Genomic DNA, 230686 nt, shown 5'->3' with positions numbered 1-230686 from the left:
ATTTAGTGAAATATTTTTTCGTATATCTCCAAACAGGTAAAAACTGTAGCCAGCTTCCATGCTATACGTTTCCTGAGGAATTCGCAGCTCTTTGTAGGTTGAAAATTGATGGGTATATTCCAATGCCCACAAACGGTAATTACCATTTCTGCCATTTACAGTAAGTCCTATGCTGAGGTAATAATTCCTGTCTGGACTATCGCTGGACAAGGTTCCTGTGTTGATTTCAAGCCCTTTTTGTTTGGGCAGCATTCTCTGTGCCTGTACAATAGTACTGCTTGCTACTACAAACAGCACTGCCAATAGATATTTTTTCATTTATTATTTTTTATTGAGGTTATTATATTTTTAGGTGCATAGCATTTATCAGTCGGGCTCTTATCAAATCCGAGTTTTCCACCTGAAGTGTTTGATGTCTGCCGCCGTTCTTCTCGAAAATTTCGATTTGCAGTACCTTGTCATCGGCAATGGTAAACTGGTCAAGTAGGAACACATTTTGTTCAACTGCTTTTCCGCCAATCTCATCCAGCGGCTTGTAAATACGGAGTGGTATCATTAGTCTTTCCTGTACTACGGTGCGTTTGGCTAACTTTTTATCCACCACCTTGAAATTGATAAAATCAATCTGGAAAGGAACATTAGTGCGGTTGAGAAGTTCCGTATGGAAATAGTATTTTCCATTATGGATGTAAATGCCTTTCAGGATAAACTGTATACCGAAACTTTTAGCGCCGATATGTTTTATAATACGTTTGTCCATTTTGTAGATGGTTTCCAGTAGCAGACCAGCCAGTAATGGCGGGTTGTTTCCCAACTCTTCAAAAAGCACATCATTTGCGCTGGACTTGTCTATAGTCTTTTGCATTGTCTTCACGTCATAACTTAACGTCTGTGGGCAGGAACTGTAATACACATTGAAGCTGTAAAAATGGCCGTCGTCGGTAATAACCGAAAAATTGGTTTCGGTTTCAAACTCTTTTACCGAGGCTTTTATCCGTAGTACATTTTCGGCATCATCAGCCTTTCCTGCAATCAGGTATTCGCTTCCAAGATCCACATAACGGATAGCAGTTGGAAAAATCAGATGGGAAGTCTTGTCGTAAGTGACTTCCATTTGGTACGGTTCGATGCTACCTAAAGCAAGTGGCGATTTTACAGTATCCTGTGCCATAGCCGGTACGAAGGAACCGATCATCAGGGCAAAAGCCCAAAAGGTTTTAAAATGGTTTTTCATTATTTAATTGATTTTAAGTTTACTATTAATTCTTATTTTTTAGAAACCAGGAACAATTGATGCCCAGCCTTTAGGGTAACTTTCGGTGTCCTAACTTTTTTCGAGAAGTAACCCGAAATTCCCTGAACCACTCCTTTGCCCATCTCTGCGGCTATTTGCTGTCCCGCTGATTGGGTAAGCATCAGGCTTGTTCCTGATTGCTGGCTCATATTGCCAGCCATTTCGGTAAAGGCATTCATTTCAGGTGAATACGGCATTGACAAACCTTGCTGACCATCAAGATCATAAATTGTGATATCTACAGGAATAATATTACCGTCCAGCTCTATGGAAGTAACCTTTAACTGTAAACGCCCTGCCTGAATCTTAGTAGTAGCAGTTATGATTGTGCCCTTTGGAATGATACTGTTAGGTGTTTTAGCAGGCTCCAATAAACGCAGCTGTACCATGCTTTCTCCAATAATGGTCTGTGTTTCCTGTATACAGGCTTTGATGCTGTTCTTTGGCTGTACTACTTGCTGTGCCGAACCTGGGGTATAAAAGCTGCGATTTCTGTTTTGGTTCCAGTCGGCCAAAAAGGTGCTGTCGCTGGGTTCACGGTACAGGGATGATACAGTATTTTTTCTTACTGGGCTGAATGCAGAAAAGTATTCCTTCTGCGCAGCCACAGGAGTGAGGGTACTAACACTATTGCTATTTGCACCAACGTTGGTATTGGTTCCTGAAGGAAGATACTTGGCTGCCATCTGATAGGATTTCTCCATGAGTGCCAGTTGGTCAGCTGCGGTTACACCGGCAGGTATTTCCTTTTCAGCCAGCTTTTCCTTTAACTCGTCCACTTGTTTACGGAGCTCCTGTGTCTGGTCATTATCGTCCTGATAGAAAGAACTCAATGTACTTTGTGCATTGCGGTAGCTGTTTAGTGCCGGGTTGCCGGATTTTCCATTGTCACCACCAGTTCCACTGCCTGGGTCTTCTTCATCAGCTGGCACTTCTGTTGCATCATTGGATGAACTGTCCTCATTCCAATAGTCGGACAGTGTGGTAAGGGCGTTGCGTTTTTCCTGATCTTTCTGTTCCAACATATCCTGTTCGTAGGCCTTTTGTTTGTCAGCCTGCATTCCTGCATCGCTCGCTTCGGGAACGACATCGTTCAGTCCGATGTTTTCGATTTCCTTTTTATCTGAACTCGGTTTAAATATCAGGTACATACAGCCTAAAAACACGATGCCCATTAAAACGAATATCAGTGGCTTTTTAATCCGTTCCTGCATCCCTTTTTTATCATCTGATAGATTGGATGTTTTGTTTTGGTCCCCTTCCTCAACAAGAATGCTGACCTTTTTTTCATTTTCCTTCATAAATCTTATTTTTTAGAATTGTTATTAAAGTGTCCTGTATTGTTGCAGGACTTTCTTTATTTTTTAGGGCAGGATTTTCAATATGCTTTATCTCCATGTCCTTATTGGATTTTGCCATATCAAGTCCTACTTTAAAAATAACCCCCACGGTTAGCAGCACATAGCCTGTAAAAAAGTAAAGCGTATAGCGGTGTTGTTTCGTTACTGGGAGTGCCTGCCATCGCTTATCCAGCCTGTCAAACCATTCGCTCATATTTGTTCTTAAATTTTTCATACTTTAATGATTATAGATTATCACATTCTAAACCCTCTTTTTCGGGGAGGAATATCTTCAGTAGCTTTTTCAGATACTTGGGCAATAGCTTCCTTTATGGTCGGAACCGAACTTGCAGTAAGATTTGTCAGTTTAGATTGTTTCAATAATTGTCCGTAACAGTCTGTTCTTGTTATATACATTTCTGTTTCCTCTAAATTGAATTTCCCATTCTCATATCTTACCCACATATTGCACTGAACCTTTGGCTTGTCTTCACCATTCCATTCGAGGTAGGTAGATAAATGCAGATGATTTGCTAATAATGGAGCATCATTACCATTTTTCCAAGCCTCCAAAAATCCACTAATGCTATCCTTTAGTTTACCTGCACAACAGCTCTCCGTATGGAAATATCCATCATATCCCTTATCTGTTAGGTTTTTTGCAAATGTTTCTAAATCAAGTAACTGTTTCATATCCTTTAATTTCTAGCGTTCAATGACTTCAATATCCTTATTCTCAACCACAGCGAACTTTTCAATATTGAAGCCTTGCGGGTTATTGTCCGAACGAACAGAGTTTACCAGAAAACAAGATGTAACCAGGTTACGTCTTGTTACGTTGCTGGAACGGATGATGAACTGTTTGGCGTAAGTATGTACTGCGTAAGGATAGGTCTCGAAGTTGCAGACCACACTGTCTATTTCGATGCGTTGCTGCACATTACCCGATATGATGCGGTTGAAATACCCTTTCTCCGAAAGGTCTTTGTAATAATCAAAGGCGCTTTTATCAGCGAGGTTGAATGCGCGCTTCATATTCCCTTCAATGGCATTCTTGTCGGGAGCGAGTGTAAAGAACAGTTCGTGGAAGCGTCTTACGTGTTCACGGGCTTCCACTGGACGGTTAATGGAGGCATCCTGTGCGAGTGCGAGCATCAATGATTTGCCATTGTCCAGCACATAAATTTTCTGCCTTTGCTGTTCCGCAAAGCGGTAGGAATGCCATACGGCATATCCTGTGATCCCTGTGCAGAGTACAGCAAACACAATAGCGTACAATCTTATCTGCCTGAAACTGTTTTCGATATTTCTTAGTGTTTTAAATTCCATTTTTCTCAGTGATTAATTGTTTACTAGCCTGCCACCGATATTTCCAACTGCTGAACCGGCTCCGGCCCCGGCGATATTGCCAGATTTCATTGCTGTCTGGTTGACATTACGGGTGAAGTTTCCTGCCCCGCCAGCCTGAATAATCCAGCCTGTCACCGTCGGAATGGTGAAATATCCCACAATGCCGATAATCATAAAGATGATATAGACTGTATTTGAAGTATCGGGGATGAATGTAGGATCGGCAAGCATTTCAATATCCCTCTCAATAATCAGGGATTGAATCTTGGCAAGCATTGAGCTGAAGAGGTCAGCAACTGGAAGCCATAAATACACGCTGACATATCGGGTGAGCCACTGTGTGAGCGTAGATTGAAAGCCGTCCCATACCGATATGGCAAAGGCTATCGGTCCAAGTATGGATAGGACAATCAGAAAAAATGTCCGTATGGTATCAATGACCAAAGCCGCCGCCTGAAAAAGTATTTCTAGCAAATTGCGAAACCATTCCTTTATTGCTTTCTCTATCTTGTAAGCCTGTCTGTCCATATACATTCCTGCCATTGTTCCAACATCGGTAGGCGACCAGCCCAATTCCTCCAGTTTTTTATCAAACTCTTCGTTCGATACCAAATAGGCAGTTTCAGGGTCGCGAAGCATCGCCTCCCTGTCCAGCTGGTCTTTTTTTGCCTGTAAATCGTTCAGGTCAAGTACTTGGTCTTCGAGTATGGAATGGGTTCCTGTAACCACCGGGCTTAGGACTGCATTGATGGTTCCCAGTACCACCGTCGGGAAAAACATGATGCAAAGGCCTAATGCAAACGGACGTAGCAAAGGGTACATATCAATAGGCTCTGCCCGGCTGAGGGCCTGCCATACCTTAATAGCTACATAGAACAAGGCTCCCAGACCAGCCAAACCTTTGGACACTGCCGCCATATCGGCGGACAGTGGGAGCATCTCATCATAAAGGGAGCGCAGGACTTCGTGAAGGTTATTAAATTCCATAGCCTACCAGTATTTTTGGTTTGAAGGTCCATAGAGTTCCAGTACTCTTTTGGTATTGTTCTGCTTCTTTGCCCTTAGAATGCTAATGGAGATATTCTTGTTGGTATAGTAGCGTACAAGGCTGTGGTATTCTTTTACTTCTTTGTAGACACGGTCAATAATATCCATACGCTCTTTGTCATTAAGGGAAAGACTTGATGAGCTTACAATCTGTTTAAGTTCTTTCAGTAGTTCAGTACTCTCATTGAGGAGTGCTGAATAGCCATTGGCAATAGCTGCCAATTCCTGGGCAGAAAAGTTGGGGTCGTTCATCATCTTGCCAAAATTCTGTACATACATTTCCGACACATCGCCGACTAGTAGTACAGTCTGCTGTACTTTGCGTGCATCTTTCACCAAATTGCTTACCGCCTTTAGCTTGTCGTAATATTCTTTGCCTTGTTTATAGACCTTTTCCACTTCCTTGAAATTTTTAATAACATTGGATACCGTAGATGAAGTCTGTATAATTTCATTGGCACTGTTGAGAATTCCTGAAGCCAAATTTGCCGGATCGGTAACTACAAATTGAGCTTTCACTGAGGGTGCGGTGGCAAGCATGAGTGCCGTACACACCAGATACATAATCTTTTTCATTGTTTCTAAATTTTTAATTGTTAATTATTACTGATTTATTTTTTCCCGCCTTTGCATTGCGATGTGCTTGATGGCTAATTCCACATTGCCATCTAATTCCGATGCGAGTTGCATCACTTCCATTTTTTCAGTTTCTTCGGTGGTATAGGCGAGATATTCTTCGAGACTGACTTCTGTGGCATATACCGCAGAGTGCGTACCGCCCAAACCAATCCACACTTCCTTGTAAAGCCGTGAGGGATCATTGTTCATGTTAATGGAAAGTACCTGCGCCTTTTCTTTATCAGTCAATCCGAGCATTGCCTGGATATCATCGAACTTGTTCATGTACTTGCGCTGGTCGAGCAGGATTTTACAGTCGGAATTATTGATGATACTTTCTTTGACAATTGGCGACTGGATGATATCATCTACTTCCTGCGTTACTACAATCGCTTCTCCAAAGAATTTGCGGACAGTCTTAAAAAGGTACTTAATGTATTCTGCCATACCTTCTTTGGCAATGGCTTTCCAGGCTTCTTCAATTAGGATGAGTTTGCGTATACCTTTCAATCTTCTCATCTTGTTAATGAATACCTCCATAATGATGATGGTCACGATCGGGAAGAGGATTTTATGATCCTTGATGGCATCGATCTCAAACACGATAAAGCGTTTGGAAAGCAGGTCTAACTGTTTGTCGGAATTAAGCAGGTAATCATACTCGCCACCTTTGTAATATGGTTCGAGTACATTAAGAAAATTGGCAATGTCAAAGTCTTTTTCCCGTACCTGTTTTTCTTCCAGCACCTTGCGATAATCGCCCCGAACGTATTCATAAAAGCCATTGAAAGAAGGATACACGTCACTTTGTTTGATACACTCGATATAACCGCTTACTGCGTTGGACAACGCCACCTCTTCTGAACGGGCTGGTGGTTCATCATCACGTTTCCACAAGGTTAATATCAGGGTCTTGACACTTTCTCTTTTTTCAATGTCGAATACTCCATCATCGGTATAGAAAGGGTTAAAGGCAATGGGATTGTCTTCGGTATAAGTGAAATAGACCCCGTCTTCTCCTTTAGTCTTGCCTTTAATTAGTTCGCACAATCCTTGATACGAGTTACCGGTATCTACGAGCAGGACATGTGCGCCCTGCTCATAATATTGTCTTACCATGTGGTTGGTAAAAAAAGATTTACCACTTCCTGAAGGACCAAGTATAAACTTGTTCCGGTTGGTGATGATACCACGTTTCATGGGCAGATCTGAAATGTCCAGATGGATGGGTTTGCCGGTGAGCCTGTCTGCCATCTTGATGCCAAACGGCGACGTTGAATTATGATAGTTGGTTTCTTCGGTGAAGAAGCATAATGCCGGTTCGATAAACGTGTAAAAGCTTTCCTCACTTGGAAAATCAGCTGCATTCCCAGGCATTCCCGCCCAATACAATGTGGCAACATCGGTAGTGTTGTGGCGCGGTTTGCATTCCATCAGAGCGAGTGCGCTGCCGCTGTCATTCTTTATCTGTTTGAGTTCGCCAGCATTGTCTGACCACGCCATGATATTAAAGTGCGCCCTGATGGACGACAATCCAAAAGAATGTGCTTCGTTCAGGTAGCGCTCAATCCATTCCTTGTTGATCTGATTGGCACGGCTGTAACGAGCCAGTGAATGCATGTTTCGTGCGGACTTTTCAAACTTTTGCAGGCTCTCATCGCTGTTATCTAAAAACAGGTATTGGTTGTAAATATGATTGCAGCTGAGCAGTAATCCCACAGGGGCAGCAAACGACAAACGGCAATCGCTGCGGTCGGTTGACAGTTTTTCGTAACGGGTATCTGCCGACACCGTTCCAGGCAAATCATCTGTATCGGACAAGGTGTGCAGGCACAGCCTTTTATTTCCAATGCGGACTTCTTCACCTCCGAGTGCGATGTCCTGCATTGGTGTTCCGGCTTCTCGCGACAAAGTGAGGTACTGTTCCAGTAATCCCTGCTTTCCTTCCACACCAATAATATCTTCTTCGCTCAGGCGCTGCAGTTTAACAAATCCGCAATCGTTGATGATACGCTCAAACTGAGCAACAGCTTCCATAAAGCGATGGATCGCTTCCTTATCTCTGATTTCCTTTGGTATCAAAGATCCTTTGCATAGCGATGAGAAATTGCTCTGCATCCGCATTCTTTCTTTGGTAGTTTTGGTCAGGAACAGATAGCAGTAATGGTTCAGAAACGGACGCTCATTGAAGTGACGCTGGTAGGACTTGGCCAAAAAACTCTGGTCGTCTTCTTCCATATCAGGTGCATAGCTCTCTTTAATGTACCAATCTTGTTTGTGTACCACCGTAAAATCAGGCAGGGTCTTGATCGCTTTGTGCCAGGCGGAATGAATGGCTACGTATTCGGCAGAAGCTACCGTGAACAGTTCTGGCAAATGCACCTGAAAGCATGCAGTAATGTCTGCGTCTTTTGACAGGATACAATTATTCTCAACAGCCAGTAGTGGGAACTTACTTTCCAGTGTTGTGGCTTTTGCTGCATTTCTCATACGGCACTGGATTTATTGGTGAACTTCAGGTAGCGGTGTACAGGCTTGCGACAGATGATGTAATGGGGATGCCTTTTTCTTGCACTCACTTTCATTAGTCCGTGTTCTCCATACCTTCTGTTCAGGGAGAAGGTCTGCCATACAATCAGCGAAGCCCCACCAGTCCCGAGAAACAGACAGATATAGGAATTGACCCCGGCCATGTAAAGTATCATGACCAGAATAAGAGTTCCGAGTAATCCGCCAGCGAAGATGAACAGATATTGCGCCTTGAGTCCTTTAAATTCTACTGTTCTTCCGATACCTTTATTGATATTGTAATTGTTCATATATCAATTTTTAAAGGAAGAAGGAACGCAAAATGGTAGCCGCTACAATCAGGAAGATACATGCACCAAACCAGCTTGCTGCTGTCTTACTGGTATCGGGATCTCCGCTGCTGAATTTGTTATAAACTTTAACGCCGCCGATTAGTCCTACTACGGCTCCGATCGCATAAATAAGTTGTGTGGCGGGATCGAAATAGGATGTGACCATCTGGGTCGCTTCATTGATACCCGCAGTGCCGTTGCCCTGAGCAAAAGCCACACAAGCTGACAGCAACAAAAGGCCCGACAGTCCTCTTTTTTTTGTTAGTTTCTCCATGATTTGAATGAATTAGATTATTACTTTTTCCTGCTTTGTTCAGGTTTTAAGCAAATCTATTGGAGAACAGAAGACGTAATAATGACATGTCTTTGAGAGGAGTTATTTGGCTAAGAGAGGCACTTAATCAAGTTTTTGCTTAAGTTTGTAACAGGCGATTCAATGAAATTACTTCATTCAATTTCTCCCGCATTTAAGTAATCCATAAATACAAATTTGAATGAACCTTAAAGGAATATTAGATACATTATTTATCGAGAGAAATAATACTCCAGTTGCTGGATTAAGTGATATTGCTCAAGCAGAAAAGTACTTACAGCAGGCATATGAGGGAAGATATTTTTTTGAGTTGATCCAAAATGTAAGAGACGCCAATAGGGAATTGAATATAGATGGAGAAATTTTTATCACAATTCTTAATAAAACACTTTACATATCAAATACAGGTGCTGGATTCAGTCAAAAGGGAATTGAAGGAATCACAAGAATAGGAAAAAGTACCAAGCACAGTCAAGATTATATAGGTTTTAAAGGAATAGGATTTAAATCAATAAAGGAAGTAACTGAAAATCCCAAGATAATTACTGAGCACGGTGCGGTTTATTTCGACAGAAGCACCACAATTAAAAAATACACAAACGAAGTATTGGAATTTGAAGATGTTCCTCTTTTCTATTTTCCTCATTTTGATAATGAAAAGCTTTCCGAAGTAGAAATTAAGAGTGGCGTTGTTACAAAAATAGCAATGCCTCTTAAAAAAGGGATTACAGAAGAAAAAATCATTACGGATTTTTCCAAAATTCAAGCTGAGCAATTAATTCTTCTAGGTAATATCCAAAAATTAAAATTTGAGTTTGACACGGATGTTATAAGTTTTTCAATTAATAAAAACTCTAAAAAGAATCTGATTGAAGTTCATCAGAATGACAGCACTATAACCAATTACAAATACTATTCTCCAGTTGATAAAATTGAAATTTCCCAGGAAGTCATTCAGTCTTTAGAGGGAAAAGAAAAAGAAATATTCAGCAATAGTGCCTTTGTTGATGTAAGTATTGTTTTGAAGCAGGGAGAAAATGGACAAATAGAACCAATAGGAGAAGCAAAACTGTACCTTTTTTATCCTTTGCAAATAACTTCGGGTTTTCGCTTTATTATTCACAGCTATTTTATTGTAAACCCTGAAAGGAAAGCTTTAAGAGAATCAAAATTAAATGACTTTCTGCTTTTTTCAATTGGTAAATATATTGGAAATGAAATGCTTACCAAACTCAAATCTACTAAAATTAATACCAATAGAGTACTTTGTTTCAAAAGGAACAATGACGCAAAATTAGAAATATTGTACGACAGCGTGGTAGCTGAACTGAAAACACAAAAATTTATTTATGATAGCCGAACAAAAAGATATTTTCGTCCATCAGAAATAATGGTTGCAGATGGGTTCGACAAAGGGCTTTTCCCCGATGGGAATTTAGGAGATAAAACGTTGATCTATACAGATGACAAGGAAGTAAAAGATTGGCTATGCGATGAATTTGAAATCACTTATTTACATTATGATGATATCGCCAACCAAATTGAAAGTGAATGCAAGCGGCAGTTAAAGCAAAAGAAAGTAAAGTTCTTTCAAAATCTTTACAATTACGTAAGCAAGCACCAAGGGTTAGACCTGACAGGAAAAAAAGTTTTACTTACTAACAATTGGCAGTTGGTTTCTAGCGAAGAAGACGTTTTTTATAGAGGAAAAGGGAGTAAGCAAAGACCAATCGAATTGGCAAATAGTATTCAAAAACAAATCCACTTTATACATAAGGATATAGTCATAAGTGATTTTAGAGAAGGAAAAAGCCGTACTGGTATCACTGAGTTTAATACTTATGAACTTGTAAGACGCCTGCTAAAACTGTTTAACAAGAGCTCTGTCCCAAATATTGATTTACTGAATGCACTTTATAATATCAACGACCTAGATGCAAAATCAGACTTAGAAATTAGGGAAAAGATTATTCTACCTGTAAAAGGTAGTGGAAAATGGCTATCTCCACTTACCAATCCCATATATTTTGAAAGTGAAAACCTGAAACAGCTTTATCCTGATGGGAATTTTGTTGATGACTCTGTTTTAGTATGGAAAAGTAAACAAAATGAAATAAATCTTACTACTGAATTTTTAAAGAAGTTTGGTGTGTGGCAGATTCCCGCCATCTATGTAATAACAAAAAACATAGTGATTAAAACTAAGGAAAAAAGAGATCGTAAAATACAAAATTTTTCTGGTCTTTCAGCACGACCTTTTTACGTTTTTAATGATCGTGTTTTAGATATGCCAGTTTATTACAACACTTGGTTTACGAGCATGATTATAAATAATTGGATTACATATCAGTCCTTTATTCAAAATGATTTACTTCCAAAATTACTGTATTCCAGTAATACTAGTAATTGGAGAAGTGTAAATAAAGAAACATCAGTAAAATTTAGCCAATTCGTGGAAGTTCTCTCAAATGAAAAATGGATATGTTTTCAGGGAGAAGATGAGAGATATTCAGTCAATGAAGTTGTTGGTATAAATCATTTTGATTTCAGCCAAGCACACAATCAGGTAGTAAGAAATTTTTTAAGGCTATTACCAATGGATTATGGTTTAGGAAAAGACTTTATTAGGGAAATAGAATTAGTTCATCTCAATGGTAATTCAATTGATAATTTTAAAAAACTTCTAAATAATATTTTCGTAAGGTATAAAACAGTGATTCCAGATGGAAAAGATTTTATAAATTTCTATAATCGTATTCTTGGTAAGCTTGTTGATTTCTACGATACAAATCCTGTAATAGAAGACACTATTGATCAATTAGAAGAAATAAACTTTCTAAGTATTGATGAAACAACAAAAACACCACGCTGGAGTGTTGCACATCAAATATTTTACATCGATGACAAACCGGGTTATGATTTGCTTCCGATTGGAATTAAAAAAGAAGTTCAGCCACATTTCACTAACAGAGATAAAAATACCTTTGGGAAGATTGCCGGAAAAATCGGAAAAAGATTTTCAAGGTCTATTGAAAAAGAAATTGTTGATACAGAAATTGTTAGAACACACACTTTAGTATCTTTTTATGGATTGCTACCTGAATTTGTCGCATTGCTAGAATCACACCTTGGCGATGCGATTAGTAAACATTTTGGTAAAATTAAAGCCGTTAGAGTGCTCGAAAAGGAAAATTTAGAAGTTGAAATTTCTGTTGGCAATTCGCCAAAAATGCTAATCCCAGTAAGTCATTTTATCGATTCTGATTTCAATATTCATTTGGGACCTCGTCATAGTTCAATGAATCAAAACAAACAGATTGCTGAAGCAGTAAATGAATTTTTCATCAACATTTTAGATCGTGACTTGCGCAATTTCACTGCTAATTTACTTAATTTTTTAAATACTAATAACAAGCACGATTACCTTAAGAGTTATGATATAACGGAAGAACGGATTAATGAAATCCGTGATAAGTTGAATGATTTTATTTTTACACCAAACCAGAAATTCTGGGAAGCTATTCTATCAGCAAAAAAAATACAGACCAGAGAAAATTTGTTCATCGAAAACCAAATAAATTTAAAAAAATTATCTGCTATACTTGAAATTGAATTGGCAATTATTCAGGAAATTGAAAATAAATTTGTTTTTACCGAGACTAGTAAAAGTTCAAACATTCGTGTCCTTACAAATTTTCTAGGCTTGCTTTCAATTACTTTAGATGATGTCAATAAATTCATTTTTCCAAAGATTGATTTTAGAAATACATACCAGAACAGATTGTTGAAAATAAAAAATAAATTTGAGAGAGGCTTTAATGCTTTATTACATGACCATCTTAGTAAACAAATTAAGGAGGAAAAATGCCTTTACCAAAACCACCTCGATAATTTTAAAATAAATTTTAAATTTTTGATTCCTTTAAATACACTTGAACTTGATGTTGAGCAATTCTTTTTAGAATCGCTATTGAGTGAATTTCCTTTTCTGGAAATTAAACTAAGTGATTTAAATAATGATTTTAATCATTTTGACCCTATTGTGATTTACTCAATGAACCGTAAACTATTAGAAAATAAATTGGCTTCCGTGGACTTTACAGATGAAAACCTTGATACTTTTCTGGCTGATAACAAAGTGAGAAGTTTATTGTATTTCAATGAGGTAGATTCATTGAGAAATAGTTTTAAAGATTGGTTGTCCACTTTGAAAAAAGGAAATAATACAGTAGATAGTGAATCAGAATTAGAAGATTTTCTAAATGAATTCAGTAACCAAACTGATACAGAGATAGAGGAAGTTTCAACTCAAAACGTTGATGTTACCTCTGGAAATGGAAATAGTTCAGCAGGAAATGGGAGGAGATTTGATGGAGGTGCAAATGATCAATTCAAAAAGCGGTTAGGTTTAATTGCAGAAATGGTTGTTTTTGAAAAGCTAAAAACTATGTATGATGAAGTTACTTGGGTTTCAAAATACGCAAGTAAGATTTACCGAACACATTCAGGTTATAATCCAGAGGGGCAAGATGGTCTAGGTTATGATATTGAATATTTAGACAGTGAAGGCAACAAATATTTCGTTGAAGTAAAAGGTAAAGGTGACATTTATGATACATTTGAGATTACAAAAAATGAGATCGAAAAGGCCCATAAGGAAGGGAACTTTTATAAGCTCATTTTGGTAACCCAAATAATGGATAACTCTCAAAGGAGAATCAGAGATTTAGGAAATCTCTTTATACTTGCCGATGGAGAGGATTTTTTCTCAAATAGTAAATTCTCTGCTATTTACAGAAACTTCGAAATTAGGTTTAAAGAAATAAACGTATAGTTTGCTCCAGCAGTTTTCACATAAACTCACCAATATCAAACTCCTCCAAATCATTTTTCCGCAAAGTGGAAGAACCAGCATCTGTTTCAGTAGAAAGACTCCCGTCCAATAGCTCAGCTATTTTACGGGAGGCACTTTCCATGGAATTTTCCAACAGACTGAATAATTCGGTTCCCTGTATTTTCTGAACAATAGCGACCGTTGTTTCCTTTTGAGATTGCTCCAATTTTTCTTTTTGTAGCAGCATCCCCACGGAGCTTAGCTCTTCAAAGGTAACCCCTTGAGCAAAACCGTAATTCCCACCGGATATTCCATACCTGTTCCATTCTTCTTCCTCTTCCTCAAAATCAGGCATATTTCTGAAAACTTCATCTAGTTCTTCCTGCGGAATTTCTATATCAAAATCGTTTTCTTCAATTTCTGATTCAAAATTATCAATCTTCTTTATCGACTCTTCGTTTTGGCTATTGGAGGCAATACTTGGCATTGAAAGTCTTTTCTTTGGTTTGGGAATGCCCATTATTTCAGGCATATTAAGATTTACGAATGGAGGCTGCTCTTGTTTTGAAACCACCTTTTTTATGACAATCTTGTCCTTTGATAAAAGGACAATTACAATCAGCAGACATATAACAATCACTATTTCCATAGCTAAAAAATTGGTTTATGCTTATCATTATAACTCTTAGTAATCTGTTCTCCAAACTCTAGAAAATGGTATTCTAACAAATTATCCAGATAGGCGTAAATGGTTATTTTATCTTCACCGATAACCTGTACTATACGGGACATTTTTTCGTGAAAATCAGGACGTATGTAAACTGATTTTCCATTTCGGGCATTGGTCTCAGCTCTCTTGAAAAATATTTTTTCATAATCCGTTTCATTTATCTTTTTTACTTTACTTCGCTCTTTGATTATCACTTTTACTTTTTCTGGCTTTTTTGCTTTTTCATCTGGAATTTGCATACCTTCCTTTTTCACGCCATCCTCCATTATAGCCATCATCAGCTCTTCGTCGATTTCAGGCGTAACTTTTACTTTATCATCTTTTTGCATAGAATTATAATTGAAGTGTTCTTAAAAACTCAGTCATAAACTGGTCTAATCGACAGGCTTTCATCAGTCGCTCGTCTGGAGGTAATATGGTAGAGCGAAAAACGGTCTTAGCATCGGCTTCACTTTCTTTGCGAAAACGCATGCTATTCATAATCTGGGAGTGCATAATGCTTAGTCCGAGATTGCTGATGAGCTCGTTGTAGATATCATATAAAGGTGAGCGTTCGCGTCCATCCACCTGATTCCAGAATAGGCTGATATTTTCTATGGATGTTTCTCCTTTTTTCATGATAACGTCAGTCATCAACTGAGTAAAAACGAGTGTACTTTCCATGACCAGACGGTCAGCGGTAATAGGTGTGAAAATATGGTGCATTCCTGCCAATGCTTTTAAAATCCCAGGGGTATTCACTGTTCCTGGAAGGTCAAAAAAGATAACATCAATTGGTACTGTCGACGACACTGCAAAGTCATGTGCAGCTTCCAGCAGACCTTCGGCCTTATGCTTCATAATAGGGTAAGCCTTTTTGTTTATGGTTGTGAACTGCTTATAAGCTATCCGCTTGAATACATCGTTTTCCATGACTGTAGTCATATCACGAGTACGCATTTTTATCAAACTGTATTGTGGAAAGTCACAATCAAATACGGCTACATTATAACCGAGTCTGTAGTGTAGAATACTGGCGGCAATTGCTGTAAATGTACTTTTACCAACACCTCCCTTTTGAGAAGAAAAAGCAACAAATATTGTTCTGTGTTTTGTTTTCATTTGTATAACTGTTTTTAATTACATATTCATTTACATTGTTTTTTATCATCAGATATATACATAATAGTATCTATATAGCACTGCATATATTTATATATCTTCTTAGAAAATTATCTGCATACAGTTTCATTTTCATAAGTCAGTGACTATTTATATCGGTATCACTTTATAATTATATTTCCACGCATAGAAAACCATATATTCAAATACATCTCTTCATAATTCTGTGCATTTTTATTTAGAGATTTGAATATGTATGATTTCATGTCCTTAACGACCATTCTATGTATTGATGTAGCTACAAAATTGCGTTGGTACATATAGCACTAAGAATGCTTGCACAAAGAAATGATGATACATAACTGCTAATATCAATCTGTCCTAAATTGTCTTTAGGTGGTACTCTTTGGCTGTGATACATTCTGTAATGATTCCATTATCTAGGCTTTACTTTGTAAAGGCTTTAATCTGTTGAATTGATTAAAAGCTCAAAGCAATTTGTGGGTGGCAACCGGAACGGCCTCAAGCCGTTTTTCCCTGCTAACATTAATCCGTCCCGAAGGGCGGATTTTCCTTTCACCCGAAAGGAGCAAGTTGTGTTTTGAGCTGCTGGAAATGAATTCCGCTGCTCAAAACAACTTGCTCTGCCGAGAGCTGGAAAACATTCTCCAAAGTCGATGTTTTATAATATTATAATTGGATTTTTATGGACCAAAGCAATAACAGACCACTGAGAAAATCCGGGCGTAATCCTAAAAAGGATCCTGCCGTTTTCCGTTATTCCATATCATTGAATGCTGAAGAAAACGCCCGCTTTCTTTCTCTTTTTGAACAATCACAAATGAATGTAATGGCGCATTTTATTACTGCCTGTATCTTTCAAAAGACTATTAAGACCATCAAAGTGGACAAGGTTACAATGGATTATTATATGCGACTGACTACACTGTATGGTCAGTTTCGCTCAGTTGGAGTGAATTATAACCAGATTGTAAAGCTGCTTTTTCGCAATTTTTCGGAGAAAAAAGCAAGCGCTTATCTCTATAAATTAGAAAAACAGACCGCTGAAATGGCAAAATTATGTCAGCAGATCATACAACTTACTGGGGAATTTGAAGCAAAATATTTAAAAGAAAACGAATAAAATGGTAGCTAAAATTGGTAGAGGACAAAATTTGACGGGTGTACTTTCCTATAATCAACTCAAAGTTGAGAAAGAAAAGGCTGAGGTTCTCTTTACCCATAAAATATTGGAAACACCTGATGGTCATTATTCTATTCATCAAATGTTCCGTTCTTTTGAACCATACCTATTAGCTAATCGCAAAACAGAGAAAGCGGTACTGCATATATCTATCAATCCTAATCCTAAAGACAATGTCAGTGATGAAAAATTTAATGTTATTGCAGAGGAGTATATGCAAAAAATGGGATACGGTGAACAGCCCTTCGTTGTATTTAAACATACTGATATTGAGCGTACTCATATTCACATTGTATCAGTTTGTGTAGATGAGCAAGGCAGAAAAATTTCGGATAGTTATGAGCGTATGCGCTCTATGGATATATGTCGTGACTTAGAGAAAAAGTATGGATTGATCGTAGCTAGAGAGAATGAGCAACAACAAAATAATAAAACATTCGCTCCTGTAGATTATAAAGCCAATGACCTTAAAAGTCATGTTGCTTCAGTTGTACGTTATCTCCCAAAATATTATCATTTTCAAAGTTTGGGAGAATATAATGCGTTGTTATCTCTTTTCAATATCACTGTCGAAGAAGTGAAAGGAGAATTGCACGGAAAACCCAAAAACGGATTAGTCTATTTTGCATTAAACGAAAACGGAGCAAAAGGCAGTAACCCATTTAAAGCCTCTCTTTTTGGAAAAACTGCAGGACACCAGCACCTTCAAAATCATTTTGAAGAGTCTAAAGTTGTACTTAAACAAAATGATACAAGGCTGTCAATTAAAGGAACAATTGAAACAGCACTAAAAACCACAACCGATGAACAGGATTTTAAAAAACAATTGGCTGAAAAAGGAATTAATGTTGTTGTTCTGCGAAATGACACAGGACGAATTTATGGAATTACATTCATCGACCACAATTCCAAAACGGTATGGAATGGTTCGCGTTTGGGAAAAGAATTCTCAGCTAATGTATTCAACGAATGGTGGAATAAGGGATTAAAACCAGAAGTTAGAAATAGTGAGGATACAGAGACAATTATAAACAAACCAGTATCCGAAAGTTTACCAGCTGAGAAAACTCACGATTTATTTAATTTTTTAAGTAATCATAGTCCTGTGCACTCTGATGATAGCCATAGCAGTATAGAAGGTTTCGGTGGATTATTACCCGAATCTCAGGGAGAAGATTATCAGGAACAGGATTTTGCCAATAAGATGAAAAAGAAAAAGAAACGTAAGAGAGGTCAATAGGTTTTGCTATTCATTATGAACTCCCGATTATGAAGATAATTTCAACCCCCAAGCATAGCTCCAATACAAAACCTTCGGAGCAGTTGGTGTCTTGAACTGATAAATATCATAGAGATATAAGGAAAAAAGTATGAATGCTCCCCAACTAATTCCGATACACCATATACCCTGTCGTTCTGTCGGATTGAATATACCAGCAACCAATGATTTTACTATTAATGAGGGAACAATACAGCATAATAACACACAGATTACCCACGGTACTATCCATAACTTCCATTTCTTTGCCCGCAATCCGATGATAGTTCCTTTAAATAAATAAATGATGCAGAAAATAAGGTAGGTAAATAATATAGAGAAACCCCAAATTTTGAATTTATTGGTTTCTTCTCCCCACAGCTTTTGAGACAGTAAAAATCCGGCATAAAAGAAAACACCAAAAATAGCAGCCATTTTTAAGACGAAAATAAAAACCCCAACGATACCAAACATTAATCCTGTTGCGGATTTACTTTCTTCATTTTTCCGGGCCTCATATTCTTGTTCACTTTCACCTGGATCAATATCTGGATTATAGTAATTCATATTGTTTTTTCTCTAATGTTGATATTTAAATTGATGAGATACCCAAAATAATTTTCAGGACACTAAATTTAATAAAAAAAACGATGTGAAAATCTAAACCTGATTGGAACCGTTTAACGCCAAATACTTCCACGCACTTTCAATGCCTGCCACATTTTATAGCCACACTGCATAGCCTTTAAATTCACGCCCGAACGTTTAATAATTAGAGAATGCAGGGAGAAGATGATTTAAGGGGATTAGCCAAGATTATGGAGTTTATGCGTGCCGTGAGCATTTTATTGGTACTGATGCATTGCTATTGGTTTTGTTACGGGTTCTTCAAAGAAGAACAATGGACGTTATCGATCATTGATAAAATACTAGGAAACTTTCAACGAACAGCAGGGTTGTTTTCGCATACTCTGTATACTAAACTATTTGCTTTGGTTCTTCTTGCATTAAGCTGTTTGGGCAGTAAGGGGGTAAAAAACGAAAAGATAACCTGGAGAAAAATTTATGTAGCGCTCACAATAGGCTTTGTTTTTTTCTTTCTCAATACACCATTACTAAAGCTGCCTGTAGAAATGGGCACCTTTTTATATGTTTTCACTTTGAGTCTTGGGTATATCTCCCTTCTGATGGCAGGTGTATGGATGAGCAGGTTACTCAAAAACAGCCTTATGGATGATGTTTTTAATACCGAAAATGAGAGCTTTATGCAGGAAACCCAGTTAATGCAAAACGAGTATTCAGTTAATCTGCCTACCAAATTTTGGTACCATAAAAAACAACATAACGGTTGGATCAATGTCGTAAACCCTTTCAGGGCAACAATTGTTCTTGGAACACCCGGTTCTGGAAAATCATATGCCGTTGTCAACAATTATATTAAGCAACACATTGAAAAAGGTTTCTCGATGTACATTTATGATTTTAAGTTTGATGACCTTTCAACGATTGCTTACAATCATCTATTAAAACATACTGACAAATACAAAGTCAAACCAAAATTCTATGTTATCAATTTTGATGATCCCAGAAGAAGTCACCGATGCAACCCAATTAATCCAGATTTTATGACTGATATCTCGGATGCTTATGAGTCTGCCTATACCATCATGTTGAACCTGAACCGTTCCTGGATACAGAAGCAGGGTGATTTCTTTGTAGAAAGTCCCATCATTCTTTTGGCGGCCATTATCTGGTTTTTAAAAATTTATGAGAATGGCAAGTATTGTACTTTTCCTCACGCGATTGAACTACTAAATAAAAAATATGCAGATGTGTTCACAATTTTAACCACATATTCTGAGTTAGAAAATTATCTTTCTCCATTTATGGATGCGTGGCAAGGTGGTGCACAGGATCAATTACAAGGACAAATTGCCAGTGCTAAAATCCCTTTGTCCAGAATGATTTCCCCACAATTATATTGGGTAATGACTGGTGATGATTTTTCGTTGGATATTAATAATCCAAATGAACCTAAAATACTTTGTGTAGGTAATAACCCCGACAGGCAGAACATATATTCCGCTGCTTTAGGATTGTACAATTCCCGAATTGTAAAACTTATTAATAAAAAAGGACAACTAAAAAGTTCCGTAATCATAGATGAACTTCCAACTATTTACTTCAGGGGACTGGATAATTTAATTGCTACTGCACGAAGTAATAAGGTGGCAGTATGTTTGGGATTTCAGGATTACTCACAATTAACTCGCGATTATGGAGATAAAGAGAGTAAGGTAATTCAAAATACGGTAGGTAATATTTTTAGCGGTCAGGTTGTTGGGGAAACTGCCAAAAGTTTGTCTGAACGTTTTGGTAAAGTATTACAGAAAAGACAAAGTATGACCATCAATAGAAATGATAAATCAACTTCTATATCTACACAGCTCGACAGTCTTATTCCAGCTTCTAAAATTTCTACACTAACACAAGGACTCTTTGTGGGAGCTGTATCAGACAATTTTGAAGAACGCATAGAACAAAAAATATTTCATGCCGAAATTGTGGTAGATAATGAAAAGGTAGCAGCTGAAACTAAAACCTACCAGAAAATTCCGGAGATACGATCTTTTGTAAACGAGGAAAGCCTTGATATGATGAAAGTAGAAATCGAAGCCAATTATAAACAGATCAAACAAGATGTTATTCAAATTATAACCGATGAGATGCTACGCATTACTAATGATCCTGATTTGCAATATTTGATTAAAAAAGAACAGACTAAGAAGCCTTCAATTTAGGAGTTCCGTTTTGATTATTAACTGATTCCAATTCCTCTGATTCTTGCTGCTTTTCAGGTGCAATTGATAGCTGAATTTTTCTCTCCAAAGCCGCTAACTCAGTTTTCAACTCTGCTAATGAATTTTCTTTTGTCCAGACACCATTGACCACTTCCTGAAGTACAGGAATATCTTTTTCAATAGCATTTATTTTCTTTTGTTCCTGGTTAATTAAATCTGGTATTTTTTCAAGAGCATTCAAGAAATTCATAGTGGCCAATTTTGGATCAGAGGCCATTTGTCCGTTATTGTAAGTGTATTTGATGCTGCTTTCGCCTTGAACAAAAAATCGGTTATCTTTTATATTGACATTCTCTTTTTGGGATACCTCCGTTTTTACTAGAAGTGAAAAACCATACAATGTGCCAATTTCCTCATACTGACCTTCCGTTCTCGCTTTATCAGCTATAACATTCAGTTTTTGTCCGATTTCTTTGATATCAGCATTTGATTGTAACCCAATTAATTGGACAGGGTTCAAAATTGTACCTTCCTGTGTTTTTTGTATGCGTTTTTGCAGGTTCTTCCAATCAAGAGTGAATAAAGCTACACGGGATTTTGAAGTAGTTAAAGTAGCTGTATTATCTTCTAATTTATAACGTGACATAGATTTGGAGCGAGTAAAAGCATGGCGTTCGCTCTCCAATGAAGTAATTTTCTTTTCTAATTTTGCTTTTTCCAATAGGTCCGTATTTCCTGAAAGAATGGCAACATATTCCGAGAAATTCATACCTGATTTTTCATCCATGCTACCTTCATCAATAGTACGTTTACTTAGACTATTATTCTTAAGTTGATCAATAAATAGTTGTTTATTGTGTAGTAGATTAAACTTGTAACTATCCAGTGATTTCTCTACAGCATATATGATAACATCTACTTTATTGTCCCCAAAATGCTTGGCTATCTCATTACCTTTACGAATCGCCCTACCATTTCTTTGCGACAAATCGCTCGGTCTCCACGGCGTGTCTAAATGATGTATCGTTACCGACCGCTTCTGGGCGTTGACTCCTGTCCCTAACATATCAGTTGATCCAAATAGTATCCTGATTTTCCCTTCATTCATCGCACTTATGAACTCCCTACGCATCTTATCAGTTTTGGCTTCTTGAATAAAACGTATTTCATGGGCGGGAATCCCATGATCCACTATTAGTTTACGCTTAACTTCCGAATAGACATTCCACTGACCAGGCTTATAAGTGCCTAGGTCTGAAAACACAAACTGTGTCCCTTTTTGAGCATTAAATTGATTATAATATTTAGCAATATTCAAAGCACAATGTGAGGCTTTATTGTCAGGATGGTCGTCATATTTGGAACTGATCATTCTCATATCAAGAGACATCTTTCGAGCATAATCTGTTGCAATAAGCATTTTGGCTTTTTCTTCGCTATCAGACAATTTAGCTCTTCCAAGTTTTGTAGCATCACCTGTTTTGGCAAATTCCATAAGGTTCTTAATAAACACTTCCTGCTGTGGAGTGGGTGGAATATTGTAGAGTATCTCGTTCTTTTCTGGTCGGTCGATACCGATATCTTTTGCTGTGCGATAATCTGTAATCTCAGAATAGAATTGGGCCAGCTCCGGTACTTTGATAAAATAACGGAATCGTTCTTTTTGTACAATATTATTGGCAACCGAGAATTCGTAATCGGTAGTCTTACGGGCATAGATAGCTGCCCAGGCATCAAAACAGCTAATACCTTGTTTCTTCATTGCCTGTGGACGCAGGTATTTGAACAATAAATATAATTCTGTTAGTGAATTGCTAATGGTAGTTCCAGAAAGAAAAGTAGCTCCTAAATCTTTTCTACTTCTCTCTTGTATAGTTCGTATAGCAAATAGTAGATTTAAGGCCTTTTGACTTCCCTGCATATTACCTAATCCAGCTACACGATCATGACGGGTATTGAACATTAGGTTTTTGAAACGGTGGCTTTCATCTACCAACAAATGATCAATACCCATCATTTTGAAATCTACAACATCGTCTTTACGATTTTCGATATCGTGTTCGAGTGTTTTTAGTTTAACTTCCAAGTTTTGTTTTCGAACGATAACTCCTTTAAGCATCGCACGCGAAACTTCCTTGCCTTGAGATTCAAGCACTGAGAGATTCTCTTCAACACTATCTAGTTCTGCTTGTAAAATCTCTTTTTGCATTTCTGGTGATTGCGGAATCATTCCAAACTGATCGTGTGTAAGGATGATACAATCCCAATCATTGTTTTTGATATCACCAAAAATACGCAGGCGTTTTTGCGGGGTAAAATCTTCTTTTCCTGGGTAGAGTATTTTAGCGTGAGGGTATGCTTTTCGATACGTTTCTGCTATCTCGTGTACATTGGCTTTTAGTCCAATAATCATAGGTTTATGAGCGAGTCCTAAACGTTTCATTTCTTGAGCAGCGGCACACATAATAAGTGTTTTTCCTGCACCTACTTCATGATCGCAGATGGCACCTCTATTTAGTTTTATCATCCAAACGGCATCTTTTTGACTCGAATACAGGTCTTCAATTCCTAAAGCCTTTCTATCCAAACCAGGAAAATCTTGATGACTGCCGTTGTATTGCGGACGGACAAAACAATTAAAAGTGTCGTTATATTTATCAGTCAGTCGCTCTTTAAATTCGTCATTTTGGGCATACAGCCAGTCCGAAAATGCTTTGCGAATCTCATCAATTTTAGTGTTAGCCATTTGTATGGCTTCCATATCCCGTACTTTGACTTCCTGATCTCCAATTATAATCTTTTTAGTGATATCCGGAGTCGTATTTACCAGAGCGTGTTTAAAAAGGGAAATCCCATCATATGAACGGGTTTGAGATTTTATAGCGAACTTTTCAGTTATATGAATATTCTTTTTATCGCAATTAATGGAAAAATCATCTGTATTTTCAGTATACTGAATTCGTACCTCTGTATTAAATAAATAAGTAGCAAAATGATTGTATATGCCTGTTGGTATCCAGCGTTCTCCTAAATTAAAATCCAATTCCTCAAACTCAATACGCCTTGGTACGGCTTCTTGCAAAGCTGAAAGGCTTTCTTCAGCATCTTTATCATCTGGATTGTTTCCTATATAGGCAATTAACTCTTCTGATTTCAGAACCACATTTCCTGATACCCATTTTTCTGAAATCTCATATTGTTTTTCCAGCGGATTAAAAAAAATACGTCCGTGCAAAGCTTCTTTCAAATCATCGAACGATAATTTGCTGATTTGTGACATATAATCCAATCGGACAGCTCCATATCTGTTTAGTGATGCGGCCAATGCTTCATCAGGATTATCTGTTGTGAATGTAGCAGTAGAAAAACTGACAGGAGCGTGAAATATGTCAGATTTATGAACCACACCACCAACCACACGCTCCAGATAAGGTATTTCATTTCCCGCACTATCGGTTTTGATGAGTTTGATATTTTCAGCACTATTCAGGCTTCCATATCTTTTTATAAAAATGTCATATAGCCTATTAAGAGTTTGTCTTTCTTGTTTGTGTTCTGTTTGTTTTTCTGCCTCTTTTTGATATAATTCTTGATAAGCATCACGTAGGTTAATATAAAATTCTGCTCTGGATTTTTGTGTCGGTGCAAGTATAAGTGGATGGAATATAGCTTTTTCTTCATCCTGATTTAAATCTTTCAGATAGCCGACGTAACCTTTATCTACTACTAAACATTCGTTTCTATGAAAAGGTTTTAATTCGCCTTTATAAATGTCTGGTTTAGGGACGATATTAAACTGCTCTTTATTATCCTCAGAGAATAAATTTCCAAAGACCTCATTGTTTTTAACTTTGTTTTCCTCACTATTTGCTGGTGTTACAGTATCATTTTGCCTAACGGGAAAATCAAATAAGTTTCCCTGTTGAATTTTGAAATGTGAGCTTTTATTAGAAGACTTAACGGTTTTCTTTCTTTGAGGTATTGGTCTTACTTCAGGAGTATTATCATAAAAACTAAACAGACTTAATTGTGCTATTTCTGATGAGTTTGTTGCAATTACAGATTTACTTTCATTAGACTCTTCTTTTTTAATTTCAATAGGAAAATTAACAGGTTGAGATATTGAAAGTGGAACAATGGTTTCTATCTTATTTAATCCTTTATATAGCTGGGAATCTAAATTATTAGAAATGTCAAAGGACAGCATGCTTTTTAAATCTCTTGCTATGCCCTGAGCACCATCTTTATGTTCATAAATCCATGTAGATTTGCCGTATTGATCGGTTCCTTTATACAATGAGGTATGAACAATGCGCTGCAGATTTTCAAAAAGGAGATTATTTGTGGTATTCTCAGGAGTTAAATAGGTTTTGCAGAATTGTTGTTCTGTTTCAGAAAGTAATAATTTAGCATTATTTTTTTGTAGTACAATCAAATCGCTTCCAACGTCAGTTCCAGCATAATCTGTAAAGAGATTATTTGGTAAACGTATAGCTGAGATAAGGTCGCAACTTTTCATTAATGCCTGACGTATTGGTTCATTTTTGGTACTATTTAAAACACCTTGGGATGTAATAAATGCCAATATTCCACCATTACGAAGCATATCTATCCCCTTTAAAAAGAAATAGTTATGAATACTTCGGGTAGCCTGTACTTGAGCGGGGTCTTTACTACGGATATAAGAAAGATCAAATATTGAGGTATCTCCAAATGGTATATTACTGGCAATAACATCATAACTATCTTTTTCCTTATCAGGTATTTCTTCAAATCCGGTAATTCTGATGCTGTTATCAGGATAGAGCTGTTTTACTATTTTTCCTGTAAGTAATTCCTTTTCATATGCAGCAATATGTGATGTAGTATTATTCTTAAAAGCTTCAATAAATGATCCGGTTCCTGCAGATGGTTCTAAGAAGCGCTCAATATGTATCTCAATTTCCTTAAAGGAATTTACAATGGATTCAATAACTAGAGGAGGAGTGTAGAAAGCAGTCAGAACAGAATTTCTTAAGCTTTCTATATAACGATGGTATTGTTTTTCGTCGTCCGAATTTATCCGTAGCAGTTGGTGAAGTTCTTGGGTAAGAGCAAAGAGTTCTTGTTCTGATTTTACCCAACGACTGATGTCTTCAGGCTTATCGGCAGGATTGAGTACAAATTTAAGACCGCCAAAACCGCTATACTGCATTAGTACTTTTCGCTCGGTTTCAGTAGCTTGGCGTTTTTCTTTTTCAATTTGGAAAATAAGTTGCAACGCCTCTATATTGTTTTTCAGATGTTCCCTCTTATTGAAGGCCATTTTCCTCTATCCAGATTTGAATAGTTCCGGTCAGTTCCGTGTAGAGAAGTTCAAATTCATAGCTTTCAGCAAAATCGTCAGTTAGCCTGAATTGTTCAAATATTAAATTACAAACCGGAAGCATTTTTAAGGCAAAAGGACGTAGTTCCTCATCAGCCATTATCGTATCAAATTCATTGCAAACGACTTTAAAAACGGTGTCGAATTTTGAAAAATGCAATCCTTCAAACAGCACATACTGAGCAATCTCATTGCACTGTTCAATAGTATTACCGGCAATAAAAGCATCATTGTATACTTTTGCGGCTAATTGTCCACGTCGTTCGATAAATCTTTTATTTGTGTATAGCTCAGGAAAACTAATATTGAGCAATTCCTTTAGTCTTAATGAATAATGGGATATTTTATTTTCTGCCGCCATAACTGTTTTATTAGGATATTATAATTTACTTTATTAGAAAGCAGGAATAAAAGTAAAGATATGTATTGGGTATCAAATTTTATGGCATAATTTGACGCAAAAAGGCTTTCATTGGCTTTATTAAGTAGGATAACCTTTTGTTTTCTTAGTTTTTGGTACTGATTTATTAAATTAAAAATGATTGATAATGATACAAATTGGCTGTTTTTTGACAAGTCGTTTTTTTAAATTTCTTCCTAATTTGCATTGCGAAACAGAATACCATAATGCATGATTTTTTATGAAAATAAGTTTTTTATTTTATCGATCGGCAATAATATTCTATCATTAGAATGCAAATCTGAAACAATTATTGATCTTATAACAGCCCAAAGTATTGTTGCAAAGCGAATGCAGTTACAAGAAAATAAAGTCTATCCTTTATTTTTAGATATGAGAAACATAATTGATTCCGATAAGGCTGGACGGGACTATTTGGCTCAATACGGTTTTATTCTTATTAAAGCCGCAGCTATCCTAGTTAAACCTGGAGTTTCATCAATCATAACATCTTTTTATCTTAAAAGGTATAATTCTGAGGTCTCGGTTCAAGTCTTTACAGAAAAAGTAAAAGCCTTAGAATTTTTGGATACCTTCAAATAAATCATAAAATTTCTGCGGTCATTCTTCAATTTCTAGATTATGAAGAAAGAAAGAAATCAACAACGAATTCGAAACATATATGATATGCTCCTCGAAATGTCAGTAGGGAATTTTACCTACTACATACCACGTACTAAAAGAGATGATGACATAGAAGGACTGGTGGTGTTGGTAAATATGTTAGCCGAAGAAATGAAAGAAGCAATCTTCTATGCCGGATATATTAATCCAAACTATACGTATAAATACCTAATGCCTGCTGTTTTTATTCTTGACAGTCAGTTTATCATCAAAAGTTTCAGCCCCCAGATACCTGATATACTTGGGCGGAGTTGCGACCACATTATTGGTCAAAGCTATAACAATCTGCTCACTCGGGAATCAGAAATTTTACTTGTTGGATTTAAAGAAAAACTGAATTCAGATCCCTCTTATACTACGACGCTACAATTAGTGTATGTTACTCCACAGCAATTGTTAGTTCCAAGTTTTTGTGTCATTTCACCTCTGGTAGGATGTGATGAAATATTTGTGTGTTCAATTACAACTTTAATTAAAGAAAGCAAAGATATTCATAACTCATTTTCAGAGATACTACGAGAAAACACAAACGGTTCCATGCGATCTGCCGAAGCACATCTGATTCAAAATGTTTACGATTATATCATTGGACATTTAGATACCTCATTGCCTTCTTTAAGGGAATTATCACAAATTTTTGGAATCAATGAATTCAAATTAAAGCATGGGTTCAGAGAATTATTTAGCACAAGCATTTATCAGTTTTATAATGAGCAGAGACTTAAAAACGCTCATCTTTTAATAGAACAAAGCTCATTACCTTTAAAAGAAATTGCATACCGTAGCGGTTTTTCAACCTATGCAAATTTTTCAAAATCTTTTAAGAAAAAATTTGATTACGCCCCTAATGAGCTCAAAAGATTGGTGAAAAATTCTCCTAAGTGAGTTTTCCTTTCTAAAAACCCTTCAATGTCATAGATGGCCTTAGCTGTCCGTTTTTGGCATAAGATAATCCCGAATCGACAAAGGTTAATTATTTGTTTTATAGAATTTTACGTCACAAAAATTAAATAACTTGTTATGAAACTGACCCAATCCCATAAGCGTATTTTTATAGAAGTAATTTGTCTTCTTTACATCCTGTTATTTGTGTATGCTGCAATAAGCAAACTATTGGATTTTGAGAACTTCCGTGTGCAGTTGGGACAATCCCCTTTGCTAAGCGCTTTTGCCGGCTTAATTGCATGGATTATACCTCTGCTTGAATTATTCATTGCAGTATTGATTTTTGTAAAAAGATGGAGGATTATAGGTCTTTTTGGCGCTTTTAGCCTGATGGTTATGTTTGCTACATATATCTATATTATTTTGAATTACAGTTCATTTGTCCCTTGTTCCTGTGGAGGGATTCTTGAAAAGTTAGGATGGGGTGAGCATCTTTTTTTTAATTTAGTTTTCATAATTCTGGCAGCAGCAGGTATCCTGCTACTGGTCGTAGAGATGCCAAAAGTGCACTTTATTTCAAAGCCTGCTGCGCTCGCAAGTGCCTTTTCTATAACTGTTCTTTTTAGTATTGGTATTGTTAACTTGCTATTTCTATTATCAGAAGACATAATCCAACATCGAAATAATTTTGTTCGCCGTTTTGCCGGAACTGCCACAAAAGTTAACGACATCGATCTGAGATTTAGTTCTTATTATTTTGCTGGAGCTTCAAAAGACAAGATATATCTAGGGAGTCATACTGCGCCTTTATTGGTGACAGTCTTGGATACAGCCTTACAGATAAAAAATGAGCTTAAGATTCATCCCAATCGTACCAATTTTTTATTCCAGTCTGTCCAAGTTCGAATTTTACCACCTAATTTTTATCTTATTGATGGCTCTGTTTCTGTTATTTATAAAGGGAATATAAACAATTGGAAGGCGCAAGTAAAATGGAATGGATCTACTACTTTTTCCCATTACCAGCTTATGGATTCGCTCACATTGATATTCCGTTCCAACAGTAATATAAACGGGGAAAGCATACTTGGGTCACTCCATTTTGGCAGTAAACCAAAAATACGTTTCAATAAAAACCTGCTTCAGAAACAAATCGATGGGATTTTTGATGTGGATGGAACGTTGCATTACGATAAAGACATTCAGAAGCTCGTATACGTTTATCTCTACCGCAATCAATTTATCGTAGCAGATAGTTTGCTTAATCTTAGCTATCGAGGTAAGACCATAGACACTGTAAGTAAAGCTCAGATTAAAGTAACAACTGTAGCAAGCCGGCAGGAAATGAAATTTTCAGCACCTCCTGTAATTGTCAATAAAACAAGTGCTGTTTACAAAAATTTATTGTTTGTCAATTCAGCACTGTTAGGGAAATACGAACCTGCTGAAATGTGGAAAGACGCCAGTGTTATTGATATATATGACCTCAATACCAATTCCTATAAGGGTAGTTTTTACATCTATCATATTAAAAACGAAAAGCTAAAAAACTTCTTTATTCTAGGTAACAATTTTTACGGATTTATTGGACCCTACTTAGTTCATTATAAATTAAGCAAGAGACTAATAAACTCTTATCAAGATATAAGTCAAAAATAAAATTCCATCATGAAAATATACTGCAGTGTCAGGGGCAAGATCGAAAACCTGTAAAAGAGTAGATCGCTAACATTTAAATTTATAAATCATGAAAACAAATTTAACCAAACAGGTTTTACCTGTTGTGGTATTTGCACTTGCAACAGTTGGTGCATTTACAACCCATGCCATGAATGAACGTTCTGAAACAGCAGCGCCAATTCGAGGGTATATCAAATTGAACCCAGAAGCAACCTCTTGTGAAGAGCATGATATGTGTTCAACAACCAATAATGGAACCATCTGTAGAGTTGGTTTATTACCAACTGGTGCGCAATTATTTGGTAAAAATTCTGCCAACCAATGTAAGGTTCCAGTTTATAAACCTTGATCCCATTACTGGTAGAAATGGCAATGCAGTTCCAGATGGAACTGCATTGTTTTTTATTATTGGTTGTTAAAGCCATTCTGGTTTTTTCTCTGCTTTTAAGTAATAATCAAACCACTGTTCAATTCGTCCAGTCAAGTCTTGCTGATGTTTTTCTTCCATAAGGACATGATCTTCTCCGGGATAAATCAGCATCGTATTTATCTTTCCGAGCCGCCTAAGTGCCAAATGAAATTCAATACTCTGGTAATAATGTACCACACTGTCCTGTTCGCCTGCCCATGACAACAATGGAGTTTTTACTTTATCCGCATGATATACTGGAGAGTTTCTGAGATACGCAGCGTAATCTTCATACAGTGATTTGCCTATTCTCAATTGTCCAAATTCATAGTGCCAAAAATTAGGCTTTTGAAGTCCCCATGCTACCCGAAGGTAACCGCTTATATAATCGGTAATGGCTGCGCCTGCTACTGCGGTTTTAAACATATTGGTCTGTGTGATGATATAATCCGTTTCATAACCTCCATAGGAATGTCCAATAAGACCTATTCGGGTGCTGTCAACAGATGATTCAGTAGCAAGGACTTTTTTTGTGGCGGATAATACACAATCAACAGCAGAAGATCCCGGATTTCCAATTTCATATACGATATCGGGTAAAAAGACGAAGTACCCTCGTGATGTAAAATTGGCAATATTAAATCCTGTTGGGTTATACTGCGATGGGTTCACATAGTTGTACAATTCTTTGGATTGCATTTCGTAAACATGCACCACCATAGGGTATTTTGTATCCGTATGATAGTGGGCAGGATAGAATAAAACGCCATTTAAAACAGCCCCATTGGAATTGGTATAGGTAATCAGCTTGGAGCTTCCCCAATTGTATTTAAAATGTTGTGGGTTGCTTTGAAAATGCATTTTTTCTTTTGAATTAAGGCTTTCTTTTATAACTAATCTCGGTGGTAAATTAAAGTTTTGTTCAACATAAACATAAGTCTCACTCTTTGCAGAGGTTAAAAACTGGCTGGTGTACATTTTTTTGTCCAATAATGGCTGTAAACCATTTTTCTTATCCCAAAAGCAATATCCTGTATGTTGTAGTGCTTCGGTTTTGATTAGTAACCTTTCATTGGGTTGAAACTGATTTTTAAAACTGCCGTCGTAATTCATTTTATTGAACTCGTCTTTAGATTGGGAGACGATTCTATAGACTGTTTTATTTTTGCGTCCCCTAGTGAGTCTAACCGCACTTCTTCCATCTAGAGTGATACTCCAGATATCATACTTGTCATAAATAAAAAGTATTTGGTCTTCTTGGACCCATCCCGGATTACCGTAAGGACTTGCTTCTTCAGGCCAGTCGGAATCCTCATCTGAAAAGCATACTCCGAGTTTTTGGGTAAGATTCTTATGTAGATCGTTCTCTATATCATAAACCCACCAATGCTTGTCTTTAAAATAAACAATTTGCTTTTCGTATATAGAAACACTAACCCCCGTTTCACCTCCTAATTGATTTTGCAATACTAATTTCCGATCCCCTCTTTCAAGATTTAAAATATAAATATCCAGAGGAGCGTCACGGTTTGCCTGTGGCTCGTAATGCTGCGGATTGTAAAGCAAAGCCTGTTTTTGATCTCCACTTAACATCATTTTCGGAAATTCATTGCTCGTAATACAGTTAAAGCGGTTCTGCTGTGGCCACCAGACAGCTACTTTTGCTGTTCTGTCCCAGTCAGCAAGTTGTACTTTTGCAGGATAAAGAAATTTATCTTGCGTACTCCAAGTTTGTACTTGTGAAGGATCCACAGGAATTAAAGTTTTCTGTAATCCAAAGAATATTCTTTTACCATCTTCAGAAATATTGAGATAGGCAAAAGAAGACACGATAACCTCCATATCAGTTGGGAAATTATCCTGCCGAGCCGGATTAAAAGTATATAACTTATGTTCTGCTATAGTATAATACCCAACGCAAGTACGGATTATTTTTTTGTCCCCTTCCAAAGGCTGCTGCAAAAAAGCTATGGATTTTGCACTCTTTTGCCAAACGATATCAGAATATTCAAAAACGTTAGGATTACTGCTTATTACAGTTGTGGTTTTATCACGTAAATTGAGCAGCGCAACTGTAATATTGCTTTCAGATTTTGTTGTATAGACCAATGCATCGGCTTCTTGATTATACCAGTAGTTGTCAATATCATTTAAAATAACGGATTTATTGGTGGCTACATTTTTCAGTTCCAACTCTTTTTTTCCATCGGACTGCTTTTTCAAAAGGATTATATCTTTGGTTCCGACTCTCAAATCATACCTGAGCACCTTGGCAATAATCTCTTGCTTTGAAGTTAACAAGTCTGTAACTAGAAGTTCTCTCTTAAAGGACATTGAAGAAAACCAGCTATCGCCGATAAACTCTCCTTTACTTGCTTTGGGAAAATTATAGGTCACAGTCCCTTTATTATTTTTAACAAACAAGGTATCATTACCATTTTCATAATAAACAGAGTAGCTTACCCATTTTGCTTTTTCAGAGAGTTTTTCTACTTTAAGGGAACTCCATAAATGATAATCTTCCGCAGTAAGCTGCTTTTTACCATTGCTCTGGCTAAATCCGGCAAATGAAGTCAAGAGCATGAGAAGCATTATGCAGCAAACCACTGATTTGTTCAGCAGATCTTTACTTACATTATATTTTAGGTTATGAGGTATCATTTTAGTAACCCGGGTTTTGAGGATTTAGATTTGGATTGAGTGTAAGTTCTGATTCAGGCAGTGGTAACAATCTATCCGTAGTATTCCAGCCTACCTTTATTGGCGAGAGTATTTCATCCAAACGATTCGCTCTTTTCAAATCGAAAAATCGATGTCCCAGCTCTGTAAAAAATTCCACTCTTCTCTCATGTAATACGGCGCTGAGTATATCCTGCTGACTTACAGCATTGGTCGCTGTAAGCCCAGCCGTAAATCTGATTCTATTCAAATCATCTTTCGCCCCTATAAAATCTCCTTGCTTAGCTCGGGCTTCACTACGAATTAGGTATTGCTCCGCTAAACGAAATATTATGGAATACTCCACTGAACTGGGTGTATTTGATTTTTGTTTGTACTTATTGGTGTGATGCCAAGTGTCTGTGCCGTTTGTAACCATCTGAGTCCAATGGTTCTTACGCTGATCTTCCGGTTCAAATTCGCTTATGAGTTGATTGCTTAAAGCAACAAGAGATGGTGGTCCAGCGGTAAAGATGAATGTTTCTCCTTCTTGGGTATTCTGCCCGTCAGTGCGGGGCATAAATTGCCAAATCGTTGTGGTGCTTTCTTTGAGAAATATAGCGTCCAGATTGGTCTCCCAAGCATACACAGCTGTGTTGTTTATAAGGTATGAAGCGGCATTGGCTGCTTCTGCCCACATACCATTGTAAAGATACACCCTTGCCAATAATGCCATCGCCACGGATTTATTAGGACGTACGCGATTGCTGGAAATATAATCTTCCGGTAATAACGAAACTGCCAGTTCCAAATCGTTTATAATGTGAGAATACAATTCAGCTGAAGGCATTCTGTGCGCCACTTTATTTTGTTGGTAGTCTGTTGTAGTAATATAAGGTACATTCCCATAGAGATTCAGAAGGTAAAAATGCAACAGCGACCTTACAAACAATGCTTCTCCGGTAAGCTCGTTTTTATCCACTACGGTGAGCGCCGTGGAAGCATTCACTCCTTCAATAATAGCATTGGCAGCATAGATATGGTTGTAGCTGCTGCTCCACCAGTTAAAGATCTCCGAATTGGTAGCAAGTAGCGTATTATTGTAAAAATTTCGAGGTGTGCCGGAAATATCACCATAATACACAAGTTCATCTGCATAGTTTCCCATTTCATTTGAGATTCCTGCAACATTGCCGCTTAAAATACCATCGTCACGCATTTTAGCATAAATGCTTACCATAGCTGCATTGGCAGTAGCCCTGTCTTGAAAAACGGCACTTGCCGTTAATTGTGAGGACGGAAGATCAACCTCGACAAAATTATCACAGCCACCAAAAAGCACCATAACCGATGTAATTAATCCTGTAAGAAGCTTGTTGTTTGTTATTTCGATTTTATAGTTTTGGATAAATCGTAAAAATGATTTCTTTTCCATAATGTTTAAATTAAAGTGTTAGAAAGTAAGCTGAAGTCCAGTTGTAAATACCCTCAGAGGAGGAAGGCTTGTAGTAAATCTGGATTCAGGGTCAGCACCCTTATAGGAAGTGATTGTGAAAAGATTCTGCCCCTGAAATACCAATCGGCATTTTACTCCTTTGAGCCACTGCTCAGGAATTGTATAAGACAATGACAAATTCTTAAGCCGTATATAAGAGGCATCCGATATCATGGCATCACTGGCATAAAACTTATAAAATGCATTCATAGCTTCACTATTTACCCCTGTGGTGTACTGCTGATAGGTGGCAGTATCTCCCGGGTTTTGCCAATGGTTTAGTACCGTCACTGGCTGATTGGCCATGGCGCCGGGTAGTCCAGTACTATATGATCCACTATAGTTGAGCTGATTGACAAACTGAAAAAGAAAATCCAATTGCCAGTTTTTATAGGTAATGGTATTTTGAAATCCACCGAAATATTTTGGATTCAAATCACGGATAGACTGTTTATCCTCAGCTGCTGTAATTAAACCGTCTTTATTGAAATCCTCAAATTGATAAATCCCTGTGGTGGGATCTATTCCTGTATAGTGGTATACTTTTTTAATATTTAAGGGTTGACCTATGACAAACTGATTCTCGTAAGTTGACCCTTGCAGATCAGGAAAAGACAGCAGTTTATTGCGTGCGATTGTCAAATTAAAGCTACTTGTCCAGTTAAAGGATTCTTTCTGGAAATTGACTGTTCTAAGAGTAAGTTCGATACCTCTATTTTGAACTGTGGCATCTAAATTTGCCTGTATAGAATTAAATCCTGTTGTAGCAGGCAGAGGAATTCCGACTAATTGGTTGGAAGAACGATTGCTATACCAGCCCGCTGTAATAAATATGCGATCTTTCAAAAAACCAGTTTCCAATGCCAATTCGAGCTTTTTATTGGTTTCCCATCCAAAATTAGGATTAAACAAACGTGTTGGTTCCAGACCATTAACACCACCATAATTGTTTCCAGAGGAACCATAGGTATCTAAAAACTGGTAGTCCCCAATCTGATCATTTCCGGTGGTTCCATAACTGACTCTTAATTTTCCAAAGCTTAGAAAACCAAGTTTTTCTTTTACGAATGTTTCATTTGAAAACAGCCATGCACTTCCAATCGCCCCGAAAGTAGCAAACTGCCTTCCTGGACCAAATCTACTCGAACCATCCCTGCGTCCAGTGAAATTTAAGATGTACCGCTCATTCAATGAAAAATTAAACCGCCCGAAAAATGCCTGATATTTATAGACTGATTCACTATCTACTAAGTCAAATACATGAAAAGCTGAAGAAAGATTATAAATTAGGCTGTTGCTGCTAAATCCGTTGGCTTCTTGTACCAATTGGTTGGTTGTTTGCTGCTGAAAGGTACTTCCAATGAGAACTTCGGTTTTTGCTTTGCCAAATTTTTTTGACCATGATATTTGAGGTTCAATAATCCATGATTTTCTAACTGTGTTATTGACATAAATGGATGAGTATTCGCTGCCTAAACCATAGGCAGGATCATACATGGTGGATGGTTGTGTCCGGCTATCATCAAAACGCGTATCGGTAAAACCAAAACTTATTTTTGAAATCAAGTTGGGAAGAATATTATAAGATAACAAACTATTGGCAAAAAGGTCATTGGATCTTGAAGTGTATTTCCCTTCCAGATTGCTTAAAGGATTATTCCAAGTGCTGTTTTCCCAGTTCAAGTTGCCCTGTGAATCATACAAAGCTGGAGCATTGGGAGGAAGAAGAATCGCTTCTTGAGTAATATCAATTCCGGGTTGGTTGTTTTGCTGCGCTGTGTAGCCCATAGAAAAATTGATATGGAATTTTTTATTTTCAGATTCATGGTTCAGATTTGCATGGAGATTTCCTTTACGGTAATTGTAGTTGCCGGGGAAAACAGTGGTTTCCTTATGAAAATTACCGTTAATAAGGAATTGGGTCCCAGAGGAACCTCCTGATATCGATGCTTGTACGTCACTAATCTCTGAAGTTCCTCCAATAAGTACTTCTTGCCAATCAGTATATCGATTTTGATCCCATGTACCATTAACGTCATAATCGGCTGGACCATAAAGGATACCATCATTGACAAAAGCTTCTTTGCGCATTTGTAGGTACTGCTGTGTATCCATAAGTTTCATAAGGCGTGTCACAGAGCCAAATCCACCCGATACATTTGCTGTGAATCTCGTCTTGCCTTCTTTGCCTTTTTTAGTGGTGATAAGCACGACTCCATTGGCTCCCCTTGAACCATAGATAGCTGTTGCATCAGCATCTTTCAAAACTTCAATGCTTTCTATATCTGTTGGATTAATACTATTTAAAGGACTTGTTGGACCAGGCAGAACGATCCCTGTCAGATCAGAACCTACAGCATCTGAGGAATATGGAACACCATCAATAATGTATAAGGGTCTGTTTCCATCGGAACGTAGGCTGTTTTGTCCCCTGATTTGTATATCGAAACCGCCTCCGGCTACTCCTGTGTTTTGAGTAATATTAACACCTGCCATTCTTCCCTGCATAGCGGCAAGTACATTTGTGACAGGTTGTTTTTCGATATCCTTCGAACCGATTTTTGAAATGCTTCCGGTACGTTCCTTATCTTTTACTTTATAATAACCGGCATTTACAGTGACTTCGCGTAATGAGGTAGTATCATCGAACATTTTGACATCAATGACCTTTCTATTTCCTACAATAAGTTCTATGGTTTTATAGCCTAAATAGGAAAAGATAAGAGTGTCAGTGGAATGAGCAGTTATGGAATATTTACCATCGAAATCAGAAACTACACTCGTTGTAGCTCCTTTTACTTTTATGGTCACACCCGCCAGTGGAAGTGTGCCATCGGTTATAGTTCCAGTAATTTGTAACTGCTGGTTAGGCAGTTTTGATAAGGTCGGATTGGCTTTTATGGTAGGACAGTACAGAAAAATAACTGAAATAAGTGTATACCAAAGAATCAACCGACCCTTCTTTAATGAAATAATTTTCATAATTTTGGATTAGTTAAATGAAACATGTTTTTATTTAATCTCCGGCTCTCTACACTTGCGTCAACAGTGGGTAGAGGGCCTTTTTTCGCGTAGTTGCAACAAGAATCTTATTGAACTATTAATGATCGATGTCAAGTTTAACATCCCGTACTGTTTGACTAACTCAAATAAAATTGAAACAATATGGGTATTAAATATGACAGAAGTTTACTTCATAGGCAAGCCATTATTAGAGGTTAATAAAATGGTAAATACAAAACTTATGAACTGGAAGAAACGCTAAGAATGAAGCTGATAAAATTTAAACAAATACAAAAAAAAAGGCGTGGAACTCAGCTTAAACGACCTAAGGTACTGGTATACCTGTACACGAATAAGTGAGCCCACGCCATAAAGCGTGAGCATCATACTTATCATCCCATGTACAAAAATTACCAGTTTTTAGGTTGGGATTCAAAGCGAATGCTTCAAATATTGTTTTGAAGAATCGCAAATATATTAATTCAAAAGCGAATATAGCTAAAAATTCTATATATCCACATATATGTGTAGGAAAAATATTTTTATATGATGCAATTTTATCATGTGGAAGAAAAAGATTTAAAAAAGGTACAAGTTGCAGTTGGAGCTACTATAAGGAAAATTAGAGAGGGAAATACTCAATTTTCTCAATCGAAATTAGCCATTGAAATTGGTATGTCAGAAAATCAAGTAAGTAGAATTGAAAGAGGAGAAACCAATCCAACTGTAAAAACTCTTAGTATAATTGCAAAAGCTCTAAATGTAAACATTAAAGATTTGTTTGAATAGAATAAGAAGTTTAAAATCAAAAAAGATGCTATAGGCATCTTTTTTTATAGTCTTGTTGTGCGAGTTGCGTATATTTGAGAGTTGTGCGTCATGCAATCGCAGAGTCGAAGACAGAACAGATTTGAAACTGACAGTAAAAAAAATTTTGATAAATCAGGGAAGCTGAAAACTGAATAGAGTAAGCAAAATAAAACTTAAAAAAAATGAGAAAATTATTACTTATATGCCTTTTAGGTTTGTACTCCTTATCTTCATATGCACAAGACAAGGCAACATTGACAAAAGAGGAAACGGTTAACTATATCCAGAAAAAATTAAATGAAGGGATTGGTCATAAAATGGGAGATCGTGAATTGAAGAATATAAAGATTAGTATATCCGAATGCAAAATTACCATTACTAGAAAAACTAAAAATAGTAGTGAAGATTTAGGAAATTATACTACCACTTATTCCAGTTATAAGAGTAACCTAGGTGTATATACTTTTGACCCAAGGCTTATAAGTAGTGTTACAGAAACATCTCCTGCATCTGGTTCATTAAAATGGTTAACCATAAAACTCAAAAGCAAATCCGGAACATATAGCTACTGGAATGAATATTATGCTTCTAGGCAAAAAAAGACATGGGCGGGTTTCGGTTACGGCGATGGTGGTGGGAATTATACATATTCTACTTATTATGAAATAGATGATAATAAAGATGATAAAGTAGAGTCCACAGATTCTATAGAGTTATTATTTTTAGGAAGCGATACCACCAATTTCAATAAACTGAAAAAAGCTTTTGAACACCTGCGCGATTTATGTTCAGCCGAAGATGATCCATTTGGAGAATAATTAAAACATTACACATAAAATGATAAAACAGTCTTATATATATTGTCTGTTGATAGCGGTAATGTCTTCTGTAAATACATATGCTCAAACTGTAGGTATTAGAGATGTAACAAGTATTGAATCAAAAGTATTATCATACGAAAACAATAAAATAAAAATAGCTCAATATAAAGAAGAGCTGTTAGGTCTTGATGCCCTACGCAAGGACAAGGTCCAGAGGCTAAAAGACGAATTATCTGCTCTTTACAAAGAAAGAGATGATTTGATAGCCGATATGAAGGTGGGTGCTAAATGTAGTCAATGTGGCAAATACAAATCGGAATTTGAAAAAGAAGGTAAAAGCTTTGAACAACATTTAGGGGAAGTAAAAGGTTATGCAATACCTGCTACAACAGCAGAACTGGAAGCAACAAGAAAAATGTTCACTGAAAAGATTGCTCTGAAAAAAGTACAAATTCAAAATTTGGAAAAAGGTGATAATGCTGTTATTAAAAAACGAAATGAAATTAGTAATCTAGAAAATCAAAATGATAGATTATGTATAGAAATAACGGGACATAGCAAAAATTATGAAACAGCAGTGCTTGCAGAAGCTAAAACCAAACACGATAATTGGGTAAGTGATTTGATGAGTTATACTACTACTATTCTTATAGCTGACGACAAAATAACTATTTATAAAGCAAGAGTAATTCGATACGAACAGGAGTTTAAAAAAGAACGTGAGATAATAAAAGAGCGAGTAAAAAAAGAAAATTTAGAAACACAAAATGAGAAAAATGCTAAAATAGCAATTAATCAACAGCAAATTAAAGAAATTCAGATTGAGCAAACCAATTATTTATCTCCATTAGAATCTAATTTAAATAAGTTAAGAACACAAAAAAATGAAACTGAAAAAGAGTTAATGCGGCTGAATATTCCCGATAATGCTAAAGCAGAACTTACAGCCAGCTTAAATCAAATTGTTCTACAGATTTCCACTCTTGAAAAGAACATACTTGATTACAACACAAACGTTAAAAGCAAAATTACATCATTAGAAAATGAGTGTAAAAAGTTAAAGGATGAAGTATTTCAATTAAGTATTAATTTACCCAAACAACAAGAAGTAGAAATCGCAAAGATTAAACCAATTTATGACCAAAAGAAATTAGAAGCCAATCAGTCAGTGACAAAATCAACAAATGAACTGGTGAATGCAAGAAAATTATATTCAGAAAAGGCTGAGTTCTATAAAAGGCAAAACCAACTTTATGCTGACCAAGTAATCTCAGAAAGCAACAGAATGGTAATTGCTGGACAAAAAATTAGCTGTCCAATATGGAATGAAGTAAGATTCAAAGTTATAACTTATTGGAATCAAGTATTTCCTTGCGTCAACAAACTAACAACTATGGCAAAACCTTATAGTTATAATGTTTTCAACACATATTGTCCTGATAAATCTTCGGCTTCATATATGGCAGCATATAAAAGCTTTTTAATTAGCTTGGACGAAGTTGATAAAGAAGCTGTAAGAGGGAATAGTAATGTTTTTTGGTTTGAGTTAATAACCAAATAGGTGAAAATAAGAGAATATACAAAGCACGAACGCACAACAGCCGTTACAAGAGATTTGGGCATTTGGCTGAATTTAAAGATGGTTTTGTACTTGGAAAATTTGTTCATAATGGAAAAAACTCGCATCTTTAATCCCAAACCTCTTGTAGCGCCAGGACGTTGTATGCAAGCCTAACTCAACATTATGAAAGAAAACTTAGTCGAAATTGAAAAGCAAATTGACACACTTTTAGAAGAATTATCAATCTGGAAATTATCATTTCAGGATATATATTCAACTCTACTATTGATGACTGAAAAAATTGATTATAATGGAGACAAAGATACTGCTATGGATTATCTTAGTAGAATTTCTCTCATATATCCAACAATTAAAAAGTTAGCTCAAGATATTGAAATTGAATCCACAACAACCTCAATTTTAAAAACTGGAAACAAAAAATTTCTTGACGACATAAATTTTTTAATTGCATACGCTCACTTTTCGTTATTAATGCCTCAAATTCACAGAAACGTATTGAGTGTAAACCAAGTTTCAGAATTTTGTTTTGAATTAGATTTTGCAAATGAAAATATCAAAAATTCAGAACTTATTGATAAACTATACAGTACAATATCTCTTCAAATATCATTTTCCTCAAAAGAACTAGATAATATCAAATTACATACTGATAAAAAAGCAAAAGAAAGAGAATACAATTTCAACGGTTCTGATTTTCAACTAATAAATAAACTATTTGAACACCATAAAAAGTTCTTTATGAATATACAGGTTTTACCTGATGAAATAATAGAATCCAAATTAGGTTTTAATCATAGTGATTTCATTTTATTTTCTTCCGCTTTAAAAGCTTATTCTGACTATTTCATAATTTTAGCAAGAAGTTATAAAGAGCAAATAAACGAGGAACAATATTCACCAGAAGAAAATGACAAACTAATGTCAGAATACATGGAATGGTCGGTATGCTGTTTGAAATATCAAGCTTTAGGTTGGTTTTTAGGTACTTCTGGGTTAAATAAGGATAAATTTGATGTTATTTTATCATATTTTATTGACATTTATTCAAATGAAACTGGTATTCAATTAATAGAAAATTCTTCTTGTGGTGAAGGTTACTTGCCACCAATAACATTAATAGAAAAATCTATAATATTCTCTCCACATGCCTTAAGGTATTTAGTAAACTTTAATAACATTCTTTATTCGATAAATCAGAAAAACAAAAAATTATTTAATGATGAAATTTCACAACATCTTGAACCTACTTTAATCAATCAATTAGAATACTTATTTTCAGAATTTAATGATTTAGAAATAAGAAAAAATGTTACGTATACCAAAAGTGAAATAGATATGTTATTACTTTCTAAAAAAGAAAACATATGCATCACAATTCAAGTAAAAACAACAATTGCACCAGATAGCACACGAAGTGTTGCTAGAGTTCAAGATCGAACACTTGAAGCCTTTAAACAAATTAATATTTTTGAATCTTTAAGTCACCAGGAGAAAAAAGATATAGTAAACAAAGAATACGATATAGATATTGATGATATAAAATTTATAAATTTAATCGTAGTAAGATCTTGTGCAGGTTCTGATCAAGCTTGGGAAATTAATGACAAATATAAAATCCTCAACTATTCATTAATTTCAAAAGTTTTGTGTGATAAATTAAAAAACAAAGATTTTGAATTTTCAAACTTTGAAGATGAAATTTCGACCAAGCAAAAGGAATTAATTGCCACATCAAATTGGAGGATTGAATATGAAACATTAAAGATCGATAAATATGAAATTAAATTCCCTAATATTTTCTTCGATGACAATAAAATAATTCCACATAACTTACCGACATTTAAATGTTTTCCAAAACTTGAATCTGCAGTATTCAATTAAGGCCAGCATACAACAGCCGTTGTTCTATAGCGAATCTTTTGCAAGCCGGACGTTTTTCTTTCGCAAGAAATCTTATCTTAGCGAAGAATAAACAGTTACGAAACTCGCAACAGACGCAAAGTAGCGAAACGTTAACATCAAGTTCCACTCACAATCGTATAAACGAATAGTCAAGAATTAATATGTTGACATATAACGAACTCATAGAACTAAGAAACAAGCTAACGAGGGGCGAAATTGGATTAGAACTCGCAAAAGTACAATATTGGAATGATTCGAAAGAAGGACAACGATCTTGGAATACAAAAGATTGGAAAGAAAGAAGGTCTAAATTTATTAAGGAAAAATGTGAAATATGCAGTAGTAGAGAGATATTAACGATACAGCATTTTTCTCATCCAAGAAAATACTCCGACTATCTTAGAGAAATAACAAGAGAGTATACTAAAGATTACATAGACACTAATGCAGAAATTAATAAATCTGAATTTATTAATTATTTATTAAGAAAATATGATTATCTGCCCGTTCCATTATGTCCAAACTGTAAAGGCAAAAATCCAAGCGAAAGAGTGAGGAAAATCCCAAAATATCGCTGTGCAGATTGTAAGCACGAATTTGACAAAGCAATTTATAAATCGGTAGATGAACTCATTTCTATTTTTTTTGAAAATGACGAGGCATACGAGGTTCGAGATAAGTGTTTTGTTTCAAAAGATAAATGGAGAAATGAGCATAATCTATCAAGTGTTAAGTATTGGCAGCAAAGAGAACGTGTAAAAAATAAAGATTCTGAAACGATTGAGAAAGAGGCATTTTTACTTCATCTAAATGATTGTATTAAATATCTTTCATTTGAAGATTCAATAACTGCTTGTAAAAAATGTGCATATCATTTTGATATTAAAAAAATGGAATTATGTCCAAAATGTAAACAACATTATAAAGGGCTTCAATATCTGACCTGCATTGAATGTTTACCTGAAGAACAACGAAAAGCCGCATTAGAAAGTATTCAATTTGGAAAAGAATGGCATGATATACATAAAAGACTTGGAATAGACTAAAAAATGGGTTTAACCACAATACCTATTGCACAACTGATTCGTGCAATAGCTGGTTTGCTTAAGGCGATTGTCTATTTTCCTGCAGAAAATCTTATTTTAGCAGAAACCATTAGTTCACTTAGGCACCAGTTAGCAAAGTCTCAGAACTTTAGTTGGGATTAGAACAGATATTATGACGAGAGATAAACGTTTAAAAGAACTTATTCTAAATGTACAAGAAGAATATTCAGAGAAATATTTTATGTACGCTATTCCAGGATTTCTTTCAAGAAATTTTATAGCATATTGTGCAATGAAACAAGATTTAGATATTTTGCTTCAATATATTGAAGAATTGACATTTAAGGGACATTCTACTATCCTAAAGTCCTCCTTAACATATGGTATTATAACTTTATACGGCAAATGCTATACAGATGCGAGCCATTATAAGTCTGCAAAATTAGAAGCGAAAGATTTGTTCAAGGAGCAACCCAAGCATTTAAAAACTCATAATGAGTTAATGAAGATGAGACATCATTTTATTGCACACAGAGGTGATACAGAAAATGAAATAGCCATTTCGTTTATGCTTATGGATAAAAATCCAGAAGGTGAACAAAATCAAATCAGATTTAAACGCTACAAACAAGCTACATTTCCAGTACAAACTTTACTAGAAATAAAAGAATTAGTCTTGTTCATAATAGAATGTTTAATACCAAAAATTCAAAAATCCGGAGATAGACTCCATAAAGCACTTCTTGACATTTTTACACCTGAACAAATAAATTTAATGTTAATAAATAATGCAAAGTAACATCAATTAAGAAGCGTCGCAAAAGATCTGAGTATTTAGCTTTTCAAATACTATATTTGATTTTATTAAAATTAAATACAAAAAATGGAAGAAACCTTAATTAACATTGAATTATACAAACAAATTCACACAGATGAGCTTAAAGCAAAAAATGAAATTGATTCGCATGCAAATCTCACTACAAATTTAATTATTGTTTTAATTGGTGTAGCACTATTTTTATTTCAGAAGAATTACAATCATCATCAATCTACTAACGTATATATCCAAGCTGCAATTGGGGTGCTTTTTGCAGTCTTGGCAGGAATTGTAACTGCATCTATCATCTTCTTAATAAAGATGTATCTAAATGGTTTTTCCAAATATAAATATTTACCCATTTCTAGTGATTTACAAAAAATAGAAACACAGATAGCAATAGATTGTAAAAACAAATGCAATAAAGTAAAGAAGAAAACATTCAGAAATATTAAAATTGAATTTGATAAGCATTTAATTAAACATTACATAGACTGTTCTACAAATAATCGAAAAGTAAATGATGAAAGAATGAATGCTTTCTATTTATCAAAGTTATATCTAATAATTTCAATGTTTTTAATTGCATTTATAGGATTCCTAATGATCCAAAAATAAAGATCTTTAAAATATCGAATTTTAAAATTCATCATCATCTTCCAAATCATTAATAAAGTAGATTAAATCATTCCTATCATATTGCTTTGGAAAAAGGTAGCCATTTATTATTATTGCAGGTGTAAACGTTAATTTATTCTCTTGGTTCCATTGAAATTGTTCATGAAGTAATTCATCTATTTTTAAATCGCTACAAACTGACGTATCTGGAGAATCTAATTTATCTATGTTTTTTTCTTCAAACCAAATATGTAACGCTTTTACAAAAGCATCTTGACCTTTTTCTAAAAAAAGACGAATTAATTTTTGATGTACAATTAAACTTTTTTCATCTGAAAACTTAGGATTATAATTGAATTGAATAGTAATTGAAACTTTATCATTATATCTCTTTAAAATTTCATCAATAATTTCATGAGCATTTTTGCAATGACCACAAAAGGGACTCGAAACTACTGTTATTTTTAGTCTGGCTTCGGGATTTCCAAGTACTATGCTATTTGAAGTATTGTCTTTACTTTCTATAGTTCTTGAATCTAATAATGCCATTTTGAACAATGAATATTTTCTTTTAAATCGATTACCTTCAGTTACATTATCTTCCAATTCAAAGTTCTTTTTTATAATCTGTTTGATATAAACAGTCAATAAATAAGAAGCTATTAACGACAAGGCAAAATAATTTACGACTAGTAAATTCACAATTAAATGAAATGAATTAAACACCAAAAGGCTTATTAATTCTGCATAAATCAAGACTATTATTGTCATACAGATTGGACACCATTTTTTGACTACAAACCACTGCTGATAAATAGACAGAATAGTAATTGGAACTGCTGATAACAACAGCAGGGTGGTTATAGCATAAAAACTTTCTAATTGGTTGGAAATCGTAAAGAAAAGCAACGCTAATAATTGAGAACCAAAAAAAGCAATACTAAAGTCGCTAAAGCTAATCCATTCAAAGTATTTGGATTTTTTAGAATTAATGACTTCACCGCAATCAGCACTAGTAGTAATGGTGCAAACCGCTTCCGAAAATTTAGTTTTTATACCAAATTCATGAGAAATTGCCTCAATAGACAAATAAACTCCCATGGACGCAAAAAGAACAATCAAAAGTTGGAGTAATGAAAAACCTGTTATAAAAATTGATGAAAAATAAACAATCCCTAAAAGAATTGAACCAAAAATCAATACTTTTTTACTATTGTTTATTTTTAATTCGTTTTCTTCTTTTTCAGCTAATAAAACAATGTTTTGAAACCGTTCTGAAAATGCTCCTTTACTAATTTGCACAGACTTTGCATCTTGAGTATATCGAAAATCACTTTGGTTACGTTCTACAAATGCTAAAAAGGGATTTTTATTTTCATCACTAATCAAAGCTGTAAAATTATCAGGCAAATGTTCTAAATCTTCATTTTCTATTCTAGTTGCCAGATTGTTGATATTAAAAAAACTTAAAGTGTCGCTTACTGCTAGTAAAGAAGGATAATCAGAATGTGATTGAACTTGAAAAGTAAATTCTCTTTCATCTATAGTTATGTTTTCCTTTTTCAAATAATGAAAAAGAAAGGAGAAATTTTCGGACATTTATTTGTTATTGTTTTGTTGGTAAAGCTTTGGCTATTTGAGTATAAAATTTTTCTTTTTCTTTTGGGTAGCCTTCTAATGGCTTAAGTTTTTTAGTTTTGGAATCATATATAAAATACCTTGGAATATACGCGGTTAACGGATTGATGAACTTTTCCACATAGGCTTTATCTGCTAAAAAATGGTAACCAGTAAGATTATAGTCCTGTATGTATTTTTGCCATTTTGTTATATCTTCTTCTTTATCTTGTGAAACGTATAGTGTTTTTATATTCTTGGTTTCCAAAAAAGAATGCAAATCTTTATTGTATGGGAATTGCATAAGACAAGGCCCACACCAAGTAGCCCATAAATCAACAAACAAATCTTGGGTAGGGAATTTTTCAGCAAGGACATCAGCTAATGATTGATTGGGTTGCGCAAAAGGTGCTGTACCCACTGTTTCTAATGTTGTGCCATAGATGGCAAGATTTCCTAATGCTGTGTTTGGTTCTGATTTTGCAACATTGGTTGCACTAGTACTTAAATTATCTAAAGCGGCGTTCATGATGCTTTCAGAAAGTGGTATAATGTAAGGACTATTCGGAAATTTTTCAACAAAAGCTTTATAAACCATAATTAAATCTTTATATTTTATTGATTTCTCGTTGTCATAGTTTTTTATTAAGCTAAGAAAATATTGTCCTATTGCAGTTTCTTTATAATCATCTGATTCTAAATAATCAATAACTCCTAAGTTTTTTGTTTCAGATTTAAATATAGTGTCAAATTGGTTCCAAAATCTGGTAATTTTTTTATTTTCTTTTAAAGATTGTTTTTCTAAATAGGAAGCGCTTTTTTTCATTAGACCCAAAAAGAAAAGTGATCTCAAGTTTTCTTCTTTATAGGGGATATATTTTAAAACAATATAATCAACAATTTTATTGGCTCCTTCTTTTGTAATTAGCATCTTTTGCTCTTTTCTAAATTCTTCATCCCTTGCAATACCCAGTGCTAGACCATCTATAGACTGTTCCATTAATACTTTAGTATATTCTAAACAAGATTTTGAAATTTGTTTTTTTAAGAAAAGTTCATTGTAATGCTGTAAATATATTTTTTCTTTATTATTTATTTTCGATAGTATTTTATCTGCATCATTAGTATTTTTAAAAATATCATAGACTTCATCATTAAATGCTACGTGCCCTAATTTGACATCACTATACATTTTATTTACGATTGCATTCTTTCCTTTAAAAATAATTTCTCCATTTTGTCTTTCTAAGATTATAGTGTCTCCTGGTTCTGCAAAAAAACGAGTACTAATAATTCCATTGAAAGGTTTTTCATAAACATAAATAATCCCTGGTACTGCAATATCTAAAGTTTTTATGAATTTATCGTTTATAATTACTGCATTATCTTTACTATTAATATAAGATGATTCTGTGGTATATTTTCCTATAGGCTTAGAAAAACTTAGATATTCGCCTCCATATTGTTGTGGCATATTGCCAATAATAGTAACCTGTTTAGATTGCGAACAACATAAATGAGCTGATAAAAATAGAACTAATAATAAAATATTTTTCATGCTTTATTTTTTACTTAAATATAATTAATAACTATCAAATTCTATTTGAGAACCTTTATTGTTTTTTTAAACGGATTAAAAATTGGAGCTGATACTTTCAGCTCCAATTAATAAACTCTTAGTCAACTTTGTCTTTACAGCTATCATTACAGAAAGCAACGCAGCCACAACGTGTAAGTACAGCTGGCTTTGTACCGCAGGTACAATAACCACCACTTTCAAAATCAATTCCTCCCGAAATAGCTCTCATTTCTTCTCTGTTTAAACCTTTTCCTAGGTTTAATGCATTTAATTTTTTCATCTTTTTGTTTTTTTTGATGATTAGTAAATTAACAACCCTTGTTAATTATTTATTTAAAAACGAGTCTAGATATTCTTTTAATGGCTCTAACCCTTTTTCTTTTCTTAATTCTTCCACCTTTTCAGGATATTTTAATGGGAGTGGTAAAGGCTTTCCACTGCTCCAATCAATTTGTGTGGCATACAATTGTTTATCTCCTTTATTTTTTGCTACCCTATCATATAAATAAGCATAATTTCTAGGGCTTATATTCTTATTCTTATATTCCTTTTTCATGGCTTTTAAAACTTTCTCCTGAAAAACGACATCATGGTCTGAATGCTGAACAATTAGCCAGAAATTCATTGCGGCTTCCTTGCCATTTTCTTTTAAACCTGGAAAAGAATATTTTTTAAAATATTTCTTAGCAACCTCACAATTTTTTCTGATCACTTTTTCTCCTTCAACATTCATAGAATCCATATATTTTTTATCATTATATCTTTTCTCGTCAAAAGTTAATAGCTCTTGATCCTTATCGAACATTCTTTTTAATTCAATTTTCATGTCTTCAGTATATGGGCGTGAAGTCTTGCATGAAGTGAACAATAAAAATGTAAAAACAAAATAAATTATCGTAAAAATGTTTTTCATATTCGATGATTTTTTAGATATCACACCTCTTTATTGGCTCTAATTTCTTAGTTTTTTTACATGTATATTTCTTACTAAAATAGAATGCAATATTCTAGATAATTCCTTAATAGTCGGTATGGTTTTTCCTCATAAATTGTTAATTTTTAATTAAGTATTTATTTACATTTCTATGAGCTTGTGTAAAGTATATTTAGTTCTAATCAATGGACAAAATTCTAATAGATCCGAGAGACTATTTGTTTCTTTCAAACTCAAAAACAGTTTTTCCATCCGTAGTAAGCACGATATAAGCATTGAATTTCTTTCCAGACTTACTCTCCATTCCTTTGATAAGAGAGGTTTTTCCTTTATTGATTAAATTAGCTACATCATCTATACTCAACTGAACTCCACAAACATTGCGGAATTGAACCCATTTGCAAGTTTCATCAGGGCATTTGACAAGGATATCTTTGATGAGCAATTGATGACTTCTACATTTAGGACAAATAAGAGCGGGTAAATTTTCAATTGCTATGGAAGTATTAAGAAGTTCTTGAGTTATTGAAACTACATAATCCTCAATTTTTTTTTGGAACGTTCCGGCTTGCTCTTGATTATTTTCTATTTTTTGCAAAGCCACTTCCCATTGACCAGTCATAGCAACATTGGCAATCATTTTATCCTTGACCAGCTCATAAACCTGTAATCCCTTTTCTGTTGGTATAAGGGATTTATTCTTTCTTTGAATATAATCTCTGGCAAAAAGGATCTCTATAATTGATGCTCTAGTTGCTGGTGTACCTATGCCAATACTTATTATAGCCTTTTTTTCTTCTTCGCTTTCAATTTTCTTTCCAGCTGATTCCATAGCTGATAGAAGTCCTGCTTCTGTATATAAAACTGGCGGATTAGTTTTCTTTTCTAAAACAGTTACATCTTTAATTTTCAGTTCATCTCCAATTTTTAGTTCGGGCAGATCCTGAAGATATTCACTGTCCTCATTTAAAAAACTACCTTTAATGTTTCGCCATCCAGTTTGCAAAACTTTAAAACCTTTAACGGAGAAATCATAATGTAAAACCTGTATTGTTATATCTGTTATTTCTTTCACGCTAGCTTCGGAAACCGATTCTAATAAACGTAATGCAATCATATTGTAGATAGCATTTTCTTTTGCGGATAATGCTGACGGTATTTTATCGGTGATAAGTAATCCATAATGATCCGTTACTTTTAGGTCATTGACAATACGTTTGTTCAACCGTCCTAATTTTATTGTAGATATAATTTCTTTATAAGAAGCATTCGTTTTCAATATTCTTATTAAGTTCGGAATTTCAGTCCAAATATCTTCTGGAATATATTTGCTTCCAGTTCTTGGATACGTTATGAACTTTTTTTCATAAAGACTTTGAGCAATAGAAAGGGTTTCATCTGCCGAAAGGTTTAGTTTTTTATTTGCTTCTTTTTGCAAACCTGTCAGATCAAAGAGTAGAGGTGGTTGCTCGGTTATAGTTTTGCTTTCTATGGAAGAAACAATAGTTGTTTTACTTCGCTCAATGGATTTTAAAACCGCTTCAGCTTGTTTCTTATCATTCCATTTATTTTTAGAAAGACTTTTAAAATTAATAAAATCTTTTTGATGAGCCAATTGTAGTTGCCAGTACCTCTGAATTGCAAAATTTTTGTTTTCCAGATACCGTTGACAGATTAATGCTAATGTTGGTGTTTGTACTCTTCCCAAAGTATAAATACTGCTTCCCGCTGCAATAGTAAGCGCCTGCGATGCATTAATGCCTACCAACCAGTCAGCACGGCTTCTTGCTTGTGCAGCTTGATAGAGGCTATCAAAATCGCTACCTGATTTTAGATTTTCAAATCCTTGTTTTATAGCCTTTTCAGTCAAGGAACTAATCCATAAACGCAGAAAAGGCTTTTTACAGTTTAAGTATTCATAAATATAACGAAAGATCAATTCTCCTTCACGACCGGCGTCTGTGGCTACAATAATACTGTCACATTTCTTTACGACTTGTTCGATGATTTTTAATTGCTTTGAGGCACCTATATCGATAACATAACCTTTTTCTTTTTTTACTTTGCGTATTTTTAATAAAAAGGGATCAGGTAGAATGGGTAGGGATTCTTTTTGAAATCCTGAAATTCCATAATCGTCTGGCATAGCTAATCCGACCAAATGCCCTAAAGCCCATGTAACATAATAGCCATTTCCAATTAAGAAGCCATCCTCTTTTTGTGTTGCACCTAATATCGATGCAATTTCACGAGCCACACTGGGTTTCTCTGCTATTACTACTTTCATATCTCACCATCTTTTAGTGTTACATTTTTCTACCCTTACTTTTAACTGGCCCTTCTGATTGTTCTTGTTCTTCCTGTTGTTTTTTACTGTCTGGCTCTTTTTGTGTTGATTTTAATGGCTCTTTACTATACTTGGTTGCCTCATTAGTTTTCCCTTCGGAATTAACAGCTGTCTGAGTTTTATGTTCTTCAGCTGGTTGGATTTTTGCACTATTTGGATTACTGAATGAAAAATCAACTTTACCATTATTGACATTAAATGTCACATAACCTTTGTACTCTTTTCCTTGTTTGTCTACCAATCCATCCACATAAATGACTTTACCTTCTTTAAATTGCTGATATTGGTTTTCGTCAAGTTCTTTACCTCGAAATATGCGCGGAGCTTCATGGTTTTGCTGCTGATTATTATTTTGTGTTTGACTAACAGTATTGGTTCTGTCGAAATGAAATTCAATATATCGCTTGTCGGCATTGAATTGAACTGTAGCATCAAATGATTCTCCTTTTTTGGAAATCATACCTTCGATGAAAAGGGGTTTACCATCCATCAATGTTTGTTTCTGGTCTTCATTGAGTTTAACTCCCTTGATTTCATCCGGTATTTTTATTTTATCAACACGTAGTGCTACAAGTTCGTTAGTAAGTCTGTCTACACTAATAATTGAAGGCGTTTGCTCACCTGTTTTGAAAACTGTAAGATCAACCACACGTCCCATATTACCAGTTTTAAGTAGACTCTCTTTATCTTCTTTGCTGAATTCATGTCCAAAAAACGGAAAATTCAATTGTGGTTCTTTTCGTATGCCGTGAATTGCCATAACTACTTTTCCATCCTCAGAAGTTTGAAGTGATAAACGGGCATCCATGCGAGTAATGGCTGTTCCTAAATTTAGACTGATAGGTACTAGCTCATTGGTCTTATAACCTTTGAGCAATGGTTCAAGCAAATTCATTTTTTCGAGTTTTTCTTTACTCAAACCTAAATTTGACATTGTATCCCAATCGATTTGTTCTGGTTTGAAACGATATTCACTTGTTTCTGTTGTTGTTTGTGTTGTTTCCATAGTATCTATATTTTCTTTTTTATCTTCTTTTGGTAGTTCTACTTTAACTTCATGCTCTTTCATAAGCTTTTCGCCTTCCACATTAGGGTTATCCAGTTGTTTTTGCATGTCTTTAGCTATGTCAATAGTCAATAGTTGTGGTACTTTAAAAAAACTGAAGCGAGTCGGATTTTGTAACTGGCTTATGAAATTGGAAAAAAAGTTAGTAAACACATCTCCCTGTTTGTCAACTCGCATAAATTGATTTTGATTTTTTTTGTTAACAGGAACAGTTTCTAACTCACCATTTTTATCAATTCCTTTTACAGCCTCAATCTTCATCTTTTCTTTATTTAATACTAACAATATATCTGTCAATTGTTCTGGGGCTTCCTGTTTGATTTTTTCTTGTTCACTCATCATTTTATTTATTTAAAACAGTATCGAAATTAAGTCAGGACTATATATCTAAGTGTCTTGAGTCCTAATGAGGCATTATTTGTCTTTGATTGTCTTCACTTTTTTTACTGACGTGGAAAAACTCTCACGGATAAACTGGTTCACGTCGGATAATTTGTAATACAACTTACCACTGATAGTATAATATGGGAGTTTACCAGAAGAGCGGTAACGTTGTAATGAGCGAGCGCTGACCTTTAACATCATAAAAAGATCCTGATTGTCTAACAATTCTTCCCCATCTATAGAGCCCTTTTTTTTCTGAGCATTCTCAAAGCGTTCTCCTAATAGATCAAAGCGATTCATTATACGCTCCATCCATGCTATAAATTCCATTCTGTCAATATTCATATAGATATGTTTTATCAATTACTACCTTTCGATTAATGATCTATGCAAAATTGGATGTTCCTAATAGTATTTTCTGCCAAGGTGTACCAATTGAAAAACATGTTTTTTAAATTTTCACAAACAACAAATCCCTTGTTTAGTACTCTTTTAGTTTTTTATTGAGATAGAAACTAGATTGCTGCATGTTATACCAATGGGTAGGTATGGGTATAAAAAAAGCAGCCCTTTATAGTGCTGCTTATAAACAATATGACTATTCAATTGCTATAAATCTTTATCCATGTAATGTTTAAGGGAAGATTTGAGCTGGTCTAAAAATAAGGTACGATTACCAGGTCGGTCTTTCATGCGGTGAAAGGCATGGTGAATATCACCTAATTGAATGCGAAACAATATCTGAAAAACCAAACTGATTTTACGAATTCCAACCTTTCCATTAGAAATTGCACCAGATGCATATAGGGCATAAATCAATTCGATTAGTGCGTTTTTAGATTCTGTCCAAAAAACGTCTTTGGTAGATTCGGAATTTTGCAAAATCACATCAGGTTTGTCGACAGGATTGATTTTAATAATTAAATAATTATAAAGCAATTCATCAGCAATGATTCTGGAAACTTTATAATCGTAATAAGTAGAAAATTGAGTATCGACTTCAAAGATGAAACTGTTCAAGCCAGTATTAAGATTTATTTTTCCTAATTTAAAAAAATCGTGATCTCTGTCCGTCCTCCCTGAGCGGTAATACCGGTAAAAATCAGAATTACAAATATGTTCTTTGTATTCATTCTTTAGCTGCTGTAGTTCACTTGAAAAATATTTATAATACATCTTTCCACTGTTTACGGGGCAAGAAGTTTCTATTCTATAAATTTTGTTGTAATAAATCAACTTTCCAAGTATTTGAGGTTTGATGATTCTGAAGAATTCAATTTCCTCATTTTCATCTGTAAAATTATTATCCAATACATTTTTTTTCATGCCTGACAATAAATCTTGAAGAAAAACAATCATGCGATAGGACTCATCAATTACATGCACGGATTCCAAACTTATTTCCTGCTCTTTTTTCAGTATACTGTAGAGAGCATCTTTGTAAGTGGACTGCATTATCATATTAATCAATAAAGCGAATAATTAATTCATTTATTTCTTCCATTTTTAAAAATATTTTTGATCATTATTTATACAATCTTCATTCAAATTTTAAACGGTACTCAGATGGCGACATTGAGGTAGATTTTTTAAAAAAATTACTAAAAGAAGAGGAATTACTAAAACGTAATTCCTCTATAATCTGTAAAATTGTCAAGTCGTCATTTTGAAGCAAAATTTTAGCTTCCAAAATAATTGCTTCTTTAATAAACTCTTTAATTGTTTTATCGGTCACTTGTTTGACTACTTTGCTAAGATGGCCTTTAGAAATAAATAATGCATCTGCATAGTATTTTACGGTATGTTGTTTTGTACACTGCCCGTCCAAAATCTCGAAAAATCGAAAGACTAATTTTTCTTTTCTAGTATACTTTGCTTTTACATCATACGAGTTCTCGTTGTATATACCGGCCACGGCATATAGCAAAAGATTGAAACTCAAAAGTTGAACTTCATTGTAAAATCTATGTTCTCTTATTTTGTACTTTCTATTTTCTATTATAGCAAACAAATCATTAAGTAAAAGGGTCTCATAATTTTTTAGAACAACCTTCGATGGGAATTTCGTAATAAAAATTTCAAAAAATCCAATATTAGGCTTTCTTATAGTGTTCTTAAAAATAAAATCCGAAGTAAAAAAAAGTAAAGAAACTTCTAATTCATCACTAAGCTGTAGGATCTCGTGAGAAGTTCTTACCGGAATTACAATAAGCTCGTTTACACCTAAGCAATGCTCAATATAATTAACTCGCATCTTTAAATATCCTGAATTGACAAAAACTATTGAAAAACAGTTATTTTTAAAAAGCTGCTCCATTGCAGATTTGGATTCAAATTTTTCAAACACAAAAACTTCCAATTCTAAATGCGGATGTATTAAATTTTTTCTAACCAAAACATCAGTTTTTAAATAATATTTATGTTAACTAAAGAGAAATTTTGTGTTTTTTTGATTCATGAAGCATCACGCATCAATATACTGAGCAATGAAATACTAACGAATAACAAATTTGTAAGAATACTTGCCAAAAGCATAAATGCTAATGGACGTGTAGTATTATTTTTAACTTTATCTATAGACAGATAACTAATCATTTCGTCATAACTGAACAGGTCAATAATGAAATAAAGAGCTGTAAGATTGATGACAATCAGAAGCAAGCAAAAAATAACTGTAATCTTTTTTTCAATTATTGGAGTTAAGTACATGGCTAGTTTACTAAAAGTTATTTTCTATAGTTCCTGCCAATAAAGACATTCTAACAATTTTAAAAGTAAGATCATCAGTAGGAATAAAATCATCTTCCTTATTGCCGACAGACATTTCCCAATCCTTATCCTTACGCTTTCTTTCATAAAAAAGCGAAGTCTTTGCAATTAAAGATGTTGTAAGTATCATATCTTTATCGACTAAACTATAAGAAGTATTTCCTTGAACTGTAGACTCATATTGTTCTATTGAAATGATCATGCTATTATAGTTACCATTACTAAATTGCATTACATTTTCAATAAAATTCTGAAGTGAAGTTTTTGCAGGCAACGACATGGATAAATTTTCAATACTTAATTCAAATGTACCTTTTGATTCACTTATCACTTCTCTGATCTCATCGATAGAAGAGTTGGTGATATTTAAATCACCGCTGACTAATGTTAGTTGCGTAATACCTGTGGATTGTATTGCCTGATTAACAGTAACAATGGATGTAGCATCAAAATTGCTTTCATCATAAAATACTGATAGTAAGTCGTCTACCTCATTCACAGTTAAAACTTTATCTTCTACGCGTCTAAGATCAAGCGAGTTAAATTTTGACATTTTTGAAAATGAATCAATTTCTTTATATTCTTCAGGGTTTGCGCAAGAAATTAATAAAAGAGGAAAAATAAACATACTACATAATGATAATTTTTTCATGATTAGATTTGTTAAAATGTGACTGGCCATTTTTTCGCCAATTCATTTTACCCGGGTCAGCAGAATTTTTATTTAGCACTTTGCTAAACTTTTTTGCTTTTGAATTCGAGACAAAACTAGAAGTCAAAATCAACTCTCACAACACAACTATTGTGGGTTTTCCGAAAAAACGGTATGGATTTTCCGAAAATCCATACCATGTTTTTCTTAAACAACAAGCTAAATATCAATTGTTTATGGTATATTTGATTAGATTTTCCGCACTTTTTTACAAAGCTTACCCCACTTATATGTAAAAAATATTTTGAATAATAAATAGTGTTCCATTTTATCTTAGCCTATGATTAAAAAACATTTCTTCGTGTTATTCCTATGTTTGGGAAATCAGATTTCTGCACAAAATGGTGTCGTTAAAATTCCAGACACACTGCAACTAAAAGATTATGATTATCTTTTTGATCGTATTGAACAGTTAGAAAGTGATAGTATAAAACAATCCTTGTATTTAAAATCATTTTTGTTCAAAGCGAAGAAGGAAAAAAATTTTGAAGAAATAATTAATGGATACAAAAATTATGTCCATTACTCGTCTGATAAATTAAAACTTGTTTATGCTGACAGTATGATATACAATGGTAAACTATCTAAAGAAAATAGTCTTATAGGGTCAGCTTATTTAACAAAGGGAATTGTTTATTACAGCTTGAAAAGACTTCAACAAGCTTTAGATAATTATCTTGTCGCAAATGAATATGTCTCTAAAACAAATGATAAGTATTTAAATTATAAGATAAAATATAATATTGGTCTTATAAAATATTATTTGGGTTTTTATAATGAAGCCGTATCCTTATTTCGGGAATGTATTATTTACTTTAAGAATGAAGATGCCCGAGGGTATCTTAACTCAATTCATTCACTCGGATTATGCTATAACAAAATTCAAAATTATGGTTTGTCATCCGACACCAATCGAAAAGGATTGGCTGAAGGTAGAAGACTTGGTAACAAAGAGATGGAATCTTATTTTATTCACTCAGAAGGAATTAATCAATATACCAAAAAGAACTACAGAGATGCTATAAAAAAAATAAACTCTTCCTTACCAATTATAAAGAGAAATAAAGATTTTGCTAATGAAGCCATTGGTTATTTTTATATTGGTAAATCGTATTGGCAATTGAATGAAAATGAAATTGCATTACCCTATTTTGAAAAAGTAGTTCAAATTATTGATAGCAAAAATTACGTACGCCCAGATCTTCGCGAGAATTATGAGTTGATGATTAGTTACTACAAGTCGAAAGACAATTTAAAAAGCCAACTCTATTATATAAGAAAGTTATTAATACTTGACAACATTTTAGATAGCCGATATCAATATCTAACAGAAAGGATTCATAAAGAATACGACACCAAAAAATTATTGCAAGAGAAAAAACATATAGAGAACCTTCTCAATAACAGAAAATATAATGATCTAATTCTTGGTTTAGTCATTGCGTGCTTATTTACATCCTTAATTTTTTTATTCTACAGATATAGAAGGAATAAGCGAATTTACCGGCAAAAATATGAGGAATTAATGGAAAAAAAGAAAGCTCCTAAAGTAGATGTTAATACTGTCAAAAGTGGTGTTGCAGATATCAATCGGGAAACTGTAATAGAGCTCTTGAAACAATTGGAGAAATTTGAAAAAGATAAAAAATTCCTTGAAAAGGATTTGACTTCTAATAAATTGGCTACTACATTTGGTTCAAATGTAAAGTATCTTTCAAAAATAATATACCATTATAGAGGTAAAAAACTGGTCAATTATATAAACGATTTGAAAGTTGATTATTTGATTTCTTTGCTCCAAGAAGATAAGAAGCTTCGAAATTATACCAATAAAGCCTTGGCTGAAGAAGTAGGGTTTAGTAGTACTCAAAGGTTTGCTAATGCCTTTTTTGCAAGAACTGGCATGCCAACCTCCTTTTTTATTGAAGAACTTAAAAAGGAAATAACAACTGGTTTGGATGAAAAGAACGAGACTAATTTTGATTTGAAAACCATGTGTCGGGACAATGATTACGTTGATTATAAAAAACAGATGTAGAAAAATTGCTTCCAAGTTTTATAAACTAGACTTAGAGGGTCAAAAAGTTCCATTAAAAGCCATTATGAACTCTTACTTAATTTGTTTGCTAGTTTTAAATATAAACTTACAAGGTGTGAGTTATAAACTAGCAAAACCGTGAGGGCTTTGCCTTGTCTAGCAGGGAGGTGAAAAATGGAAGAGAAGAATGATGAGAAAGATGTTGTTGATGAGATAACTAAAATATTATATAATTTCGAACAAGAAAAAGAACAAAAAATAGTAAATTTACTTGTTAAAATTATTGTTTCAATAACATTAAAGGAATTATATGAAGAAGGCGATTAGGTATTTAAGATTTAGTCAACTAGGACAAAGCAATGGCTCGATTGAGAGACAGGAGATGTATACTGACCAATGGGTAAAATTTAATAATGTTGAATTAGTTGATACTTTTATTGACCGAGGAAAAAGTGCAAAAACTTTTGATAGACCAGATTTTATAAAGTTGCAGGAGTTTATTATTAAACACCACAGAGTTGTAGATTTTCTGCTTGTGGATCAAATGGATAGATTCAGTCGGAATGCAGGTGAGGCGATGAGTATGGTTAAAATGCTGCAAAAAAAGTACAGTATACAGGTGGTTAGTGTTACTGAGGGTATCACATTCGATTATGATACTCCAGGAAGTTTTTTTAGAGCAGGTCTACAATTATTACTTGCTGAGGAGGACAATATTAATAGAAGTATAAAAATAAGAGGAGGGCTTTATACAGCCAGAGCTAAGGAAGGACGATATATAGGTATCAAACCCCCATTTGGCTATATTAAACAAGGGGAACAAAAAGAACGTAGACTAGTTATTGAGGAAAGCGAAGCTAAGGTCATTAAGTTTATATATGATTCTTTTCTTAAAAACATGCCATTGTATAAAATTAAGGAAAAAGCATTTGAATTAGGGTTTAAAAACAAGGGAAATACTTCTATTGAAAGAGTACTTACAAATCCTGTTTACGCAGGTATGTTAAAAGTCCAAGGATATAAGGAATATCCTGGAGGCAATTTCCCTGGTATTCATGAGCCAATTATAGATACCAGTACTTGGCAAATGGTGCAAAATAAAATTAAAAAACCTGAAAAAACTAGGACAGTCATCGATGAAGAATTGCCATTACGTGGAATTCTTAAATGTCATTGTAGTAATCCTCTAACAGGTGCTCCCTCAAGAGGGAAATCAGGAAAGTACTTTTACTATTATAAGTGTCAAAATTCAAAACACAATAATATCAGTGTAATAAAGGCACATAATCAGTTTTTAGAAATATGTGAGTTGATGAGTCTTCCAAAGCAAAAGTTATTGGAAATAAGAAGCAGTTGTAACAATGCATTAGAAGATGATCTGAAATTTAAAGAGCGAAAACTTGCTGAAAAGAAGCAACTTTTGGAAGATACTAAAGAAAAAATGTTTTCGCTAGAAGAGAAATGGATTAAGAATGAAATTTCTAAAGAAACTTACGATAGATGGCATACGAACTTTAATAGTATAATTCAGCCTCTAAAAGGAGCAATTGAACGGTTAAACCAAAAAGAGGATCGTGCATTTGCTATCCTAGAAAAAAATATAGAAATGCTAACTGATCTTAAGTTTGTGTATTCAAATGCTGATATTATGCAAAAGAGAGAGTTTGTAAACTTGGTGTTCGATAGCAATTTATACTATCAAGAGGGCATATATCGAACACCCACTATGATGAATATTTTATCTTGTAATCATTTGATAATGAAAGAAAAAGGTTGTTTGGTATACGAAAAAAAAAGGGATGATTTTTCAATCATCCCTTCCAGTGGAGTCGCCGGGAATCGAACCCGGGTCCAAACAAGCAACTAAAGAGCTTTCTACACGTTTATTTCCTGATTGGATTTTCGTTGTTAAGCTAGGTCAGGAACAACCACTCAACACTTATCTTCTTAATTTCGAAATCCACCCGAAGCTCATGGATATCTAGGTTTATTTTTACGGTTCCCCTAAACTGACCGCCACAAACCAAGGCTTTCAAGGAGAATCCAGCTTCCCTATCTGATAGGGACGTGGCTAATCTTACTATAATTCAGATTATGCAGCTAAAGCGTAGTTATTTTCGCCGTGTAAAATTGTAAGATCTTATATTTACGAGCAAGGTCTCAATGCTCGACGTGCTTACTGTTCAATTCGACTTGCTGTCAAAACCAGTCGACCCCAAAAATGAGTTTGCAAATTTATACTATTTGAAGTTACTTCTGTAATAAATTTTGCAGAAAAATTATTTTATTCTTCGTCTTTAAAATTAAACGGGTAATCTCCAAAAATCGGAGCCAGTTTACGAACCGCATAAGTGTTTCTTGTCATTTTGTTCGACAAGGCAATAATAGTTACATTTTCTTTCTTTAAAGTAATATAAGAAGAGGTATTACCATGCCACCAGCCATTGTGGAAATAAAAATTCTGTCCCGTTTCCCAATTGATCATCCTGATACCTAAACCATAGTTTTTAGTTCCTTTACGCTCATTGCTGTAACCGGTATATACCTGTTTCAATAAATCGGGCTTTAAAAAATCAGGTGAATTTCTGGCTCTGTCGAATTTTAATAGATCTCGTACGGTCGAAAATACATTTTTGTCCCCGTAAACATTATCTAAATAGTCAAAACCAATTTCTACACCATTACCTTTATAGGAAGGGACAATTGTTTTTCTTTCTTTATCATCGTCAAAAATATACGTATGGGTCATTCCTAACGGTTTGAAAATCATTTGAGACATTGCCTCCTTATAAGTTAAACCCGTGATTTTTTCGATAATAAGCGCCAACATGGCATAATTGGTATTGCAATAAGCAAATCGCGTACCCGTTGTAGCCTCTAATCCAATATTTTTAGTGGCAAGAATTTCGAGAATGTCTTTATTGGTCAGCTGATTGTGTCGGTCCCAAACCGATTTGTCTCGGTCTGTGAAATAAGCATAGTTGCGCATTCCGCTACGATGACTTAATAACATTCGAACCGTACATTCGGGGTAAGGAAATGTTTTCAAAATCGTATTTACCTTTTGATCCAAATCTAATTTTCCGGCATTGACCAATTTTAAAACCGCCGTAGCAGTCAAAACTTTACTAACAGAAGCAATTTGTACCGGAGTATCTGCTGTTATTTTAGTGCCTTCATTTTTATTGGCAAATCCATTGTAGCGTTCAAAGATAATCTGACCATTTCGGGCAACCAAAAAGCTACCATTCATGCTATTATTTGGCCAGTTTTTGTTGTAAAAGTGATTTATCCTTCCTGCGACAGAATTTATATAAGCTTGACTTATTTTTTTTTCAGGACCTAAAGGTTTCATTTTAGGCAAGGTATCCTCGACCGTTGTAACCTCTTTATCTGTATTGTTTTTATTTTTTCCGCACGACCCTAAAACTAAAATTAGGAGAAGTATTTGTGCTATATTTGTTTTTTTAAGGAAGCTCATTTTCATCATTCTTTGAAAACAAATATATAGAATTCAATACTTTTGTTTGAGCATTTTTAAATCTACAACATCTGGTTTTTAACTTTTTTTTAACGTCTTTTTTTTCTAGTTGATTGTACGTCAGCTTTTAGCGTTATAATTTTGTTTAAAATTAAAGAATTACAACAAAAATTTAACTTATTTTGTTATATTTGAAACAAATTCAATCAAAAAAGTTATATTAATATTCACTTTAATCCGATATAAATGAAATTTGGTATTATAAAAGAACGAAAAAACCCACCGGACAGACGCGTTGTGTTTGCTCCTAATGAATTGGCTAAACTGAAACAGCTTTATCATGAAGCTACTGTTGAGGTTGAAAGTTCAGATATTAGAATATTTTCTGACGTTCAATATAAAAGTATGGGAATAACGGTTACAGAGGATGTTTCTGACTGTGATGTTTTATTTGGTGTAAAAGAAGTTCCTGTAGAGAACTTAATTCCAAATAAAGCGTACTTCTTTTTCTCACATACCATAAAAAAGCAACCTTATAATAAAAAGTTGTTACAAGCTATTTTGGAAAAGAAGATTGATCTGTATGATCATGAGACCATAGTTGACAGTCACAATCGAAGACTAATCGGTTTTGGAAAATATGCCGGAATGGTTGGTGTCTATAACGGAATTCGCGCATTCGGAATTAAATTCGAATTGTTCAAATTGCCAAAAGCGGAAACACTTGCGGGTAAAGAGGCGTTAATTATGCACTTAAAACGCATTACTTTACCTCCTTTAAAATTTGTAATCACCGGAACCGGTAAGGTTGGGAGTGGAGCCAAAGAAATTCTGGATGCCATAAAAGTAAAGGAAATCGCAGTAGAGAATTATTTGACTAAAAATTACACACAACCGGTTTATGTACAACTGGATGTTTTAGAATATAACAAACGCATTGACGGACAGCTTCTTGATTTTAATGATTTCGTAGCACATCCTGAGGCCTATGTTTCGGACTTCGAAAAATTTACAAAAGTGACCGATATCTATTTTACAGGTCATTTTTATGCCAGTGAAGCTCCGGCTATTTTGACAAGAGAAATGTTAAATGCAAGTGACTGCAAGATAAAAGTAGTTGCGGATATTTCTTGCGATGTGAATGGACCTATTGCGTGTACCTTGCGTTCTTCTACGATTGCTGAACCTATTTACGGATATTGGCCAAGTGAAGACAAAGAAGTAGATGTATTTCATCCCGGTGCCATTGTGGTGATGGCAGTTGATAATTTGCCATGCGAAATCCCAAAAGATGCTAGTGAAGGTTTTGGAGAGCAGTTTATGGAATACGTAATTCCAGCTTTTTTCAACGGAGATAAAGACGGAATTCTAGAACGCGCAAAAATGACGGAAAACGGAAAACTAACACCAAGATTCAGTTATTTACAAGATTATGTAGATGGAAAGTAAGGGGGAGTTTTAAGTTTTAAGTTTCAGGTTTCAAGTTTAAAACAAGGCCTATAATTAAAAAGAATAAAAAAAGGGAAAAGCTTAAAAGCTTTTCCCTTTTTTTATAACCTGAAACCTGAAACCTGAAACCTGAAACCTGAAACCTGAAACCTGAAACCTGAAACCAACCTATAGTTTATACCATTTCCTCAGGCTTAACCCAGGCGTCAAAATCTTCAGGAGTTACATAGCCTAAACGAACAGCTTCGTCTTTAAGAGTAGTTCCGTTTTTGTGTGCAGTCTGAGCGATTTCGGCAGCTTTGTAATATCCGATTTTAGTATTTAGAGCGGTAACCAACATCAAGGAGTTGTCAACCAGTTCTTTGATACGTTTGTGATTCGGTTCGATTCCCTGTGCGCAATGTTCATCAAAAGAAATACAAGCGTCACCTAATAAATGAGCAGATTGAAGGAAGTTTGCAGCCATAACGGGTTTGAAAACATTCAATTCGTAATGTCCTTGCATGCCACCAACGGCAATTGCCATATCATTTCCTATAACTTGTGCGCAAACCATCGTCAGGGCTTCACATTGCGTAGGATTTACTTTTCCCGGCATAATAGAAGATCCCGGTTCGTTTTCAGGGATGTGAATTTCTCCAATTCCCGAACGTGGTCCTGAAGCTAACATTCTGATATCATTCGCAATTTTATTTAAAGAAACAGCCAGTTGTTTTAGCGCTCCGTGCGTCTCAACAATAGCATCATGTGCAGCCAAAGCTTCAAATTTGTTCTCAGCAGTTATAAAAGGGTGATTGGTGAATTCTGCAATGTAGGCAGCCACTTTTACATCGTATCCTTTTGGAGTGTTAAGACCTGTTCCTACTGCAGTTCCACCCAAAGCAATTTCAGCTAAGTGTGCTAAAGTATTTTTTAAAGCTTTCAATCCGAATGTTAATTGAGCAGCGTAACCGGAAATTTCCTGTCCTAAAGTAAGCGGGGTAGCATCCATAAGATGAGTACGACCAATTTTCACGACATCTTTATATGCTACAGCTTTTGCGTGCAATGTATCTCTTAATTTCTCAACACCTGGAATTGTAGTTTCTACAATCATTTTATAAGCTGCGATGTGCATTCCGGTTGGGAAAGTATCGTTTGATGATTGTGATTTATTGACATCATCATTGGCTTTTATGAATTGCTCGCCTTCTCCAATTTCAAAACCTTTAAGCACCTGAGCACGGTTGGCGATTACTTCGTTTACGTTCATGTTACTTTGTGTACCGGAACCTGTTTGCCAGATTACTAACGGAAACTGATCGTCTAATTTACCGGCCAAGATTTCGTCACAAACTGCTGCGATGGCATCTCTTTTTTCTATTGGTAAAACACCTAAATCATGATTGGCATAAGCCGCAGCTTTTTTCAAGTAAGCAAAACCTTCTATAATTTCTTTTGGCATAGAGGCTGATGGTCCGATTTTGAAATTATTTCTTGAACGTTCTGTTTGAGCACCCCAATATTTATCGGCTGGGACTTGAACTTCCCCCATGGTGTCTTTTTCTATTCTGTATTTCATTTGCTTGATGTAAAAAATTATTTATTGTAATATCAGTATTTGTAAAATGCCATTTGTAAACTGTAGTCTGAGACTGAGACTGAGACCGAGACTAAAAACCACCCCGTACTCCCGCGTCTGTAAACTTAAAAAAAAATCCTTATTTAAAATGATTTTAAATACACTAATTATTCTTATTTTATAAAAAATGATTTGGTTTTTATTGGCAACGAAAAATATTAGAGTTACATTTGTGCCTACATTCAAAAATTCCGGAAAACATGTTTGAATTTTCACAGTACTTAGGCTTTTTACTTTTCTTAACCATACTAACTATAGGGTTTTGGTTGATGTTTTTCTTAGTTGGATTCGTATCTTATTGGGTTACGGGTGCTAGCTGGGAAATGTTCAAAGAAATGAGAGTAAAAAAGAAAGAAGAACAATCAGTTAATTAATTGATTTCATAAAAAAAGGACCCGTTTTTACGAGTCCTTTTTTTTTTGAGTCAAAAAGTTAAGGACTTCAAAAAGGATCAAGACATATTGTTGTGGAGGAACAAATATCTTGTAGTTCTGTAATTTCGAATCAAGTTCAAAAGTTGTGGAATAATTTTTAGATTTCTTTTGCTAGCAGTAGCAGATCTTATACTTTTTCGCCACAGCTTTTTAAGTACCTAATTTTCCAACTTCTCGCTTTGAATCTCGCAAAGACGCCAAGCCGCTAAGTTTTTCTCCTATTTTTAAGCTCTAATTTTCTGTTTTCTACTTTCTCGCTTTGGATTTCTAAAAATGTTATAGAGTATCAAAGTTTTTCTTCTGTTTTTTCATTAATACTTTGCGATTTTGCGACTCTGCGAGATTTTTACTTCCCCGCAACTTTCGGACTTGATCCTTCAAAAAGAGGTAAAATTCTTTTCAATAGCCTCCAGCTTTAGCTGGAGATATAGAAAAGAGTAGAGGAAAGGCTTTAGCCGAATCTTAATAGCCTCGTAGTTGTTCAATTTTTAAATAAAAAAGGGCTGTCTTTTTATGTAGACAGCCCCTTTTTTTATATGATTTGATAGTTTTTATCCCGGAAAATCTCCGCCATCACCGCCTCCTTCATTTTTAGGAGCGCCATTTTTTTCTCTGTCGTTTTTTGGTTTGTTAAAACGATAGGTAAACGATAAGTTAAACTGACGTTTACGCCATTGCATTTCACTATAAGATGTTTGGCTTTCTAATGTTTTGTCATTTTGAAGATAAGTGTAAGACCTCATGATGCGTGAATTGAAAATATCACTAATGTTGAATGCAATTGTAGCTTTGTCTTTTAATACATCTTTGCTAAAAGCGGTATTCATACCAAATTGCCCCAGATTTTTACCTTGTGCTGTTTTTTGTTCACCATTGTACATAGCAGTCAGTTGCCAGTCTATTTTGTACGGTAAAGTTAATTTAGAGTTGATTCTTGCAAACCAGGAATTGGCTTGATTGTCAAGATTTTGGGTAATAAGAACTCCTTGGCTGTCTGTGTATGAGTTTTCTCCGGTTGTTTTTACGTTGTAAAAATTGAAGTTACTGTTTAGTCTCCATTTTTTGAAAGGAGTGTAATTAAGGGTGAATTCAAAACCAAATTTTTGCTCGTTTCCTAAATTGATTGGTGTATTGACAATTACCGGTATTCCGTTTACTTGGTCGCCATTTGGCGCTTTTACGAAGCTGAATACGTCTTTTGTATTTTCGAAATAGGCTGAGGTGTTAAAAGTTAATTTCTCCCAACGTTTAATGTAGCCAATATCATATTTGTCTGTTAAGGAAGGATCCAGATCCGGATTTCCTTTGAAAATATTAATGTTGCTGGAATAATTTACGGCAGGGTTCATAAAACGTCCTCTTGGTCTTGAAACACGTTTGCTGTAACTTGCTGTGAAGTTACTCTGATCTGAAATTTCGTAACTGATAAAAGCACTTGGAAACAAATTATTGTACTTTTTGGTATTAAACTCTTTAGTGTCTAAAAGATTAACCTGAATATTGGTGTCTTCCCAACGCAAGCCAAACAAGTAAGAAAATTTATTGATTTTAAGTCCATATTGCGTGTAAAACGCATTTATATTTTCTTTGTATTCTAAAGTATTTGATAATTTAGGATCAATAATTCCTGCCGGATCCAAAACAAAATATTCATTGTTTAAATCACCGAAACTTCCTTTGTATCCCGCTTCAAACTGACTTCCTTTGCTAATTGGCAAAACATAGTCTGCCTGTAAAAGTACTTGCTTTTGTACCTGATCGTTTAGTGTGCTGTTGTAATTTTGCGAGCCCGTAATTAAACTGTTATTATCATCTCTGTTTCTTGAAATAGAAGCATCAACAGTAAGTTTATGACCTTTGTCGTTAAAGTTTTTGATTAAGTTTGACGTATATTCAAAGTTTTCACTTTCAGTATCACCATTATTCAATCGGTATGTGGAACCTGTAAATACGTGGTTAGCATCAAAATTATCGAAACCGATTAAATCGCGGTCTTCTCCCGTATTTTTTTGATAATTGATGGCATTCGTCCAAAATGTATTCGGAGCAACCGTCCATTCGACACCCGCTCTTCCGTTAAAACCGTCTCTTGTTCTTTTAGTGTCACGATTTTCATCTAAAAATTCTTTGGTAGAACCGTCTGCTTTGAAATACTCTGTATTTGTTAGTCCACCACCTTCATTTGTTCTGTGATTGTAACCGGCCGTTGTAAAGTAATTAAATTTCTCGGTTTTATAATTTAGATTGGCACTTAATCCGTACGTTTCAGGAATTCCGGTCGACGCAATAAAAGTTCCGTTAAAACCTTGATTTTTACCTTTTTTAAGAATAATATTAATCAAACCTGATCCTCCTTCGGCATCGTAACGGGCGGATGGATTGGTAATAACTTCAACTTTATCAATAGCATCTGCCGGAAGTTGGCGTAAAGCTTCGGCAACGTTAATGGCATTTGATGGTCTTCCGTCAATTAAAATTCGGATATTGTCACTGCCTCTTAAGCTTACATTTCCTTCCGTGTCAACAGAAACAGACGGTACATTATCCAGAACATCACTTACCGTTCCGCCTTTTACCATCATATCTTGTCCGACATTATATACTTTTTTGTCCAGTTTTATTTCTACTGTTGACTTTTCTGCACGAACCACAACCTCGCTTAATTGTGCTGCATCTTCAGATAAATTAACGGCTCCTAAATTAGTGTCGTCCTGAATACTTTTTTGTTTGATTTCTGTTGGTTTAAACGAAATAAACTCAATTTTTATATCGTAAGTGCCCGGTGCAACTGCTACTTCGAATTCTCCTTTAGGATTGGTAATTCCTCCGGCAATAACTTTGGTGTCATTAGGAAGCATTATAGAAATAGTAGCATACTCAAGAGCTTGTTTGCTAACTTTTTCGAAAACTTTCCCGGTAACTTTTACTTTGTTTTTACCGCTGGGTGGTTGTTGTGCATAGTTGTAAAAACTTGTAAAAAGGAATACAAGTACTACAGCAAATCTGATTTGTTTCATTGTTATTTTTGGTTACTTTTTTTCATTAGACACCAAATGTAGCTTTTGGTTTAAAGAGACAAATCACAATAAAATGTTAATGCCGTTTTTTATAATCAATCTAAGAAAGAAGCAACCAGATCTAAGTCTCTCCCGATAATGGCTTTTCCGTCTTTTATAACGATTGGGCATTCGATCAGAATTGGATTATCGACCATTGCCTGAATAATTTCATCATCGCTCAGCGTTTTTTCTTTATAATTTTCAATCCACACTTTTTCTTTGATTCTTACTAATTGAATGGGTTGCAGACTTAGTTTTTGAAGCAATGCTTTTAAATCTTCAAAAGAAGGCGTTTCGGTCAGGTAGGGAATGATTTTGTAATCCTCGTTAGATTGATCTAAAAAGGCAAGGCAGTTTCTTGATTTTCCGCAACGTGGATTGTGATAGATTTCGATCATTTTAGTATTTTTAATTTGTTATGAGATTGTTAAAGTAAAAAATTCGGTATTTTAGCAACACCAAAAATAAGATTTACTTATTAAACTGAATTCTCATTTTTAAACTTTATCCTAATATGTTTTTAGAACAAGGAATTAAACCCGAAAATCAATTTTGGAAATACCTTCTGGGGTCGGTTTTTATTATAGGAGCATCATTTATTGGTCAGATTCCTTTTTCGATTGCTGTACTTTATAAAAGCTTTAGTTCTAATGCGGTATTCCCAACAGATAATGCTTCTGTTATGAGAATGTTTGAGCCAAATGTGACTTTGTTTTTGGTAATGATCTCTTTTGCTTTTGCATTTGCGGGGATTTATTTTGTGGTGAAATATTTACATCATCAGACCATTTTATCGATCACAACATCGCGAAAAAAAATAGACTGGAAGCGGGTTTCGTTTTCGTTTATTTTGTGGTCTCTTTTTTCTATTCTGAGTTTCGCAGCGGTTTACTTTGGATCTCCCGAAAAATTTGTGTGGAATTTTAATTTGATTCCTTTTTTGATTTTGATGGTTTTAGGCGCTGTATTAATTCCAATACAAACCAGTACAGAAGAATACGTTTTTAGAGGTTATTTAATGCAGGGATTTGCTAATTTGGCCAGAAACAGATGGTTTCCGCTATTGATGACGTCGGTGATTTTTGGTTCGATGCATGTTTTTAACCCCGAAGTAGAAAAAATGGGGTATATAATTATGGTTTATTATATCGGTACAGGCTTATTTCTGGGTATTCTAGCCCTTATGGATGAAGGAATTGAATTGTCTCTAGGCTTTCATGCTGCTAACAATCTGATAGGCGCTTTATTGGTTACTTCGGATTGGTCTGTTTTTCAGACACATTCTATTTTCAAAGACATGTCTGAGCCTTCAGCAGGCTTCGATGTTATCTTACCGGTTGTTGTGGTGTATCCGGTTTTACTCTTTATTTTTGCCAAAAAATATGGATGGAACAACTGGAAAGAAAAATTAACAGGCAAAATTGATACTGCAAATCATTAAATTAAAACGATCACGATGGAATTAACACATAAAAAAGTTCATAATTACTTTAGACTTAATGGGTATCACCTAAACGGAAAAGACTTGAGTCGAATTGGTTATAGTTATATCAAAGAAGGGGATGTTTACGAACAGGCGATAGGAGAGTTTTTATTGGATTGGTTCGATGATAAAGACTACATTGAAACGAAGACTTCGGGCACAACTGGTCTTCCAAAATTATTGCGTTTAGAAAAGCGGGCTATGATTCAATCAGCTTTAGCAACGGGAGATTTTTTTGATTTAAGTCCCGGAGATAAAGCATTGCTTTGCCTGCCGGTTCAGTTTATAGCCGGTAAAATGATGTTGGTTCGCAGTTTTATTTTAGGTTTGAATCTCGATGTGGTATCGCCAAGTGTGGCACCATTAGGGCTAAGGAAGGAGCGATATGATTTTGTGGCAATGGTTCCTTTACAAGTTCAAAATTCAATAGAGGAACTAAAGAATGTGAAAAAGTTAATTATTGGTGGTGCAAAAATTGATACTGTTTTAGAAGAGAAATTACTGCCTTTAAAGACCGAAATATATGAAACGTACGGTATGACCGAGACGATAACACATATTGCTGCTAAAAGGGTAGGAGAAGCTGCTTTTTCGATTTTGCCGAATGTAAAAATAGCAAAAGATGATCGTGATTGTTTGGTAATTTCTGTGCCTGCTGTTTCAGATCAGCCAATTGTTACAAATGATTTGGTTGAGCTGGTAAACGAAAATCAGTTTGTGTTTCTAGGACGAATTGATAATGTGATTAACAGTGGAGGGGTGAAACTTATTCCGGAACAGATAGAAACCAAACTTACTGGAAAAATAGCGAATCGCTTTTTTGTAACAAGCTTGCCTGATTCTGTTTTAGGAGAAAAGCTAATCTTGGTTATTGAAGGTGAAAAACAAGAATTTGCGACTGACTTTTTTGATGTTTTAGGCAAGTTTGAAAAGCCAAAAGAAATTGTTTTCGTCCCAAAATTCAAAGAAAACGAAAACGGAAAATTATTACGCAAAAAAAGCTTGCAAAACTAAGTTTTGAAAATTCCAATAAAAAAAATCCCAAATTCCAATTTACAGGTTGGAATTTGGGATTTTTTTATTGGAATTTAACCTTTAGTTTGGGTTCTATTGAAGTTATAAGAGTTTGAATTTGAAGATTAGTATTTCGCAATCCCAAATTTCAAAAAAAAATAAAAAAATCCAAATCCCAACACAACAGTATTGGAATTTGGATTTTTTTTATTGGAATTTACCCCAAAGTTTCTTTTCGCTCTAACAGGGCCATATAGAATCCGTCAAAACCAGATTCTGAAGCTAATATTTTACGATCTTTTATGAAGGTAAATTGTTTTCCGATTTCGGTTTTAAGGAAACGTTCTACTTGCTCTTGATTTTCTGATGGTAAAACAGAACAAGTTGCGTAAACTAATTTTCCGCCCGGTTTTACAATTTTAGAATAACTTTCTAAAACTTCTGCCTGAACTTTACGAATGTTATCGATAAATTCCGGCTGTAATTTCCATTTTGCATCAGGATTTCTTTTTAGAACTCCTAAACCACTACAAGGTGCATCGATCAACACACGATCCGCTTTTTCGTGTAATTTCTTGATTACTTTTGTGGTGTCGATAATACGATATTCGATATTAAAAGCACCATTTCTTTTGGCTCTTAATTTTAATTGTTTCAATTTGCTTTCATACAAATCCATTGCAATCAATTGCCCTTTGTTTTCCATTAAAGAAGCGATATGCAATGTTTTTCCACCGGCACCGGCACAAGTATCTACAACACGCATTCCTGGTTTTACATCAAGGAAACCGGCAACCAATTGTGAGTTGGCGTCCTGTACTTCAAAAAGTCCTTGTTTAAAAGCATCTGTCAAAAACACATTGGCTCTTTCTTTTAAAACTAAAGCTTCAGGTTGATCTTTCAAATATTCTGTTTCAATATTCAAATCCATCAAGGTGTTTCTCAGGTTTTCTTTTGTTCCTTTAAGAGTATTGGTTCTTAAAATAACTTTGGCAGGTTGGTTTTGTGCAGCAATTTCTGTTGCCCAAACTTTTTCGCCTAGCTCTTTAACTCCTAATTCATCCATCCAGTCCGGAATAGATTCTTTTAAAGCTCTGATTTTTGAAAGTTCGTCAAAACGACCTTTTATTTTTCTTTCAGGAGTTCCTTCCAATTGTCTCCAATCCGGAATCGGGTATCCTCTTAAAACAGCCCAAACGGCAAACATTCTCCAAAGATTGTCTCTGTCGAAAGGTTCTTTAACTTCGGCAATTTCAGCGTATAATCGTTTCCAACGAACTATTTCGTATATGGTTTCAGCAACAAATTTCCTGTCAGAACTTCCCCAACGTTTGTCTTTTTTTAAGGCTCTTGCTACCACTTTGTCTGCATATTCTCCTTCGTTGAAGATAGCATTCAAAGAATCAATGGTAGTATAAACTAAATTTCTGTGTAATCTCATTTTAATTATTTGAGTTGCAAAGGTACTATTAATTGATTGAAAGTTAAATTTTTAATTTTGATTGTTATTTTGACTTTCATTAAAAAGAAAAAAAAACACTCTAATAAAGTATAAAAGAGTGTTTTTCTGTATTTATTTTAGAATACCTTTATTTTGTAATTCGGGTTAATCCAATATTTTCAGGAGCATGAAGCACCATTGGGAATTTTTCTATTTTTACAGAACTACTGTCCAGACCAAAAGCTCTTTCTTCAGATAAACTTAGTTTTTTGATGAAGAAATAAGAGTTCATGATAATATTTTCGTGCCATCTTAAATCATTATCGTTAGAAAGGAACTTCTCAGACAATACAAATTTAAAGTCTCCGATAATATTGTTTTTGTTCAATGATTCATAACGGCTGGTGATATCAACTTCGCCTCTTTTTACCATATCTCTGATTACTTCACGGAACATTAAATTGATTTTCGTAGGCTCTCTAAAACCTAAATTAAAATCGATTCTATAGATATCATCTTTGGCGATTTCGGTCACTTTGTATTGTGTTTTGTATGGCTCAGTCAAAATGTTAACGTGAACAAACCAATAGATGTCAGCTCTTTTCGGACGTTTTTGCAAGATTGAATACATTACCTTTTGCTCCAGTTCGTCTACACGATTGGCATTGGTCATATAAACTAAATGCGTGGCATATTTCGGGATTGTCAAGTCTTCACTTAACTCCATTAATACTTTTTTGTAATCGTCAATTTTGACAATTTTAGTATAGTTTTTATTAATTTTCTTAGCCAGATACCAAATAGTCATAACCGAAATTAAAACGGCTGCAATGATTAAAGTTACGTAACCACCTTCGGCAAATTTGGTCACATTGGCAATCAAAAAGCTAAATTCAATTAACAAATAAATCGTAATTAACGGCACCATGAAAAACAATTTAATACGTTTCATGATGAGGTAATAGTTTAATAAGATCGTGGTCATGATCATACATAATACGATGGCAAGACCGTAGGCATGCTCCATATTACTTGATTTTTCGAAGTGTAGTACAATACCAACACAACCAAAAAATAACAACCAGTTAATAGAAGGAATATACAATTGACCTTTTACTTCGGTCGGATATTTGATTTTTACTTTTGGCCAGAAATTCAAACGCATGGCTTCGTTGATTAAAGTAAACGATCCACTGATTAAAGCTTGTGACGCAATTACTGCAGCTAAAGTAGCAATAACAATTCCTACCGGTTGAAACCAATCCGGCATGATCAGGTAAAACGGATTTCCGTTTTCTCCTCCTAAAGCTTGCAAGGTTTGACCTTCGTGGTGAATTAAATACGCTGCCTGACCAAAATAGTTTAATACTAAAGTCATCTTAACGAAAATCCAGCTGATTCTGATGTTTTTTCTACCACAGTGTCCCATGTCTGAGTACAAAGCTTCGGCCCCTGTTGTACATAAAAATACCAATCCAAGAACAAAGAATCCTTCCGGATGTATCTGTAATAAATGGTAAGCATAATAAGGGTTAATTGCTTTTATAACTTCAGGATGACTGGCAATCTGAATGGTTCCCAGCGTTCCTAACATAGCAAACCAAATCAACATCATCGGTGCAAAGAATTTACCGACTAGTTTGGTTCCAAATTGTTGAATGGTAAACAGGATAAACAAAATTCCGATAACAATTGGAATGGTGTTGATTTCAGGATAATAGGTTTTAATTCCTTCTACAGCGGATGAAACGGAGATGGGTGGCGTGATAATACCATCGGCCAATAACGCACTACCTCCTATAATTGCCGGTACTATGAGCCATTGTATTTTTGTTTTTTTGACTAAAGCATATAAAGCAAAAATACCACCTTCACCATGATTATCGGCACTTAAAGTGATAAGGACATACTTTATCGTGGTTTGTAGCGTTAATGTCCAGAAGACACAAGAAATACCGCCTAGAACGATGTCTGCATTAATGGTGTGGTCACCAAGGATGGCTTTCATTACATACAGTGGAGAAGTACCAATATCTCCGTAAATAATTCCTAATGTGATTAGTAGACCCCCAATAGACAACTTACTGTGTAAGTTTTTATGCGATGCGTTCATGTATATTTTTATAAAAGACGGTTGCAAATTTACTGTTTTAAAATATATTAGCGTCAATTATAATGGATAAAGATAAAAAAAAGCACAATCGTAAAATTGTGCTTTGATTTTTATCGGTGATGAAAAAGGTGAAAATTATATTCTTCTTCCTTCGCCTCTTGAGCTCGATCCGCTTTCTCTTTGCGGCTGACTTCCTCTTGATTCCTGATTTGCTCTTGGAGATTCAGATCGTTGCGGAGCCTGTGCTCTTGAACTGTTTCCTCTGCTTTCTGAACCACCACTGTTGTTCGAGTAACTTCTTGGACTTTCGGTTCGCTGTGCCGGAGCAGTTCGGTTTGAATTTGCTCTGTTTTCGGAATAAGTTCTCGAATTGTTTTCGTTTGAACTTCTGTCAACTTGAGGTCGTGGTGTATTTTCTGTTCTTACCGGATTAGTTACAGTTGCTGAATTGGTTCTGTCGTAAGTGCCGCGATTCGAGTTATAATTTCTATCCGTGCCGGTTCTATCTGTGGCAGCTCTATTTGTATTAGTTCTGTCGCTATAAGTTCTGTCCGTACTGGTTCTGTCTGTACTAGTTCTATTTGTGTTAGACCTGTCTGTATAGGTTCTGTTGGTATTAGAACTTCTATTTTCAGTATAGTTTCTGTCTGAACCGGTACCTCTGCCTGTATTGGATCTGTTAGAGTCGTAACTATTTTGACTTCTGTTATAGTCTCTGCTGGCAACACGTCTTTGATCTAGTTCATATCTGTTGTTAACGTTCGAATGTCTTTGAGAAAAACTGTAATTCGGATGTCTGGTTTCGTAACCGTAAGAACGTCTTGTTTCGTATAATGCCGTTGCTCTGTAACTTCTTCTTTGGTTTACATAGTTGTAACGGTTGTTTACGTTGATATAAATGTTGACATTGTTTCTGTATCTGTAAATCGGGAATGGTCTCCAAGCCGAATAGTAGGTTGGGTAATAATTCCAATACCAAGTTGAGCAATACGGTCTGTAATTTGTGACCCAAAAAGAAGTGTAGATTATCGGAGTCACATTGTAAACCGGCTCGTAAATATAATTGGCTCCATATAAATACGAGTTCCCTACAATCTGAACCACAACTTTACTGGAGTTGTTTCGCTCTACATCAATTGTTGCAATATCCTGATAAACATCACGGTCAAGTACAGCCTGAATAATTACAACGTGAGTTCTGCCTTCTACAGATTCGATAACACGTAAATAATCAACCTGATCATCATCGTTTAAGTCAAGATTCGAAATCTGATATTTTGGATCGTTTAAACGTCTCTCAAAATCCTGAAGATTTGCCGATTCTCCAAATATGGAAGCGACAGCTCTAAGATCTAAATTATCGCTTATATCTGAATTTTTTGCATAAACAGTAGTTTGATTTTGTGCCTGAATGCTACTAAAACCTAATGTTAGTAATGCTATAAAAAGTAATTTGGTTTTCATGACAAATCATATTAAGATTAATATTTGGAGGTATCCAATTACTGTGCCAGAAAAAAAAACAAAAGCTATTTTATATGTTATAAATAATTGTATTTTAGCAAGAAAAATAAATAATCGATATGAAAAAAGGGATCCTGTTTTTTAGTGCTTTTGTCTTGCTTGTGTCTTTTAAAACGTTGAATGACAACGATGAAGAAGTCGTAAATAGTGGTTTTACTTCAGTGCAAATAGAAACTTTAGTTCAGGATAAAATTAGTATTCGTGCCATTTCAATTGATAAAAACAAGGTGTGGTATGGAGCAGATAATTCCCGTTTTGGTTATTTTGATTTAGATAAAAAAGAAAAATTTGAAGATCGTATTTATCGGGATACTTTAAAGTTAGAGTTCCGAAGTATTGCTCAGACTTCAAAAAATGTTTTTTTATTAAGTGTCGCTAATCCGGCATTGTTGTATCAGGTTTCTAAAAAAACACTTAAGGTCAAATTAGTTTACAAGGAGATCAACCCAAAAGTGTTTTACGACAGCATGCAGTTCTGGAATGATAAAGAAGGAATTGCTATTGGCGACCCTATTGAAGATACTTTTTCGATTATTGTTACCCGTGACGGAGGCGAAACCTGGACCAAAATCCTTTCGGATAAATTACCAACAAATGCCAAGGGAGAAGCCGCTTTTGCAGCGAGTAATTCTAATATCGTAATTAAAGGAAATGATACCTGGTTGGTGTCCGGAGGTAAAAAAGCGCGCGTTTTTCATTCATCGGATAAAGGAAGAACCTGGAAAGTTGTGGATACGCCAATTGTTCAGGGAAAAACAATGACGGGTATTTTTACTGCCGATTTTTATGATTCTAAACATGGATTTGTTGCTGGGGGAGATTACGAACTTCCGGAGCAGAAAACGGATAATAAGGCCTTTACAAAAGACGGAGGGAAAACCTGGGAATTAACGGGACAGGATCAGGGATTTGGGTATGCTTCATGTGTGCAATACGTGCCGGGAAGTAATGCTAAAGAATTGGTTTGTGTAGGAGCTTCGGGAATTCAGTACTCTCAGGATGGTGGTACAAATTGGAAAGAATTGTCCAATGATACTAAACTCTTTACGATTCGTTTCATTAATAAAAACACAGCAATCGCGGCTGGTTATAATAAAATGGTCCGAATTCACTTTCTATAAAATAATAAGAACCCTAAATAATAAAGTAAGTATTATTATATAGGGTTCCTATCGCTGTTGTTTCTTGTGGGATTAGTTTTTCCCTGCTTTATCTCGATATTGTTTTAATAACTTTCGATTAAAATCATCTTCTGATTTTTTAAGCTTTAATATTTTTTTTGCCGAAAGAATCTTTTTAAGATTTGCGGAATACTTTTCGCGTAAAAGATACAATTCCTTATCGGTGCTTTCTATTTGAGAAAGTAGCGCGGCAGCTTCTTTTTCTGAAAGTGAATTGATGTTGTCATCGTCTAATTTACGAAGATACATTTTCATTTTATCATGACGTAATTCAAATTGTTTGTCGTCATAAGCATTATAAACAGGCCAGAATTTTTCTGCTTCTGTTGAAGTAAGTTCAAGTTCAGTAGTCAAAAATGAAACTTTGTAAGCCTTGATTTTTTCTCGTTTTTCGTCTGATTTATCGCTTTGTGCATAAAATGAAAAACTAACGAAAAATAGAAGTATTGGAAGTATATTTTTGATTTTCATATTTTTGAGTTTTTTGTTTTATTCTGAAATTAAATTTTCAATATTAGGATTGGTAGCCAGGACATCTTCAAGGGTTTCGTCTTCAAGAGCAACATTTTTGTTCAGAGATTCGATATCTTTTGTGTCAAGCTGATTAATTAAATCGTATTGGTTCAGATTAGACTGATAGGCCAAATAGGTTTCTAAGGTTTTTTCATCCAGTTCTTTTGATGTGTTTTTGTAATTGTTTACGATCGGAATCATAAGTGCAATAACAACAACGGCAGCTGCGAGTAGGGTGAGTACTTTTTTACGTTTATAAAACGGAATGACTTTTACTTCAGGCTCATTAATTTGCTGTAAAACTTTTGCCGAAAAATCATTAAAATAGTTTTCCGGAGTTTTAAATCCTGTTGTTATTTTCGGTTCGTTTTCTAGTTTAAATGCTTTCATAATGTCTGTAAGATAGGTTTTGTCACAAAAGGTTTAATTTGTTGTGACATATAATTCAATTTTTTTTACCGCATGATGGTAAGATGCTTTTAGGGCGCCTACCGAAGTGCCCAGAATTTCTGCAATTTCTTCGTACTTCAATTCTTCAAAATATTTCATTTTAAATACCAATTGCTGTTTTTCAGGTAGCGTTACGATCGCTTTCTGAAGTTTTATCTGAATATCATCTCCGTCATAATAAACGTCGGCTTTTAAATTGTCGATTGTTTTATTTTGAAGAGCCTCAGAGGTTATACCGTTCAGTTTTGCTTTTTGATTCAGGAAAGTCAAAGCTTCATTGGTTGCAATGCGGTACATCCACGAAAAAAGTTTGCTTTCTCCTTTAAAGTTTTTTAGATATTGAAAAACTTTAACAAAAGTATTTTGTAGCACATCATCGGTATCATCATGATTCAAAACAATGTTTCGAATATGAGAATACAAGGGTTTCTGATAATCAGACACGAGTTTTTGAAACGCTGTATTTTGCGTTTTAGGATTTAATAATTGTGCTATAAATTCCTTCTCGTCTGTCAAGCTTTTGGTTTATATCTTGTTAGAATGAATTTAAAAGAAAAGGTTTAATCTGCCTCTGTTATTTTTTTAGAATTCTGATTGTTCTTCTTCTGTAGATGTTGCCGGTGTTGCCGGTTTTTGTGGTTCTGTAGTTGCTTCAGTCCTTGGTCTGTAAACAGGAGTTGCAACAGGAACAACTTTAGGTTTTGTTGGGAAATAAATCTCCGTCATTAGTTTTGACGGGCTTTTTACATCTAGTTTATTAATCGTCAGGATTTCAAGATGTGACCAGCTTAATTCGGGAACGATTTTCTCGTTGTTTATAAAAGCTTTTGCTTTGGCAATTGCTTCGCTGGTGTGTGAGTAGTCTCCTGTAAGAGTTGTTTTTACAGCTTCAAAACCATTAAGTTTTCCCGATAGTATATCACTGCCAGCGCTGATGGAAATATCTCTGTTTATAGGTAAACAAATCGATATTTTGGCTAAACCGGTTGCTGTATCATAAGTATGGTAAATGATAAAAGGTTTTCCGTTAGTAAGTAAACCGTTTGTTTTGCTGAATTGTATAAGCTTTGGAATTACAACACGGGCATTTTTATTTACTTTTTGAATTTCGCTTGTAAAAGTTTGTTTGATGTAGGAAGTCTCCGTTTTTTTAACAACGCCATTAACTTTAATGGTATACGTTTTTGTTTCGTAATCTAAGTTTTTGTCAATATTTACAAGACTTTTTTCGTACATAGTTCCAATGACATTATCAGAACCACCATTTATAGAGGTGTAAATTTTAAATAGGAAACTCATTGTTCCTTTTGCTTTCCAGGTCACTTTTGTTTTACCCGCCAATGTATCTTTGAATGTCCAATTTACGTCAGCTTGCGTTCCGTCAAAGTTCATTTTTTGTTGAATGCTTTCTCCGTCTTTTGTTTTCAGGGTAATTGCATTTCCTTTTCCTTCGTTACCTTCCCAGGAAAAAGTGGCTCCGTTACCAATTGTTTTACTTGGAAAAGACATTCGCATCGTTGGATCTTCAACCGCCCATGATTCAAAATCTTCAAAATTTCTAAAATCATTTATGTAATTATAAACGGTATTTCTTGGTGAATTGATGACTTTGCTTCGTTCTATAGTAAAATCTCCTTTTTGAGTAGCTACAAAAACACTAAGGGCAACTAGGCTTAGTAACGCTAAAAGAAACAGATATTTTAAAATCTTCATTGGGTAGGTTATTTGGTGTCGTAAAGTTATAAATTTTCTGCTATTGCGGGGAATAGTACAGGAATTAAAACGATACTTTCGGATTATACTTCATTCAAAAAAAATAAAATGAACTCTTTTTTGAAAATGCTAAATGTAAATCTAACAGTAATTTATTTTTGATTTTTAAATATAAGAAAAAAATCGATACTTATCTTTTAAAAAAGAATTTGATCACAAACAGGATCACAATAAAAAGCAGGAAGGTGAGCAATACTTTGTAGTTTCCTTTGTAGAAAATTTTGTGTAATGCCAAATCTTTTCGATAAGCAAAAATCATTACGATTACGAATGCAATAAAAAAACAGACTGCGAATATTAATTGTCCTTGACTAAACATAGTTGAAATTATTTTTGGCAAATTTAGATAATTGTACACGAATAGTTACTAATTTGGTAGTTCATTTAATTAAATAAAATCATGAAGAAGCAAATAGATGCAGTTAAGGAATTTCATACTGCTTTTAAAATCGGACACAGTGAAACGCCAATTGCAGATTTGGGAGGAAACAAAAAACACCTTCGTTATAATTTGATGAAAGAAGAAAACGAAGAATATCTGGAAGCAGTTGAAAATAATGATCTCGTAGAAATTGCCGATGCGCTTGGAGATATGATGTACATTTTATGCGGAACGATTATCGAACACGGACTGCAAGATAAAATAGAAGCTGTTTTTGACGAAATCCAACGCAGTAATATGAGTAAATTAGGAGAAGACGGTCAGCCTATTTATCGCGAAGACGGAAAAGTGATGAAAGGGCCTAATTATTTTAAACCGGATTTTTCGAAACTTTTATAAAAAAAATTAAAAATTAAAAATTTAAAAAAAAAATAAACCCGACAGGTTCAAAAACCTGTCGGGTTTAAAATTAAAAATATTTTATTTATTGAACTTTAACAGTCCAGCCAAAAGTATCTTCAGAAAGTTTGTTTTGAAGACTTGTTAGTTTTTCTTTTAAAATAGAAGCATACGAATTTTCAACTGGAGTCATTTCATAGTAAGTATCCTGATAAGAGAATCCTTTGATTACGCTAATAACGGCAGCTGTACCGGCTCCGAAAATTTCTTTTAGAGATCCGTTTTTAGCCGCTTCTACCAATTCAGAAACGATAACCGGGCGAACATCTACATTAAGACCTTCTTTTTCTGCCATAGCAATTAAACTTTTTCTGGTAATACCATCCAAAATTCTTTCGCTGGTTGGAGCAGTCAATAAAGTGTCGTTTATTCTAAAGAACACGTTCATTGTTCCGGCTTCTTCCAATTTAGTATGTGTGGCATCATCTGTCCAGATTACTTGTTGGAAACCGTCTTTGTTTGCCAGATTAGTTGGGTAGAACTGAGCAGCATAATTTCCGGCCGCTTTTGCAGCACCGATTCCACCATTTGCAGCTCTACTGTAGTGCTCCGCGATAATTACTTTTACTTCACCTGAGTAATACGATTTTGCAGGAGATAATAAAATCATGAATTTATATTCGTCAGATGGATTTGCAATAACACCTGCTCCGGTTGCAATCATAAAAGGACGGATGTACATACTACTTCCGTTTCCTTTTTGAATCCATTCCTGATCTAATTTTAATAGTTCATTTAAACCATCCATAAAAACAGCTTCAGGAACTTCCGGCATTGCCATACGTACTGCAGAATTGTTAAAACGTTTGAAGTTTTCATCAGGTCTGAACAACCAAATATCATTATTGTCATCTTTGTAAGCTTTCATGCCTTCAAAAATAGCCTGACCATAGTGGAAGACTTTTGAAGAAGGGTCCATCAGAATAGGAGCGTATGGCTTAATGACAGGATTTTGCCACTGACCGTCTTTAAAATCACATTCAAATAAATGGTCTGTAAAAACAGCACCAAAGCTTAGGTTTTCAAAATCAACTCCGCTTATTTTCGATGAAGTAGCTTTTCTGATTTCAATTTTGCTTGTTTGAGTTGTACTCATAATAATGTAAAGTTTTTTATGTAATTGCATCACTATAGAATGAACTACGGTAATGTTTTGGTATAAATAGATTTTATTAAATGCAAAATTAAGGAAAAATATATAATTTGCTTAGTATAACTGCATTAATTGCCGCGTTTAACTGAGATTTATCTATCTTTTAATAAACTGAAATAATTGGCATAGTTTTGTAAAGAATTTATGAAAAAACTCTCATTTTTTATGACTTTACGCAGTTGTTTTGACTAAATTTGACTCCGAAAATCGCTTGAAAATCAGCGATATTGTATGATAAACGGTTTAAAAGGTGAAAAGAGAAATAATTAAAACGCTAGATGGCTCAACCACAATTCATTTGCAGGAATGGGATGAATGTTATCACTCGAAGCATGGTGCAATTCAGGAAGCGAAACATGTGTTTATAAAAAACGGACTTTCCTTGTTTGAAGATAAAGCGGTCAGTATTCTTGAAATTGGTTTTGGTACAGGATTGAATGCCTTTATTACTTTTTTGGAATCGGCCCAAAAGCAACAGAAAATAAACTATGTTGGAGTAGAGGCTTACCCGGTTGAAGCAAAAGAAGTTTTAGAAATGAATTATGTTTCCGAATTGGAAGCAGATCAGTATGTTGCCGTTTTTGAAAAAATGCATGAATGCGAATGGAATGCAGAAGTTGAAATCAGCGCTGATTTTACGTTAACCAAAAGGAAACAATTTTTTGATGAAATAAACGATTTTGAAATTTTTGATTTGATTTACTTTGATGCCTTCGGATATCGGGTGCAACCGGAGCTTTGGAGTACCGAAATTTTTCAGAAAATGTACAATAGTTTAAAGCCAAATGGCGTTTTAGTAACATACGCTGCTCGCGGAGTTGTTAAAAGAAGTATGATTTCTGTTGGATTTACGGTGGAGAAGTTAGCGGGGCCACCGGGAAAAAGAGAAATGTTCAGGGCTTTTAAAAAGGTTTAAATGAGTTGTTTAGAATGATTCTATATTGATTTATATGTAATAAGAAAACGTATTAGTTGATAAAGTTTTTAAAAAAATAAGTTAAAATATACCATTCGACCTGATATTTGTTTAAATTTGTTGCGAGTTTAAAAATAGAGATAACCCCCAAAAATCTTATTTTATTATGTCTAAAATGATGTTTGATTACACGAAATCAATACTTGAGAGAGTAAGTTTCGATCCGATACTTTTCTGTAAGGAATTAGAGAAAGCTATCAAAACACTGTTACCGTACGAAATGGAACAATTACAAGAATGGTTATTAAATTTCATTATTGAGAAACCAGAATTAAAACAAAGTCTACTACTAATTAAAGTATAAAAGAAAAGGAGCCAATTGGCTCCTTTTTTATGCGCTTATTTTTTTTGTAGCGGGCTGATGATTTGAACATTCTGAAAAACAATTGCTCCCTTTACAACACCTGCGATTGTAGATCTGAGGGCGTCAATGATTTGCATTTTTAATTCGCTTTTCGGGTAAATTAAACTTACCTCACGAGCTGGTTTTGGTTCCTTAAAGTTACGAAGTTTCAGTTTATCGGAATCTTTTAAGTCTAAGGTGTGCAAGTACGGAAGTAACGTTGTACCAAGGCCTTCGTCTGCCAATTTTATCAGGGTTTCAAAACTCCCACTTTGAATCTGAAAATTGGTCTGATCGATGTCAGATCCATTTTTGCATAAATTCAAAATCCCGTCTCTAAAGCAATGCCCGTCTTGTAAAAGTAAAATTTCATTCAGATTTAAGTCGGCTACCTCAATTTCGGTTTTCTCAAAGCTGGCGTGATGTTCTGGTATGTACGCTACGAAGGGTTCGAAATACAAAACGATTTCTTTAATTTTTTCATCCTCAAGTGGTGTCGCGGCAATAGCAGCATCCAGATGACCATTTTTTAGTTTTAGAATAATTTCATCTGTGTTTAGCTCTTCAATAAGAAGTTTTACTTTTGGATATTTCTTAATGAAATTGTTTAAAAACATGGGCAACAGCGTTGGCATAATGGTTGGAATGATCCCTAAACGAAATTCACCGCCAATAAAACCCTTTTGTTGTTCTACAATATCCTTTATTCTGTCGGCTTCATTTACAATATTCTTGGCCTGATTTACAATTTTATGACCAATATCAGTAAGTTGGATTGGTTTTTTACTTCTGTCGAAAATTAAAATGTTAAGTTCTTCTTCGATTTTTTGAATCTGCATACTTAATGTAGGCTGCGTTACAAAACACTTCTCGGCTGCAAGAGTGAAATTTTTATGCTCGGCAACAGCTAACACATATTGTAATTGAGTGATCGTCATTTTGATAGTATTTTTTGATACAAAAATAATAAAATATAATTTTTATTGATATAAAATTTAAAGAACTTACAATAAATTTGTAGTAAATTAGTGTAAAAATAAGGATTATGAAAACAAATATTTTAGGATTACCTGTAAAAGAGTCGGAATTATTAGTAAAAGAATTAAATGTGTTGTTAGCCAATTTTCAGGTGTATTATCAAAATTTACGAGGGATTCATTGGAATATTCGTGGGAAACGTTTTTTTGATTTGCATGTGAAATTTGAAGAATTGTATACAGATGCTCAATTAAAAATAGATATGATTGCAGAAAGAGTTTTGACAATAGGAGGGACTCCTTTGCATACTTTTGAAGATTATATCAAAAACAACAAATTAACAGTTGGAAAAAACATCTCGAATGATGAAAAGGCAGTTCATTTGATTGTACATTCGTTATCAGATTTATTAAAAATTGAAAGAGAAATCCTTAGTCAGTCCGGTGAAATCAATGACGAAGGGACCAATTCTATGATGAGTGATTTCATTGCAGAGCAAGAAAAAACAATCTGGATGATGAATGCCTGGTTGGAAGAATCATTATAAATAGTTAATTATAAATGGATTAAAATCAGAATGACGGATTGCTGTCATTCTGATTTTTTAATAATGTTAAATTTCTATAAAATTTTTGCCTTCTCGCTTTGATTTTATTCGTTTAACGCTATTTTTGCCACAATGAAATTAATCGCTCGCATATTACTATTTCTATTTATTGCTTTTTTGGCAACACCAACAATTGTTTGTGTGCTAAAGAAAGGTAGTGATACGTGCGTAACTTTCAGTTGCTCTGAAGAAGAGCAATCACACAAAGAACTTAAAGCAGCTGTTTACGCGGCTATATTTCAGCATGAATTGGTTATGCCGGTTTTTAATGAATCAAAAAATATAGTATCCGGTAATATTGTCGAATTAGATAATATTTCTCCGAGTATATTTGCTCCACCACCCAACTTGGCATAATACTTCCGATTATTTTAAACGAACTGTATTTATAGATAAATGCAGTTGCTCTTTAATGTATCAATTCTTAGTATTGTATTATGACAAAAAAAATCAATCTTTTTGCCAATCTTAAATCTGATTTTGCGTCAGGTTTAGTGGTCTTTTTAGTGGCTCTTCCATTGTGTTTAGGTATCGCAATGGCGTCTGGAGCTCCTTTGTTTTCCGGAATTATCTCGGGTGTTATCGGTGGTATCGTGGTTGGTTATTTAAGCCAATCTCATATTAGTGTTTCGGGGCCGGCAGCTGGTTTAACAGCTATTATTTTAACAGCTATTACCGATTTTGGCGCTTTCGATGTGTTTTTACTGTCTGTTTTTATTGCCGGATTAATTCAATTGGCATTAGGATTTTTAAAAGCCGGAAGTATTTCAAATTATTTTCCAACAAATGTTATCGAAGGAATGTTAGCCGGTATCGGAATCATTATCATCTTAAAACAAGTGCCACACGCTTTTGGTTACGATGCTGATTTTGAAGGAGACCAGGCTTTTATTCAAAACGACGGGAGCAATACCTTCTCGTTTTTATTCGATATATTAAATCATATTCAGTTAGGAGCGGTAGTGGTTTCTTTGGTTTCTCTGGTGATCTTAATTTCATGGGATAAGATTTCGTTTTTAAAGAATCTTAAATTGATTCCGGGGGCGCTTGTTGCTGTTGTTGCGGGTGTTGTCTTAAACGAAATTTTTGTTTCTTCAGGAAGTTCATTAGCCATTACAAAAGAACACTTGGTTTCTTTACCGGTTCCAAAGTCTTTTGATGAATTCAAATCTATTTTAATTTTGCCAAACTTTGCTGCGGTATCGAATCCTCAGGTTTGGGTTGTGGCGTTAACAATTGCTATTGTAGCGTCTATTGAAACATTGTTATGTATTGAAGCCGCTGACCGAATGGATGTTCAGAAGCGTTATACTAATACCAATGTAGAGCTTAGAGCACAGGGAATTGGTAATATATTAAGTTCACTTTTAGGTGGTTTGCCAATGACATCAGTTGTGGTGAGATCTTCTGCAAATAATAACGCAGGAGCAAAATCTAAAATGTCAGCCATCATTCATGGTGTGCTTTTGTTACTTAGTGTTTTGTCTATTCCAACAATTTTAAATAAAATTCCGTTAGCGACTTTAGCAACCGTTTTGATTTTGGTTGGATATAAATTAGCGAAACCGGCAACATTTAAACATTTCTGGGAAAAAGGTAAATACCAGTTTGTTCCTTTTATTGCGACATTAGTGTTTGTCGTAGCAACAGATTTACTTAAAGGAGTTGCTCTGGGAATTGTAATCAGTATTATTTTTGTATTGAGAGGAAATTTAAAAAGAGCTTACAGTTTCAAAAAAGAAGAATACGAAGACGGAGATGTTATTCATATAGATTTGGCTCAGGAGGTTTCCTTCTTAAATAAGGCAGCAATCAAATCAACATTGAATGAAATTCCTGAAAATTCTAAAGTAATTATTAATGCACACGATACAGAGTATATTGCACATGACGTTTTAGATTTAATTCGCGAATTTAAAGGGACACGTGCTGTTGATCAAAATATCAAAGTAAAACTTAAAGGCTTTAAAGAAGCTTACGAGTTAGAAAATTCACCGGATATCAATAATCATGTATCTATCGAACATTATTATGATGTTGCTAAGAGAACGATGGTGAAAAAAGAGGTTGCAAACGAAGATTCTAAAAAATAAAAATAAATTAATTGAGGTATTTCTGAAATGAAAGAAGTATCGAAATTAAGCTGCCGTTCGGTAAAATTATTTTTGATACCTTTAATCAAGTTAGAAATACTAACTAAAAACGAAACAAAAAATGAAAGATTTTTATAAGCAAATATTAGAAAACAATAAAGAGTGGGTTGAGAAATCATTAGCATTAGACCCTAATTTTTTTGCAGATTTAGCCAAAGGACAAACTCCGCCATTATTATGGATCGGATGTTCTGATAGCCGTGTTCCTGCTAATGAAATTATCGGTGCTAAACCGGGAGAAGTTTTTGTACACAGAAACATTGCCAATATGGTCGTTCACTCTGATATGAATATGTTGAGCGTTCTGGATTATGCAGTAAACGTGCTAAAAGTGAAACACGTTATTGTTTGCGGACATTACGGTTGTGGTGGTGTAAAAGCGGCTATGGGGAATCAATCTGTTGGAATTATCGACAACTGGATTCGTCATATTAAAGACGAATACCGTTTACATGACAAATATTTAAATTCGATTGTAGATGAAACAGAGCGTTTTAATGCTTTTGTAGAAATCAATGCTAAAGAGCAGGTTTACAACTTAGCTAAAACGTCAATCGTTCAAGGAGCCTGGAAAAATGGTCAGGACCTAACACTTCACGGATGGGTTTACGGTTTAAATTCCGGTTTCGTAACGGATTTGAATGTAAATATTAGTTCGAATGAAGAATTAGATGATGTTTATCAGTTAAACAATCTTTAAGAAATAGAAAATCGCCTCAAAAGGGCGATTTTTTTTATTCATTTTCGTCTAAATTTTCATTAAAAGCCGAAGGCAATAAAGTTGGAATAAACTTGATTAAAATCGGTAATAACAAACTTCCGCCCGGAAGTAAAAAGATAGTTAAGGACGGAATTGTTTTACAAATATCCAGCAGTTGTTTTTTTACCTTTTTCTTTTCTTTGGCATCCAGATCTCTTGTTGTAGAATACGCCAACAGAATCATCAATTCTTTGCTTTGAACGATTTCCTTAACCAATCTGTTTTTGTTCCTTACAATTAGTTTTACAACAGTGTGTGTCATCTGATCGTAAAAATGCTTTACCGGATTAGAGTAATTAAAGTATGGGATTTTCTTTTTATGAGTCGTAATAAAGGTGTTGGTTGTTGTGATGCTTGTCGTTACAAAAGCATCAGAAACTCCCATCATTGATCCTAAGGAATGTAGAAAATAAGCTTCTTCGTTTTCTACGACACCATCGCTCCAAAGTGCCATTCCGGCCATGTCAATTAAATAGTACTGCTCCAGTTTGTTATTAAAATAATCCAATTGCAGTGTCTCTAACGTGTCTACTGTAACTTTTGAAAATTTGGAATAACGGATAGAAGCTTCAAACAATTTAATCAATAAATCGTCATGCTGTGATTTAACGGTTTTGGTTTTTAAGGCTAAAGCCACAATACCCAGAACGGTCTCTTCAATTCGTTTTAAATATTTTTCAGGAATTTCGCCATGTGCTAAATATTGTCTGAAAGCCAGTACATCAATAAACAATAGGGCATTGGTTACCAGATGCGAAAAGTTTTTACTAATAATGCTGTCATTCGTCTGAACGCGCTGATCGATTATGTTTTCTAAGGCTAAAGAAGGGGTGTCTTTTGGAAGTAAAATTTTAAACAAACTAAATCCTTCGGGATTCATTTCTTTGTAGAATTTTAAAACTTCCGCTATAAAATTGTTAGGTTCAGAACTTCTCTTTTCTAAACAATACATATTGTATAAGGTGTTTAAAAGCGCAACTTTAGAAATTTCGGTTTTAAACCAGCCTTGTATCGCAACAGGAATTTGAGAATTAATAGAAATGATATGGCCATAAATAAAGCCCGTTTCTCTGACTTTATTATAGAACGAATCCACCGTCTCAAAAGGGATTGCTTCTGAGAACTTCTGTTCGCTAAAAAATTTATCTATCCAGCCTGATGCCGATGGGTTAATCATTAACTTTAGTTTGAGGCTACAAAGCTATATTTTTTTCTGACGTTAAGATTAATTTTAAATGAAATAACCACTAGATTTTGTTAAATGTAGTGGTTATCGTGTTTTTTACTTTATGATTCCGGAACAGGCGACTCTGGCTCCTGCATTTCCTGCTGGCTGAGAGGTGAAATCATCAACTCCCTGATGCACGATTAAGCCTTTTCCCAGGATGTTTTTGGTTTCATCTTCACAACCAATACACCATTCATCAGTAGTCATTGTAATCGTTCCGTTTCCTTTTTCATCTGCGGTGAAGTTGCCGATATCGCCTTTGTGATATTCGCCAACACCCCATTTACCATGTTTCTTAAAAGTGGGGTTCCAGTGACCTCCTGCAGAACTTCCGTCGGCAGCCGTACAATCTGATTTTTCATGAATGTGTATCGCATGTACTCCCGGTTTTAAACCCGACATTTTTGCAACAAAAGTTACTTTACCCTTTTTTTCTGTGAAAGTGGCAGTTCCGGTTACCGTACTGTTACTTTTTGGTTCCAATGCGATGGTCAGCGTTTTGGCATCATTTGATTTTGTACTTGTTTTACAACCAATGATTAAGGCTGTAATTATAGCGAAAGAGACAATTATTTTTTTCATGAAAGAGGCTTTTAAGTTTAATAGTAAGTAAAATTAACACAAAAGGACTGAATTAGGGGACTATAAAAGTTAAAAAAATCTAAAATTAAGGGTTGCAATTAAAGACAAGTTTTAAAGATATACCGAAAATATTGTTTAAATTCGTGTACACTTTAAAGAAAAATTCGCGAATACTGTTTTTATAATTGGTTAACTTTTAATACTTAACGTTATGAAAAAATATATTTCTGTTTTAGTTCTTTTTGGACTTATGCTAAGTTCATGCAATGTTTTTAAATGTAAAAAAGAAGATACTGCTTCTAAATTGGAAGGAACCTGGGAACTCAATTATATATCCGGGCCCAAAATAACTTTTGAGGGTTTGTACCCCAATGGAAAACCAACAATCAATTTTGATTTAAAGGAAAAACGGGTTTCAGGAAGCAACAGCTGCAATAATTTTAACGGTAAATTGAGTATTGACGGAAACAAAATTGATTTTACGCAACCCATGGCCGTTACAAAAAAAATGTGTACGAACAATCAGGGGGAACAGACTTTTATGAGCACCCTTCCTAAAATAACTTCGTATGATATTACGGATGAAGGGAAAACACTGCACTTCATTTCGGGCGATATCGCTATGATGCGATTTACCAAAAAATAAAAAAGTCTTCTTGTTTAAACACTATTAAATTCATTTTATGAAAAAGAAATTATCATTTTTATTGGTGTTATTAATCTTTATAACCAGCAATGGTTTCGCTCAGGAAAAAACGAAAAAACAGTTAAAAGCAGAAAGGGAACTTCAAAAGCAAAAAGAAACCGAAGCCCTGATTAATTCTAAAAATTTTGTTTTTGACGCAGAGAGAGCGAATCCGATGGGGTATAGAACGATCATTTTAGATTTCAATACTTATACGATGAAGGTTAGTGAAGAAAAAGTAAACTGTGATTTGCCTTATTTCGGACGTGGCTATAATGTGGCCTATGGCTCATCAGACGGGGGAATGAAATTTGAAGGAAAACCTGAAAATATTACAATTGAGAATAAGAAAAAAGGATACAACATCAAAATGACGGTAAAAGGGGAACGTGATGTTTATGTTCTTTTGTTTTCTGTATTTTATGATGGAGGAGCAAATGTGTCTATTAACAGCAATAACAGAGGCGTGATTTCGTATGACGGAAAGATCAGGGCTCCCAAAACAGAAGAGAATAAAAAATAGAGTTTTAGTTTGATTATTATGCCTTGAATCTATTCGTTTATGCCAAAAAAAGTTTTTCCTATTTTGTCTAAAAGACATCGTTTTGTAGTAGTACTATCTTTAATTTCATTTTCAATTTACAGTCAGGATTTAGAACCCAGAGTTTACGCCAACGTGGCCAAAGACCTTAATGTGGTTGCGGTTGGTTATGGTTTTATGGATGGAAATGTATTAACAGATCCATCGTTGCCTGTTAAGGATTTTACCATTAAGAGTCACAGTCTGGTCGGAAGTTATATCAGAACTTTTGGACTTGCGAACAAACTGGCGCGTGTACAGGTCTCCCTTCCATACACTTTTATGGACGGATCTCTGACGGCTACCAATGGTGCAGTTTTGACCGGAACCAGATCGGGTTTAGCAGACATGAAAGTGCGATTGGGAATCAATTTATTGGGGTCTCCGGCACTCGATAAAAAAGATTTTAAGGATTTTGAGCAAAAAACTATTTTGGGAGTCAGTTTAGTAACTTCGATTCCAACCGGAAAATACTACGATGATAAAAAGATTAATATAGGAACAAATCGTTGGGCTTTTAAACCTGAAATTGGAGTTTCCAGACGGTTTTCTCATTTCTATGCAGAAGCTTATGGTGGAATTTGGTTTTATACCAATAACAATGATTTTTTGGGTAAAAAATTAGAGCAAAAGCATACGTACAGTCTGCAGGGGCATGCAAGTTATTACTTTAAAAATAATATGTGGATTGGCTTTAATACTAACTGGTTTTTTGGCGGAAAAACAATCACAGACGGAGTTTCAGATGATAGCGAAATTGATAACTGGAGAGTAGGAGGGACTTTTGCCGCGCCCGTTGCAAAAGGCCAGTCCGTAAAATTACAATATCATGTCGGCGCCTATACCAATAATGGATTAAATTATTACGCCTTAACGCTTTCGTATCAATATTCCTTTTTTTAAGAACTATTAAACTTTACAATATCAAATTTTACAATTCACAATTGACATTTCACTATTAAACATTTAAATTATGAAAAAATTAATTCTTGTTTTCGTTATGTGTGTTTCGGCCTCTTGGGGTTATTCTCAATCTTCGTTTAAAGAAGATGTTGAGGTTTTGCAAAGTATTTACGGTAAATCTAAAGCTGATTTGGTAAAGCAATACATGAATTTATCTGATGCTCAAAATGTTGCTTTTACTAAAATTTATGATAAATACGAGGAGCAGCGTAATGCGCTTGGTCAGGCGAAATTTAAGCTAATAAATGATTATGCTGCAAATTACGAAACGCTTACAGATGAAAAAGCGGATGAATTAGCCAAAGGAACTTTGAAAAACCATATGAACTATGAGAAGTTGTATTGTAAAACGTACGGGCAAGCTAAAAAAGCCGTTGGAGCAATTAATGCAGCAAAATTTATTCAGTTAGAAGTTTATCTGCAAACGATCATTAAAGCCGAGATTTTGGAGGCAATTCCTTTTATTGGGGAATTAGATAAGAGCAAAATTAAGTAATAATATATCGAGTGTATTTTGTTTAACGCTTAAAAGTATAGTCCGCATGGATCGTAGAAACGTTTTACTTAAAAAGAAGCAACATAAGAACTATGTGGGGAAATTATGATTTTCTGGAAACGTTTTAAAGATTTAATTCCAAATCTATGTCTCTATGTGTTAAGTAGTATTTATGCAGGTTAACGCTTGGCTACAAATAGAAAGGGGTGTTATTTTGAAAATAACGCCCCTTTTTTTTGCTTTACAGCTAGTTTATTTAGCAGTTTTAACTTCATAAATGGTATTAACCAATCCATCACGAGGAGTGTCTAAAGGAAGTTCCCAGAACATAACTCCACCTAATTTTTTAGCTTTTGCATATTCCGCTTTAGCTTTTATAGAAGTAACATTGTCTCCGGTTGCAAATGTTTTTTCTTTTTCGTTGTACCAATAAGCCGCTTTTGCTTTGTCATCCCAAAAGTATTTCCATCCGTTAGCTTCTGTATAAGTTGTAGCATAATTTTTGAAAGAAACTCCTTGAATATGTACTCCCGGTTGATATAGACCATTGTTTACATTTGCAACCTCTTTCCATGTTCTCGTATAAAAAGCACCACCAATCACTAGTTTTTCTGCCGGAATGCCTAGTTTTAGTAGATACTCAACCGCTCGGTCTGTAGATTCCTCTTTCGGGTTAGTGCTATATAAAGGCGTATGATGCCCCGTAACAGTAGCATATCCATTTACTAAATCGTAACTCATGATGTTTACACGATTTACCAATGGCATCACTTTTTTCCATTCTACAGATTCGTCCAGATATTTTTGGAAGCCCCCTGCAGCAAAACTCAGGTCGTATTTTTTTCCTAAAGTACTGCGCAAAATTTTGATTAGTTCCGTAAAATTAGTTTTATCAGCAGGTTGGTATAAATGCCCCGGAAGTCCTTCAATGGCTGGATATTCCCAATCTAAATCTAAACCGTCTACTTTGAAATAATCACTGAGTTCTTTTACAGATTTAGCAAAAAGGAGTCTTCCTTCAGCAGTTGAAAATGCTGCTGAACAAGGTTCGCAACCAGACCAGCCACCAAGAGATAAAAGCACTTTTAGTTGCGGATTGGAAGCTTTTAAGGAAACCAAATGTTTGATTGTGACAGAATCTTTTGGAGTGTCAACGCTTAATTTTCCTTCTTTTAAATGGCAAAAACTAAAAATAATTTGATTTAGCTTGCTTATTTCATATTCGTTGATTAATTTGTCATCGCCTGTATAATACGCGATGATGTCCATCTTTTTATTTTTTTGCGCAAAAGTAGATATCGTACAGCTACACAATAAAAAGAAAGCAATTAGATTGAGTTGTTTCATTTTTTGTTTTTTGAAGTTTTTAGAATGTTAAATATAGAACATTTAGGTTAAATTTTATTTTCCTCCTTATTTTTTAGCTTCGTTTAAAACATTGATTTTCCACTGTTTGTTTTTTTGTGGATTACAGTTTCTTTTTAAGTAAATTTACTATAGTTAGATTTTCTTCTTGCAATCATTTGTAAATCAATGGTTAGTGTTGTTTTTTGTTTAGGCTTTTACCTAGTAATTAATCGGTTTTTAAATATTTTCAATTATGAATAAATTAAATACTTCAGTTGTGTTTAAAACAAATTTCAGCAAATCTGTTGCATTTCCAAGTTTAGCAATAATTATCGCAATTTCTCTATGCTGTGGTTTTTTCTCCACTGAAACGGAAGAGGTCTTCAATTTTATAAAAGAGTTGGTTTTTAAAAATCTGAGTTGGTTGTATGTGTTATTAGTGACCGTTTTTGTGTTGTTTCTAATAGGGTTGGCTACCAGTAAATTGGGGAAAATTAAACTGGGTCATGACGATTCGGTACCGGATTATTCTTTTTTCTCCTGGGTAGCAATGCTCTTTGCGGCCGGAATGGGAATTGGGTTAATGTATTTTGGTGTCAGTGAAACGATGTCGCATTACGCAACTCCCGCTAATGCTAATTTAGCCGTTGATCTTCGGGCCAAAGAAGCACAATTGTACACTTTCTTTCACTGGGGGTTTCATGCTTGGTCTATTTATGGTGTGGTAGGATTGTCGTTGGCTTATTTTACGTACAGACATAATTTACCACTTGCAATTAGAAGTGGTTTTTATCCGATGTTAAAGGACAAAATACATGGAAGATTTGGTGACATAATTGATGTTTTTGGTTTGTGCAGTACTTTTTTCGGAATTACTACAACGCTTGGTTTTGGAGTTGTACAGTTATGTGCCGGATTGGTAAGCCTTAAAATTATTCCGGATACGGATTTTAAATATCAAGTTGCTATTGTTTTAGTTGTAATGGTAATCGCAGTTTTTTCGGCAATCTCTGGCTTAGGAAAAGGAGTGAAGAAATTAAGTGAAATGAATATACTGCTGGCTGTACTATTGATGTTGTTTATATTGGTATTTGGACCAACAATTTATATTTTAAGCACTTTTACAGAAGGGTTGGGGTATTATATCAGTCATTTTATATCGCTTACTTTTAACACCTATGCTTATGAAAAAGGCAGCCAGGAGTGGTTTTCTAAATGGACGATTTTATACTGGGCTTGGTGGATTTCTTGGGCGCCTTACGTAGGATTGTTTATTGCGAAAATTTCTAAAGGAAGAACAATCAGAGAGTTTATTTTGGCTGTTTTGTTTATTCCTGCCTTTTTTAATTTTTTGTGGATGACCGTTTTTGGAAGCAGTGCCGTATGGATAGACGAACATGTAGCTCATGGCGCTTTAAGTCAATTAGCCAATAACCCAGATACTTTATTGTTTAACTTCTTTAGTTATTTCCCTTTTACGACGCTTTTGAATGTTTTGTCGATACTAATTATCTGTGTGTTTTTTATCACTTCTGCAGATTCGGGTATTTTTATAATGAATGGTATTGCTTCAAAAGGGGCTATTAACTCGCCTAAATGGCAAAGTGTTTTTTGGGGAGTTCTATTGTCGCTTTTGTCTTTAAGTTTGTTAAGAACAGGTGGATTAGCCTCATTGCAGACAATGACGCTTATATCGGCCTTACCGTTTGGAATTATAATGATTTTGTTGTGTTATAACTTATGGAAAGCACTTGTAGCGGATAATGAATACAGTATTAAAAAATATTCCCACGGAAGTTTAAATTGGAATAACAATAATTGGAAAGAGCATCTCGAAAAAATCCTGACGTTTTCTGAAAAGAAAGATGTGCACAGATTTATTGACACAACCGTGAAAAAAGCATTTATAGAATTAAAAGCAGAGTTAGCCAACAATAATGTCGATGCGAATATCAATTCATTTTCATCGCCTCAACACGCGATTGAATTGGAAATCAAATTTGATCAGTTGCGAAATTTTAAATACGGTGTAATGGCTCAGGCACTCACTATTTCGGAAACTTTAATAAACGAAAAAAATAGCCCCGACAGTGATTCAGAAATTACATTTCATCCGATTACTTATTTTGGAGATCACAGGATGGGATATGATGTTCAATATTTAAGTAAAGATGGAATCATTTCAGATGTTTTAAGGGAATACGAGCGGTTTTTAAATCTAAGTTCTGATCGGGATAATGATCTGATTATGAAACCAACCAATTAGAAAAAAATAAAACTCAAGTTAAAAAATGTACAGCAGTAAAAATGAAACACAAATAGTATTGAGTTTAATAAGAAAAAGAGAAACCCGTTTTTATCAGCGTTTTTGCTATTGCAAATCCGTATAATCCGTTTCCAATTCTGCATAATCTTTGCACACGGATTGAACAGATTCGTTATCACGAAGACGCAGATTAAAACGGATTTAAAATTCTTTGTATTAAAATTTAAACAGGTACTTAGCTATGTTTTTGTTGGGAATTTCACCAATTGGCACCAATTTTTTTTGCCACTGATTAAAAAGATTTGCACAGATTATTTAATCATTGTAATCCTTTAATCTGTGGCATTTTTTTTGCTTATAAGCCTGCGAAGTTAGCGGCTCCTTGGGAAAGTACTAAACGCCCTTTATAGGAATCTTTAGCAAAGAAATAATTCATGTAAATTGGTGCAATTGGTGGCAAAAGATCAAAAAAATAAACCCGCACTGTTTCGGACAAGTGCGGGTTTAAACAAATTAAAAGCTAAAAACTATTTTTATATTAGAAGCAGTAATCGTTCTCTGCAACTAATTTAGAAGTAATAACCTCTCTCAAAGCTACTACATTTGGATTGTTTGTATATTTTGTGAAACGTTTAAGTCCCATTAACATCATACGTTGTTCGTCACCTTCAGCAAAAGAAATGATTCCTTCTTTTCCGTTTAAGTTTACGATGTCTACTGCTTTGTACAAGTATAATTTTGCCATTGCAATTTGCTCTTGAACTTTAGCTTCACCCTCTTTTTTGGCTAATTTTTCAGTTCTTAAAATAGTACTTTCAGCCATGTAAACTTCGATTAAGATATTAGAAGCTGCCATCAATAATTGTTGGTGTGAATCTAAATCCGGACCGTATTTTTGAACAGCACTTCCGGCAACCATTAAGAAAACTTTTTTCAGGTTGGCGATGATTAATTTTTCTTCAGCAAATAATTCAGAAAAATCAGGAGTATCAAAAGATGGGATTCCCATTAATTCTTCAGAAACTTTCATAGCTGGTCCTAATAAATCAACGTGACCTTTCATAGCTTTTTTGATCAACATACCAACAGAAAGCATTCTGTTAATTTCGTTTGTTCCTTCGTAGATTCTAGCGATACGGGCATCTCTCCAGGCACTTTCCATTGGAGTGTCTTCAGAGAATCCCATTCCACCAAAAATCTGAATTCCTTCGTCAGCGCAAGCTTGTACGTCTTCAGAAACTGCTACTTTCAAGATTGAACATTCGATAGCATATTCTTCAACACCTTTTAATTCAGCTTCCTGGTGAGAAGTTCCTTCCGCTTCACGGGCAGCAATTCTGTCTTCGATATCTTTTGCAGCTCTGTAAGAAGCACTTTCGCCTGCATAAGCGTTAGTAGCCATTTCAGCTAATTTAGCACGAATTGCTCCAAAGCTTGAAATTGCAGTATTAAACTGAATTCTTTCGTTTGAATATTTTACAGCATTTGCCGTAACTCTACGTTGTGCATCTAAACAAGCTGCAGCCAATTTAATACGACCAACATTCAAAGCATTCATTGCAATTTTGAAACCGTTTCCTCTTTCAGACAACATGTTTTCAACCGGTACTTTTGTATCGTTGAAGAAAACCTGACGTGTAGAAGAAGCACGGATTCCTAATTTATGTTCTTCTTCATTCATTGAAATTCCGTTAGCCGGATCATTTTCAACGATGAAACCTGTAATATTTTTATCATCTCCAATACGAGCAAAAACAATAAATACGCTGCAGAAACCTGCATTCGAAATCCACATTTTTTGTCCTGTGATCGAGTAGTATTTTCCGTCTTCAGATAAAACAGCTTTTGTTTTTCCTGAGTTAGCATCAGATCCTGCACCCGGCTCAGTCAAACAATAAGCTCCAAACCATTCTCCAGAGGCTAATTTAGGAACGTATTTTTTCTTTTGTTCTTCTGTACCATAAAGGGTAATTGGCATAGTTCCAATTCCTGTATGAGCACCAAAGGCAGTTGAGAAAGAACCTGTAGCTCCTGAAATGTAGTCACAAACTAACATAGTAGAAACAAATCCCATTCCTAATCCACCGTATTCTTCCGGAACTGCAACTCCAAGAAGTCCAAGTTCACCCGCTTTACGCATAGAAGATTCAGTGTATGCATAATCTTTCTTTTCGAAACGATCTTTATGTGCCCATAATTCTTTGTCTACGAACTCTTTTACAGAATCACGCATCATTAACTGCTCTTCCGAGAAATCTTCCGGTGTGAAGACATCCTCGCATTTTGTTTCTTTAACTAAAAACTGACCACCACGGGTTACGTTTTTTTCGATAGTATCTGCCATTGCTTATGTTTTTTTGTATGTTTTTTGTTTCTGATTATTCTCAATATTGTCATTCCGACGAAGGAGGAATCTCCGCGACAATTATCCGTACCGATTATCAATCTTTATGGAGTTACTTACGAAGATTCTTCGTTCCTCAGAATGACAAAGTTTGCGAATACTATCTTATAATACCTCGTAAATCCCCGCAGAACCTTGCCCAGTTCCAACACACATACTTACGATTCCGTATTTGTTACCTCTGCGTTTCATTTCATCAAATAACTGAACAGAAAGTTTCGCTCCTGTACAACCTAGCGGATGTCCTAAAGAAATCGCACCTCCATTGACATTGATGATCTCTGGATTAATATTTAATTCACGAGTAACTGCTAAAGCTTGAGAAGCAAACGCTTCGTTTAATTCAATTAATTCGATATCGTTCAAAGTCAATCCAGCTTGTTTTAATGCTTTTGGAATTGCTTTTACCGGACCGATACCCATAATTCTAGGCTCAACACCTGAAGAAGCGAAGTTTACTAATCTGGCGATTGGCTCAAGATTTAATTCTTTCACCATATCCTCACTCATGATTAAAACAAAAGCAGCTCCGTCACTCATTTGAGAAGAGTTACCGGCAGTTACACTTCCGTCAGCAGCAAAAACAGGTCTTAGTCCTGATAATGCAGCAACAGATGTTCCGGCTCTTGGACCTTCGTCTTGTTTTACTACGTATGATTTTGTTTCTTTTTTACCATTTTCGTTAATGAAAGTCTGCTCAACAGTAATTGGAACGATTTGTTTGTCAAATTTTCCTTCTGCCTGTGCTTTTAAAGCTTTCATATGAGAATTGTAAGCAAACTCATCCTGATCTTCTCTTGAGATTTTATATTGGTTGGCAACCGCCTCAGCAGTTAAACCCATTCCCCAGTAATAATCTTCATGACCTGCAGCCGCTACTTTATAATCCGGAGTTGGTTTGTAACCTCCCATTGGAATAAAACTCATGCTTTCTGCACCACCTGCAATAATACAATCAGCCATTCCCGATTGAATTTTAGCAGTAGCCATTCCGATAGTTTCTAATCCGGAGGCACAGTAACGGTTTACAGTTACACCAGGAACATCTTCTACTTTTAATCCCATTAAAGAGATCAAACGTCCAACGTTTAGTCCTTGTTCTGCTTCCGGCATGGCATTTCCTACCATAACGTCATCGATACGTTTTTTGTCAAAATCAGGCAGTTCGTCCATCATAAACTGAATGGTTTCTGCAGCTAATTCATCAGGTCTTTTAAATCTAAAAACCCCTTTTGGTGCTTTTCCTACCGCAGTACGGTAAGCTTTAACGATATATGCTGTTTTCATTTGATTTGTTTTTTAAGAGTATAGAAAATAGAGTATAGAGAATAGACTGTTGTCTGAAATCTATATTCTTTTCTCCTTGTTCTATTTTCTAATTACGAAGTGGTTTCCCTTTAGTTAACATGTATTGAATTCTTTCCAATGTTTTTCTCTCTGTACAAAGAGATAAGAAAGCTTCACGTTCGATATCTAACAAATATTGTTCAGATACTAATGTTGCTTCAGATAAATCACCACCAGCCATAACGTAAGCCAGTTTGTTTGCGATTTTCTTATCGTGCTCAGAAATATATTTACCGGCTTCCATTTGGTCTGTTCCAACTAAGAACATTCCAAGAGCTTGTTTTCCTAATACTTTCACATCAGTTCTTCTGATCGGTTGTGTATAACCTGCTTCTGCCATTAACAAAGCATGCTTTTTGGCTTCAGCAATCTGACGGTCTTTGTTTACTACAATGATATCTTTACCGTGTTGTAAAAGTCCAGTGTCAAAAGCTTCATAACCTGAAGTTGAAACTTTAGCCATAGCGATCGTTAAGAAATATTCTTGAAGAACATTTAATTCCACATCGTTTTTGCGGAATAAATCAGAAGCTCTTAAAGCCATTTCTTTAGATCCACCACCACCAGGAAGTACCCCAACTCCGAATTCAACTAATCCCATGTAAGTTTCAGCAGCAGCTACGACTTTATCAGCATGTAAGCTCATTTCGCATCCACCTCCAAAAGTCATACCGTGAGGTGCCACAATTACGGGAATTGAAGAGTAACGTACACGCATCATAGTATCCTGGAATAATTTGATCGCCATGTTTAATTCGTCGTATTCTTGTTCAACCGCCATCATGAAAATCATACCGATATTAGCACCAACAGAGAAATTCGCTGCTTGGTTACCAATTACTAAACCTTGGTATTCTTTTTCAGATAAGTCGATTGCTTTATTGATAGCAGCAAGTACATCACCACCAATGGTATTCATTTTAGATTGGAATTCTAAGTTCAAAATTCCATCTCCTAAATCTTGGATAATTGCACCACTGTTACTCCAAACTTTTTTGCTTTCGCGAATGTTGTTTAGGATAATGAATGAATCTTGTCCAGGAACTTTTACTTGAGATTTTGTTGGAATGTTGTAGAAATAAGTGGCTCCTTCTTTTACAGAGTAGAAACTTTCACTTCCTGACGCTAACATTTCAGTAACCCATGCAGCAGGTGCTAAACCTTCTGCTTTCATGATTTCGATTCCGTTGGCAACACCAATGGCATCCCAAATTTCGAATGGACCATTTTCCCATCCAAAACCAGCTTTCATGGCGTCGTCTATTTTGTATAATTCGTCTGAGATTTCAGGAATTCTGTTTGACACATAAGCAAACATTCCGGCGAAACTCTTACGGTAGAATTCTCCTGCTTTGTCTTTTCCTTTTACCAGAACTTTAAAACGATTGATTGGTTTATCGATAGTTTTAGTTAATTCTAAAGTAGCGAAAGAAGCTTTTTTAGCCGGACGGTATTCTAATGTATCTAAGTCTAGAGAAAGAATATCTCTGTCTACTTTTTTGTAGAAACCTTGTCCAGTTTTGCTTCCCAACCAATTATTTTCCATCATTTTGTTGATGAAATCAGGAAGTTTGAACAATTCGTGTTGTTCGTCGTTCGGACAGTTTTCGTAAATACCGTTGGCAACGTGTACCAAAGTATCTAAACCAACAACGTCAACAGTACGGAAAGTAGCTGATTTTGGACGACCAATAACCGGACCGGTTAATTTATCAACTTCTTCGATTGTTAATCCCATTTCTTTTACTAAATGGAATAAACTCTGAATTCCGAAAATACCAATTCTGTTTCCAATAAATGCCGGAGTATCTTTAGCAACAACCGAAGTTTTTCCTAAGAATTTAGATCCGTACTCATTTAAGAAATCCAATACTTCAGTTGAAGTTTTTGGGCCAGGAATGATTTCGAATAATTTTAAGTAACGCGCAGGGTTAAAAAAGTGTGTCCCACAGAAGTGTTGTTGAAAATCTTCACTTCTTCCTTCGCTCATAAAGTGAATTGGAATACCGGAAGTATTAGAAGTAACTAAAGTTCCCGGTTTACGGAATTTTTCAATTTGTTCGAATACTAATTTCTTAATATCCAGACGCTCGACAACAACCTCAATAATCCAATCTACGTTGGCAATTTTTGCCATATCGTCTGTCGTATTTCCGGTCGTAATTCGGTTTGCGAATTTCTGACTGTAAATAGGAGAGGGTTTAGATTTTAAGGAGTTTGCTAAATGATCGTTTACCAATCGGTTACGAACTGCTTTGCTTTCAAGTGTTAATCCTTTTTTAGCTTCAGCTTCTGTCAACTCGCGCGGTACGATGTCAAGCAGTAAAACTTCAACACCAATATTAGCAAAATGGCAAGCTATTCCTGAACCCATAATTCCGGATCCGATTACAGCGACTTTTTTAATTGTGCGTTTCATACGTAGTTAATATTTTGTTTTTTTATTTGAATTTGAGTTTACTTATTTGAATTAAGATTACTCATTTTCTGGTTTTTCCGTTTGATTAAATATATTTTTATCCTGAATTAATTCATTGATGATTTCTGATACTTCGATAAAATGTTGCATCTTTTCGTCAGAAACATGTTTTCTTACCGTTTCATTAAATTTTAAAACAGTATTTTTGGATAAGTCTCTTTTCTCTTTTCCAAATTCGGTAAGATAAATTAAGACACCGCGACCGTCCGTTGGGTTTTTTTTGCGAACAATAAGACCTTTCTCTTCCATTGATTTAAGCGTCCTGGTTAAGCTGGTCGCTTCCATTCCCATTCTTGGTCCAAGAGCTGTTGAAGGCGTACCTTCTTCTTTGTCGATACTCAAAAGCGCAAACCCGGTGGCCATGGTGGCATCGTATTTAGCAGCTTCTTCGTTGTACATTCTTGATACGGCTTGCCATGTAGCTCTCAAAATATAATCTATTGTTTTGTCTTTCATATGTAACTATATCGATTTCAAATATAATCAAAAAATACTATGCATGCATATAATTTTAAGATAAATTTTTTGTTAATAAAAAAATATCTCTGAATTAGAGTGGTTTAGGGTTGTTTTTTATTTGAAATATACTATTCTTTTTTTGAATTTTAATAAATTTAATTGGTTTGTAATTTGTTTTTGGCATTCAAAATAATAATGATTCTTTTATTTAAGGTAATTTTTATGAAATATTGAATTTGTATGATGAAATGTTTTCCGTAAAATGAAAAATGTTTGTTTGTGAAATGCAAAATGTTTCGTACAAATGAACCATTTAGAGACATACCACGAACAGGCGCACCACGAACAGACGCACCACGAACAGGCGCACCACGAACAGACGCACCCCGTAGAGACGCACCCCGTAGAGACGCACTGCTGTGCGTCTCTACAGCAATTGGAATTTGGAATTTAAAAATTTGGAATTTCATCTACTCGTATCTTTGCAACGCTTTCGCGAGTATTCTTTTCATGCGATCTCTGAGATTTTCGGGGCTAATGATTTCAATTCCATCACCGAAGCCCAATAGTATACGTTCCATTTCATAATTTGGTGAAAGGAATAAATGTATAATAATACTTTTGTCCTCATTCTCTCTAATAAGTCGTTGTGTTTGGTGTAAAGGTTTTGTCAGTACATAGGGCGCATTTATGGCATCTATCCAGAGTTCAATTTTTCGGGGTCTTGAACCTGTATTTACGGTAACGCCGATTACATTTTTATAAAATAATTCGGCATCAAAATCTTCTTCGATATAGGGGAGATTAAAATCATAATCTATAGAAACGATTCTGTCCAAAGCTAAATTAGTGATGGGAGCAGAGCCTTTTCGTTTTCCAATTAAAAACCATCGGTTGTTAAATTCTTTCAATAAAAAAGGATGAAAATTGAAGGTGCTTTCTTCTGTAGATTTGAATGATTTATAGGTAAGTACCAAAACCGTTTTTTTAATAATGGCCTGATAAATTTCATCGAGATAATGGAGTCCTTTTAGTCCTTCATTTTTATCCAGATAAATTACAGGTTTTGTATGTGATTTTTCGGCGTAAATTTTATCTTCCAAACGTTGCAGTATATCCGATACATCGCTAAACAAAGAAAAGTCTTTAAATTGTTTCAGCATCGAAACGGTTTCGGTGAGCACATTGATATCGGTTTCCGTAAGCGGAATATCAGTTATAGAAAAGCTATCCTCTTCATACTTATAATATTTCTTTTCATAAACAACGATTGGTGCGTTGTATCCCAGTTTTTCACTGCGCATCATCTGAATGTCGAGCTGCACGGTTCGTTTGCTTACCGGATTTTCTTTTCCTTCATATTCATACAGAGCATCAGAACAGGCATTCATTAAGTCCTCTAAAGTCCAGGTTCTATAAGAATTTTGCAGGCATTTGTCTATCGTTTTATATCTGATGAGAGCATTTTTGTTTTGAGCCATATATTATTTTGAATTTTTTTAGGAGTGGCAAGCTGTGACGTGTTAGTACTACACATTTATACGACGAATCTTACGATCAAAAATAGAGATTAAATTTTACTACGCAAAATTGTTGCGCAATACAGATGAAAAAGAAATGTTGGTGTAATATTCGGGATGTTATGGATACTCCGTTTAGGTTAAACGCATTTCGACTTTTCTGGTCTTTAAAGTAAAAAAGATAACGATTAGTTAAATTGTTTGTTGTGTAGGAAAATAATGCTGAATTTTGATGTAATTAATAGATTGTCAAATAGTTAAAATTATTATTATGGTAGTTGTACACGAAAAATTGCGCGTAAAGTTCTTAGAGCATCAAGTAATGAAAGATTTTCATGAAGATTGTGGTGCATTGTTTCCATGTAACTGGAGCAGGTATGTTTTCTCTCCTGATGAGCTTGATAGTATACTCACGAGATCGCTGAAGTTTTACAACGGTCCAAATCCTGATAAGAGGAAGCTAGCCTGGCTTACTTATATCGATTTGGTGGGACATATGGTGCTGGCGCGTGAAATTGTAAACCGACGCGCTTTGTTAGGTTTTTGTATCCTTAATAATCTGCTGTTTGATTGGGAAGACGATTTGTGTTCCTTGGAGACAATGGATGAGCTAATCGATGAAATCAACGATATTGTACTCGATTTTTTTTCCGAAAAGTTCCAACATCAGGTATACAGTTCCTGGGTTAATTGTGCCTATTGCTATTTTATAAACAGAAGGTTTGAGATTAAGGAAAAAGTATGTAACAGTTCGGAGGAAATGTTTCATTTTTTCAGACTTTCGGATGGGGGAATAGCTGCCTATTTAATTGCGCTTATTTCCGTTTATGACGACCGTGATTTGCTGCATATTGTGGCTCAGGAATACACACTGAATCTGCTCATGAAACCTTTTATGTATGTAAATGATGTTTTTTCTTTTAATAAAGAAATTACAGAAGAAGAATTGGCAAATCAGTTGATGATACTGCTTGCCGGTACAAACCTTTCTCTGGATCAGATTCTAAAAAAGATGTTAGTTGAAATTACCCACAATATTGACAGTCTGAAATTACTCTTTCCTGAATTTTACGGTGTTTTTATATTTTGGTTAAGAGGGAATCTGGAATGGTCTTATGTTTGTAGCAGGTATCATAAAAAAGAGTAGTAATAGGGCAAGTGAGTCGGCCATTTAGCAGATAATGGCAATAACAATTGATTCTAATCGACAGCTTTTTTTACTTTATAAAATAGTTGGACGAAAAGAAGGAGAATGTAGGATTTTGTAATTGGTTTATATTTAGTGATTTAATTCCGTTTTGGAATAGGTTTTATAGTAAGTTGTCTTAATTTGAAAATGATTATTTATAATCTTTTTTTGATTAAAAAAAACATATACTTTTGAGGACCAAAAACAAACAATATTAAATGAGGAAACTTTACTTCTTACCCCTTTATTTTCTTTTACTTATCACTTCTTTAGCACACGGATCCGGTAACAACAAAAACAATAATTATTTTAGCGAAAACGGGAGGGATTTAGTTCTGCCTCCAACAGTTAACTTTACTTTTACCAATGATGGTGTCTGTTCGGGAACTCCGGTTACTTTTACTCCGGTGATAACGGGCAGTGGTCCTTTTAAATATTTATGGGATTTTGGAGATGGAACGACTTCTACAGATCGTAATCCTAACCATAATTTTGAGGCCCGTGGATGCGGATTTCAAAATTTCTCTGTGAAATTAACCGTTACAGACGCAAGTGGAGGAGTAAGTTCTCTAACAAAAAATGTTTCGGTTAAACAAAAACCGGATTTGAAATTTGTTGATGTAAATTCGCCTGGATCCAAGAATCCTTTTGAGCGATGCGGTGATAATAATTCGAATCCTAAATATACAATTAAGGTTGGTAACAATTCAAATTCGGTATCCTGTATTACCTCTTATAATGTAGATTGGGGTGATGGAAAATTAGAAGATAATGTTGTTTTTCCTAAAACACACGATTATTTGAAATTGGGATCTTATAATATGGTCATAACCGCAATTGGTACCAACAGTTGTAGTAATGCTATCACTTATGTTGTTAAGAATTCGAATAACCCGATCGGGGCTCTTATTGCTCCGGGTAATACCACCAACTTATGCGCTCCTGTTGATCCGATGGATTTTGCAATTGGGGCTTGGGGGCTTAATCCTTCAGATACGCAATATAGAGTAGATTACGGAGATGGTATAGCATTAAACTTTACTCAGGCGCAATTAGAAGCTTCTCCGTATTATAATAGTTTAAATCCTCAGGCTTCACAAAATTTTCCTGTACCACATAAATTTACAAGAGCGAATTGTCCAACTGGAAATACGGTGAGTTTGACTATATCGACTTCTTGCGGAAGTACTTACCTTACAGCAGGTCCAATTATTATTTTAGATGTGCCGGTAATAAGCTTTAATGTAAACTCTATTGCTTGTGTGGATTCTTATACTAGTTTTAATAATACCACTTTTGCCGGGTATACGAATGATTGTAGTACTTACAATGTTTATACTTGGGATTTTGGAGATGGAAGCGCGCCTTCTCGTGAGGTTAACCCTTATCATATTTATACAAAACCCGGAAAGTATACGATTAAACTATCAGCTCAGACTCCTTGTGGAATTGGATCTTCAACGACAAGAACCATATGTGTTGAGCCAATTTTAGATCCCAATTTTACTTATGGTAATGCTTGTGCTTCCAGTGATGTTGCAATTACCAATACAACGGATACGAGTTTAAGTTGTGGTACAGAGAGCTATTATTGGGAAGTTACCAATTATTATGAAGGTTATTGTGGAAAAGAAACACCGCCAGGATTAGGAAAAGGGCGATGGAATTTTACAAATGGAACGTATCCGTATTCAAAAGATCCGGTTTTTAATTTTACGTTGCCAGGGACTTATTCTGTGCGATTAACCACAGTAAATTCTTGTGGAATTAAGCGTTCTATAAGTAAAGCAATAGAGGTCAAAAAACAGCCTGTTATCACTTTAGATCCTATTTCAGATTTTTGTAAGTCTGCAACCATTAGACCTGTTGGAAAAGTATTGGAAACTTGTTCTCCAAGTACTGAGATTACGTATCTCTGGAGTTTTCCGGGAGGAAGTCCAGCCTCATCGACATCATTAAATCCGGGATCGATAAACTATACGACGAGCGGAAATTACCAAGCTACTTTTAGTGTTACCAATAGCTGCGGAACAACTACAAAAACGGCTAATTTCTCGGTTAACACGGTTCTTTCGCCAATTATACAACCAAAAACTGCAAAAATTTGTAGTGGAAACAGTTTTAGAATTGCTCCGGTTACAGACGGGACAGATAATGTTCCTGCAGGGACTACTTATGTATGGTCCAATCCGGTTGTTTCACCGGCGGGTGCTGTGAGCGGTGCTTTCGGACAAACTTCTCCGGTAGCAAGTATTAGTCAGACCTTAACAAATAATACTCCCAATCGCGCAACGGTTACCTATACCATATCGCCAATATCAAAAGTTTGTCCGGGACCAGATTTTACCATTACAGTTATTGTAGACCCATTGATAAATGCAGGTGAGATCATACAGAAAATTACTTGTAACGGATTGAGTGATGGTGCCATCAGTTTAAATGTAGTTGGAGGTATTCCTTTTACAACAGGAAAACCTTATACATTTAGTTGGGCAGGTCCAAACGGATTTACAAGTACAGATGAAGACATTTCTAATCTGAAATCAGGATATTATTATTTAACAATTAGTGATAATGGGAATTGTCCATTTTCTAAAACGTATTATGTTGAAGAACCTGGTTTGTTTCAATCATCGGGATACAAAAATGATATAACTTGTTTTGGAGCTGATAACGGAATAATTAATGTAAGTCCAACCGGGGGAACAAAACCTTATACTTTTGTTTGGACAAAGGATGGAAACCCTTATAGTAATAATTCAGGTAATTTAAAAAATTTAACCAAAGGAGTTTATAAAGTTACCATTACCGAAGTTAATAATTGTAATGTATTAGAAGATACGTATACCATTATAGAACCACCATTATTAAAAGCAAGTCTGGTAAAACAGGTTGATATTTTATGTTATGGAGACTACACAGGAGAAATCACGGTAGATGTTGTTGGAGGAAGAGGCAATGAGACTGCTCCAGGTGTTTTTGAATATTATTACAGATGGACGGGTCCGAATGGATTTAATAGTTATTCTAAAAATTTAACGAATGTTGCGGCAGGAACTTATAATTTAACGGTTACTGACAATTCAGGTTGTACTGATGTATTAGAGGTTAAATTACTGCAAAACGATGAAATAAAAATAGACTATACCAAAGGCGAAATTGCCTGTTATAATTATTCAGATGCTTTCATAAAGATAAAGAGTATTACCGGAGGAGTTCCGTTTACAACAGGAGAACCGTACCTTATAAAATGGAGCAATTTAGGGACCGGATACGAACAAAATAATTTGTCAGCCGGAAGTTATTTAATTACCATAACAGATGCTCTGACTTGTACAAAGGAATTTCCTATAGTCATTGATAATGCGCCCGTTTTTTCTATGAATCCTGATGTAAAACAAATCTCTTGTTTTGGAGAAAAAGACGCTCATATCAGACTAAATCTTTTTGGAGGTAAGGCTCCCGTGACTTTGGTTTGGGCTGATGATGCTACAGCCGGTATTGAACGAAATAATCTTGGACAGGGAAAATATACCGTAAAGGTTATCGATGCTAAAGGATGTAAATTTGAAGAAGAGTTCATTATTGTAGAACCTTTATTATTAGAATTAAATGCAGATGTTACAAATCCGCTAAGCTGTACAGAAGCCAATACGGGAGGAGTAAATTTAGTAGTAACCGGAGGTACCCCTCCATTTATATACTCTTGGTCTAACGGCGCAACAACTGAAGATCTGGAAAATCTTATACCGGGTAATTATACCGTTAAAGTTACCGACAAAAACGGTTGTCAAAAGTCTGGATCCTGGAAGATAACCAGATTCGAGCAACTTACTCCGAGCATAGAAGTATTGACCGATTTTAATTGTGACACCAAATATGTTAAACAAACCTTTGTCGGACATGTAAAAGGAGGTATTCCGCCTTATACATTAAGTTGGTCTGACGGTGTAATTAGCGGCGTTAATAACGAAATAATGAATACTGAAAATAATGGATTAATTATATTCAGTGTGAAGGATAGTTTCGGTTGTATAGCAGATTTCCCATACAATGTGAACACGCCGGTTTTAGGTACCGCTGATTTTTCTGTGAGTTCTTATGGTAAAGACATTTATGATTTGTACTCAATTTACGACCCTATTTTGTTTACCAATTTAGCAACCGGAGATTTTACAGCAGTTTCATGGGATTTTGGAGATGGTAATTTTTCAGATGAGGTAAGTCCAAAACACAGTTATACCAGAGTAGGGAACTATACTATAAAACAAACTGTAACCTATCCTTTCGGTTGTGAGTATGTTTACACCATGACAATTAAGGTAGAAAAAGGATACAGTCTAATGATGCCTAATGCCTTTACACCTAATAATGATGGATTAAATGACAGTTTTGCACCTTTATTTCTTGGTTTAGATAATATAACATTGGAAGTTTTTGATACCTGGGGTGGAATGGTATATTCCGAAACGGGTACAAACATCAGCGGATGGAATGGAAGAGTAAAAGATTTAGTGGCCGAAAACGGGAACTACTACTTCAAAATTACTGCTAAAACATTCTATAAACATACGGTTACAGAAAAGGGCGCATTCACTTTAATTAAATAAAAGCAACAGATTAACAAAATGAAATTAAAATTACTTATTACAATTATTACATGTTGTTTTTATTCTAAAGTGACAGCGCAGGACCCAATTTTTACCCAATATTTCTTAGTTCCGGAAACTTTAAATCCAGGTTTTTCAGGTTTTATGGAAACTACTTATGCCGGAATTATACATCGCGAACAATGGCCGGATCTTGACCTGAGAGTAGATACCGATTACGCCTTTGTGAATACCTGGAGTGAAAGTCTAAATAGCGGTCTTGGACTAAGTGTTCTAAATCAAAGAGAAAATTTAAGCAAATACAATTACACACAAGTTAATGCCAATTATGCCTATAGAGTGAGAATAAATGACGATTGGTATTTCAGACCCGGAATTGAAGCCGGTTTTGGATTGAAATCATTCGCGTTTCAAAATTTATTACTCGAAGATCAGATTAACATTCGTACAGGAGCCGTAAACAGCAGTTCTGCAGATCCGTTGTTACGTAATGATAAAGTTAACTTTTTTGATGTTTCTGCCGGAATGGTTTTTAATACCGATGCCCTTTGGATCGGATTATCGATGAAACATTTAAACAGACCTAATATTGCATTCAGTGGTGATGAAAATGTGCCCCTGGAGACTTTTTTCTCTCTAAGTTCGGGATATGAATTTCGCGTAGCTGATTATATAGATGTACAGTTTTTTCCGTATGAAACCAAAATGTTTGTAACTTCCAACTATATGCAACAAGGGCGTTACAATAGATTGGATGTTGGAGCTTCGGTACTTTTTGAGCGAATGTTTTTTGGAGCTACTGCCGTTACAAATCCTTCTAAAAATGGTGCCAAAAGAGATTTGCTTACCTCTGTAAATCTTTTTACAGGATTGCAATACGAGCATTTGAAACTAGGTTTTTCGTATGACATAAATACTTCCGGTATCGGAAAAACAGGGGGTGTTTATGAACTCCTTTTAACCTATCAATTTAATTTGGACAAAAAATGTTTTGGTTGTCCGAATTATGCAGGGAATTAAATAAAAACATTACCGTAGAGACGCACTGCTGTGCGTCTTTACAATGCGTATTTACAACGATGACGTGATTATAACAATATATTCACAACAATAAAATTTCTCGTTTAATATTCTCTCGGGCCTCTTTTTCAAATTGATGTCTAAATTCCTCTGTCTGAAATATATATTCATTTTCTAAAAAATGTTCCAGTGCCTTTTTCCTGCCGGGATTGTATAGAAAATCAGGATAGATACGATACTCCTTTCTAATCTGGTTAAAGTAGATTTGATAATCATTCCAATCTTTAGCAAGTATTTTTAAATCAAAATCAATAAGCCAATTGATATCTTCAATGTCATTTTGCTGGTGGGATTGTGTTGCACAAATAGCATCAAAAATTAAATTTTTATTCAGTAGAGACGCACTGCTGTGCGTCTCTATTTTCAATGCATATTCGGCACTTTTTAGTTCATTATCCTTTCGTGTGGCTTTATAAATGTAGTCGTGGTAGAAAATACTAAACAAAATTTCATCCGGATTTTTGAGACGATTTTGATATTCATCAAACAATTCAATCATTTCTTTCAAATGATTTAAATTATGATAATGCCTTGATTTGTCGGAATATGCTTTTTCTAAATCAAGCCACAAAGCCTCAATTTCATTAGCGTTAAAGCCAATTCGGCTAAACAAATCGGTATACTTTTCTTGTAAATTCATATAAGAGATTTAATCAAAAATACAATTTTTATTTCACTACGCAGAATAATTGCGTAGTGGTTTTGAAATCTTTGTTCAAGAAATAAAACAAGTTCATAGAAATAGAAATTGAGTTGATCAGGTCAAGTGTAAGTTACTTCGAAAACTTTCCAAATTTACTTGTACAATTATCTTTTAAACTCAAACATACAATTGGGGCAGTAGCTCAGCGGTTAGAGCAATGTTAGTTTTGGAATTACCTCTAAAAGGCCAATTAAAACTTACTTCCGCCTGTCACGCCATCGGTCGTGGGTTCGAACCCCACCTGTTCCACAATTAATGGTCAAATAAAACGTACTTCAGAACACGGCTAATTTCGGTTCGAATCCGAACAAGTTTTAGAATTATCATTAATAAAACAGAGGGTCAAGATTAACTTACTTCTTCGCGGTAACCCGCTCCCATTAGTTCAGTTAATCCATTACCCTCAAATTTAAGGTCAAGTGTTTCTTACTTCAAAATCTTTAGGGTAGAATCAGAAACACCATTATCTAAATTTTTAAAATAAAAAAAATGAAAACAAAAGAAGTAGTAAAAATCAGTTTACGTCAAAATGCTATTTTTATTCCAAGTGAATACATAGCTAATGATATCAAAAAATTATCGGCAACAACATCGGTTTTAGCAGCCAATGTTTCCAAACTCGGATTTACCTTTTCGGAATCCTTATTGCATGCTTTAAACAATGTAAGCCCAAATTACAAAGTGGATGTTTTAGAGGTTTTAAAAGAGGTTTTAGGAACAGGGAAAAACTGGACACCTTTGGTTAAAGAATGGAATATTCCAACAGGAGAATCTGTTTTTGATCACGTAGCCACTTTTTTTGCTAATGTTTTTAATAGAACCAACGGTACGGATTTGCCATGTGGACATATCATTCCCGATCATACTTTCCCTTTAGAAAGATATAACGGTTGCCCGTTTTGTGGTACTCCATTTGAATTTGGTAAAATCGAAAAGTTCGGTCAGGGAAGCAAATTAAAAGTGCTTGAATTGTGGGATGAAACAGCCTTGGAAGACTTTTATAAATCGTTATTGCAATCTAAAACCGCTTTAGACGCAACGCAGGTCGAAAGCTTAAAAACAGCTATGAAATACTTGCCTTTACCAAAGGTAGAGATCGGGATCAAAGAAACTTTGATGTTGGTGATCGATGTTTTAATTGAAAACGGTCAGGCTGAAAATGCGACTCCCTATTTTAAAACACCAACTGATATCTTACGATATTTATGGTTTAAAAATACTGGTTTATTGCAAATTATTGAGCCAAAAACAATCGTAAAAAGAGCATCTAAAAACGGACAACATTTCAATTTTGGTGCAGATCAAAGCGCACAGTCTAAAGTTTTGGCTAAAAAAGATTTGAAACTTAAATATTCGAGAAAAGAAGGTTTGATGGTCGCTTCCTGGTTAAATCATTTAGATATGAATGTTGAGGCTATGTGCGAAATCATGCATCCAAAAAGAGGAATGTGGGTGCGTTTTATAAGAGCGTTGCGTTTGGCTGAATACAGTAAAAGAAAAGGTTTTGAAAAATTAGCCGATTTATTAGATGTATTTTACAACCAAACCTATGAAGTTTGGCAAAGTAAAGTTACTACAGCCCGATTAAAATTTGACGCAGCTAAAACATTTGACTTATTGAAACAAAGTCCGGGTTTGTTTGCACGTTCGTTATTTTCGAATATGCTTTGGTTTGGTGCAGACGAAACGATTACACATTTTTCTGAAATTATCGATAAAGTTCCGGCAAGGTTGATTTTCACATTGAATATGTATGCACAAAATTACTTTGATAAAAACATGCAAAGAAGTGTGAAACCTTTGGGCGGAACTAATAAACGGGTAAACCCAAATGCCTTGTTAGGATTGTATGACGAATTGCAATTAGAAGAGATGAAAAATCAGATTGAGGATTTGTGTATTTTGGCTATGAAAAAAAGATTCGCAGCGATTAAAAATACCAATAAAACGATCTATATCGATTCGCAATTGTACAACATACCAGTTTCGATTGGAGACCGAAGCGATTCTGTTCAGGATTTACCAGTAGCTTTAATGGGAACCCGTTTTCCGATTGAAGGCAACGAAGTGCGATTGTTTATGCAATGGGGTGTAGATTTACCGGCGCAACATTTGGATATGGATTTAAGCTGTCATATCGCTTATGAAAACAGTGCCGATATCTGTTCTTTTAGCAGATTATCAACAAAAGGTTGTCAGCATAGTGGTGATATCAGAAGTATTCCGAATAAAATTGGAACAGCTGAATACATCAACATCAACATAGACGAATTGGCAAAAGCCAACGCAAAATTTGTAACCTTTACCTGCAATGCATATAGTAACGGAAGTATTTCGCCAAATCTCGTTGTAGGCTGGATGAACAGTAAATATCCAATGAAAATTTCGGAAAGAACCGGAGTTGCTTACGATCCGTCTTGTGTAGATCATCAGGTTCGTGTGACACAAAGTGCTGCGAAAGGTTTGGTTTTTGGAGTCTTGGATGTAGCCAAAAGAGAAATCGTTTGGTTAGAGATGACTTTCGGAGGTCAGGTGGTACAAGGATTGGACTTTAAAGGAGTTCAGGCATTGTTAGCAAAGTTGAACAGTAAATTAAATATCGGTAGTCTGTTACAATTAAAAGCGGAAGCTCAAAATTTGACAATCATCGACGATGAAAATGCTGATGAGGTGTACAACGCACAATGGGCAATGAACGCTGCTGCGGTTACACAATTATTAATAGATTAGAATGGAAACCACGAATTTTTAAGAGTTCGTGGTTTTTGCTATTATAAATAGGACGTTCCCAAGGGATTGAATTTTGATGCGTGTTATTTTTTCAACGTATTGAAATCCGTTGCTGGAATATTTGTCGTTCCTATGGAACTGAATTTTGATGCACGTCATTTTTCAACGGATTAAAATCCGTTGCTAGAATATTTTTCATTCCTATGGAATTAAATTTTGATGCACATTATTTTTCAACGGATTGAAATCCGTTGCTATAATATTTTTCATTCCTATGGAATTGAATTTTGATGCGTGTTATTTTTTCAACGTATTGAAATCTGTTGCTAGAATATTTTTCATTCTTATGGAATTGAATTTTGATGCGCGTTATTTTTCAACGGATTGAAATCCGTTGCTATAATATTTTTCATTCCTATGGAATTGAATTTTGATGCGCGTTATTTTTCAACGGATTGAAATCTGTTGCTATAATATTTGTCGTTCCTATGGAACTTAATTTTGATACACGTTATTTTTCAACGGATTGAAATCTGTTACTAGAATATTTGTCGTTTCTATCGAACTTTTTTTGTTTTTTACTTCGTAACTATAGCAAATTAAAATTCATGTTATCCCATATTTCTTTTTTGAAGATTATTAATTATAAAAAACACCATTTATAATCTGGTAAAATTTAGGGAATATTGTTTTATTTACTATATATCGTCAAAGCAAGTTCCATCGGAACGATTTCATTTTTAGCAACGGATTTTAATCCGTTGAAAAAATAACAAGCATCAAAATTTAGTTCCGTAGGAACGGCACATATAATATGTTTAACAGTTAGAATAATTTAAACTACGCAAAATAATTGCGTACTTGATTTTGAATCTTTGTTTGAAAGATTAGAACAAATGAATACAACACTTTTACAAGAAATGATTTCCAAAAACTATGTCAAGGTAAACAAACACCCTGAGCATAATTTATATATCTACAATTATACTCAAAATGCACAATTTGAGAGAATATGGAATGAAGTTACATTAAGTTGCAGAGGGCTGATTTTAGATGAAGATTTTAATATCGTGGCGAGACCTTTTGCTAAGTTTTTTAATTTAGGTGAATGTGAAAATCAAATACTTCCTAAATCTTCTTTTGAAGTCTATGATAAAATGGATGGTTCAATGGGAATTTTATATTGGATCGAAGAGGTCCCGTTTATGGCAAGCCGGGGTTCATTTGCCAGTGACCAATCTGATAAAGCAAATGAAATGCTACATGGAAAATATAAGGATTCCTGGTCGCTTTTAGATAAAAATAAAACCTATTTGTTTGAGATTATTTATCCTCAGAACCGTATTGTTTTAGATTACGGAACTTCGGAAGAGTTGGTTTTACTGGCGGTTATTGATACACAATCCGGAGAAGAATTTCCGCTTGAAGACATTGGTTTTCCAATAGTTGAAAAGTACGACGGAATTACCGATATCCATATGTTGTCTGTAATGAATAAAGAAAATAAAGAAGGGTTTGTGATTAAATATTCTAATAACTTCAGAGTGAAAATTAAGTTCGAAGAATACCTTCGTTTGCATCGAATTATCACGCAGGTTTCTAATCTGAATATTTGGGAATATCTGAGAACCAATCAATCGATGGAAGAAGTTTTAGAACGGGTACCCGATGAATTTTTCGACTGGGTGAAACAAACCAAAACCGATTTAGAAAACAAGTATGCCGTAATCGAAAAGCAATGCCAAAAAGATTTTAAAGTTCTGGAATCGGTAAAAGAAACAGCGCTCTATTTTTTGACTTGTAAACATCCAAGTATACTATTTTCGATGCTTAAAAATAGAGATTATTCGCCCATAATCTGGAAAATGATTCGGCCAACATTTGAAAAACCGTTTAATAAAGGAGAAGAATAAAATGAGAAAAGTAATTTTAATGAAAGGATTGCCTGGAAGCGGTAAATCGACTTTGGCAAAAAAGATAATTTCAGAAAACCCTGAAACATACAAACGTATCAACAGAGATGATTTGCGTGCTATGTTTGATAATGGATTTACAAGTCAGAAAAACGAGAAGTTTGTCAAAAAAATTCGTGATATCTTAATCACAAAATCTCTTGAAGAGGGAAAGAGTCTTGTGATTGATGATACTAACTTGTCTGAAACAAATCTTAGACGTGTTTCACAATTGGTAGAAGTATACAACGCAAAATTTAATGAAAAAGTGCTGGTTGAAGTAATAGAAGTAAACACTGATGTTGAAGTTTGTATAGAAAGAGATGCTTTGAGAGCAAAACCGGTTGGAGAAAAAGTAATCCGAAAAATGCACCGTCAGTTTTTCAAAGATTCTCCTGAATACTGTGTTCAAAATTCGGAGCTGCCAAAAGCCATTATCTGCGACCTCGACGGGACTCTAGCCTTAATGAACGGAAGAAACCCCTTTGATGCCAGCAAATGTGATGAAGACGAATTGAATAATCCGGTAGCCAATGTATTGAGAAACTACAAGAAATTAGGTTATAAAATACTCTTAGTTTCAGGAAGAGAAGACGAATACAGAGAACCGACTTTACGTTTCCTGGCAAAACACGAAATCGGTTACGATGCTCTAATCATGAGAAAAACAAAAGACTATAGAAAAGATTCAATCATTAAAACTGAGATTTATAATGAATTTATCAAGGATAATTATTTTGTTGAATTTGTATTAGACGACAGGAATCAAGTAGTAGATACCTGGAGAAATGATTTGAAGTTGCCGTGTTTTCAGGTGTATTACGGGGATTTTTAGGGGAAAGGGGCTTCGACTTCGCTCAGCCTGACAGATGGGGGGAGAAAAGTGCTGAGATTCTGAGGAAAAAAACTTTGCGCTTTTGCGGCTTTGCGAGAAATTTTTGGGAAAGGTTCAAAGGTACAGAGGAACAAAGGTGTTGAGTTACTGAGGTTCTGAGAAAATTTCTTATTAGCACGATTGTCACCCTGAGCGGAGTCGAAGGCTGGTTAAGATAAAAGGGGCTTCGACTTCGCTCAGCCTGACAGATGGGGGGAGAGAAAGGTGCTGAGGGTCTGAGAGAGAAAAACTTTGCGTCTTTGCTTAAAAAAAAATAAAAAATACATGTTAGCAGACATTTTGCTTCTAACATTAAACATTTCACAAGAAAAAATATGAAAACATATATAGACATAGGTATCAACCTAACCAATAAACAATTCCAAAACGATATAGACGATATCGTACAAGACGCAATAGATGCCGATATAACAAAAATGATCCTTACGGGAACAAGCATAAGAAACAGCGAAGAATCATCAAAGATTGCCAAACAATATTCGGGGGTTTTATACTCTACTGCGGGAATACATCCGCATGATGCGAAGAGCTTTGACCATCAGAGTATTTCGAAACTTAAGAATTTATTACAGCAGAAACACGTTGTTTCGGTAGGAGAGTGTGGACTCGATTTTGATCGTGATTTTTCGCCCAGAAACGTGCAGGAAGACTGTTATAAAGCCCATTTAGAATTAGCGGTCGAGATTCAGAAGCCTTTGTTTCTTCACGAAAGAGCTGCTTTTACACGTTTTATGAGTATTACAAGTGAATATTTGCCGAAACTTCCCAAAGCCGTTGTGCATTGTTTTACGGGAACTCTGCAAGAAGCTAAGACCTATCTCGACAACGGATTTTATCTTGGTTTTACAGGAGCAATATCAGACAGTAAACGTTTTGAACATTTAAAAGAAGTCATTCAATACGTGCCACTCGACAAAATAATGATCGAAACCGATGCGCCCTTTATGCTCCCGAAAAATGTTCCAAACAGCCTCTTAAAGAAATACCACGAACGCCGTTGTGAACCTGCATTTCTGCCTTATGTGGCAGGAACGATTACACAGTTTAAAGGTATTCCTTTAGATAAAGTGGCGGAAGAAACAACAAAGAATGCGAAGAGCTTTTTTGGGATTTAAAATTGTAAAAAGTTTTATATAGATTTACAGTAAAAACCTAATATGGAGCAAGAAAATATAGATTTCAAGATACTTACAGATTATATATTGTCAATTAATTTATGTGACGATTTTGATTTTAATTTAATTGAAGATTGGGCAATACAATTTATTAATTTGGGATGTGAGAATGAAGCTCTTTATACGTTAGCTACTTTTTATAAACCCATTAATCTTGATGAAATTATGCCTTATTTAAAGCGTACTTTTTTAGAACTGAACTTAAAAGAAAAGTATAATGATGAAGCTGAGATATGTTATGCACGATATCATTTCAATAAAGTTGTAAAAGGAGAAGATGTGAGAACAAATTTATTTCGTGCTGCAATATTCTGTGATGGAGATGGTCGAAAAACACACCCAGACGAAGAACTTAATTTTGGTGTTCTTAGTGAAATTTGGCTTGATATGAAATATGATGTAGATTATTGGTATAGAGGAGTTAATATTAGTAATATTGAACAAAAAGTTATAGAAAAGTCTAAATGGTGGTTAGAAAACAATTAATAAATTAAGAGAAGTCAAAAAAACAATAATGGATTAAATGATCTTTATCCGATAATAGGAAAGAATAAATTAGTTTTAAGGATTTTGCAAAGTTTAAAAGTATCAAACGTGGACGAGATAATTATAGTTGAAAATGGAGAAAATGTTATTGATGTCGTTTGGGATGGTTTTATTACCTGTCTTAAAATTAAGAAACCGATTGCTTTTGATAAATATGAGTACTGCACAGAAAAGGATTCGGCTAAACAATTTTGGTTAAATTATGATCACGAAAAAATTGACGATATATATAATTTTGATGAAATTTTAATCTATGGAAATAATGAAGAAATAAAAAAAGAGATTTATTCTTTTCTAAATATTTTTTTGTCCGGTCGATATGAAGTAAAGTTGGAAAACTGGATTTTGTCAAAATTTGAGTTGCATAAGGATTATCACAGGATTCAAAACACGACTAATTTTTGTTATAATTATGAAAATTACAGGAAGGTTGAAGAACCTCATAATGTAATGTTTACTATACCTTATTCTGATATCTCATTTGAAAGAGTTAAGTTCTATAAAGAATTAATAGAAAAAGGAATTAGACCAAAAATCATAACTATAATATGCTTAGATGTAGTTTTTATTTTAGATGGTCATCATAAGTATTTGGCATATATGTTAGCGAATGTTCCGGCGGCTGTTATCTCAATCAAGAAAAAGGAAGATGATAGTGAGGAAGCAATGTTAGATTTATTTTTAAATTGTCAATTTATGATGTCGGATGAGGAAAAAAAATATTTTATTTCGGAACAACCATTTTTATGTGATGATGTAAGTGATAAAGCATTACGATATAATATAGAATTTGATAAATATTTACTTGAATTTTATGGCGGAATTTCTTCTTGTGTTTTTAGATTGATACTAAAAAGTATTTTATCAGATAAAGAAGAAGAAAAAGATTGGGGATTAAAAAAGTTAGCCATTGTAGGAAATAGGGACTTTGAGAATGAAGTAATTTTTTTGGATAAAATTCTTGAAGACGGAATGATTTCGATTTCATCCGAAAGAATGAATTCTAAGGAGCAATTTGAGAGTCATATTAAAGCGCTTTTAAGCAATACAACATATAGGTATTTTGATTAATATTAACCCGTTAGTTAGAATTTAGCTAAATGCTTTTTTTAACAGATAGGAACATAGATTTGGAATTTGCAATTGGAGAAGTTTCAAGAAAATCACAATTTTTTCATATAGGCTCACGCGATTTTTTATAAGAAACGGTACAGTTCAATCAGATAAATGCCAGTAAATTAGGAAGCGGGAAGAAAAGGAATGAGAAGTTGGATTTGTTTTCAGAAATTGGATGATTTAATGTATTTGAGAGCTTGCAAAAATGGCATTTATCTTTAACCTTATTAGATATGAATTGTAAATTGACATTTAAAGAAAGAGCAAAAATTGGTATGGAAATACTAGCAAAGCAAAAACCTGTTACGTTAGAGCAAGCCAGAGCACAAGCAAAAAGGCTTAGCGAAAGTAGCACATCAAAAGAAAAAAAGAAAAGAATTTAAAATGACCATACAAGACCTAAAATCCCAAAACCTAATCCTTTTTGAAGTTATTTCAGGAAGTAAATCTTTTGGGTTAAATACACCTGCTTCTGATACCGATATAAAAGGTGTTTATTATGTGCCGAAAGAGAAATTCTTTGGTTTAGAGTATATTCCGCAAATAGCAAACGAAACCAACGATGAGGTCTATTACGAAATCGGTCGTTTTGTGGAATTGCTCTTAAAGAATAATCCTAATATCCTGGAGATTCTTGCCACGCCTGAAGATTGTATATTGTACAAACACCCGTTGATGGATTGTTTAAAGATAGAAGACTTTTTGTCTAAACTCTGCAAAGATTCTTTTGCTGGTTATGCCGTATCGCAGATTAAAAAAGCGAGAGGTTTAAACAAGAAAATCGTCAATCCAATGCCGAAGGAAAAGAAAAGTCTTTTAGATTTTTGTTATATTCTAAAAGGCTACGAAACAATTTCTTTGACAGCCTATCTGACAGAAAATAACCTAAATCAGGAACAATGCGGATTGGTGAATCTGCCGAACTCCAAAGGAATGTTTGCTTTGTTTTACGATGCCGACAGCACATTGGCTTACAAAGGAATTATACAAAAAGAAACCTCAAACGATGTGTCGCTTTCGTCTGTTCCTAAAGGTCAAAAAAGTATTGCTTATTTATCCTGCAACCAAGACGGTTATTCGAAATACTGTAAAGAATATACCGATTATTGGAGCTGGATTGAGAAACGAAACGAAGACCGCTACAACACCAATCAGCAACACGGAAAAAATTACGACAGCAAAAACATGATGCACACCATCCGACTTTTGCAAACCGCTGAGCAAATTGGTTCTACCGGAAAACTGAATATAAAAGTTAACAATCGGGAGGAATTATTAGACATAAAAGCCGGAAACAGAGCATACGATGACTTACTGCAAATGGCTGATGATTTGATTGTTTCTATTGAAAGTTATTATAGAACTTCGGCTATTCAAGAAGCTCCGGATGAAGAGAAGGTGATAAGAACTTTGATTAGGATTCGGGAGGAATTGTATCGATAAAAAAAGAGCGTTTTAGTTTTAAAAACGCTTTTTTAGGATTTAAAATCAGGGTTTTTTACCTGATTTTTTGATTTTAGGTATATTTTAAAAACGTATTATTTTTTGATTTGTATTAAAAAGTTTGATTATTCTCTAGTTGTAGAATGTATAGAATATTATTTAAGTAAAAGGTTTTGTAAGTTATAAGGTCTAGTAAAGCGTGTTTTTATTTGTTAAAGTAGTTAAAATTTTTACCTTTATCTAAGTAACAAATTTATTTATGAGTTTTAGTGTAAAAATGTTAAAAGCAGGGAATGGAGACTCCTTTATATTTCGTTTTCTAGGAAATGATGATAAGTTTAAAAACATTTTAATTGATGGAGGCAATAAAAAAAGTGAATATAATAAACACTTAAAGCATGAAATATTAGATATTCAAAATAAAGGAGAAAACATTGATTTACTTATTATAACCCATACGGACCAAGATCATATAAAAGGAATTTATTATTTACTCTCCGATATTAAAATTGATAAATCTATAATTAGTGAAATTTGGTTTAATTCATTTTATCCAATAAAAGAAGTCTTTGATTCTAAAAATAATGATGTTAGTTTTTTGGAATCATGTAAGGTTCAAAATTTAATTGATGAATTAAAAATTCCTAGGAGTTCTAGTATTTATATACCTAATTTTAATTTTTATAACTTTTATGGGTTAGAACTAACTTTATTATCTCCATTTAAAGAAGATATTGAAAAACTAAAAATAAAAAATGATAAAACTTATCCATTTGATATTTCATCAAACTCAAATGACTATAAATTTTCAATTAAAGAGTTGATTGATAAAAATCCTAAAATTTTTATTGATAAAGAGGAAGATCTTGATTCAAAAATTGAAAATAGAGTTAGTATAGCGTTTTTAATGGAGTTAAATTCAAAATCAGTTTTATTTTTAGGAGATGCAAATCCTGAAATTTTAACAGATTCAATAAAAAGACTTTTAAAAGATAGAAAAGCAGATAAACTTAAAGTTGATTATATTAAATTATCACATCATTGTAGTCATAGAAGCTTAAGTTTTGAATTTCTAGATCTTTTAGACTGTAACAATTTTATTATTAGCACCAACGGGGGTAAAGCTAATTTACCAAACAAATTAACTATGGCAAAAATTTTATCAAGTAGAAAAAAAACTTTAAATATTGATTCTTTTATTTTTAATTACGAAGAAGTAATTGATAGCATGAATTTTTTTGATGGTGACTTCAGTAATTTTAGTTTTGAATGTTTAAAGCCAAATTACGAGCATGGCTATTTGATTAATTTATAATTGATTATGTATTCTTTAAATCAGCATCAAGAAGAGCTTTTAAAAAGTGTAACTGTTAAAATAGCAGCAACTTTCAAGAAAGAAACAAAAAAGACACTGGGTACAGGAATTTTGTACAAAACATCAAAAAAATCAAAAATTAATTATGTTTTTACTGCATTGCATTGTGTTTTTGGGAAAAGATTAAAGGAAGATTTTCCAGATAAAAACAGTGTCCATGAAATAGAAATAAATCAGCAAGATGAGAATGGGGATTTTAAATTACTAGGAAAAATTTCCACGGATAAAATTATACCAATTTATGAGTATGATATTGCTATTTTGCTTATTGATTTTAATATTGATGACTGTAAAGAATTTATTTTAGGAAATATTAACAATAATAGATATTTTGACTCATATGGCTATCCAAATTTTGCGAATGGGAATGCACAAAATTTTAGTTTTAAGAGAAAAGTAAACCCTGTTAAATCGAAGGATCTAAATATTGAATGCCTGTCAAATGTGTATGCTGAAAATTCTCACGAAAAAATATCAGGATTTTCGGGGTCAGGTTTGTTTTATAGAAATCGATCAGTTTTAGTTGGCTTAATTACAGAAATAACAGATGAATCAGGTTTTGCAAATTCATTTACAGCAAAAAAAATGGAAGCAAAACTATTGAATTATTACATAGAAAAATATGATTCGGCTTTAGAAAAAATTAGATCTACTGATGAAATACAAAAAATAGGTATAAATCAAGATGGCTCATTAATCAATTATGAATCTATTGTAGTAAATGGTATTGAATTAAATATTTGGAGAGCTTTTAAAAGATTAAGAAATGATTTAAGAGATGATTGGTTTCAGGATCCTTTGAATTTTAAATTTATTCTTTCTAAAAAGTTTTTTTTAGAAAGAATAAATGAAAGCCTTAACTCTTTAGAAAAAGTATATGTACCGACTGCTATTGCAAAACATTTTACAATTCCGAAATCAGGTTATTCAACAAGACCATCAATTGAAGTCAGTTTCATTGATAGAATAATTTATCAAGCATATGTTGATATATTAGCTGAAAACCTTGATATCAGTCTAGATAATAAAGTTTACTCATTTAGGTATAATTCTGGAAAAGGAAGTGCTACATATATGTACCATTATTCGATTGAGCAATGGAAAAAATACATATATCAAACAAAGTTTGTTTTGAATAATGATAAACCATTTCTTGTAGTTGCTGATATAACTAATTTTTTTGAGAATATAAATATTAAAACACTAATAGATTATATTAAAGAATTAATTCATGATTATGATAATTATACTTTAGAGAAAAAAAATAATCTATATAAGATTGTTGAGAATTTAAAACAATTAGTTGTAAAGTGGAATGATAAATTAGTTAATTCTGAATTTGGTATACCACAGAATAGAGATGCGTCCTCTTTTTTAGCAAATCTATTTTTAAACAAATTAGATAATACAATGATAGATTCAAATAGACATTCTTATTATTATAGATATATGGATGATATTAGAATTGTTTGCCAAACAAAATCCGAAGCAATTAAAGCAATTTATGATTTGTCAGTTGCAATGAGAGATTTGGGATTAAATTTAAATTCTTCCAAAACCAAAATACTAGATTATAGGGAAGATGTATTTACTATTGATGAATATTTGCCTGAATCTCTGATAGAAATAGAACAAATTAATAGTCTTCTTTCAACTAAACGAAGGAGAGATGTTCAAAAAGCCGTATATATTACTTTTAGATTATTTAAGAGTACCATTAATAATAAAAGTGATGAAGATTATCTTAAAAGAAGAAAATTAGGGTTTTGTATTGAGAAACTGCAGCAGTTTGCAAGAACCCCTGGATTGAAGGATATTATTAATTTCAAAGAAGTAGTTGATTATGTATTAAATGAATTAGAAAACCAGCCATGGTTGACAACTAATTTTATTAAGTTGTTGAGAGCTATTGATAAAACTTATTATAAAAGAGAAAATTTTGAAGTTTTAGAAGATATTATTTTAGATAAATATAAAAATATTTACCAAGGACAGACTTATTATTTATGGATGTTTTTAAGTTACAATAATTTTGTTTCACAAAGACTAATTACATACGCAGCAAATATAATTAAAAATACAAATCAGGAAAATCAAGCAGATACTGCCGGAGCTTTTTTATATTTAGCATCAGTTGACTGGAGAAGGTATAAAACAATAATGCTCAAATCTATAAATAATGGAAATTTAGCAGAAAATTATTTTCTTCAACGAAATGCTCTTATTGCATTGAGAATGGTTAATCCAAGTGAGATAAGAGATGAAAATATATTAGGAGATTTGAAAGATTTTCATCAAAAACTTTATAAAGAACAGAAAGAGGTTTTTGTTTCTGATTTACCAAGTCTTAAGTATTCAAATATTATTAGAGATACTCCTAATTTAATTTCGTTATAATGGAAATAATTATTTTAAAACATATAAGCTATTTAAAAGGCAAAAAAAAAATCATTTATTATAGTAAAATAGTTGGAGGAGAAGTAAAAACTCATAAAAACTTAGATTTCTTTAAAGAAGAAGAGATTTATAATATCATCTCTTTCGATTTTTTAAATATAATTGATGCAATTGAAATAAATGAGAGGTCGCTTTTTACTGATATAGAACAATTAAAAAAACAAATTATTGGTCATTCAAAAAATGAGTTTTCAAAAAATGATCAACCTTGGGACTTCTGGTATTTACTGAAGCAACTTCACAAAAATGCTGATAATGAAGAAATGATTAAAAAATTGGAAAAGGCAAAAAAAATATACTTTGGTTTTAATGATGGAAGTAGTGATTCTGAAATAAAAGATATTTTTGGTTTTTTATTGAGTTCTATTGAGGATATATTAAAACTGATTTATGAAGAACTTAAAGAAAGAAATGAAATATTTAGGCATGAAACAGTAGAAAAAAAAATTAGTTCTATTTTGTTAGAAAGAACAAAAAAGGGGATAAAGATTGACACACTTTTAATTACATCCTTAATAAGAAAAGTTAATATAGAATTTTACGAGGTTAAAAACAGGCTTCAACTGGAATATGGTATTTTTTCAAGAACAGATTTTGAAAATATTAAAAAAGAGGTTGGTAAGATTTTGCCTGCATTAGTTAATACAATTGGGACTAACGAATATATTAGAAATCTTAAGTTTTATAAGGATGATTTTGATTTGATAAAACTTTTATATGAAGAAAGAAAATTGTCTATTAACAAAACAATTTTGACGAGAATAGGATCTCTAGATGACAAAAAAATATTTCCGCAATTTCAATCTTTTGGGACTGTTACTAGTAGAATATTGGTGGAATACCCTTCTTTGCAACAATTAAAAAGAGACTACAGGAATATAATATTGCCTGAAGATGGAATGGAATTATTGTATATTGATTATTGCCAGTTCGAAGCAGGGATATTAGCTTCTGAGGCTAATGATTTAAAATTGATTGAAATGTATAATATGGAAGATATTTATTCGCAAATGAATGAAGTTTTGAAAAATGTGCCTAATATCTCCCGCGATAAATGTAAGAAGCTGTTTTTTAGTTATTGTTATGGTATGTCGAAAGAAAACATTAAAAAAGTAACTAATATAGATTTAGATATTTTTTTCAACAAATTTCCTGAATTAGAAAAGTTTAATATAAAATTAAAGAAAAAATTTAGAATTGACGGTTTTGTAGAAACAACTCAAGGAAATAAAAGATACAAAAGTTTTGACAATAAAAATAATGAAGAAGAGAGTTGGTTAATTAGTCAAAGAATTCAGGGGAATGCATCATTAATATTAAAAAAAGCAATAATTGAAGTATATAATTTGGATAAAGAAATTGAGTTTTTAATTCCTATGCATGATGCTGTGTTATATCAAATACCTATTGGCAAAAGAATAGAAAAAAGTAAATTTTTAGAAACTCATTTTAAAAAGGCATTTAAAGAAATTTGTCCAAAAATAGAACCTGCGGTTGAATTTAAACCATTTTATGATCCAAAATAAATTTCGTAAGCAAAAACTTTCTTTTTGATTAAAAAGTATATCTTTGTAAAGTCAAAATACATACAAGGAGAAATCCAATAAACTTTATTTAAGTTTAACATAAACGAGCCCTCATTCACGTTGCGGGAGCTAGTGATAGCCCTAATTTCACTCTTTGTAGTGTTTTGACACAACCGACGATGGGGGCTTCGTGCGTTTAAAAATTTTCAAATATGTCAAAAGAAAATCAAAAAACATCAAAAAATGACGTGGTGCCATCCGTGGTCAAATTCCTTTCGAACGAATGGTTTGAAGGAGAATTTAAAGAGCAGCCATTGTATTTGCAGGAAATTTTCGAGTTACTGCTCGAAACGGAGTACGGAGGCGATCTCGATTTAAGGCTAAAAATGCTCAGTTGTTTACGTACGAGCAGAAATTTGGCCCAAACTTTGGCAGCATTTACAGATGAAGAAATTCAAAAAGTCTGTAGTAGTGCAGCAAGTTAAAATGTAGTGTTCTAGTTTTTAGAATATCAATAAAGCTCCGTCATTGCGGAGCTTTTTGTTTTTTTGTTCTTTCGACCTAAGGAGAAATCGTATAAGTATTTCTACAACGATTGTCGATTTGCTTTGCGGAATTTCTAGTGTGATTTCTCCTTACGTCGAAATGACACGGGCTACTAAGATGTCGTATTCTAATCTATAAAATAACCACAAGGCACGCTAAGTTTAATTATAGCAGTATGGCTCCTTTTTAATTTATACCTAATTTTTTTTCGCGCAGATTTGCTTCGACAGTTCGCTATCGCTCAGGTAGCAGATAACACGGATTTTTTAAGAGGTAAATAAGATCGGCCAAATCTGCTAAATCTGCATGCAAAAGAAAATCTTTGCGAACCTTGCGGTTAAAATAAATAGTAGAGAGATTGGTCTATAAAAGTGTAGCACACATCAAGCTAAAAGACTTCAAGTCTGCGTTTACATTGTCATCTAACGGTGAAGTGATGCCGACCACCAGTACTAAAATAAAACTCTTTTTTTGATTTTATTTCCTTTAATTTAAAAAGGACTCCATAATTTTCTCCCACTCTAATACCCGAAGGAACTCTAACCAAAAAGCGGGAGTAACCGATTTCGTCTAATATTCGACCAGAATCGGCAATAATAGGGGAATGAACGGCAGGATATCGATAAGGTATAAAATGTACAGCAACAAGTTTTAATGATCGCGGTGGTATCTGCTCCTTATAAGGATTGTCATCTGTAGACAATCTAATTGTAGTTCCTGTAGCACCTTCTGAAGGAGAAAGAGAAGTGAAATATATACTATCCATAAAACTTCTATTCAAGTTGTTTTTTAATTGTTTTATATCGTTGCTTTTGTTTTTTAAGGCTTTAACGTTTGAATACAATGACTATTTGCAAATGGTTTTGGGTACATAAATACACAATAATTATATATTCGGGTAAAAACTTAAACTGGAATCGAAGCCAATCCAGTTTTACTTCGCAAGTCCTTGGAGCTTGGACAATATTAAAAACAAACTTGATATAAAGGAATGCTAGATTTATATATGAACTCTTTCTGTTTATATTTGGAGAAATCACTTTAGTCTGAAAAAATATAAAGAGCAAAAAAATTAGTGTTGAAAAGAGATTATTAGAAGTACCTAAATTATCTCGTTTAGCTCGAAATAAAATAGTACAAGAATCTTCAGAAAGTTTTCCAATTAAAGAATGCTTTGCTCTTTGATTATAACAGGATTACCTTTAAAGTTGTATGCATTTTGTTCTTAAAAAGACATTGTCAAAAATAATTCCCTTCCATTTTGTTTAAATTTTATCTCAAGAAGTAAATTGAAATAGAATTCGGATTTTTACTACTAAAACAGGTGTTTATACGCAGTCTTTTGATTTTAAATAACTTTAAATTTGACTTGTAATAGCAAACCATTGTTGGTACATGATAATTTGAGTTTAGAAATGAAAAGACGGTGTAAGTGTATATTGGTATTTCTTTTTGTATGTACCGGTCCCTTTTTGTCCGCTCAGAACGACAGATTAATTATTGGCCGAACAACAGGGAAGTTACCGATTGGAAAAAACGTAACCATACGAACTTTCGGTTTTACGGACTCGCTTTCCGGTCAGGTTACTTTCCCGGGATCGGAGATTGAGGCTAGGGAAGGAGATAGCGTAAGTATTGATTTTTGGAACATCTCGCAAGGAAATCCGGTCTCTTTATATTGTAAAGAAATGGAGTTTCAGCAGCGGAATGCAGAGAACGAAGTAATGAAGGTCAAAGAGCCAATTCATCATATGGTGCATGGGTTTTATTCTTTTCAGGCTAAAAAAGCAGGAACTTATCTGTATTATAGTCCCGAGAATTATCCCTTCAATCTTCAGGCCGGTATGTTTGGAGTGCTTATTATACGCCCAAAAGAGACAGATTCTTTAGACCACAAACCATCACAGGAAATACTATGGTGCAGTAACGAAATAGATACCAAATGGCATACAGATGCTATTATGGGTACAGCATATGATGTTTCTAACAAGCCCATACTTCTTCCGCTCTACAAGCCCAATTATTTCTTGATTAATGGAAAAACAACGATAGAAAACAAAGGATTACAATCGTTTGTGAATAAAAAAGAGAAGGTGCTTCTTCGTTTGGTTAATTCGGGATTATACCTTCATGAAATACAGTTTCCATCTGATGCGGAACTGAAGTTCATTTCCGGAAGTGATCGCAATCTGATTGCAGGCCCTAACGGATATAGAATACAGCTTCATTCGGGAGAATGTCTGGAAGTGTTTGTTTTTTTAGATCAGGTAAACGAGAAGGAAAAGATTAGGTATCATTTTATAGAACCGATTTCAAAAAAGGTAGCATACAAGGCTGAAATTCCGGTTTTTTATTAAAATTTAAATCAGTACTCATGAAAAAAAGAATCTTATATTTTATGTTGTTTTTTGCTTCTTTGAACTCATTTGCGCAAAGCAAAGCTACTTTTTCGGTAGTGGGTAATGCAACAAATAAGGAAAGTCTGCAGAAAAATAAGCGACTTGATATTTCTAAAATCAAAGTCGAAAATATCTCTAACAAACCCATCTATCTGGTTTGGGAAACGGTATCAAACACTTTTCCAAAAGAATGGGATTGCTCGATGTGTCAGCATGGGGCTTGCCAGATCGGGATTCCGAAAGGTTCGGCTTTTAATAAACTAAATGCTGATCAGCAGGGATTTATAGCCATACACGTGATTCCGGCAAACAAGTCGGGTAATGGCATTGTAAAATTTAAAATTTATGATAAAGCCAATCCCAGCTATGCGAAGATTTTGACTTTTGAAGTCGATGTGCTTTAACAGCAATACACAACTGATTATAAACCTAAAAACAAACAAAATGAAAAAAATTACTCTTTTATTCTTTATTATTTTGATTTCGGGGCTCTCCTATGGTCAAAGTAAAAGTAATGTGAAATACATTAGATGGAACGCCAATACGCCACAAGGACAGGAAAATCTGAAAGCAATGAATATCGCTTTTGAGAAAATGCGTGCAATGGGCTGTGAGATGGGGGTTTCCTGGTACTATCAGGGAGCAATACATAATATCCCGAATGCAATTAACGGTCCTAATGCGCTTTGTGCGGCGTATCAGACCGATAAAGATAAATTATGGGCTTGGGGTGATTGCACACATAATGGGTCAGATGCAGCTTCTTTAAATTTTCTTTTATGGCACAGAATGTACATTTGGTTTTTAGAAAAAATGGTTCGTGAATTATCCGGAAAAGACGATTTTGCTATACCGTATTGGAATTATGGAAGTAAAGATACAGTCGATAATATCTTGGCAGAACCCATAAGAGACAAATCAGGTTCGCTCTTTACAGCAGCCCGATATACGGTTCTGAACAACGGAAAACCGATTCCTCAAAAGCAACTTACGCAGATACAATTAGCGCTTGAACAATTGAGAACCAATCCTTCCTTTACCGGAACGGCTGGATTTAGTCAAAATCTTGAAGGTTCGCCTCATGGTTTTATGCATAATCTTATAGGTGGAGGATATGCAGATCCAAGCGAAAGTTATTATAATGAAATATACCAAAAGGTTACATCGGGTTTAATGGCAAATGTTGATTCGGCAGGATTTGACCCTGTTTTCTGGTTGCATCACAGTATGGTCGATCGTATTTGGGAGTCCTGGGATGTTTCGGCTTACGGAGAACGTCCTACTTTAGAACAGCTAAAAGCGGACCCGTGGCCTTATCAGTTTATAGCACCTAATGGAGATCACCTTACTTATACAATGGAAGAAGTGTACAAGATCGTTTTCGATTTAGATTACAAATACGACAATTTACTTTATGGTTCTAAAACTCCGGTTGTAGCAGCCAATGGAACGAAAACTAAAAAATTAGTGTCATTTCAAGATTCAAAAGAAGCTGTTATCTGGGAACAAAAAGTAGGTAAGCCACTTGGGGGAACTGATTATAGTCATAAAGTAACCAGTAAACTTGTACAAAATACCAATAAAGTTTTTACCAGTAAAGCAAATGCCAAAATTGTACTAAATTTGGATGTAGTAGCGTACAAAGAACCAAAAGATTACTACACCGTTTATCTTCGTTATCCGAAGAAAAAAGATGTATACGTTGGAACAATGACGTTCTTTGGACTTGAACATGATCATGGAGTTGATGAAAGTCATGCAATAAGTGAAGATGGGATAAAAAAGAGCTTCTCCTATTATATTTCGGATAATTTATTGAAAACGAATTCGAATTATGAAATCATTATTAAAAAAACCGGAGGTGGTGATGCTAAAGTAACGCTTGAAAAAATTGGCGTTTCGCAGATAAATTAAGATCGAAACTAAAAAATACCACATAAAGAATGAAAACCTGCGGATGCCAATTCGCAGGTTTTTTTTGATGCATAACACACTTTTGATCTAGTTTGTTAAATTTTTTTTAGAAGTAAATCGATTCTTAATATCACCCGATTTGAAGCTGCAAGAGAGGTTTATTTGATAACTGTGATTGTATGGCTGAATGACTAATTTTAGCAAAAAACACAACTGCGCAAAATAATTACGCAGTTGTGTTTAATCTTTGTTCTGTTCAAAATATAAAGGGTATTTGCTCTTGGTGAAGCTGAGTTTTTAAGCAATGATTTCAATGCAGATTTCTGAAATTAGATTAGAAAAGAAAAGCTATTTTTGAAAAGAAGTGCGAACGCGATTTTGTAAATCAACAGGAACTGAATAATGTTAAGTAAAAGTTATGGATACTAATAAGTTACCTTTTTTAGAAACGATTTATCATCTCAGAACAATTGAGCAGGTGATACTGTACAACAAGATGAGCACTATTTCTAAAGAAGAAGAGGAGGAGGTCATTTTGTTTTTAGAAACGGAATATGAAAATGAAATTCTTGACTATCCTTGGAAGGCTCCGGAGTTTAATCGGGAGGCAGCCGGTTGGGGAGCAAAAACGGTATATCTCGCTGCACAATTGATTTTGTATCGCGAGCATAAAATAAGTGAATTGGATCTCTTTCTGCCTAAATATAAAGGTGTATTAAGCGCTTCGGCATTGTTGTCGGCTGATTTGTGTTTGAGATTTTTGCCTCAGCTCATTATGGAAATGAAACGAATAGATGCAGATGATCTTGCAATTCCTATTTTAGAACAGCTTCTGGTAGATTTTCATTATTCGGCAATAGGATTTGATGTTGATTATGAAACAATCAATTTAGATATTGTTTTCTCTGATGATAGCCTTAAACAGTTATATTTAAATCGGGTTGTTGAAAGAAAAGCACAAAAAACAGCAGTAATCAAAGAAATAAATCAGGAACTGATGGCCGGATTTGGAGCTCATAAACAAGTGTTTTGGAAGGAATTGTAAAATAAAAAAAGACTGCTATAAATAAAAAATTACCCACATAAAAGAAATGAAATCTACAGAAAAATTAAATAACGTTTTACAGCACATCAAAGATGTTTTTGTTGGAAAAAACGAGATTATCGACTTATTAGGAATTGGATTACTGGCCAGAGAAAATGCTTTTTTATTAGGACCTCCGGGTACCGCAAAAAGTGCATTGGTAAGAGCATTATCGAATGGAATTGAAGGAGGTAAAAACTTTGAATATCTCTTGACTCGTTTTACAGAACCAAACGAAATCTTTGGACCTTTTGATATTCGTAAACTTAAAGAAGGAGAATTGGTTACGAATACAGAAGGTATGATGCCTGAGGCTTCTATGATTTTTCTGGATGAAATTTTTAATGCCAATTCGGCTATTTTGAATAGTTTATTGTTGGCTTTAAACGAGAAAATATTTCGTAGAGGAAGGGAGACAAAGAAACTTCCGGCGTTAATGTTTATTGGTGCCAGTAATGTGCTGCCGGAAGATGAGGCCTTAAATGCTTTATTAGACCGTTTTCTTATTCGTGTAAAATGTGATTATGTAGATCCGGATTTACTTCATGAGGTACTTTTGGCAGGTTGGAAAATAGAAAGCAGTGGCAATAAAGAAATACCAACGATTACGGCAGACGAAATTAGAGAGTTACAGTCGCTTTGTAGAACTATAGATCTGACCGGAATCCGCAAACAATATGTGGATATTGTTCATAATTTGAGAAATACAGGAATAAAAGTATCAGACAGACGTGCAGTAAAGTTGCAGAATTTAATCGCAGCAAGTGCTTTAATGTGTGGTAGGGAGGAAGCGGTTTTATCTGATTTATGGGTATTGAAATACATTTGGGATAACGAAGAACAAATAGAAATTCTGGAGGGTATAATTAATCAGACTATCGAAAAAGACGATTCAGATGGCCAGCACCCACAGGCTTTGTACAATAAAGTACCAAATCCTGAGGAAGTGATGAAAGAGATGCAACATTTGACTGAAAGATGGCAGGATGAGTCACTTTCTTTTGAAGAGCAAAATGTGATTAAAGATAAATTGCGCTATTTGCAAAGTCGTTGTGATTGGATTAATAACAAGGAGCAGAAGCAATACATTCAAAAAGAAATAGAGGCTTTGTGGCAAAAAATTCTTCAAACCGTATAAAATGTATTTTTTAGAAATAAATAAAAGAGATTTAGAATTTTTAGGAGCAATTAGAAATTGGGAGACCATAAAACTAGCTTTTCATGAGCAGTCGGTGTGGCTAAAAGATTTTGCACCGGAACAATTAAATGCGATAGAAATTCAGCAGATTCCGTTTCATGTTATTTATGAATTAAAAGAAAATTTGCTGTTTAAAAAAGGAAGTTTATTACCGTCAAAAAAACTTCCTTCGGGATTATTATGGACACCGATTATGCGGGCACTTCCGGTTTCGATGCCAGGATTCAATCACAATTATTTTGGTATTGACCAGAACATTGAGATACGTTTAAAACCGTCAGAAATTGTACAGGAACCCTATGCTTTGCTTACAGATTTTAGTGAAATTCAATCGTATATAGAAACAGCTCCGGACTTTAGATTAAAACCTTTAAAATGGGTTGTGGCAGACCAAAAGATACTGGTACTTGGAAATCCGTTGCTGCCTGTAAAAGGGAACACGTATTGGTTAAAAGAGGATTTTTTACTGCCAACAGGGTATGACTTTGAATGGTCAATTTTAGCTAAAACAATACAAAAGAATAGTAATCCTTTAGAAGAAGACCTACTGATTTGGAATAGAGATAACAGTTGTTTTCGTATTCCTAAAAACAAAATGAAACCACTTTCAATTAGTTCGTTTCGTCTAACTTTTTCATAAAATAAAAATGGAATTAGAAAAATACTTTCAATCTTATGAAGATTATTTTTGGGAATGGGACAATGAGCTTTTTTCTGAAGAAGAGGTTTTTGAGGCAATTGTAATTCCAAATGGAAAGACTATTGCTTACGAGAAATTTACTTTTGAAATTTTGCGATTTCTTTCAGAAGAGAGCCTTCCGCCGTTGGGGTCATTATTGTTGGCTATTGTCGCTACAAACCCGGATAATGAAAAAACGATTGAGTGGATCAGTCAACTGGCGAACAACAAAATAAATAAAAGTTTTCATCATAAACCCGATTCTAATTTTTTTAGAGTAGGAGCAGCGATTGATTTTTTAAAGATACTATCCGCTTTACCGGACGAATACAAAAATGGTGAAAAACGTTTACAGCTGTTTCAGACTATATTTAAAGATTGTCATAACAGAGTTTCAGCTGAAAAAGCAAAGAGTGTACTCGATGAATATCAAAATCACAGACATCATTTAATACGGGCAGGAAATAAAGTATCTTTCAACGAATCTAATTTTATCAAAGATTTCAGAACGATGGCTTTATTGAAGGCAAAATTTCCAACAATTCAGTCTTTACTGAAAGCAATGGAAAATTTACCTGAAGAAGAGTTGAGAGAACAGGTAAGCGAGGAAGTTTTGGAAGCACAAATTGCATCAGAAACACCCCTGGATTTTATAGTAGCACTTATTCGGGAAGAAAAAACATTTCAGGTAGGGAGTTTAGTAAAACGTATTTGGTCGGGACTTAATATTCCGTTACATCACAATATGTCAAGTGTACAGCCATTGGGTGGAATTTCTGATTTGTCCAATAAGGGTGATTTTGACAAATTGATAATTTCTGAATTTGCCAATGACGATGCTGTTTTTATGTCCAGAATTGCCAATAGTGAGGCTTTGTACATAGAGAGAGAAGTACCGCCCGAAGCAGATAAGTTTTGTAGAATTTTATTGATCGATACTACTTTAATCAATTGGGGGAATCCTAAAATTCTGGGGTTTGCATCGGCTTTGGCCATTGCGACACATCCAAAAACCGATATTGAGTGCAAGATTTTTGTTGTTGGAGATAGGTATCAGGAGGTTTACTTTGAAAACGTAAATCAGGTTATTGAGGGACTAAACGAATTGAGTGGTAAATTGAGTTGTGAAGCAGGATTGGATTTGTTTTTTTTAGAAAATGCGATTGATCATAAAAAGCAAGAAGTCTTTTTTATTTCGTCTGATGAAAGTCTGAAATTGCAAGTAATGCAAAAAGCGATGAGCACCTATTTTGACAGTATTCAATATGTTTTGGTTAACCAAGTAGAAGGAAGAATCAACATTTATAAAAATCAGAATAAAGGAAAAAAACAGCTTCAGGAAATCATAATACCGTTAGATGAACTATGGAAAAAGAACGAAGTCGTAAAAGAACAGTTTGTTTTTAATACAAGCAATGACGATGGTATTCCTTTGTTGTATCCGGCTGAAAGAAATTATCAGAACATTCTTTACGAATGTGGTCATTACTATATGTATGTGGGAGGTAATTTGTTCTTGTTTCATGAAATGGGATTTAAAAAAGGATTTATAAAAATAGCTTCAAATTTGCCTTTTACTCTTGGTAAATTTGCGATAAGAAGTAACTCAAAAGGAGAGCTTTTACTGTTGAACTATTCGTATAGCCCTTTACGTGTCATCACGATTATTAATTTGGCAACAAACCAATGCAAGAGTAGTAAAGGCCTTCCTGAAGCACTAATGGACAAAAATCTTAGTTTTTTTGAGTATGAACAAACTTTTTATGTAACCAATAACCTTGATTTCTGGAGTGTAGAAAGTAATTGTAACATACAACCAAATTCTGATCCGCAGGTCGCAACAGCTTTTGATGATTATTTTACGAAACAGTCTCTTTTTGTTCAGAATTATAAAAAGGACAGGTCAAAATACAATGTTGCCAAACGATTGGGACATGTTGCTATTGTAAATGGAAAAATTCAAATAAATGATTTTCTTATCGAGAATCTTGAATTTGTAAAGACAAGAAGGCATGCTTTAGATTTAAGTAAAGCATGGCAACGTAAAGCAAATCTAATCTTAAAGTATAAAGGATCAAATCCGGTTACCATTATTAAACTCATAGTTAAAAAAACAGGTAAATCGTTGAAAGATGTTAACGCTTTTGTAGACAGTAACCTATTCGTTATTTTAGAAAATGTAGAAATCAGCATTGCGGAAGAATTTAAAAAAGAATTAGAACAAGAAGGGGCTGTCTGTTATATAGAAACAAAATTTTTTGAATCTGGTGATGGAAGCAGAATTACCAACAAAGAAGGAATTTTAATTTTTGAAAGCAGTGATAAATCGCTTCCGGTATTTTATATTCCTTTTATAATTGAGAGAAAGACAATTCTGGCCACAACAATAGAATATACCGGGAATACTTATTTTTTATCCGAGGAACATTCGCAAGAATATATTGATTATAATTTGTTTGAAGAAAAGTACCTAAAACCGTTCGTTTCGAAAGTAGTACAATATGGAGTTTAAATTAAAAATGCAGGCTACTAATTCGTTCCCGAGAGAAGGAATTATTATTAAAAGCAAATCGATATCGTTTTGGCTTCAGGAAATTCAGCAAATGGGTCTTTCGTTAGAAACCATAAAAGTTTTCCCTGTTCCGGGCACGGTTGCAAATGAGCTGTACGGTTGTATTGTTTTTTTTAACGCTGCTGTTGGTACAATTAAAGACATTGGAAAAAACAATTTTTGCCAGCTTATAGAAGATAAGCTGTTTATTCCGGAGCACACAACTGTTTTACCAAAATTGGTAAAAGAAGAATGGAAAACCTTGTTTTCTGAAAAGTATCATCTGTTACATCCCGAGATAGGATTCGTTGCTTTAGAAGACGAGTTGGTCTGGTCTGATTTTTTAAAAAGACCAAATGAGGTTGCTGTTGAGGTTTTAGAGCCAAGAAAAAGCGTTGCGATACCCCGCATGATTTCGTCATTGCGAATTGAAGTTGATAAAGAGGAACTTTTAAAAGAGATTGAAAATCCACTTTCAGAGGAAGAAAGGATTGAAAAATTACCATTTAATCTAAAAAAGTTGATGAATGGAAATAATCGGGAAATGGATAAATTCTTAGCCTATTTAGAGAAGAATCCGGAAATGGCAATGAAATTGGGAATTCCGTTGGATACAATTGGATCAGAAAGAGGAGGGAATTTGGCTAATTATTTTTTTAGTCCAGGTCACGAAAGCAGACTTAACTTTGAATGGCTGGGTCGGTTTTTTAATGAATCTTCCGGTGGTGATAGTAATGGTACAGGTTTTTTTAGATATGGCTTCGTTTTAGTGTTTGTGATTTTGTTTAGAAGTTGTAAAGGTGCAGAACTAAGGGATAATTTTCCGTCGATATTGGTTTTTATTGGTGTCGTGATATTCGTGATTCTTATGATCTCATTTTGGTCCGGGTTTCAAAGAAAATCTTCAAATTCTGGTGGAGGTTCAGCTCTAGTGGACTCTGCGAGGTTTAGCACATTACAAAGTAAGTATGAGAAGTTAGCCGAAGATTTTGTTAGAAGAAAGGAATACGAGAAAGCAGCTCACATTTATTTGAAACTTCTAAAGAGAAATGACAAAGCAGCAATCGTTTTAGAAGAAGGCAAATTGTATCGGGAGGCCGGAGCAGTTTATCTAAAGTATCTTCAAAACAAAAAAAAGGCTGCAGAATGTTATGAAAAGGGTTGTGTCTATAAGGAAGCTTTAGCGCTTTACAAAGAGCTGAACGAACATGAAAAAGTAGGGGATTTGTATGCCATTTTAAAGAACAAAGAAGAGGCAGATAAAAATTATTATAATGTTGTTGGTTTCTATAAAACTAATTATCAGTATTTAAAAGCAGCTTTAGTTTGTAAAAATAAGATTGGAAACAGCACAGAAGCACAAGATTTATTGTTGGAAGGCTGGAGAAGCGAAAAAGACGCCTCAAATTGTCTGAATAATTATTTTGCTACGATTAAAGTAGAGAAATTATCTGATGCCATAACAGCTGTTTACAAAAAGGAAGTGACAGACAAGAATAAAGAGAAGTTTCTGGAAACTTTAAAGCATGAATTCGCTAAAGATAAAATACTGGAGGACATTACCAGAAGTATCGCTTATGAAATTGTGGCGGATCGAATTGATGAAAACCCTGAAATAGCTTCTCAACTGATTCATTTTAATAAAACGAATAATTCAATGGTGAAGGATGTAATGAAGTTTAAATGGAAAAAGAGAAACCGTACAAAGGATTAAAAAATTGAAAAAGAAAAACCAATTTTTGAAGCAGATTTGGTTTTGAAAAAGTAAAACAAAATGAAAACAACAGATAAAATTATAATTATTGATTTAGAAGCCACATGTTGGCAAGGACCTGTTCCTGTAGGACAGGAGAATGAAATTATTGAAATTGGATTAGCAATTTTGGATACTACAACCGGAGAAATTACAAAGAATGAAGGGATTTTGGTTAAACCACAACGTTCAACGGTAAGCCCATTTTGTACAGAGTTAACGACTATTACTGCGGATCTGTTAGATAAGAACGGGGTAATTTTTCAGGAAGCTATCGGAAGATTGATTGATGAATATCAACCGGATTTGTATACCTGGGCAAGTTACGGTCAGTACGATCTGAATATGTTAAAAAAACAATGCAAATCGTTCGGTATTCCGTATCCAATGGGAGAGGAACACATTAATGTAAAAGTAAATTTCGCAGCAAAATTTGGGTTACAAAAACCAACCGGAATGAACGGCGCTTTACATTTGCTGGATATTCCCTTAGAAGGAACGCATCATCGTGGTATAGATGACGCAAAGAATATTGCTAAAATTTTGCATTGGTGCTTGCGTAACTAGTAGAGGCTTTTGGGGCATTTAATATGTTTTGTTCACCTGCAAGGTCTTTTTTTGACTTTGTAGGTTTAAAATAGTAATGATGATTGGTACGAAAAAAAAAGTTCTTACAGTGCAAAACGTAAATCACCTGGTTTTAAAAAAGATTTTGTGGCTGTAAAAAGTAAATTATGAGACCTACAAGGTCAAAAAAAACCTTGCAGGAAAACTACCATGTAAAACCCGTAACTTAATAATCTGACTGAGGTTTTTAGGTAAGGTTCAGAGCTCTTTTTTATTTCTCGACCTTTACCTCTTTGCCCTTGAAAATTATTTCTCGCAAAGACGCAGTGTCGCCAAGTTTTTATTCTGATTTTTTAACTTTGCGACGCTGCGATTTCGCGAGATTTATGTTTCTCCACAACTTTTGAACCCGATCCGTTTAAAAGCAGTCTTTTCGAAATAACGGAATAAAAAAAAGGACCGTCCTTGCGAGACAGTCCTTTAGAATATATAGAATTTGATTCTTAGTTGTTACCGTAGATTTTAACGTAAAGATCTTTGTAGATTTCTTTTATGATTTTACGTTTCAATTTAAGGGTAGGAGTAAGTTGTCCGCCATCGATTGACCAGACATCCGGAGTTAGTTCAAAACGTTTGATTTTTTCCCAGTGACCGAATTTCTCGTTAATGCCTTCTACTTCTTCATCAATTCTTTTGATTACTTGAGCGTTTGAAGCAATTTCACTATTTGAAGCTCCTAAAGTAATTTTATGGATTTTAGCCCATTCTTTTACGAATTCAAAATTTGGCTGAATAAAAGCTGCTGGCATTTTTTCGCCCTCACCAATTACCATGATTTGCTCAATAAAACGAGATTGTTTCATCGCATTTTCAATTAATTGAGGAGCAATGTATTTTCCGCCTGAAGTTTTGAACATTTCTTTTTTACGATCGGTAATTTTTAGGAACCCTTCGCTGTCAATTTCTCCAATATCTCCGGTGTGGAAATAACCGTCCTGTAAAGCTTCAGCCGTTTTCTCAGGATCTTTAAAGTAACCTAACATTACGTTTGGTCCTTTGCAAAGAATCTCACCGTCTTGGGCAATTTTTACTTCAACGTTGTTTATTACTTTTCCAACAGTTCCAATTTTGAAACCTCTGTTTCTTTGGTCGTTAACAGCAATTACAGGAGATGTTTCAGATAAACCATATCCTTCCATAACCGGAATTTCTGCAGCAGCAAAAACTCTAGCTAATCGGGGTTGTAAAGCGGCACTTCCTGAAACCATTAAATCCAGATTACCTCCTAAACCTTCTTTCCATTTGCTGAAAATAAGTTTACGGGCAATTTTTAATTGAAATTCATACCAGCCACCGTTTGCTCCGTATGGCTCATATCTTAGACCTAAATCAATAGCCCAGAAGAATAGTTTTTTCTTGATTCCTGTTAATTCAGCTCCTTTTGCATAGATTTTATCGTAAACCTTTTCCAATAGTCTCGGAACAGCTGTCATAACTGTTGGACGAACTTCTTTCAGGTTATCACTGATTTTATCAATAGATTCTCCAAAATAAACCGAAACACCATAATATTGATAGATGTACAAAATCATTCTTTCAAAAATATGACAAATTGGAAGGAAACTTAAAGCAGTACTTTTTCCCGGATCAAAAGGAATCCTCGGTGAGCTGTCTAAAACATTGGAAACAATGTTTTTGTGTGAAAGCATAACCCCTTTAGGTCTTCCGGTAGTTCCTGATGTATAAATAATAGTAGCCAAATCATCGGCTTGAATGCTGTCTTTTCTGGCCTCAACTTCAGACTGATTGCTTTCATCTGCACCCAAAGTCAGTAATTCTGACCAGTGTTTGCAGCCTGCAATTTCATTAAAAGAATACACTTCTTTTAAGGTCGGTACATTGGCCTGGATTGCTTTTACTTTTTGGTATACTTCGTCGTCTGAAACGAAACAGTAAATGCTTCCGCTGTGGTTTAAAATATATTCGTAATCCTCTTCAGATATAGTTGGATAAATCGGAACGTTCTGTGCTCCGGTTTGTAAAATACCAATATCCATGATATTCCATTCGGTGCGGTTATTAGAAGTGATTAAAGCAATTTTATCATCTTTCTGAATGCCCATGCGTAATAATGCTCTTGAAACAGCATTTGCTTTAGCAATATATTCCTGGCTTGATGTTTTTTCCCAGGTTCCATTTTTTTTGGTTGCAAGCGCAACCTGTAGATTATAAGTCTCTTGTTGATAATAAGGAAAATCAAAAAGGCGTGTGATTGAAACCATGTTTAAAATATTGAATTTTATTGCAAATTAAATAAAAAATGGGTATAATTTTTAATTTTGTAGAATTTTATGGCAAAAATTATAAGTACTATTAAAAATCAACGAAAACGTTTTCTTTTCACTAGTAAATTTCAGAAAAAATCAAGAAATGTTTAATTTTTACCTGCTGCTTATTGCACATGAAAATCTTCATAAGTTTTTACTCTCTCTCCCATTAAGAACATTTTCTTTTTGACAAAATGAATGGAAAGTTGCGTGTAATTCCATTCATCGCTATCGTTTGTTCTGTACCAAAAGGTATAAGAGGCACTGTTGAAACCTTCTTTAAAAACAGCAACACCTTCTTCTGTACATTCAACGCCCCAATTTATCTTTTTTTTGCTTAAATCATCATCCTGAATGATACCTGTCCCATCTGGATTTAGAACTGTACTAGGTTCTTTTTTTCCAATAGGCAAATAAGTTCCTTGCATCGGATAGGAAATAGTAGTGGTGATGTAACGTTCGCGACCTTTGTAAACAATTTTATCAATGTTGATTTCCTGAGAATAAGATTGCGTGGCAATAAAAAATAAGACAAAAAGAAATGCTTTTAAAATTTTCATTCTATGTAGATTTTAGTGTTTTTGGGGCCTCAAAAAACCCTTTTGCAGGTTTTTTAAGCGAATATAGTTCAAATTTCAATAAAAAATGACTCCAAATTACAAGAATGATATTTTTTTTTAACATTTCATTTCCAAAGATTGCTATCTAAGAAAATTAGCTTTTTTATCCGTTTTAATCCGCGTCTTCGCGATAGCGAATCTGTTTTGTCTGTGTGCAAAGAATGCGTATAGATAGGACGCGGATTACGTGGATTTGCTGTCGCAAAAACACTGATGAAACTGATTTTTTTCTTTTCTTTTTTTTGAAATTTTTTTTAGACTGCGGTGATCTTGGAGAAGGGTTACTCTGTTGAAAATTGATTTTCCAGTAGTTTTTCTTTAAAATCAGATTTGAATGTGTAAGCAAAAGTAAGCATTAGAGCGCGTGTGTCTGATTTTGAGGTTCGGTTGTTACTAAAAAGAGCCGTGTTGTTTTTATAGCCGCTTTCGAGTGTGTTAAACATATCGGTTACGACCAGTCCTAAACGGGCATTTCCTTTTCCTAATTTTTGTTGGAAACCCATGTCTACGTTATAAATCGGAATCCTTTTTCCTTGTGGAGTAGCCAATGCAGAATTGTAATTTCCAATTATCTGAAGTTTTCCTCCTTGCCACGGAGCAAAATTATTAATGATTTTTCCATACCAGTTAAAAGCCTTATTGACCACATCCTGAGCCAGATTAGAGGCGTCAATATTTTGTTGAAAAGCAGTTATACTAAGGTTTGCATTGTAAAATTTAAAGGGTTTTAGACTAAAGATGGTTTCCAAACCATACGTAGTAGTTGTGCCGATATTCTGCGGTTTCAGTAAAACAACGCCATTGTCCTGAAGTTCCGCGTATTGTTTGATGGTGTTGTTGGCATTTCTGTAAAAAGCATTTGTTGAGATGGAATAGTTCTCCCATTCTTTATTGTAGCCTAATTCTACAATATGTATAATTTCAGGTTTTAGATAAGGATTTCCTCCATGCGGATTCAATGCATCTGTAATGTCGATAAAAGGATTCAGATTGTCTAAATCCGGACGGTTGATACGTTTGCTGTAGCCCAATTTCAGAAACTCATCTGACTTTAGGTTCAGTTGTAAGGATGCTGACGGAAAGAGCTTTAAATAATTGTTCGAGAAATTGTCGCTGTTGTTTTGTGTTTTTCCATTGTTAGTGACCTGTTCGGCACGGATGCCCAGATTGTATTTCCATTTTGGATTTTCGGCAGTGCCAATAAAGGAATTCAAAAGACCATAGGCCGCATTGATTTGTTCGTTAAAATCAAAAATGTTGCTAGCTAAAGGATTAACTACATAATCGCTATTGATTTGGTCCGCACTCTGAAAATCGGAATTAAAAAAACGAAAAGTTCCTTTGTATCCGGTTTCCATTGTCGTTTTTTCTGAAATTGGAACGGCATAGTTTAAAAAGGCATTCGAGATATTTTCCTTTTCATAGTTATGTGTTTTTTGAAGGTCGGGATTTCCAATTATGACTTCATTCTCATCATAATTATTTGTATCAATATCGGTATTCTCTCTATGAAAATTGAACGAGGAAGTAATACCTGCATTTAGACTTTTTCTATTATCAGAAAATTTTCGATCATAATTAAAAGCCAGTTCTGCTGCTTTTGAACGTTCCAGTTCCAAAGAATGTCTGATGTTGTTTGAAAAAAAGCGGTTCGTATTGGTGTGAACTGCGGTATGCAAAGTTTCGTCGTTGTCCTGATTTTCTAAATTTCCGAGTGCTTCAAAAGAGAATGTATTTCTTTCGCTTGGCGAAAAATCAATATTAAATTTTAGATTTTGTAATCCTTCTGTTCGTTGATCGCTTCTGTTTTGATCGATATAATGTTCGTCAGCAATAAAATAATTGGTTCTTTCGCCTTTTATTTTCTTTGTTCGTCCGGCAAAGCGATTGTCATAACCCAAACCAAAATTCCATTTTTCTGTTTTCTGATTTAATTGCACGGAGCTGTTCATTCTGTCTTTCGCTCCAAATCCTCCACCTAAAACTACAGCACCGTTAAGACCGGCCTGATTGTTTTTCTTGAGTTTTATATTGATTATTCCGCTTTCGGCATTGGCATCGTATTTGGCAGTCGGATTGCTGATTACTTCTATGCTTTCGATACTGCTTGCTGCGATCTGATCCATATTGGTGATGGCAGAGTTTTTTCCGTTAATTAGTATCATTGGTGTTTTTCCGCGTAGCGAAATGCCTCCGTCAGCATCTACGGCGACGGTTGGAATGCTTTTTAGCATGTCTGTAGCGGTTCCGCCGGTTTGTGAAATATTTGATGTGGCATTAAAAACAAATCCTTCATCGGTTTTTTGAATTTGTTTTTTGTTAGAATTTACAATAACGGCATTTAATACGTTCGTGTCGTTTTGTAAAACCGTTGTGCCGAGATTTATGCCGGTGTTTGTAAATGTTATTTTTTTAGAGGCAGTTTTAAAACCAATTAATTCGAATTGTAACTGATAATCGCCTGAAACAACTTTTTCTAAAGAAAAATTTCCTAATGCATCTGTTACGGCATAAGAAGCAACTTTGGTAGAGTCATTACTTTTTTTCAAGATTACAGAAACAAATTCAATTGGAGTTTTACCGTCAGAAACAGTTCCTTTTATGGAAGGTGAATTTTGAGCAAAGGTGTATTGACTTATGATAAGTAAAGTGATGAGCAGTGTTATTTTAGGCATGTATTTTTTCATAAGGCAAAGATATTTGTCAGATGAATTAAGCGGGAAGAAACTGGCTTAAGATAGTATTAAATTAATCTTAGTCCGTGCTAAAGATTAGATTATAAGCCTGAACTTGATTAATAGTGTGGGTTTAAGATATTGTTTATCAGTGTTTAATGTGTTATTCCTGTCTCCTGCAAGGTCTTTTTTTGATCTTGTAGATATCATTATTTATGTTTTAGACTTTAGCAGAGTTAAAAAAAGGCTTGGCAGGAAAATCGCAATACATCAATCAGTTACTTAATAATCGAATTCAGGTTAGGAATAAAAAAGGGTGTTTTTCCCCTAAAAAAAACAGGAAAAAGCAGAAGGAGCAAAAAGTTGGATTGCGGTAATTTTATCAAATAATTAAATGCGTAAGCCGAAAAGCAAACGAGTAGGCTTTAATTTAAAAATAAGATCATGGAAACTGCTTTTTTTTTAATGATGGGCTGGTGTGGTACTAAATATCCTGGTTGGAGACCATGGAAAGTACCGCCACATCCAGATCCGGAACCTTGGTGGATTTACACCGTTCTTGGTTTGGGAATAATAGCCGGAGTTGTAGGTGGAACAGTATTTAGTAATCTAACGATTGATAATCAGTATTTTGCTGGTCAAAATGCAGTCGCTTCCGGATTAGCAGCTTTTGCCGCTTCGGGTATAGTTACCGGTCTTGCTTCGTTAGCAAGAAAATAAAAAAATGCCTCAGCTATTTGGGGATAGTACTGAGGCGTTTTTGTTATATTTAGTTTTTCTCAATCCATTTTCTGGCATTGACAAAAGCTTCATGCCAAGGCGAAACTTCGTCATTTCTGTCTTTTGGATAATGTGCCCAGTTCCATTGGAACGTTGAACGCTCAATATGTGGCATCATTACCAAATGTCTTCCTGTTTTATCACACATCATTGCCGTGTTGTAATCCGAACCATTAGGGTTTGCCGGATAACCTTCGTAAGCATATTTAGAAACGATGTTGTAATTTTCTTCCGGTTCCGGTAAGTTGAATTTTCCTTCTCCGTGTGAAACCCAAACTCCTAAAGTACTTCCCGCTAATGTAGATAGCATAACCGAATTGTTTTCCTGAACGGTTACCGAAGTAAAGATACTCTCGTGTTTATTACTTTCGTTATGAAGCATTTTTCCGTGTACTTTATGTTCCGGATTGATTACTTCTAATTCCATAAACAACTGACATCCGTTACAGATTCCAACCGATAAAGTATCTTCTCTTTTGAAGAAATTAGCTAAAGCTGTTTTTGCTTTTTCGTTGTATAAGAAAGCACCGGCCCAACCTTTGGCAGAACCTAAAACGTCTGAATTAGAGAATCCTCCAACTGCACCAATAAACTGAATGTCTTCTAATGTTTCACGACCTGAGATCAAATCGGTCATGTGAACGTCTTTTACATCAAAACCGGCTAAGTACATAGCATTTGCCATTTCACGCTCAGAATTACTTCCTTTTTCACGAATAATAGCGGCTTTTGGTCTCTCGACTTCGCTCGAGATGACAGGTTTTTTACCTGTAAAGTGTGCCGGGAAAGTATAGTTTAATACTTGATTTTTATAGTTTTCGAAACGGGCCTGAGCTCTTCCGTTTTTAGATTGTTTTTGATCTAATAAATAAGAAGTCTCAAACCAGATATCTCTGTACTTCGCAATATCCAATTTGTAAGCTCCAAATTCCAAGGTGGCGGTATTTTGTACGGAACCTATTTTGAAGAACTCAACATTGTTGGCGCTTAATTTTGCTTCAACAGCTGCATTATCTTTAGCTTGAAAAACGATTCCGATGTTTTCTGCGAAAAGAATTTTTAACAAGTCTTTTTCAGCGAAAGCAGAAAAATCAATTTTAGCTCCAAGATTTACATCTGCAAAACACATTTCTAGTAAAGTAGTGATCAAACCACCACTTCCGATATCGTGTCCGGCAAGAATCTGATCTTCTAAAATTAATTGCTGAATGGTGTTAAAGGCAGTTTTAAAGAAAGAAGCATCTTTTATAGTAGATGTTTTGTTTCCGATTGTGTTTCTGGTTTGTGCAAAAGAAGAACCTCCTAATTGGAAAGCATCCTGAGACAAATTGATATAATAAATAGCATCTCCGTTTTTCTGTAAAACCGGTTCTACTACTTTTTTAATGTCGATACAATTTCCTCCGGCAGAAATAATAACCGTTCCCGGTGCAATTACTTCGTCGTTTGGATATTTTTGTTTCATCGAAAGGGAATCTTTTCCTGTTGGAATATTGATTCCTAATTCGATAGCAAATTCAGAACAACCTTCAACAGCAGCGTACAAACGAGCATCTTCTCCTTCATTTTTACAAGCCCACATCCAGTTAGCTGAAAGTGAAATTCCTTTCATTCCGTCTTTAATCGGAGCCCAAACGATGTTTGATAACGACTCTGCGATAGCATTTCTACTTCCTGCAACCGGATCAATTAAAGCGGCAATAGGAGCGTGACCGATAGAAGTTGCGATTCCTTCTTTACCTAAATAATCTAAAGCCATTACACCCACATTGTTCAATGGTAAATGTAACGGACCTGCATTTTGCTGTTTAGCCACTTTTCCACCTACACAACGGTCTACTTTATTAGTCAGCCAGTCTTTTGAGGCAACCGCTTCTAAACGTAAAACGTCTTGTAAATAACTTTCGAAATCATTTGCCGAGTAAGAAACATCAGCATATTTTCTGTCGATTGTTTTGTCTGTCATTACCGTTTTTGGTGAACTTCCGAAGAAATCTTCCAAAGCATAATCCATCGGTTTTGAACCATTTGATTTAGATTGGAAAGTAAAACGATGATCACCCGTAACATCACCCACCTGATACATTGGAGAACGCTCTCTGTCGGCAATTCTTTGTAAGGTGTCAATGTCTTTTTGGCCAATAACCAATCCCATTCTTTCCTGAGATTCGTTACCGATAATTTCTTTTGCAGAAAGGGTAGGGTCTCCAACAGGTAATTTATCTAAATCGATTAAACCTCCGGTTTCTTCCACCAATTCAGAAAGACAGTTTAAGTGTCCACCCGCACCGTGATCGTGAATAGAAACAATTGGATTATTGTCGCTTTCAACTAAACCACGAATCGCATTTGCGGCACGTTTTTGCATTTCCGGATTAGAACGTTGAATCGCGTTTAATTCAATTCCTGAACCAAAAGCGCCTGTATCTGCAGATGAAACTGCAGCACCACCCATTCCGATTCTATAATTTTCTCCACCTAGTATCACGATTTTATCGCCTTCCTGTGGTTTCTTTTTGATGGATTGATCCAGTTTTCCGTATCCGATTCCACCCGCTTGCATGATTACTTTGTCGTAACCAATTTTGCGGTTGTTTTCTTCGTGTTCGAAAGTTAAAACAGAACCAGTAATTAAAGGCTGACCAAATTTATTTCCAAAATCAGAAGCTCCGTTTGATGCTTTGATTAAAATATCCATTGGAGTCTGGTACAACCATTTTCTTTCTTCAACAGCATTTTCCCACTTACGTTCTGCGTTTAAACGAGAGTAAGAAGTCATATAAACAGCAGTTCCTGCCAATGGCAATGAACCTTGACCACCCGCTAAACGGTCACGAATTTCTCCTCCTGATCCGGTTGCAGCTCCATTGAAAGGCTCTACAGTTGTTGGGAAATTGTGTGTTTCTGCTTTTAATGAAATAACCGAATCAAATTCTTTTACTTCATAAAAATCAGGTTTATCGGCAGTTTTTGGTGCAAACTGCTGCACTTTTGGTCCTTTTACAAAAGCAACGTTGTCTTTGTAAGCAGAAACAATATCGTTAGGATTTTCCTGTGATGTTTTTTTGATTAGTTTGAATAGAGAAGTTTCTTTTTCTTCACCGTCAATAATAAAAGTTCCGTTGAAAATCTTGTGACGACAGTGCTCTGAATTCGCTTGTGAGAAAGCAAAAATTTCAGAATCGGTTAGTTTTCTTCCAAGTTTTACGGCTAAATTATCCAAATAAGCTACCTCTTCTTCACTTAAAGCTAAACCTTCCGTTTTATTGTATGCCGCAATATCATCGATATCGAGAATCGGTTCCGGTTGTACGTTGATCGTGAAAATTTCCTGATCTAATTGGCTGAATTTTTGCAAAAGCATCGGGTCAAAATCGGTAAAATCCTCCGTTGCCGGGTGAAATTCTTCAATTCTGATAATGCCCGAAATACCCATATTCTGAGTAATTTCTACTGCATTTGTACTCCAAGGTGTAATCATAGTGGCACGTGGGCCAACAAAAAAATCCGTCAGTGCGGATTTTTCGACCTTATTGGAGTCGGCAAAAAGCCAGTTTAATTTTGAAATGTCTTGAGCTGAAATTTCGTTTTGCGTTTGTACGGCAAAAACAGTTTTGCTTTGGTTTTCAAAGAAATGGATCATTTTGTGTAGTTTGTTGTATTGAAGTGCAAATTTAGTGTAAATAAATAGTAAGCGCAAATTTGAAAACCATCTCTTTTGAAAAAAAATTAAAGGCTGTTTTTTTATGAAAGCAAGTAATGCAAGTTCGTTTTGAAAGTGGGAATGAGGCGGTTGTTGTGTTTCGCTTTTTTAATCTCGCAAAGGCGCGGAGTCGCAAAGTTTTATTGGTGTATTAGGATGTTTAAACTTTGTGACGATTAGGCTTTGCAGGTGGAATTTGGACAGGCTTTGAATTGCCGTTGGTTTCAATAGACGATTCTATGTTTTTGATTCAAGGGATTTTAACCAAAATTTTAAGAGTGTAGTTTTGGCTAAAGTCTTGGGTGGGGACTTTTTTATAACCGCTGATTGAAGCCAACGGCTATTAGAAAAACATCTTAAATAATTTAAAAAAATAGCTTGTCTGATTTTTGTGAAATAAAAAAAGCGGCAATCTGCCGCTTTTAAATTATGAATATTCTAGTTTTTAATTAGTTGATTATGATTTTTTTGTAAACTGTTTTTGCTTCAGTGGCTATTTTGATAATGTATATTCCTGCTGCAAGATGTTGAACTGCTATTTCGGAATCTGTGTTATTTCGTTTTTCGAAAACTTTTTGTCCGGAAAACGAAAGGATTTCAACAGAATAGTGCTCTGTTGAATTAGGAAATCCAATAGTGAAGTTTCCTTTAGACGGATTAGGGTAAATCAGAATTTCATCGGTAGCAGTAACCGTTTCTTCTTTGCTTACTTTTGCTTTTTTACTGGCTAAATTGTTACAGGTGTCACTAGTGTAGGAATCCCACTGCGAGGTCAAATTAAATGTTGTGGATGGAGAAGTTACGGTTGCCTTTCTTCTTAGCGTAACATCGGCGGCAAAGTTGGCTGTTCCGCCACTAAACGTTCCGATCATGTCAATCAGAACACCATTTTTAAATAAACCGACAGCATCATTGCCATTAAAAGCCAGTTCGGTTGCGGTTGTCGAAATATTGGCGGCACTGGTTGAGAAACAAGTCGAGGAAATGGAGCTGTTTACCAGTACATATTTACCACCGCTGCTCAATGTTCCCGTTAAGGCTAATCCTGTACTCCAGGCACCTGCGCCATTTGTTTGTTTTTTTAGGGTGTAAATAGACAGGTTTACGGCACTTCCGGTGTTATTTGCGATTTCTAAAGCTTTATTGTTTCCGGAACCTTCAATATATTCAGAGAAAAGTAACTCGGTGGCAGCTCCGCCTGTACCGCTACTGTCGGTTGTAACGGCAATCGTAGTGCTGGCCGAAGAAGTGTTTCCTGCCGCATCTTTTGCTTTTACGTAGATCGAATAATTGGTCGAAGCAGTTAAACCTGTTAGGGTTGCAGTAGACCCTGAAACAGTAGTTTTTAAAACATTGTTGGCATAAACATCGTAACCGGTAACATTCACATTATCGGTAGAAGCGGTCCAGCTAAGCGCAATTGAAACCGCAGTTTTACTTGTTGAAGCTAAACTTGTTGGTATAGTAGGAGCCTGAGTGTCTCCGGAAGGAGAAGTGCCACCACCCCAGATTTGGTTTACATATTCCGGATGATCGATATAGGGATTTCTATTGTTTTGACGGGCATAGATGGCATTGTTTCGGGCAATTTCTCTTGCACTTACAGGATCTTGCGCATTCCATTGCAAAAGAATATTTAAGAAAACGGTTGTAAATACTTTGTTACTGGAGCCATCAAACATCGCATAACTATAACCCGAAACAGTATTCTCATAACGGGTTGCAAAGTAAAAATACATTCGGGCAATATCTCCTTTGAAATCATTTATAGGTTCAAAAACAGTTCCTGAGTACCCTGATGTTGAATTCGGACCCAGTTTTCCTCCGTTTTTAGACGTATAAGTTGGAGCATTCACCACTCCGTGCGGATAGTTGGAACGCATTCCGTTTACTTTACCATCTGTTGGTGTAATAAAATGGGCATCGGCAACCATTGGTGATTGCTCATTAAAAACCGATTGTGGAATAATATGCTCTCTGTTGTAACAATCGCCCTCTACAGAATAGTTACCGCATCTTTGTGTAGTTCCGGTACTGTAATTATAAGGGTCTTTTCCGGATGGGTTTTCGGAGTACATGTCTAAAACTGTTCCGTCATTTTCGTAGAAATTGTCTACATCTGAAGTTTGGTAGGTGGTGTATAAACCTGCATATCCGTTATTGGTATGGTCTTTTATAATGTTATACAATTGTGTTTTCAGTGTGTAACCGGTTGCGGTTGCGGTGTTGTAATAACCGGATGGAATCTGTGCGAAACCAGCAATAGTAAAGACCAGTAATAGAAACGAAGAGTAGCTTTTTTTCATAAATAATAGTTTAGGTTTGGTTAGGTGAACAAGATAAATTAAATTTTCAGAAAATTGGTAATCAGTTATTTAATTTATTGATCGCGCCAAACCTACTATTTTTATAAGTATGCGGTATTAAGAGATGTTTAAGTTTTGGATATATTTTCTTACGGTTGTTTTAGTGCTGGTTTTACACGCAGAAATTGCTGTGTTTTTTTTAAACCATATAAGTGATGTAAGTTCATTTAAACGAAACTTATATTTTCTGACATGACTTATATGGTTTAAATTCAGCGGTTATGTGGGGAGTAAAACTTATTTTTTCGGATTTTTTTATTTTGATAAACCCCGAAAAGGAGTAAAGAAGTCAAATAAGTAACATGCTATTAAGCTAAGTTTAAATGAACTTACATCACTTATATGGTTCAAATTCGGCAGCTATGTGAGCAATAGAGCTTATTCTGTAAAAATTTCACTTCAATGAACTTAGAAGCCAAATGGGTAACATACTATTAAGCTAAGTTTAAATGAACTTACATCACTTATATGGTTCAAATTCGGCAGCTATGTAAGCAATAAAACTTATTTTGTAAAAAATTTACTTCAATGAACTTAGAAACCAATTAAGTAACATGCTATTAAGCTAAGTTTAAATGAACTTACATTACTTATATGGTTCAAATTCGGCAGCTATATGGGCAGTAAAACTTATTTTGTGAAAATTTTACTTTAATGAACTTAGAAACCAAATAAGTAACATGCTATTAAGTTAAGTTTAAATGAACTTACATCACTTATATGGTTCAAATTCGGCAGCTATGTGAACTATAAAACTTATTTAGGAAAATCTTTACTCTGATAAGCACCTAAATCGGGAGGAGAGGTTCTGGCATTTCCAATAATATCCAATGGAATTGCATAAGCCTGATTTCCTTTCGCGAAAGCGGCAGACGTTTTGTCTATATTGAATTTGTTTTTGGAGGCATTATAAAACTTCGGATTTTCGTTCAGAATAATTTGATTGTAGTGAACAGGATCATTTTTAAACTGGTAATCCGGACTGTTGTTTGTGCTGCTGAATTTCAATAAACAATTATTCAATTGATATACAAATTGTGCATTTGCGCTTTTATCTAAGTTAAATTCGTTTGTGCTTGTACCATAGATAATGCAATTGTTAAAAGTAGCCTTGGTTAAATCTTTGGTTTCGGGTGTTGCACCGGCCAGACGATTGCTTAAGTGAACGGCGAAATGTTGGCTACTCGACCAATTGTTGTAAAAAGTAGCATGTGTAAAGTTGTAATCTCCACCGTAAATACAAGATAAACTCGCGAGTCCTGAATAATTTATAACAATATTCTCTCCGTTGATTCGTGCATTTTGAGCTAAAATTCCATATTGGGAACAATTGTAAATCTGTGTGTTTTTGATTTGTACCGTTGTAGCATCCTGGTTTCTGATGGATAAACCTATTGTGGCATTCTTTAATGTCAAATGATTGATGGTGTGATTTGTACTTCCGTCCGCCAGAATAACAGCGTCCCATTGTCCCGGAATATCCGCGTAAAGGGATTCCAGTCGATCTCCTCTAAAGACAACTTCGTTTTCCAGTTTTGAACTGGTTGAAGCAGCCCCGTTTATTTTTAAAGAAGCATTTTTATCTACAAAAAGTCCGGAATTGGCATGGAAATAAACTCTTGCTCCGGCTTCAAAAGTGACGGTTTTGTTTTGAGGAACTCCGGCATAACCATAAATAACGTATGGTTTAGTGTTGTTGAAAATCAGTTCGTTTCCGTTAACTGCATCTGTTTCATTTAAATAAAAACCATCAACAGCTTTTCCGTCGATTTGGATTTTTTCTTTCGTTCCGTCCGGATTTTGCTGTGGGTATAAAAAAACAGCGTCCTGAATTAAGGTTACCAAAGCTACTTTTTGCAGATTGGCTCCGCTGTCGAATTGAATTTCATCCGTGTATAAAAAATCAGTTGGGTTAGCATCTGTAATGTCAGCTGTGGTTTCTACAAAAATGTACAGACTGTCTTTAGCCAAAAGGGTAACATTGTTAAAAATCTTACCATTGTTTCCGCTCATTCCGTCTACAGTCATTCGATATTTAGAATTTAACCCTTTTTTGAGTTGAATGACCGGAATAGAAATGTCTTTTTTGCTTGTGTTGTATACTTTAAGTTGATAGGTGCTTGAGCCGATGTTTTTAAAAACAGTATCCAAATAAACAGTGTCTTTTGAAAATTTTAAATTTCCTGAACTGGCTGTGGTATCAAAATCAGTCCGACAGGAACTGGCAGCTAAAAGTATTCCGAAAATGAAGAGTACAAAAAAGTGACGCATTTGAATTGGTTTAGTTTTTTTGTTGCAGATTGGAAGGGTAAAAAAAAGATTTTTGTCTATTTAATCTTAATGCCTTCTCCCTTAATAATCTGTGAAATCCAAGGCATTGAATTTTATTGAAAATGTATTTGCCTTTGATTTATGTTTTGGTAAAAATAGCAAAAATCTGACAGGTTTATAAATGAATTTTAATATTAGAATTGGATTTTCGGATTTGTATCTCATCTTTTCTTTAATTTTACGATTTTAAAGCCTATTTTAATGAAGTATACAAAAGAACAAATTTTAGCGCACTGCAATGAGTTTTCGAAAAACACTTTGATGGAAACGTTAAAAATAGAATATATTGACGCCGGAGAAGATTTTTTGACGGCAAAAATGCCAGTAAACCCTGCTGTTTACCAACCAATGGGATTATTGCACGGAGGAGCTTCAGTCGCTTTGGCTGAAAGTGTAGGAAGTGCAGCCTCTTTTTTCTTTATAGATCCGAATGAACAAGAAGTTCGCGGAATCGAAATTTCTGCCAACCACCTAAAAAGCATTCGCGAAGGTTATGTTTTCGGAACAGCGCGAATTATTCACAAGGGAAGAAGCATTCATCTTTGGGAAATTAAAATCACTGATGAAGCCGGGAATCTGATTTCGCTCTGCAAATTGACGAATATGGTTTTGGATAGAAAGAAAAGTTAAAAATAATATTTTAAAAAATTAATGGCTCAAACAAATTCAGCGGCAGTTTCCGCTACGTTTAGAGAGAGGACCGTAAAAGCGATTCTTTCTGTTATCTTCTTTTTTATTGTCTATCTTTTACTCATTATTTCAGGTATTGGCCTTACTGTTTTGGCAGGTTATGGAGGAGTAATGCTTATTGCTGCCAAACCTAGTTTTTTGACCTTTATGATTGGTGGTGGATTATTGTGTATGGGAATTTTAATCTTGATCTTTTTGTTCAAGTTTATTTTTGTAAAAAATGTAGTTGACCGATCTCATTTAGTCGAAATTACAAGAGAAGAAGAACCTAAATTATTTGATTTTATTGAAGAGATTGTAGGTGCTGTAAAGACAGATTTTCCAAAAAAAGTGTATTTATCATCAGATGTTAATGCTGCAGTTTTTTATGATTCTAATTTTTGGAGTATGTTTTTACCGATTAAGAAAAATCTTCAAATTGGTGTTGGACTTATCAATTCAGTTTCAGAATTAGAACTTAAAGCTATTTTGGCTCACGAATTTGGTCATTTTTCGCAAAGAAGCATGAAAGTAGGAAGTTATGTTTATAATGTAAACAGGATTATCCATAATATGCTCTTTGATAATGATTCTTATAATTCTATTGCACAAAGCTGGGGAAGTGTAAATGGGTATTTTGCTTTTTTTGCCGGATTAGCAGTAAAAATTGTGCAAGGAATTCAATGGGTTTTGAGGCAGGTTTATGAGGTTGTAAATTTAAGTTATTACAGTTTATCCAGACAAATGGAATTTCATGCTGATGCCGTTGCTGCAAATGTAACGGGTTCTGAACCTTTAATCACTTCTTTACTCCGTCTGGATCTTGCTAATCATTCGTTTAATAAGGTTTTAGATTATTATGGAGATAAAATCCCGAAATCTATTAGTACAAAAAACATATATGAGCAACAGACTTTGGTGATGAATTTTATTGCAGCTAAAAGTAAATTGCAAGTTCAGAATGATTTGCCACAATTGACTACAGATTTTTTGAATCGGTATAATAAATCAAAGCTTGTAATCGAAAATAAATGGGATACGCATCCTAGCATTGAAGACCGAATTTCGGAACTAAAAAAATTAGGGATAGAAAAGTCTGTTGCAAGTGACAAATTAGCAACCTGTTTGCTAAACAATCGTGTTGATTTGCAGAATAAGTTTACAGACAAGTTGTTTTTGGCGGTTTCGTATCCGGATGCGGTCGTTTACAACAAAAATGAGCAGTTTTTTGAAGAGTTTGAAAGTGAGTTTTTGTCCGGGTCTTTTGATGAGGTTTACAATAATTATTACGATAACAAGAATCCTGATTGTAAAACTCAGGAATTAAATTCTTCAGCCGAAAAATATGAATTGAGTGATTTGTTCAGTAACGCTTCAATTGATTTGGTATACAGTTCAATTTCATTAGAAAATGACATTCAAGTTTTAAAACAAATTTCAAATGGAAGTTATAAAGTGAAATCATTCAATTATGATGGGCATAAAATTTCATCAAAAAATTGCGATGAGTTGATCGATAAATTAACAGTTGATTTGAAAGAAATTAAAGAGGAAATTCTTGAAAATGATATTCGTATTTATTCTCTATTTTTAGAACTGGCAAATAGTCAGGGTAAAGGGGGAGAGTTAAAAAACAGATATGATAGTTTTTTTGATTTAGATAAGAACTACGATGAAAAATTCGAGTATTATATGAAGATGCTGAAAGTCTCTGATTTTATGCATCATGTGGCTACTTTTGATGCTATTGAAAAGAATATGTTGCTATTAAAAGAAGAGGAAAGACAATTTAAGATTCAAATTGAAAAAATGCTGGAAAGTAATGTTTATAGGGAAGCTATAACAATTGAGATGAGAGTCTCCTTTAATAAGTATTTATCGGAAGAATGGGTTTATTTTAATGGTAATCAATATTTAGATGAAGTTTTGGAGTTGCTATCTAAATCGATGATTGATTATCAGGATGTTTTGTCAAAAACATTTTTTAAAACCAAAAAAGAACTTTTAGAGTATAAAGCTCAACTTTTACAGTATCATGAATAATTTCTTTTCTAAAATAAAAAATCATAAAGCACAAAATTTACCCTTTGTGCTTTATTCCAAACCCAATTCGAACAGAATAATTGGGCTTTTACAACAAAATAATAATTTGCATACCGTTTCTGATTTTACGGAGAAAGGATTTGTTTTTGCTTCTTTTGATGAAAAACAACTGATCCTGATTCCTGAAAATGAATCGGAAATAATTACTTCTGAACAGGAAAGTGTAGAGATCAATTTAACTGAAATAAATGATTCCGGTTTTGATGTCGCTGCTAAAAAACAATATGAAGATTTAGTAGCCAAAGGAATTGAGGCAATTAAAAACGATGAATTTAAAAAAGTGGTTTTGTCAAGAAGCGAAAGTGTTGACTTAGCCGAATTTGATTTTGCTGTTGTTTTTCAGCAATTGATTCAATTGTATCCGACGACTTTCTGTTATTGCTTTTTTCATCCCAAAGTCGAATTTTGGATGGGAGCAACGCCGGAACAACTGCTTAAAGCAAACGGAAATGAATTTGAAACCACAGCATTGGCCGGAACACAAAAAGCCAATTCGGAAGTGGAGATTTTGTGGCAACAAAAAGAAAAAGAGGAGCAGCAATATGTGACCGATTTTATCATTAAAAGACTTCGTGAAGTAGCTTTGTCTGTAAACGTTACAGAGCCTTACAGTATAAAAGCAGGATCAATCTGGCATATCAAAACCGATATTTCGGGTGTTTTAAACGAAAATTCTACTTTAGAAGAAGTTATAGATACTTTGCATCCGACACCGGCTGTTTGTGGTTTACCGAAAAAGAAAGCAAAAGCATTTATCCTTGAAAATGAAAATTACGACCGCACTTTTTATACGGGTTTTCTAGGCGAGTTAAACAGCAGTTTGGCTTCAAGTGCCGTAAGTTCTGATTTATTTGTAAATTTACGAAGCATGCAGATTCAGGAAAACAAAGCCATTTTGTATATGGGTTGCGGTATTACCAAAGAAAGTATTCCCGAAAAAGAGTGGGAGGAAAGCGTGAATAAATCAATGACCATGAAGAGGGCTTTGTCTATTAAAGCTGTATAGTCTCAGTTTTCAGTCTCAGTCTCAGTCTCAGTCTGTACTGTAAACTGCAACTTGAAACCTGCAACTTGAAACTTGAAACAAAAAAAACAAAAAGAAACAAAAAACAAAAAAAAATGAAACTAGACATATTAGCCTTCGGAGCACACCCTGACGATGTAGAATTAGGTTGTGCCGGAACCATTTTAAAAGAAGTATCACTTGGAAAAAAAGTGGGCGTTGTAGATTTAACCCGTGGTGAATTGGGAACCCGTGGTACAGCAGAAATCAGAGATCAGGAAGCAGCTGCTGCCGCAAAGATATTAGGAGTTGTAGTTCGCGAGAATTTAGCAATGCGCGATGGCTTTTTTACCAATGATGAAAATCATCAATTAGAAGTCATTAAAATGATCCGAAAGTATAAACCTGAGATCGTTTTGTGCAATGCCATTGATGACCGTCATATTGATCACGGAAAAGGAAGTAAATTAGTTTCAGAAGCTTGCTTTTTATCAGGATTAGTAAAAATTAAAACATTGATTGACGGCGTAAGTCAGGAGGCTTGGAGACCGAAAGTGGTCTATCATTATATTCAGTGGAAAAACATTGAACCGGATTTTGTTGTCGACATCACTGGATTCGAAGAAAAAAAGATTGAAGCCATTCTGGCCTATAAAACGCAATTTTATGATGCCGATTCAGAAGAACCTGCAACGCCAATTACGAGTAAAAACTTCTTAGAAAGTTTAAATTATCGTGCACAGGACTTAGGAAGACTCGTTGGAAAGGATTTTGCCGAAGGATTCACTGTTGAAAGGTGTTTGGCAGTCAATAGTTTAGAAGATTTATTGTAAATTTTTCATTTTTTTATTTGTGGAAGTAAACCTTTGTTGTATATTTGCAACCGCAAAGAAAAATGGTGGTTGTAGCTCAGCTGGTTAGAGTATTGGTTTGTGGTGCCGAGGGTCGCCGGTTCGAACCCGGTCAGCCACCCAGGATTTTGGAAAGCCTTGAAGAAATTCAAGGCTTTTTTTGTGGACTTTTTTTTTTTTTTTGAAACCATATAAGTGATGTAAGTTAATATTAGCTGGGATGCTTAATTCTTGAAAACGCTTCATCTGTTTACTATAATCCCATCCTCCGGATTAAAAAAAAAAACAATCTTTTTTATTTTAATTGTCAATAGACTCCGATTTCTAAAGCGTATAAAGAACATCTTTAAAAAAGCCAAATGTCACCCTGAGCGAAGTCGAAGGCTGCGTAAGGAACTACACAATCTTCAGACTTGAATCAAAGTTTATTTTACTTTTCTTTTTCTCGCAGATTTAGCAGATTCTTGCAAAAGCAGTGCTAAAAAATCTGCTAAATCTGCGTGCTATTTTATTTTGACATTTCTTCACCAGATTTTGTTCTTGATCCGGAATTCTTTAGAAATGCGAATATCACTCTGAGCGCAGTCGAAAGCTTCAAGAAACGAATTAGAATGTGACTCAAAGTAAAACCAAATGTCACCCTGAGCGAAGTCGAAGGTTACGTAAGGAACTACACGTCTTTTAAGCTCGGATCAATCTTCAACACTATAAAACCACTAACGATATAGAAACGTCAGTTTGTTCATCAACAAACAGACGCAGCAATTTTTCAAAAAAAATCAAGTACATTCTAAGTGATTTACAAGCAAATACAATTTTTAATGAATTTACATCACTGATATGCCATTTTTTTCTTTGCAGAAGTAAACCTTTATTGTATATTTGCAACCGCAAAGAAAATGGTGGTTGTAGCTCAGCTGGTTAGAGTATTGGTTTGTGGTGCCGAGGGTCGCCGGTTCGAACCCGGTCAGCCACCCAGGATTTTGGAAAGCCTTGAAGAAATTCAAGGCTTTTTTTGTGGTCTTTTTTTCGAAGCATATGAGTGATGTAAGTTTGATGCTTAAGTTCTGGAAAAACTTCTAAAAAAATCTCGCAAAGACGCGAAGTCGCAAAGTTTTTGTTTTGATTTTTTTACTTTGCGACTTTGCGACTTTGCGTCTTTGCGAGAAATAATTTTTACTACGCCCCAGTTTTTTGCGTTGATCCGTTTTTTGAGGATTAAATTAGATTTGAAACAATCAGAACAATCCCATAAGTTAAGCATCCCGGCTTATAGTAACTTACATCACTTATATGGTTTAAAAACAAAAAAAGCACGATCGTAAAAATCATGCCTTTCGGGTTATTATAATTTAGTTTTGTGAATTATCTAACTTCTGAAAAAGTATTTCCTTGTTTAATGTCACCTGTATTAAAGCCTTTCTCGAACCAGTACATTCTTTGTTCAGAAGAACCATGAGTAAAGGAGTCGGGAACTACATGCCCCTGCATTTTACTTTGTATGGCATCATCGCCCACGGCACTTGCAGCGCTCAAAGCTTCGTCAATATCGCCGGCATCGAGGTTTTCTTTATTATGATGTGCCCAGACTCCGGCATAAAAATCAGCTTGTAGTTCTAATGCAACAGAGAGTTTATTGGCTTCCGCTTCACTTTTTCCTTGTTGCGCTTCTCGCATTTTTGCTGAGGTGCCCAGTAAGGTCTGGATGTGATGGCCAATTTCATGCGCTATAACGTATGAAATGGCAAAGTCGCCACCCTTGGCACCAAATTTAGATTTTAGTTCCTCAAAGAAGCCTAAATCCATATATACTTTTTTGTCGCCAGGACAGTAGAAAGGACCGGAAGACGATGAGGCGCCTCCGCAGGCGGTTTGAACAGAACCTCTAAAAAGTACCAGTTTTGGTTTTTGGTACGTCATACCATTTTCTTCGAATATTTTGCTCCAGGTGTCTTCATTATAAGCCAACATAACTCGGACAAAATTGCCCATTTCTTCATCTTCTTTGCTTAGCGGAGCAGCAGCCTCAGTCTGGGTTTGTTGCCCACCTTGTAGTTGTTCTAAAACCGGGGTTATAAGTTGCGCATTTTCACCGCCAAAAATGTTTACTAATAGTATAATAATACCAATAATTCCGCCTCCTACGGCTACTTTTCCGCCGGAAATAGATCTTCTGTCTTCAACATTGTCACTTTGTCTTCTGCCTTGCCATTTCATATCGTGTTGTATTAGTGGTTATTGTGGTTATGGTCTTACGAATTTATATATTTTTTTGAAACAAAAGCCAATCAGGAGGATTAACTTTTTATTTATCTAAAGGTAGTAGAGCTAATTATCTTATCCATTTTGACAGGGCTTCTTCAACAGTGCCACGAATAATTGGTTTTGAAATGTAATCATTCATTCCGGCCGACAAACATTTATTTCGCTCGTCTTTTTCGGCACCAGCCGTGACCGCAATGATCGGAATGTGTTTGCCGTTTATGGTGTTTCTAATGGCTCTCGTCGCTTCATAACCATTCATAATTGGCATTTGAATGTCCATGAAAACCAGATCAGGATTGATATTTTCGATTTGATTTACCGCTTCATAGCCATTTTCGCATTCGTAAATGATGGTGTTGATATTCAGATTCTTTAAGATCGTTTTTAGAAGCAGCATGTTTACTTTATTGTCTTCCACAATCAAAATACTTACTTTTTTATGATTCACATAATGGTCTAAATCGTATTCCTCATCAACCGTTTTAGTAATAATTTTATATTTCTCATTGTTGTTTTTATGACTGGTATTTAAATTCAGGTCAAAAAAGAAGGTGCTTCCGCTGTTTATTTTACTTTTAAGCTGCAGTCGGCTTTCCATTAAAGCCAATAGCTGATTTGAAATGGTTAGTCCTAAACCGGTTCCTCCAAATTTTCTCGTTGTAGAGCTATCTTCTTGGGAAAAAGCTTTGAATATTTTTTTCTGATTTTTTTCCAATATTCCAATTCCGGTATCTATTACCGCGAAACGGATGGTATAATTTTCTTCCGATTTTTTTTCAAGGATAGAAACAGCAAGTTTGATAGAACCTTCATTTGTGAACTTAATGGCATTTGACAACAGATTGATCAGAATTTGTTTTAAGCGCACGATATCGGTCCAGATGTATTTCGGTACATTCGGGTCAACGTTTAATTCAAGTTGAAGACTCTTCTGATTGGATTCGTAAACAATCAGATCAAAGATTTGTCCTAATATTTTCTGAATGTCGTATAAGTCGATGAAAAGCTCGAGTTTTCCGGCTTCAATTTTAGAAAAATCCAGAATGTCATTGATAATTTCCAATAACGAATGAGCCGATTGATTAATAGTGGTCATGTACTTTTCCTGAATTTCTTCAAGATTAGTTTTCATCAATAAATGTGTGAATCCAATGATGCCGTTTAAAGGCGTTCGGATTTCGTGTGACATATTGGCCAAAAAATCTGATTTCGATTTATTTGCTGCTTCTGCTAATTCTTTGGCTTTTATCGCGGCTTCACTTTCCTTAATTTTTGCCTGATTTCTGTTTCGTTCTAAAGCCGATGAAATGTTATTGGCAAGCGTCTGAAAGATGTAAATCTCGTCATCTGTCCATTTTCTTTCTCTGGTGCAATCGTCGAAACCAATAAAACCGGAAAAGTTATTGTTGGCATATAAAGGCAATATTAAAATCGATTTAATCTCGTTGGCAATCAGTAATTTTTTGAAGAAAGTTTCTTCAAGGTTTTTCGTCAGCGTGCTTAAGACTTTTTTTCTTTGAGAATGAAGAACAATTTCTTTTAAATTATCTTCTGTAAATTTCTGTAAATCACTTATTTGGTGTTTTACGCCTTCTCTTGACCATTTGTACTGCTGACTAATGGTTTGGGTGTCAAAATCTTTTTGATAATAAAATATATGATCTACTTTTGAAGCTTCTCCTATAATTTCATAGGTTTCTTCAAACATTTTCTCCGTGCTTTTACTCATTAAGAATTTTTCTGTACACAGTGCTAAGGCTGAAAGTAATTCACTTTTAAGTTCCAGTTTTTTCTCTGCTCTGAGTCGCATTTGGGAGGAAATGGCGAGTGAGATTACATCCGATATGGTTTTGGCATAATTAATATCTTCATTGTCCCATTCTCTTTTTTCTTCGGTACTTTCAAAACAAGCCACACCGGCCAACTGTCCGTTTAGGAAAATGGGCGCATCAAGCATCGACTTGATTTTGTTTTTTGTGAAATAAATGCGCTTAAATTCAGATGTTTCTAATTTGTCAAAAACATCAGGCGCATTTATGATTGCCTTGTTTTTTAAGGTTTCAAAATAAATGGGGTAAGACTCCTTGTCCAGAATATTTTTATCATTTGTGGTTTGTTTGTCACTGCTGAATAAATTTTCACAGGTAATAATATCATTTGAATACCTCCAGAAACTGACCCTGTTTGTTTTTGATACCGTTGCTGCTTCCTCAATAATTGAATCAATTACCGTTTGAAAAGTGTTGTAATTACGGAAATCAGTAGTCGATAATTTTTTGGTTGAATTGTTATACGCCTCAATTTTTTCGTGACGTCTTCTTTTCTCGTTTTCAATGTTTTTTATTTCGGTAATATCCCGTGCAATACCGGCAAAACCAATAGTCTGATTCAGGTCATTTTTGCGGATAATTACTTTCTGCGAAATCCATAATTCCTCCCCGTTTTTCTTTAGTACCGGAATTTCAATAGTAGGGTAATTGGTTTCGTTTTGTTCTAAATTTTCATAAAAATCAACCGCATTTTTGATGTAATCATCATGAATAAAATTCGAATAATGTTGTAGAATTATTTCATTTTCAGCATATCCTAAGATCGAAAATCCGAACTCATTTACAAAAGTAAAATACCCATTTGCATTGATTTCAAATATAATATCGGTGGCCGTCTGAATCAGGTTTTTATATTGATCCTGAACAATGATTTGTTCGGTAACATCCTGACCAATACTAATAATTAAATCGTCGGAAAACTTTTTGTCTTTCCATTGGATGTATTTGTACTCGCCATTTGTATTTTTTAATTTCTGAATATACAGCTTATCGTCAATTTGTTTTTTAATGTAGTTTTCTTGTTTTACCTCGTGGTCTTCATTGAGTTTCCAGAATTTTTTTGCCATAACATCGTCCGGAGAATAACCCAGAATTGAAGTAATGGTTTCGCTGCAAAATAAGATTTCTCCTTTTTTATTTGTTGCAATTGTCAAGGAGTTTCCTTTGTGGACGATCTCATTTGTAAATCTGAAATTATCACGATTGTTCAATAAAATGGCATATTTTACCTGATTGATGATGAAGATCAGTATCGAGAAATTAATTAAGAGTATAGACGATTTTAACGGAATTAAATGAAAAACTACCGTTATAATTTGAAAGGTAAAAGTCAGACCAACAAAAAACCAATAGATTTTTATGGGTTTCAGAATGTTATAAGAAAAGAAAAAAGAGATCAGAAAAACAATTATCGGTACAACATCATTGGAGAGGTAGATAATATTGTGTCCAACATAAGAGATGTAAACAAAGAAAAAGAAGATAAAAATCGGCTGGATTTTATTCCTCAGAAACTTTACTTTGTCTGTTATTAAGTACACCATGAGTACTAAAAAACCAATAGATACATTTAAGATCAATAAACTTTTGGGTCTGATCTTAAAAATTTCATTAATAATTTCGATTACAATAACCGCTATCCCAAAGAATAATATGTAGAGTTGGTATTCACGGTCTGCGGCTTCGTCTTCTTTCTTTTTTTCGATGAAGTACCCAATTTTAGTTTTAATTCTAAAAAATTGATAAATCAGTAAACCAAGAAAACCAAATAAAGACAGTGCTAAAATGATGATTTTAGGGCTGTTATAGAAAATGATGTCAGAAGTAAATACAAACCAATTTAATACATTTGATTTCAAGAGATCTCCAAAAATGGGGATTCCTGAAAGCAATGAATTAAAGGAACTATAGCCTTGTACCATTGTATTTTGGGTAGGTTTGGTTGAGTAATTAGCTTTTGGGGAGTTTTTTTTTAAGAGTAGGTTAAGCTCTTTTTCTACTTAGAAGTCGATTATTATTCTAAATCTGACTTACCGATTGAATCAATAGAATTCTCATCTTCCATATTGAATATTGCACAATAAATAGCATATTTTACAGAGTAGGTAATCGGAATTGTAAACACGATTCCTATACAACAACCAATAAAACCAACCATAGAGGCCAACGAACCAACAATAATTAAAAGCAGAATTGTTAAAGGTTGTTTACTTACAATCATAATGCTTGATTTTATCGCATCGGTTGCATTCAGGTTACCGAAAATGATCAAAGGAATAGTAAGTGTCGTGAAAAACGATATTGCAACTGTAAAGATAGTCTCTACATACAGAACACCTATGAGGTTAAAGAGTACTGAAATTAAGCCTCCAAGTAAAGAGATTATTAGGGTGGCAATAAAAAGTGGCGGGAAATAACGTGAAGTGTAATACGAAAAAATAGTAGAGGCGCTAAAAGATTCATCTCTATCCGCGCAATCGGCCATTTTTAAAAAACCTGCAGCAAATGGACTAAAAATCGCAGCAACAAAAGCGATCACTACCGAATAAATAAGGAATACTGAATTTTCAGGTTGTTCGTTTTGTAAATTCTTGAAGAATTCTTCATTAAAATGTTGAACACCGTATAGGGAAATCAAAATTCCACTACCAAGAAAAAAAGCAAGAATTGAAAAAACCAATAAGATTAATCCTGCATACAGTGCTATTTTTTTGTAATTTTCGAAGGCATGGTTAAACACATTAGAAAAATCTAATGCATAGCCATTTTTCCTAATTTCTTCAATTTGGTAAAGTGTTGATTTCATTTTTTTGAGTAAAGTTGTTTTATATTTGGTCTGTTTAGCTGTTTTTCTGACGTAAATATAATATTTTTAATCAATTCCTTATTAAAATCGGTGAAACATTACTAAAATGTTTTAGTGCTTATAGCCAGTCTAATATACGTTTAATGGCGACTAATTTTTCTTTATAGGGAGCATAGCGCATCGGTAAATCCAGCCAATTTGCTTTTTTAACCACCCCTTTATGATGGGAAAAAATATCGAAACTCAATTGTCCGTGATAAGCCCCTATTCCGCTATGACCAACACCACCAAAAGGGAGTCTTTTATTGGAAAAATGTATAACAGTATCGTTAATACATCCTCCTCCAAAAGAATAGGTCGTTATTAATTTTTTAGCAAAAGATTTGTTGTCGCTAAAAACATAAAAAGCAAGAGGTTTCTCATATCTGCTGATTACATTTTTAATATCTTCTTCTGTTTCATAGGTAAGGATCGGTAAAATTGGTCCAAAAATTTCTTCTTTCATTACGGCACTGTCCAAACTTGGCTCTTCGATCAGCGTTGGTGAAATGTATAAGGCATTGGCATCTGTTTCTCCGCCAAATAACACTCTTTCCGGATCAATCATATTCGCCAAACGAAGCCAGTTTTTGGTGTTGACAATGCGCGCAAAATCGGGTGATTTTTCTATCTTTTTGCCATAAGCTTTTGTGATTTCCTGCATCAGGAAAGAAATGAAATTGATTTTCATATTTTTCTGAATCAGGATGTAATCCGGAGCAATGCAGGTTTGACCGGCATTGATAAATTTACCCCAGACGATTCTTTTGGCGGCTAATTTTAAATCGGCTGTTTCATCAATGATACAGGGGTTTTTACCACCTAATTCAAGGGTAACAGGTGTCAGATTTTCGGCTGCCGCTTTGGCGACAATTTTACCTACAGCGACACTTCCTGTAAAGAAAATATAATCCCAACGTTGTGCTAGTAATTTATTGGAAACTTCCACACCGCCTTCAAAAACTTCGACATGGTTGACATGAAATGTTTTCTGAATGATTTTGGCTATTATTGCGGATGTATGCGGAGTAAGTTCGGAAGGTTTTAGAACCACTCTGTTTCCTGCTGCAACAGCAGAAATTAAAGGGCATAAGGCGAGTTGGAAAGGATAATTCCAAGGCGCGATAACCAAAACATTTCCGTAAGGTTCTTTGAAAATATAATCAGTGGAAGGAAAATTAAGAAGGGACGGGAAAACAGGTTTTGGTTTTGCCCAATTGCGAATGTTTCTAATTGTATCCTTCAATTCCGAAATAACATAGTTGGTTTCGGTTAAAACAGCTTCAAATTCGGGTTTTTTAAAATCATCGTATAACGCTTTTACAATCAAATCCTCGCTTTTCTGAATGTTATAGAGTAACTTTTTTAGCGTTTCTTTTCTGTATCCGATGTCGTTTCTGTAGTCCATTTTTATGTTTAACTTGATTTTTCTCTATGCAAGTTAATTGATAAAATTTAAAAAGTTAACAATTTAATCATAAAATCACAGCGCATTCCAGATCGTTTCATCTGGAGTAGGGGCAATAATTATGATATCTTCTTTAGAAACAGGATGCACAAAAACTAACTTGCGGGCGTGCAGATGGATACCTCCGTCAGGATTACTTCGGTCAAAACCGTATTTTAAATCCCCTTTTATCGGAGATCCAATGGCGGATAACTGCGCACGAATTTGATGATGGCGACCGGTATGAAGATTGATCTCCAAAGCAACATAGTTCTGGAGTTCTTTGAAAACAGTATAATCCAAACTGGCTATTTTACTGTCTGGAACTTCTTTTACATGTGCTTTTGAAGTATTATTCTTTTCATTTCTTTTTAAAAAATGAACCAATTTGGCAGTTGTTTCAAGAGGTTTATTTTTTACAACTGCCCAATAGGTTTTCTGTGTTTCGCGGTTAGAGAACATTTCGTTCATTCGCGATAAAGCTTTACTTGTTCGTGCAAAAACGACAATTCCCGTAGTGGGTCTGTCTAAACGGTGAATCACTCCGAGGAATACATCACCAGGTTTCTTGTATTTGTCTTTAATATATTCTTTAACGACATCTGACAATGGTTTATCACCTGTTTTGTCACCTTGTACAATATCGCCTACACGTTTGTTGACCACAATAATATGGTTGTCTTCATGTAGCACCTGGAGGTTATTTTTATCGGAAACGATTTTCATTAGAAAGACTTAAGGGAGGATTTTAGATTTTAGAATTCTGATTTTAGATTTTTAAAAGATTCAGGTTTCAGGTTTCAAGTTGAAAACTTAGAAACTTAGCGACTCAGTAACTTAGAACCTTTTCTTAATACTGTTCCTTTTCATTCGGGAAATCACTGGATTTTACATCGGTTACGTATTGACCGATTGCAGTAGTCATTTCGTGATATAAATCTAAATAACGACGTAAAAAACGTGGACTGAACTCGTTATTCATTCCTAACATATCATGAATAACCAAAACTTGTCCGTCTACACCGCCACCGGCTCCTATTCCGATAACTGGGATTGAGATACTTTTGGCTACTTTTTCGGCCAGATGTGCCGGGATTTTTTCAAGAACTACACCAAAACAACCAATTTTCTCGAGCATTTTAGCATCTTCAATTAGTTTTTCGGCTTCATCTTCTTCTTTGGCACGAACGCTGTATGTTCCGAATTTGTAGATCGATTGTGGTGTTAAACCCAAGTGCCCCATAACCGGAATTCCTGCGTTTAATATTTTTTTGATAGAGTCTTTAATTTCTTTTCCACCTTCCAGTTTTACAGCATGACCACCGCTTTCTTTCATGATTCTGATCGCAGAGCGTAAAGCTTCTTTAGGGTCAGACTGATAACTTCCAAAAGGTAAATCTACTACAACCAAAGCTCTTTCGATAGCGCGAACTACAGACGAAGCGTGGTAAATCATTTGGTCTAAAGTAATCGGCAAAGTCGTTTCGTGACCTGCCATCACATTGGATGCTGAATCACCCACCAGAATCACATCGACTCCTGCGGTATCAACAATTTTGGCCATTGTAAAATCATAAGCAGTTAACATAGAGATTTTTTCTCCATTGCTTTTCATTTCGATCAATGACTTTGTTGTGATTCTTTTATAATCTTTTTTTGCTACTGACATTTTATTTTTTTTGAGAATGTAAAAGTATTGAATAATTATAGATTGGAATCAGCAATAAAAGATTATTTCAATGGAAAGGAGTTTTCCGTCTTTAAATTCGATTGTAAAATGACCATCTCCCAATAGTAAAGTGTAATAATGTGGCGTTTTTATAGAAGCACCAATATAGGTGCCATATTTTGCTATAAAAGCTTTTTCTGATATCGAATGGTCGAGTATTGAATTGGCATTCAGCACTAGTTTGTTGTTTTCGTTGATGAAAACCTTTATGATTTCTGCTTGGTTTTGTTTTTCATCAACTGAAACTTCCAAATCAGGGTAATAATAAAAGAGATTGCTTAAATAGATCCCACAGTCATCACTGATAGTTGCTTTTTTAATTGGTTTTCCAAAAGTCTTTTCTAGCTCTTTTTGCGTAAGATGGAGTGATTTTGTTTTTTGTCCTTTGAGAATAAATTCAGCTTTTTTGCACAAAGCCATAATTTGTTCAGGGGTTTTAGGTTTTGCTAACCCTTTGGCTATAGCAATATTAAGATCGGTTTCAGCAATTAGTTTGGGGTCATTTAATTGCTTGACAACTTCGTAATATCTTTGATACGCTGGAGCTAATTTTGAAACATCACTGTTCCAAGCCAATTCTACAATTCGTTCTCCAATCGTTTTACGTTCGGGAATGGCAGCAACATCAAGTTGATCAAAATTCTTCAATAAGGCATTAAAATCGGGTCTTTCTCCAATAAACTTTCCTATGGTGTATTGGGCATACTCAGGGGTAAAACTACCATTTATATTAACCCATTCTTCCGGATTTTTAGGAAGATAGTTTACCGCAACGGGATCTCCTGTAAATAAAATTTCTTTTACTTTTGAATTTCTGTCGGGTAAGGCTCTTGCTTTTAAACCGGCAACTAAGACAAAAAGATGGTTCCCTCCATAATAGCTGTCATTGCCTTCTATGATTGGATTCTCTTTGTCTTTTATTTTAATATCGGCAGCATTTAAGGTTTTCGAAACAAATTTTGCTTCTACATATCCTTCAGAAAAATTATCTGATTTTACTTTATACCAACCCTTTTCATTTTCGGATAATAACTGAATTTCAGCTCCGTACTTGAAATAGCCTAAAAATTCTCCTGTATTATTTTTTGAAGTGAATAGTCTGGTGTCTGATTTTAAGTGATATCGATCTTGAGAATGGACCAATGTGGAAAATAGAAAAAATAATATAAAGTGGTATTTTTTCATGAAGAGTTGTTTTTGATTTTTTTGCCACGAATTTCACGAATTTTTACGAATTGTTTTTTTACTCTCTGTTATGAGGTTAATGTAAATTCGTGAAATTTGTGGCAATAATTTTATTTTAGCAATCTGCCATGTTTACCGCAATTGCTAAACCTCCTTCAGAAGTTTCTTTGTATTTAGAGTTCATGTCTTTAGCGGTTTGCCACATCGTATTGATTACTTTGTCTAAAGGCACTTTTGCATTTTTAGAATCGGTTTCTAAAGCCAGTTCTGCTGCATTTATGGCTTTGATGGCACCCATGGTATTTCTTTCAATACATGGAATCTGAACCAGACCGCCAATCGGGTCACAAGTTAAACCTAAGTGGTGTTCCATGGCGATTTCGGCAGCCATTAAAACCTGTGCAGGAGTTCCGCCCATTAATTCGCAAAGTGCAGCTGCAGCCATAGAAGACGAAACGCCAATTTCGGCCTGACAACCACCCATTGCGGCAGAAATTGTAGATCCTTTTTTGAAGATACTTCCAATTTCTCCGGCAACCATCAAAAATTGTTTGATTTCTTTTTCTCCGGCATCGTGATTTTCGATTACCAAATAATACATCAAAACGGCTGGAATTACTCCGGCGCTTCCATTAGTTGGTGCGGTAACCACACGTCCTAAAGAGGCATTTACTTCATTCACGGCAAGTGCAAAACAACTTACCCATTTTAAGATCTGACGAAATTTTACTTCCGTTTTTCTAATTTCTTCTAACCACGTTTGTGGAGAATTATAGTTCGATAATCCGATTAGGTTTTGGTGCATGTCAAAAGCTCTTCTGCGCACGTTTAGTCCACCCGGAAGAATTCCTTCAGAGTGACAACCAATATACATACATTCGAGCATAGTGTTCCAAATACGCATTAATTCGGAATGAATTTCTGCTTCGGAACGCATTGATTTTTCATTCTCGTACACAATCTCAGAAATCAATTTGTTTTCTGTAACGGTATAGTCTAATAGTTCAACGGCGTTTTGAATAGGGAATGGAAAGGCACATTTTATTTCCTCTTTTATTTTGGCGGTGGTGCGTTCTTCTTTCACAACAAAACCTCCACCAATAGAATAAAAAGTAGATTCGTATTCTGAATTATCGGCTTTGTATGCAGTAAATTTTAATCCGTTTGCATGAAACGGAAGAAAGTCTTTATTGAAAACAATGTCCTGAAGAAAATAAAACGGAATTGTACTGTGATTTCCTAGAATGATTTCGTTTTTGGTTTCAATATTTTTGATAATTCCAGCGATATCTTCCACCGGAATATATTCAGGATCCTGACCGCTTAAACCTAACATCACAGCCAAATCTGTGGCGTGACCTTTACCGGTTAGAGAAAGAGATCCGTAAAGATCGACTTTAACTCTGGCAGTTTCGTCTAAAATAGATTCGTCTTTTAATTCTTCTAAAAAACGTTCGGCAGCACGCCAAGGACCAAGAGTGTGTGAGCTTGAAGGCCCAACACCAATTTTAAGCATATCAAAAACAGAGATACATTCTTCCATTGTACAATTTTTATTAAGACAAAGATAATTGAATAATGCAAAGAAGCTTAATTTTCATTTGTTAATGTTGCAGTTTTGTTAAAAAAGATATTAAATTTTAATAATTTGGCAACGATGTAAATTTAAATTCTTAATATCGAACTTTCGTAAAAAGTTCGTGTTTTTTTTAGGTATTTTTGTGAGGAAATAAATGCCGGAGAATTTGATTTTTTTTATAGAAATCAGTAAAACGAAGTTCTGAGATTTCATTTAAAATAAGGTGTCCTTTGACGAAAAACGGAATAGCATAAAGAAGATAAAATTTAACTATGATAGAATTTTTCAAGCATTTTTTACAAGAATTCGAATTACCACTAAGCAATCCAGTATTGATCTTTTCGTTGATACTTTTCATCATTTTATTATCTCCAATTTTATTAAAGAAAATAAATATTCCGGGTATAATCGGATTGATTATTTCGGGCGTAATTATTGGGCCTCACGGACTTAATATTCTGGCAAAAAACTCTGCGGTCGATTTGTTTTCGACCATCGGACTACTTTATATTATGTTTATTGCTGGTTTGGAACTCGACATGAATGAATTTAAAGCCAACAGAAATAAAAGTTTATTGTTCGGTTTATTCACCTTTATTTTCCCGCTTTGTATTGGATTTCCGGTTTGTTTTTATTTGTTGCAGTACGATTTTAATGCCAGTTTTTTAACAGCGAGCATGTTTGCAACTCATACATTGGTGGCGTATCCGATTGTTAGTAAATTGGGAATTGCCAAAAATCAGGCTGTTGCAATAACAGTGGGAGGAACCATTTTGACCGATACCGCGGTTTTGATTATTCTTGCGGTAATTATGGGAAGCAGCCAGGGAAATCTGAATCAGGCTTTCTGGATAAAATTAGGGGTTTCATTGGCCATTTTTTCTGCTATCATGTTTTTGGTCATTCCGAGGATTGCCAAATGGTTCTTTAAAAAATTGGAAAGTGAAAAACACGCCCACTATATCTTTGTCCTTTCGGTTGTTTTCTTTGCGGCATTTTTAGCCGAAGTAGCGGGAGTGGAGCCTATAATTGGTGCTTTCGTTGCCGGTTTGGCATTAAATCCTCTTATTCCGCATTCTTCTGCGTTAATGAACAGAATCGAGTTTATTGGGAATTCTTTGTTTATTCCTTTTTTCCTGATTTCTGTTGGGATGCTGGTTGATATTAGCGTAATTCTAAGTGGGCCGACCGCTTTAATCGTGGCAGGAACCCTGAGTGTTGTAGCTATTTTTGGAAAATGGATTGCGGCGTTTTTTACACAAGTAGTCTTTAAATACACAAAAACCGAGAGACAGCTTATTTTCGGATTGAGTAGTGCGCACGCAGCAGCAACTCTGGCGGTTATCCTGGTTGGATTTAAAGCGAAAATTCTGGATGAAAATATTTTAAATGGAACAATTATTTTAATTCTGATAACCTGTATTGTGGCTTCTTTTGCCACTGAAAAAGCGGCTAAAAAAATTGCAATTTGCGAAGAAGAAGTTTCTACGGAAGATGCTAATAAAGACCAGACTTTAGAAGAACACATTTTGATTCCGCTGGCTAAAACTTCGGCAACCTCCAGTCTTTTGGATTTTGCTCTTTTGATAAAGGATAAAAAATCGAAAAATCCGGTGACGCTGTTAACGATTGTTCCGAACAACGATCAGGCCGAAATTAATATTTTAAAATATAAAAAAGCGGTTGATAAATTTGTAATTCAAGGTTCTGCCTCTGAAGTAAAAATCACCACAATCGCCAGAATTGACCACAATCCGGCAAGTGGAATTGCGCGTACTTCAAAAGAAATTATGTCCGATATTGTGATTATCGGCTGGCCAAGAAAAACAGGTTTTCTGGATAAGATTTTTGGAGAAAACGTAGATTCAATAATCAATAATGTAGATAAGAGTTTGTTTATCTGCAGATTTCAGAAAACATTCATAGAAGAAAAAAGGCTGGTTTTTATTTGTCCGCCTTTTTCAGAAAGAGGAATCGGATTTCATCTTTTGCTGCAAAAAATAAGTCGATTGTCTCAGGAATTAAGCATCCCGATCGTTATTTATGCCGAGTATAAAACGCATCAATCCATTACGCAAATTGCGGCTAATTTGAGATTAAATGCAAAACTAGGTTTTAAAAGTATTTTGGATTGGGAAGATTTTGATGCTATTTCGGATGAAATTAAACCAACCGACTTAATTGTTTTTAATTTATCCCGTAAAGGTTCGGTATCGTACCAGTCGATCTTTGACAAATTACCTCAGAAATTTGAAAAATCATTTGATGATAATAACATAATATTGGTATATCCTCAGGACGATCGTAAAGAAAGTGCCATGGATGCCTACGAAGATTTTACCGCAACGCCGCTTAAGAAAAGTATTGAGGCGATTGAGCAAATTGGTAGAGGTCTGGGAAGTATATTGAAGAAAAATTAAGAAAAATAGAATAAGAATTGGTACCCTTGACAATGACACGAAATTTTTTTGCCGTTATAGCACTATCTATAACTTTTGTAACAACAGCTCAAACGAAAATGCAAGCAGTAGATAAACTCATAAACAAAACAGACCCGGGCTGGACAGTTGTTGAAGGTTGGATTAAAACAGCAACTAATAAAGTTGAAATTTTACCGGTTGATGCGGCAAAAGCAAAAGAAGTATTGTACAAAACACAAGTTACGACCCAATCACCAATGGGGGCTATAGTTTTTATGACAGGAGGCCTTTTAATTGATGATGGATGGATTAGAATTTTAGGTTCCGGAAATACAAAATTTAATCGCACACTTCCGGATTGGAACAAGGGAAAAGCATTTAAGGAATTTGGAGAAGCACCTTCCTTTTTGATCGTGGCAGATGATGCAATAGGCGGTTTTTATCTCTTAAATGGTGGCGGACTTGGAACAGATTTAGGAAAGATATATTATTTTTCGCCTGATAATTTAGAATACGAACCACTTGATATTACGTATACTGAATTTTTGCAATTTTGCTTTTATAATGATTTGGATAAATTTTATGAGGGTAACAGATGGAAAGGATGGAGAGAAGAGGTTTCAAAATTAAAAGGAGACGAGGTTTTTAACTTTTATCCGTTTCTTTGGTCAAAAGAAGGAGGAGATATTAATAAAAACTCCCGAAAAATTATTCCGGTGGAAGAGCAATATAGCCTGAATGTTGATTTGCGTAGTCAGCTTGGTTCTAATAAGTAAAACCGGATTTTTAGCGTTACGATATTAATTTAAAAAAGATATCATGGAACATAAAATCAAGTCAATACGACCGTTTATCGGAGCAAAAGATTTTGAATTATCAAGACGTTTTTATCGTGATTTGGGTTTTGAAGAAGGGGTATTAGAAGCTAATTTCTCTGTTTTCAAATCTGGAGAAACGGCATTTTACCTTCAGGATTATTATGCTAAAGAGTGGATAGAAAACACGATGATTTTCTTAGAAGTCGATGATGTTGACCGTTATTACAAGGAACTTTTAGCCTTAAATCTTCCAGAGAAATATGCCGGAGTAAAATTAACACCAATTCGAAATCTCGACTGGGGAAGGGAATGTTTTTTGCACGACCCGTCCGGTGTTTTGTGGCACTTTGGGGAATTTAAGTAATATAACCTATTTCTCTTTTAGAAATTTTGCACGTAACCTCATAAAGGGCTTTTCAATTGTCTGATGAAGTAGGAATGCAGCAATAATACAGGAAAGAGTACTAATTAATAGCGATAAATTACTATCAATATCAATAGTAAGTTTTAGGAGTAATTGTTGGGTAATATGAATAATTCCTTTGTGGGTTAAATAAATTCCATAGGAAAGTGCTGCAATAAAAGAGGTTGTTTTAGAATTCCATTGGTACAAAATACTGGTTGGAGATATGGCACCCAAAACCATAAATCCGTATCCTAAAGCGACAAGTGGAAACCCAAAAATAGAAGCGTAAAAAGATCTTTCTTCCATGCATAAAAAGTAGGCAGCGGTTAGTATAAATAGACTAATGGCTAAAAAGTAATTCCCGAATTTTGAAAGCCTTCCCCATAAATCGGGCATAAATTGATAAACTCCGGCGATAGAAACACCAATCAAAAGTCCATCTAAGCGGTTGTAAGTAGGATAATAGATGTATTTGTGCCAATACAGCCATGAATTTTCAGCTTCAATAAAAGGAAGGTATAAATGCTGCCAACTATAAAAACGAATCGCAAAACCAAAAGCAAATAAGACAATTAAAATCCAGTAGGACTTATAAAACTGGTTGTTTCTAAGTAAAAAGAGAAGTACGATTGGCAATATCAGATAAAAATGCTCCTCCACACAAAGGGACCAGGCATGAGAGAAAGTCCCAAAATCTTGGATGTTTAGGCCTAAATTCTGTGTAAAAGTCGCAAATTTCCATATGGGAGCAAGTGCTTCTTTCTCTCTGAAAAAAGGAAATAAAAAATAGATTGCTGTAACAAACCAAAAAGCCGGAAGTATTCTGAAAAAACGTTTTATAAAGAAATCTTTAAACGAGATTTCGGTTCCATTTTTTATTTGAAAAAAAAGTTGAGAAGAGATTAAAAAACCACTTAATACAAAAAATAAATCTACTCCTGTCCAGCCAAATTTAGCAAAATCGGTCAACCATTCCGGATGTCCAAAAATTGGAATTTGATAGTGGAATAAAAAAACAAAACTGATTGCAAATGTTCTTAAATGATCTAGTCCGTATAATTTTTTGTGCACTTCAGCTTCCGTTTTTTTTAGTTTTTAAAACTCAAAGATAAAAGAATATGTAGTGCTTAAATTTCTTAAAATATAAGTTTTATTAACAAAATAGAGTAGGTGATATGCAGTGTATTTCCATACTTTATATTTTTCCTTTTTTCTCTAAATTTTCTTTTACTCTGAATTTTACAATTTTGGTTATCAGAGTAAAAGGCATCGGTTCGTTTAAAGGAAATTGGACAGATCCTTTTCCGGATTTGTATTTTGAAAGTTCTTCCTTAAAAGTTTCATGTCCACTTGGCAAAGCATATAAACCAATATGGTTTTTGAAAGCAGCAAAATATACAACGATCCCATTTTGATCAAAAGCAGGCATGGAGTAGCTGATTTTTTCCTTGGCATCAGGAGCCGCTTTCTGAATCGTCATTCGTATTTTTTCTAAAATTTCCTGCACGTCGTTTGGGAAAGAACCGATGTATTCGTTTATGGTTGTGGGTTTTTTGATGTTCATTGGTTTTATTGTTTCAGGTTTTAGGTTTCAAGTTACACGTTTCACATTTTATATTTTTCGTTTTTAAACGTTTTATGTTTCAAGTTTCACACTTGATGTTTCGCATTTTACATTTTTACAGGTTTCAAGTTTCAGGTTACTGATTACTGATTACTGATTACTGATTACTGGTTACTGGTTTCAGGGATGTCTGAATTTTGTCATTTCGAGGTACGAGAAATCCCACACGCAGCTCACGCCCAGTTTGTCATACTGAGGAACGAAGTATCTTCATGAGATAATCCGTAAAGTGAAGCTCAACGGTATCGATTCAGCGAACGAAGATACTTCGTTCCTCAGTATGACAAGATTGCGGAAAATAGAAACGGAGTTTCTGGAGTGATTTCTCCTAAAGTCGAAATGACATGCTAAGTAAAATATTTTACATTTTACAAGTTTCAAGTTTCAGGTTACTGATTACTGATTAATGGTTACTGATTAATGGTTACTGATTAATGGTTACTGATTAATGGTTACTGATTAATGGTTACTGATTACTGGTTACTGATTACTGGTTTCAAGGGTGTCTGAATTTTGTCATTTCGAGGTACGAGAAATCCCACACGCAGCTCACGCCCAGTTTGTCATACTGAGGAACGAAGTATCTTCATGTGATAATCCGTAAAGTGAAGCTCAACGGTATCGATTCAGCGAACGGAGATATTTCGTTCCTCAGTATGACAAGATTGCGGAAAATAGAAACGGAGTCTCTGGTGTGATTTCTCCTAAAGTCGAAATGACATGCTAAGTAAAATATTTTACATTTCACAAGATACATTTCACAACACACATTTCGCAAGAAACAGCTCACTCAAGCCAGTCCTTTAGGAAAACGATCTAAAACCAAATTCAATTGAATCTGATGTTCTAGATATGCTTTGGCTCCGGCTAAAACCAATGTAAAGCCTTCGGTAGAGTTCCTGACTTGATCTATTATTTTGTCTGTATCGCCAACAAAACCTGAATTTGTAATGCTTACAAAAGTTTCATTTTCGTTTAATGGGGTAAAAATCCATTCTACTGTTGTGGTTTCTCCGGTATTTCCCCATTCAACGACAATCTTTTTGTTTTCTTCTATGACCTTTGTTAAAACCGTCAACGAAAAACCATACATTTCCCAGACCCATTCGATTGGCTGGTACTCTGTTAATTTTCCGGAGCCTTTGGTAAACCAAAATTTACTTGTGATTTCCGGATCTATAAAAGCCTGAAAAACTTCTGAAACAGGTTTTCTTATCAGCATTTCGGCTTTTGCGAATTTGTTGTTTTCTGTTTTCATTTTGTATAGGTGTGAGATGTGAATTGTAAAATGTCTGCCGTGAAATTTATAGCCAGTAACCTGAAACCTGAAACCTGAAACATGAAACATGAAACTTTTTTTTCAGACCTTCTAAGATAAAAAATTATTGTTTCGCTTTTAGTTAATGAACGGTATTGTTTTTTAATAGACAGCCAATAATTAAAAGTAAAAAAGATAGTAAGGAGGTCACAACTCGGATAAGATGCAGGGTATTCCATTTTGCTTCAAATTTATCTCGTAAAATAGTGGCTTCTTGGAGCGTGATAGCGGCGAGGTTGGTTTTGTCCAGCATTTCGTTTAGTGGAATGTTTCCCAGAATCGTTACAAGAAAAACACCAATAAAATAAAGGAGAGCTGCAGCAATAACAACCCAAAAAACAGCATTATTGGATTTATAGCAATACGCTGCAATAAAAGAAAACAGCATCGAACCGAAAAAGATCAAAAAGAATAACGGATTTTGAATCGTACGGTTCATATTTTGAAAGGCTCTGAGATAATTTATATCATCAAGTTTACCGATTCCCGGTGTTACGGCATTAGCCCAAGTAAAGAAAATACCCGCTAAAAGCCCCGTAAATAGAGTGGCTAATAGAAGTGTAACGGTTTTTGTATCAATAATAAATGTGTCCATATTTATGTCGTTTGGTTAACAATGTAAAATTAGAAATATTGATTATTCATGACTTGTTTGAAAAGTAATACGATTTGTTTGAGAAGAACTTTTTTGTGAAAAGAGGTTTGTAAAATGGTATTGTGAGATGATATTTGCAAAAGGTGGGATTGTGGATTGTCTTTCTTAAAACCACGTTTGCCTTATTATTCCGTTATTTTGTCACCCAATGTCACCCTGAGCGAAGTCGAAGGCTACGCAAGAGCTTTCTGTTATTCTTGATTTTAATTGATGTTTTACAATGGAAGTTACCAACGTAGCCCCCTGATTAGTCGTTTACTTTTAAAGCAAATAAAGATTTACACTTTCTCCTTATCGATCCATTTTCCAACGGTTGGTGGGGTGTAATTCCTCATTTTTTCCAATAGATCATCAATAGAATCACTTACTAAAAGCATTTCCTGATTTACATTTTTTAAGAAACCTTTTTCAACCATAGTATGTGTAAGTTCTAACAAGGAATCATAATAGCCGTTGATGTTTAAGATTGCAATTGGTTTTTTATGCAGTCCCAACTGTGCCCAGGTCAGCATTTCGAAAAGCTCGTCAAGTGTTCCAAAACCACCCGGAAGTGCTATGACACCGTCTGACAAATCGTTTATTTTGGTTTTTCTTTCGTGCATGCTTTCTACCAAAATTAATTCGGTTAGGCCTTTGTGTGCAATTTCTTTTGAACGCAGAAAGCCGGGAAGTACTCCAATTACTTTTCCGCCTTCACTTAAAGCGCCGTCAGCAAGAGCACCCATTAAACCTACGTCTGCACCGCCGTATACCAATTCTATATTTTGTTTTGCTAATGTTTGTCCGAGCAAAGTGGCTTGCTCTTGGTAGATTGCTTCCGTTCCAAAACTGGAACCGCAGAAAATGCCTATTCTTTTCATTTTGTATTGGTTTATTTTTTTAGCTCGTACACAAAATTATGACGAGAGGGTTCATTGTAATAAGCAACGTCTATTTCTTCTACTTTTGTTGCTCCCAGTTTTCCAACTGCTTTTTGTGAACGATAATTTTCTGCTCCAACATGAAATTGAACTTTATCAACGGCATCAAAAGCATAGTCGAGCATTATTTTTTTCACATGGGAATTAAATCCTGTTCCCCAAAATTTTCTTCCGTAAAAAGTATAACCGATAAAAATACTTTTATTTTCAGGTTCATATTCATAAAAACGGGTGCTTCCGGCTATTTCGTTTGTACTTTTATCAAGGATCAGAAAAGCGCCTTTGCTTTCCATTGCTCCTTCAAAAAAGTTTTGAAAGACTTCTCTCTCGTACCTGTTTTTATTTGGATGTTGTTCCCATACTAACGGATCAGAAGCTACTTTAAAAAGACCTTCAAAATCAGTTTGCTGTAACGGAACTAATTTTACAAATTCGTTTTCTAATACTTCAGGCTGCAAATTTAAAAGTGATGTACTCATATTTAATGGTGTTTTTAAATTATATTTTTTTGATTTGAACACAGGAAACATTTTCCAATTGTACTTCTTTTCCTGTTTTTTTAAGCAATCCCGTTTTTAGATTTCGTTTAAAAACGACCACATTTCCGGTTAGCACATTGGAAGCGATTAAGAATTTTCCGGTTTCATCTATCGCAAAAATTCTCGGATGCTTTCCTAAGGTCGACTGATAACCGATATTGGCTAAAAGTCCTTTTTCATCAATAGTAAAAATGGCAATATTGTTTTCTTTTCCACGGTTTGTAGCGTATAAAAATTTTCCGTCAGGTGAAATGTGAATGTCTGAACTTTCGAAACCCTCTGTAAGGGTGTCGGGATGTGTATTTACTTTCTGTATTTTTTGCAGAATCCCATTTTCATAGCCATAAGCACTGATTGTTCCTGACATTTCTTCAATACAATACGCAAATTTTTGATTGGGATGAAAAGACAGATGACGTGGTCCGCTTTCAGGATCTGTTTTTGTAAATGGAGTTTCGGTTGCTGTTAAAGGTTGTTTTTGTGTGGCATCAAATTGATAACAACGTATTTTATCGGCTCCTAAGTCGGGAAGAAATAGATAGTCGTACTGCGGTGAAAATATTGTGGAATGGATGTGTGAGCGGGTTTGTCTTTCTTTGTTTACACTTCCGTCTTGGTATTGAAAATTTTGTGCAATAGAATCGATTTTTCCATTTTCCAATAACGGATATACGGAAACACTTCCTTCGGTGTAATTGCCGTTTACCAGCCATTTACCACTTTTATGAACGGAAACATAGACCGGATTCTCGCCGCCACTTGGTTGTTTATTTAAAAAAGTAAGTGTCTTATTTTGTGGATTGAATTCAAAACTGCTTACGCTTCCTGCATTTGGAGTTTTACTGTCGGTACAGGCATAAACATATTTTCCGTTTGGAGAAACCGTTAGAAACGAGGGATTAATGAGGTTTTTGACCGACGTTACTTGGGTCAGTTTTCCTTTTACAGTATCTAATTGATATACCAGAATGGATGCTGCAGTTTTGTCTCTGTTGTAAGAACCCAGAAAAACGTAGGTATTTTGGGCGCTTAAAGAAATGCTTATTAAAAATGTGATCAGGAAAAGAGATATTGTCTGTTTCAATTTTTTTGATGTATTGCTGTTTTACTTTTTATATGCTTTTACTATTTGAAGAATGTGTTTACTTTAACGGATATCTAAAACCAAAAACGGCAAGTTCTCCCTGCATGAAATCCAAATCTTCAGACCGTTTGAAACCTAAATTTTCATACATTTTCCATGCTGTTTTCATAGACAAAGTACTATGAATAATAAGCTGATCCAGTTGGTTTGCTTTGGCTTTGTCAATACATTCTTCAGTCAGTAATTTGCCAATTCCTTTTCCGCGGGCAGCGCGATCTACAGCCAATAATCTAAAACCTGCCGTATTTTGTTCCTGAGTTGCAATACCTCCGGAGCCGTAATATTTCATGTCATTAAAATAAACTACAGCACCCATAATGGTGTCCTGATGATCTACAGCAACTAAAAGTTCTGTTCCGGGATGATTGGTGAAATCACCAATATTAGCTAACATTTTATAATAATTGGGCTGTTCATTTTCTTTTGGAAAGCCATCTAATTGTGAATAAACAAGAATAAGAAGTTCTCCAATTTTGTTGAATTCTGAAGGATCGGCATTTCGAATTGTATAGGCTGAGGGATTCATATTCGGTACTTTTTTATTTCACATTTTTCCACCATTGGCGGAATTCCTGTTCTTCATTTTTTAGTTCAACTAATTCACCAATCATTGGCGTAATTAGCGGAATCGGATTTGTTTCGTTTTGATTTAATTGGGTTACTCTTTTCAAAGGCTCATCCCAGGCATGATTGGCCAAAGGGAATTTTGAAGAATGAACCGGAAATAATCGTTTCGTTTTTAGATCTTTTGCAGCTTGAATTACATTTTCCGGAAGGTTGTGAATGTATTTCCATTTGATATCGTATTGACCATTATCAACCAGAGCAAGATCAAAGGGACCATATTTCTCTCCAATAGCAGCAAAATGAGTATCGTAACCGCTGTCTCCTCCCAAGTACATTTTGTAGGTTGGGGTTTGTAAAATAAAAGAGAGCCATAGTGTATTGCAACGTTTGAAAGCACGACCGGAGAAATGTCTTGTTGGCGCTGTGTATAGTGTAATATTGGCGTCAAGTTCTATTTTTTCATACCAGTCTTTTTCAATAATACTATCGGATGAAAATCCCCAAAATTCAAAGTGGGAACCTACACCGAGACCACAGACAATTTGCTTTGTTTTGGTCTTTAGTTTAAGAATCGTTTTATAATCCAAGTGATCGTAATGATCGTGTGTAATCAATAGGTAGTCAATTTCAGGAAGATCATCAACGGTATAGATATCGGTTCCTTTAAACGCCTTAGTAGTGCCGGCAATAGGGGAGGCATTACCACTAAAAACAGGATCAACTAAAATTCGCTTTCCTTCAATCTGAATAAAATAAGAAGAATGTCCAAACCAGACTAAAATGTCTTTATCGGTAGGTAGGTTTATCAAATCTGTTTTTATCGAAGGAATCAAATCCGCAGGGATTCGGTGTTCCTTTTTTTTGAATAAAAACTCAAACAACACTCCCGTCATCGTGTATCCTTCCGTAAGGTCCGGAGTAAAATGTTCATTTTCAAACTTTCCGTTTTTATAATTCGGAGATTTTTGGATTAATGCCAGTCTTTCGCCAGTGGGAGCTTTACCAAATCGGGCATCCTGTAAAAAAAGATAAACGGCTAAAAGGACAAGCAGTAGTATAAAAGTTATTGTCATGGTTTATTTTGGTGGGTATAATTCATTTAAGTTTTCAACCGAAAGGGAAATCATTTTTTTGAGCACTTCAACATCAATATCGGTTAGTTTTTTGATGTAAATGCAGCCTTTTCCGGATTTATGTTTTCCAAATTTAGAAAGAAGTTCTTCTCTGTTTTCAGATGTAACATAACAATAAAGAGAAATTGCTTCTTTCCTTGGTGAAAATCCGACAAGCGGTGCATCGCCTTCACGACCGCTGGCATATTTATAATGGTAGCTTCCAAAACCAATAATGGCGGGTCCCCACATTTTGGCTTCAAAACCGGTTTGTTCCTGCATCAATTTAACAAGTTCAAACGAGTCGTTTCGTTTCGTACTGTCTTCAACAGCGTTAATGAAATCGTTAACACTGCCTTCCGTTTCTATTGTTTTGTTTACAGCCATGACAGATTATTTTTAATTTAATAAATCACTTTTTAATAAAAGCGCCTTGATTTTGATTTCGGTTTGGTAAAACAATTCAGAATTTGTATTCATCTGATTTTCTAAAACGATCAAACTGACATCACTTTTCGGGAAGTATAAATTTACGGAAGAAAAGCCATCGCCCAGCCCGGAATGCCCCATATATTTTGGGTTTCCCTGATCGACGATTCGTAGTCCATAACCATAGCCTTCTTTTTCTTTTCCAAAAAGATTGTGTTGCGCCTTGACAGTATAGCGAAGCATCAATTGGTAGGTTTCGGGTTTCAGGATTTTTCCTTTGTGGAGATTATTGTTCCAAATTGCTAGATCGGTAACCGTTGATATAATCCCATTAGCAGAAACGGTTTCGGCGGTTATTCCGGATTTATCATTTTTTGTAAAAACATTTTTGTCATTAATATAGCCCGAAACCAATTGTGCTGTTTTGTCTTTAGAATAACAGTAAGTGTTTTTCATGTTTAATTTTTTAAACAAATCAGCTGCTACTTCCGGATATTTTTTTTGGGTACTAAAGGCAACAATTTGACCCAATAAAGAAAAACTTAAATCACCATATTTAAAATCGGTTCCGGGTTTAAAAAGTAGCGGTTTTTGTAAATCGATAATTCCGTGGGTATGATTTAATAACTGGTGAACTGTAACAGAATCTGCCCAAGTTTGTGTGAGATGCGGAAGATATTTTTTAATAGGTGCCTGTAAATCAATACGCCCTTTTTCAACTTCTTTTAAAATCAAAACAGCCGTAATTTGCTTGCTGTTTGACATGATTTCAAATTGGCTGTTAATTGCCAATGGAATCTTTTTATCAAAATCAGCAGAACCCAGCGCTTTAGAATAAACCGTTTTTCCTTTTTTTGAAATAAGAAGTACACCATTAAATTTAGGATCACTAACTTTAATTAAACTGTCTATTTGGGTGTATAAGTGGTCTTTTTTTTGTGAAAAGGAAGGGCTGCTTGAAAGTAGTAACAGAAAGGATAGTAAAATAGAAGTTCGTAGAAGTGTGGTCATTTGGTGTTTTTGGTCTTTTTTTGTTTTTTTAGTCGCGGTTTTAGTTTTCAGTCTCAGTCTCAGTTTTCAGTTTTCAGTTTCAGTTTTCATTCTCAGATTACATTTTACAACTCACATTTTTTTCAAAACATTCCATTTTCATTGATCATTTTGGCGGGAACACTTTGTCCCAGATCCCAAAGTTCTACTATTTTTCCGGACTCAAATCTAAAGATATGAACTACGGCCACACCCGAATCATTGGCATTTTGTTTGACATGTGAATGTACGGCAACTAAATCTTTATCTGCTATTGCGTGATGAATTTCAATAGTTTTATTCGGATTTTGTCTGGAGGATTCTTCCATTGCCAGCATCAGTGTATTGGCATCCCCTTTAAAATAAACATTATGATGCTTAAAATCCTTACTGACATACAGGCGAAATGCTTCATGCGAGTGCCCTTTTGCAGCAAGTTTTAAAAAGTCTTTTGCAATATATTTCTTAGTCATGATTTCAAAGATTAAAAAGCTAACTAAGTTATGAAATAACTGTTTATGAATTTAAAAAATTATCGCTTTATTAACTTTCTAATCTGATGAAGTCATGAATTTATAAAAGTACAGTTTGTTGGTATTTAATCACTTTTCCGACAATCTCTTTTCGTTTTCGGTTTGTGGTTTGTCTTTGCCGTTTGGCTGGCCTTTTCCGGTTGTAATTAGTTTTTTTAGACTGTTTTGAATGTAATTTGTCCAAGAGTCTCTACAAATTTCAAAACATTCATAATCGGGAACCAAACCAATATGAGTAAATCGCAACGCTGTTTGGCCATCGTTCTCTGTGATCTCAAAAGTAGGTTTTGTACCGGTCCATTCTTTTTCGTCTGCTGTAAATTTGAAATAGTTTTCTTCTATCAACCAGACAATTTTTTGATTCGGAATTACTTCTGTCAATTTTATTTTACAGCGATGCACGTCTTCGTAATGATACTTAAATTCATCATTTAGTTTTGCTGTATTTCCTTCGATCTCTTCCGACCACCAGCCGCGAACATTCGTAATGGCATTAAAAACGTCTTCCGGAGAATGATTAGTTATGAGGGTTGTGGTAAAATCTTGTGTGTCCATTTGGTATGATTTAGAAATTAGTATAACAAATGTACGTTCTAAATATCAATACGTTAGGGGTGTGAAAAGACAATTTTGAGGAGAGAATCGGACAAGTTGCATTCTGTTGGAGGAAGATTTTAGATTTTAGATTGTGGATTTTAGATTTTTTGTTCTTTTTTGTTGCTTAGAAATGCAATAATGAGCAGAAAACTTGTTGGGTATGAGATGTTTTGCCGAGTTCAAGTATTTAAAGTCGTTTATAATTAGAACTTACTGGGTGTAGATTCACGAGCGGGACGCTCGCGCTAGCGATGAGTTAGTAGAAGTTTAAGATTTACTAATTTAATTTATGATGCTAGCGCGAGCGTCCCGCTCGTGCCCGCAATGATTTGACAAAGTAAATGAGTTATTTAGAAAGTCTTTCGTAGCTTTCATTCAAAGTAAGAGTAAACATATGAAGATATTATATATTGATTTTAGTAAAAAATAGTAAAGTTAGATTTGATTAATTGTATTATAAAAAACAAAAATCCGACTTGTTCTCACAAATCGGATTTAATAATAAAATTGAAATCAATTATTTTTTAGGACTTTTTACATTTTTTTCGGTGTCCATCATTTCCATTAGTTTTAAGCCAAGCAGGCCACTTATAGAACCATCGGAACCACCGTTTCCTGTAATTAAAACATCCGGAATTACTTTGATGTTTCCTTTACCAATCTCTTCGGTTACTTTGTATTTGGTAAAATTATCACCACCCATTGCGGCAACTTGTAATTGATACGATTCGGCTGTTGATTTACCAACGGCCATAATTTTCTCTGCTTCTGCCAAACCGGTTTTTGAGATTCTTTCAGCTTCAGCACTTGCGGTCAGTTTTGTAGCTTCGGCTTGCGCTCCCGCTCTGGCTTTGGTTGCTTCTGCTTCTGCATTGGCACGCATTTTTGTAGCTTCAGCTTCGGCATTTACATTTAATTTTAAACTGGTTGCATCACCTTCCGCTTTCTTAACAGTTGCATCTGCTGTACGTTGTGCGATTTCAACACTTTGTGAAGCGCGAACAATTTCTTTTTGCATATCGGCAATCGCCGTTTCTTTCTCCATTCCCTGACGTTGTTCCTGTGCCATTCTTTGGGTTTGATAGGTTTTTTGCTCTTCTTCGGCCAGTTTTCTGTCCGTTAGAGTTTTCATCAAAGAGTCGGGTGGTACAATATCTCCAATTAAGGTATCAACAGCGTTTACATTGTATTCGTCTAATACCAGTTTGATATGGTTTTTAGCAGATTCTTGACGCTCTTTTCTGGTTGACAAAAACGAAATTACATCACTATCCTGAGCAGAGTTTCTGAAATAGTTACCAATCGTTGGCTCCAAAACCTGAGAAACCAGATTGTTCATGCTTCCGAAACGGGCAATAACTTTTGGCGCTTCATTGGCCGGTACGTGAATAATCTGCGCAACATCCAGATTAAACGGGAAACCATCTTTTGAACGTACGGTAATTGTAGATAAGTTTTTATCTAAATTATGAGATTCGCTTCGTGCATTTGCCCAGTTTAAAACCAGGTTAGTGGTCGGAACAGCTTCCAGTTTTGTGGTGTATTTATTAAGCGCATATTTTCCGGGTCCAAGAGGTTCCATCCAAACACCACGTTGTCCTTTGGAAACAATATTTCCGTGTTTGAAAGTGTCGCCTGTTACGTCTTGTCCGTCTTCACCTATATAGGAGATTATGACACCAACATAACCGATTGGCACATCTGTCATTGGGTTTTGCTCAATTAGAACTCCCCAGGTATTGATGTAATACGAACCGGCAAGCATGACCTGAGGTTGCAAACCACGATTTCCGCCTTTGTCAAGGAATTGGTCAAAATCCTGAAAGTTATTGTGTCCTTCGATAGATTTACCTGCAATTTGTCCTTGCGGAATTGGCTCGCCATCAAGAGCCGTTACGATTCCGATCATGTTTTCGTAAATCTTAATTTGATCTGCGATTACAATTTCAAACAGGAACGTATTGATACGATAAGACCCTGTTGTAATAAAAGCGGTCTGACGTCCTTTTTGTCCTCCGTTGTTTAAGAAAGCAGTAGCATCCTGAAAGTTGTCGCTGTCTACTTTTCGGGCCAGAATTCGTCCGGTTGGGATTTCTTTTCCGTCTTTACTCAGAACGAGTCCGATTTTACCTTCGGGAATCAAAGTAAAGCTTGTCATGTCTACTATGTATTGCCAAATCCACATTCCCCAATACAATCCGGGAGCTAAGGCCTGCGCTTGGTAACCGGCTTCTCCTTTTGTGGCAATAATTCTACCATCGGGAAGTGATTTGTCGGCACCAAACAAAACAAATTTCTTGGTTACAAGACCAATTTTATCTTCCGGAACAATCACCATTCCGAAGAAAACGCGAAGCACAAATTTGTAAAATAAGATGGAAAGTACAAGTAGTAAAATCCACCAATAAGAAGTAATTTCAGTCATAATTATTTATAGTTTATACTACAAACGTACTGCAAATGTTTCTTGTTAAAATGAAATATTTTTAAAATTAACATTTGATAACTCTTACTTAAAAAAGTTAAAAAAAGACTGATTTTATATCGTTGGAATTGTCAATTTGTGACACGATTTTTTGCTGTGTCAACTATGATTGGTATTTTGGATTTTAACAATTTAAAACAGGAATTGTTTTGTTTTGGATGTGGTTGGTGGTGGAATGGTTTTAAGCGATTTTAAAACGTATAATGTTTCTCCATTATTTAGAATTTTGTTTGATCTCTTTCGCAATACCAATTCGGTTGACAATCTGTTATAACACATCCTCCGGGAAAGGAGGAGTTTTTTTTAGGTTTTATTTTTTTTCCTTTTCTGTCAACTTCATGGCTATCTTTATTGATAAATTTTATCCCAACTACGAAACCATAGGTAATAGGTATAACTTGATTTCTCTTTTTGCATGTTGGACATTTGTGTTTTCTCTTTGATGTGGTGTACGGACAAACTGGCGTAAAGGGGATTTCAATTTTATAATTTTCAGTATCTTTTGGTCGTATGATATAAAGCTTATTTATTGGATAGTTCCTAATTGAGAAAGAAAGCTTAAAAGTATCCTTAGGTAAATTATTAAACTCAAATTCAAATGTATCACTAAGTAAGATGCTGTCTTTTTTATTTTTATATTTTAGAATGGCATATATTTTTTTGGGTAGATCAATTTTTTGCGAATTATAGTTCATTACAAGTTTTCCCGATATTTTCTCAGCTTGAGCAGTAACAGTGTGAGAAATATAAAAAAGAAGAATAAGTAATAGAATTTTTATTTGATGCATTTTAGAGTATATTTCGCTTAATGTGTTTCTCTTTAGATTTGAGATGAGTAAAAGCTCAATTTTTTTTAATGATATCGTATATTTGAAAAAATCAGATTTTTGCTGTAAAAAATATATTTTAACTAATCAGTTTTTGATTTCAGTGTTTTACCGCTAACGGCTTATAATTCCAGCTTTTTTATAATCTGAATTGTTCCTTCTTGCAGCCCTTTAAAATAATCTCCTTTTTTTAGTTCAGGAATGACAAAAGTAGAGAGGATTATTTCTACTTCTTTGTCACTAAGTTTGTTGCGTAACTTTTCTACTCCGCGAATTTGTATTTGTCTCAATTGTTTGCTTATTACGAGCAAAATAGAAGCATCTATCTTTAAATTGGTATTCAAATATTTGTCGAGTTCTAAAGAATAATCGGCAAGTTCTGTGTAGGAACCTAATGTAGGGGTGGTTATAATCAGTATTTTATTGTTGGTTTTTGTGTCACAGGATTTTAAGGCTTCTTTTAAAGTTTCTACTTGTTTTGAAGTCAGAATTTTTTCGAAGTCATTTACATAATCATAGGATTTTGCGAAGATATTTTGCGCTTCTGTTTTTGACTGAGCCAATGAATTGTTGAAAAAAATTACAGAAAGTGTAATGATGAAAAATATTTTTTTCATGGGTAGATTTGGTTTTTGGGAGTCGTAAAAGTAGGATATTATTATTAGATATCAAGTTGCAATTTGATACCAAATCGTTACTATTTGTTGTTTTTTAGGAAGATTTAATAGAATCAAAAAAAATCCGGTTTGTGAAGACAGACCGGATTTTTGAGATTGAAAATTACTGACAATTTAATAGGTGTACAGTTCTGTAATTGAAGTAAGTTTATTCTATTTTTTTTAATATTTGTGCTATTCCATCTTCCAGACCTTTGTAATAATTTCCCTTTTTTAATTCAGGAACTACAAAATTGGCTGCGATTTCTTCTATTTCTTTGTCGGAAATCTTGCTGTGTAGTTTGTTAACACCCTGAATTCGCATTTGTCTCAATTTTTCACTCATGATAATTAAAATGGAAGCATTTACCTTTAAGTCATTGATTAGATATTTGTCCAAATCCAGCGTATAATCGGAGATGTTTGAGTAAGGGTTTAGGGAAGAAGTGGTTACAATTATAATTTTATGAGTTGATTTTGTTTCCCCTTTTTTTAGAACGTTATTGAGATTTTCTATTTGTTTTGGAGTCAGAATTTTTTCAAAGTCATTTACATAATTGTATGATTTTGAAAAAACATTTTGCGTTTTCGTCTGAGCAAACAGAACATAAGGGAAAACTAAAGAAATTACAAGAATTAAAATTTTTTTCATGAGGTGTAGTTAATTTGGGTGCCGCAAAATTAGCATTTTATTATTGTAATTAGGTCTGTCAATAACTGTTAAAAATTAATTTATATTCGATTTTTTATAAGGCACTAAAATCGGAGTATTTTTTAATTTTTTTTTTGAGATGCAGCAATTATTTCTTCTTCGCTGATTTCGCAGAGCAGGACTGGTATTAGAAAAAAGGAGCAACGAACTTCATAGAAGATTGTGATAGAAGTAAATGGAATCATAGAAGCCTAGTGAACGAGAAAAGAAGAATAAATCGTATTAAAATACTGTTTCTCATTTAGCGTTTTTTTTAATTAATAGTATATTTGAGGTCAAATTTAATTTTATAGTATGCCTGATTTTATTGACAAAGTGGCTTTGATTCACGTAAATGATCACAAGGTTCTGAGTACCATCTCAAAGAATAAAAACGCATTTTTTTTCCCTGGTGGAAAGAGAGAACCTAACGAATCAGATATTGATTGTTTAAAAAGAGAGATTGAAGAAGAACTTAATGTTACATTGAATGATGATACTATTCAGTTTTTTGGCACTTTTGAAGCGCCTGCACACGGACATGCGGAAGGTGTAAATGTACGTATGATTTGTTATTTTGCTGACTATGTTGGTGAATTGAAAGCCAGTAATGAAATAGAAAGTTTTGCTTGGTTAGAATTTAAAGACAAAGCAAATTCCTCATTGGTTGATCAGTTGATATTTGATGAATTATATGAGAAAAATATAATTAAATAATTGTAGAGATGCACTGCTGTGCATCTCTATCTGCATCTCTACTGTGCATCTCTACTACAACAATGGGTTATAAACACCAAGAATTGATATTTCGGAGATTAAAATCCAGACATTTTTTGGATTGTTCCTTAGAGATCGCAATTATTTCTTCTTTTTTAATTCCTGCATTATAGTAATAATTAGTGTCGTCTTCTCCATAAATCCATGCATCACTAGAACCGTTTTCCATAACTATACTATTAAAAACAAACACATTGGATTGTTTTGGGATGTAGTAATTGGGATCAATTAGGCATCCCCAGAGATTTTCCAAGAAAGTGGAAGTGAAGAACAGATAGAGAAAAACAAATAAAAATGTCGTTGCGATGTACTTTCTGTATTTCATTATAAAGGGTTTTGAAAACTATAAAAAAGTGAGGAAGTTTGATTTTGTTTTATTCAACTGTCCCACATTCAATAGGTTCGGGTTGTATTTTTAACTTTTTGTACATCCTGTCAAAGTCTTCTTTGGGATTGTTGTAATCGGTTTTTCCGTATTTGAGGTAAATTGTGGTTTTCAGATCGTCTTTAATCGAAAACTTCTTTTTATAAGGTTTACACTTTAGACCATAAACTTTTATGTCAATACGATTCTTGACGATGTCTTTTGGGTTAAGAGTGAAAATGTCAATGCCATCAAAATTGGTGCAACATTCTGCTTTGATTCTTTTATTACCGGAGTATATTTCGAAAAATGACCCTATTATAGTGTCTTTTGTATTTTTCTCAATGGTTATTATTTCAATTCTGTAGTCTTTTTTGGAATCGTTATTTTGTCCGATCAATGATAAACTGAAAAGAAAGAGGAAGGAGTAAATTATTTTTTTTATTGGGGGCATTTTTTTAAGTTTCGTAGTTGTTTTTGAGCTTTTTTATTGAGGACTTTATAAATGTGCGATCTAACGTGTTTTTACTTTGTGGAATTTAGAGTTTTGAAGGAGAATATTTTGTAGTACGAAAAGAATAATTAGGTATTAAAATTCTAATTCGGTCAAATAGCTGTTGTGTCACGTATCATTGAGGTGTTTCTAATAATTCATTATTTAGGAAAAGTTCTTTTTTTGCTTTTTGAAGAATAGCCTCTCTATATGCTATTCTGATAACCCAAAGTCTACATAAAAAAGCAACTAGAAATGTTAAACACGTAGTTATAAGAACCACTATTAATTCTTTTCTCTTATTGAAAATTAATGATATAATTATAGGAATATATATTAGTCCTATAGATCCATATAGATAAAAAATAAACGATGCAACTTTACCTGTAATCGTTGTTATTTGCGGAAGATGAATAATTTTTTTATACCAAGGGCGTTTTGCGAAATCTATTTTTGCTATTTCATTATTTTTTATAGACGATAAACTGACATATGTTATTATTTCGTTAAGTTCATCTTTTAGAACGGATTTATCAAGTTTAATTTCTTTATTCAAAAGTAATTTTTCAATTAGTTCGACTCTTTTCAAATAATACTCAACTATTTTTGTTTTTCCACTAATGCCTAATTGTGAAAACACAAAGCCGATGATTGCGCCCACTATGGGGGAAAAGAAAATTGGTATTAATATTTCAGTTTTCATGGGTGACTTTTTAAGTGGTCCAAAATGATATAGCGTTTAGTAGGTCTAAGGAATAAATGAAGGGAGTTTTCTGTTAAATTTGAAAACTTACATTTCTTTTGCTAAATGACAGTTAGGCGCAGGCAATATATTATTAGTCGAATTAGTTTTTCCATATCGGAATTTTTATAAAACTGTCGTTATGCCATTTTATCTGTAACGGTTCGCCAGCATCCTTTATAGTTTCGTCCACGACTTCTTTTCCTGAGCCGTAATTTATAATCTCAAATGGGTGTTTGTTGATGTTTACCAAGATTAAAAGCTGACTACCTTTACTAATTTGCTTGCTTATAAATCGGGTGTTGTTGACAGGAATGCTTTCTTTTTTGCCGGGTTCTAACAATTGTCGTTTGGCGTTGTCTTTTGCGTAACTGGCTCTGCCGACATATCGCGTTAAGTAAAAATATTTTCCGTTTGGGAGTATCTCGTATAAAGCCAACGAAACATCCATGTCTTTTTTATTGATAGTTGCATAAAAATTGCCAAGAAAGGAGCCATTTATTGAAAATTCTTTCTCAAAAGGGTCTGTTTTAAAAACCAAAGCACCGCTTACATCTAGTGTATCAATAATAATTTTGGGTGTGTAGTAGTTGTTTTGATTTTCACGATCTTTAAAATCAACAGTTTGAATTTCAAAACCTTTCTGTTTTGGTTTTTTGGCTGTCAAAGTTTTAGTGTTGAGATACAATTTTAGGGTGTCGTTATTTATTTTATTTAAAGAAGGAACGTGTTTCCATTCGTTTTTCCCCATTAACTGAAAGTTGACTTTGTCTTTTAACAGATCGGGTTTGGGTTTGTTTTTTAGAATATAATCAAGCCATTCATAAGCAAGATCCCCCATGCTAATGTTGGCAACGTTGTCTATTTCGTAGCCCATTAGATTTGGAGTTGCTTTTCGTTGTCCGCTCCAATGGTCATAAGGACCAATTACAAGATAATGGTTGGCATTTTTGTTGTATTGGTTGTGCCGTTTGAAGTATTGTAAAGAACTAATCTGAGCACCATCATAATATCCGGTTGTAGATAAAACCGGAATGTTTATTTTGGCGTATTCCTGTGGTGTTGGTACTACTGATTTCCAATAGGCATCATAAGCAGGATGTTGCAGCCATTTTTGAAACATAGGATTTGGAATCCCGGCTAAACTGTCTAAACTCCTGTAGGAACTTCCTTTTTCAAACCATTCAAAAGGCAAATTTTTGCTTATGCCCTGCGATTTGTATATATTTTGATAGGGCCAGTTTAATGCGATATTACTTTGAACATTATTCTCCATTGGTACATCAAAACCGGGCATTATTGCTACTTGTGGCACAATGGTTTTAAGTGCGGGATGAATGTTTTTTGCGGTTGCCCATTGCGAAAAACCGGTATAACTGCCTCCCAACATTCCAACTTTTCCGTCACACCATGATTGTTTACTAATCCAATCTATAATGTCATAGATGTCCGTTCCTTCGTGTTCGTAGGGCACATAGTTCTTGAGGTCGCCTCTGATACCACGGGCGTAAGCGACAATTCCGACATAATCTTTGTCGGCAGATCTTTTGCCAAGAATAGCATCACCGGCTCCCTGATAATAGGTCGTGTAAAAAAGCACAGCAGGTAATGGTTGAACATTTGCTTTTTTACGAACTATAATTGCCGAGATTGGGATTCCGCTCTTTGTAGGTATTAAAACGCTGTCCTGAATACGGTATATAGTATCAGCAGGATTGGTTTGTTGCGCAAAAACTGTTGTTAAACTTGTCAGTGTAAGTAAAAAGATTAAAAATAAATGTCTCATTCATTTTATGTTTTTGGTTGCTCAATTTTAACGTGTTGTGGGGTGTACCCGTTGCTACTGTTTTGGTAATTAGTGCTTTTGGGGATTAAAGATGCGATATTTTACTTTAAAAACAAGTTTTTGAAATACAAAATTCTCTTCAGATTAAGTCTAAAATGCTAATCTTACCTACGGTTTTGTATGATCTTTTCTCGCTATAATCTCAATTATAGCTTACACCAGCTTTATGGAATATATTTTTTATTTCTTCTTCAATTGGAAAAGATTTTAAAGGAGGGACATTGGCACCTCCGAGATTTCCTGTGGGAATTTTACCTACAAATGATTTTACACCACCAAAGATCAGACGAGGAATTTGCCCAAGAATTTCTTTTTTACTTTTTATTTTGAATCCGAATCGTAACATCTTCCAGTGTACATAAGTATGCGAAATCGGAAACTTTTGCCCTATAATATGGGCTCTTTCCAGATGATTCCAGGCAGCTTTTAAATTATTGGCAGTATATTCAATTTGATATTTTTTTAATTCCTCATTATAATAGGGGGCTAATTCTTTTGGAAGTAATGTATTAAATTTCATGGTTTTTCTTTTTCAAATAATGATATAATTAGCCGTAATATTCGTTGCTTATAAGTGCGTACGACTTTCGTTTCAGTACCAGGCGAGGTTGGAGATCTCGAAGCCGAATATTTTCGCTACAACGAATATAGGAATAAAAATGCTAATTTCATTGCAACTCCAATCTCATCCTGTGGCTGTTGGTGACAGATTATTTATACCTTTATGTAGTTCAGATACCAATGTATTCCAAACTTATCCAGTACACAAACCAAATTGGTTTCGATGGTCGTTTCAAAAAAGTCAGAAGTAATATTCCCGTCAACTTTTAGTTTTTCGAATACCGATTTATGTTCAACGGGATTGTCAAAATTTATAGTGATTCCGATACCATTTCCATAATTTACATCCTCTTTTTCAAATCCGTCTGAGATATAAAAATGAATATTTTCGGCTTTAAATTCGGCGTGAGCAATTTTGTTTTTGTAGCTATCCGAAACTTGATAAGGTGTTTCAGAGAACCGTTGTACAAACGTTGTTTTTCCGTTAAAAGATTCTTCGTAAAATTCTAAGGCTTCTTCTGTTCTGCCTTTAATGGTGAAATAAGCAACTAATGTTTTCATATTTTATGTTTTGCCAAAGATTGACATTAGTTAGACCAAAAAATTGAACGGAGTTGCTATTTTACACTTCGCGAAGGTAAAATGCCAAAAGCTTTAAAATAAGTTCTTGTAAAATGTGCCTGATCAGAAAACCCGCCTGAGTAGGAAGATTGTGTGAAATTCTGATTGTCGCATATCGCTTTTAAAGATTTTATCAATTTGGAATACAATACAAATTCTCTAAACGACATTCCGGTTTGTTCTTTAAAAAGATGGGAGAGTCGGTAAGTAGATAAATTGTTTGATGCTGCAACATGCTTGAGAGTACTTTTTTCTGATTTCCGAATTAAATCAATAGCTTGTACAATTCGTGAATCCATTTTAACTGTGTTGGATATTATTCCGATTTTCGCAGCAATTTGGACAATTAATTCTTCGGTTAGTTTCTCATTATTTTCATTGACAGAAAACCAGTTCCTTAAGATTTCAAGGATGTTTTGTGTTTGAGAAGGAGATAGTTCTTTGAAAGTTTCGCTTTTGTCTGTCAGATTGAATCCCTGACTACAAAACGGATCAATATGAATAAAAGCAACATAACTCTTATACGGATTGATGAATTTTCGAATGGCATTGGGTTGAATAATTATTCCTGAACAAAAAACACTCTGTTGTCCGGATTCAAAGTGAAATTTTTCTGAAAACGAAACGGCTATGGTAATAGCATGATGCAAGTGCTGCTCAGTTTGAATGTCTTCTCCAATGTAGATTCCGCCAATCTCCGAAAATCCTATTTTTATATTTTTTCTCACGGAGGTTTTGTGTCTAAGTTTGGGTTGATGATTACTAACGGTTGTTAGCGCTCTATTTTTTAATGCCTACTATCCGAAACTAAATATTTTTCAATGTGCTCTTTCCAAACTTCTCTTTTGTTAACGACAAATTGTTCTTCTTGACTATTTTTATTTTTTATGAGTATTCCATTACTTACCAAACCCATTGTCTTAACAAATTCAACTACTTCGATTTGATTTAGAAGTATAATTTGTTCATGTCGTTTTATGTAGTTTATTAAATTGGTTTGAAAAATTAGCCTGTCACTCATTAGGTAAAGTGTTCCTCCAACTGCTATACCATCTTTAAAATGATTTGTCATTCCGTGATAAATTACGAGTTGTTTGTCAATGTCTTGAAATTTAATTGAGAAATCAATTTTTGAAAATATTTTGAAGTAAAAAAGAATAGGTGAGAGTACTAAAATAAAGACACTAACAATAATTGCAATGTCTATTTTGACAGTGTACGCAAGGTAAGTAAACATAATAATTGCAAAGATTAATCCTGATAAAATAGAATATTTAATTTTCATTTATTGATATGTTTTTATTGAGATGATTTTTTTTTCTCGAACAATTTAATCATTACTGTTTTAAGGCTAGTTGTGGCTGGAAATTAAAGGTGCGATATTTTCCCGTTAAACACAAATTTTGAAATTACAAAGTCTTCTTAACAGGAATCTTTTTAACTGCTAAGTGCGCAGGGGTTTACGCAAAGTTCGCAAAGTTTTTTAGACAAAGCTTTGCGAACTTTGCGTTTTTATAAAGGCTCGCATATCAAAAAAATCTTTGCGACCCTTGCGGTTTAAAACAAACGACAGAAAAAAAATCCGATCTGCTTTACACAAATCGGATTTTTAATTGAAAATTATATATAACCGGCGTCCATTCTGACGCAGGTATTTTTACAAGTGAATTACTTCGCCGTATGCATCTGCAACAGCTTCCATAACCGCCTCACTCATTGTTGGGTGAGGGTGAATAGATTTTAAGATTTCGTGACCTGTAGTTTCCAGTTTACGAGCTACAACTGCCTCAGCAATCATATCTGTAACTCCGGCACCAATCATGTGACATCCTAACCATTCTCCGTATTTAGCATCGAAGATTACTTTTACAAATCCGTCTGAATTACCGGAAGCTTTTGCTTTACCTGAAGCAGAGAACGGGAATTTACCAATTTTTAATTCGTATCCTTTTTCTTTTGCTTGTTTTTCAGTCAAACCAACAGAAGCGATTTCTGGAGTTGCGTAAGTACAACCCGGAACGTTTCCGTAGTCAATTGGGTCTACGTGTAAACCTGCAATTTTCTCCACACAGTTGATTCCTTCAGCAGAAGCTACGTGAGCTAAAGCTTGTCCCGGAGTAACGTCTCCAATTGCGTAGTAACCAGGGATATTAGTTTGGTTGTAAGCGTTTACCAGAATTTTATCACGGTCTACAGCAATACCAACTTCTTCTAATCCGATGTTTTCGATGTTTGTTTTAATTCCAACTGCAGAAAGTACGATGTCTGCTTCAAGGATTTCTTCTCCTTTAGCTGTTTTTACTGTTGCTTTTACACCAGCACCTGTAGTATCTAATTTTTCTACAGAAGAATTAGTCATTACTTTGATACCTGCTTTTTTCAAAGATCTTTCAAATTGTTTTGAAATATCTTCGTCTTCTACCGGTACTACATTTGGCATAAATTCTACAATAGTAACATCTGTTCCCATTGAGTTGTAGAAATGTGCAAATTCAACACCAATGGCTCCTGAACCTACAATGATCATAGATTTTGGTTGTGTTGGTAAGGTCATTGCCTGACGGTATCCAATTACTTTTACACCATCTTGTGGTAAGTTTGGTAACTCACGAGAACGTGCTCCTGTAGCAATAATAATATGATCTGCACTATATTCGGTAACTTTATTGTCTTTGTCTGTAACGTCCAGTTTTTTCCCTGGTTTTAGTTTTCCAAAACCTTCGATAACGTCAATTTTGTTCTTTTTCATTAGAAACTGAACTCCTTTGCTCATTCCGTCTGCAACATTACGACTACGTTGTACCACTGCTGGGAAGTCTTTGTCGAATTCAGTAACTTTTAATCCGTAGTCTGAAGCATGTTTCAAATAATCAAAAACCTGAGCCGATTTTAATAATGCTTTTGTTGGGATACATCCCCAGTTTAAACATACACCACCTAAGTTTTCTTTTTCAACTACCGCTACTTTAAAACCTAATTGTGAAGCTCTAATAGCTGTTACATATCCACCAGGACCACTTCCTAAAACAATAACGTCGTATTTCATTTTTTTTGCTTTTAATAGTACTACCGAAAATGAAGTTTTATAGATCCGAAACTCATTTTCAATTTCTTTGTTATTTGTGATTGCGAATTTAAGGATTTATTTTAAAAAAAGGACTATAAAGGTAAAATGTGAATTGTGATTTGTGAAATGGTTGACGTGAAATGGGAATCTTAATGAAGGGGAGTTGTGTACAGTATAGTATCAGATGTTGAATGGTATCGTTTGCCAAGCTGAGCGAAGTCGAAGCTCTTTTGTGGTTATAAGCTCTTCGACTCCGCTCAGTCTGACAGTTAGGGGTATCACATTTTACAATTTACATTTCACGGTAAAAAAGACAAAAAAACTAGACCTTGATATGTCCCCAGTTCTCACCGCTGGCGATTCTTCTGATTTGCATTTCGCTTACACCAAACTGTTTTGCGATCATTTTCAGACGTGTTTTTTGCTCGGGTCTGGCCAGAATTTTTTTGATTAACATGACTTTTGTAGTGGTCAATTTTCTTCCATCGGCTTTTAAGTTGTGCTCGATCAGATTCTTTTTGGCCTGAATTACACGTGGGCTTTTACGACTGTGTGCCATCATTTCGGGTTTCGTCGCCCAACATAAATTATTGCTGTCGTCGTTGCTTCTGTTGTAGTCTAAGTGCAAAACATAGGTTTGCTCTTCTGATTCTTTTGGAATGAAATAATGCGCAACCAGCTTATACAAAAACAGGTATTTGTTGATAATTTTGTCGTCTTTTTTGACTTTAAATCTAAAAGTAGGGTAGCCGTCGCTCAGGCCTCCTTTTAAGAGACGACCATTTTCCATTTCGTCTATAAAGCTAATTAATCGGCCTCTGTTCGAAATGGCATATCTAAGTTGTAATGAGGCGTTTATTTCTATTTCTTTGAATTCTTCGTTTGGATAAAATCTTATTTGTGGCATTTTCTTTTTCATTTGAATTTTGTGTCTCAAATATAAATAATAAAGAAAAGTGAAAAGCTACTTTGCTGGTTCTGAGGTTCAGTTTTATGATTCCTATAACGCTAATTTAACTTTTTTAAGAAGTTTTTTGGGATTTGGAACTTGCCTTAGAGGTGCCGGAATTTAAATTACATTTTTTTTCTAAGAAAAACGTAAGGGCTATTAAACAATAGTTCTAAATTAATACATTATAAAAAAGGTCGAAAAACCCAATAAAATCAACACTTTACATCAAATAAAGTAGAAAATTGGTCAAAAACAAAAGTTCCAATTAAATGATAATAATTGCCTTTTAAATACTTCTTAAATAACGCTTAATTACTGGGGGTACTTAAGAAAGTACCGGGCAATCACAAATATAGGCAAAAACGCCGCCTTTATTAGCCTTTAAGGCATTTTTAAACATAATTTAACCACCAATATGGTGGTTTTTTTATGGAAAAAACCGAACGATTTAAATAAGTAGAAAAATTGATTTATTATTTTGCATAGACAGTTGGGTGGACAGTTGGGTGGACAAAATCTATAAAATATAAACAAGTTTACATTCTTGTTTTTGTAGTTTATATTTGTTTTCTGCATTAAAAAGATAAACTCACGGCATTTAATAATAAAGTTAATCTCATTGAAAAGCGTAAAAATCACTATTAATCAATGCATTAACAAGGCATAAGTAGAAAGGATTGTAAAAAAAACTACTATTCAAGTCTTATTACTCCAGTTACTATTGCAATTGATCTAATATCAGATTTATGTAGCTCGAAAGGGTCGTAATTTTTATTATCACTTACGATTGTGATATATTCTTCATTTTCAGACTTACAAATACGTTTTATTAGAACTCCCTGAACGGTATCTAATACGTAAACTTTGTTCCACTGAAAGAAAGTATCTAAAGGCAAATGTTTGCATGCTACAATATCGCCACTGTTGTATTTTGGATACATTGAGCTACCCCGGACATTGATTAAATAATCTGATCCCTTAAAAGTGGGAACTATAAAACGTTCTGTTTCGTACTCCATAACTTGAATATCTCCCGCGCCATATCCTGCCATTGCATCTATCGGTATAAGCGGTATTCCTTTTTCTTTTATTAAATTATCATCATTTGACTCTGATAAATTAGTCCTATCTGAGTTACTTCTCATATTAACTTGTTTATTTTCATTGTCGCTTTTTAAAACATTACCTTTTCCAGTAGTAACCCAGTTTTTTTCTAAACGGTCGCTCAATTTACAAAGTTTAGTCACGAATTCCCCGGGTAACGGCACTTTTTCATTAAGTACTTGTGAAAATGAAGACTTGCTTTTGTACCCCATTAGTTTACCGATTTCCTCCTGATTCTTGCCTATACCTAAACTTATCAATGTTTTAACGGCTATTTTAATTCTCTCTAATTCAGACATATAAAAAATTTAATGTAAAAAAGTTTATATTTTATATCGTTTAATCTAAACAAGTTTATATCTTTGTTTCAATATTTAAAACAAACAAGACGATGAGCAAAAGTAAGACAAAAATTTACAAATCCTACGATTCAAATATTTTAGAGGCGTTGTTTTTAAAATATGGCGTTTCAAAATATTATATCCGTCAAAGTATAAACGGAACGGTAAAAGGTTTAACGCCTGATATAATTAAAAAAGATTATAGCAAAATGGTAAAGGAGAACGAAACAACGGTTCAAAACTTTATCAATAAAACCTTAGAATAATATGCCCTATCAATATTCAAACAACATTATTGCAGTTGAATCAGAAGAGTTAGTCCCGAGTTTTTGGAACACTCTTGGATCATTGCAAAAAGAAATAAAACGTTACGAGGAAAAGCCCTTCGGGATAAAGCGCCTACAAATTGGAGGTAACGGTAGAAAGTTGCTCCTTGACTTCGACAGCCTTAAGCCACACATTCAAGACGCACTTGGTGACCCGAGGCGTGTGGATAATCCTTTAGAAACTTTCTTTGAGTTTGACGCTGACGCAGTTCGCTATTATTCCCGATTTAAACGTGCGGGAAACAAATTGGAATCCGACGAACAGGAGCGATACATTATTAACGCCTCAGTTATGAAAGCCTCGATCAAATTAGAACAGGCTCGCACACAGGAGCGCATTAAATTAAAGGGATCACTTCGCGGAATTGTTGCAACTGTGGTCAAGGATGTCGAAAATTTCAATAATACGCTAAAAATTAAACACGAAGTAACACACAACCTACCCACAAGTGAAAAGCAGTTTAAAAAGCTTTTAAAAGAATGCAAAGACGATTTGTATTTCCCATTAATCAAAGACCCTGAGGGAGGCAGAATTAACAACGCTCGTAAGGTAGATGATAAAACAGAAATGATTTTCAATGGTTTGTTTAAAAATCAATTACATAAGCCCACGCCAACGGAGGTAGCTAAAAGTTACGACGCTTTTCTGAACAACTATGCGGAAGTGTACAATGAGAATACGGGCGAGCTGTATGACCCAAAAGATTTTAAGGCATTATCAAAAGGTTGCATTATTAGTTATATAAACAAATGGGAAAACAAGCTGGCAACCCATAAGGCAAGAAGTGGAGACCGTCAGGTGTATATGGGGAACTTCAAACCACACCATCAAATGGACTTACCGGAGTTAGCCGGATCTATTATTTCGATTGATGACCGCCAACCACCATTTGTTTACAATACCAAAGGCGATCGAGCTTGGTTCTACCTCGGTGTTGATATTGCCTCTCGCGCCATCACCACAGTAGTTTGGGGAAAAACAAAAGAGGGAATTATTGTTGATTTCTACCGTCAAATGGTTCGAAACTATACCGAATGGGGATTCTGTTTGCCTTTTGAGTTAGAGTGTGAAAGCTCATTAAACAGCAGTTTTAAGGACAATTTGCTACGCCCCGGGGCAATGTTCCAAGAAGTAAAAATCGAGGCCAACAATGCGCGAGGAAAATACATTGAGCGCATAAACGGTAAGCTTCGTTACGAAATGGAAAAGGGGGCATCAGGATGGTTGGCGAGACCAACGGCAAAAAGCGAGGCCAACCAATTGAGCGGTGCAAAAAAAGAGGTTATTCCGTATGACATTTTAATAAACGAGCGATTACTTGAGCTAGAGCAATACAATAACATGCCACATCCTGAGGAAAACGGTTTAAGTAAATGGGATTATTTCGAGCAGCGTCAAGACCCTAACTTAAAGCCGACCAACTGGGAAGCAATTTTACCCGTTATCGGGCACAAAACAACGACTTCGTGCAATGTAGGATATATCAGACTACAAAGCCAAAAAAGAGCCATAGCGGAGGACGGAAAGATTTTAACTGGTGAGGCTCTTATTCAAAAAATGAGAGTCATCGAGGGAAAAGAGTTTGACGTGTATTGGCTAGACGGAAACGACGGCCAAGTTTTGAAGGCTTTGGTTTATTTAAACAACCGCGTGATTTGCGAAGTAATGGAAATGCCGCGATACAATAGAGCGAAAAACGAAAGAACGGACGATTCGCACGATGAGGCTCTGAAATTACAAAGTGCTTATGTTGCCTCAGTTGATGCCTTTGAAAAACGCCAGCGTAGCAAAATAGAAAAAATAGCCATTGTGGACAATACCCCAAAAACGGTTAACTCTAATTTCCGAATGCCAAACCTCAAACGTTACGAGCCACGTGAGGAACTTGTTGAAGTATTCGCCGATGACGAGGAAGATAATTTAATATACAAACCCAAGCAGAATAATACGTCAGGATGGCGATCTAATTTTTAACCTATTAAAAAAACAAGGATGAACTTAACCACAGAATTTAAAGAAAAAGTAAGAATTGCAATTTTAGAAAAACGTGGAAATTACGGCGGTTCAGATGCCGACTTTTCTAAAAGTTTAGGAATAAACAATGCCATCTTTAGCAGAATTAAAAAAGGAGAAATCGAAAAAGTACTAAGTGATACGGCTTGGATTACTATCGGTCGACAATTACAAGTAAAAGTTTTTGAGGACAACTGGAAAGTAGCTCGCACCTCAGTATATAGTGAAATAGAAGACAACTTAAGTTTTTGCAAAGAGTTGAGCCGTTCGATGGTTTTAGTAGATGATTGTGGAATCGGGAAAACATTTTGCACAAAGCACATCATCCGTAAAATGAAAAACACTTTTTATGTTGATTGTTCTCAGGCGAAATCGAAACAACAATTCATTAAGCTTTTAGCCAAAACAATTGGTATTGATAACCACGGTAAATATAACGAAATCCTTGAAAATGTAAAATATTACATCACCACTTTAGAACGCCCTTTAATCATTTTGGACGAAGCGGGTGACTTACAATACGATGCTTTTTTGGAGTTGAAAGGAATTTGGAACGGCACTGATGGCTCTTGCGGCTGGTACATGATGGGAGCCGACGGACTAAGAAGAAAAATAAACAAAGGTTTGAGCGCTCAAAAGGTAGGATACGCCGAAATATTCAGCCGTTTTTCTGACGAATTTATCAAGCTAGTACCAAATGGAAAAGCCGACCGCCAAGCATACTACACGGAGTTAATCGGAGCAGTAGCAAGCGCGAATGTTCCCGATAAAACCAAAATAAAGCCGCTCATAAACAAATGCATTGGTAAAGAAACTACACTTCGATATTTAGAAACCTTAATAAAAATAGGCGCATAGATGGCTAGAGGAATCACGGTTAAAACACTCTTAAACAAAAAGTTTAAAACGTTCAGATTCACTGGTATTTGGGAAAGGGTTTTAGGGGAGCAAGAACGGGGAGGAATTTGGGTAATATATGGTAACGAAAAAAACGGAAAAACCACACTTGCCCTTTTACTCTCGGAGTACTTAACCAAGTTCGAAAACCTAAACTACGTATCAGCGGAAGAGGGAACGGGATTTACATTTCAGCAGAACCTCACAAGAGCGAAAATTGATTTTAAGAATACCAAAATTAAGTTTTACGATTACTTAGAAATTGAGGAACTGGAGGCAATGCTTTCTAAAAGACAAAGTGCGAAAATCGTCGTCATTGATAACGCTACGGCATACGTTGACGATTTGAAAACCGCTGTTTTAAGAAAATTAAAAAGGCAATTTCCTGACACGCTATTTATCATAATGGCACACATGGAAAAAAACGAGCCTACCACGGCAATGGCGAAACTCGCAAAAAAACTTTGTAATGTTTATTTCAGGGTCGAAGGTTTAACCGCATTTGTCGGTGGCAGATGCCCGGGAGGAATATTAACAATAAATGATCAAACGGCAATGCTATTTCACGGTAGCGAAATTTCAAAAAACTAAGGCAATGAACAAAACAATAACACAACAAGAATCGGCGCTAGAATACTTAATGACCGCATTAGCAATAGCAGATACTAAAGAAGATTTCATCCTTGCTTTTTGGGAATTATGGGCATCAAGCGTAACGACAACCACAAGAGAGTTTCAGCAAATTTTCGCAAATGCTCCGGTAAACAAATGGTTTATTACTGAGTTAGAAAAAGAGGAAAAAGAGTTTAAAATATTGTTGGCCTTATACCCCGAGATAAAAGGGTTTGAAAAGGACGAGCTGTATTGCAAGTGTATTAATAAACTAATGTCACACTTCCCTATGATTTTATTGCAAAACGCTAAAAAACGTCAGGAGAAACCCCGAACAACCAAAGTAAAAGGAGTCAAAATTGAATCATCAATATTAAATCAAAATTAGCCCATGACCCCACAACAACAGGCCAACAAAATAGCCATCCTCGAACAATGGCTAAAAAACAACCCGAACCACGATAACCGTATCATAATCGAAAAGGATTTGCGAAAGCTCCAAGAAGAATCCATATCAAAAACCAACAAATAAGATACACTCCATTTAAAAGACCATAATTTTTACAAGACATGAAAGAATTCCAACTACCACAACGCCTAAATAATCTACATACAGCATTAGAACAATGCTCACAAATTGACCTATTAAGCGATGGAAAAAACAAAGTATTTACAATTGGCGAGCGAATTGCAATTAATCAAGAGCGAGGCTCAATATTCAGCCAAATAGCGCACGAAAACGGCGAAATAACAATGCTAGAGGTTAGAACTTATAAAGTTCCCCCGCACATTGAAAATAAAATCAAGTTCACTTTAAGCAAAATCACTAATTAATTATGAGTACAGTAGAAACACAAGAAAAGCAATATACAGCGGCAGAATTAGAAGTAATGCTTGCTAATCTCAAAAAAGCGGAAAAAGCCAAAGAAGAAAGGGAAAAAGTAGCTTACGAAAAAGGGCGTGACGAAATGATTTTAAAAGTCGTTACAACTGCAAAGGCCTTATTTAGGGAGTTGGGAGAGTTCAAACAATTTTGCCATATTGAAATGGATAACCAAGCCGCAAAACTTTCAGAATACGGAAAGCTCAGAAGCAATTCAAAAGGTGGTTTTTCGGTGACGGACTCAGAAGACACAATGCGAGTTACTCGGCGTCGTGATACTGAACCAGTTTGGGACGAAAGAAGTACTAAAGCGATTGAATTGATAAAAGAGTTTCTAGGCGACGCCATCAAAAAGCGTGACGTTAAGATGTACGAAATTCTAATGAGTTTCTTAGAGCGAAACGCTAACGGTGACTTAGAATACGGCCGTGTAATGGATCTATATAAACACGAGGATAAATTCGACGATCCACGTTGGAAAGAGGGTTTAAAACTAATAAAAGAATCTTTCTCAAACCATCTGAAAGGCTATGGTTACGAACTCAAGATAAAAGGCGATGATGGCAAGTGGCAAAACTTGTGTTTAAATTTTTCGAGCCTGTAATATGAATGCTCCATACACAATTATAACACTATTAACCATTTTGTTAATAGTGTTAAACAGAAAAGACATCGCCACCTACATTGAGTGGATCAGGTTCAAATCAAGAATTTATTTTAAACAACGACAGGACAATGAACGTAGAAATAATACCAATAATCGATCACCAAGAATACACGGTTAACGGCCACAAAGTTTACAGAGACCAATACAACAATTGGGCGTGTAGGCATGACCTATCCAATACCGAACTAAATGCTTTTCGCAATTATGAGAAAGCAGTAATCAATAACAAAGCTTTCAAAAAACACACTAAATCAATCTATAAACCAAAAGGGCATAAGGTTAGTTAATTCAGCTTCCTGAGTAACTCAGTTGGTAGAGTGCCTTAAGTGGCCGGCCGCAGGTTCGAATCCTGCCTCAGGAGCAGAAAAAATCACACAAATAAGAAATAATAACAATAATTACTAAAATCAGGAATATGAGTAAAAAGGCAACCCATTACTTCGTTTATGTAGGCCACAGCACCACCACGAAAAACAAATTACAAGAAGAGTTTCAAAAATATTTAAACTCTTTGTCCGCAACACTTATCACAGCCGACAAATTAAAAGAATTAAAAAAGGCAATTATTGATAAGTCCATTGAATTAAATGTAATACATAAAAGGTGTACACCACTAAAAATATCTTTTTCAGATGGATACTATAACAAGGGTCTAATAATTAGCGGTTTTCATTCTTTAATCTTTCACATTCTAAACGCCTATGATGTCAACTAAACCGAGGGTATTTAATGGCGAAGGTTCCGCGATTGATGATTATAATAAACCTAAAGTCCAACTCCAAAAAATAGTAAACGGCGACAACAATAAAAATTGGGGTTTATTTGATAAAACCAATCAGCAGCACAAGACTCTTCTTTCACAATTACGCACTTTGCAATGGACAGCCCCAAATGGAAAGTGGGGTGAAGTTGCAGATATTTCCAGATTATCAGAGTTTTTAAAGAGTGATAAATCACCAATTAAAAAGCCTTTAAAAAATATGAACTCTAAGGAAGTATCAAAAATTATAGAATGCTTCAAATCAATGATTATTAAAACCTATAAATAAATGCCCAAAAATAATTGTACACATAGTATAACTGAAATCCTTGTGCTTCAATCTATAGTTACCTGTGAAACTACCGTGATTATTTGCTCAGAATGCAAAAAACAATTATCAAAACCTAAAACAGAATGTTAATATGAAAATAACTTTAAGCCTTAGCAATGAGGGAATCATGATTATTACATCAGCCCTACAGCCAGTGTATAAATCAACGCCGTTAACAAGACGTGAAAAATCAACCTTATCAATTGCGCTCGATGTGCTAAATAAATTAGAGAGCAAACTTGGGTCAGTAAAAATGAAGGCAAATTTGTTTGACTTTAAAAAGAAAGTAAAATTCACACTAAAGCATCATGAAGCTGATATGTTGGAACTTTTATTACTAGATCAAATAAAGTATGCAAACGAAATTTATATCAAGCAACAACTACAAAAAACAATCAATGATTTAAACCAAAAACTAGTATAATGTATATTAATAAAAAGCGCAAAAAACCTAATACAAAGCTTGAATCAATTTTTGAAACTGAGGCAAGATTAAGAGCCGAGGCAATTCAAATATCGAAGAATTTTAAGGACGTTAAAACAGTCAAGTATTTGTTAAAATAAAGATTATGGAACAACTTACCACCTACACAGTTAAAAGTAAAGTAAATGGCTTTATATGGTTGTTTAAATACTATTTAAAGGGAGATCTTAAAAGCTTTGAAGTCTTGGACGGCCAGCTATCACAAAAGCAAATTGTATGGTTATTTGCCAGCTCAAATTTTCCGGCAACCGAAAATATTATGAAAAAGATTTGGATGTCTAAAAGCCTAAAAGACAATTTTGAAATTTCGGTTTCTATGCCGGAAATTAACTTTGAAAACCTATGGAGTTTATATGGCCACAAAGTATCAAAATTTGATTCTGAAAAGGCTTTTAATAAGCTAAAAGAAGCCGATAGAATAAAATGCTTCCTTGCTGTTCCGAGTTATCAAAAGTATTTGATCAAATCTCGAATTGCAATAGCACATTTATCGACATTTATTAATCGTCAATATTATAATGACGATTGGAGTAAAGCGTAAAAAACGGCTATATAAGCCGTTTTTTACAGCCCTTTATTAGGAATAACAGCTCCACCTTTGGTAAGAAAAGACATGGCAGGAACATCGTATATTTTAAAATCTTTTACGTTGCTTAAATCAAAAACAAGAGTTCTGTTTTTTGATTTGTCATAAATAAAAATATTATCATTCGTTTTTCCAATCAAAAATAAATTAAACTTTTTTCCAGTTTCTACAGACATAGTGTCATTATAGCAAAAATATATATGGTCTTTTTTGGGATAATAGTTGACTTCGCTAACAATCAACTGACACATGAAATACGGCATTATGAACAAAACTAAAAAATAAGTTTTTAGTGTAACAGCTCTTAGCTTAAACTTAAAATAAATAAATCTGTCCAACCTATCCATAGCATGTATAGCACCAATACCTACAAGAAAAGTAAGCGGTAATGAAAATTCATGTATAGGTGTAGAAGTTCCCGATAATAGTTCCGCAAATAAAAGGATGAAAATAATAAATAAGGCTACTAAGATTGATATTGTATATTTTAAAGATACGTTATTAAATGTTTTGTTTTTATACGCAACATCTTTTTTTGATACTAAGGATGAAATCACTAAGGCAGATGAACCAAAGAATAAAATTTTAACTAAGTTACTAAGAAATAGAGTTAAAACCCCTTGTAAATCAGTGTAGTAAAAAATATTAATACCATATAACCCATAATATACATAAACATATATTACAGAGTAAATTGTAAATAAGATTCCAATATTCTTAAAAGTAAAATTGCCATTCATTAGCGTGTAAGTTAGTGTTTTTTGGTTTTTCCAAATATACTTTAAAAAAAAGAAACATGATGAATTAAGAAACTCTCAGATATGGAAATCCGTAAAACTTCCTGAAATAACTTAAGTACTTTTGAAATTATGCCCGACAAATATCAACATATTAGAGACAAAGAAGAGATTAGATTAGCTAAAATTATTATCAATATTGGCGAGAAAACCAAGAGAATAGAAAAGTTTCTTGATATGATAGAATTCATTCTATTAGTGGCTGTCATATTGCTTTATTTATGTATTTAGTTCTGCTATTTTTCTTATGTTTGCGACTATAAAACAAACCAATGACAATACCTGATTTAATAAAAGATTTTATAGATACCAATAGAGAAAGATTAAAGACACCAATTTCAGGAGCATTCTTGTTATCTTTTTTAATTTATAACTGGAGACCGATCGCCTTACTATTCATTTCTGATGCATCTATTGAAGATAAAATTGTTGTGATAAACCGTGAGTATTGTAATAAGTGGGCAATTCTTACTCCTATAATGGTAGCTTTAGTTTATACAATTCTTGTTCCTTTTTGCTCCGCTATTATTGATTTTGCATTGGTTCCCGGTAAAAAACTTAGAACTCATGTAATTTATCTTTTAAAAGGGGATCTTTTAGAGAAAAAAATTGCTATTGCGGATAATGAATTTGATTTGAAAAACAAATTATCAGGAAATAAACAGATCGAAGATTATCTAAGCCAAATAAAAGTATTAGAAGAAAGCAAGGAAAAAATTATGGTCTCCCACAATGTGTTGGCCAAAGATTTAAGCGCTCAAATTGATGATTTACTTAAAACTGTAGAAAGTTCAAAAAAGAAGGAAATTGATAATAAAGAACGTTACGAAATAATCGCATCAGAACTTCGTCGTTTAAATAAGGAATCAAACCATATAATTAAAGCTTTATCAGAGATGAATAAAGATGACCTTACTACATTATTAATGTTATATAATAAAGACGTAGTCTTGAATTCAACTAATAAACAAAGCATAGAAGTACTTAGGAAACTTGATCTAATTATGGTGAGTATAAGCGGGAATATAGAAGTATCACCGCTGGGGCTTTCAATATTAATCTCCTTAGATCAGATTCCTAACAATAGAATAAAATAATAAAACAATAAAATGAAAAAACTTATACTCCTATTACCTTTATTCATGCTATTATCATGTAACCCAAACAAAGTTCAAGATGTTGCCTCTTTTGAGTTTAATGGCGTTTGGTATTGGGTTGCACAGTACGAAGACGGAGCAACCAAACAAGATGTTGAAGCTTACGTAAATAAATGGGCAAATCCAACACAAACAAGCCACTTCTTTATTTATGATAAATCTATTGATTTATCTGTATTCAAAGATGAAACTTTCAATTTTACTAAATTTACTCAAACCGTCTTAGCAAATAAACCCCAATACGGTTACTACAAAATGCCGCCTAACACAAAATTAAATACTGATGCTGTTTGGCTTTTAGAACAATCTCAAAAACAAAATTAATATCAACAAAAAGTCCAGCTAAAAACTGGACTTTTTTTTTGTTAAAACATTTTATATTTTTGTCTCATGACACGCTCCCAACGTTTAGCCGACAGAAATAACCAAGTTCGCAAACTATTCTACGAATTACACGCCAAAAATAAGAAGTGGCGTGTTGACGCCGTTATTGATGAAGTAGCAACAAAGATGTTTTTAGCCAGTCGCACAGTCGAAGCAATCATAAAATACGAGGGAATATATGGAGATACTCCACCACCTCCAAGCAATCAATTACAATTACTTTAAACACTTTTTAAATTGTATTTAAAAAAGTTCGTATATTTGCACAGTCAGGCTTGCGGGTCGGGCAAAGCTCAGGCGTTTAGTAGTAATACTAAACGCCTGTTCGATTTAATACAATTAGCTCTCCATTTCTATAAAATACAACAGTATCATAGCCGTAGTTTTTATTCTTAAAAATATCTTTTGCCCTCTCTTGGATAATGGCATCCGTCAAAGGTTTATCCAATCTGCTGTCGCTAATAACTGCTATTGCCCCCTGTTTTGAGGCCTTATTTGCATTTCCTAAAATATTCTTAATAGCGCTTGGCCTTTTTACGTCAAAATATTGATTTCCTATTTTCAAGTCCGGATTTGATCTTTTGGACTGCAAGTTTGGAAACACAATACTTCTTAAAGTTTTTTCACGCTCTGAAATTTCGGGCAACATTTCGGCAATCTTCCCTTTTTGGGCGTATGCTTTGGCAACCCCTAAAATGTCCCTATAATCATCATTTTTAGAAATTAGCTGATGCTCTAAAACTGCCCCTTTTTTGGCCTTAAAAACAGTTTTAAATTGCTCCTTTCTATCCGACTGTAATACTTTATTTGCGGCGAATTTTTTTGCGTTCCCTTTTGATTCTATGATTTGAGTGTTACTCATTCCATTTTCATAAGGCATCTCGCCAAAAACTTTACCGCTCAAAGCCGCATTGTTTTGAAAAGCCCCTTTTATATCCAGTTCAGGAATTATTTTGCTTGGCTCTTCGTCAGTTTGTTCTAAACCACAACGACACCCCCAATCTAAGGGTACGTTATGAGTTCGCCAAAATGAGTGATTTATTGGTAAAATCAAGCCGTCTAATGCCCGGTGTTTTTCGCGTGTTCGGGCATCGTTTACCGCATTGTATTTTAGATTCGGGTATAAATCCGCATCGCCTTCATAGGCTTTCCAATTCGCCACGCTGTTTGCGGTAGCGACCGTATGGTGATATTCAGTTTTTAACCATCGCTGATTATAGTTAACGTGCAATTCTGCCGCTTTCTTTTTAAATTCTGACCACGGTATTACTTTACCATCATTTGTAAGTTCCGCCTCTAGTTGTGCCCTAAAGCTTGTTTCTTTGAAGGCCGAAAATTGCGCGATGTCAGTTTTCAATGATTGTGCTAAATCCGCATCGTAAAACTCCAAACTGTTGTTATACCCTATATCAAAAGCCTTAGTTAAATTAGTATTATAATATTCCCAAAGGGCTTGTTTGTTTTCTTCAGATACATTTCTGTCATCAAACAATTGCCTAAAATAGCTTTCAATAAGCCCGCTTAAATTATCTTCTTGCTTATCTAATTGTATAACCGAATGCTCAGTATCACAACAATTAGAGCGATAATACAGTTTAAGCAGGCTTAACGCTTTTTTGCGTTACCGGGTTTTATTGATGGCGTTTGACCTGACGGCATAGTTTCGATTTCCACACCATAAACTTCCTCCACATATTGTTGTTTTAAAATGTAGCCGTTGCTCATTAACTGGCTATCAATTTTAATTTGCTTTTCGGGGTCTTTGGTTTTTTCAATTGTGATTTTGGCATTGTCAGGAATAGTATAACCTAACTTACGCATGGCGGGAACCAACCGCTTATTTAAGAAAGAAAGCATTTTCTTTTTGTCGCTTTTAATGACTTCCTCCAAAGTGTTTTCGTGTACCGTTCCTTGAGCTTTGCTTGCCCCGTTTTCTGTGGTCATCGTTTGGTGTAAAATCAATTTCGAAAGTTCTTTGTCTAAAGCCTGTATTTTTTGATAAAAGACATTAAACGAATCCGCTTTGCTATTTTCTTTAATATCAATTTCAGTACCTAATGGGAAAACGCCATAAGGAGCGCTCCCCATTTCTTCCAACCATCCGGCAACTTCATTTTTTACAGTTTCGCTTTGGCTCGCAACTTTAGCAATACGAATCGGCACACCAAATAATTCCTCGAACTCATCCCACGAACCCCACGAGTGACGTTTTAAAATAGTATAAACGGCCGCCTTTTCTAAAATTCCAATATTGCTATAAAACTTCGCATACAGCAAAATATCGTCCACCTCAGACACGTCTAAACCTTTTGTACCATTGATATCATATAATAGTATTTTTTGTCCTGGTACTAGTTGCCCACGATCAATCATTTCGACTTCTTTGATATTTCCTTTTTCAAAGTCTTTTATCCACAAAAAACCTTCCCCTTTGTAGGTTGTTTTGTGCGCCTCATCCAGAACATAGTCGAACCACTCTTGATCTTTAATTAAATTCGTTAATTTATCGTCTTTAATTCCGTCAATCGAAAAGATATAATCTTCATTAATGGTTCTTAGTGTTCTGTCTTCGGTCACCGCCGTTAAATGTCCATCCAACATAATATCGTCATAGACTTCTTGCATCGGAAAGAAACGAGGTATTTCTGATTGAAAATAAGCATATCGCGCGGTTTGCCAATCGTTAATTTCTTTACGCCATAATCTACGTTGGCGACGGATAACATCAACCATCAAATTGGTTATTTTAGTAATGTCACCCGAATCAACATTTGATAAACTTACCTTTTTTCCTATGGCATTACCCGAAAGATTAACTTTGCTCACTTGCCTTTTTATGTTGGTTATGTTTCTATATTTTGAGCCCATTTTTATCGTAGTGTTAAATCTAATTCCCTTTTTATTTTGTCTGCAATTTGTCGGTTTAAATATTCCGATTTACCAATAAATTGACGTTTCGGCATTCCTTTTAGCCCCTCATTGTGTCGAGCAGCATAAGGCTTGTAACTTCTAAAAACAACCCTGCCTGTGCCTTGGCTTACGATATATTTAAAGGAGTTTTTCAGTTTGTCGCCCCCCGTATTAAATCCCACTAATATTGCGCGATCTGTGGTTCTACTACCGTAACGATTTAAGCTCCCCGATCGTCCTACTCGGTTGGTTCTATATCGCGTAATATTTCGCCCGTGTTTGTCTTCATTTTTTCTTGATTCCCACTTTTTAGTTGTAGTATCAGTAAAGCCCTGGTCTCTGAAATTTTTTTCAATAAACTTTTTGCCCTCTACTCCAATAACTCGCAATGCTTTTTCGGGAATCTCTTTTGAAGCTCTTATCAATAGTTTTTGTAAGTCGGTTAAACTACCAGCCATTTTGATAATTTTTGCGGCTACCCAACTTCATAAATGGCACTTCACTGTCGGGAGTTCCGTCCCCATCAGTATCTATGAGCTTTAGCGGTAGGTTAGGTTTGATAGTTCCTTTTGACACCTTTTCAAGCCATAACATCGCCTCATCGTAACGTAATTTTGCAAGCTCGTTTAATTGCTTAGCTCTACGAGAATAAATTTCAAAAAGGACGATACCTTTGAGGTGTTTTAATACTGTAAGATTCCGATCGCCTTTAGTAACAGAAAAGATGGCCTCCGTATCAAAATATTGAAATAAATACCCGCTCATCACATCGATACTTTCGGCAATGATTTCTTCGACAATTGTATCGTCGTTATTGATTATTTTATTGATTATTTCTTCAAGACCAACGGTCTTTAATTCGGTTTTTTCTAAAAACATATTATAGTGTTGAAGGTTGAACGCTTATTTTTCTACTTTGAAAACGGGCATTAATTTGGCGATAAATGGTGGTTGTAAAAGACAGTTTGTAACTCATCATTTCAAAGGAATCGTCAATGCTTTCTTCGTTGGATAAATCCAACTGTTTAAATGAGTCACCTCTTAATCCTTGGAGTTGTTCAACAATGCTATCAATAATATCCACTTCGATCAATCCGTGTTCGGGGTCGCTAGTTCCATCGTGTTGATCCATCCAACCGTCTTTACAATAAAAAGTCACGTCGACTGTCGCTTTTCCCTCCTGTTTTTGTTCTACCATAGTTTGCCACGTTATGGACTTGATTTCAATTAATGCGGCCGTAAAGTAAGTAGGGTAGTTTTCTTTCGGCATGCTGAACTGTTTGCGTTGCAAATCGACCAACTCCAAGACGGACAATTCTGAAAGTACCGCTTTAGTTTTTATGAATAATTCTTTTCTTGGTGTCATACCCTACGAGTTTTTTTTCGTTGACCGATTACGGGTTTTTGGTTACTCTCTTCTTTTTGGGAGTAGCCAAATAATAGCCTCCCTTTTCGAACACACTGCTCTAAAACGTCTAAAATATCATCAGGCGTTTTACACCCTTTCTCAAAGGCTACAATGTGCTCCACTGCCTTGTCCATGTCATCTGTATCCTTTAGTTTTTCATCAAAAGTGATTAAGCCACGTTGAAAAGTGTTAGTCAAAGTGGCGTCAATTTTGTCGTGTTTATCTCCTGACGCATGGTCTGCAATTGGGATTCCAACGGCGTTATTTTCTTCACAAGATACAAGCCATTCGGGCTCATAAACTACAGATTGTGCCGCTGTGGCATCATAGTACGAAATGATTGACATTCCTTTGCTATTATACTTTTTTTGCCATTCATAGTGTTGGCTCATTGCCTCCGATAAACTAACTTGACGATTGAATATTTCTAAAACGTGTGCCCTACCTTTTTCAATAGATACAATTCCACCCGCCTTAAAATCGCCGGTATCTTTATAGGACAAATCCCAAAATTCAATCAACCCCTCAAAAATTTGATTGCCATGAGTTTTTTTATATCGAATCCATTCCGCTTTAATACGTTTCCCTTCTTCTACGGGATTGTTAAAATCCTCACGTTGGCTCGTATGATAATCTGTATCGTTTACAATGTCTTTGCAGTCTTGCATGCTGTACCGCTCCGGCCAACTTGGTTTAAATTTATCATCGCATAAGTTGACCGTACTAATTTTTAAGTTTGGCGACTTTTTGTTTTTTTCGGCATAGCCATCAACAATTCCGTTTTTCACGATGTAATTATTTGCCATCACTTGGCGAAACCGCCCTTTTTGCCCCGCCTTACCTAAATCACCCGTGAGCTTCTGAACATTCTCTTTGGTTAGGTCAATATTTTTGGCTTGCTTTCGGTCTTCTAAATCGTCCATTGAAGCAAAGTCAGGTCGCCAAGCCCCATTACGCAAACCCCTAAAAGGTTGATTCAACCCCAAAGCTTTAAACATTTTTTTGTCGTTGGTCTCAAATTGCCCATCTGCCCAAGAGCCGTACTGCATTTGTGTTCCAAAATCCTTAATATATCGTTCATTACTTTCTAAGTGCATTTGAATATCAGAAAGTAATAGTTTGCCCGCATCAAGAGTGCGCCCAATGATTAAACCAAAATTAACCTCGTTATTTTCTTTGAGGTGACACAGGTTTCCTACGTTAGTATGAATGGACTTTGCGGCACCACGAAACCATCGCCTTTGTTGTTTGATTAAAGGGTTTTTAAACAGCTCCAAATAACTTGTTAAATGAAACTTTGCGCAAGGCGCATCCGCTAAGGCTAAAAGTGAATTCACGCCATAGTAATACTCGAAAAATTCCAAATAGTTTTCAGGCTTTAAAAGACGTTTAATACGTGCCTCTTGTTCGGCCGTTGTTTCTTTAAATAAGGATGCACCGGAAAGCAATTGAATTCTTTTGGACTCTCGACTATACCTTTCAAAGGCCTCTTTTAATTCCGTCTTAGTCATTGCTTACGAGCTCATTTACATATTTATCAAAAAACACACGAATTGTTTGTAATAATTCTAAAATTTCATCACGTTTTTTTCCTGTATTGTTTCCCGCCTGTACTACCATAAATTGGCTAAAGCCGTCAAAACTTTCCATTGTATGTACGGCCTTTTTTCGGTCATCATCCATTCGATCCCAAGCGGCTGAAATTTTGGCTAAGTCGTCGGCTTTGTGTTTTGGCTGTCTTCCCTCTCTAATGTCAATTACGTACTGAAGTATTAGTTTTTTGATTTCGCTTGGGCGTATCGCAAAAAGCTCTTTTTCATTTTCCCAAAAATGAAGTTCACGCCAATTTGATAAAGTTTTTACACCAACCCCCAAAATTTCAGAAATATTGGTTAACGAAAAACCTTTTACAAACAAATCTTTTGCCTGTAATTTTTTATAGTCGCTTTGAGCAGCGGTCATTCTACCCTTGCCTTTATTTGTAGTATCCATCAATGTTCAGGTTTCCGTTTTCCTCAAACTTTATGTTATTAATTTTCATACCATCATGCTCCAAGTTTTTCTTGGCGTCAATCAAAAACGGCATGTAATCGTCGTCGCTAAGCATTCGATTTAAGCCAACACCCAACTCGGGAAATTCTTTAAATTCTCCTTTGGTAGCTATCAAAATATGCTCTTGGTGTGTGTAGCCCGAAAAGTCCACTACAAAGTCGCCATCTTGCAAGGCGAGGTCTCCATTTGTATCTAAAATTATATCAGTCATAGCGCAAAGTTCCACATATAATAGGCATAGAAAAAAAACAACATCAAGGCTTGTAATTTATTCATACAAGCTTTGTATCAAAAGGATACAAGCCTTGGACGGCTGTTTTTTTTTACTCGAAAACCGCCCCAATTTTGCCCTCGAAATCATTACCAAATTCAATTTTAAAAGCCAATGCAACACGACTTTGTTATTAATACCGAAAACGTAAACGAGTATAAATACCGCATTTTAACAGATGGTATTGACTACACTCAATACTTGCGCAATCCTGTTGTATTGTATTTACATGAGCGAGATTCTTATACGAATAAAGGGGGGGAAGTGATTGGGCGCTGTATCAAACTTTTTGTCCAAGATAAAAAGCTAATCGCAACAATTGAATTTGACCAGAATGACGAATTCTCTAAAAAGATTGCCGACAAAGTGGCCGGCGGTTTTATACGTATGGCTTCTATGTACGCCGACGTTATTGCGGCGTCATCAGAGCCCGAATTAGTAAAGGAAGGACAATTGTATGAAACTGTTACTAAATGTAAACTAGTTGAAATTTCAATTGTACCTATTGGAGGAAATGACGACGCCTTAAAGTTGTCTAAAAAAGGTGGTGAAGTGAAGCTAAATAAATTGAACATAAAAAAAGAAGATATGCCTGAATTAAAAACAATTGCCCTTGCATTGGGTAAAGCGGCGGATACGTCGGAAAGTGTGTTACTTGACACTATTTCAAAAATCAAATTGGAAAAAGATACTGCGGAAACAAAAGTTACTGCACTTGAAGCGGAAGTCAAAGGAATTCGTTTAACAGCTGCTACGGATTTAGTAGAAAAAGCCGTCGTATTAGGGTTGATTCCTACGGCATTGAAAGACTCTCAAATCAAAGCTTTTGACGGCAATTTTGAAGAACAAAAAGCCATTTTATCCAAATTGATTGGAGACAAAGAGGCGGAAAATGTTGGTAACGGAAACCAAGCTGCAGTTAAGGAAGTAATCCTTTCGAGCAGAAGCACTACTGGAAATGTTCTTACTACCCCTGAAGAATCATTTGATTATTTGCAAAAACACGATGCCGTGAAGTTGTCAAAAATTAGAGATGACGAACCCGCAAAGTATGCTCAATTAGCTAAAGATTATCAGACCGGTGTGCGATACAAAGTAAATAATTAAAAAATCTCATTTATAAAAAAAGATATGGCTTTACAAAAAGAAGTATGGGTTGCAGGAATTCAAGAAAATCCAATCCCTGATAATAGTTTTGTTTTTGCATCTACGGACAAATCCGAGTATGTAGAAAATAACAAATTACACCTTGCGGAAGCTGGTATAGAACCAGAAGTTCATGAAGATTACTTTGCGGGAAGTGAAACGGATTTGCCGTTGGCAACGATCACAGATATTCCAAACGAGGTGGTTTTAAAAACGTATTCAACTGATAGAACCCGCCACAGAGATTTGCAAGAAGTGGAATTGCAGTATAATAAACGTGCCTCAATTACTAATCGTCACAAAGTTTCTTTAGCTAAAAACCTTGGAAAAAGAGCGGCTTTTGCTTGGGCGCCAGCTTTGGATAATGCAAATAATAAAATTATCACTGTAGGTACGGGTAAATTTATTAGTGCAATCATTAAAATGAAGGCATTCTACAATGGCTTGGATATCTATGATAATTTGAATATTTGTTTGACGGCGGAGCACATGGGGCTAATTGAAGAGGAAGATACAGTTTTGTACAAGAAAATCTTAGATACAAACAAAATGTATGGCTTTACAATTTACAACTACAATCAAACGGCACTGTACACATCTGCGGGAGCTAAAAAGCCATACGGAACTGTAAAAGCTGTAGGTGATAAAAATTGCTCTTTTACTTGGTGCTCCGACGAAACATTTAGATGCTTTGGAGATACTGAGATGTACGAAACAATTCGCTCCGCAGCTTCGCAGGCCGACGAAATTTCATTCGCTCAAAGAGCCCTTGTGGGTAACATCCGTGCAACCAATCCTAAATATTTAGGAGCAATCTTGAGTTAGTATGGAAAAAGCACAAAAAACGGCTTCGGCAGTCCTTGCGACCGCCATTGCTTTAACCGTAAGTAATTATTTTGAGCAAACTGGCGCAAAAGATACGGTGTATTCAACCTCCGATGGTTTTCTATTTGAAAATCTAGTTTTTGCCAACAATCACGCCACCACATTGGAAGAAAAGAATGTTACTCCACACGCTAACGTGAATATTATGGAGGTTGTGGATGAGGAAGGGCTAACCGGGGATGGCTCTCAACTTTCTGCCGAACAATTAGAGCTTTTGAATAACGGTTTGGTTAAAGAAAACTACGCCCCATTAAAACAATTGGCTGATTTTCTAAAATTAGAAACTACTGACAAAAAAGCGGAAACTATAATCACGGCTTTAAACGCCTATAAAGAAACACTATAAAATTAATTAAAGCTTATGACACCACTAGCAAGCACCTCATTACAATCAGCACAAAGCCAAATAGGCGTAACGGAAATTCCAAAGGGCAGTAATTCAGGTCCCGAAGTTGAAATATATTTAAGAAGTGTCGGACTTGGAAAAGGGTTTGCTTGGTGTATGGCTTTTGTTTTTTGGAATGTGCTACAAGCCAGCGCCAAATTAAAAACACAAAACCCACTTAAAAGAACGGGCGGTGTTTTAGCCCAATGGAATGCCCTCGCTCCAACTCTAAAAAGTACTACACCAATGGCGGGAGATATTTTTATAATGGATTTTGGTAAAGGAATTGGGCATACTGGATTTGTAGAAAAGGTAGATGGGTTGGTTATCCACACTATCGAAGGTAACACAAACGATGACGGAAGCCGTGAAGGCCATTCCGTTTGCCGTAGGACTCGAAAAATTTCAAGCATAAAAGGATTTATCCGAATTTAAAAACACAAAGATGTATAAGACAATAGTTTTAGTATTGGTTTGTTTATGTTGTTTTTTGGCCTCCTGTCGCTCTACACGACAGGATAGCCAAAATAAAATCTCCACAACTGAAAGCTCAATTTTACAAAAAGAAACGTATCGTGATACTGTACTTTTTACCCCAAAGACCGAGACAAGTTTAAAAATTCCCGTCACCGAATTGGTGTTTAAATCGGGTTTAAACGGCATTTCAAAACCAAAAAAATTTACACAGAAAAACGGTAATGCTACCGCAAAAATAAGAATTGAACACGATACAGTCACGATCACGGCGACATGTGACAGCCTTGCAATTGTAGCCCGGATAAAACAAGAATTACAAAGGGAAATTACTACAACTGCCCGAAGCGATACCCAAAATAACACTAAAAAAACGGGGTATTCTTTTATTGACGTAATAAGGGCTTTTTTAGTTGGATTGGCAATAGGAGCGAGTGTAATCTTCTTTCTAAAAACATTTAAAATAATATGATTCCAAATATTAAGTTCAACATCTCTAGCAATGGTCTAGGGCTGCCACAGGCAGAAATTCAGAAGATCCCCGGATTCGTTTTGACGGGTGTAACCGTTGCGGGTGCTAATAAGGTAACGGTCGGGACTTCTTACCAAATATTTTCACTAGATGAGGCAATTAACTTAGGAATTACAAAAGGTGGCACGAATGATTTTGCATATAAGCAGATTGCTCAATTTTATACTGAGGCAAAAAAAGGAGCCGAATTATGGATTATGCTAGTTGCCTCTACGGTAACGATGGAAGATCAAGCGGACGTCACTAAGGATTATGCCCGAAAATTATTGAGTGACGCAAAAGGTAAAATTCGAATCTTAGGGCTTTTGAAAAAGTCTGGCACAACTGAAACTATCACGGAAGGTTTAGATACCGATGTACATTTAACGGCCGTAAAGGCACAAGCCTTAGCGGAAGACTTTGCTGACCGTTTTTATCCTGTTCGAGTATTGATTTCAGGTAATAAGTTTAGTGGTGTAGTTGCCGATTTGAAAGATTATGCAACAACCAACTTTAACAAAGTTTCGATTTTATTGGCAAATACGGACGGATCAAAAGAGGCGGCCATCGGTCTAGCTCTTGGGCGTTTGGCAAGTACGCCAACACAAAGAAAATTGAGCCGTGTAAAAGATGGCGCAATAGAACCTTTTGCGGCGTATTTCACTAATGGAATTGCGGTTTCAGTATTAGATACCGCTTGGAACGCTATCGACACAAAGAACTACATCTTTATGAGAAGCTTTACCAATTTATCGGGCTTTTATTTCACAGGGGATAAAACCTTGACATTGCCCACGGACGACTTTAATAGTTTGGCTAGAGGCTTGGTAATGGACGAGGGCGTTTTAATAGCGTACACTACTTTAGTGCAAGAATTGTCTGATGAAGTTCCAGTAACCGAAGCGGGCACGATACACCCCGCTATTACCAAAGGTTGGCAAAATGCTATTGAAGCTCAAATCAAATCGAACATGGTCGAAGCGGGCAAACTTTCGGGAGTGAGGGCGTTTATTGACGAAAATCAAAACGTTTTGCAAACGAACAACGTAAACGTATCCTTAAAATTACTTCCTGTCGGCTACTCCGATTTTATAACGGTAAACATCGGTTTTACCACAAAACTAGATTAGTATGAGCAATTATAGTAGTAAAAATTATTCATGGAATGACATCTCAATTGCCATCGGTGGGCGTATCATTGAGGGCATTGAAGACGTAGAATACACAGCAAAACAAGAAAAAAGCGTCATACGTGGTCGTGGCGGAAAAGGCCACAAAGTTGCACGAGGAAACAAGGACTTTGAGGGAAAAATTAACCTTTGGCAGTCCGAAGTGGAGGCAATGATTAAAGATGCCCCTAACAAAGATTTGTTAGCATTAAGTTTTGATATTATCTGGTCATTTGTTCCGGACGACGGCGGCGCAACTGTTACCGACGTATTGATAACTTGCGAATTTACAGAGTACAAAAAAGCGATGAAACAAGGCGATAAGAATATGCTTATTGAGCTGCCTTTTATCTTTTTGGACGTGAAATCACAACAATAGAAATTTGATAAAAAATGTAAAAACCATCCCGTTACTTAGATGGATGGTTTTTTTTTAAACAACAACAAAACAACAACAAACGCAATGCAAAAAATTGACGATACACAAATTCAAGAATGGAAAGAAAAATACGGTAGCGTTTACGCTTTGCCCGTAGAGGACAAAACAGCTTATTTGCGTGAGCCAAAAATGAAGGACTTTAAACGCGCATTTACTGCAATGCAAAATAGCGGTGATTTAGCCTTTGGTGAGGAAATGATCAACTTATTATTTATAGGTGGAGACATCGAAATCAAAACAGATGATAATTACTTTTTTCCCGCCCGTAAAGAGGTTAAAGAGTTTTTTAATTTCGATGAGGCGGAAATTACTAAGGATAAAAACAACTCTATTATTACCATTGGTGAGGCAGTTTGTAAAGTCAGGATTATCACTCGTGATGATTTGAAAATTGCAGAAAAGGAAAACCCAAGTGGAAAACCTTTTGTTACTCAAGAAAAATTGTTTGATAGAATTTGCTTTGAAAAGGACGAGGCCTTTAAAGATAGAGATAACGCCTCGCTGCGATTTCCATTATACCAAGCAATTGAGAAACTTCAAAATCAAAAAGTAGCAATCATAAAAAAGCTTTAGAGGAGGCGGTTATTGACATTAATGACGCCTCGTCTTTTGGTTACGTTACGCAATCAAATGAAAAATTACACATAGATTTTAGACTTTTAGATGCCTATTTGAGATACTACATGCACATTAAAAAACCTCATAAGTTGAGTGATTTGGATTGGTGCGAAGAGGTGCAAAACCTTCATTTTATTAGGACAAAAGAAAAAGAATCCTCACAACTTTAAGTTTATGAACGCATACGAATTTATCATACAAATGAAAAACTACGCCAGTAGCTCGCTTAATCAAATAGCGGCTAGTGTGGGTATGACAAACACTCGCGTGAACAGGTTGAATGCCACGCTTAGAAATACAGAGTCAACATCAGGCTCGTTTTTTTCGACCTTAAGCTCAGGCTATAAAAATTTGATTGGTTTAGTTGGCGCTTTGGGCATTTCACTAGGTGTCGTCGCCGGTATCTCGGCACTTTTTAATATGGGCGTTCAGATGGAACAAACTAATGTGAAGTTTGAAGTCTTGCTCGGTTCGGTCGAAAAGGCAAAGGTTATGCTCGGCCAATTAAACGACTATGCCAACGCCACACCTTATAGTAATGAGGGAATTATAAAAGGCTCGGAGACGATGCTTGGTTTTGGTATTGCCCAAGAGAAAATTATGGGCAACATGAGAATGTTGGGCGATGTTGCTATGGGTAATGAGGAAAAGCTAGGCGGTTTATCGCTGGTCTATTCTCAAATTATGGCAACCGGCAGATTGATGGGGCAAGATTTGTTACAATTGATTAACCAAGGTTTTAACCCACTTCAAGTAATATCTGAAAACACGGGTATCTCAATGGGGGATTTAAAGAAGAAAATGGAACAAGGCGCAATTAGCGCTAACATGATAGAAGAAGCGTTCAGGCTTGCCACTTCTGAAGGCGGGCGCTATCACGATATGTCAAACAAAATGGCAGAAACGGCGGGCGGTAAATGGAGCACGATGATCGGGACATTTAAAAATGTTATTGCTAAAATCGGAATATCATTTGCTAATTGGGTTTCCCCTTTAATTGATATAGGTGTAGCGGTCGCAAACAATATTATACCATTTGGCCACGCTGTTGCAGATGTAGTAAAATGGGTAATGGAAGCCAAACCATTGCTGTTTTTCCTTGCCGCACTGGTTACCATTTTGGGAATTTCCTTTATTGCCGCTAATGCAGGATTTTGGCTGTTTTCAGCTCAATTTGCTTTATTTGAAGCCCGTCTTTGGCTAGCTACTGCGGCACAATCAGCTTTCAATTTTGTAATGAGTATGAATCCTATTGCATTGATGGTTATAGCCATAGCGGCATTAATTGCTATCGTGTGGGCATGTTGGAATAATTTTGAGGGATTTCGAGGCGTGATTATGGGAACTTGGGAAGTTTTGAAAGGCTTTGGAAAGGCAATAAAAGATTATGTAATTAATCGTATTCAAGATTTATTGTCAGGAGTTACTGGAATCGGAAGCGCATTAATGGCATTCTTCAAAGGCGATTTTAAAAACGCTTTTGAGATTGGGAAAAAAGCCGTCGGCGACTTAATGGGGGTTGATTCTAAAAAGAAATTGATTGATGACGGTATTAAAGCCGCTAAATCTTTTTCTAAAGGATACAATGACGGTGTAAATATGAAAGCCAAGGAGGCGGGCGTTGAACCCGGAACAAAAAAAGCAAAAGTACCTGATTATTTAAAACAAAATAAGTCCGCCGTTTTTGCTGATTTGATGAATGACACATCTAAAAAGAAAAAAGACAAAAAAGGGAAAGACTCCGATAACATTGTTTCGGGCGGATCTAAGATGACCCACATCACAGTCAACATACAGAAGCTTCAAGACGACACTAAAATATTTGTAGAAAGTACTGAAAAAGGAATTGAACAATTAGGCGAAAAAGTGCAAGAAATAATATTACGTGCTGTAAATAGTGTTAATCAAATGCAAACGAACTAATGGCAGAATTTAATATAAAAGAATTACTGGTTCGAGCCTCGCTTGACTATGTCGGACCCGTTTTTCCTCTTTGGTGGAAAAAGAACCAATCGCGGTATAAGTTACCTGATTTGTTAGGCGTCAATGCTAAGCAGCTGCAAGGAGCAAAGTATTTTATGACTTTGAAAGTCTCGCACGGAGAGGACTCTTTTTTGTTTCCAAATGAGCCGATTGTATCTATTGGAATGTCGAAAACCATTGTAAAGACAGGAACGGTAGGAAAGAAAAAGAAACGATCCGTTAAAGAATATATTACAACGGATGACGAGGCGATTACAATAAAAGGAGTTTGCATTGACCTAAGTGACCCTGATAAATATCCGGCAGATCAAGTAAAATTAATTAATGATTTATTTGAAATAAACGACTCTATAGATATTGAAGATAATGCCTTTTTTGAACTGTTTGGTATTCGAAAAATAGTTCTTGAAAGTTTAGACTGGGACGAAATGATAGGCGAAAGTGGAATGCAAAAATACACGATCAAAGCCTTGGGAGATGATGATTTTTTTGCCGATTTGAATGAAAAAGATAAAGAAAAAACGAATTTATTGAGCTAATGTACGTACTGGACGGAAAAGTAGAAATAGGCAATTACATTTTTAATGCCGTTCATGGTATTGAAATTACGAAGTCGGTTGAGGAATTGAGCGACACGGCAGTTATTAAATTGCCTACCCGCTTTAAAATCCGTCAAAATGGAGGCCAAAAATTTACTGAGGAGGCGATAAAAGTAGGCGATAAAGTTGTGATTACATTGGCCTATGATGGCATTTATTCGGGTGTAGAATTTACAGGATTTGTAAAAAAGATTAGCCCAAAAATTCCAATTGAGATTCATTGTGAGGATTCTATGTGGTTATTGAGGCGAAAGAATATAAATAAAGTTTGGGGAAAAACAAGCGTCAAAGAAGTTTTAGAGGAAGTTATAAAGGGTACTTCAATAGAACTCTCCCGCTTTATGAAAGGTCAAGATATTCCATTAGACAAATGGATTGTTCACAACGCTAACGGTGCACAAATTTTAGAAAGTTTTAGAAAGGATTTGGCACAAACGGTATTTATAGATGACGAAGGGAAACTGTATGTCGGATTACAACAGTTGACCAATATCGGGCAAACAGTGGTGTATGACTTGGGCTATAATTTGGTTGAAAATAACCTTGAATTTAAAAGTAAGGACGAAAGACGGATCAAAATCAAATACAATTATATGAACCCGAAAACCAACAAAAAGGAAAGCTTTGAGTTTGGTGATATGGATGGCGAACAGAGAGAATACACAACCTCGGTAGTTTCGGATAAAAAGCAATTGGAGGCGATGGCTAATGCCGAACTTAAAAAATTGAAGTATGATGGTTTTGATGGTGATGTGGTTAGCTTTTTAGTTCCATTTGCCACCAGGGGAATGAAAGCTAAACTAATAGATGAAGAGCATTTGAACCGTGAGGGAAATTATTTTATAAAAAAAGTAGTTACCACATTTGGTATGGGGGGCGCAAGACGAAAAATAACATTAGGCAATAGACTGTAATGGAACAAGAATTAATTGAGGCATTTAGAAAACTAAAAAAAAGAGAGGTAGACACGTTTCCCGCCATTATAGTTTCAGTTGATAAAGAAAAAGGCACTTGTGTTATTGCCGTAGATGGATTGGAACTTCCAGATGTGCAACTTTCGGCTATTATTGATGGCAGTGATAAAAAATTTTATTTGTTTCCGAAGACTGAAAGCTCTGTTTTGGTTAGCCCTATAAATGAAGACTTACACCGCCTATATGTTGAGGAATACTCCGAAGTAGAAAGTTTAGACTTAAATATTGAGTATGTGCGGTTCCAAGTGGATCAATACGGTTTCCTTTTGCAAAAAGAAAATGAGACCCTAAAACAATTGATGGGCGATTTGATCGGAGCAATTAAATCTATGAGTTTTACAGTTGCGACAACAGGAACGGCGACGGCTCAAACGGGAACAACCAACACGCTAAATAACACGGCTCAATTTGAGGCCATTGAAAATAGGTTTAATCAGTTTTTAAAAGGGAATTAAATGGACGTAATTTTAAATAATATCGGACTTCTTTTAACCGCAATTGGTGGCACGGGGTTCTTTACTTTTTTGTTTACAAAAGGAAAATATAAAGTTGACGTTTTACAGGCAAAAGAAAATGCCGAAACCACGGCAATTGATAACGACGTAAAATTGTCCTCACACTACAAGGAAATTTTGGACGATTTGAAACAACGTTATGAGTCAAGGTTTAATGAGTATGACGCCATGATGCAACGTAAGGTTAATTTATTGGAGGAGGAAAATAAACTGAAAGACAGAAAAATAAAACTGCAACAAATTGAAATTGCAGAATTAAAACGAGAAAACCGACAATTGAAAGCTAATGCAAAAGCAAGTATTACATAACCAAAGTCTTTTAGACATATCCTTACAGAACAACGGAACGGTAATGAGTGTCTTTGAGCTTGCCCATAAAAATGGCATTTCGATTACCGAGGCATTAACACCAGGGCAAAATATTGAGGTTCCTGAAAGTGGTGCGATAGACACTACTATTGTCACTTTTTATCAAAATAAAAATCAAATTATAGCCACAGGGCTCAGTAACTCGGGAAACGAAGACATTCTACCAAGGCTCGGAATAGGAACAATGATTATAGGAACAACATTTATAGTAGAATAATGGCAAGAACGATACAAGTAATACAACAGCAAATTTTTGACGGCATTGCGGCTGATGAAAACTTGAGTGGGCTGAACTCCACAAGCAAAGTTGCCATATATCGCTTGTTTGCGTTTGTGGTTTCTTATTGCGCATGGACACTCGAAATTTTATTCGATACACACAAACTTGAGGTATCAGAAATTATAGGGCAAAAATTCCCGCATCGTGCCTCTTGGTACGGTTCAAAAGCCAAAGCATTTCAATATGGCTTTGACTTAATTCATGATACAGATCAGTATGATAATACCGGTTTTACAGATGACCAGATTGAAGCCTCCCGAATTATCAAATATTCCGCCGTAACACAATCAGCGGGGCAATTATTGATAAAAATTGCAACAGAAACTGCCGGTGTCTTATCGCCTATTTCAGTGCCTCAAAAAGCATCTTTTGATGCTTATATAAGCGAAATTGCTGATTGTGGCGTGAAATATCTTGTAGTAAATCATTTGCCGGACATCTTACTTTTAGAAATACAATTATTTTGTGACCCATTAGTATTAAATGATAAAGGCATGAGTATTTTAAACGGCAATTATCCCGTACAAGATGCGATTCAGGAGTTTATGAAAAATTTACCATTCAATGGGGAGATTATTCTTTTTGATTTGGAAACCAAATTAAAAACCGTTGAGGGCGTCAAAATTCCGAATTTAATTAGCGCAAAATCTCAGGCAATTAATCTAAGTACAGGACTTTACGAAGAGCCCGAGCCTATAGATGTAAAAACAATACCTGTTAGCGGTTATTTTACAATTCCAAATTTTGATAATATAAGTTATGTGGTATAAAATAGATTACGACAAGTTAGCCCTTTTGCTTTTGCCCACATTTTTACGCAGACCTATATTGTTCGCCTATATAAGATCATTAATTGCCCCAATTGCTACTTTATATTACCAGTGGGCACAAATGCGCTCTGAAAATATAAGAACGTTATCATATAACGGCCAAAAATGTTACTTACGAAAGGCATTGAACGATAAGTTCGGCAATAGTTCCGGCCGAATAACAATAAGCGATACGGCACAAGTAAGCCAAGATTATTTATTTACAAAAAATGAGCTTCAAGATGTCTTTTTAGGCGTAGTGCATCTCGAACAAGATTTTAATTATATAGATGGTTATGTTGATTTTTTGGTTAATGTACCTGAACCAATTTTGAGCGAACGACGAAATGAAATAACAGCTATGATCGACTTTTATGTCTTAGCCGGTAAAAGCTATAAACTTATAAAAATATGAATACTATTAATTTTAGTGAAGTAGGAGGTTTTCCGATGACTACAAATATTCTCGGAAAAATGCAGACATCGTATTTATTGACGAGTGCCTTTGGAAACATCATGGGCGATAAATCTATAATTTCCGGTTGTACTGCTGCAGGTTCAAACACTACTGACGGTGTTGTTTTTTTCAACAATGAAGTCTTTGAATTTCGTGGCGGATTAACACAATCAAAAGTTGTCATTAAGGAAGAAACTGAAAAGTTACTATTTCAAAACAATACTTTAAACCCGGTTATTAAAACACGCTATGTCACTTTTGGAACCGGCATCGGCGCAATTGAATGGGCAGAATTCAAAAGAGGTTTTCCAACGAAAGATATAGGTTCCCTAATCCAAAGAATTGAAGAATTAGAAGCAAGACCAAAAGTTGGAAATATACCAATTGGATTAATTGCGATGTGGCAGCGCCCGGCAAACGAGATTCCGGAAGGTTGGGAAGAAGAGACTTTATTCAAGGGCAAGTTTCCGAGGGGATTTGACGCTGACGATTCCGGAGCTGATGTGGTAGGGAAAGTTGGTGGTTCGAAGGAAAAATTGCTGAGCGAAAGCGAATTGCCGGTAATTAGCCCTATAAATGGAAAAGGAATACAAAAAGGGGGAGAATTTGGAGGTAGTGGTGGAATTACTTTGGCTGACAACGGTACAGGTGATTACCCTCCGGGCTCACTTATAAAACCTTTTGGGGGTGGCCAACCGTTTTCGATTTTAAACCCTTATAGAATTGTTCATTTTATAAAATACGTAGGATAATGGGATATAAAGATAATATGAAACCGTGGTTTCAAACGGGAAAAAGACCCGAACAAAGTCAATTTTTTGCTTTTTTCGATTGGATTTGGTTCAAAGATGAAAAAATTCCTGCCGATAAAATTGAAAGCTTGCAAGAGTTACTAGATGATAAAGTTGATAAAGAAGTTTTTGACGCTCATAGTGCGGCAAATAATGCTCATAAAAGTTTATTTGATAACAAGCAAAGCTTAAATGAAAAAGGACAAGCTTACGGTTATGCACCATTAAACGGAGC

Annotated in this window: 206 protein-coding genes, 4 tRNA genes and 1 other RNA gene (2 of these 211 cut by a window edge); 105 read left to right on the top strand and 106 right to left on the bottom strand. The window is 34.9% G+C overall.

The window, feature by feature from the left end; translation table 11 throughout:
- The 11 genes in view from LNP23_RS21065 to LNP23_RS21015 are tightly spaced (at most 43 nt apart) and all read right to left on the bottom strand, a layout consistent with a single transcriptional unit that may run on beyond the window.
- Nucleotides 1-297, bottom strand: the 5' portion of a protein-coding gene (locus LNP23_RS21065) for a conjugal transfer protein TraO (RefSeq protein WP_230005170.1). The gene continues 243 nt to the left of window position 1, outside the view; the window shows 297 of its 540 coding nt (coding positions 1-297); it begins with the start codon at nt 295-297; its stop codon lies beyond the left edge, outside the window.
- 43 nt (nt 298-340) lie between these two features.
- Nucleotides 341-1234 carry a conjugative transposon protein TraN gene (traN, locus tag LNP23_RS21060; protein ID WP_230002755.1) on the bottom strand — a complete coding sequence of 298 codons (894 nt, stop codon included), beginning with the start codon at nt 1232-1234 and terminating at the stop codon, nt 341-343.
- Nucleotides 1235-1266: 32 nt separating this feature from the next.
- Complete coding sequence (gene traM, locus LNP23_RS21055) at nt 1267-2595, bottom strand: conjugative transposon protein TraM (protein ID WP_230002754.1); 1329 nt, start codon at nt 2593-2595, stop codon at nt 1267-1269.
- Complete coding sequence (locus LNP23_RS21050; RefSeq protein ID WP_230002753.1) at nt 2582-2869, bottom strand: nitrogen regulatory IIA protein; 288 nt, start codon at nt 2867-2869, stop codon at nt 2582-2584. Before LNP23_RS21050 ends, traM begins: the two co-directional genes overlap by 14 nt.
- Nucleotides 2870-2889: 20 nt before the next feature.
- On the bottom strand, nt 2890-3327 hold the full coding sequence (locus tag LNP23_RS21045) for a hypothetical protein (RefSeq protein ID WP_230002752.1): 438 nt from the start codon (nt 3325-3327) through the stop codon (nt 2890-2892).
- Nucleotides 3328-3339: 12 nt separating this feature from the next.
- Entirely contained in the window at nt 3340-3963 is a 624-nt protein-coding gene (traK, locus tag LNP23_RS21040) for a conjugative transposon protein TraK (protein WP_230002751.1), read from the bottom strand.
- Nucleotides 3964-3975: 12 nt separating this feature from the next.
- Nucleotides 3976-4971: a conjugative transposon protein TraJ gene (traJ, locus tag LNP23_RS21035; RefSeq protein WP_230002750.1), complete on the bottom strand. Its 996-nt coding sequence runs from the start codon at nt 4969-4971 to the stop codon at nt 3976-3978.
- 3 nt (nt 4972-4974) lie between these two features.
- Nucleotides 4975-5607 (bottom strand): DUF4141 domain-containing protein, encoded by a 633-nt coding sequence (locus tag LNP23_RS21030; protein ID WP_230002749.1) that lies wholly within the window; start codon nt 5605-5607, stop codon nt 4975-4977.
- Between the two features lie 27 nt (nt 5608-5634).
- Nucleotides 5635-8139 carry a TraG family conjugative transposon ATPase gene (locus tag LNP23_RS21025; RefSeq protein ID WP_230002748.1) on the bottom strand — a complete coding sequence of 835 codons (2505 nt, stop codon included), beginning with the start codon at nt 8137-8139 and terminating at the stop codon, nt 5635-5637.
- Nucleotides 8136-8468: a DUF4133 domain-containing protein gene (locus LNP23_RS21020; RefSeq protein WP_230002747.1), complete on the bottom strand. Its 333-nt coding sequence runs from the start codon at nt 8466-8468 to the stop codon at nt 8136-8138. Before LNP23_RS21020 ends, LNP23_RS21025 begins: the two co-directional genes overlap by 4 nt.
- Nucleotides 8469-8478: 10 nt before the next feature.
- A complete protein-coding gene (locus LNP23_RS21015; RefSeq protein ID WP_230002746.1) occupies nt 8479-8784 on the bottom strand; it encodes a DUF4134 domain-containing protein in 306 nt (101 codons plus the stop codon).
- Nucleotides 8785-9004: 220 nt separating this feature from the next.
- Between LNP23_RS21015 and LNP23_RS21010 the strand changes: the two genes are divergently transcribed.
- Nucleotides 9005-13657, top strand: coding sequence for a protein NO VEIN domain-containing protein (locus LNP23_RS21010; protein ID WP_230002745.1), 4653 nt, complete (start codon nt 9005-9007; stop codon nt 13655-13657).
- 16 nt (nt 13658-13673) lie between these two features.
- Here the strand turns inward: LNP23_RS21010 and LNP23_RS21005 are convergent, their stop codons facing one another.
- From LNP23_RS21005 to LNP23_RS20995, 3 genes are read right to left on the bottom strand one after another with little or no spacing between them, the layout of a single operon-like run.
- Nucleotides 13674-14306 carry a conjugal transfer protein TraD gene (locus tag LNP23_RS21005; protein WP_230002744.1) on the bottom strand — a complete coding sequence of 211 codons (633 nt, stop codon included), beginning with the start codon at nt 14304-14306 and terminating at the stop codon, nt 13674-13676.
- 2 nt (nt 14307-14308) lie between these two features.
- Nucleotides 14309-14716: a DUF3408 domain-containing protein gene (locus LNP23_RS21000; RefSeq protein ID WP_230002743.1), complete on the bottom strand. Its 408-nt coding sequence runs from the start codon at nt 14714-14716 to the stop codon at nt 14309-14311.
- A gap of 4 nt (nt 14717-14720) precedes the next feature.
- On the bottom strand, nt 14721-15488 hold the full coding sequence (locus LNP23_RS20995; RefSeq protein ID WP_230002742.1) for a ParA family protein: 768 nt from the start codon (nt 15486-15488) through the stop codon (nt 14721-14723).
- A 706-nt stretch (nt 15489-16194) separates the two neighbouring features.
- Between LNP23_RS20995 and mobA the strand changes: the two genes are divergently transcribed.
- Together mobA and mobB are read left to right on the top strand one after the other, a co-directional pair.
- A complete protein-coding gene (gene mobA, locus LNP23_RS20990) occupies nt 16195-16632 on the top strand; it encodes a conjugal transfer protein MobA (protein ID WP_230002741.1) in 438 nt (145 codons plus the stop codon).
- Between the two features lies 1 nt (nt 16633).
- Entirely contained in the window at nt 16634-17932 is a 1299-nt protein-coding gene (gene mobB, locus LNP23_RS20985) for a conjugal transfer protein MobB (RefSeq protein ID WP_230002740.1), read from the top strand.
- Between the two features lie 27 nt (nt 17933-17959).
- On the opposite strand, the gene LNP23_RS20980 is transcribed toward mobB, so the two are convergent.
- Nucleotides 17960-18517, bottom strand: coding sequence for a hypothetical protein (locus LNP23_RS20980; protein WP_230002739.1), 558 nt, complete (start codon nt 18515-18517; stop codon nt 17960-17962).
- Nucleotides 18518-18729: 212 nt separating this feature from the next.
- On the opposite strand from LNP23_RS20980, the gene mobC reads away from it, so the two are divergent.
- Entirely contained in the window at nt 18730-20751 is a 2022-nt protein-coding gene (mobC, locus tag LNP23_RS20975; RefSeq protein WP_230002738.1) for a conjugal transfer protein MobC, read from the top strand.
- Here the strand turns inward: mobC and LNP23_RS20970 are convergent.
- Both LNP23_RS20970 and LNP23_RS20965 read right to left on the bottom strand, forming a co-directional pair.
- A complete protein-coding gene (locus tag LNP23_RS20970) occupies nt 20732-26056 on the bottom strand; it encodes an N-6 DNA methylase (RefSeq protein ID WP_230002737.1) in 5325 nt (1774 codons plus the stop codon). The two genes, mobC and LNP23_RS20970, sit on opposite strands and share 20 nt — an antisense overlap.
- Nucleotides 26043-26477, bottom strand: coding sequence for a DUF1896 domain-containing protein (locus LNP23_RS20965; RefSeq protein WP_230002736.1), 435 nt, complete (start codon nt 26475-26477; stop codon nt 26043-26045). The genes LNP23_RS20970 and LNP23_RS20965 overlap by 14 nt, the downstream gene beginning before the upstream one ends.
- A gap of 270 nt (nt 26478-26747) precedes the next feature.
- Here LNP23_RS20965 and LNP23_RS20960 point away from each other — a divergent pair, with 270 nt between their 5' ends.
- The 4 genes from LNP23_RS20960 (at nt 26748) to LNP23_RS20945 (ending at nt 30114) form a co-directional block, all read left to right on the top strand.
- The gene (locus tag LNP23_RS20960; protein ID WP_230002735.1) at nt 26748-27119 is read left to right on the top strand and encodes a DUF7793 family protein; all 372 of its coding nucleotides are present in this window, start codon (nt 26748-26750) and stop codon (nt 27117-27119) included.
- 39 nt (nt 27120-27158) lie between these two features.
- Nucleotides 27159-28085 (top strand): helix-turn-helix domain-containing protein, encoded by a 927-nt coding sequence (locus LNP23_RS20955; protein ID WP_230002734.1) that lies wholly within the window; start codon nt 27159-27161, stop codon nt 28083-28085.
- A gap of 135 nt (nt 28086-28220) precedes the next feature.
- Entirely contained in the window at nt 28221-29744 is a 1524-nt protein-coding gene (locus LNP23_RS20950) for a DoxX family protein (protein WP_230002733.1), read from the top strand.
- 88 nt (nt 29745-29832) lie between these two features.
- Entirely contained in the window at nt 29833-30114 is a 282-nt protein-coding gene (locus LNP23_RS20945; RefSeq protein WP_230002732.1) for a DUF6520 family protein, read from the top strand.
- Between the two features lie 66 nt (nt 30115-30180).
- Here the strand turns inward: LNP23_RS20945 and LNP23_RS20940 are convergent, their stop codons facing one another.
- From LNP23_RS20940 to LNP23_RS20930, 3 genes are read right to left on the bottom strand one after another with little or no spacing between them, the layout of a single operon-like run.
- Nucleotides 30181-32835 (bottom strand): S9 family peptidase, encoded by a 2655-nt coding sequence (locus LNP23_RS20940; RefSeq protein WP_230002731.1) that lies wholly within the window; start codon nt 32833-32835, stop codon nt 30181-30183.
- Nucleotide 32836: 1 nt separating this feature from the next.
- Complete coding sequence (locus LNP23_RS20935; protein ID WP_230002730.1) at nt 32837-34267, bottom strand: RagB/SusD family nutrient uptake outer membrane protein; 1431 nt, start codon at nt 34265-34267, stop codon at nt 32837-32839.
- 18 nt (nt 34268-34285) lie between these two features.
- The gene (locus tag LNP23_RS20930; protein WP_230002729.1) at nt 34286-37309 is read right to left on the bottom strand and encodes a SusC/RagA family TonB-linked outer membrane protein; all 3024 of its coding nucleotides are present in this window, start codon (nt 37307-37309) and stop codon (nt 34286-34288) included.
- Nucleotides 37310-37876: 567 nt separating this feature from the next.
- Between LNP23_RS20930 and LNP23_RS20925 the strand changes: the two genes are divergently transcribed.
- The 7 genes from LNP23_RS20925 (at nt 37877) to LNP23_RS20895 (ending at nt 44926) form a co-directional block, all read left to right on the top strand.
- Nucleotides 37877-38119 (top strand): helix-turn-helix domain-containing protein, encoded by a 243-nt coding sequence (locus LNP23_RS20925; RefSeq protein WP_230002728.1) that lies wholly within the window; start codon nt 37877-37879, stop codon nt 38117-38119.
- 203 nt (nt 38120-38322) lie between these two features.
- A complete protein-coding gene (locus tag LNP23_RS20920; protein WP_230002727.1) occupies nt 38323-38958 on the top strand; it encodes a hypothetical protein in 636 nt (211 codons plus the stop codon).
- Between the two features lie 19 nt (nt 38959-38977).
- Nucleotides 38978-40522, top strand: coding sequence for a coiled-coil domain-containing protein (locus tag LNP23_RS20915; RefSeq protein ID WP_230002726.1), 1545 nt, complete (start codon nt 38978-38980; stop codon nt 40520-40522).
- A gap of 183 nt (nt 40523-40705) precedes the next feature.
- Nucleotides 40706-42424, top strand: a complete 1719-nt coding sequence (locus LNP23_RS20910) for a hypothetical protein (protein ID WP_230002725.1) — start codon at nt 40706-40708, stop codon at nt 42422-42424.
- Between the two features lie 182 nt (nt 42425-42606).
- Nucleotides 42607-43491, top strand: a complete 885-nt coding sequence (locus tag LNP23_RS20905; protein ID WP_230002724.1) for a hypothetical protein — start codon at nt 42607-42609, stop codon at nt 43489-43491.
- 172 nt (nt 43492-43663) lie between these two features.
- Entirely contained in the window at nt 43664-44290 is a 627-nt protein-coding gene (locus LNP23_RS20900) for a hypothetical protein (protein ID WP_230002723.1), read from the top strand.
- A gap of 84 nt (nt 44291-44374) precedes the next feature.
- Nucleotides 44375-44926 (top strand): hypothetical protein, encoded by a 552-nt coding sequence (locus LNP23_RS20895; protein WP_230002722.1) that lies wholly within the window; start codon nt 44375-44377, stop codon nt 44924-44926.
- A 21-nt stretch (nt 44927-44947) separates the two neighbouring features.
- Here LNP23_RS20895 and LNP23_RS20890 read toward each other — a convergent pair whose 3' ends face one another.
- The 10 genes from LNP23_RS20890 to LNP23_RS20845 all read right to left on the bottom strand — a co-directional run bounded on the left by LNP23_RS20890 (nt 44948) and on the right by LNP23_RS20845 (nt 56274).
- Nucleotides 44948-46525, bottom strand: coding sequence for a vitamin K epoxide reductase family protein (locus tag LNP23_RS20890; protein WP_230002721.1), 1578 nt, complete (start codon nt 46523-46525; stop codon nt 44948-44950).
- A gap of 7 nt (nt 46526-46532) precedes the next feature.
- A complete protein-coding gene (locus tag LNP23_RS20885) occupies nt 46533-48101 on the bottom strand; it encodes a TlpA family protein disulfide reductase (protein WP_230002720.1) in 1569 nt (522 codons plus the stop codon).
- Nucleotides 48102-48219: 118 nt separating this feature from the next.
- Nucleotides 48220-48402: a hypothetical protein gene (locus LNP23_RS20880; RefSeq protein ID WP_230002719.1), complete on the bottom strand. Its 183-nt coding sequence runs from the start codon at nt 48400-48402 to the stop codon at nt 48220-48222.
- A gap of 45 nt (nt 48403-48447) precedes the next feature.
- A complete protein-coding gene (locus LNP23_RS20875; protein ID WP_230002718.1) occupies nt 48448-48948 on the bottom strand; it encodes a DUF6624 domain-containing protein in 501 nt (166 codons plus the stop codon).
- Nucleotides 48949-49270: 322 nt separating this feature from the next.
- Nucleotides 49271-51343, bottom strand: coding sequence for a type IA DNA topoisomerase (locus tag LNP23_RS20870; RefSeq protein ID WP_230002717.1), 2073 nt, complete (start codon nt 51341-51343; stop codon nt 49271-49273).
- A gap of 19 nt (nt 51344-51362) precedes the next feature.
- The gene (locus LNP23_RS20865) at nt 51363-52808 is read right to left on the bottom strand and encodes a DUF3945 domain-containing protein (protein ID WP_230005169.1); all 1446 of its coding nucleotides are present in this window, start codon (nt 52806-52808) and stop codon (nt 51363-51365) included.
- Nucleotides 52809-52883: 75 nt separating this feature from the next.
- Nucleotides 52884-53198 (bottom strand): helix-turn-helix domain-containing protein, encoded by a 315-nt coding sequence (locus tag LNP23_RS20860; RefSeq protein WP_230002716.1) that lies wholly within the window; start codon nt 53196-53198, stop codon nt 52884-52886.
- A gap of 264 nt (nt 53199-53462) precedes the next feature.
- Nucleotides 53463-54308, bottom strand: coding sequence for an RteC domain-containing protein (locus tag LNP23_RS20855; RefSeq protein WP_230002715.1), 846 nt, complete (start codon nt 54306-54308; stop codon nt 53463-53465).
- 85 nt (nt 54309-54393) lie between these two features.
- Nucleotides 54394-55248 (bottom strand): helix-turn-helix domain-containing protein, encoded by an 855-nt coding sequence (locus LNP23_RS20850; protein ID WP_230002714.1) that lies wholly within the window; start codon nt 55246-55248, stop codon nt 54394-54396.
- 324 nt (nt 55249-55572) lie between these two features.
- Nucleotides 55573-56274, bottom strand: coding sequence for a hypothetical protein (locus LNP23_RS20845; RefSeq protein ID WP_230002713.1), 702 nt, complete (start codon nt 56272-56274; stop codon nt 55573-55575).
- Nucleotides 56275-56635: 361 nt separating this feature from the next.
- Between LNP23_RS20845 and LNP23_RS20840 the strand changes: the two genes are divergently transcribed.
- The 3 genes from LNP23_RS20840 to LNP23_RS20830 all read left to right on the top strand — a co-directional run bounded on the left by LNP23_RS20840 (nt 56636) and on the right by LNP23_RS20830 (nt 60239).
- Nucleotides 56636-58372, top strand: a complete 1737-nt coding sequence (locus tag LNP23_RS20840; protein WP_230002712.1) for a helix-turn-helix domain-containing protein — start codon at nt 56636-56638, stop codon at nt 58370-58372.
- Between the two features lie 174 nt (nt 58373-58546).
- The gene (locus LNP23_RS20835) at nt 58547-58699 is read left to right on the top strand and encodes a hypothetical protein (protein ID WP_230002711.1); all 153 of its coding nucleotides are present in this window, start codon (nt 58547-58549) and stop codon (nt 58697-58699) included.
- Entirely contained in the window at nt 58683-60239 is a 1557-nt protein-coding gene (locus tag LNP23_RS20830) for a recombinase family protein (protein ID WP_230002710.1), read from the top strand. The genes LNP23_RS20835 and LNP23_RS20830 overlap by 17 nt, the downstream gene beginning before the upstream one ends.
- Here LNP23_RS20830 and ssrA read toward each other — a convergent pair.
- Nucleotides 60194-60589, bottom strand: a transfer-messenger RNA (tmRNA) gene (gene ssrA / locus LNP23_RS20825). The genes LNP23_RS20830 and ssrA overlap by 46 nt on opposite strands.
- A gap of 67 nt (nt 60590-60656) precedes the next feature.
- Nucleotides 60657-61859, bottom strand: coding sequence for a serine hydrolase domain-containing protein (locus LNP23_RS20820; protein ID WP_047779244.1), 1203 nt, complete (start codon nt 61857-61859; stop codon nt 60657-60659).
- Between the two features lie 240 nt (nt 61860-62099).
- On the opposite strand from LNP23_RS20820, the gene LNP23_RS20815 reads away from it, so the two are divergent.
- Entirely contained in the window at nt 62100-63302 is a 1203-nt protein-coding gene (locus LNP23_RS20815; protein ID WP_047779243.1) for an NAD(P)-dependent oxidoreductase, read from the top strand.
- A 175-nt stretch (nt 63303-63477) separates the two neighbouring features.
- Here the strand turns inward: LNP23_RS20815 and fumC are convergent, their stop codons facing one another.
- The 3 genes from fumC to LNP23_RS20800 form a co-directional block, all read right to left on the bottom strand.
- Nucleotides 63478-64863, bottom strand: a complete 1386-nt coding sequence (gene fumC, locus LNP23_RS20810; protein WP_047779242.1) for a class II fumarate hydratase — start codon at nt 64861-64863, stop codon at nt 63478-63480.
- Nucleotides 64864-65908: 1045 nt separating this feature from the next.
- Complete coding sequence (locus tag LNP23_RS20805) at nt 65909-68374, bottom strand: TonB-dependent receptor (RefSeq protein ID WP_230002709.1); 2466 nt, start codon at nt 68372-68374, stop codon at nt 65909-65911.
- Nucleotides 68375-68469: 95 nt separating this feature from the next.
- Entirely contained in the window at nt 68470-68814 is a 345-nt protein-coding gene (locus LNP23_RS20800; RefSeq protein ID WP_230002708.1) for an arsenate reductase family protein, read from the bottom strand.
- A gap of 116 nt (nt 68815-68930) precedes the next feature.
- Here LNP23_RS20800 and LNP23_RS20795 point away from each other — a divergent pair, with 116 nt between their 5' ends.
- Together LNP23_RS20795 and LNP23_RS20790 are read left to right on the top strand one after the other, a co-directional pair.
- Nucleotides 68931-69857 carry a CPBP family intramembrane glutamic endopeptidase gene (locus tag LNP23_RS20795; protein WP_230002707.1) on the top strand — a complete coding sequence of 309 codons (927 nt, stop codon included), beginning with the start codon at nt 68931-68933 and terminating at the stop codon, nt 69855-69857.
- Nucleotides 69858-69872: 15 nt separating this feature from the next.
- Nucleotides 69873-70913 (top strand): AMP-binding protein, encoded by a 1041-nt coding sequence (locus LNP23_RS20790; protein ID WP_230002706.1) that lies wholly within the window; start codon nt 69873-69875, stop codon nt 70911-70913.
- A 217-nt stretch (nt 70914-71130) separates the two neighbouring features.
- On the opposite strand, the gene LNP23_RS20785 is transcribed toward LNP23_RS20790, so the two are convergent.
- From LNP23_RS20785 to LNP23_RS20775, 3 genes are all read right to left on the bottom strand, one after another.
- Entirely contained in the window at nt 71131-72354 is a 1224-nt protein-coding gene (locus LNP23_RS20785; protein ID WP_047773732.1) for an RsmB/NOP family class I SAM-dependent RNA methyltransferase, read from the bottom strand.
- A 148-nt stretch (nt 72355-72502) separates the two neighbouring features.
- Entirely contained in the window at nt 72503-74467 is a 1965-nt protein-coding gene (locus LNP23_RS20780; RefSeq protein WP_047773731.1) for a KUP/HAK/KT family potassium transporter, read from the bottom strand.
- Nucleotides 74468-74602: 135 nt separating this feature from the next.
- Nucleotides 74603-75931, bottom strand: coding sequence for a hypothetical protein (locus LNP23_RS20775; RefSeq protein WP_230002705.1), 1329 nt, complete (start codon nt 75929-75931; stop codon nt 74603-74605).
- A 119-nt stretch (nt 75932-76050) separates the two neighbouring features.
- Between LNP23_RS20775 and LNP23_RS20770 the strand changes: the two genes are divergently transcribed.
- Complete coding sequence (locus tag LNP23_RS20770; RefSeq protein WP_230002704.1) at nt 76051-77112, top strand: WD40/YVTN/BNR-like repeat-containing protein; 1062 nt, start codon at nt 76051-76053, stop codon at nt 77110-77112.
- Between the two features lie 72 nt (nt 77113-77184).
- Here the strand turns inward: LNP23_RS20770 and LNP23_RS20765 are convergent, their stop codons facing one another.
- The 4 genes from LNP23_RS20765 to LNP23_RS20750 form a co-directional block, all read right to left on the bottom strand.
- A complete protein-coding gene (locus LNP23_RS20765) occupies nt 77185-77643 on the bottom strand; it encodes a hypothetical protein (protein WP_047773726.1) in 459 nt (152 codons plus the stop codon).
- Nucleotides 77644-77661: 18 nt separating this feature from the next.
- The gene (locus tag LNP23_RS20760; protein ID WP_230002703.1) at nt 77662-78075 is read right to left on the bottom strand and encodes a hypothetical protein; all 414 of its coding nucleotides are present in this window, start codon (nt 78073-78075) and stop codon (nt 77662-77664) included.
- A gap of 33 nt (nt 78076-78108) precedes the next feature.
- The gene (locus tag LNP23_RS20755) at nt 78109-78651 is read right to left on the bottom strand and encodes an RNA polymerase sigma factor (protein ID WP_047773722.1); all 543 of its coding nucleotides are present in this window, start codon (nt 78649-78651) and stop codon (nt 78109-78111) included.
- 66 nt (nt 78652-78717) lie between these two features.
- On the bottom strand, nt 78718-79848 hold the full coding sequence (locus LNP23_RS20750) for an SRPBCC family protein (protein WP_230002702.1): 1131 nt from the start codon (nt 79846-79848) through the stop codon (nt 78718-78720).
- Between the two features lie 460 nt (nt 79849-80308).
- Here LNP23_RS20750 and LNP23_RS20740 point away from each other — a divergent pair, with 460 nt between their 5' ends.
- A complete protein-coding gene (locus LNP23_RS20740) occupies nt 80309-80689 on the top strand; it encodes a pyrophosphohydrolase domain-containing protein (RefSeq protein WP_047773717.1) in 381 nt (126 codons plus the stop codon).
- Between the two features lie 85 nt (nt 80690-80774).
- Here the strand turns inward: LNP23_RS20740 and LNP23_RS20735 are convergent, their stop codons facing one another.
- Nucleotides 80775-81845, bottom strand: coding sequence for a branched-chain amino acid aminotransferase (locus tag LNP23_RS20735; protein ID WP_047773795.1), 1071 nt, complete (start codon nt 81843-81845; stop codon nt 80775-80777).
- Nucleotides 81846-82152: 307 nt separating this feature from the next.
- Between LNP23_RS20735 and mnmC2 the strand changes: the two genes are divergently transcribed.
- Together mnmC2 and LNP23_RS20725 are read left to right on the top strand one after the other, a co-directional pair.
- On the top strand, nt 82153-82818 hold the full coding sequence (gene mnmC2 / locus LNP23_RS20730; protein WP_047773716.1) for a tRNA (5-methylaminomethyl-2-thiouridine)(34)-methyltransferase MnmC2: 666 nt from the start codon (nt 82153-82155) through the stop codon (nt 82816-82818).
- Nucleotides 82819-82984: 166 nt separating this feature from the next.
- Nucleotides 82985-83182 carry a hypothetical protein gene (locus LNP23_RS20725; RefSeq protein ID WP_017496117.1) on the top strand — a complete coding sequence of 66 codons (198 nt, stop codon included), beginning with the start codon at nt 82985-82987 and terminating at the stop codon, nt 83180-83182.
- Nucleotides 83183-83217: 35 nt separating this feature from the next.
- Here the strand turns inward: LNP23_RS20725 and LNP23_RS20720 are convergent, their stop codons facing one another.
- On the bottom strand, nt 83218-84159 hold the full coding sequence (locus LNP23_RS20720) for a LysR substrate-binding domain-containing protein (protein ID WP_047773714.1): 942 nt from the start codon (nt 84157-84159) through the stop codon (nt 83218-83220).
- Nucleotides 84160-84266: 107 nt separating this feature from the next.
- Between LNP23_RS20720 and LNP23_RS20715 the strand changes: the two genes are divergently transcribed.
- The 4 genes from LNP23_RS20715 to can all read left to right on the top strand — a co-directional run bounded on the left by LNP23_RS20715 (nt 84267) and on the right by can (nt 87659).
- The gene (locus LNP23_RS20715) at nt 84267-84746 is read left to right on the top strand and encodes a Dps family protein (protein WP_047773712.1); all 480 of its coding nucleotides are present in this window, start codon (nt 84267-84269) and stop codon (nt 84744-84746) included.
- A gap of 132 nt (nt 84747-84878) precedes the next feature.
- On the top strand, nt 84879-85163 hold the full coding sequence (locus tag LNP23_RS20710) for a BTB/POZ domain-containing protein (protein ID WP_047773710.1): 285 nt from the start codon (nt 84879-84881) through the stop codon (nt 85161-85163).
- 80 nt (nt 85164-85243) lie between these two features.
- A complete protein-coding gene (locus tag LNP23_RS20705; RefSeq protein ID WP_047773708.1) occupies nt 85244-86899 on the top strand; it encodes a SulP family inorganic anion transporter in 1656 nt (551 codons plus the stop codon).
- A 121-nt stretch (nt 86900-87020) separates the two neighbouring features.
- A complete protein-coding gene (can, locus tag LNP23_RS20700; protein ID WP_047773706.1) occupies nt 87021-87659 on the top strand; it encodes a carbonate dehydratase in 639 nt (212 codons plus the stop codon).
- Between the two features lie 34 nt (nt 87660-87693).
- On the opposite strand, the gene LNP23_RS20695 is transcribed toward can, so the two are convergent.
- Together LNP23_RS20695 and LNP23_RS20690 are read right to left on the bottom strand one after the other, a co-directional pair.
- Complete coding sequence (locus tag LNP23_RS20695) at nt 87694-88896, bottom strand: LETM1-related biofilm-associated protein (RefSeq protein ID WP_230002701.1); 1203 nt, start codon at nt 88894-88896, stop codon at nt 87694-87696.
- Nucleotides 88897-89001: 105 nt separating this feature from the next.
- Nucleotides 89002-89529, bottom strand: coding sequence for a superoxide dismutase family protein (locus LNP23_RS20690; protein ID WP_047773702.1), 528 nt, complete (start codon nt 89527-89529; stop codon nt 89002-89004).
- Nucleotides 89530-89740: 211 nt separating this feature from the next.
- Here LNP23_RS20690 and LNP23_RS20685 point away from each other — a divergent pair, with 211 nt between their 5' ends.
- From LNP23_RS20685 to LNP23_RS20670, 4 genes are all read left to right on the top strand, one after another.
- Entirely contained in the window at nt 89741-90175 is a 435-nt protein-coding gene (locus tag LNP23_RS20685; protein WP_230002700.1) for an META domain-containing protein, read from the top strand.
- A 37-nt stretch (nt 90176-90212) separates the two neighbouring features.
- Nucleotides 90213-90737, top strand: a complete 525-nt coding sequence (locus LNP23_RS20680; protein ID WP_230002699.1) for a DUF4251 domain-containing protein — start codon at nt 90213-90215, stop codon at nt 90735-90737.
- Nucleotides 90738-90776: 39 nt separating this feature from the next.
- Nucleotides 90777-91697: a transporter gene (locus LNP23_RS20675; RefSeq protein WP_230002698.1), complete on the top strand. Its 921-nt coding sequence runs from the start codon at nt 90777-90779 to the stop codon at nt 91695-91697.
- A gap of 70 nt (nt 91698-91767) precedes the next feature.
- Nucleotides 91768-92253, top strand: a complete 486-nt coding sequence (locus tag LNP23_RS20670; protein WP_047773695.1) for a hypothetical protein — start codon at nt 91768-91770, stop codon at nt 92251-92253.
- A 252-nt stretch (nt 92254-92505) separates the two neighbouring features.
- On the opposite strand, the gene LNP23_RS20665 is transcribed toward LNP23_RS20670, so the two are convergent.
- Nucleotides 92506-93600, bottom strand: coding sequence for a glycoside hydrolase family 18 protein (locus tag LNP23_RS20665; protein WP_047773693.1), 1095 nt, complete (start codon nt 93598-93600; stop codon nt 92506-92508).
- A gap of 253 nt (nt 93601-93853) precedes the next feature.
- On the opposite strand from LNP23_RS20665, the gene LNP23_RS20660 reads away from it, so the two are divergent.
- Complete coding sequence (locus LNP23_RS20660; protein ID WP_230002697.1) at nt 93854-95866, top strand: BCCT family transporter; 2013 nt, start codon at nt 93854-93856, stop codon at nt 95864-95866.
- A 538-nt stretch (nt 95867-96404) separates the two neighbouring features.
- On the opposite strand, the gene LNP23_RS20655 is transcribed toward LNP23_RS20660, so the two are convergent.
- The 6 genes from LNP23_RS20655 to LNP23_RS20630 all read right to left on the bottom strand — a co-directional run bounded on the left by LNP23_RS20655 (nt 96405) and on the right by LNP23_RS20630 (nt 104036).
- The gene (locus tag LNP23_RS20655; RefSeq protein ID WP_047773689.1) at nt 96405-98210 is read right to left on the bottom strand and encodes an acyl-CoA dehydrogenase family protein; all 1806 of its coding nucleotides are present in this window, start codon (nt 98208-98210) and stop codon (nt 96405-96407) included.
- Between the two features lie 165 nt (nt 98211-98375).
- Nucleotides 98376-99557, bottom strand: coding sequence for a thiolase family protein (locus LNP23_RS20650; protein WP_047773686.1), 1182 nt, complete (start codon nt 99555-99557; stop codon nt 98376-98378).
- 88 nt (nt 99558-99645) lie between these two features.
- Nucleotides 99646-102036, bottom strand: coding sequence for a 3-hydroxyacyl-CoA dehydrogenase/enoyl-CoA hydratase family protein (locus tag LNP23_RS20645; protein WP_047773684.1), 2391 nt, complete (start codon nt 102034-102036; stop codon nt 99646-99648).
- Between the two features lie 57 nt (nt 102037-102093).
- Nucleotides 102094-102552, bottom strand: coding sequence for a MarR family winged helix-turn-helix transcriptional regulator (locus tag LNP23_RS20640; protein ID WP_047773682.1), 459 nt, complete (start codon nt 102550-102552; stop codon nt 102094-102096).
- 158 nt (nt 102553-102710) lie between these two features.
- Entirely contained in the window at nt 102711-103025 is a 315-nt protein-coding gene (locus LNP23_RS20635) for a pentapeptide repeat-containing protein (protein ID WP_230002696.1), read from the bottom strand.
- Entirely contained in the window at nt 103026-104036 is a 1011-nt protein-coding gene (locus tag LNP23_RS20630) for a helix-turn-helix transcriptional regulator (RefSeq protein ID WP_047773679.1), read from the bottom strand.
- A 310-nt stretch (nt 104037-104346) separates the two neighbouring features.
- Between LNP23_RS20630 and LNP23_RS20625 the strand changes: the two genes are divergently transcribed.
- The 3 genes from LNP23_RS20625 to LNP23_RS20615 all read left to right on the top strand — a co-directional run bounded on the left by LNP23_RS20625 (nt 104347) and on the right by LNP23_RS20615 (nt 110894).
- Nucleotides 104347-105222 (top strand): hypothetical protein, encoded by an 876-nt coding sequence (locus tag LNP23_RS20625; protein WP_230002695.1) that lies wholly within the window; start codon nt 104347-104349, stop codon nt 105220-105222.
- 260 nt (nt 105223-105482) lie between these two features.
- Nucleotides 105483-109874 carry a PKD domain-containing protein gene (locus LNP23_RS20620; RefSeq protein ID WP_230002694.1) on the top strand — a complete coding sequence of 1464 codons (4392 nt, stop codon included), beginning with the start codon at nt 105483-105485 and terminating at the stop codon, nt 109872-109874.
- An 18-nt stretch (nt 109875-109892) separates the two neighbouring features.
- Nucleotides 109893-110894 (top strand): PorP/SprF family type IX secretion system membrane protein, encoded by a 1002-nt coding sequence (locus LNP23_RS20615; RefSeq protein ID WP_047773673.1) that lies wholly within the window; start codon nt 109893-109895, stop codon nt 110892-110894.
- An 82-nt stretch (nt 110895-110976) separates the two neighbouring features.
- Here LNP23_RS20615 and LNP23_RS20610 read toward each other — a convergent pair whose 3' ends face one another.
- Complete coding sequence (locus tag LNP23_RS20610; RefSeq protein ID WP_230002693.1) at nt 110977-111594, bottom strand: HD domain-containing protein; 618 nt, start codon at nt 111592-111594, stop codon at nt 110977-110979.
- Nucleotides 111595-111788: 194 nt separating this feature from the next.
- Between LNP23_RS20610 and LNP23_RS20605 the strand changes: the two genes are divergently transcribed.
- The 13 genes from LNP23_RS20605 (at nt 111789) to LNP23_RS20545 (ending at nt 127357) form a co-directional block, all read left to right on the top strand.
- Nucleotides 111789-111906 (top strand) — tRNA-Asp (locus LNP23_RS20605).
- Nucleotides 111907-112146: 240 nt separating this feature from the next.
- Nucleotides 112147-114387, top strand: a complete 2241-nt coding sequence (locus LNP23_RS20600; RefSeq protein WP_230002692.1) for a hypothetical protein — start codon at nt 112147-112149, stop codon at nt 114385-114387.
- An 896-nt stretch (nt 114388-115283) separates the two neighbouring features.
- The gene (locus LNP23_RS20595; RefSeq protein WP_230002691.1) at nt 115284-116300 is read left to right on the top strand and encodes an RNA ligase; all 1017 of its coding nucleotides are present in this window, start codon (nt 115284-115286) and stop codon (nt 116298-116300) included.
- Between the two features lies 1 nt (nt 116301).
- Nucleotides 116302-117174, top strand: coding sequence for a phosphatase domain-containing protein (locus LNP23_RS20590; protein WP_230002690.1), 873 nt, complete (start codon nt 116302-116304; stop codon nt 117172-117174).
- Between the two features lie 374 nt (nt 117175-117548).
- Nucleotides 117549-118349: a TatD family hydrolase gene (locus LNP23_RS20585; protein WP_230002689.1), complete on the top strand. Its 801-nt coding sequence runs from the start codon at nt 117549-117551 to the stop codon at nt 118347-118349.
- 42 nt (nt 118350-118391) lie between these two features.
- Entirely contained in the window at nt 118392-118895 is a 504-nt protein-coding gene (locus LNP23_RS20580; protein ID WP_230002688.1) for a hypothetical protein, read from the top strand.
- 108 nt (nt 118896-119003) lie between these two features.
- Nucleotides 119004-120026, top strand: a complete 1023-nt coding sequence (locus tag LNP23_RS20575; RefSeq protein WP_230002687.1) for a hypothetical protein — start codon at nt 119004-119006, stop codon at nt 120024-120026.
- 278 nt (nt 120027-120304) lie between these two features.
- Nucleotides 120305-120454, top strand: coding sequence for a hypothetical protein (locus tag LNP23_RS20570; protein WP_230002686.1), 150 nt, complete (start codon nt 120305-120307; stop codon nt 120452-120454).
- Between the two features lies 1 nt (nt 120455).
- Nucleotides 120456-121514: a DNA polymerase beta superfamily protein gene (locus LNP23_RS20565; RefSeq protein ID WP_230002685.1), complete on the top strand. Its 1059-nt coding sequence runs from the start codon at nt 120456-120458 to the stop codon at nt 121512-121514.
- A gap of 259 nt (nt 121515-121773) precedes the next feature.
- The gene (locus tag LNP23_RS20560; RefSeq protein ID WP_230002684.1) at nt 121774-122829 is read left to right on the top strand and encodes a ComEC/Rec2 family competence protein; all 1056 of its coding nucleotides are present in this window, start codon (nt 121774-121776) and stop codon (nt 122827-122829) included.
- A 6-nt stretch (nt 122830-122835) separates the two neighbouring features.
- Nucleotides 122836-125286 (top strand): reverse transcriptase/maturase family protein, encoded by a 2451-nt coding sequence (locus LNP23_RS20555; RefSeq protein WP_230002683.1) that lies wholly within the window; start codon nt 122836-122838, stop codon nt 125284-125286.
- Nucleotides 125286-126872 (top strand): DNA polymerase, encoded by a 1587-nt coding sequence (locus LNP23_RS20550; protein ID WP_230002682.1) that lies wholly within the window; start codon nt 125286-125288, stop codon nt 126870-126872. Before LNP23_RS20555 ends, LNP23_RS20550 begins: the two co-directional genes overlap by 1 nt.
- Before the next feature lie 212 nt (nt 126873-127084).
- Nucleotides 127085-127357: a hypothetical protein gene (locus LNP23_RS20545; RefSeq protein ID WP_230002681.1), complete on the top strand. Its 273-nt coding sequence runs from the start codon at nt 127085-127087 to the stop codon at nt 127355-127357.
- A gap of 479 nt (nt 127358-127836) precedes the next feature.
- Here LNP23_RS20545 and LNP23_RS20540 read toward each other — a convergent pair whose 3' ends face one another.
- Nucleotides 127837-128184, bottom strand: coding sequence for a hypothetical protein (locus LNP23_RS20540; RefSeq protein WP_230002680.1), 348 nt, complete (start codon nt 128182-128184; stop codon nt 127837-127839).
- 706 nt (nt 128185-128890) lie between these two features.
- On the opposite strand from LNP23_RS20540, the gene LNP23_RS20535 reads away from it, so the two are divergent.
- The 9 genes from LNP23_RS20535 (at nt 128891) to LNP23_RS20495 (ending at nt 139563) form a co-directional block, all read left to right on the top strand.
- On the top strand, nt 128891-129775 hold the full coding sequence (locus tag LNP23_RS20535) for a multicopper oxidase domain-containing protein (protein WP_230002679.1): 885 nt from the start codon (nt 128891-128893) through the stop codon (nt 129773-129775).
- A gap of 17 nt (nt 129776-129792) precedes the next feature.
- Entirely contained in the window at nt 129793-130221 is a 429-nt protein-coding gene (locus LNP23_RS20530; protein WP_230002678.1) for a hypothetical protein, read from the top strand.
- A 40-nt stretch (nt 130222-130261) separates the two neighbouring features.
- Nucleotides 130262-131731 (top strand): tyrosinase family protein, encoded by a 1470-nt coding sequence (locus LNP23_RS20525; RefSeq protein ID WP_230002677.1) that lies wholly within the window; start codon nt 130262-130264, stop codon nt 131729-131731.
- Nucleotides 131732-132149: 418 nt separating this feature from the next.
- The gene (locus LNP23_RS20520) at nt 132150-132776 is read left to right on the top strand and encodes a hypothetical protein (RefSeq protein WP_230002676.1); all 627 of its coding nucleotides are present in this window, start codon (nt 132150-132152) and stop codon (nt 132774-132776) included.
- Between the two features lie 46 nt (nt 132777-132822).
- The gene (locus tag LNP23_RS20515) at nt 132823-133953 is read left to right on the top strand and encodes an AAA family ATPase (protein WP_230002675.1); all 1131 of its coding nucleotides are present in this window, start codon (nt 132823-132825) and stop codon (nt 133951-133953) included.
- A gap of 1 nt (nt 133954) precedes the next feature.
- The gene (locus tag LNP23_RS20510) at nt 133955-134653 is read left to right on the top strand and encodes a hypothetical protein (protein WP_230002674.1); all 699 of its coding nucleotides are present in this window, start codon (nt 133955-133957) and stop codon (nt 134651-134653) included.
- Nucleotides 134654-134660: 7 nt separating this feature from the next.
- The gene (locus tag LNP23_RS20505; protein ID WP_230002673.1) at nt 134661-137204 is read left to right on the top strand and encodes a ribosomal protein L7/L12; all 2544 of its coding nucleotides are present in this window, start codon (nt 134661-134663) and stop codon (nt 137202-137204) included.
- Entirely contained in the window at nt 137194-138957 is a 1764-nt protein-coding gene (locus LNP23_RS20500; protein WP_230002672.1) for a hypothetical protein, read from the top strand. The genes LNP23_RS20505 and LNP23_RS20500 overlap by 11 nt, the downstream gene beginning before the upstream one ends.
- Before the next feature lie 60 nt (nt 138958-139017).
- Complete coding sequence (locus LNP23_RS20495) at nt 139018-139563, top strand: 3'-5' exonuclease (protein WP_230002671.1); 546 nt, start codon at nt 139018-139020, stop codon at nt 139561-139563.
- Nucleotides 139564-140066: 503 nt separating this feature from the next.
- On the opposite strand, the gene LNP23_RS20490 is transcribed toward LNP23_RS20495, so the two are convergent.
- The 3 genes from LNP23_RS20490 to LNP23_RS20480 all read right to left on the bottom strand — a co-directional run bounded on the left by LNP23_RS20490 (nt 140067) and on the right by LNP23_RS20480 (nt 145197).
- The gene (locus LNP23_RS20490) at nt 140067-141845 is read right to left on the bottom strand and encodes an AMP-dependent synthetase/ligase (RefSeq protein ID WP_230002670.1); all 1779 of its coding nucleotides are present in this window, start codon (nt 141843-141845) and stop codon (nt 140067-140069) included.
- A gap of 170 nt (nt 141846-142015) precedes the next feature.
- Nucleotides 142016-142450, bottom strand: a complete 435-nt coding sequence (locus LNP23_RS20485; protein ID WP_047773645.1) for a hypothetical protein — start codon at nt 142448-142450, stop codon at nt 142016-142018.
- A gap of 341 nt (nt 142451-142791) precedes the next feature.
- Entirely contained in the window at nt 142792-145197 is a 2406-nt protein-coding gene (locus LNP23_RS20480) for a TonB-dependent receptor (protein ID WP_230002669.1), read from the bottom strand.
- 432 nt (nt 145198-145629) lie between these two features.
- On the opposite strand from LNP23_RS20480, the gene LNP23_RS20475 reads away from it, so the two are divergent.
- Entirely contained in the window at nt 145630-145905 is a 276-nt protein-coding gene (locus LNP23_RS20475) for a hypothetical protein (protein ID WP_131701510.1), read from the top strand.
- A 49-nt stretch (nt 145906-145954) separates the two neighbouring features.
- Here LNP23_RS20475 and purL read toward each other — a convergent pair whose 3' ends face one another.
- The 3 genes from purL to LNP23_RS20460 form a co-directional block, all read right to left on the bottom strand.
- Nucleotides 145955-149608: a phosphoribosylformylglycinamidine synthase gene (purL, locus tag LNP23_RS20470; RefSeq protein WP_230002668.1), complete on the bottom strand. Its 3654-nt coding sequence runs from the start codon at nt 149606-149608 to the stop codon at nt 145955-145957.
- A gap of 509 nt (nt 149609-150117) precedes the next feature.
- A complete protein-coding gene (locus tag LNP23_RS20465; protein ID WP_230002667.1) occupies nt 150118-151974 on the bottom strand; it encodes an endonuclease in 1857 nt (618 codons plus the stop codon).
- Nucleotides 151975-152790: 816 nt separating this feature from the next.
- Entirely contained in the window at nt 152791-154305 is a 1515-nt protein-coding gene (locus tag LNP23_RS20460) for a hypothetical protein (protein WP_230002666.1), read from the bottom strand.
- Nucleotides 154306-154566: 261 nt separating this feature from the next.
- Here LNP23_RS20460 and LNP23_RS20455 point away from each other — a divergent pair, with 261 nt between their 5' ends.
- The 6 genes from LNP23_RS20455 to LNP23_RS20430 all read left to right on the top strand — a co-directional run bounded on the left by LNP23_RS20455 (nt 154567) and on the right by LNP23_RS20430 (nt 159967).
- On the top strand, nt 154567-154995 hold the full coding sequence (locus LNP23_RS20455; protein ID WP_047773634.1) for a PaaI family thioesterase: 429 nt from the start codon (nt 154567-154569) through the stop codon (nt 154993-154995).
- Nucleotides 154996-155016: 21 nt separating this feature from the next.
- On the top strand, nt 155017-157077 hold the full coding sequence (locus tag LNP23_RS20450) for a M48 family metallopeptidase (RefSeq protein WP_230002665.1): 2061 nt from the start codon (nt 155017-155019) through the stop codon (nt 157075-157077).
- Entirely contained in the window at nt 157070-158143 is a 1074-nt protein-coding gene (locus LNP23_RS20445) for a chorismate-binding protein (protein ID WP_230002664.1), read from the top strand. The genes LNP23_RS20450 and LNP23_RS20445 overlap by 8 nt, the downstream gene beginning before the upstream one ends.
- A 113-nt stretch (nt 158144-158256) precedes the next feature.
- The gene (gene bshB1 / locus LNP23_RS20440; protein WP_230002663.1) at nt 158257-158973 is read left to right on the top strand and encodes a bacillithiol biosynthesis deacetylase BshB1; all 717 of its coding nucleotides are present in this window, start codon (nt 158257-158259) and stop codon (nt 158971-158973) included.
- A gap of 65 nt (nt 158974-159038) precedes the next feature.
- A tRNA-His gene (locus LNP23_RS20435) sits at nt 159039-159112 on the top strand.
- A 781-nt stretch (nt 159113-159893) separates the two neighbouring features.
- Nucleotides 159894-159967 (top strand) — tRNA-His (locus LNP23_RS20430).
- 389 nt (nt 159968-160356) lie between these two features.
- On the opposite strand, the gene ypfJ is transcribed toward LNP23_RS20430, so the two are convergent.
- From ypfJ to LNP23_RS20390, 8 genes are all read right to left on the bottom strand, one after another.
- A complete protein-coding gene (gene ypfJ / locus LNP23_RS20425; protein WP_047773627.1) occupies nt 160357-161208 on the bottom strand; it encodes a KPN_02809 family neutral zinc metallopeptidase in 852 nt (283 codons plus the stop codon).
- A gap of 115 nt (nt 161209-161323) precedes the next feature.
- Nucleotides 161324-165007, bottom strand: coding sequence for a response regulator (locus LNP23_RS20420; RefSeq protein ID WP_230002662.1), 3684 nt, complete (start codon nt 165005-165007; stop codon nt 161324-161326).
- Between the two features lie 92 nt (nt 165008-165099).
- Nucleotides 165100-165891 (bottom strand): hypothetical protein, encoded by a 792-nt coding sequence (locus tag LNP23_RS20415; RefSeq protein ID WP_230002661.1) that lies wholly within the window; start codon nt 165889-165891, stop codon nt 165100-165102.
- A gap of 118 nt (nt 165892-166009) precedes the next feature.
- The gene (locus LNP23_RS20410) at nt 166010-167338 is read right to left on the bottom strand and encodes an aldehyde dehydrogenase (protein WP_047773617.1); all 1329 of its coding nucleotides are present in this window, start codon (nt 167336-167338) and stop codon (nt 166010-166012) included.
- A gap of 75 nt (nt 167339-167413) precedes the next feature.
- Nucleotides 167414-168103: an RluA family pseudouridine synthase gene (locus LNP23_RS20405; protein ID WP_230002660.1), complete on the bottom strand. Its 690-nt coding sequence runs from the start codon at nt 168101-168103 to the stop codon at nt 167414-167416.
- Between the two features lie 124 nt (nt 168104-168227).
- Complete coding sequence (gene panB / locus LNP23_RS20400; protein WP_047773614.1) at nt 168228-169046, bottom strand: 3-methyl-2-oxobutanoate hydroxymethyltransferase; 819 nt, start codon at nt 169044-169046, stop codon at nt 168228-168230.
- A gap of 48 nt (nt 169047-169094) precedes the next feature.
- The gene (locus LNP23_RS20395) at nt 169095-170291 is read right to left on the bottom strand and encodes an SH3 domain-containing protein (RefSeq protein WP_230002659.1); all 1197 of its coding nucleotides are present in this window, start codon (nt 170289-170291) and stop codon (nt 169095-169097) included.
- 115 nt (nt 170292-170406) lie between these two features.
- The gene (locus tag LNP23_RS20390; protein ID WP_230002658.1) at nt 170407-171834 is read right to left on the bottom strand and encodes an L-serine ammonia-lyase; all 1428 of its coding nucleotides are present in this window, start codon (nt 171832-171834) and stop codon (nt 170407-170409) included.
- A 308-nt stretch (nt 171835-172142) separates the two neighbouring features.
- Between LNP23_RS20390 and LNP23_RS20385 the strand changes: the two genes are divergently transcribed.
- Genes LNP23_RS20385 through LNP23_RS20375 form a run of 3 tightly spaced genes read left to right on the top strand, consistent with a single transcriptional unit; the run spans nt 172143 to nt 175472 of the window.
- The gene (locus LNP23_RS20385) at nt 172143-174290 is read left to right on the top strand and encodes a cation:proton antiporter (protein ID WP_047773608.1); all 2148 of its coding nucleotides are present in this window, start codon (nt 172143-172145) and stop codon (nt 174288-174290) included.
- A 32-nt stretch (nt 174291-174322) separates the two neighbouring features.
- Nucleotides 174323-175066 carry a DUF2625 domain-containing protein gene (locus LNP23_RS20380; RefSeq protein WP_230002657.1) on the top strand — a complete coding sequence of 248 codons (744 nt, stop codon included), beginning with the start codon at nt 174323-174325 and terminating at the stop codon, nt 175064-175066.
- Between the two features lie 43 nt (nt 175067-175109).
- On the top strand, nt 175110-175472 hold the full coding sequence (locus tag LNP23_RS20375; protein ID WP_230002656.1) for a VOC family protein: 363 nt from the start codon (nt 175110-175112) through the stop codon (nt 175470-175472).
- 6 nt (nt 175473-175478) lie between these two features.
- On the opposite strand, the gene LNP23_RS20370 is transcribed toward LNP23_RS20375, so the two are convergent.
- The 17 genes from LNP23_RS20370 to LNP23_RS20290 all read right to left on the bottom strand — a co-directional run bounded on the left by LNP23_RS20370 (nt 175479) and on the right by LNP23_RS20290 (nt 190601).
- Complete coding sequence (locus LNP23_RS20370) at nt 175479-176585, bottom strand: acyltransferase family protein (RefSeq protein ID WP_230002655.1); 1107 nt, start codon at nt 176583-176585, stop codon at nt 175479-175481.
- Nucleotides 176586-176709: 124 nt separating this feature from the next.
- A complete protein-coding gene (locus LNP23_RS20365) occupies nt 176710-177078 on the bottom strand; it encodes an iron chaperone (protein WP_230002654.1) in 369 nt (122 codons plus the stop codon).
- Nucleotides 177079-177928: 850 nt separating this feature from the next.
- The gene (locus LNP23_RS20360; protein ID WP_230002653.1) at nt 177929-178396 is read right to left on the bottom strand and encodes an SRPBCC family protein; all 468 of its coding nucleotides are present in this window, start codon (nt 178394-178396) and stop codon (nt 177929-177931) included.
- 142 nt (nt 178397-178538) lie between these two features.
- Nucleotides 178539-179051 carry an anthrone oxygenase family protein gene (locus LNP23_RS20355; protein WP_230002652.1) on the bottom strand — a complete coding sequence of 171 codons (513 nt, stop codon included), beginning with the start codon at nt 179049-179051 and terminating at the stop codon, nt 178539-178541.
- Between the two features lie 338 nt (nt 179052-179389).
- A complete protein-coding gene (locus LNP23_RS20350; RefSeq protein WP_230002651.1) occupies nt 179390-179971 on the bottom strand; it encodes an LOG family protein in 582 nt (193 codons plus the stop codon).
- Nucleotides 179972-179982: 11 nt separating this feature from the next.
- The gene (locus LNP23_RS20345) at nt 179983-180510 is read right to left on the bottom strand and encodes a GNAT family N-acetyltransferase (protein WP_230002650.1); all 528 of its coding nucleotides are present in this window, start codon (nt 180508-180510) and stop codon (nt 179983-179985) included.
- A gap of 19 nt (nt 180511-180529) precedes the next feature.
- Nucleotides 180530-181654 (bottom strand): lactonase family protein, encoded by a 1125-nt coding sequence (locus LNP23_RS20340; protein ID WP_230002649.1) that lies wholly within the window; start codon nt 181652-181654, stop codon nt 180530-180532.
- A 58-nt stretch (nt 181655-181712) separates the two neighbouring features.
- A complete protein-coding gene (locus LNP23_RS20335) occupies nt 181713-182240 on the bottom strand; it encodes a GNAT family N-acetyltransferase (RefSeq protein ID WP_230002648.1) in 528 nt (175 codons plus the stop codon).
- Between the two features lie 13 nt (nt 182241-182253).
- Nucleotides 182254-183354, bottom strand: a complete 1101-nt coding sequence (locus tag LNP23_RS20330) for an MBL fold metallo-hydrolase (protein ID WP_230002647.1) — start codon at nt 183352-183354, stop codon at nt 182254-182256.
- 3 nt (nt 183355-183357) lie between these two features.
- On the bottom strand, nt 183358-183780 hold the full coding sequence (locus LNP23_RS20325; RefSeq protein ID WP_047773592.1) for a DUF1801 domain-containing protein: 423 nt from the start codon (nt 183778-183780) through the stop codon (nt 183358-183360).
- 12 nt (nt 183781-183792) lie between these two features.
- A complete protein-coding gene (locus LNP23_RS20320) occupies nt 183793-184833 on the bottom strand; it encodes a serine hydrolase domain-containing protein (RefSeq protein ID WP_230002646.1) in 1041 nt (346 codons plus the stop codon).
- A 122-nt stretch (nt 184834-184955) separates the two neighbouring features.
- Nucleotides 184956-185324 (bottom strand): nuclear transport factor 2 family protein, encoded by a 369-nt coding sequence (locus LNP23_RS20315; protein WP_047773589.1) that lies wholly within the window; start codon nt 185322-185324, stop codon nt 184956-184958.
- Between the two features lie 129 nt (nt 185325-185453).
- Complete coding sequence (locus tag LNP23_RS20310; protein ID WP_230002645.1) at nt 185454-185939, bottom strand: SRPBCC family protein; 486 nt, start codon at nt 185937-185939, stop codon at nt 185454-185456.
- 559 nt (nt 185940-186498) lie between these two features.
- Complete coding sequence (locus LNP23_RS20305) at nt 186499-188406, bottom strand: SPFH domain-containing protein (protein ID WP_047773586.1); 1908 nt, start codon at nt 188404-188406, stop codon at nt 186499-186501.
- Between the two features lie 278 nt (nt 188407-188684).
- Complete coding sequence (locus LNP23_RS20300; RefSeq protein WP_230002644.1) at nt 188685-189254, bottom strand: hypothetical protein; 570 nt, start codon at nt 189252-189254, stop codon at nt 188685-188687.
- Between the two features lie 161 nt (nt 189255-189415).
- Nucleotides 189416-189910, bottom strand: coding sequence for a TPM domain-containing protein (locus tag LNP23_RS20295; protein ID WP_230002643.1), 495 nt, complete (start codon nt 189908-189910; stop codon nt 189416-189418).
- Between the two features lie 208 nt (nt 189911-190118).
- Nucleotides 190119-190601 (bottom strand): TPM domain-containing protein, encoded by a 483-nt coding sequence (locus tag LNP23_RS20290; protein ID WP_230002642.1) that lies wholly within the window; start codon nt 190599-190601, stop codon nt 190119-190121.
- Nucleotides 190602-190955: 354 nt separating this feature from the next.
- Here LNP23_RS20290 and LNP23_RS20285 point away from each other — a divergent pair, with 354 nt between their 5' ends.
- Nucleotides 190956-191357, top strand: coding sequence for an NUDIX hydrolase (locus LNP23_RS20285; protein ID WP_230002641.1), 402 nt, complete (start codon nt 190956-190958; stop codon nt 191355-191357).
- Nucleotides 191358-191424: 67 nt separating this feature from the next.
- Here LNP23_RS20285 and LNP23_RS20280 read toward each other — a convergent pair whose 3' ends face one another.
- From LNP23_RS20280 to LNP23_RS20230, 11 genes are all read right to left on the bottom strand, one after another.
- Nucleotides 191425-191742, bottom strand: a complete 318-nt coding sequence (locus tag LNP23_RS20280; RefSeq protein WP_047773579.1) for a hypothetical protein — start codon at nt 191740-191742, stop codon at nt 191425-191427.
- A 49-nt stretch (nt 191743-191791) separates the two neighbouring features.
- Nucleotides 191792-192235, bottom strand: a complete 444-nt coding sequence (locus LNP23_RS20275; RefSeq protein WP_230002640.1) for a hypothetical protein — start codon at nt 192233-192235, stop codon at nt 191792-191794.
- Nucleotides 192236-192410: 175 nt separating this feature from the next.
- Nucleotides 192411-192977 carry a hypothetical protein gene (locus tag LNP23_RS20270; protein WP_230002639.1) on the bottom strand — a complete coding sequence of 189 codons (567 nt, stop codon included), beginning with the start codon at nt 192975-192977 and terminating at the stop codon, nt 192411-192413.
- A 142-nt stretch (nt 192978-193119) separates the two neighbouring features.
- A complete protein-coding gene (locus tag LNP23_RS20265) occupies nt 193120-194802 on the bottom strand; it encodes a CocE/NonD family hydrolase (RefSeq protein WP_230002638.1) in 1683 nt (560 codons plus the stop codon).
- A 202-nt stretch (nt 194803-195004) separates the two neighbouring features.
- Nucleotides 195005-195382 carry a DUF3703 domain-containing protein gene (locus LNP23_RS20260; protein ID WP_230002637.1) on the bottom strand — a complete coding sequence of 126 codons (378 nt, stop codon included), beginning with the start codon at nt 195380-195382 and terminating at the stop codon, nt 195005-195007.
- Nucleotides 195383-195576: 194 nt separating this feature from the next.
- Nucleotides 195577-195984, bottom strand: coding sequence for a VOC family protein (locus LNP23_RS20255; protein WP_230002636.1), 408 nt, complete (start codon nt 195982-195984; stop codon nt 195577-195579).
- A gap of 56 nt (nt 195985-196040) precedes the next feature.
- The gene (locus LNP23_RS20250) at nt 196041-196772 is read right to left on the bottom strand and encodes a helix-turn-helix domain-containing protein (protein WP_230002635.1); all 732 of its coding nucleotides are present in this window, start codon (nt 196770-196772) and stop codon (nt 196041-196043) included.
- A 59-nt stretch (nt 196773-196831) separates the two neighbouring features.
- Nucleotides 196832-197329 carry a hypothetical protein gene (locus tag LNP23_RS20245; RefSeq protein ID WP_230002634.1) on the bottom strand — a complete coding sequence of 166 codons (498 nt, stop codon included), beginning with the start codon at nt 197327-197329 and terminating at the stop codon, nt 196832-196834.
- 372 nt (nt 197330-197701) lie between these two features.
- On the bottom strand, nt 197702-199090 hold the full coding sequence (gene lpdA, locus LNP23_RS20240; protein WP_047773563.1) for a dihydrolipoyl dehydrogenase: 1389 nt from the start codon (nt 199088-199090) through the stop codon (nt 197702-197704).
- A gap of 343 nt (nt 199091-199433) precedes the next feature.
- Complete coding sequence (locus LNP23_RS20235; RefSeq protein ID WP_047773783.1) at nt 199434-200018, bottom strand: NUMOD4 domain-containing protein; 585 nt, start codon at nt 200016-200018, stop codon at nt 199434-199436.
- Between the two features lie 737 nt (nt 200019-200755).
- On the bottom strand, nt 200756-201466 hold the full coding sequence (locus LNP23_RS20230; protein WP_230002633.1) for a S24 family peptidase: 711 nt from the start codon (nt 201464-201466) through the stop codon (nt 200756-200758).
- A 92-nt stretch (nt 201467-201558) separates the two neighbouring features.
- Between LNP23_RS20230 and LNP23_RS20225 the strand changes: the two genes are divergently transcribed.
- The 14 genes from LNP23_RS20225 to LNP23_RS20160 all read left to right on the top strand — a co-directional run bounded on the left by LNP23_RS20225 (nt 201559) and on the right by LNP23_RS20160 (nt 209023).
- Nucleotides 201559-201774: a hypothetical protein gene (locus LNP23_RS20225; protein ID WP_230002632.1), complete on the top strand. Its 216-nt coding sequence runs from the start codon at nt 201559-201561 to the stop codon at nt 201772-201774.
- Between the two features lie 223 nt (nt 201775-201997).
- Nucleotides 201998-203809, top strand: coding sequence for a hypothetical protein (locus tag LNP23_RS20220; protein ID WP_230002631.1), 1812 nt, complete (start codon nt 201998-202000; stop codon nt 203807-203809).
- Between the two features lie 18 nt (nt 203810-203827).
- The gene (locus LNP23_RS20215) at nt 203828-204706 is read left to right on the top strand and encodes an AAA family ATPase (RefSeq protein WP_230002630.1); all 879 of its coding nucleotides are present in this window, start codon (nt 203828-203830) and stop codon (nt 204704-204706) included.
- Nucleotides 204707-205336: a P-loop NTPase family protein gene (locus tag LNP23_RS20210; protein WP_230002629.1), complete on the top strand. Its 630-nt coding sequence runs from the start codon at nt 204707-204709 to the stop codon at nt 205334-205336.
- A 4-nt stretch (nt 205337-205340) separates the two neighbouring features.
- Nucleotides 205341-205745, top strand: a complete 405-nt coding sequence (locus tag LNP23_RS20205; protein WP_230002628.1) for a hypothetical protein — start codon at nt 205341-205343, stop codon at nt 205743-205745.
- A gap of 3 nt (nt 205746-205748) precedes the next feature.
- The gene (locus LNP23_RS20200; RefSeq protein ID WP_230002627.1) at nt 205749-205889 is read left to right on the top strand and encodes a hypothetical protein; all 141 of its coding nucleotides are present in this window, start codon (nt 205749-205751) and stop codon (nt 205887-205889) included.
- Between the two features lie 38 nt (nt 205890-205927).
- A complete protein-coding gene (locus LNP23_RS20195; RefSeq protein ID WP_230002626.1) occupies nt 205928-206191 on the top strand; it encodes a hypothetical protein in 264 nt (87 codons plus the stop codon).
- A 2-nt stretch (nt 206192-206193) separates the two neighbouring features.
- Nucleotides 206194-206844: a DUF3164 family protein gene (locus tag LNP23_RS20190; RefSeq protein ID WP_230002625.1), complete on the top strand. Its 651-nt coding sequence runs from the start codon at nt 206194-206196 to the stop codon at nt 206842-206844.
- A 131-nt stretch (nt 206845-206975) separates the two neighbouring features.
- Nucleotides 206976-207194 carry a hypothetical protein gene (locus tag LNP23_RS20185; RefSeq protein ID WP_230002624.1) on the top strand — a complete coding sequence of 73 codons (219 nt, stop codon included), beginning with the start codon at nt 206976-206978 and terminating at the stop codon, nt 207192-207194.
- A 7-nt stretch (nt 207195-207201) separates the two neighbouring features.
- A tRNA-OTHER gene (locus LNP23_RS20180) sits at nt 207202-207268 on the top strand.
- 54 nt (nt 207269-207322) lie between these two features.
- The gene (locus LNP23_RS20175; protein WP_230002623.1) at nt 207323-207622 is read left to right on the top strand and encodes a hypothetical protein; all 300 of its coding nucleotides are present in this window, start codon (nt 207323-207325) and stop codon (nt 207620-207622) included.
- Complete coding sequence (locus LNP23_RS20170; protein WP_230002622.1) at nt 207609-207956, top strand: hypothetical protein; 348 nt, start codon at nt 207609-207611, stop codon at nt 207954-207956. Before LNP23_RS20175 ends, LNP23_RS20170 begins: the two co-directional genes overlap by 14 nt.
- Nucleotides 207957-208089: 133 nt before the next feature.
- Nucleotides 208090-208422: a hypothetical protein gene (locus LNP23_RS20165; RefSeq protein ID WP_230002621.1), complete on the top strand. Its 333-nt coding sequence runs from the start codon at nt 208090-208092 to the stop codon at nt 208420-208422.
- A gap of 145 nt (nt 208423-208567) precedes the next feature.
- The gene (locus LNP23_RS20160) at nt 208568-209023 is read left to right on the top strand and encodes a hypothetical protein (RefSeq protein WP_230002620.1); all 456 of its coding nucleotides are present in this window, start codon (nt 208568-208570) and stop codon (nt 209021-209023) included.
- Nucleotides 209024-209046: 23 nt separating this feature from the next.
- On the opposite strand, the gene LNP23_RS20155 is transcribed toward LNP23_RS20160, so the two are convergent.
- Entirely contained in the window at nt 209047-209808 is a 762-nt protein-coding gene (locus LNP23_RS20155) for a hypothetical protein (RefSeq protein ID WP_230002619.1), read from the bottom strand.
- A gap of 329 nt (nt 209809-210137) precedes the next feature.
- Here LNP23_RS20155 and LNP23_RS20150 point away from each other — a divergent pair, with 329 nt between their 5' ends.
- From LNP23_RS20150 to LNP23_RS20140, 3 genes are all read left to right on the top strand, one after another.
- Nucleotides 210138-210962, top strand: coding sequence for a hypothetical protein (locus tag LNP23_RS20150; protein WP_230002618.1), 825 nt, complete (start codon nt 210138-210140; stop codon nt 210960-210962).
- A gap of 12 nt (nt 210963-210974) precedes the next feature.
- The gene (locus tag LNP23_RS20145; RefSeq protein ID WP_230002617.1) at nt 210975-211346 is read left to right on the top strand and encodes a hypothetical protein; all 372 of its coding nucleotides are present in this window, start codon (nt 210975-210977) and stop codon (nt 211344-211346) included.
- A gap of 66 nt (nt 211347-211412) precedes the next feature.
- Complete coding sequence (locus LNP23_RS20140) at nt 211413-211631, top strand: hypothetical protein (protein WP_230002616.1); 219 nt, start codon at nt 211413-211415, stop codon at nt 211629-211631.
- An 88-nt stretch (nt 211632-211719) separates the two neighbouring features.
- On the opposite strand, the gene LNP23_RS20135 is transcribed toward LNP23_RS20140, so the two are convergent.
- From LNP23_RS20135 to LNP23_RS20100, 8 genes are all read right to left on the bottom strand, one after another.
- Entirely contained in the window at nt 211720-212898 is a 1179-nt protein-coding gene (locus LNP23_RS20135; RefSeq protein WP_230002615.1) for a phage minor head protein, read from the bottom strand.
- Nucleotides 212899-213011: 113 nt separating this feature from the next.
- Entirely contained in the window at nt 213012-214232 is a 1221-nt protein-coding gene (locus LNP23_RS20130) for a phage portal protein family protein (RefSeq protein WP_230002614.1), read from the bottom strand.
- Nucleotides 214233-214276: 44 nt separating this feature from the next.
- A complete protein-coding gene (locus tag LNP23_RS20125; protein WP_230002613.1) occupies nt 214277-214774 on the bottom strand; it encodes a phage morphogenesis protein in 498 nt (165 codons plus the stop codon).
- The gene (locus tag LNP23_RS20120) at nt 214764-215195 is read right to left on the bottom strand and encodes a phage protein Gp36 family protein (protein ID WP_230002612.1); all 432 of its coding nucleotides are present in this window, start codon (nt 215193-215195) and stop codon (nt 214764-214766) included. The genes LNP23_RS20125 and LNP23_RS20120 overlap by 11 nt, the downstream gene beginning before the upstream one ends.
- 1 nt (nt 215196) lies before the next feature.
- Nucleotides 215197-215682: a hypothetical protein gene (locus LNP23_RS20115; protein ID WP_230002611.1), complete on the bottom strand. Its 486-nt coding sequence runs from the start codon at nt 215680-215682 to the stop codon at nt 215197-215199.
- Nucleotides 215679-217235: a hypothetical protein gene (locus tag LNP23_RS20110; RefSeq protein ID WP_230002610.1), complete on the bottom strand. Its 1557-nt coding sequence runs from the start codon at nt 217233-217235 to the stop codon at nt 215679-215681. The genes LNP23_RS20115 and LNP23_RS20110 overlap by 4 nt, the downstream gene beginning before the upstream one ends.
- The gene (locus LNP23_RS20105) at nt 217228-217716 is read right to left on the bottom strand and encodes a terminase gpP N-terminus-related DNA-binding protein (RefSeq protein ID WP_230002609.1); all 489 of its coding nucleotides are present in this window, start codon (nt 217714-217716) and stop codon (nt 217228-217230) included. The genes LNP23_RS20110 and LNP23_RS20105 overlap by 8 nt, the downstream gene beginning before the upstream one ends.
- Nucleotides 217700-217987 carry an oxidase gene (locus LNP23_RS20100; protein WP_230002608.1) on the bottom strand — a complete coding sequence of 96 codons (288 nt, stop codon included), beginning with the start codon at nt 217985-217987 and terminating at the stop codon, nt 217700-217702. Before LNP23_RS20100 ends, LNP23_RS20105 begins: the two co-directional genes overlap by 17 nt.
- A 174-nt stretch (nt 217988-218161) precedes the next feature.
- On the opposite strand from LNP23_RS20100, the gene LNP23_RS20095 reads away from it, so the two are divergent.
- From LNP23_RS20095 to LNP23_RS20010, 18 genes are all read left to right on the top strand, one after another.
- Entirely contained in the window at nt 218162-219154 is a 993-nt protein-coding gene (locus LNP23_RS20095; protein WP_230002607.1) for an HK97 family phage prohead protease, read from the top strand.
- Between the two features lie 24 nt (nt 219155-219178).
- Nucleotides 219179-220018, top strand: a complete 840-nt coding sequence (locus LNP23_RS20090; protein ID WP_230002606.1) for a hypothetical protein — start codon at nt 219179-219181, stop codon at nt 220016-220018.
- A gap of 1 nt (nt 220019) precedes the next feature.
- Nucleotides 220020-220424, top strand: a complete 405-nt coding sequence (locus tag LNP23_RS20085) for a hypothetical protein (protein WP_230002605.1) — start codon at nt 220020-220022, stop codon at nt 220422-220424.
- Nucleotides 220425-220439: 15 nt separating this feature from the next.
- Complete coding sequence (locus tag LNP23_RS20080) at nt 220440-220898, top strand: CHAP domain-containing protein (protein ID WP_230002604.1); 459 nt, start codon at nt 220440-220442, stop codon at nt 220896-220898.
- A 10-nt stretch (nt 220899-220908) separates the two neighbouring features.
- Nucleotides 220909-221409 (top strand): hypothetical protein, encoded by a 501-nt coding sequence (locus LNP23_RS20075; RefSeq protein ID WP_230002603.1) that lies wholly within the window; start codon nt 220909-220911, stop codon nt 221407-221409.
- The gene (locus tag LNP23_RS20070) at nt 221406-222578 is read left to right on the top strand and encodes a DUF2586 family protein (RefSeq protein WP_230002602.1); all 1173 of its coding nucleotides are present in this window, start codon (nt 221406-221408) and stop codon (nt 222576-222578) included. The genes LNP23_RS20075 and LNP23_RS20070 overlap by 4 nt, the downstream gene beginning before the upstream one ends.
- 1 nt (nt 222579) lies before the next feature.
- A complete protein-coding gene (locus LNP23_RS20065) occupies nt 222580-222996 on the top strand; it encodes a hypothetical protein (RefSeq protein ID WP_230002601.1) in 417 nt (138 codons plus the stop codon).
- An 84-nt stretch (nt 222997-223080) separates the two neighbouring features.
- On the top strand, nt 223081-223629 hold the full coding sequence (locus tag LNP23_RS20060; RefSeq protein WP_230002600.1) for a hypothetical protein: 549 nt from the start codon (nt 223081-223083) through the stop codon (nt 223627-223629).
- Nucleotides 223630-223848: 219 nt separating this feature from the next.
- Nucleotides 223849-225597 (top strand): tape measure protein, encoded by a 1749-nt coding sequence (locus LNP23_RS20055; RefSeq protein WP_230002599.1) that lies wholly within the window; start codon nt 223849-223851, stop codon nt 225595-225597.
- Entirely contained in the window at nt 225597-226196 is a 600-nt protein-coding gene (locus tag LNP23_RS20050) for a DUF6046 domain-containing protein (protein ID WP_230002598.1), read from the top strand. The genes LNP23_RS20055 and LNP23_RS20050 overlap by 1 nt, the downstream gene beginning before the upstream one ends.
- Nucleotides 226196-227170: a late control protein gene (locus LNP23_RS20045; protein ID WP_230002597.1), complete on the top strand. Its 975-nt coding sequence runs from the start codon at nt 226196-226198 to the stop codon at nt 227168-227170. The genes LNP23_RS20050 and LNP23_RS20045 overlap by 1 nt, the downstream gene beginning before the upstream one ends.
- On the top strand, nt 227170-227685 hold the full coding sequence (locus LNP23_RS20040; RefSeq protein WP_230002596.1) for a hypothetical protein: 516 nt from the start codon (nt 227170-227172) through the stop codon (nt 227683-227685). The genes LNP23_RS20045 and LNP23_RS20040 overlap by 1 nt, the downstream gene beginning before the upstream one ends.
- Nucleotides 227686-228054: a hypothetical protein gene (locus LNP23_RS20035; RefSeq protein WP_230002595.1), complete on the top strand. Its 369-nt coding sequence runs from the start codon at nt 227686-227688 to the stop codon at nt 228052-228054. It begins immediately after the preceding gene.
- A complete protein-coding gene (locus tag LNP23_RS20030) occupies nt 228032-228331 on the top strand; it encodes a hypothetical protein (protein WP_230002594.1) in 300 nt (99 codons plus the stop codon). Before LNP23_RS20035 ends, LNP23_RS20030 begins: the two co-directional genes overlap by 23 nt.
- Complete coding sequence (locus LNP23_RS20025) at nt 228331-229164, top strand: nucleotidyltransferase (RefSeq protein ID WP_230002593.1); 834 nt, start codon at nt 228331-228333, stop codon at nt 229162-229164. The genes LNP23_RS20030 and LNP23_RS20025 overlap by 1 nt, the downstream gene beginning before the upstream one ends.
- Complete coding sequence (locus tag LNP23_RS20020; RefSeq protein WP_230002592.1) at nt 229154-229618, top strand: hypothetical protein; 465 nt, start codon at nt 229154-229156, stop codon at nt 229616-229618. Before LNP23_RS20025 ends, LNP23_RS20020 begins: the two co-directional genes overlap by 11 nt.
- Nucleotides 229615-230412 (top strand): hypothetical protein, encoded by a 798-nt coding sequence (locus LNP23_RS20015; protein ID WP_230002591.1) that lies wholly within the window; start codon nt 229615-229617, stop codon nt 230410-230412. Before LNP23_RS20020 ends, LNP23_RS20015 begins: the two co-directional genes overlap by 4 nt.
- Nucleotides 230412-230686, top strand: the 5' portion of a protein-coding gene (locus LNP23_RS20010) for a hypothetical protein (RefSeq protein WP_230002590.1). The gene runs 1945 nt beyond the window's last position; the window shows 275 of its 2220 coding nt (coding positions 1-275); the start codon lies at nt 230412-230414; its stop codon lies off the right edge, out of view. Before LNP23_RS20015 ends, LNP23_RS20010 begins: the two co-directional genes overlap by 1 nt.

This window comes from Flavobacterium cupriresistens, from assembly GCF_020911925.1.
Taxonomy (GTDB): domain Bacteria; phylum Bacteroidota; class Bacteroidia; order Flavobacteriales; family Flavobacteriaceae; genus Flavobacterium; species Flavobacterium cupriresistens.
Note: the sequence above shows the minus strand (reverse complement) of the source record. Positions and strands in the feature narration are given on the sequence as shown.

Bases quoted from the DNA above. Each gene is read 5' to 3' on its own strand.
- traN (WP_230002755.1), bottom strand. From the start codon at position 1,234: ATGAAAAACCATTTTAAAACCTTTTGGGCTTTTGCCCTGATGATCGGT.
- traM (WP_230002754.1), bottom strand. From the start codon at position 2,595: ATGAAGGAAAATGAAAAAAAGGTCAGCATTCTTGTTGAGGAAGGGGAC.
- LNP23_RS21050 (WP_230002753.1), bottom strand. From the start codon at position 2,869: ATGAAAAATTTAAGAACAAATATGAGCGAATGGTTTGACAGGCTGGAT.
- LNP23_RS21045 (WP_230002752.1), bottom strand. From the start codon at position 3,327: ATGAAACAGTTACTTGATTTAGAAACATTTGCAAAAAACCTAACAGAT.
- traK (WP_230002751.1), bottom strand. From the start codon at position 3,963: ATGGAATTTAAAACACTAAGAAATATCGAAAACAGTTTCAGGCAGATA.
- traJ (WP_230002750.1), bottom strand. From the start codon at position 4,971: ATGGAATTTAATAACCTTCACGAAGTCCTGCGCTCCCTTTATGATGAG.
- LNP23_RS21030 (WP_230002749.1), bottom strand. From the start codon at position 5,607: ATGAAAAAGATTATGTATCTGGTGTGTACGGCACTCATGCTTGCCACC.
- LNP23_RS21025 (WP_230002748.1), bottom strand. From the start codon at position 8,139: ATGAGAAATGCAGCAAAAGCCACAACACTGGAAAGTAAGTTCCCACTA.
- LNP23_RS21020 (WP_230002747.1), bottom strand. From the start codon at position 8,468: ATGAACAATTACAATATCAATAAAGGTATCGGAAGAACAGTAGAATTT.
- LNP23_RS21015 (WP_230002746.1), bottom strand. From the start codon at position 8,784: ATGGAGAAACTAACAAAAAAAAGAGGACTGTCGGGCCTTTTGTTGCTG.
- LNP23_RS21010 (WP_230002745.1), top strand. From the start codon at position 9,005: ATGAACCTTAAAGGAATATTAGATACATTATTTATCGAGAGAAATAAT.
- LNP23_RS21005 (WP_230002744.1), bottom strand. From the start codon at position 14,306: ATGGAAATAGTGATTGTTATATGTCTGCTGATTGTAATTGTCCTTTTA.
- LNP23_RS21000 (WP_230002743.1), bottom strand. From the start codon at position 14,716: ATGCAAAAAGATGATAAAGTAAAAGTTACGCCTGAAATCGACGAAGAG.
- LNP23_RS20995 (WP_230002742.1), bottom strand. From the start codon at position 15,488: ATGAAAACAAAACACAGAACAATATTTGTTGCTTTTTCTTCTCAAAAG.
- mobA (WP_230002741.1), top strand. From the start codon at position 16,195: ATGGACCAAAGCAATAACAGACCACTGAGAAAATCCGGGCGTAATCCT.
- mobB (WP_230002740.1), top strand. From the start codon at position 16,634: ATGGTAGCTAAAATTGGTAGAGGACAAAATTTGACGGGTGTACTTTCC.
- LNP23_RS20980 (WP_230002739.1), bottom strand. From the start codon at position 18,517: ATGAATTACTATAATCCAGATATTGATCCAGGTGAAAGTGAACAAGAA.
- mobC (WP_230002738.1), top strand. From the start codon at position 18,730: ATGCAGGGAGAAGATGATTTAAGGGGATTAGCCAAGATTATGGAGTTT.
- LNP23_RS20970 (WP_230002737.1), bottom strand. From the start codon at position 26,056: ATGGCCTTCAATAAGAGGGAACATCTGAAAAACAATATAGAGGCGTTG.
- LNP23_RS20965 (WP_230002736.1), bottom strand. From the start codon at position 26,477: ATGGCGGCAGAAAATAAAATATCCCATTATTCATTAAGACTAAAGGAA.
- LNP23_RS20960 (WP_230002735.1), top strand. From the start codon at position 26,748: ATGATTTTTTATGAAAATAAGTTTTTTATTTTATCGATCGGCAATAAT.
- LNP23_RS20955 (WP_230002734.1), top strand. From the start codon at position 27,159: ATGAAGAAAGAAAGAAATCAACAACGAATTCGAAACATATATGATATG.
- LNP23_RS20950 (WP_230002733.1), top strand. From the start codon at position 28,221: ATGAAACTGACCCAATCCCATAAGCGTATTTTTATAGAAGTAATTTGT.
- LNP23_RS20945 (WP_230002732.1), top strand. From the start codon at position 29,833: ATGAAAACAAATTTAACCAAACAGGTTTTACCTGTTGTGGTATTTGCA.
- LNP23_RS20940 (WP_230002731.1), bottom strand. From the start codon at position 32,835: ATGATACCTCATAACCTAAAATATAATGTAAGTAAAGATCTGCTGAAC.
- LNP23_RS20935 (WP_230002730.1), bottom strand. From the start codon at position 34,267: ATGGAAAAGAAATCATTTTTACGATTTATCCAAAACTATAAAATCGAA.
- LNP23_RS20930 (WP_230002729.1), bottom strand. From the start codon at position 37,309: ATGAAAATTATTTCATTAAAGAAGGGTCGGTTGATTCTTTGGTATACA.
- LNP23_RS20925 (WP_230002728.1), top strand. From the start codon at position 37,877: ATGATGCAATTTTATCATGTGGAAGAAAAAGATTTAAAAAAGGTACAA.
- LNP23_RS20920 (WP_230002727.1), top strand. From the start codon at position 38,323: ATGAGAAAATTATTACTTATATGCCTTTTAGGTTTGTACTCCTTATCT.
- LNP23_RS20915 (WP_230002726.1), top strand. From the start codon at position 38,978: ATGATAAAACAGTCTTATATATATTGTCTGTTGATAGCGGTAATGTCT.
- LNP23_RS20910 (WP_230002725.1), top strand. From the start codon at position 40,706: ATGAAAGAAAACTTAGTCGAAATTGAAAAGCAAATTGACACACTTTTA.
- LNP23_RS20905 (WP_230002724.1), top strand. From the start codon at position 42,607: ATGTTGACATATAACGAACTCATAGAACTAAGAAACAAGCTAACGAGG.
- LNP23_RS20900 (WP_230002723.1), top strand. From the start codon at position 43,664: ATGACGAGAGATAAACGTTTAAAAGAACTTATTCTAAATGTACAAGAA.
- LNP23_RS20895 (WP_230002722.1), top strand. From the start codon at position 44,375: ATGGAAGAAACCTTAATTAACATTGAATTATACAAACAAATTCACACA.
- LNP23_RS20890 (WP_230002721.1), bottom strand. From the start codon at position 46,525: ATGTCCGAAAATTTCTCCTTTCTTTTTCATTATTTGAAAAAGGAAAAC.
- LNP23_RS20885 (WP_230002720.1), bottom strand. From the start codon at position 48,101: ATGAAAAATATTTTATTATTAGTTCTATTTTTATCAGCTCATTTATGT.
- LNP23_RS20880 (WP_230002719.1), bottom strand. From the start codon at position 48,402: ATGAAAAAATTAAATGCATTAAACCTAGGAAAAGGTTTAAACAGAGAA.
- LNP23_RS20875 (WP_230002718.1), bottom strand. From the start codon at position 48,948: ATGAAAATTGAATTAAAAAGAATGTTCGATAAGGATCAAGAGCTATTA.
- LNP23_RS20870 (WP_230002717.1), bottom strand. From the start codon at position 51,343: ATGAAAGTAGTAATAGCAGAGAAACCCAGTGTGGCTCGTGAAATTGCA.
- LNP23_RS20865 (WP_230005169.1), bottom strand. From the start codon at position 52,808: ATGAGTGAACAAGAAAAAATCAAACAGGAAGCCCCAGAACAATTGACA.
- LNP23_RS20860 (WP_230002716.1), bottom strand. From the start codon at position 53,198: ATGAATATTGACAGAATGGAATTTATAGCATGGATGGAGCGTATAATG.
- LNP23_RS20855 (WP_230002715.1), bottom strand. From the start codon at position 54,308: ATGCAGTCCACTTACAAAGATGCTCTCTACAGTATACTGAAAAAAGAG.
- LNP23_RS20845 (WP_230002713.1), bottom strand. From the start codon at position 56,274: ATGAAAAAATTATCATTATGTAGTATGTTTATTTTTCCTCTTTTATTA.
- LNP23_RS20835 (WP_230002711.1), top strand. From the start codon at position 58,547: ATGGAAGAGAAGAATGATGAGAAAGATGTTGTTGATGAGATAACTAAA.
- LNP23_RS20830 (WP_230002710.1), top strand. From the start codon at position 58,683: ATGAAGAAGGCGATTAGGTATTTAAGATTTAGTCAACTAGGACAAAGC.
- LNP23_RS20820 (WP_047779244.1), bottom strand. From the start codon at position 61,859: ATGAAAATGAGCTTCCTTAAAAAAACAAATATAGCACAAATACTTCTC.
- LNP23_RS20815 (WP_047779243.1), top strand. From the start codon at position 62,100: ATGAAATTTGGTATTATAAAAGAACGAAAAAACCCACCGGACAGACGC.
- fumC (WP_047779242.1), bottom strand. From the start codon at position 64,863: ATGAAATACAGAATAGAAAAAGACACCATGGGGGAAGTTCAAGTCCCA.
- LNP23_RS20805 (WP_230002709.1), bottom strand. From the start codon at position 68,374: ATGAAACAAATCAGATTTGCTGTAGTACTTGTATTCCTTTTTACAAGT.
- LNP23_RS20800 (WP_230002708.1), bottom strand. From the start codon at position 68,814: ATGATCGAAATCTATCACAATCCACGTTGCGGAAAATCAAGAAACTGC.
- LNP23_RS20795 (WP_230002707.1), top strand. From the start codon at position 68,931: ATGTTTTTAGAACAAGGAATTAAACCCGAAAATCAATTTTGGAAATAC.
- LNP23_RS20790 (WP_230002706.1), top strand. From the start codon at position 69,873: ATGGAATTAACACATAAAAAAGTTCATAATTACTTTAGACTTAATGGG.
- LNP23_RS20785 (WP_047773732.1), bottom strand. From the start codon at position 72,354: ATGAGATTACACAGAAATTTAGTTTATACTACCATTGATTCTTTGAAT.
- LNP23_RS20780 (WP_047773731.1), bottom strand. From the start codon at position 74,467: ATGAACGCATCGCATAAAAACTTACACAGTAAGTTGTCTATTGGGGGT.
- LNP23_RS20775 (WP_230002705.1), bottom strand. From the start codon at position 75,931: ATGAAAACCAAATTACTTTTTATAGCATTACTAACATTAGGTTTTAGT.
- LNP23_RS20770 (WP_230002704.1), top strand. From the start codon at position 76,051: ATGAAAAAAGGGATCCTGTTTTTTAGTGCTTTTGTCTTGCTTGTGTCT.
- LNP23_RS20765 (WP_047773726.1), bottom strand. From the start codon at position 77,643: ATGAAAATCAAAAATATACTTCCAATACTTCTATTTTTCGTTAGTTTT.
- LNP23_RS20760 (WP_230002703.1), bottom strand. From the start codon at position 78,075: ATGAAAGCATTTAAACTAGAAAACGAACCGAAAATAACAACAGGATTT.
- LNP23_RS20750 (WP_230002702.1), bottom strand. From the start codon at position 79,848: ATGAAGATTTTAAAATATCTGTTTCTTTTAGCGTTACTAAGCCTAGTT.
- LNP23_RS20740 (WP_047773717.1), top strand. From the start codon at position 80,309: ATGAAGAAGCAAATAGATGCAGTTAAGGAATTTCATACTGCTTTTAAA.
- LNP23_RS20735 (WP_047773795.1), bottom strand. From the start codon at position 81,845: ATGAGTACAACTCAAACAAGCAAAATTGAAATCAGAAAAGCTACTTCA.
- LNP23_RS20725 (WP_017496117.1), top strand. From the start codon at position 82,985: ATGTCTAAAATGATGTTTGATTACACGAAATCAATACTTGAGAGAGTA.
- LNP23_RS20720 (WP_047773714.1), bottom strand. From the start codon at position 84,159: ATGACGATCACTCAATTACAATATGTGTTAGCTGTTGCCGAGCATAAA.
- LNP23_RS20715 (WP_047773712.1), top strand. From the start codon at position 84,267: ATGAAAACAAATATTTTAGGATTACCTGTAAAAGAGTCGGAATTATTA.
- LNP23_RS20710 (WP_047773710.1), top strand. From the start codon at position 84,879: ATGAAATTAATCGCTCGCATATTACTATTTCTATTTATTGCTTTTTTG.
- LNP23_RS20705 (WP_047773708.1), top strand. From the start codon at position 85,244: ATGACAAAAAAAATCAATCTTTTTGCCAATCTTAAATCTGATTTTGCG.
- can (WP_047773706.1), top strand. From the start codon at position 87,021: ATGAAAGATTTTTATAAGCAAATATTAGAAAACAATAAAGAGTGGGTT.
- LNP23_RS20695 (WP_230002701.1), bottom strand. From the start codon at position 88,896: ATGATTAACCCATCGGCATCAGGCTGGATAGATAAATTTTTTAGCGAA.
- LNP23_RS20690 (WP_047773702.1), bottom strand. From the start codon at position 89,529: ATGAAAAAAATAATTGTCTCTTTCGCTATAATTACAGCCTTAATCATT.
- LNP23_RS20685 (WP_230002700.1), top strand. From the start codon at position 89,741: ATGAAAAAATATATTTCTGTTTTAGTTCTTTTTGGACTTATGCTAAGT.
- LNP23_RS20680 (WP_230002699.1), top strand. From the start codon at position 90,213: ATGAAAAAGAAATTATCATTTTTATTGGTGTTATTAATCTTTATAACC.
- LNP23_RS20675 (WP_230002698.1), top strand. From the start codon at position 90,777: ATGCCAAAAAAAGTTTTTCCTATTTTGTCTAAAAGACATCGTTTTGTA.
- LNP23_RS20670 (WP_047773695.1), top strand. From the start codon at position 91,768: ATGAAAAAATTAATTCTTGTTTTCGTTATGTGTGTTTCGGCCTCTTGG.
- LNP23_RS20665 (WP_047773693.1), bottom strand. From the start codon at position 93,600: ATGAAACAACTCAATCTAATTGCTTTCTTTTTATTGTGTAGCTGTACG.
- LNP23_RS20660 (WP_230002697.1), top strand. From the start codon at position 93,854: ATGAATAAATTAAATACTTCAGTTGTGTTTAAAACAAATTTCAGCAAA.
- LNP23_RS20655 (WP_047773689.1), bottom strand. From the start codon at position 98,210: ATGGCAGATACTATCGAAAAAAACGTAACCCGTGGTGGTCAGTTTTTA.
- LNP23_RS20650 (WP_047773686.1), bottom strand. From the start codon at position 99,557: ATGAAAACAGCATATATCGTTAAAGCTTACCGTACTGCGGTAGGAAAA.
- LNP23_RS20645 (WP_047773684.1), bottom strand. From the start codon at position 102,036: ATGAAACGCACAATTAAAAAAGTCGCTGTAATCGGATCCGGAATTATG.
- LNP23_RS20640 (WP_047773682.1), bottom strand. From the start codon at position 102,552: ATGAAAGACAAAACAATAGATTATATTTTGAGAGCTACATGGCAAGCC.
- LNP23_RS20635 (WP_230002696.1), bottom strand. From the start codon at position 103,025: ATGAAATTCCAAATTTTTAAATTCCAAATTCCAATTGCTGTAGAGACG.
- LNP23_RS20630 (WP_047773679.1), bottom strand. From the start codon at position 104,036: ATGGCTCAAAACAAAAATGCTCTCATCAGATATAAAACGATAGACAAA.
- LNP23_RS20625 (WP_230002695.1), top strand. From the start codon at position 104,347: ATGGTAGTTGTACACGAAAAATTGCGCGTAAAGTTCTTAGAGCATCAA.
- LNP23_RS20620 (WP_230002694.1), top strand. From the start codon at position 105,483: ATGAGGAAACTTTACTTCTTACCCCTTTATTTTCTTTTACTTATCACT.
- LNP23_RS20615 (WP_047773673.1), top strand. From the start codon at position 109,893: ATGAAATTAAAATTACTTATTACAATTATTACATGTTGTTTTTATTCT.
- LNP23_RS20610 (WP_230002693.1), bottom strand. From the start codon at position 111,594: ATGAATTTACAAGAAAAGTATACCGATTTGTTTAGCCGAATTGGCTTT.
- LNP23_RS20600 (WP_230002692.1), top strand. From the start codon at position 112,147: ATGAAAACAAAAGAAGTAGTAAAAATCAGTTTACGTCAAAATGCTATT.
- LNP23_RS20595 (WP_230002691.1), top strand. From the start codon at position 115,284: ATGAATACAACACTTTTACAAGAAATGATTTCCAAAAACTATGTCAAG.
- LNP23_RS20590 (WP_230002690.1), top strand. From the start codon at position 116,302: ATGAGAAAAGTAATTTTAATGAAAGGATTGCCTGGAAGCGGTAAATCG.
- LNP23_RS20585 (WP_230002689.1), top strand. From the start codon at position 117,549: ATGAAAACATATATAGACATAGGTATCAACCTAACCAATAAACAATTC.
- LNP23_RS20580 (WP_230002688.1), top strand. From the start codon at position 118,392: ATGGAGCAAGAAAATATAGATTTCAAGATACTTACAGATTATATATTG.
- LNP23_RS20570 (WP_230002686.1), top strand. From the start codon at position 120,305: ATGAATTGTAAATTGACATTTAAAGAAAGAGCAAAAATTGGTATGGAA.
- LNP23_RS20565 (WP_230002685.1), top strand. From the start codon at position 120,456: ATGACCATACAAGACCTAAAATCCCAAAACCTAATCCTTTTTGAAGTT.
- LNP23_RS20560 (WP_230002684.1), top strand. From the start codon at position 121,774: ATGAGTTTTAGTGTAAAAATGTTAAAAGCAGGGAATGGAGACTCCTTT.
- LNP23_RS20555 (WP_230002683.1), top strand. From the start codon at position 122,836: ATGTATTCTTTAAATCAGCATCAAGAAGAGCTTTTAAAAAGTGTAACT.
- LNP23_RS20550 (WP_230002682.1), top strand. From the start codon at position 125,286: ATGGAAATAATTATTTTAAAACATATAAGCTATTTAAAAGGCAAAAAA.
- LNP23_RS20545 (WP_230002681.1), top strand. From the start codon at position 127,085: ATGTCAAAAGAAAATCAAAAAACATCAAAAAATGACGTGGTGCCATCC.
- LNP23_RS20540 (WP_230002680.1), bottom strand. From the start codon at position 128,184: ATGGATAGTATATATTTCACTTCTCTTTCTCCTTCAGAAGGTGCTACA.
- LNP23_RS20530 (WP_230002678.1), top strand. From the start codon at position 129,793: ATGAAAAAAAGAATCTTATATTTTATGTTGTTTTTTGCTTCTTTGAAC.
- LNP23_RS20525 (WP_230002677.1), top strand. From the start codon at position 130,262: ATGAAAAAAATTACTCTTTTATTCTTTATTATTTTGATTTCGGGGCTC.
- LNP23_RS20520 (WP_230002676.1), top strand. From the start codon at position 132,150: ATGGATACTAATAAGTTACCTTTTTTAGAAACGATTTATCATCTCAGA.
- LNP23_RS20515 (WP_230002675.1), top strand. From the start codon at position 132,823: ATGAAATCTACAGAAAAATTAAATAACGTTTTACAGCACATCAAAGAT.
- LNP23_RS20510 (WP_230002674.1), top strand. From the start codon at position 133,955: ATGTATTTTTTAGAAATAAATAAAAGAGATTTAGAATTTTTAGGAGCA.
- LNP23_RS20505 (WP_230002673.1), top strand. From the start codon at position 134,661: ATGGAATTAGAAAAATACTTTCAATCTTATGAAGATTATTTTTGGGAA.
- LNP23_RS20500 (WP_230002672.1), top strand. From the start codon at position 137,194: ATGGAGTTTAAATTAAAAATGCAGGCTACTAATTCGTTCCCGAGAGAA.
- LNP23_RS20495 (WP_230002671.1), top strand. From the start codon at position 139,018: ATGAAAACAACAGATAAAATTATAATTATTGATTTAGAAGCCACATGT.
- LNP23_RS20490 (WP_230002670.1), bottom strand. From the start codon at position 141,845: ATGGTTTCAATCACACGCCTTTTTGATTTTCCTTATTATCAACAAGAG.
- LNP23_RS20485 (WP_047773645.1), bottom strand. From the start codon at position 142,450: ATGAAAATTTTAAAAGCATTTCTTTTTGTCTTATTTTTTATTGCCACG.
- LNP23_RS20480 (WP_230002669.1), bottom strand. From the start codon at position 145,197: ATGAAAAAATACATGCCTAAAATAACACTGCTCATCACTTTACTTATC.
- LNP23_RS20475 (WP_131701510.1), top strand. From the start codon at position 145,630: ATGGAAACTGCTTTTTTTTTAATGATGGGCTGGTGTGGTACTAAATAT.
- purL (WP_230002668.1), bottom strand. From the start codon at position 149,608: ATGATCCATTTCTTTGAAAACCAAAGCAAAACTGTTTTTGCCGTACAA.
- LNP23_RS20465 (WP_230002667.1), bottom strand. From the start codon at position 151,974: ATGAAAAAAAGCTACTCTTCGTTTCTATTACTGGTCTTTACTATTGCT.
- LNP23_RS20460 (WP_230002666.1), bottom strand. From the start codon at position 154,305: ATGCGTCACTTTTTTGTACTCTTCATTTTCGGAATACTTTTAGCTGCC.
- LNP23_RS20455 (WP_047773634.1), top strand. From the start codon at position 154,567: ATGAAGTATACAAAAGAACAAATTTTAGCGCACTGCAATGAGTTTTCG.
- LNP23_RS20450 (WP_230002665.1), top strand. From the start codon at position 155,017: ATGGCTCAAACAAATTCAGCGGCAGTTTCCGCTACGTTTAGAGAGAGG.
- LNP23_RS20445 (WP_230002664.1), top strand. From the start codon at position 157,070: ATGAATAATTTCTTTTCTAAAATAAAAAATCATAAAGCACAAAATTTA.
- bshB1 (WP_230002663.1), top strand. From the start codon at position 158,257: ATGAAACTAGACATATTAGCCTTCGGAGCACACCCTGACGATGTAGAA.
- ypfJ (WP_047773627.1), bottom strand. From the start codon at position 161,208: ATGAAATGGCAAGGCAGAAGACAAAGTGACAATGTTGAAGACAGAAGA.
- LNP23_RS20420 (WP_230002662.1), bottom strand. From the start codon at position 165,007: ATGGTACAAGGCTATAGTTCCTTTAATTCATTGCTTTCAGGAATCCCC.
- LNP23_RS20415 (WP_230002661.1), bottom strand. From the start codon at position 165,891: ATGAAATCAACACTTTACCAAATTGAAGAAATTAGGAAAAATGGCTAT.
- LNP23_RS20410 (WP_047773617.1), bottom strand. From the start codon at position 167,338: ATGGACTACAGAAACGACATCGGATACAGAAAAGAAACGCTAAAAAAG.
- LNP23_RS20405 (WP_230002660.1), bottom strand. From the start codon at position 168,103: ATGAAAATCGTTTCCGATAAAAATAACCTCCAGGTGCTACATGAAGAC.
- panB (WP_047773614.1), bottom strand. From the start codon at position 169,046: ATGTCAGTAGCAAAAAAAGATTATAAAAGAATCACAACAAAGTCATTG.
- LNP23_RS20395 (WP_230002659.1), bottom strand. From the start codon at position 170,291: ATGAAAAAATACCACTTTATATTATTTTTTCTATTTTCCACATTGGTC.
- LNP23_RS20390 (WP_230002658.1), bottom strand. From the start codon at position 171,834: ATGGAAGAATGTATCTCTGTTTTTGATATGCTTAAAATTGGTGTTGGG.
- LNP23_RS20385 (WP_047773608.1), top strand. From the start codon at position 172,143: ATGATAGAATTTTTCAAGCATTTTTTACAAGAATTCGAATTACCACTA.
- LNP23_RS20380 (WP_230002657.1), top strand. From the start codon at position 174,323: ATGACACGAAATTTTTTTGCCGTTATAGCACTATCTATAACTTTTGTA.
- LNP23_RS20375 (WP_230002656.1), top strand. From the start codon at position 175,110: ATGGAACATAAAATCAAGTCAATACGACCGTTTATCGGAGCAAAAGAT.
- LNP23_RS20365 (WP_230002654.1), bottom strand. From the start codon at position 177,078: ATGAACATCAAAAAACCCACAACCATAAACGAATACATCGGTTCTTTC.
- LNP23_RS20360 (WP_230002653.1), bottom strand. From the start codon at position 178,396: ATGAAAACAGAAAACAACAAATTCGCAAAAGCCGAAATGCTGATAAGA.
- LNP23_RS20355 (WP_230002652.1), bottom strand. From the start codon at position 179,051: ATGGACACATTTATTATTGATACAAAAACCGTTACACTTCTATTAGCC.
- LNP23_RS20350 (WP_230002651.1), bottom strand. From the start codon at position 179,971: ATGAAAAGAATAGGCATTTTCTGCGGTTCCAGTTTTGGAACGGAAGCA.
- LNP23_RS20345 (WP_230002650.1), bottom strand. From the start codon at position 180,510: ATGAGTACATCACTTTTAAATTTGCAGCCTGAAGTATTAGAAAACGAA.
- LNP23_RS20335 (WP_230002648.1), bottom strand. From the start codon at position 182,240: ATGAATCCCTCAGCCTATACAATTCGAAATGCCGATCCTTCAGAATTC.
- LNP23_RS20330 (WP_230002647.1), bottom strand. From the start codon at position 183,354: ATGACAATAACTTTTATACTACTGCTTGTCCTTTTAGCCGTTTATCTT.
- LNP23_RS20325 (WP_047773592.1), bottom strand. From the start codon at position 183,780: ATGGCTGTAAACAAAACAATAGAAACGGAAGGCAGTGTTAACGATTTC.
- LNP23_RS20320 (WP_230002646.1), bottom strand. From the start codon at position 184,833: ATGACCACACTTCTACGAACTTCTATTTTACTATCCTTTCTGTTACTA.
- LNP23_RS20315 (WP_047773589.1), bottom strand. From the start codon at position 185,324: ATGACTAAGAAATATATTGCAAAAGACTTTTTAAAACTTGCTGCAAAA.
- LNP23_RS20310 (WP_230002645.1), bottom strand. From the start codon at position 185,939: ATGGACACACAAGATTTTACCACAACCCTCATAACTAATCATTCTCCG.
- LNP23_RS20305 (WP_047773586.1), bottom strand. From the start codon at position 188,406: ATGACTGAAATTACTTCTTATTGGTGGATTTTACTACTTGTACTTTCC.
- LNP23_RS20300 (WP_230002644.1), bottom strand. From the start codon at position 189,254: ATGCATCAAATAAAAATTCTATTACTTATTCTTCTTTTTTATATTTCT.
- LNP23_RS20295 (WP_230002643.1), bottom strand. From the start codon at position 189,910: ATGAAAAAAATATTTTTCATCATTACACTTTCTGTAATTTTTTTCAAC.
- LNP23_RS20290 (WP_230002642.1), bottom strand. From the start codon at position 190,601: ATGAAAAAAATTTTAATTCTTGTAATTTCTTTAGTTTTCCCTTATGTT.
- LNP23_RS20285 (WP_230002641.1), top strand. From the start codon at position 190,956: ATGCCTGATTTTATTGACAAAGTGGCTTTGATTCACGTAAATGATCAC.
- LNP23_RS20280 (WP_047773579.1), bottom strand. From the start codon at position 191,742: ATGAAATACAGAAAGTACATCGCAACGACATTTTTATTTGTTTTTCTC.
- LNP23_RS20275 (WP_230002640.1), bottom strand. From the start codon at position 192,235: ATGCCCCCAATAAAAAAAATAATTTACTCCTTCCTCTTTCTTTTCAGT.
- LNP23_RS20270 (WP_230002639.1), bottom strand. From the start codon at position 192,977: ATGAAAACTGAAATATTAATACCAATTTTCTTTTCCCCCATAGTGGGC.
- LNP23_RS20265 (WP_230002638.1), bottom strand. From the start codon at position 194,802: ATGAGACATTTATTTTTAATCTTTTTACTTACACTGACAAGTTTAACA.
- LNP23_RS20260 (WP_230002637.1), bottom strand. From the start codon at position 195,382: ATGAAATTTAATACATTACTTCCAAAAGAATTAGCCCCCTATTATAAT.
- LNP23_RS20255 (WP_230002636.1), bottom strand. From the start codon at position 195,984: ATGAAAACATTAGTTGCTTATTTCACCATTAAAGGCAGAACAGAAGAA.
- LNP23_RS20245 (WP_230002634.1), bottom strand. From the start codon at position 197,329: ATGAAAATTAAATATTCTATTTTATCAGGATTAATCTTTGCAATTATT.
- lpdA (WP_047773563.1), bottom strand. From the start codon at position 199,090: ATGAAATACGACGTTATTGTTTTAGGAAGTGGTCCTGGTGGATATGTA.
- LNP23_RS20235 (WP_047773783.1), bottom strand. From the start codon at position 200,018: ATGCCACAAATAAGATTTTATCCAAACGAAGAATTCAAAGAAATAGAA.
- LNP23_RS20230 (WP_230002633.1), bottom strand. From the start codon at position 201,466: ATGTCTGAATTAGAGAGAATTAAAATAGCCGTTAAAACATTGATAAGT.
- LNP23_RS20225 (WP_230002632.1), top strand. From the start codon at position 201,559: ATGAGCAAAAGTAAGACAAAAATTTACAAATCCTACGATTCAAATATT.
- LNP23_RS20215 (WP_230002630.1), top strand. From the start codon at position 203,828: ATGAACTTAACCACAGAATTTAAAGAAAAAGTAAGAATTGCAATTTTA.
- LNP23_RS20210 (WP_230002629.1), top strand. From the start codon at position 204,707: ATGGCTAGAGGAATCACGGTTAAAACACTCTTAAACAAAAAGTTTAAA.
- LNP23_RS20205 (WP_230002628.1), top strand. From the start codon at position 205,341: ATGAACAAAACAATAACACAACAAGAATCGGCGCTAGAATACTTAATG.
- LNP23_RS20200 (WP_230002627.1), top strand. From the start codon at position 205,749: ATGACCCCACAACAACAGGCCAACAAAATAGCCATCCTCGAACAATGG.
- LNP23_RS20195 (WP_230002626.1), top strand. From the start codon at position 205,928: ATGAAAGAATTCCAACTACCACAACGCCTAAATAATCTACATACAGCA.
- LNP23_RS20190 (WP_230002625.1), top strand. From the start codon at position 206,194: ATGAGTACAGTAGAAACACAAGAAAAGCAATATACAGCGGCAGAATTA.
- LNP23_RS20185 (WP_230002624.1), top strand. From the start codon at position 206,976: ATGAACGTAGAAATAATACCAATAATCGATCACCAAGAATACACGGTT.
- LNP23_RS20175 (WP_230002623.1), top strand. From the start codon at position 207,323: ATGAGTAAAAAGGCAACCCATTACTTCGTTTATGTAGGCCACAGCACC.
- LNP23_RS20170 (WP_230002622.1), top strand. From the start codon at position 207,609: ATGATGTCAACTAAACCGAGGGTATTTAATGGCGAAGGTTCCGCGATT.
- LNP23_RS20165 (WP_230002621.1), top strand. From the start codon at position 208,090: ATGAAAATAACTTTAAGCCTTAGCAATGAGGGAATCATGATTATTACA.
- LNP23_RS20160 (WP_230002620.1), top strand. From the start codon at position 208,568: ATGGAACAACTTACCACCTACACAGTTAAAAGTAAAGTAAATGGCTTT.
- LNP23_RS20155 (WP_230002619.1), bottom strand. From the start codon at position 209,808: ATGAATGGCAATTTTACTTTTAAGAATATTGGAATCTTATTTACAATT.
- LNP23_RS20150 (WP_230002618.1), top strand. From the start codon at position 210,138: ATGACAATACCTGATTTAATAAAAGATTTTATAGATACCAATAGAGAA.
- LNP23_RS20145 (WP_230002617.1), top strand. From the start codon at position 210,975: ATGAAAAAACTTATACTCCTATTACCTTTATTCATGCTATTATCATGT.
- LNP23_RS20140 (WP_230002616.1), top strand. From the start codon at position 211,413: ATGACACGCTCCCAACGTTTAGCCGACAGAAATAACCAAGTTCGCAAA.
- LNP23_RS20125 (WP_230002613.1), bottom strand. From the start codon at position 214,774: ATGGCTGGTAGTTTAACCGACTTACAAAAACTATTGATAAGAGCTTCA.
- LNP23_RS20120 (WP_230002612.1), bottom strand. From the start codon at position 215,195: ATGTTTTTAGAAAAAACCGAATTAAAGACCGTTGGTCTTGAAGAAATA.
- LNP23_RS20115 (WP_230002611.1), bottom strand. From the start codon at position 215,682: ATGACACCAAGAAAAGAATTATTCATAAAAACTAAAGCGGTACTTTCA.
- LNP23_RS20110 (WP_230002610.1), bottom strand. From the start codon at position 217,235: ATGACTAAGACGGAATTAAAAGAGGCCTTTGAAAGGTATAGTCGAGAG.
- LNP23_RS20105 (WP_230002609.1), bottom strand. From the start codon at position 217,716: ATGGATACTACAAATAAAGGCAAGGGTAGAATGACCGCTGCTCAAAGC.
- LNP23_RS20100 (WP_230002608.1), bottom strand. From the start codon at position 217,987: ATGACTGATATAATTTTAGATACAAATGGAGACCTCGCCTTGCAAGAT.
- LNP23_RS20095 (WP_230002607.1), top strand. From the start codon at position 218,162: ATGCAACACGACTTTGTTATTAATACCGAAAACGTAAACGAGTATAAA.
- LNP23_RS20090 (WP_230002606.1), top strand. From the start codon at position 219,179: ATGGCTTTACAAAAAGAAGTATGGGTTGCAGGAATTCAAGAAAATCCA.
- LNP23_RS20085 (WP_230002605.1), top strand. From the start codon at position 220,020: ATGGAAAAAGCACAAAAAACGGCTTCGGCAGTCCTTGCGACCGCCATT.
- LNP23_RS20080 (WP_230002604.1), top strand. From the start codon at position 220,440: ATGACACCACTAGCAAGCACCTCATTACAATCAGCACAAAGCCAAATA.
- LNP23_RS20075 (WP_230002603.1), top strand. From the start codon at position 220,909: ATGTATAAGACAATAGTTTTAGTATTGGTTTGTTTATGTTGTTTTTTG.
- LNP23_RS20070 (WP_230002602.1), top strand. From the start codon at position 221,406: ATGATTCCAAATATTAAGTTCAACATCTCTAGCAATGGTCTAGGGCTG.
- LNP23_RS20065 (WP_230002601.1), top strand. From the start codon at position 222,580: ATGAGCAATTATAGTAGTAAAAATTATTCATGGAATGACATCTCAATT.
- LNP23_RS20060 (WP_230002600.1), top strand. From the start codon at position 223,081: ATGCAAAAAATTGACGATACACAAATTCAAGAATGGAAAGAAAAATAC.
- LNP23_RS20055 (WP_230002599.1), top strand. From the start codon at position 223,849: ATGAACGCATACGAATTTATCATACAAATGAAAAACTACGCCAGTAGC.
- LNP23_RS20050 (WP_230002598.1), top strand. From the start codon at position 225,597: ATGGCAGAATTTAATATAAAAGAATTACTGGTTCGAGCCTCGCTTGAC.
- LNP23_RS20045 (WP_230002597.1), top strand. From the start codon at position 226,196: ATGTACGTACTGGACGGAAAAGTAGAAATAGGCAATTACATTTTTAAT.
- LNP23_RS20040 (WP_230002596.1), top strand. From the start codon at position 227,170: ATGGAACAAGAATTAATTGAGGCATTTAGAAAACTAAAAAAAAGAGAG.
- LNP23_RS20035 (WP_230002595.1), top strand. From the start codon at position 227,686: ATGGACGTAATTTTAAATAATATCGGACTTCTTTTAACCGCAATTGGT.
- LNP23_RS20030 (WP_230002594.1), top strand. From the start codon at position 228,032: ATGCAAAAGCAAGTATTACATAACCAAAGTCTTTTAGACATATCCTTA.
- LNP23_RS20025 (WP_230002593.1), top strand. From the start codon at position 228,331: ATGGCAAGAACGATACAAGTAATACAACAGCAAATTTTTGACGGCATT.
- LNP23_RS20020 (WP_230002592.1), top strand. From the start codon at position 229,154: ATGTGGTATAAAATAGATTACGACAAGTTAGCCCTTTTGCTTTTGCCC.
- LNP23_RS20015 (WP_230002591.1), top strand. From the start codon at position 229,615: ATGAATACTATTAATTTTAGTGAAGTAGGAGGTTTTCCGATGACTACA.